This window comes from Thalassotalea crassostreae, from assembly GCF_001831495.1.
In the GTDB taxonomy this organism is placed as follows: Bacteria; Pseudomonadota; Gammaproteobacteria; order Enterobacterales; family Alteromonadaceae; genus Thalassotalea_A; species Thalassotalea_A crassostreae.
Genome location: NZ_CP017689.1, coordinates 346,030 through 576,715, shown reverse-complemented (window position 1 = coordinate 576,715; position 230,686 = coordinate 346,030). Strand labels below are relative to the sequence as shown.

General features: G+C 39.4%; 192 protein-coding genes and 1 tRNA gene (2 of these 193 running past the window's edge). 64 read left to right on the top strand and 129 right to left on the bottom strand.

Annotated features, from left to right (window positions below):
* Positions 1-719, top strand: the 3' portion of a protein-coding gene (locus LT090_RS02575; RefSeq protein WP_068544923.1) for a trypsin-like peptidase domain-containing protein. The gene continues 340 nt to the left of window position 1, outside the view; the window shows 719 of its 1,059 coding nt (coding positions 341-1,059); the start codon falls outside the window, past its left edge; its stop codon occupies positions 717-719.
* 127 nt (positions 720-846) lie between these two features.
* On the opposite strand, the gene murA is transcribed toward LT090_RS02575, so the two are convergent.
* The 8 genes from murA to LT090_RS02535 form a co-directional block, all read right to left on the bottom strand.
* Positions 847-2,109 (bottom strand): UDP-N-acetylglucosamine 1-carboxyvinyltransferase, encoded by a 1,263-nt coding sequence (gene murA, locus LT090_RS02570; protein WP_068544925.1) that lies wholly within the window; start codon positions 2,107-2,109, stop codon positions 847-849.
* A gap of 15 nt (positions 2,110-2,124) precedes the next feature.
* On the bottom strand, positions 2,125-2,382 hold the full coding sequence (locus LT090_RS02565) for a BolA family protein (protein ID WP_068544926.1): 258 nt from the start codon (positions 2,380-2,382) through the stop codon (positions 2,125-2,127).
* 18 nt (positions 2,383-2,400) lie between these two features.
* The gene (locus LT090_RS02560) at positions 2,401-2,712 is read right to left on the bottom strand and encodes an STAS domain-containing protein (RefSeq protein ID WP_082897046.1); all 312 of its coding nucleotides are present in this window, start codon (positions 2,710-2,712) and stop codon (positions 2,401-2,403) included.
* 2 nt (positions 2,713-2,714) lie between these two features.
* Entirely contained in the window at positions 2,715-3,422 is a 708-nt protein-coding gene (locus LT090_RS02555) for an ABC transporter substrate-binding protein (protein WP_082897047.1), read from the bottom strand.
* A gap of 20 nt (positions 3,423-3,442) precedes the next feature.
* The gene (gene mlaD / locus LT090_RS02550; RefSeq protein ID WP_068544927.1) at positions 3,443-3,919 is read right to left on the bottom strand and encodes an outer membrane lipid asymmetry maintenance protein MlaD; all 477 of its coding nucleotides are present in this window, start codon (positions 3,917-3,919) and stop codon (positions 3,443-3,445) included.
* 28 nt (positions 3,920-3,947) lie between these two features.
* Positions 3,948-4,727 (bottom strand): lipid asymmetry maintenance ABC transporter permease subunit MlaE, encoded by a 780-nt coding sequence (gene mlaE, locus LT090_RS02545; RefSeq protein ID WP_068544928.1) that lies wholly within the window; start codon positions 4,725-4,727, stop codon positions 3,948-3,950.
* Positions 4,727-5,530, bottom strand: coding sequence for a phospholipid ABC transporter ATP-binding protein MlaF (mlaF, locus tag LT090_RS02540; protein ID WP_068544929.1), 804 nt, complete (start codon positions 5,528-5,530; stop codon positions 4,727-4,729). Before mlaF ends, mlaE begins: the two co-directional genes overlap by 1 nt.
* 352 nt (positions 5,531-5,882) lie before the next feature.
* The gene (locus LT090_RS02535; protein WP_068544930.1) at positions 5,883-6,674 is read right to left on the bottom strand and encodes an outer membrane protein OmpK; all 792 of its coding nucleotides are present in this window, start codon (positions 6,672-6,674) and stop codon (positions 5,883-5,885) included.
* A 269-nt stretch (positions 6,675-6,943) separates the two neighbouring features.
* Between LT090_RS02535 and LT090_RS02530 the strand changes: the two genes are divergently transcribed.
* From LT090_RS02530 to mgtE, 12 genes are all read left to right on the top strand, one after another.
* Positions 6,944-7,915, top strand: coding sequence for a calcium/sodium antiporter (locus LT090_RS02530; protein ID WP_068544931.1), 972 nt, complete (start codon positions 6,944-6,946; stop codon positions 7,913-7,915).
* Between the two features lie 20 nt (positions 7,916-7,935).
* Positions 7,936-8,910, top strand: coding sequence for a KpsF/GutQ family sugar-phosphate isomerase (locus tag LT090_RS02525; protein WP_068544932.1), 975 nt, complete (start codon positions 7,936-7,938; stop codon positions 8,908-8,910).
* A 13-nt stretch (positions 8,911-8,923) separates the two neighbouring features.
* Positions 8,924-9,472, top strand: a complete 549-nt coding sequence (kdsC, locus tag LT090_RS02520; RefSeq protein ID WP_068545055.1) for a 3-deoxy-manno-octulosonate-8-phosphatase KdsC — start codon at positions 8,924-8,926, stop codon at positions 9,470-9,472.
* The gene (lptC, locus tag LT090_RS02515) at positions 9,469-10,035 is read left to right on the top strand and encodes an LPS export ABC transporter periplasmic protein LptC (RefSeq protein WP_068544933.1); all 567 of its coding nucleotides are present in this window, start codon (positions 9,469-9,471) and stop codon (positions 10,033-10,035) included. The genes kdsC and lptC overlap by 4 nt, the downstream gene beginning before the upstream one ends.
* Positions 10,025-10,561, top strand: coding sequence for a lipopolysaccharide transport periplasmic protein LptA (gene lptA, locus LT090_RS02510; protein ID WP_068545056.1), 537 nt, complete (start codon positions 10,025-10,027; stop codon positions 10,559-10,561). Before lptC ends, lptA begins: the two co-directional genes overlap by 11 nt.
* 37 nt (positions 10,562-10,598) lie before the next feature.
* Positions 10,599-11,327: an LPS export ABC transporter ATP-binding protein gene (lptB, locus tag LT090_RS02505; protein ID WP_068544934.1), complete on the top strand. Its 729-nt coding sequence runs from the start codon at positions 10,599-10,601 to the stop codon at positions 11,325-11,327.
* Between the two features lie 162 nt (positions 11,328-11,489).
* Positions 11,490-12,986, top strand: coding sequence for an RNA polymerase factor sigma-54 (locus tag LT090_RS02500; protein ID WP_068544935.1), 1,497 nt, complete (start codon positions 11,490-11,492; stop codon positions 12,984-12,986).
* 24 nt (positions 12,987-13,010) lie between these two features.
* Positions 13,011-13,298 carry a ribosome hibernation promoting factor gene (gene hpf, locus LT090_RS02495; RefSeq protein ID WP_068544936.1) on the top strand — a complete coding sequence of 96 codons (288 nt, stop codon included), beginning with the start codon at positions 13,011-13,013 and terminating at the stop codon, positions 13,296-13,298.
* A 2-nt stretch (positions 13,299-13,300) separates the two neighbouring features.
* Positions 13,301-13,753, top strand: a complete 453-nt coding sequence (gene ptsN, locus LT090_RS02490) for a PTS IIA-like nitrogen regulatory protein PtsN (RefSeq protein ID WP_068544937.1) — start codon at positions 13,301-13,303, stop codon at positions 13,751-13,753.
* Between the two features lie 8 nt (positions 13,754-13,761).
* Positions 13,762-14,607 (top strand): RNase adapter RapZ, encoded by an 846-nt coding sequence (gene rapZ / locus LT090_RS02485; RefSeq protein ID WP_068544938.1) that lies wholly within the window; start codon positions 13,762-13,764, stop codon positions 14,605-14,607.
* Positions 14,608-14,615: 8 nt separating this feature from the next.
* Positions 14,616-14,891: an HPr family phosphocarrier protein gene (locus tag LT090_RS02480; RefSeq protein ID WP_068544939.1), complete on the top strand. Its 276-nt coding sequence runs from the start codon at positions 14,616-14,618 to the stop codon at positions 14,889-14,891.
* A gap of 159 nt (positions 14,892-15,050) precedes the next feature.
* The gene (gene mgtE / locus LT090_RS02475) at positions 15,051-16,409 is read left to right on the top strand and encodes a magnesium transporter (protein ID WP_068544940.1); all 1,359 of its coding nucleotides are present in this window, start codon (positions 15,051-15,053) and stop codon (positions 16,407-16,409) included.
* Positions 16,410-16,463: 54 nt separating this feature from the next.
* Here the strand turns inward: mgtE and pmbA are convergent, their stop codons facing one another.
* Complete coding sequence (gene pmbA, locus LT090_RS02470) at positions 16,464-17,807, bottom strand: metalloprotease PmbA (RefSeq protein WP_068544941.1); 1,344 nt, start codon at positions 17,805-17,807, stop codon at positions 16,464-16,466.
* A 164-nt stretch (positions 17,808-17,971) separates the two neighbouring features.
* On the opposite strand from pmbA, the gene yjgA reads away from it, so the two are divergent.
* Positions 17,972-18,487 carry a ribosome biogenesis factor YjgA gene (yjgA, locus tag LT090_RS02465; protein ID WP_068544942.1) on the top strand — a complete coding sequence of 172 codons (516 nt, stop codon included), beginning with the start codon at positions 17,972-17,974 and terminating at the stop codon, positions 18,485-18,487.
* A gap of 81 nt (positions 18,488-18,568) precedes the next feature.
* On the opposite strand, the gene tldD is transcribed toward yjgA, so the two are convergent.
* The 14 genes from tldD to LT090_RS17235 form a co-directional block, all read right to left on the bottom strand.
* Positions 18,569-20,008 carry a metalloprotease TldD gene (gene tldD, locus LT090_RS02460; RefSeq protein WP_068544943.1) on the bottom strand — a complete coding sequence of 480 codons (1,440 nt, stop codon included), beginning with the start codon at positions 20,006-20,008 and terminating at the stop codon, positions 18,569-18,571.
* Positions 20,009-20,860, bottom strand: coding sequence for a carbon-nitrogen hydrolase family protein (locus LT090_RS02455; RefSeq protein WP_332452276.1), 852 nt, complete (start codon positions 20,858-20,860; stop codon positions 20,009-20,011). It lies immediately after the preceding gene.
* A gap of 1 nt (position 20,861) precedes the next feature.
* The gene (locus LT090_RS02450; RefSeq protein ID WP_068544945.1) at positions 20,862-24,851 is read right to left on the bottom strand and encodes a YhdP family protein; all 3,990 of its coding nucleotides are present in this window, start codon (positions 24,849-24,851) and stop codon (positions 20,862-20,864) included.
* A complete protein-coding gene (gene rng, locus LT090_RS02445) occupies positions 24,851-26,320 on the bottom strand; it encodes a ribonuclease G (RefSeq protein ID WP_068544946.1) in 1,470 nt (489 codons plus the stop codon). The genes LT090_RS02450 and rng overlap by 1 nt, the downstream gene beginning before the upstream one ends.
* Entirely contained in the window at positions 26,320-26,898 is a 579-nt protein-coding gene (locus LT090_RS02440; RefSeq protein WP_068545057.1) for a Maf family protein, read from the bottom strand. The genes rng and LT090_RS02440 overlap by 1 nt, the downstream gene beginning before the upstream one ends.
* Positions 26,899-26,900: 2 nt before the next feature.
* Positions 26,901-27,383 (bottom strand): rod shape-determining protein MreD, encoded by a 483-nt coding sequence (mreD, locus tag LT090_RS02435; protein WP_068544947.1) that lies wholly within the window; start codon positions 27,381-27,383, stop codon positions 26,901-26,903.
* Positions 27,384-27,385: 2 nt separating this feature from the next.
* Positions 27,386-28,255 carry a rod shape-determining protein MreC gene (gene mreC / locus LT090_RS02430; RefSeq protein ID WP_068544948.1) on the bottom strand — a complete coding sequence of 290 codons (870 nt, stop codon included), beginning with the start codon at positions 28,253-28,255 and terminating at the stop codon, positions 27,386-27,388.
* 46 nt (positions 28,256-28,301) lie between these two features.
* Positions 28,302-29,345: a rod shape-determining protein gene (locus LT090_RS02425; protein ID WP_068544949.1), complete on the bottom strand. Its 1,044-nt coding sequence runs from the start codon at positions 29,343-29,345 to the stop codon at positions 28,302-28,304.
* A gap of 232 nt (positions 29,346-29,577) precedes the next feature.
* Positions 29,578-32,133, bottom strand: a complete 2,556-nt coding sequence (locus LT090_RS02420) for a DUF6701 domain-containing protein (protein WP_068544950.1) — start codon at positions 32,131-32,133, stop codon at positions 29,578-29,580.
* Between the two features lie 165 nt (positions 32,134-32,298).
* Positions 32,299-37,932 (bottom strand): DUF6701 domain-containing protein, encoded by a 5,634-nt coding sequence (locus LT090_RS02415; RefSeq protein WP_068544951.1) that lies wholly within the window; start codon positions 37,930-37,932, stop codon positions 32,299-32,301.
* Positions 37,933-38,298 (bottom strand): hypothetical protein, encoded by a 366-nt coding sequence (locus tag LT090_RS02410; RefSeq protein ID WP_157726586.1) that lies wholly within the window; start codon positions 38,296-38,298, stop codon positions 37,933-37,935.
* 76 nt (positions 38,299-38,374) lie between these two features.
* Entirely contained in the window at positions 38,375-39,217 is an 843-nt protein-coding gene (locus LT090_RS02405) for a PilW family protein (RefSeq protein WP_068544953.1), read from the bottom strand.
* Entirely contained in the window at positions 39,214-39,774 is a 561-nt protein-coding gene (locus tag LT090_RS02400; RefSeq protein ID WP_068544954.1) for a type II secretion system protein, read from the bottom strand. Before LT090_RS02400 ends, LT090_RS02405 begins: the two co-directional genes overlap by 4 nt.
* A complete protein-coding gene (locus LT090_RS17235) occupies positions 39,764-40,261 on the bottom strand; it encodes a type II secretion system protein (protein WP_068544955.1) in 498 nt (165 codons plus the stop codon). The genes LT090_RS02400 and LT090_RS17235 overlap by 11 nt, the downstream gene beginning before the upstream one ends.
* Positions 40,262-40,472: 211 nt before the next feature.
* On the opposite strand from LT090_RS17235, the gene LT090_RS02390 reads away from it, so the two are divergent.
* The gene (locus LT090_RS02390; RefSeq protein ID WP_162272302.1) at positions 40,473-42,131 is read left to right on the top strand and encodes a PglL family O-oligosaccharyltransferase; all 1,659 of its coding nucleotides are present in this window, start codon (positions 40,473-40,475) and stop codon (positions 42,129-42,131) included.
* Positions 42,132-42,208: 77 nt separating this feature from the next.
* Here the strand turns inward: LT090_RS02390 and LT090_RS17230 are convergent, their stop codons facing one another.
* The 12 genes from LT090_RS17230 to LT090_RS02330 form a co-directional block, all read right to left on the bottom strand.
* On the bottom strand, positions 42,209-42,673 hold the full coding sequence (locus LT090_RS17230) for a prepilin-type N-terminal cleavage/methylation domain-containing protein (RefSeq protein ID WP_068544957.1): 465 nt from the start codon (positions 42,671-42,673) through the stop codon (positions 42,209-42,211).
* A gap of 166 nt (positions 42,674-42,839) precedes the next feature.
* On the bottom strand, positions 42,840-43,466 hold the full coding sequence (locus LT090_RS02380) for a prepilin-type N-terminal cleavage/methylation domain-containing protein (protein ID WP_068544958.1): 627 nt from the start codon (positions 43,464-43,466) through the stop codon (positions 42,840-42,842).
* A 96-nt stretch (positions 43,467-43,562) separates the two neighbouring features.
* Entirely contained in the window at positions 43,563-44,048 is a 486-nt protein-coding gene (locus tag LT090_RS02375) for a hypothetical protein (protein WP_068544959.1), read from the bottom strand.
* On the bottom strand, positions 44,048-45,280 hold the full coding sequence (locus LT090_RS02370; protein ID WP_068544960.1) for a type II secretion system F family protein: 1,233 nt from the start codon (positions 45,278-45,280) through the stop codon (positions 44,048-44,050). The genes LT090_RS02375 and LT090_RS02370 overlap by 1 nt, the downstream gene beginning before the upstream one ends.
* A 10-nt stretch (positions 45,281-45,290) precedes the next feature.
* On the bottom strand, positions 45,291-47,003 hold the full coding sequence (locus LT090_RS02365; RefSeq protein WP_068544961.1) for a GspE/PulE family protein: 1,713 nt from the start codon (positions 47,001-47,003) through the stop codon (positions 45,291-45,293).
* Positions 47,003-48,178, bottom strand: coding sequence for a tetratricopeptide repeat protein (locus LT090_RS02360; protein WP_068544962.1), 1,176 nt, complete (start codon positions 48,176-48,178; stop codon positions 47,003-47,005). The genes LT090_RS02365 and LT090_RS02360 overlap by 1 nt, the downstream gene beginning before the upstream one ends.
* The gene (locus tag LT090_RS02355) at positions 48,175-49,086 is read right to left on the bottom strand and encodes an ExeA family protein (protein WP_068544963.1); all 912 of its coding nucleotides are present in this window, start codon (positions 49,084-49,086) and stop codon (positions 48,175-48,177) included. The genes LT090_RS02360 and LT090_RS02355 overlap by 4 nt, the downstream gene beginning before the upstream one ends.
* Before the next feature lie 3 nt (positions 49,087-49,089).
* Positions 49,090-50,775 (bottom strand): pilus (MSHA type) biogenesis protein MshL, encoded by a 1,686-nt coding sequence (gene mshL, locus LT090_RS02350; RefSeq protein WP_068544964.1) that lies wholly within the window; start codon positions 50,773-50,775, stop codon positions 49,090-49,092.
* A gap of 12 nt (positions 50,776-50,787) precedes the next feature.
* Positions 50,788-51,108, bottom strand: a complete 321-nt coding sequence (locus LT090_RS02345; RefSeq protein ID WP_068544965.1) for a hypothetical protein — start codon at positions 51,106-51,108, stop codon at positions 50,788-50,790.
* A complete protein-coding gene (locus LT090_RS02340) occupies positions 51,101-51,778 on the bottom strand; it encodes a hypothetical protein (RefSeq protein ID WP_068544966.1) in 678 nt (225 codons plus the stop codon). Before LT090_RS02340 ends, LT090_RS02345 begins: the two co-directional genes overlap by 8 nt.
* Complete coding sequence (locus LT090_RS02335; protein ID WP_068544967.1) at positions 51,778-52,380, bottom strand: hypothetical protein; 603 nt, start codon at positions 52,378-52,380, stop codon at positions 51,778-51,780. Before LT090_RS02335 ends, LT090_RS02340 begins: the two co-directional genes overlap by 1 nt.
* The gene (locus tag LT090_RS02330; RefSeq protein ID WP_068544968.1) at positions 52,373-53,281 is read right to left on the bottom strand and encodes a hypothetical protein; all 909 of its coding nucleotides are present in this window, start codon (positions 53,279-53,281) and stop codon (positions 52,373-52,375) included. The genes LT090_RS02335 and LT090_RS02330 overlap by 8 nt, the downstream gene beginning before the upstream one ends.
* A gap of 169 nt (positions 53,282-53,450) precedes the next feature.
* On the opposite strand from LT090_RS02330, the gene LT090_RS02325 reads away from it, so the two are divergent.
* Positions 53,451-54,395: a 1-aminocyclopropane-1-carboxylate deaminase/D-cysteine desulfhydrase gene (locus LT090_RS02325; protein ID WP_068544969.1), complete on the top strand. Its 945-nt coding sequence runs from the start codon at positions 53,451-53,453 to the stop codon at positions 54,393-54,395.
* A 60-nt stretch (positions 54,396-54,455) separates the two neighbouring features.
* On the opposite strand, the gene rplI is transcribed toward LT090_RS02325, so the two are convergent.
* The 6 genes from rplI to rnr form a co-directional block, all read right to left on the bottom strand.
* Positions 54,456-54,908, bottom strand: a complete 453-nt coding sequence (rplI, locus tag LT090_RS02320) for a 50S ribosomal protein L9 (protein ID WP_068544970.1) — start codon at positions 54,906-54,908, stop codon at positions 54,456-54,458.
* A 17-nt stretch (positions 54,909-54,925) separates the two neighbouring features.
* On the bottom strand, positions 54,926-55,153 hold the full coding sequence (rpsR, locus tag LT090_RS02315) for a 30S ribosomal protein S18 (RefSeq protein WP_068544971.1): 228 nt from the start codon (positions 55,151-55,153) through the stop codon (positions 54,926-54,928).
* Positions 55,154-55,163: 10 nt separating this feature from the next.
* On the bottom strand, positions 55,164-55,472 hold the full coding sequence (gene priB / locus LT090_RS02310; protein ID WP_068544972.1) for a primosomal replication protein N: 309 nt from the start codon (positions 55,470-55,472) through the stop codon (positions 55,164-55,166).
* 6 nt (positions 55,473-55,478) lie between these two features.
* Positions 55,479-55,892, bottom strand: a complete 414-nt coding sequence (gene rpsF / locus LT090_RS02305) for a 30S ribosomal protein S6 (RefSeq protein WP_068544973.1) — start codon at positions 55,890-55,892, stop codon at positions 55,479-55,481.
* 479 nt (positions 55,893-56,371) lie between these two features.
* Entirely contained in the window at positions 56,372-57,130 is a 759-nt protein-coding gene (rlmB, locus tag LT090_RS02300; RefSeq protein WP_068544974.1) for a 23S rRNA (guanosine(2251)-2'-O)-methyltransferase RlmB, read from the bottom strand.
* Between the two features lie 65 nt (positions 57,131-57,195).
* Positions 57,196-59,577, bottom strand: coding sequence for a ribonuclease R (rnr, locus tag LT090_RS02295; RefSeq protein ID WP_068544975.1), 2,382 nt, complete (start codon positions 59,575-59,577; stop codon positions 57,196-57,198).
* Positions 59,578-59,800: 223 nt separating this feature from the next.
* Between rnr and LT090_RS02290 the strand changes: the two genes are divergently transcribed.
* Both LT090_RS02290 and LT090_RS02285 read left to right on the top strand, forming a co-directional pair.
* Positions 59,801-60,229, top strand: coding sequence for a cytochrome b562 (locus LT090_RS02290; protein ID WP_068544976.1), 429 nt, complete (start codon positions 59,801-59,803; stop codon positions 60,227-60,229).
* Positions 60,230-60,268: 39 nt separating this feature from the next.
* Positions 60,269-60,916: a cytochrome b/b6 domain-containing protein gene (locus tag LT090_RS02285; RefSeq protein ID WP_068544977.1), complete on the top strand. Its 648-nt coding sequence runs from the start codon at positions 60,269-60,271 to the stop codon at positions 60,914-60,916.
* Positions 60,917-61,038: 122 nt separating this feature from the next.
* Here LT090_RS02285 and LT090_RS02280 read toward each other — a convergent pair whose 3' ends face one another.
* The 5 genes from LT090_RS02280 to LT090_RS02260 all read right to left on the bottom strand — a co-directional run bounded on the left by LT090_RS02280 (position 61,039) and on the right by LT090_RS02260 (position 67,287).
* Positions 61,039-61,905 carry a TraB/GumN family protein gene (locus LT090_RS02280; protein WP_068544978.1) on the bottom strand — a complete coding sequence of 289 codons (867 nt, stop codon included), beginning with the start codon at positions 61,903-61,905 and terminating at the stop codon, positions 61,039-61,041.
* A 19-nt stretch (positions 61,906-61,924) separates the two neighbouring features.
* Positions 61,925-65,053, bottom strand: a complete 3,129-nt coding sequence (locus tag LT090_RS02275; protein WP_068544979.1) for an efflux RND transporter permease subunit — start codon at positions 65,051-65,053, stop codon at positions 61,925-61,927.
* A gap of 8 nt (positions 65,054-65,061) precedes the next feature.
* The gene (locus LT090_RS02270; RefSeq protein ID WP_068544980.1) at positions 65,062-66,141 is read right to left on the bottom strand and encodes an efflux RND transporter periplasmic adaptor subunit; all 1,080 of its coding nucleotides are present in this window, start codon (positions 66,139-66,141) and stop codon (positions 65,062-65,064) included.
* 147 nt (positions 66,142-66,288) lie between these two features.
* Positions 66,289-66,630 carry an iron-sulfur cluster insertion protein ErpA gene (gene erpA / locus LT090_RS02265; RefSeq protein ID WP_068544981.1) on the bottom strand — a complete coding sequence of 114 codons (342 nt, stop codon included), beginning with the start codon at positions 66,628-66,630 and terminating at the stop codon, positions 66,289-66,291.
* Positions 66,631-66,708: 78 nt separating this feature from the next.
* Positions 66,709-67,287 carry a DUF6776 family protein gene (locus LT090_RS02260; RefSeq protein ID WP_157726587.1) on the bottom strand — a complete coding sequence of 193 codons (579 nt, stop codon included), beginning with the start codon at positions 67,285-67,287 and terminating at the stop codon, positions 66,709-66,711.
* A 283-nt stretch (positions 67,288-67,570) separates the two neighbouring features.
* Between LT090_RS02260 and LT090_RS02255 the strand changes: the two genes are divergently transcribed.
* The 4 genes from LT090_RS02255 to hemL all read left to right on the top strand — a co-directional run bounded on the left by LT090_RS02255 (position 67,571) and on the right by hemL (position 72,117).
* Positions 67,571-69,256 (top strand): chloride channel protein, encoded by a 1,686-nt coding sequence (locus tag LT090_RS02255; protein ID WP_157726588.1) that lies wholly within the window; start codon positions 67,571-67,573, stop codon positions 69,254-69,256.
* Positions 69,257-69,694: a protoporphyrinogen oxidase HemJ gene (gene hemJ, locus LT090_RS02250; protein ID WP_068544984.1), complete on the top strand. Its 438-nt coding sequence runs from the start codon at positions 69,257-69,259 to the stop codon at positions 69,692-69,694.
* Positions 69,695-69,804: 110 nt separating this feature from the next.
* On the top strand, positions 69,805-70,812 hold the full coding sequence (locus LT090_RS02245; RefSeq protein WP_193408715.1) for an aspartate carbamoyltransferase: 1,008 nt from the start codon (positions 69,805-69,807) through the stop codon (positions 70,810-70,812).
* Positions 70,813-70,836: 24 nt separating this feature from the next.
* Complete coding sequence (gene hemL, locus LT090_RS02240) at positions 70,837-72,117, top strand: glutamate-1-semialdehyde 2,1-aminomutase (RefSeq protein WP_068544985.1); 1,281 nt, start codon at positions 70,837-70,839, stop codon at positions 72,115-72,117.
* A gap of 107 nt (positions 72,118-72,224) precedes the next feature.
* Here the strand turns inward: hemL and LT090_RS02235 are convergent, their stop codons facing one another.
* From LT090_RS02235 to LT090_RS02060, 36 genes are all read right to left on the bottom strand, one after another.
* Positions 72,225-72,638 (bottom strand): tetratricopeptide repeat protein, encoded by a 414-nt coding sequence (locus LT090_RS02235; RefSeq protein ID WP_193408714.1) that lies wholly within the window; start codon positions 72,636-72,638, stop codon positions 72,225-72,227.
* A gap of 53 nt (positions 72,639-72,691) precedes the next feature.
* Positions 72,692-73,594 (bottom strand): phosphoribulokinase, encoded by a 903-nt coding sequence (locus LT090_RS02230; protein ID WP_068544986.1) that lies wholly within the window; start codon positions 73,592-73,594, stop codon positions 72,692-72,694.
* Between the two features lie 330 nt (positions 73,595-73,924).
* Positions 73,925-74,326, bottom strand: a complete 402-nt coding sequence (gene rplQ / locus LT090_RS02225; protein ID WP_068544987.1) for a 50S ribosomal protein L17 — start codon at positions 74,324-74,326, stop codon at positions 73,925-73,927.
* A 40-nt stretch (positions 74,327-74,366) separates the two neighbouring features.
* On the bottom strand, positions 74,367-75,356 hold the full coding sequence (locus tag LT090_RS02220; RefSeq protein WP_068544988.1) for a DNA-directed RNA polymerase subunit alpha: 990 nt from the start codon (positions 75,354-75,356) through the stop codon (positions 74,367-74,369).
* 25 nt (positions 75,357-75,381) lie between these two features.
* A complete protein-coding gene (gene rpsD, locus LT090_RS02215) occupies positions 75,382-76,002 on the bottom strand; it encodes a 30S ribosomal protein S4 (RefSeq protein ID WP_068544989.1) in 621 nt (206 codons plus the stop codon).
* A gap of 21 nt (positions 76,003-76,023) precedes the next feature.
* The gene (gene rpsK / locus LT090_RS02210) at positions 76,024-76,413 is read right to left on the bottom strand and encodes a 30S ribosomal protein S11 (protein WP_068544990.1); all 390 of its coding nucleotides are present in this window, start codon (positions 76,411-76,413) and stop codon (positions 76,024-76,026) included.
* Between the two features lie 16 nt (positions 76,414-76,429).
* Positions 76,430-76,786 (bottom strand): 30S ribosomal protein S13, encoded by a 357-nt coding sequence (gene rpsM / locus LT090_RS02205; RefSeq protein ID WP_068544991.1) that lies wholly within the window; start codon positions 76,784-76,786, stop codon positions 76,430-76,432.
* A gap of 135 nt (positions 76,787-76,921) precedes the next feature.
* On the bottom strand, positions 76,922-77,035 hold the full coding sequence (gene rpmJ, locus LT090_RS02200; protein ID WP_068545060.1) for a 50S ribosomal protein L36: 114 nt from the start codon (positions 77,033-77,035) through the stop codon (positions 76,922-76,924).
* Between the two features lie 16 nt (positions 77,036-77,051).
* Positions 77,052-78,377, bottom strand: a complete 1,326-nt coding sequence (secY, locus tag LT090_RS02195) for a preprotein translocase subunit SecY (RefSeq protein ID WP_068544992.1) — start codon at positions 78,375-78,377, stop codon at positions 77,052-77,054.
* Positions 78,378-78,383: 6 nt separating this feature from the next.
* Positions 78,384-78,818: a 50S ribosomal protein L15 gene (rplO, locus tag LT090_RS02190; RefSeq protein ID WP_068544993.1), complete on the bottom strand. Its 435-nt coding sequence runs from the start codon at positions 78,816-78,818 to the stop codon at positions 78,384-78,386.
* A 3-nt stretch (positions 78,819-78,821) separates the two neighbouring features.
* Positions 78,822-79,001: a 50S ribosomal protein L30 gene (gene rpmD, locus LT090_RS02185; protein WP_068544994.1), complete on the bottom strand. Its 180-nt coding sequence runs from the start codon at positions 78,999-79,001 to the stop codon at positions 78,822-78,824.
* Between the two features lie 6 nt (positions 79,002-79,007).
* On the bottom strand, positions 79,008-79,511 hold the full coding sequence (rpsE, locus tag LT090_RS02180) for a 30S ribosomal protein S5 (protein ID WP_068544995.1): 504 nt from the start codon (positions 79,509-79,511) through the stop codon (positions 79,008-79,010).
* 9 nt (positions 79,512-79,520) lie between these two features.
* Positions 79,521-79,874, bottom strand: a complete 354-nt coding sequence (rplR, locus tag LT090_RS02175) for a 50S ribosomal protein L18 (protein WP_068544996.1) — start codon at positions 79,872-79,874, stop codon at positions 79,521-79,523.
* A 9-nt stretch (positions 79,875-79,883) separates the two neighbouring features.
* On the bottom strand, positions 79,884-80,417 hold the full coding sequence (gene rplF / locus LT090_RS02170) for a 50S ribosomal protein L6 (protein ID WP_068544997.1): 534 nt from the start codon (positions 80,415-80,417) through the stop codon (positions 79,884-79,886).
* Positions 80,418-80,428: 11 nt separating this feature from the next.
* Positions 80,429-80,821, bottom strand: coding sequence for a 30S ribosomal protein S8 (gene rpsH, locus LT090_RS02165; protein WP_068544998.1), 393 nt, complete (start codon positions 80,819-80,821; stop codon positions 80,429-80,431).
* 11 nt (positions 80,822-80,832) lie between these two features.
* Complete coding sequence (gene rpsN / locus LT090_RS02160) at positions 80,833-81,138, bottom strand: 30S ribosomal protein S14 (RefSeq protein WP_068544999.1); 306 nt, start codon at positions 81,136-81,138, stop codon at positions 80,833-80,835.
* An 11-nt stretch (positions 81,139-81,149) separates the two neighbouring features.
* Positions 81,150-81,689 carry a 50S ribosomal protein L5 gene (gene rplE, locus LT090_RS02155; RefSeq protein ID WP_068545000.1) on the bottom strand — a complete coding sequence of 180 codons (540 nt, stop codon included), beginning with the start codon at positions 81,687-81,689 and terminating at the stop codon, positions 81,150-81,152.
* A 13-nt stretch (positions 81,690-81,702) separates the two neighbouring features.
* Positions 81,703-82,017: a 50S ribosomal protein L24 gene (gene rplX, locus LT090_RS02150; RefSeq protein WP_068545001.1), complete on the bottom strand. Its 315-nt coding sequence runs from the start codon at positions 82,015-82,017 to the stop codon at positions 81,703-81,705.
* Positions 82,018-82,029: 12 nt separating this feature from the next.
* A complete protein-coding gene (gene rplN, locus LT090_RS02145) occupies positions 82,030-82,398 on the bottom strand; it encodes a 50S ribosomal protein L14 (protein WP_068545002.1) in 369 nt (122 codons plus the stop codon).
* A gap of 326 nt (positions 82,399-82,724) precedes the next feature.
* Positions 82,725-84,635 (bottom strand): putative bifunctional diguanylate cyclase/phosphodiesterase, encoded by a 1,911-nt coding sequence (locus LT090_RS02140; protein ID WP_068545003.1) that lies wholly within the window; start codon positions 84,633-84,635, stop codon positions 82,725-82,727.
* Between the two features lie 406 nt (positions 84,636-85,041).
* The gene (gene rpsQ, locus LT090_RS02135; RefSeq protein WP_068545004.1) at positions 85,042-85,290 is read right to left on the bottom strand and encodes a 30S ribosomal protein S17; all 249 of its coding nucleotides are present in this window, start codon (positions 85,288-85,290) and stop codon (positions 85,042-85,044) included.
* The gene (gene rpmC, locus LT090_RS02130) at positions 85,290-85,481 is read right to left on the bottom strand and encodes a 50S ribosomal protein L29 (RefSeq protein ID WP_068545005.1); all 192 of its coding nucleotides are present in this window, start codon (positions 85,479-85,481) and stop codon (positions 85,290-85,292) included. The genes rpsQ and rpmC overlap by 1 nt, the downstream gene beginning before the upstream one ends.
* Positions 85,481-85,894 (bottom strand): 50S ribosomal protein L16, encoded by a 414-nt coding sequence (gene rplP / locus LT090_RS02125; protein WP_068545006.1) that lies wholly within the window; start codon positions 85,892-85,894, stop codon positions 85,481-85,483. The genes rpmC and rplP overlap by 1 nt, the downstream gene beginning before the upstream one ends.
* Before the next feature lie 11 nt (positions 85,895-85,905).
* Entirely contained in the window at positions 85,906-86,604 is a 699-nt protein-coding gene (gene rpsC / locus LT090_RS02120) for a 30S ribosomal protein S3 (RefSeq protein WP_068545007.1), read from the bottom strand.
* 11 nt (positions 86,605-86,615) lie between these two features.
* Positions 86,616-86,948 (bottom strand): 50S ribosomal protein L22, encoded by a 333-nt coding sequence (rplV, locus tag LT090_RS02115; protein ID WP_068545008.1) that lies wholly within the window; start codon positions 86,946-86,948, stop codon positions 86,616-86,618.
* Positions 86,949-86,959: 11 nt separating this feature from the next.
* Positions 86,960-87,235, bottom strand: coding sequence for a 30S ribosomal protein S19 (gene rpsS, locus LT090_RS02110; protein WP_068545009.1), 276 nt, complete (start codon positions 87,233-87,235; stop codon positions 86,960-86,962).
* A 28-nt stretch (positions 87,236-87,263) separates the two neighbouring features.
* Entirely contained in the window at positions 87,264-88,088 is an 825-nt protein-coding gene (gene rplB / locus LT090_RS02105; protein ID WP_068545010.1) for a 50S ribosomal protein L2, read from the bottom strand.
* 9 nt (positions 88,089-88,097) lie between these two features.
* On the bottom strand, positions 88,098-88,400 hold the full coding sequence (rplW, locus tag LT090_RS02100) for a 50S ribosomal protein L23 (RefSeq protein WP_068545011.1): 303 nt from the start codon (positions 88,398-88,400) through the stop codon (positions 88,098-88,100).
* Positions 88,397-89,002, bottom strand: coding sequence for a 50S ribosomal protein L4 (gene rplD / locus LT090_RS02095; RefSeq protein WP_068545012.1), 606 nt, complete (start codon positions 89,000-89,002; stop codon positions 88,397-88,399). Before rplD ends, rplW begins: the two co-directional genes overlap by 4 nt.
* 17 nt (positions 89,003-89,019) lie before the next feature.
* On the bottom strand, positions 89,020-89,658 hold the full coding sequence (rplC, locus tag LT090_RS02090) for a 50S ribosomal protein L3 (RefSeq protein WP_068545013.1): 639 nt from the start codon (positions 89,656-89,658) through the stop codon (positions 89,020-89,022).
* Between the two features lie 15 nt (positions 89,659-89,673).
* Positions 89,674-89,985 (bottom strand): 30S ribosomal protein S10, encoded by a 312-nt coding sequence (gene rpsJ / locus LT090_RS02085; protein WP_068545014.1) that lies wholly within the window; start codon positions 89,983-89,985, stop codon positions 89,674-89,676.
* Positions 89,986-90,502: 517 nt separating this feature from the next.
* The gene (gene uvrA, locus LT090_RS02080) at positions 90,503-93,325 is read right to left on the bottom strand and encodes an excinuclease ABC subunit UvrA (protein WP_068545015.1); all 2,823 of its coding nucleotides are present in this window, start codon (positions 93,323-93,325) and stop codon (positions 90,503-90,505) included.
* 272 nt (positions 93,326-93,597) lie between these two features.
* The gene (locus tag LT090_RS02075; protein ID WP_068545016.1) at positions 93,598-96,747 is read right to left on the bottom strand and encodes an efflux RND transporter permease subunit; all 3,150 of its coding nucleotides are present in this window, start codon (positions 96,745-96,747) and stop codon (positions 93,598-93,600) included.
* Between the two features lie 11 nt (positions 96,748-96,758).
* Positions 96,759-97,856, bottom strand: a complete 1,098-nt coding sequence (locus LT090_RS02070) for an efflux RND transporter periplasmic adaptor subunit (protein ID WP_068545017.1) — start codon at positions 97,854-97,856, stop codon at positions 96,759-96,761.
* 305 nt (positions 97,857-98,161) lie between these two features.
* Positions 98,162-100,192, bottom strand: a complete 2,031-nt coding sequence (locus tag LT090_RS02065) for an NADPH-dependent 2,4-dienoyl-CoA reductase (protein ID WP_068545018.1) — start codon at positions 100,190-100,192, stop codon at positions 98,162-98,164.
* Between the two features lie 117 nt (positions 100,193-100,309).
* Positions 100,310-101,659, bottom strand: a complete 1,350-nt coding sequence (locus LT090_RS02060; RefSeq protein ID WP_068545019.1) for a YjiH family protein — start codon at positions 101,657-101,659, stop codon at positions 100,310-100,312.
* Positions 101,660-101,906: 247 nt separating this feature from the next.
* Between LT090_RS02060 and trmA the strand changes: the two genes are divergently transcribed.
* Entirely contained in the window at positions 101,907-103,001 is a 1,095-nt protein-coding gene (gene trmA, locus LT090_RS02055; RefSeq protein WP_068545020.1) for a tRNA (uridine(54)-C5)-methyltransferase TrmA, read from the top strand.
* Positions 103,002-103,061: 60 nt separating this feature from the next.
* Here the strand turns inward: trmA and fabR are convergent, their stop codons facing one another.
* The gene (fabR, locus tag LT090_RS02050) at positions 103,062-103,682 is read right to left on the bottom strand and encodes an HTH-type transcriptional repressor FabR (protein ID WP_068545021.1); all 621 of its coding nucleotides are present in this window, start codon (positions 103,680-103,682) and stop codon (positions 103,062-103,064) included.
* Between the two features lie 152 nt (positions 103,683-103,834).
* Here fabR and LT090_RS02045 point away from each other — a divergent pair, with 152 nt between their 5' ends.
* Together LT090_RS02045 and LT090_RS02040 are read left to right on the top strand one after the other, a co-directional pair.
* On the top strand, positions 103,835-104,941 hold the full coding sequence (locus tag LT090_RS02045; RefSeq protein ID WP_068545022.1) for an acyl-CoA desaturase: 1,107 nt from the start codon (positions 103,835-103,837) through the stop codon (positions 104,939-104,941).
* On the top strand, positions 104,934-105,446 hold the full coding sequence (locus LT090_RS02040; RefSeq protein ID WP_068545023.1) for a histidine phosphatase family protein: 513 nt from the start codon (positions 104,934-104,936) through the stop codon (positions 105,444-105,446). Before LT090_RS02045 ends, LT090_RS02040 begins: the two co-directional genes overlap by 8 nt.
* Here LT090_RS02040 and LT090_RS02035 read toward each other — a convergent pair.
* The 17 genes from LT090_RS02035 to LT090_RS01955 all read right to left on the bottom strand — a co-directional run bounded on the left by LT090_RS02035 (position 105,436) and on the right by LT090_RS01955 (position 127,696).
* Positions 105,436-105,924, bottom strand: a complete 489-nt coding sequence (locus LT090_RS02035) for a hypothetical protein (protein ID WP_157726589.1) — start codon at positions 105,922-105,924, stop codon at positions 105,436-105,438. The two genes, LT090_RS02040 and LT090_RS02035, sit on opposite strands and share 11 nt — an antisense overlap.
* 114 nt (positions 105,925-106,038) lie before the next feature.
* A complete protein-coding gene (locus tag LT090_RS02030) occupies positions 106,039-106,854 on the bottom strand; it encodes a mechanosensitive ion channel family protein (protein WP_068545025.1) in 816 nt (271 codons plus the stop codon).
* A gap of 869 nt (positions 106,855-107,723) precedes the next feature.
* Positions 107,724-108,908, bottom strand: a complete 1,185-nt coding sequence (gene tuf / locus LT090_RS02025; protein ID WP_070795875.1) for an elongation factor Tu — start codon at positions 108,906-108,908, stop codon at positions 107,724-107,726.
* Between the two features lie 74 nt (positions 108,909-108,982).
* The gene (gene fusA, locus LT090_RS02020) at positions 108,983-111,085 is read right to left on the bottom strand and encodes an elongation factor G (RefSeq protein WP_068546802.1); all 2,103 of its coding nucleotides are present in this window, start codon (positions 111,083-111,085) and stop codon (positions 108,983-108,985) included.
* A 76-nt stretch (positions 111,086-111,161) separates the two neighbouring features.
* On the bottom strand, positions 111,162-111,635 hold the full coding sequence (gene rpsG / locus LT090_RS02015) for a 30S ribosomal protein S7 (RefSeq protein WP_068546803.1): 474 nt from the start codon (positions 111,633-111,635) through the stop codon (positions 111,162-111,164).
* Between the two features lie 82 nt (positions 111,636-111,717).
* Positions 111,718-112,092: a 30S ribosomal protein S12 gene (gene rpsL, locus LT090_RS02010; protein WP_033078695.1), complete on the bottom strand. Its 375-nt coding sequence runs from the start codon at positions 112,090-112,092 to the stop codon at positions 111,718-111,720.
* Positions 112,093-112,314: 222 nt separating this feature from the next.
* The gene (rpoC, locus tag LT090_RS02005) at positions 112,315-116,538 is read right to left on the bottom strand and encodes a DNA-directed RNA polymerase subunit beta' (RefSeq protein ID WP_068546804.1); all 4,224 of its coding nucleotides are present in this window, start codon (positions 116,536-116,538) and stop codon (positions 112,315-112,317) included.
* A 76-nt stretch (positions 116,539-116,614) separates the two neighbouring features.
* The gene (gene rpoB, locus LT090_RS02000) at positions 116,615-120,643 is read right to left on the bottom strand and encodes a DNA-directed RNA polymerase subunit beta (RefSeq protein WP_068546805.1); all 4,029 of its coding nucleotides are present in this window, start codon (positions 120,641-120,643) and stop codon (positions 116,615-116,617) included.
* A gap of 255 nt (positions 120,644-120,898) precedes the next feature.
* Positions 120,899-121,267: a 50S ribosomal protein L7/L12 gene (gene rplL / locus LT090_RS01995; RefSeq protein ID WP_068546806.1), complete on the bottom strand. Its 369-nt coding sequence runs from the start codon at positions 121,265-121,267 to the stop codon at positions 120,899-120,901.
* An 84-nt stretch (positions 121,268-121,351) separates the two neighbouring features.
* The gene (gene rplJ / locus LT090_RS01990; protein WP_068546807.1) at positions 121,352-121,846 is read right to left on the bottom strand and encodes a 50S ribosomal protein L10; all 495 of its coding nucleotides are present in this window, start codon (positions 121,844-121,846) and stop codon (positions 121,352-121,354) included.
* A gap of 334 nt (positions 121,847-122,180) precedes the next feature.
* Complete coding sequence (gene rplA / locus LT090_RS01985; protein ID WP_068546808.1) at positions 122,181-122,879, bottom strand: 50S ribosomal protein L1; 699 nt, start codon at positions 122,877-122,879, stop codon at positions 122,181-122,183.
* 4 nt (positions 122,880-122,883) lie between these two features.
* A complete protein-coding gene (gene rplK, locus LT090_RS01980; protein ID WP_068546809.1) occupies positions 122,884-123,312 on the bottom strand; it encodes a 50S ribosomal protein L11 in 429 nt (142 codons plus the stop codon).
* Between the two features lie 178 nt (positions 123,313-123,490).
* Entirely contained in the window at positions 123,491-124,162 is a 672-nt protein-coding gene (locus tag LT090_RS01975) for a sulfite exporter TauE/SafE family protein (RefSeq protein WP_082897188.1), read from the bottom strand.
* 425 nt (positions 124,163-124,587) lie between these two features.
* Positions 124,588-125,133 (bottom strand): transcription termination/antitermination protein NusG, encoded by a 546-nt coding sequence (gene nusG, locus LT090_RS01970; RefSeq protein ID WP_068546810.1) that lies wholly within the window; start codon positions 125,131-125,133, stop codon positions 124,588-124,590.
* A gap of 4 nt (positions 125,134-125,137) precedes the next feature.
* Positions 125,138-125,518, bottom strand: coding sequence for a preprotein translocase subunit SecE (gene secE, locus LT090_RS01965; RefSeq protein WP_068546811.1), 381 nt, complete (start codon positions 125,516-125,518; stop codon positions 125,138-125,140).
* Positions 125,519-125,586: 68 nt separating this feature from the next.
* Positions 125,587-125,663, bottom strand: a tRNA-Trp gene (locus tag LT090_RS01960).
* A gap of 188 nt (positions 125,664-125,851) precedes the next feature.
* Positions 125,852-127,696 carry a hypothetical protein gene (locus LT090_RS01955; RefSeq protein WP_157726638.1) on the bottom strand — a complete coding sequence of 615 codons (1,845 nt, stop codon included), beginning with the start codon at positions 127,694-127,696 and terminating at the stop codon, positions 125,852-125,854.
* A gap of 216 nt (positions 127,697-127,912) precedes the next feature.
* Between LT090_RS01955 and LT090_RS01950 the strand changes: the two genes are divergently transcribed.
* Together LT090_RS01950 and LT090_RS01945 are read left to right on the top strand one after the other, a co-directional pair.
* Complete coding sequence (locus LT090_RS01950) at positions 127,913-129,373, top strand: DUF1501 domain-containing protein (protein ID WP_068546813.1); 1,461 nt, start codon at positions 127,913-127,915, stop codon at positions 129,371-129,373.
* On the top strand, positions 129,370-132,018 hold the full coding sequence (locus tag LT090_RS01945) for a DUF1800 family protein (RefSeq protein ID WP_068546814.1): 2,649 nt from the start codon (positions 129,370-129,372) through the stop codon (positions 132,016-132,018). The genes LT090_RS01950 and LT090_RS01945 overlap by 4 nt, the downstream gene beginning before the upstream one ends.
* Positions 132,019-132,183: 165 nt before the next feature.
* Here LT090_RS01945 and galK read toward each other — a convergent pair whose 3' ends face one another.
* Genes galK through galE form a run of 3 tightly spaced genes read right to left on the bottom strand, consistent with a single transcriptional unit; the run spans position 132,184 to position 135,405 of the window.
* On the bottom strand, positions 132,184-133,344 hold the full coding sequence (gene galK, locus LT090_RS01940; protein WP_068546815.1) for a galactokinase: 1,161 nt from the start codon (positions 133,342-133,344) through the stop codon (positions 132,184-132,186).
* 1 nt (position 133,345) lies between these two features.
* Positions 133,346-134,383 (bottom strand): UDP-glucose--hexose-1-phosphate uridylyltransferase, encoded by a 1,038-nt coding sequence (locus LT090_RS01935; protein ID WP_068546816.1) that lies wholly within the window; start codon positions 134,381-134,383, stop codon positions 133,346-133,348.
* 14 nt (positions 134,384-134,397) lie between these two features.
* On the bottom strand, positions 134,398-135,405 hold the full coding sequence (gene galE, locus LT090_RS01930; protein WP_068546817.1) for a UDP-glucose 4-epimerase GalE: 1,008 nt from the start codon (positions 135,403-135,405) through the stop codon (positions 134,398-134,400).
* Positions 135,406-135,588: 183 nt separating this feature from the next.
* On the opposite strand from galE, the gene LT090_RS01925 reads away from it, so the two are divergent.
* Both LT090_RS01925 and LT090_RS01920 read left to right on the top strand, forming a co-directional pair.
* A complete protein-coding gene (locus LT090_RS01925) occupies positions 135,589-137,274 on the top strand; it encodes a right-handed parallel beta-helix repeat-containing protein (protein WP_068546818.1) in 1,686 nt (561 codons plus the stop codon).
* A gap of 20 nt (positions 137,275-137,294) precedes the next feature.
* The gene (locus LT090_RS01920) at positions 137,295-138,866 is read left to right on the top strand and encodes a sulfatase (RefSeq protein ID WP_068546819.1); all 1,572 of its coding nucleotides are present in this window, start codon (positions 137,295-137,297) and stop codon (positions 138,864-138,866) included.
* 47 nt (positions 138,867-138,913) lie between these two features.
* Here the strand turns inward: LT090_RS01920 and LT090_RS01915 are convergent, their stop codons facing one another.
* Positions 138,914-140,038, bottom strand: a complete 1,125-nt coding sequence (locus LT090_RS01915) for a lactonase family protein (RefSeq protein WP_068546820.1) — start codon at positions 140,036-140,038, stop codon at positions 138,914-138,916.
* A gap of 153 nt (positions 140,039-140,191) precedes the next feature.
* Here LT090_RS01915 and LT090_RS01910 point away from each other — a divergent pair, with 153 nt between their 5' ends.
* The 6 genes from LT090_RS01910 to LT090_RS01885 all read left to right on the top strand — a co-directional run bounded on the left by LT090_RS01910 (position 140,192) and on the right by LT090_RS01885 (position 149,012).
* A complete protein-coding gene (locus LT090_RS01910; protein WP_068546821.1) occupies positions 140,192-141,787 on the top strand; it encodes a sulfatase in 1,596 nt (531 codons plus the stop codon).
* Positions 141,788-141,795: 8 nt separating this feature from the next.
* Positions 141,796-143,475, top strand: coding sequence for a sulfatase (locus LT090_RS17100; protein ID WP_068546822.1), 1,680 nt, complete (start codon positions 141,796-141,798; stop codon positions 143,473-143,475).
* Positions 143,476-143,487: 12 nt separating this feature from the next.
* The gene (locus LT090_RS01900) at positions 143,488-145,059 is read left to right on the top strand and encodes a sialate O-acetylesterase (protein WP_082897190.1); all 1,572 of its coding nucleotides are present in this window, start codon (positions 143,488-143,490) and stop codon (positions 145,057-145,059) included.
* Positions 145,060-145,112: 53 nt separating this feature from the next.
* Positions 145,113-147,626 (top strand): glycoside hydrolase family 95 protein, encoded by a 2,514-nt coding sequence (locus LT090_RS01895; protein ID WP_068546824.1) that lies wholly within the window; start codon positions 145,113-145,115, stop codon positions 147,624-147,626.
* 25 nt (positions 147,627-147,651) lie between these two features.
* On the top strand, positions 147,652-147,942 hold the full coding sequence (locus LT090_RS01890; protein ID WP_068546825.1) for an EF-hand domain-containing protein: 291 nt from the start codon (positions 147,652-147,654) through the stop codon (positions 147,940-147,942).
* 584 nt (positions 147,943-148,526) lie between these two features.
* Positions 148,527-149,012: a VOC family protein gene (locus tag LT090_RS01885; RefSeq protein ID WP_068546826.1), complete on the top strand. Its 486-nt coding sequence runs from the start codon at positions 148,527-148,529 to the stop codon at positions 149,010-149,012.
* Positions 149,013-149,129: 117 nt separating this feature from the next.
* Here the strand turns inward: LT090_RS01885 and LT090_RS01880 are convergent, their stop codons facing one another.
* The 4 genes from LT090_RS01880 to LT090_RS01865 all read right to left on the bottom strand — a co-directional run bounded on the left by LT090_RS01880 (position 149,130) and on the right by LT090_RS01865 (position 155,909).
* The gene (locus LT090_RS01880) at positions 149,130-150,626 is read right to left on the bottom strand and encodes an alpha-L-fucosidase (RefSeq protein WP_068546827.1); all 1,497 of its coding nucleotides are present in this window, start codon (positions 150,624-150,626) and stop codon (positions 149,130-149,132) included.
* Positions 150,627-150,701: 75 nt separating this feature from the next.
* Entirely contained in the window at positions 150,702-152,798 is a 2,097-nt protein-coding gene (locus tag LT090_RS01875; protein WP_068546828.1) for a hypothetical protein, read from the bottom strand.
* Between the two features lie 94 nt (positions 152,799-152,892).
* A complete protein-coding gene (locus LT090_RS01870; RefSeq protein WP_068546829.1) occupies positions 152,893-154,446 on the bottom strand; it encodes a sulfatase family protein in 1,554 nt (517 codons plus the stop codon).
* A gap of 2 nt (positions 154,447-154,448) precedes the next feature.
* Entirely contained in the window at positions 154,449-155,909 is a 1,461-nt protein-coding gene (locus LT090_RS01865) for a sulfatase-like hydrolase/transferase (protein WP_068546830.1), read from the bottom strand.
* A 271-nt stretch (positions 155,910-156,180) separates the two neighbouring features.
* On the opposite strand from LT090_RS01865, the gene LT090_RS01860 reads away from it, so the two are divergent.
* The 7 genes from LT090_RS01860 to LT090_RS01830 all read left to right on the top strand — a co-directional run bounded on the left by LT090_RS01860 (position 156,181) and on the right by LT090_RS01830 (position 164,686).
* A complete protein-coding gene (locus tag LT090_RS01860) occupies positions 156,181-157,743 on the top strand; it encodes a sulfatase (RefSeq protein ID WP_068546831.1) in 1,563 nt (520 codons plus the stop codon).
* A gap of 7 nt (positions 157,744-157,750) precedes the next feature.
* Positions 157,751-158,647 carry an alpha/beta hydrolase gene (locus LT090_RS01855; protein WP_082897191.1) on the top strand — a complete coding sequence of 299 codons (897 nt, stop codon included), beginning with the start codon at positions 157,751-157,753 and terminating at the stop codon, positions 158,645-158,647.
* Positions 158,644-160,080 carry a right-handed parallel beta-helix repeat-containing protein gene (locus tag LT090_RS01850; RefSeq protein WP_068546832.1) on the top strand — a complete coding sequence of 479 codons (1,437 nt, stop codon included), beginning with the start codon at positions 158,644-158,646 and terminating at the stop codon, positions 160,078-160,080. The genes LT090_RS01855 and LT090_RS01850 overlap by 4 nt, the downstream gene beginning before the upstream one ends.
* On the top strand, positions 160,073-163,345 hold the full coding sequence (lacZ, locus tag LT090_RS01845; RefSeq protein WP_162272301.1) for a beta-galactosidase, LacZ type: 3,273 nt from the start codon (positions 160,073-160,075) through the stop codon (positions 163,343-163,345). The genes LT090_RS01850 and lacZ overlap by 8 nt, the downstream gene beginning before the upstream one ends.
* Before the next feature lie 120 nt (positions 163,346-163,465).
* Positions 163,466-163,858: a hypothetical protein gene (locus LT090_RS01840; RefSeq protein WP_157726639.1), complete on the top strand. Its 393-nt coding sequence runs from the start codon at positions 163,466-163,468 to the stop codon at positions 163,856-163,858.
* A 290-nt stretch (positions 163,859-164,148) separates the two neighbouring features.
* Complete coding sequence (locus LT090_RS01835; RefSeq protein ID WP_068546834.1) at positions 164,149-164,400, top strand: type II toxin-antitoxin system ParD family antitoxin; 252 nt, start codon at positions 164,149-164,151, stop codon at positions 164,398-164,400.
* The gene (locus LT090_RS01830) at positions 164,393-164,686 is read left to right on the top strand and encodes a type II toxin-antitoxin system RelE/ParE family toxin (RefSeq protein ID WP_068546835.1); all 294 of its coding nucleotides are present in this window, start codon (positions 164,393-164,395) and stop codon (positions 164,684-164,686) included. Before LT090_RS01835 ends, LT090_RS01830 begins: the two co-directional genes overlap by 8 nt.
* 68 nt (positions 164,687-164,754) lie before the next feature.
* Here the strand turns inward: LT090_RS01830 and LT090_RS01825 are convergent, their stop codons facing one another.
* The 8 genes from LT090_RS01825 to LT090_RS01790 all read right to left on the bottom strand — a co-directional run bounded on the left by LT090_RS01825 (position 164,755) and on the right by LT090_RS01790 (position 180,355).
* A complete protein-coding gene (locus LT090_RS01825; protein ID WP_082897193.1) occupies positions 164,755-166,533 on the bottom strand; it encodes a right-handed parallel beta-helix repeat-containing protein in 1,779 nt (592 codons plus the stop codon).
* 18 nt (positions 166,534-166,551) lie between these two features.
* Entirely contained in the window at positions 166,552-167,535 is a 984-nt protein-coding gene (locus tag LT090_RS01820) for a family 43 glycosylhydrolase (RefSeq protein WP_082897194.1), read from the bottom strand.
* A 1-nt stretch (position 167,536) separates the two neighbouring features.
* Entirely contained in the window at positions 167,537-168,238 is a 702-nt protein-coding gene (locus tag LT090_RS01815; RefSeq protein ID WP_226996511.1) for a platelet-activating factor acetylhydrolase IB subunit, read from the bottom strand.
* 53 nt (positions 168,239-168,291) lie between these two features.
* Positions 168,292-169,806, bottom strand: a complete 1,515-nt coding sequence (locus LT090_RS01810) for a sulfatase (RefSeq protein WP_089153022.1) — start codon at positions 169,804-169,806, stop codon at positions 168,292-168,294.
* Between the two features lie 36 nt (positions 169,807-169,842).
* On the bottom strand, positions 169,843-171,270 hold the full coding sequence (locus LT090_RS01805; RefSeq protein WP_226996510.1) for a sulfatase: 1,428 nt from the start codon (positions 171,268-171,270) through the stop codon (positions 169,843-169,845).
* A gap of 122 nt (positions 171,271-171,392) precedes the next feature.
* Positions 171,393-174,356: a TonB-dependent receptor gene (locus LT090_RS01800; RefSeq protein ID WP_082897195.1), complete on the bottom strand. Its 2,964-nt coding sequence runs from the start codon at positions 174,354-174,356 to the stop codon at positions 171,393-171,395.
* A gap of 566 nt (positions 174,357-174,922) precedes the next feature.
* Positions 174,923-178,702 carry a hypothetical protein gene (locus LT090_RS01795; protein ID WP_068546839.1) on the bottom strand — a complete coding sequence of 1,260 codons (3,780 nt, stop codon included), beginning with the start codon at positions 178,700-178,702 and terminating at the stop codon, positions 174,923-174,925.
* A gap of 210 nt (positions 178,703-178,912) precedes the next feature.
* Complete coding sequence (locus LT090_RS01790) at positions 178,913-180,355, bottom strand: sulfatase-like hydrolase/transferase (protein ID WP_068546840.1); 1,443 nt, start codon at positions 180,353-180,355, stop codon at positions 178,913-178,915.
* Positions 180,356-180,479: 124 nt separating this feature from the next.
* Between LT090_RS01790 and LT090_RS01785 the strand changes: the two genes are divergently transcribed.
* The gene (locus tag LT090_RS01785; RefSeq protein WP_068546841.1) at positions 180,480-182,057 is read left to right on the top strand and encodes a hypothetical protein; all 1,578 of its coding nucleotides are present in this window, start codon (positions 180,480-180,482) and stop codon (positions 182,055-182,057) included.
* Positions 182,058-182,087: 30 nt separating this feature from the next.
* Positions 182,088-183,002, top strand: a complete 915-nt coding sequence (locus tag LT090_RS01780) for an alpha/beta hydrolase (RefSeq protein WP_068546842.1) — start codon at positions 182,088-182,090, stop codon at positions 183,000-183,002.
* A gap of 47 nt (positions 183,003-183,049) precedes the next feature.
* On the opposite strand, the gene LT090_RS01775 is transcribed toward LT090_RS01780, so the two are convergent.
* The 4 genes from LT090_RS01775 to LT090_RS01760 form a co-directional block, all read right to left on the bottom strand.
* Positions 183,050-184,540 (bottom strand): SEL1-like repeat protein, encoded by a 1,491-nt coding sequence (locus LT090_RS01775; protein WP_070795873.1) that lies wholly within the window; start codon positions 184,538-184,540, stop codon positions 183,050-183,052.
* A gap of 17 nt (positions 184,541-184,557) precedes the next feature.
* Entirely contained in the window at positions 184,558-186,435 is a 1,878-nt protein-coding gene (locus LT090_RS01770) for a sulfatase family protein (RefSeq protein ID WP_068546844.1), read from the bottom strand.
* Between the two features lie 178 nt (positions 186,436-186,613).
* Positions 186,614-189,886 carry a glycoside hydrolase family 2 TIM barrel-domain containing protein gene (locus LT090_RS01765; protein WP_082897196.1) on the bottom strand — a complete coding sequence of 1,091 codons (3,273 nt, stop codon included), beginning with the start codon at positions 189,884-189,886 and terminating at the stop codon, positions 186,614-186,616.
* Positions 189,887-189,971: 85 nt separating this feature from the next.
* Entirely contained in the window at positions 189,972-192,488 is a 2,517-nt protein-coding gene (locus LT090_RS01760; RefSeq protein WP_068546845.1) for an alpha-L-rhamnosidase-related protein, read from the bottom strand.
* A gap of 137 nt (positions 192,489-192,625) precedes the next feature.
* On the opposite strand from LT090_RS01760, the gene LT090_RS01755 reads away from it, so the two are divergent.
* From LT090_RS01755 to LT090_RS01725, 7 genes are all read left to right on the top strand, one after another.
* Positions 192,626-193,312, top strand: a complete 687-nt coding sequence (locus LT090_RS01755; protein ID WP_068546846.1) for a GntR family transcriptional regulator — start codon at positions 192,626-192,628, stop codon at positions 193,310-193,312.
* Positions 193,313-193,331: 19 nt separating this feature from the next.
* Positions 193,332-193,631 (top strand): Dabb family protein, encoded by a 300-nt coding sequence (locus tag LT090_RS01750; protein WP_068546847.1) that lies wholly within the window; start codon positions 193,332-193,334, stop codon positions 193,629-193,631.
* Positions 193,632-193,723: 92 nt separating this feature from the next.
* Positions 193,724-194,833 (top strand): L-rhamnose/proton symporter RhaT, encoded by a 1,110-nt coding sequence (locus LT090_RS01745; RefSeq protein ID WP_068546848.1) that lies wholly within the window; start codon positions 193,724-193,726, stop codon positions 194,831-194,833.
* A gap of 12 nt (positions 194,834-194,845) precedes the next feature.
* Positions 194,846-195,997, top strand: coding sequence for a mandelate racemase/muconate lactonizing enzyme family protein (locus tag LT090_RS01740; RefSeq protein WP_068546849.1), 1,152 nt, complete (start codon positions 194,846-194,848; stop codon positions 195,995-195,997).
* Positions 195,994-197,445: an aldehyde dehydrogenase family protein gene (locus LT090_RS01735; protein ID WP_082897198.1), complete on the top strand. Its 1,452-nt coding sequence runs from the start codon at positions 195,994-195,996 to the stop codon at positions 197,443-197,445. The genes LT090_RS01740 and LT090_RS01735 overlap by 4 nt, the downstream gene beginning before the upstream one ends.
* A 36-nt stretch (positions 197,446-197,481) precedes the next feature.
* Complete coding sequence (locus LT090_RS01730) at positions 197,482-200,421, top strand: glycoside hydrolase family 2 (RefSeq protein ID WP_068546851.1); 2,940 nt, start codon at positions 197,482-197,484, stop codon at positions 200,419-200,421.
* A gap of 103 nt (positions 200,422-200,524) precedes the next feature.
* Entirely contained in the window at positions 200,525-202,051 is a 1,527-nt protein-coding gene (locus LT090_RS01725) for an arylsulfatase (RefSeq protein ID WP_068546852.1), read from the top strand.
* Between the two features lie 52 nt (positions 202,052-202,103).
* On the opposite strand, the gene LT090_RS01720 is transcribed toward LT090_RS01725, so the two are convergent.
* Positions 202,104-202,667, bottom strand: a complete 564-nt coding sequence (locus LT090_RS01720; protein WP_068546853.1) for a dihydrofolate reductase family protein — start codon at positions 202,665-202,667, stop codon at positions 202,104-202,106.
* Between the two features lie 350 nt (positions 202,668-203,017).
* On the opposite strand from LT090_RS01720, the gene LT090_RS01715 reads away from it, so the two are divergent.
* A complete protein-coding gene (locus LT090_RS01715) occupies positions 203,018-203,968 on the top strand; it encodes an IS110 family RNA-guided transposase (protein WP_068547901.1) in 951 nt (316 codons plus the stop codon).
* A gap of 473 nt (positions 203,969-204,441) precedes the next feature.
* Here LT090_RS01715 and LT090_RS01705 read toward each other — a convergent pair whose 3' ends face one another.
* The 7 genes from LT090_RS01705 to LT090_RS01675 form a co-directional block, all read right to left on the bottom strand.
* On the bottom strand, positions 204,442-204,633 hold the full coding sequence (locus tag LT090_RS01705) for a hypothetical protein (protein WP_068546939.1): 192 nt from the start codon (positions 204,631-204,633) through the stop codon (positions 204,442-204,444).
* Between the two features lie 114 nt (positions 204,634-204,747).
* Positions 204,748-205,011: a type II toxin-antitoxin system RelE family toxin gene (locus LT090_RS01700; RefSeq protein WP_068546940.1), complete on the bottom strand. Its 264-nt coding sequence runs from the start codon at positions 205,009-205,011 to the stop codon at positions 204,748-204,750.
* On the bottom strand, positions 204,998-205,231 hold the full coding sequence (locus tag LT090_RS01695; RefSeq protein WP_068546941.1) for a ribbon-helix-helix domain-containing protein: 234 nt from the start codon (positions 205,229-205,231) through the stop codon (positions 204,998-205,000). Before LT090_RS01695 ends, LT090_RS01700 begins: the two co-directional genes overlap by 14 nt.
* 378 nt (positions 205,232-205,609) lie before the next feature.
* On the bottom strand, positions 205,610-206,446 hold the full coding sequence (locus tag LT090_RS01690; RefSeq protein WP_068546942.1) for an alpha/beta hydrolase: 837 nt from the start codon (positions 206,444-206,446) through the stop codon (positions 205,610-205,612).
* 110 nt (positions 206,447-206,556) lie between these two features.
* The gene (locus tag LT090_RS01685) at positions 206,557-206,883 is read right to left on the bottom strand and encodes a hypothetical protein (protein WP_068546943.1); all 327 of its coding nucleotides are present in this window, start codon (positions 206,881-206,883) and stop codon (positions 206,557-206,559) included.
* Positions 206,884-207,138: 255 nt separating this feature from the next.
* Positions 207,139-208,704 (bottom strand): CotH kinase family protein, encoded by a 1,566-nt coding sequence (locus LT090_RS01680; RefSeq protein WP_198360696.1) that lies wholly within the window; start codon positions 208,702-208,704, stop codon positions 207,139-207,141.
* A 48-nt stretch (positions 208,705-208,752) separates the two neighbouring features.
* Complete coding sequence (locus LT090_RS01675) at positions 208,753-210,195, bottom strand: MFS transporter (RefSeq protein WP_068546945.1); 1,443 nt, start codon at positions 210,193-210,195, stop codon at positions 208,753-208,755.
* A 297-nt stretch (positions 210,196-210,492) separates the two neighbouring features.
* On the opposite strand from LT090_RS01675, the gene bglX reads away from it, so the two are divergent.
* The 5 genes from bglX to LT090_RS01650 are packed head-to-tail and all read left to right on the top strand — an operon-like array spanning position 210,493 to position 219,872.
* Positions 210,493-212,721 carry a beta-glucosidase BglX gene (gene bglX, locus LT090_RS01670; protein WP_193408713.1) on the top strand — a complete coding sequence of 743 codons (2,229 nt, stop codon included), beginning with the start codon at positions 210,493-210,495 and terminating at the stop codon, positions 212,719-212,721.
* 51 nt (positions 212,722-212,772) lie between these two features.
* Complete coding sequence (locus LT090_RS01665) at positions 212,773-214,569, top strand: glycoside hydrolase family 3 protein (protein ID WP_226996509.1); 1,797 nt, start codon at positions 212,773-212,775, stop codon at positions 214,567-214,569.
* Between the two features lie 10 nt (positions 214,570-214,579).
* Positions 214,580-216,034, top strand: coding sequence for a family 16 glycosylhydrolase (locus LT090_RS16800; protein WP_082897213.1), 1,455 nt, complete (start codon positions 214,580-214,582; stop codon positions 216,032-216,034).
* Positions 216,035-216,064: 30 nt separating this feature from the next.
* Entirely contained in the window at positions 216,065-218,605 is a 2,541-nt protein-coding gene (locus tag LT090_RS01655) for a glycoside hydrolase family 3 protein (RefSeq protein WP_068546948.1), read from the top strand.
* A gap of 49 nt (positions 218,606-218,654) precedes the next feature.
* On the top strand, positions 218,655-219,872 hold the full coding sequence (locus LT090_RS01650) for a sugar MFS transporter (RefSeq protein ID WP_068546949.1): 1,218 nt from the start codon (positions 218,655-218,657) through the stop codon (positions 219,870-219,872).
* Positions 219,873-219,984: 112 nt separating this feature from the next.
* Here the strand turns inward: LT090_RS01650 and LT090_RS01645 are convergent, their stop codons facing one another.
* On the bottom strand, positions 219,985-221,142 hold the full coding sequence (locus tag LT090_RS01645) for a pyroglutamyl-peptidase I family protein (RefSeq protein WP_068546950.1): 1,158 nt from the start codon (positions 221,140-221,142) through the stop codon (positions 219,985-219,987).
* Positions 221,143-221,305: 163 nt separating this feature from the next.
* Between LT090_RS01645 and hutC the strand changes: the two genes are divergently transcribed.
* The 7 genes from hutC to LT090_RS01610 all read left to right on the top strand — a co-directional run.
* On the top strand, positions 221,306-222,010 hold the full coding sequence (gene hutC, locus LT090_RS01640; protein WP_068546951.1) for a histidine utilization repressor: 705 nt from the start codon (positions 221,306-221,308) through the stop codon (positions 222,008-222,010).
* A 13-nt stretch (positions 222,011-222,023) separates the two neighbouring features.
* Positions 222,024-223,526 (top strand): histidine ammonia-lyase, encoded by a 1,503-nt coding sequence (gene hutH / locus LT090_RS01635; protein ID WP_068546952.1) that lies wholly within the window; start codon positions 222,024-222,026, stop codon positions 223,524-223,526.
* Between the two features lie 29 nt (positions 223,527-223,555).
* On the top strand, positions 223,556-225,565 hold the full coding sequence (locus tag LT090_RS01630; RefSeq protein ID WP_068547006.1) for a urocanate hydratase: 2,010 nt from the start codon (positions 223,556-223,558) through the stop codon (positions 225,563-225,565).
* Positions 225,566-226,209: 644 nt separating this feature from the next.
* Complete coding sequence (locus LT090_RS01625) at positions 226,210-226,662, top strand: NfeD family protein (RefSeq protein ID WP_068547007.1); 453 nt, start codon at positions 226,210-226,212, stop codon at positions 226,660-226,662.
* Positions 226,663-226,743: 81 nt separating this feature from the next.
* Positions 226,744-227,658 carry an SPFH domain-containing protein gene (locus LT090_RS01620; protein WP_068546953.1) on the top strand — a complete coding sequence of 305 codons (915 nt, stop codon included), beginning with the start codon at positions 226,744-226,746 and terminating at the stop codon, positions 227,656-227,658.
* Positions 227,658-228,602 (top strand): SPFH domain-containing protein, encoded by a 945-nt coding sequence (locus LT090_RS01615; protein ID WP_068546954.1) that lies wholly within the window; start codon positions 227,658-227,660, stop codon positions 228,600-228,602. Before LT090_RS01620 ends, LT090_RS01615 begins: the two co-directional genes overlap by 1 nt.
* Positions 228,603-228,881: 279 nt before the next feature.
* Positions 228,882-230,686 carry the 5' portion of a metallophosphoesterase gene (locus LT090_RS01610; protein WP_068546955.1) on the top strand. It continues 94 nt past the right edge of the window, so 1,805 of the gene's 1,899 nt are visible here — the first part of the coding sequence; it begins with the start codon at positions 228,882-228,884; the stop codon falls past the right edge of the window.

The following is a 230,686-nucleotide window of genomic DNA, read 5'->3' as shown; positions in this document are numbered from 1 at the left end:
TCACAGTGGTAATGAGTGACTCCACTCGACTCAGCGCTGAATTAATAGGAACTGATGTCCATACTGATTTAGCAGTTTTGAAAGTACAAGCAAGCAATTTACCGGTGATTCCGGTCGACGACAATTTAACTCCTTTAGTGGGTGACGTTGTACTTGCCATTGGTAACCCATTAAATCTTGGACAAACAATAACTCAAGGTATAATTAGCGCTACTGGCCGAACAGGATTAAGTAGCACAAGCTACCGTGAATTTTTACAAATGGATGCTGCTATCAATGATGGTAACTCCGGTGGTGCTCTAGTAAACAGTAATGGCGATTTAGTCGGTATTACTACAGCTCAATTTAAGCGTTCTAATCCACAAGTGAATGTACAAGGTATATTCTTTGCCGTCCCATATCAGTTAGCTAAAAAAGTAATGCGCAGTTTAATCAGTAATGGCCGAGTTATCCGAGGTTGGCTCGGTGTAAGCTCTAATACTTATAGTAGAATGTTTAATGGCTTTATTATTGACTCGGTGACCGCAAATAGCCCTGCCGATAGTGCAGGTTTACAAAAAAATGACGTGGTTACCAAAATTGCCGATTTAAACATTAGTTCAATTAACCAAGCGCTCGATATTGTTGCTGAAACAGCGCCAGGTGAAACTCTAGATTTCACTGTTCTACGTGACAATAAAGTAATCATAGTGAGCGTTGTAATAAGAGAGTTTAGATAAAGAAGCTTTAAATTATCTAAGTAAAATAAAAAAACGACCGATAAGGCCGTTTTTTTTGCCCACACTATGTGGGCATACCGAACTCTACCAAGAATGGTTTACGCTCGATTAGTTGTTTTTTCAGCAATTAACTAACGGTGTAACGTTCGATATTAGCACCAAGTTTTCGCAGCTTATTCTCTATTTGTTGGTAGCCTCTATCGATATGGTAGATACGATCAACAATTGTTTCACCTTCAGCAACTAAGCCGGCAATAACAAGACTTGCCGACGCGCGTAAGTCAGTTGCCATCACCTGAGCTGATGTTAGTTGTTCGACACCTGTTGAAATAGCAGTGTTACCTTCCAATCTTATGTCGGCCCCCATACGTTGTAATTCAGGTACATGCATGAAGCGATTTTCAAATATAGTTTCAACCGTTGTTGCAGTGCCTTCAGCTATCGCATTTAGGGTGACAAATTGTGCTTGCATATCGGTGGGAAATGCAGGATGCGGAGCAGTTCGAATGTTAACGGCTTTTGGACGCTGCGTCATTTCCAGTGAAATCCAGTCGCTACCACACTCAACATTTGCGCCAGCTTCTTGCAGTTTAGCAATTACAGCTTCTAATGCATGTGGTTGCGTATTCACACAACGAATCTTTCCACCAGTGACCGCCGCAGCAACTAAAAAGGTACCAGTCTCGATTCTATCAGGCATTACAGCGTAATCAGCGCCACGCAGTGACTCAACGCCTTCAATAGTTAGAGTATCTGAACCAGCACCAGATATTTTGGCTCCCATTAAATTAAGGAAGTCAGCCAAATCAACAATTTCAGGCTCACGCGCAGCATTCTCAATTATTGTCGTACCTTCTGCTAAGGTAGCAGCCATTAATATATTTGCAGTACCAGTAACACTTACTGTGTCCATGAAAATGGTAGCACCTTGCAAACGGCCTTCATTCTTAGCAATGATATAGCCATTTTCTACACTGATATCAGCACCCATTAATTTAAGGCCTTGAATATGCAGATCAACCGGTCTAGCACCAATTGCACAGCCACCAGGTAATGAAACTTCCGCATGACCAAAGCGAGCTAATAACGGACCCAACACTAAAATAGAGGCGCGCATTGTTTTAACAAGCTCATAAGGAGCCAAACAATTAGCAATTTCTGATGCATCAATGGCTAAAGAGTTTTCAGCAGACCAGTTTACCTTAGCTCCGAGTTCTGATAACAACTTACTCGTTGTTTCAATATCATTTAGCCTAGGTACATTATTAATAGTTAACGGGGTTTCCGCTAAAATCGTTGCAAATAAAATAGGCAATGCGGCATTTTTTGCGCCGCTAATAGTAACGTCGCCATTTAGTTGACTGCCACTATTTATACGAAATGCTTCCAAAATATTACTTCTTTCTTAGGTTGGTAGGTTAAACATTTTCTCTCGTTGCCACTGGGCAGTAGAGAATGTTTTGATTGTTACGGCGTGAATAGTCCCTTGGTTGATTGCATCACTTAATGGTGCATAGACTACTTGTTGTTTTTTAACTCGACTTAATTCATCAAACATATCGGCAACGGCGATGATCTTACATTGCGAGCCATCAAATGTTACATGCAACTCGTCTAACTTTAATGCTTCATTAAGCAAGTTTTCAATATCGGCTACTTCCACGATCCACTCCGTTTATATTTATTCGTTTACAATTGGTAAAAGATTCTCTATACCACTTAATTTGGCGAGTTTAACCAATTCCAATGGTGGTTGTGAATAACTAATTTCAATTTGTTTTCTTTGTGCTTCTTCAAACAAGGCGATTAACCAAGCCAAACCTGCAGTATCAATCTTATTAATTCCTGATAAATCAAGATTTTGATTTTTATGCTGAGTTAGCTCTTTGAAGTGTTTATCTTGTTTGCCATTAATGCTTTGACGAATCAATTCTCCATTAATAACATAGCGATTATTTTCTGCAGCAGAAATACTAAAGGAAGCCATAGTCATATTTAATCTTCTTGTTCTTTCAGTTTTTTGTCGATATCCGTTGGACCATCTTTGAAAACAATTTTACGCTGACTTTTTTCTTTTAGCATCTCGGTCACATTAGCAACCCCTTTTTCCGCTAAAATACTACGTAATTCTTTTTGCTTTGCATCCAACAAGCTGATGCCTTCGGCGACTAAATCATATGCCTGCCAGCCTTTGATCTTAGCATTTTTACGAACTTTAAACTGAATACTAATTGGTGGTCGATCGTCGTCAATAATATTGACCCCAACAACAACAATCTTCTGTTTTGCATCGATTTTTCTTGGTGGTTCAAATATTACTTCTTGCTGCTCATATAATGTAAATACCTGTGCATATGAAGTAATTAAATATTCACGAAAAGCCAGCATAAATGCTTGCACATCTTCTCGTGAGGTTGGCTTTTGTTTAGTACCTTTTAAATGCACCCCCAATACTTTGGCTGCTGCATATTGATAAAAGATGTATGGCATTAATTCTTCACGCACAATATCTTTTAATATTTCTGGATTTTTCTTAATCTCGGCTTCTTCATCAGCAAATCTTTTGAAAGTAATAACAGATACTTCTTCAATCATCTTGTAAGGATCTGACTTATCAACTTCTGTTGCTGCACTGGCAGACGCGGAAAATAAACTGCCAAACAGCACTGCACTTAGGATTATATTTTTAATTAACTTCATCATTATTTACGTCCCAATAACCTTTACTCGTCGTCACCTTGGCTAAATAAAAATTGACCAATCAGTTCTTCTAACACTAATGCTGGCTTGGTATCTTCAATATAATCACCGGGCTGTAAAATACCAATACCTAACTCTTCATCAACAAAACCAGGTTGCAGGCCCAGATATTGTTCACCTAACAAACCAGAGGTTAGTATGGAAACTGAAGTCGCTTCAGAAAAATGGTCATATTGAGAGTATATTTCCATTGTAATTACTGGCATGTAGTCTTCATCATCAAGTTTAATGCCCTTAACACGACCAACTATCACACCACCAACTTTAATTGGAGAGCGTTCTTTTAGGCCACCTATATTATCAAATTTGGCAAATAACTGATATGTTTCACCGTTTCCCTGTAAACCAGCATTTGCTACTTTTAACGCCAACATCAAAATTGCTGCAATACCAATTGCTACAAAAAGACCAACCATTAATTCTATTTTTTTCGACACCATGTCAAACCACCAATTTATTTGAAAAACATTAATTTGCGAACATTAGAGCTGTAAGAATGAAGTCTAAGCCCAAAACTATCAACGATGACTGAACTACTGTACTCGTTGTCGCCCGGCTTATACCTTCTGAAGTTGGTATACAGTCATAACCTTTGTAAATCGAAATCCAAGTAACTACGAAAGCAAATACTAATGACTTGATAACGCCATTTAAAATATCTTCATTCCAATCAACATTAGCCTGCATAACAGACCAATAGGTACCTGAATCTAAACCTAACCAATCGACACCAACTAAGTGCCCACCGAGAATACCGACTGCTGTAAATATCGCAGCTAATAGCGGCATTGCAATAAAACCTGCCCAAAACCGCGGAGCAACAACGCGCCTTAAAGGGTCTACCGCCATCATCTCCATTGAGCTTAATTGCTCAGTAGCCTTCATCAAACCAATTTCCGCAGTTAAGGCGGAACCTGCCCGACCAGCAAATAAAAGCGCTGTCACAACAGGTCCTAATTCGCGGATAATCGATAATGCAACCATTGGCCCTAAGCTGGCTTCAGCACCATAGCCTTCAAGAATGGTATAGCCTTGTAACGCGATTACCATACCGATAAACGTACCAGATACGATAATAATTAATAGTGAAAGTACGCCAACTGAATATAACTGCTTGGCGAGCAAAGGCCAGCCTTTACGGGGGTTGGGTACTTGTATAATAGCCGAAAGTAACATAATCATTGCCCGGCCTAAACCTGCCAATATATTTAATGTTGTACGACCTAATAACTGTATCTTATCAACCATTAAGATTTTCCTCCTAACAGTTGCTCTTCAAATTTAGTTGCAGGGAAATGAAATGGCACAGGACCATCCGCTTCACCTTTAATAAATTGTTGAACCAAATCCGATTTTTGTTCCAAAATCTGCTCCGGTGTTCCTTCGCCTATAATTTTCTTCTCGGCAATAATATAGATATAGTCGGCAATACTCATCACTTCTGGAACGTCGTGTGAGACAACAACAGAAGTGAGTCCTAAGGCATCATTTAAATCTTTAATTAAACGCACCACAACACCCATCGAAATCGGATCTTGTCCTGCAAATGGTTCATCATAAAGAATTAACTCAGGATCAAGAGCAATAGCACGAGCAAGAGCGGCTCTTCTTGCCATACCACCAGACAATTCGCTAGGCATTAAGTCCATCGCTCCGCGCAATCCAACAGCCTCTAATTTCATCATGACCATTTTTGCAATTAAATCTTCGGGTAATTTACTGTGTTCGCGCATAGGAAATGCAATATTGTCAAAGACATTCATATCGGTAAACAGCGCACCAGACTGAAACAACATGCTCATTTTTTTACGAAGTTCGTAAAGTTTCGCACGAGATAACTGTGGGATGTCTTCACCTAAGAATAAGATCTCACCTTGACTCGGCTTTAATTGTCCACCGATTAATCTTAATAAGGTGGTTTTACCTATACCACTAGGTCCCATGATAGCTGTTACTTTTCCTTTCGGAATCGTTAAGCTTATATCATCATAGATACAGCGCTCTTCCCTGTAAAAACTTAAATTTTTAATTTCAACTATATTTTCCGACATAACGCCACATATTGAGAATAATTTTAATTATCATTTCGATAATAGCGCAGCAAGCTAGTTACTGCACCAAAAATAAGTAAGCATTTGTATATACGGCACAAAAAGTGACATTAATTGCTCAATAAATCAAAATCTCGTTTATTTATTGAACAAACAACAAATACTCGTATTAGTATAGATGGTTAAGACCCTTAAGTTCTGAAAAGTTCAAATAGGTTATTACCATTTTGTAAAATAATTAGAAAGAATTATAAAGCAGCTACGTATTTCGATACATAACTAACCCACCAAGTTGCTATAAAAATAACTTCTACGTTATAACAACTTGCGAATTATACTGCTTTATATCGTTTTAGAAATTGTACTTAGCAGTGTAAATGATAGCATCGTGGTAGGCTGCAGTTCCTAACTTATGATCGGCGTAACGATACTGTAAACCTGTGGTAACCGATTGACTAATATGCCACCAAAGCGCGACTGCGCCATTTTGACCGGTATCACTTAACGTGCCGACGCCATTGCTTCTAAATTGATCTTTCCGGCCAAACTCTGTTTCGTGCCATTGTGAGACAGTAAATTTTTGTTCAAACAATTGAAAATCATAACCTAACACCCAACCGCCCATATAACCGTTTGTGCCGGAACCAGCATAGGTTTGATTTTCAATGTGGACTCCTAAAAATGGCTTAATCCAAAAACCTGATTCAGTAAAGATATCGTAGCTAGCACCAATGACTAAGTTTTGATCGAAAAAACCTCCCGACGCTTCGGTAAAGCTATAAAAATGGGAATAAAGGTTCCAATTTGATTCACCGATATTGACTGCTATAGAGCCTTTCATTGCAATGCGAAAACCCGAAGTATCATTTGCTCCTTCTGTTCTACTATTTTCGGCATTCTCCAAATCAAAGAAACCATAAACATCGCCCCAATCAAACCCTGCGCCGCCTTCGACTTCCAAATAAATAAAATCTTCTTTTGGCCCACCAAGACCGCCAATATTGGGGTCAGTCCGATCTTCGGCTTTATCAGTCCAATCTAAGTAGTTAATAGATGCATCTGCAAAACCATAAAACTGTTCAGCTTGCGCATACGAACTCACCAACAATGTCGAAGTAACAAACGTAATTAATGCTGTTTTCATAAATAAACCCTGTATCGTCTTTATTGTTATTTATTAATGGAAATCATTTCGTATTTTAGTCAAAACAATTTCATGCCATACCCAAAAGCTTATTTCGTTTTCTAAGAATTGCCAATTTCACTGATATTTTTACACCAAAAAGCGATAAAAATGACTCACAAATCAGAAAAGTTGCAAGAATTCAGCAAAAACTGTAAGAATTTTTCAATAATTCTTTTAATTTAATGCATTTACGGCGACAATTTAAACTTAATGTTTTGGAGCTCTCAATGTTCATTGAAATTTTAATATTAATAATATCCCTTGCAGCATTAGTTTATAGTGCCGACAAATTTGTCTTTGGCGCGGCAGCAATAGCCAGAAATTTTGGTATTGCACCGATGATTATTGGCTTAACAATAGTTGCCATGGGCTCTTCGGCTCCAGAAATGATCGTCGCTGCGACAGCCGCGTTACAAGGGTCTTCTGATACGGCAATTGGTAACGCCATTGGCTCAAATATCACTAACATAGCTTTAGTGCTCGGTATCACCGCTTTATTCAAGCCACTTCTTGTTTCATCGATGACGCTGAAAAGAGAAATTCCAATTTTGCTGGTTATCACGTTAATTGCCAGCTATATGCTATTTGATTTAAATTTCACCTTTATTGAAGGGGTGATTTTGATGGTAGGTTTTGTTGCCTTCATCAGTATTTTATTACTCGTTTCACTCAAACAGCGTAAATCAAACAAAATCGACGATCCGATGATCCTTGAAGCGGAACAAGACATTCCTGAGAATGTAAAAACTGCCGCGGCAATGTTCTGGTTAACATTTGGCATTATTTTATTACCTCTTAGCGCTCACTTTTTAGTAGATTCTGCAACTTTTATAGCTAAAGCTTTCGGCATCAGCGACTTAGTCATAGGTTTAACAATCATAGCGATTGGCACCAGTCTTCCTGAGCTTGCTGCCAGTGTTATGAGTATTATTAAAAAAGAAGACGACCTAGCAATGGGTAATATTATTGGCTCAAATATCTTCAATATTCTTGCAGTCCTTGCACTACCTGCTTTAATTGCACCTGGCACAGTTGATAGTGAGGTCGCAAGTCGAGACGCTCCGTACATGATAGGCACAACCTTTTTACTATTTTTGTTATGTTTTAGTAGAAGTGGCCAGTTTAGAATTACGCGCATGAAAGGCGCAGTATTGTTTATTGGCTTTATTGCCTACCAATATCTAATATTTAGTCAGTAGAATGGCTAAGAGAGATTTTAATGCCAAACGCAGAACAATTTAAAAATAATGCCGCTAAGGTTATCGATATAGAACAACAAGCTGTTGCTAATTTACACAAGTATATAGATGACAGTTTTACCGATGCTTGCAAATTGATGTTTGAATGTCAGGGCAGAGTTATCGTAATAGGTATGGGTAAGTCTGGTCACGTTGGCGGTAAAATTGCGGCTACTCTTGCAAGCACTGGTACGCCTGCATTTTTTGTTCACCCTGGCGAAGCAAGTCATGGCGACCTAGGGATGGTAACTAAAGATGATGTGGTATTGGCAATTTCCAACTCTGGCGAAACCGGTGAGTTACTGCAGATAATTCCGGTAATCAAACGCATCGGGGCTAAATTAATTTCCATGTCAGGCAACACTGAGTCAACATTAGCACAGTTAGGTGATACCCATATTTGCATCGCCGTACCGCAAGAAGCATGCCCTTTAGGATTAGCGCCAACATCAAGCACAACAGCAACATTAGTTATGGGGGATGCTTTGGCCGTCGCACTACTTAATGCCAGAGGTTTTACTGCTGATGACTTTGCATTGTCACATCCCGGTGGGAGTTTGGGTAAACGTCTATTATTAAGACTGACCGATATCATGCATAGTGGTGAACGATTACCAGTTGTGAACGAAGCGGCGTTAATCAAAGACGCTTTAGTTGAAATGTCGAAAAAGGGGTTAGGTATGACTGCTATCGTCGACAATAATAGTATTTTAACTGGTTTATTTACCGATGGTGATTTAAGGCGTATTCTTGATGAACAAGTGAACATTCATCAAGATCCTATTAGTAGCGTTATGACTAAAAAACCTATTGTTGCCAAGCAGGAAATGCTTGCAGCTGAGGCATTAAAGGCGATGGAAGATAAAAGCATTAACGGACTCATTATTGTTGACAATAAACATCAACCAATTGGTGCAATGAATATGCATGATATTCTAAAAGCAGGAGTAATATAACTTGTCGAAAACATTGGTAAATACTCTCTATGGGCAAGTTCCAAGTGAAACGCTCAGCATTGCCAAAAACATAAAATTGCTAATCTGCGATATCGATGGCGTATTCTCCGACGGCCGAATTTACTTAGGTAACGATGGTGAAGAATTGAAAGCCTTTAATACCAAAGATGGTTTTGGCATTAAAGCACTCGGTGACAGCGGCGTCGAAGTAGCCGTTATAACTGGCAGAAAGTCTAATATTGTTGAAAACAGAATGCGCTCATTAAATGTGAAGCATATAGTACAAGGACAAGAGGATAAGTTGCCTTCATTGAAAAAAATTGCAACTCAATTAGAACTTAATGCCGAACAAATTGCCTATATAGGTGATGATGTTCCGGATTTACCTTGCATTAAGCATGTTGCTTTAGGCGTTGCCGTGAATGATGCTCATCCATTAGTAAAACAAGGGGCTGATTACAAAACTTTTAACAATGGCGGCTGCGGTGCTGTAAGAGAGTTAACCGATCTTATCATGCAAGCCCAAGGAACGCTTTTAGACGCGAAAGGTAGTAGTGTATGAGTCGATTGCATGGTATCTCTACCATAGTTTTTGTTATTGCGTTAGCCATTTATGGTTACATGCAATGGCAGCAATCGCAAATAACAGTACCTATAATAGTGAATGAAGAAATCTCTCCAGCATTTGTCGCAAAAAAATTAAGTACCAGTCAGTATGACGCCCAAGGTCAATTAGTTCATACAATTTATGCTGAGAACATGACTTATTTTAGTCAAGATAATCAAACCTTATTTGAGCAACCTCAATATACCATTTTTCCGAAAGACAATAAGCCAACATGGACCTTAAGTGCAAAAACAGGTTCATTAACAAAAGGCCATTTGCTTTCGTTAAACGACGATGTAAAACTTGTTTCCTCTGAAGAAAACGGTTTAGTCTCTGAAATTTATGGCCAGTCATTACTAATGGACTTTAACACTAACATTATCTCTACCGAGCAAACTATAATAATTAAAGGCAAAGACTTTAGAATGTATGGCAGCGGCTTAGAAGTAGATATCAATACAACTAAAATGACGTTAATTAATCATGAACAAACAATTTATAAAAAACATGAATCGTAAATTATCACTTTCATTATTCGCTTTGCTTACTGCAACTTTTGCAAACGCTGCAGAAGTTGATTTTACACAAGAAATTAAAATAGTCGCGAAAAAACAATCAAGCGACTTAAAAAACAAAATTGCTAGCTATATGGAGGATGTAAAAATCACCCAAGGAAGCTTAAATATAGAAGCCGATATAGTGCAAGTGAGCAATGATGCAAACAGTGAAAGCAAGACTTACATAGCTCGCGGTAAACCAGCAAAATTTAGTCAATTACTCGATGATGGACAAAAGATTGAACTACAAGCAAATGAAATAAGCTATTCACCTTCTTCGCAGATGATCATTATAAAAGGTAATGCAAAGGTCAGCCAAGAAGGTAGTATGGTGCAAGGCGATATTATCACCTACAACATTGCTACCGAACAACTAAGTGCTGAAAGTACTGAAGCGGTTACTACAATATTGAAACCGGAAGCTAAAAAAGCGGTTGATAAAAAAACCGAAGAAAAATTAGATAGCACAATCGAAAACAATCAATAAATAAATAAATAAATACATTAAGTGATAAAAGAAAGCGATGACAGCAACTTTAAAAGCAGAAAATTTAGCCAAAGCCTATAAAGGCCGAAAAGTGGTAAAAGATGTCAGCATAACAGTGAACGCTGGACAAGTTGTAGGGCTGTTAGGACCAAATGGTGCAGGTAAAACCACCTCGTTTTATATGATTGTTGGCCTAGTTCCTTCCGATGATGGCAAAGTAAGTTTAAATGGTGAAGATTTAACCCTGCAACCTATGCACGAAAGAGCTCGTCAAGGTATAGGTTATCTACCACAAGAAGCATCGATATTTCGGAAATTAAGTGTATTTGACAATATTATGGCGATATTACAAACCCGTAAAGATCTCGATGACGTTGGCCGTCAAGAAAAGTTAGAGTCATTGGTAGAAGAGTTTAATATTGGACATATTGTTGAAAACACAGGGCAAAGTTTGTCAGGCGGCGAGCGACGTCGTGTTGAAATCGCGCGCGCGCTAGCGGCCGATCCACAATTTATATTGCTCGACGAACCTTTCGCAGGTGTTGATCCTATATCGGTTGGCGATATAAAAAAAATAATTTTACACCTCAAAGCGAGGGGGATTGGCGTACTTATTACTGATCACAACGTTAGGGAAACTCTTGATGTCTGTGAGCATGCGTACATTGTAAGCCATGGAGAATTAATCGCGGAAGGCAATGCTGAACAGGTGCTTAGTAACCAACATGTTCGAGATGTATACCTAGGTGAAAAATTCACGCTATAGTTAGTAAAGTGATATTTAAGATATCAAAGTAATTTTAATTAAGTAATGCTCTCTTTTATAATTATTACAGCATTACTTTTCACGCATTAAATTTAATTTTTGACAATAGAGTCAATATTTAAATTAATTTGCATAAATATTTTTTGGAATTGTTTTTCGACAATGAGACCTAGTCTTCAGCTCCGAATGGGGCAACATTTAACCATGACACCGCAATTGCAGCAAGCAATCAAATTGCTGCAATTGTCTACTCTCGACCTGCAACAAGAAATCCAAGAAGCTCTTGATTCGAACCCACTTTTAGAAGTTGATGAAACTGGTTCGAATGAATCAGATAGTGAATCAGGTAATGAGTCCATTGAACAAATATCTTCCGCAGAAGCTAGCCTTGATGGCACTGAAGATGCAGCACCTAGCAGAGATGAAATTTCGACAACAGAAGCCTTAAATAAAACCGAAATCCCAGAAGACTTATCGGTCGACAGTACCTGGGAAGAAAGCTTTAGTGCGGGTACATCTAACACTGGTATAGCAGCCAGTTCCGATGATGATTACGTCTATCAAGGCGAAACCTCAGATTCCATTCAAGACCACCTATACTGGCAAATGGAGTTAACCCCATTTACCGACACTGATAAGACAATTGCGACTACCATTATCGACGCTATCGATGACAGCGGCTATTTAACAATCACTGTCGAAGACGTGTTAGAAAGTCTCGGCGATGAAGAAGTAGAATTAGATGAAGTTGAAGCAGTATTAAAACGTATTCATTTATTCGATCCTATTGGCGTTGGCGCGCAATCAATTGCAGATTGTTTACTCATTCAATTATCACAGTTTGATAAAGACACGCCACATTTAGACGACGCAAAGAACGTTATTGAAAATCATATTGATTTACTCGGTAATCGCGATTTTAGAACCATTATGCGCAAAACTAAGCTTAAAGAAGATGAGCTTAAAGAGGTCATGCGATTAATTCATACGTTAAACCCAAGACCAGGTGATGCGATAGCCAAAAGTGACGAACAATATGTCATTCCTGACGTCAGCGTATTTAAGAAAAATGGCCGGTGGACAGTAGAATTAAACCCAGACACAGCGCCAAAATTAGGCATTAATCAACAATACGCAGCACTGACTAAAAGCAAAACCTCAGAGAGTGATGGCCAATTTATTCGTACCCACTTGCAAGAAGCTAAGTGGTTTATCAAGTCACTATTAAGTAGAAATGAAACCTTATTGAAAGTATCAAACTGTATCGTACAAATGCAGCAAGCTTTTTTTGAGCATGGACCAGAAGCGATGCGTCCAATGGTGTTAAATGATATTGCAGAAGCTGTTGAAATGCATGAATCTACAATCTCACGAGTAACGACAAATAAGTATATGCATACACCTAGAGGTATTTTTGAGTTGAAATACTTTTTCTCTAGTCACGTAAGCACTGAAAGCGGCGGAGAATGTTCTTCTACAGCGATTAGAGCGTTAATTGGAAAATTGGTTGAAGCTGAAAAACCAAGCAAACCATTAAGCGACAGTAAGATAGCTCTATTATTGTCCGAGCAGGGAATTAACGTTGCAAGGCGAACTATTGCTAAATATAGAGAAGCATTAGGAATCCCGCCTTCGAATCAAAGAAAGAGCTTAATTTAAACCGATAAAATAAGGATACAGCTTATGCAAATTAATCTATCAGGTCACCATGTTGAAGTTACCGATTCTATGCGTTCATATGTGAATCAGAAATTTGAAAAATTGGAACGACATTTCGATCATATTAATAATGTGTATGTTGTATTGAAAGTTGAAAAACTGCAGCAAATTGCGGAAGCAACGATTCACTTAAATGGTGGTGAAATATTTGGCTCCGCAGACCATGAAGATATGTATGCAGCTATTGATAGTTTAATTGATAAACTTGATCGTCAAGTTTTAAAGCACAAGGCTAAATTGTCTAAACACTAATTATGAATTTAAGTAGTATTCTAACCCCCGAACGCACACTTTGTGGCGTTAGGGGAAATAGTAAAAAAAACGTTCTGGAACAAATCAGTAGAGTTGCTTCGACTAAAATTAAAAGTTGTGATGAGAAGGCTTTACTCAATAGTTTAATGACTCGTGAAAAGCTTAGTAGTACTGGTATCGGTAATGGAATAGCAATTCCACACGGTCGAATAGATAACTCAGAGCAACCTATCGCAGTTCTCGTTACCACCGAATCAGCTATCGCTTTTAACGCTATTGATGATAAAAAGGTTGATATATTTTTTGCCTTATTCGTTCCCGAAGACCATTGCCAACAGCACTTAGAGACTCTGGCGAGTATTGCTCGTTTGTTAAGTAACAAAGACATCAGTAAACAAGTTAGGCGTTGTGAAACTTCTACACAACTATATTCACTTATAGAACGAAATACTTAAGGGTAATTATGAAATTAATCATTGTCAGCGGTCGCTCAGGCTCAGGTAAAACGGTTGCCCTCAGGGTACTAGAAGATTTGGGCTATTACTGCGTTGATAATATTCCGGTAAATTTACTACCAGCATTAACTCATACTGTAATTAACGACTATGAGAACGTTGCTGTTTCCCTCGATGTCCGTAACTTGCCTAGCAACCCTGATGACGCTAGCGAAATTATTGATTATTTACCCAATACAGTAGAATTAAGCATTCTGTATTTAGACGCAGACAATGATGAGTTGATTCGTCGATTTAGTGAAACCCGTCGACTCCACCCGCTAATCAGACAGAACATGGCTCTTGATCAAGCGATCGAATTGGAGAAAAAATTATTAGATCCGGTCGCTAGTCGTGCGGATTTATATATAAATACCACTAAGCTGACACCACATCAATTAGCCGATTTAGTGCGCGAACGAGTTTTGGGTACAACATCAGGTAAACTGGTTATTGTTTTTGAGTCCTTTGGCTTCAAATATGGAGTGCCATCTGATGCAGACTATGTGTTCGATGCTAGGTTTTTACCTAATCCATTTTGGGAGCAAGGGTTGAAAGCCTATAACGGCCTAGATCAACCGGTTAAAGATTTTCTACAAAGCCAGGCTATCGTGACCAAATTTGTTTGGCAAATAAATTCATTTATGATGACTTGGCTACCACACTTAGAACGCAATAACCGAACCTATTTAACGATTGCAATTGGCTGTACAGGCGGACAGCATCGTAGCGTCTATATTGCCGAAGCATTGGCTGAGCAGTTCAAAAAGCAGGACAAAGATGTGCAAATTAGACATCGCGAGATTAAACCGTAGGTAAGCCATTGAATATACTCGAACAGCTATTAGTTATTGAAAACAAACTTGGATTACATGCCCGTGCTGCAACAAAACTTGCCAAGCTTAGTCAGAATTATGACGCTAAAATAACACTTACTCTCGACAATAAATCAGCCGATGCAGGATCTATCATGGGCTTAATGTTGTTAACAGGAAGTCAAGGAAAGCAGGTACAAGTGAAGGCCGAAGGAAATGATGCAGAGCAAGCGATGGATGCCGTTTGCCAATTATTCTTAGACAAGTTTGATGAAGAAAACTAAGTATTTCGTTCTGTTAGAAAATAAACATAAACCTTATTTAAAGAAAAAAGCTGATAAAAACCGTTACTTACGTTAAACTTCTGATTATTAAAGCAAGTTATCTAACTGAAAATAGATAACCCTGCAAAACCAAGAACAATAATCGGCAAAGGGTGCATCATGCCGGAAATATCTGAACAAGACACAAGCCAAAAACGTTTACTCGAGATAAATACCGCTCTTGAAAGTGGTATGTTCGTTTACGTGCGTAAAATGTTTCAGAACTTACCTGCTTATGACATAGCCTTATTATTAGAATCCTCTACTGCACGTAGCCGTAATGTATTATGGCAACTCATCGACCCAGATTTACACGGTGAAATACTCGAAGAATTATCCGAAGAAGTGCGGAAAGGTATTTTGAAAAACATGCAACCTGAAAAAGTTGCAGCTGTTGCCGAAGGCATGGATATAGATGATCTTGCTGAAGTATTAAGAACCCTACCTGATTCGGTATACAACGAAGTACTGAAGTCAATGGACTCACAAGACAGGCTTCGAGTTGAGCAAGCGTTAGCGTACGACGAAGATACTGCTGGCGGTATCATGAACACCGATACCATCACCTTGCGTCCAGATGTTACCATCGATGTGATTTTAAGATATTTACGATTAAAAGGTGACTTGCCAGAAGCAACCGATTCTTTTTATGTGGTAAACCGAGAGGATAAATTTATCGGTTCGGTTTCGCTCGCTAATTTAGTTACCGCCCGACCTGTGCAAACAATCGCAGAAATTACCGATTATGATACGGTGCCTGTACCTGCCGATATGGACGAAACAGAAGTAGCAACATTATTTGAACGCCATGACTGGCTTTCTGCACCTGTTATTGATGAAGATGGTCACTTACTTGGTCGTATCACTATCGACGACGTCATTGACATCATCCGTGAAGAAGCAGAGCACTCGATGATGAGTATGGCGGGTCTCGACGATGACGCTGATACTTTCGCACCAGTCTTTAAATCAACGCAGCAACGTTCCGTTTGGCTCGGTGTAAATCTTATTACTGCCTTAATGGCTGTTGCAGTGTCTAGTATGTTTGAAGGCATATTGTCGCAAATGGCCATATTAGCGGTATTGAATACATTAGTACCAAGCATGGGCGGCGTTGCCGGCGCACAAACACTAACACTTGTAATTCGCGGTATGGCATTAGGTCATATTGGTGAAAACAACTCGCGGATTATTTTAGTTAAAGAACTTGCCATTGGTTTTTTAAATGGATTGATTTGGGCATTATTCATGGCCGCTATTGTCGCCATTTGGAAGTCTGACCTTGTACTCGGTGGCATAATCGCTTTTGCCATGTTAATGAACCTAACTGCAGCGGGCCTAGCCGGTGTTATCATTCCACTAGTGCTGAAAAAAATGAACATCGATCCAGCACTAGCTGGTAGTGTGATATTAACAACCGTGACTGATGTGGTTGGGATATTCGCGTTCCTTGGAACAGCAACCCTAATGCTTGGATAGTAGCGAACTTATTTGCACTTAGGCTGGCAAATAAGTCCTTTGCTACATCGCTATTTATTGACCAGAAACTTGCATCTCTTCGATTATCACCGAACCAGTTTTAATGCTGCCACGTAAATCAAAATCATTTCCTGTTGCAACAATTGAATTGAAGATATCTTTCAAATTACCTGCAATAGTGATTTCTGCAACAGGAAAGGCTATCTGTCCATTTTCTACCCAAAAACCTGCAGCCCCTCGTGAATAGTCGCCATTAACGACATTAACACCCTGTCCCATTAATTCAGTTACCAACAAGCCTGTACCGAGCGTTTTTAACATGGCGTCAAAATCACCACCATTAGCAGAAATCTGCCAATTATGGATGCCACCGGCGTTACCTGTAGAAGTTAAACCCAATTTACGAGCAGAATAACTTGTTAAAAGATAAGACTGTAATACCCCATCGGTAATAAATTCTCTATCTTGCGTAGCTACACCTTCGGCATCAAAAGAACTACTTGCAAGTCCGCGTTTGATATGAGGACGTTCTGAAATTTGTAAATGTTCTGAAAATACTTGCTTGCCAATTGCATCAAGCAAAAATGACGAGTTGCGATACAAGTTACCACCACTGATCGCTGAAATAAAATGACCAAAAATACTATTTGCCACATCGGCCCGAAACATCACAGGCACTTTCTGCGTACCGATTTTTTGACTATTTAGTCTTGCTACAGCTGCTTGCGCCGCTTCGACACCTATTTGTTTAGCAGCGACTAACTGATTAAATTCTCGACTAACGGTATAACTGTAATCACGTTGCATATCGTCATTTTCGCCGGCAATCATCATACAACTTAAACTATGACGGGTACTTGGGTAACCACTCAACATGCCGTGGCTATTGCCATATACTTTAAAACCTTCATAGCTAGCAAAATTAGCGCCATCAGAATTAATAATTCGAGAATCGTAACTCAGTGCGTTAGCTTCTGATTCTTTAGCAATATCTATCGCTTGTTCGGTACTTAGTGATTTGGGGTGATATAAATCTAGGTCTTTATCTTCAAAACATAGAAGTTCTTTATCCGCTAGGCCGGAATTTGGATCTTTTGAGGTATATTGAGCAATATTGATTGCCGCCTGCACTGACTGTTTAAGGGCGTTATCAGAAAGATCAGCCGTTGATGCAGAGCCTTTACGACCATCTTTGTAAACCGTTAATCCAAGGGCACCATCATTGGTAAACTCAACGGTATCTACTTCTCCAAGACGGGTAGAAACGCTTAACCCTTGTTGTTTACTGATCGACACTTCAGCATTATCAGCACCTAATCTCTTCGCCAACTCAAGTACTTTACTAACGCTTTCTTTAACCTGCCCAATAGCAGCATTGATTGATTCAGTGTTTTCCATGATATCTAAATAATGTCCGACAAATTTATATAATTGAATATTTGTGTGTATCTCCACACTTCCTATGTGCAAGCATATCATAGAGCCTAGCTTTGGGTATTAAATTACTGCTTTTTTAATGTATAATCAGCGTACGTTCAGCTCAGGCAATAAAATAAAAGATTATGGCTAAGAAAAAGAAACCCATTGATGAAGATATCATCATCATCAGTAAATCAGAACAGAAACGTGATCATCACGAATTACAAGATCTTGCCGAAGTTCTTGCCAACTTTAATGTTAATCAACGTTCGACATTACCATTAGATGAAGAGCTTTTAGCTGCACTTAGATTGGCCGATAAAATACGTGGTAAACATGATGCTTATGCCCGTAACTTGCGTTTTGTAGCAAAGCAGATTGCTACTCTTGATGTTGAAGCAATAAAATTTGGCATTGAAAAGATCAAAAATCGCCATACCATTGCCGCCTTTCAATCAAGTAAGATAGAAGAACTTCGGGACAATTTAATCGCCGATGCAAGCCAAATTGAACCATTATTAAGCGAACATGAAGCGCTTGAAAGACAAAAGCTACGTCAATTAGTGCGTAATGCGAGTAAAGAAGTAAAAGCTGAGAAGCCAGCTAAAAGCTATAAAGAGTTATTCAAATATTTGAAAGACTGCGTAACGTTCGAATAATCAAAACATAAAACTGGGGTCAGAGTCAGATTTAAAAGAATAATCTGACTCTGACCCCAGTTTATTACGCATTATAAAAGATTACTGAGTGCCACCAATGGTCATTTCATCAACTTTCAAGGTTGGTTGACCAACGCCAACAGGAATTGATTGGCCATCTTTACCACATACACCAACCCCTGAATCTAATGACAAGTCATTGCCAACCATGCTTACCTTTTGCATCGCTTCAGGTCCACTGCCAATCAGTGTCGCCCCTTTAACAGGCGAGGTTATTTTTCCATCTTCAATTAAGTACGCTTCAGCAGTAGTAAACACAAATTTGCCGGAAGTAATATCTACCTGACCACCGGCAAAGTTTGGTGCATAAATGCCTTTTTTAACTGACTTTATAATATCTTCAGGAGAATGTTCGCCAGCTAACATATAAGTATTGGTCATACGCGGCATAGGCAGGTGAGCGTATGACTCTCGGCGGCCATTACCTGTTGGTGTTACCCCCATTAAATGAGCATTTTGTTTATCCTGCATGTAACCTTTAAGGATCCCCTTTTCAATCAATACATTGTATTGACCAGGAGTCCCTTCATCATCAATTGAAACTGATCCTCGACGATTTTCAATGGTACCATCATCGACGATGGTACAATGTTCAGACGCTACTCTTTCACCAATTTTCCCCGAAAATGCCGATGAACCTTTGCGATTAAAGTCGCCTTCTAAGCCATGACCGACGGCTTCATGTAACAATACACCAGGCCAACCGGAACCAAGTACCACAGGTAACATTCCAGCTGGAGCATCAATGGCTTTTAAATTTACTAAAGCTTGACGCACTGCTTCTGCCGCATAGTCTTTATATCGTGGTTTATCACCAACCAATTCAAAAAAGTAGCTATAACCACAACGACCGCCACCACCTGAGCTACCACGTTCACGTCTGCCGTTTTCTTCAACTAATACAGAGCAGTTAAGACGCACAAGTGGACGAATATCGGTGGCAAAGGTGCCATCGCTTGCTGCTACTAACACCTTTTCATATACACCAGTTAGGCTTACGATGACTTGTTGAACTCTAGAGTCAATATCCCGAGCACAGGCTTCAACATCATGCAACAATGTTATTTTTTGCTGCTGTGACAAACTTTGCAGTGGGTCTTCACTTATATATAAGCTTTTATTGGATACTGTACTAAAAGCTTTGATTGATTGAGATTTGTCAGCTTGGACAATACCGCGAGCAGCAGAGGCAGCTTTTAGTAATGCATTAGCATTGATATCGTCAGAGTAAGCAAAGCCTGTTTTTTCACCGCTAATTGCTCGAACACCGACGCCGCGTTCAATGTTATATGAACCTTCTTTAACAATGCCATCTTCAAGCATCCAAGACTCATGACTTGCCGATTGAAAATACAGATCAGCAAAATCTATATCTCGAGCACAGATATGAGAAAGTGTTTTGTTTAATGCCTCTTTATCCAATTGACAGGCATGTAATAGTTCTTGTTCAACAAGATTCATTTAATTATCCATTTTATTTAAGGTAACGCTAAATTTATTGTGTTGTGCAACCGGTATATCTTTTCTGATTTTTTTGATTAGCTGGCGATCAAAATCACAACTTATCATGCCAATTCCAGTTACTTTTATTTCTTTTACTTCGCCCCAAGGATCAATAATCATCGAATGACCAAAAGTTTCACGACCATTAGGATGCACTCCAGACTGCCCCGCGGCAACAATATAAATTTGGTTTTCAATTGCTCTAGCACGCAATAAAGACTGCCAATGAGCTTCCCCAGTTACTTTTGTAAATGCACTGGGAACCGCAATCACTTCGGCACCTTGCACTCTTAGAGCTCGAAATAATTCGGCAAAACGAAGGTCATAGCAGACACTAAAGCCAAGTTTAAAAGTGTCTAAATCAATTACACTGAGTTTATTTCCAGGCGCGGTATATTTTGATTCACGATATTGTTTTTCACTATCATTTACATCGACATCAAATAAATGCATTTTTTGATAATCACATACTATATCGCCATTTGGAGAGAATAATAAACTAGATGCAGTAAATTTATTATCGTTTTGTGTTTTTATTGGAATGGTTCCTGCCAATAAAAATATACCATGCTTCTTAGCAAGACTCGCTAGCGCCTGTTGCATTTTACCGTGACCAAGATTCTCGGCAATCATTAATTGATCAATATCGCGGCCGCCAAAGTAAAGACAACATTCTGGCAGTACCACCAGATGCATATCCTCTGCGCTAAGTCGCGGCATATTTTCAAACAATATTTTATCGATATCTTCGATATTTTGATCAATACAATTAACCGATGACAGTTGGATAGCACTTATGACACTGATCAAATTAACCGCCACCTTCTACCGGCAATTCTTGTTTTTCTCGCTCTTCAATTTCTTGTTCAAGAGGATCAATTGTAGTTTTTTTATCACTTTCTGTTGGTTTAGACTTACCAACATTAACATTTCTAGACTTACGATTTACTTCTTTAAATATTGGCTCATCAACCGTACCTGTGAGCTCAAAATTAATTACTGAAATCACTTCTGCTTGCTCTATCGCTTTGTCAGCGACTAATATTGCTGCACCTAATACCGGATTAACTAGCCAACCAACAATTACCGGTAAACTTGACGTTACTTTAGGGGCAAATTGCATTTTATAATCTAATCGTTGACTAACGAGTTGGGTATTTCCTTTAACGGTTAGATTACCAGCAACGCCGTCCATTTTTAAGTTATCCGTATAAGCGACGCCGTTAACAACATTAAATTCTGCTGAAATCTCGTTAAAGAACATCCCTTCTGAGAATATATCTCTGAAATCCAATTGCAGTTTTCGAACCAATGATTGAAAACTAAAAATTGAAAATATTCTAGCACCTTTATCGCTAACTTCGGCTAAAGAGCCGTTTCTCAGTCGAGTTTTTAACGAACCGTTCATCGAAGCTAAATCAAAGGTCCAAGGTGCACCTTGCCAACTGATATCAGCATTTGATTTAAAGTCACTTTCTTTAATACTTGCAGGATAACCCATGCGTTTTAATTCTTTTTCAACGTCATCGGCTTTCAATTGAGCTGTTAACTGTGTTTGGTTATGAATATTATCTTTTTTCCAAGAGCCAGTCATAGACAGTTCTGCACCCTTACGTTTGGCTGTCAACTGTTTTAATGTCACTAAATTGCTGGACGTATTCTCAATCTCTATGTTTACTGCACCAAAATCTATTTTGCCGTATTTACAACTATCACAAATAAATGACACTTTCGGAATATCAGCTACTTCAACGTTATCCCCATCGGACGACTGTTCATTAGTATCAGCTACTTCCTCAGAAGCACTTGCATTTAGGTGGATAAAGTCGGCATCGATATCAATGCCTTGCATCTCAAAGTCATTATAAAACTTTAATCGGCTACGCACCTCATCGCCATTTACTTGTAACAACCAAAACTCAGGGCGTGACAGTAAGTTAAAATCAACGTCGTTAATCACACTACCGTAAAAATCTACTTGCTTAATATCGCCACGAATTCGCTCCGGTACTGGCATAAGACCAGCACTTTGTTCAGCACTACTATTAGCTTTAGCATCTTTATCGTTTGGCAATGAACCTATGATATCTGAAAGTAAGCCCTGCCACTTTGAATACTCTATGCGATCTAGGTTGGCAGTAATATGAAACCCATCCGAGGGTAATAACATTTTTTCTTTACCTAGCGTTAATTGAGAACGAGTAAAGCTGACTTTTTGATGATCTAATTGACCAAAGAAATGTAAATTGTCGTCTATATTCGCCTTAATAGAAGACGTAAGAGCACTGCCTTCAACAACCGCTTTTAGCATTGCTTTTTCATTGAGCTGTTTTTCATAAGGTTCTGGTAGCAATAACTCGGCGTTAAGTAGATCAGAAGTTAATTCAAGGTGATATGTTAATTCTGCGCTATTATCACTCTGCTCACCTTGCTCGCTTTCATCACTAGCACTCGGTACGAATATGCTCAAGTCACCATGCCAATTTAGGTGACCATTAACATAACTCTGCAATTGCTCTGGCATTTCCTTAATGTAATGTGGACGAGCCCACGAACCATCAATACCGATATCTACTTGGTAAAGCTCATCATTTACACTTCCTTTAACATCTATGGCTAAAGGCAAACCGCGCCAATCTAAAGTTAAATCTTTAGTGGTAATGAGTTCATTAACAAAGCGCAATTCACCACGTGCGTTTGTAAAAGTCATTTCAGGCGTTGATAGGTTTACTACATTGTTATCGAGTTTTATCAAACCTTCAGCAACAGTTTTATCGGTATCTGCTAATGGAACATCAAGTGCAAAAGTGCCGGTGATCTGACCTTCAGGGCCTAACATTTCAATTGTTTTACCAACAGAGTTAGCCAACGGACTTGCTAACATCAATGCTTGCAGTGTTTTCGCTTTACCGAGCACATCGCTACGGACTGTTAAAATTGACTCACCGCTAAATGTTTCAATACCAACGACAACATCCTTAACAGGTAACCCAACTAAATCTCCGTCATAGGCAGTAATGACCATTGAATCGTTGGTAAAGTTTAAATTCGCGGTTGCATCGGTTATTGCTGGCCACGAAGGTTCAAATTGATATTTAGCTTTGCGTATATCAGCATCAACGATAAATATGCCGCTACGATCTAGATAAGGGAATGTGTCCATAGGGCCATTAACGACGACCGCTGCTTGCTGCACTTCGCCGCTAAAAATAGCACCTGTTAAGTATTCGACCAAACTCGATGACATTATTGGTAGAGGTAAATAATATTGAGTTTTACTTGCATTCGCTCGGTCGACATAAGCAAATAAACTTAACACCCCTGACTTTTCTTTTTCTTGCAGATATTGAACATCACCAACAACCGAGAGTTCTTCTGACTGAAGGCTTATATCTTTTACTTTGAGTAGCCATTGATGCTCGGCCAATTCTAAATTTACATCAGCGGCTAAATTTTGATAAGGGATAGGTCTAGAAAATCCGCTATCAAAGTCAAGAGCACCGTTTACAGCTGTGATTTTTAAATCAACGGTGTCGCCATCAAATAGTAATTTACCGCTAACATTATCAACACCGGGAATACCATTTGCATGATCAATACTTAAATCTTTAAAATCACTTTTTATCTTAAGTTCTTTATTCGCATATTGTAGCTGCACATCAACTAAATCGCCGCTCAGATTTAACCCAGTGTAGTCAGTCGCAGACTCTACATTATCGACAACAATTGGAAATAATTGCCAAACATCATTCAGATTGATACCACTAACATTACTTACAAAACCATTTTCATCTGCTTTTGTTTGCACCGTGATTGGTTGCCATGGAGTATCATTGTAAGAAAACTGAATAGGACTGGAGACTAAGGTAAAACCAGAATTATCTTTTTCAGGATAGATACTTGCACGCCCTTTCGGGATCATTAATGCATGTTGTTTTTCTATGCTATGCCATATCAATTGACTATTATCGAAATTTATATGGGCGTCTGTCGCTTGACCGTCGAGAATATTTATCCAAGAGCGGAAATTGATACTTGAATCAAGTTGGTCAGCCTTTTCAGCCAATGCTCTATCGAGCACAGGTGTGATATCTAAATTATTACCTTCTAAGTATATTTTACCTATTAATTCATCGTATTCTGCGCCACTTAAGTCGACAATTAAACGCAATGACTTACTCGAAAAACCGACAAAATTAAGCTTACCAATAGCGCGATGCTTTAAATCGTCATTGTGCCAAGCAAGTTTGGTAAGTTTGATTTTTCGTTCTTTATTTGGTGACTTTAGTAGTATGTTGGCGTCAATAACGGAAAATCTTTTAACTTGTTGTAGCATCAATTCAGAAAACGCTCGCACATCTATTTCTGTTTCTGATTGCTCTTCAATTGTCGCTTCTTGTTCGCCATTAAGCATCAAGTCATGATCAACAAACATTTCGACCCCAACAAGCATAACATTACTGGTTATGATCTTTTGCTGCTTAATAGTCGACCAAAAATCGATACCAAACTCGACGTTATCAACGACAACATTAAAGGCTTCAGAATCCGATAGAATAACGTCTCTAATAACTAAGGTTGGGCCAAACTTATACCAGCCTGCAGTTAACGAACCAATGGCAATATCACCATGATATTTTTCATTGATATAATCTTCGATTTCAGTTTTAAAAGAGTCTGCATAAGGAAGGAAAATACGGGCAGATGTTAATAAAACTGCAGTAATAACCAGTAAAACCGCCAATGTTTTATACAGACGGTTTAGCCAAGTATTTGTATATGCCCAAAAGGTTTTCTTCACTACATCATTACCACATCAAACTGCTCTTGATTGTATACAGAATCAGTTTGAACTTTAATTTGCTTGCCAATGAATACTTCCAATTCTGCTAAGTGATGCATTTCATCATTATTCAAAGTGTCGCTTACCTGAGTTGACGCATAAACGATAAATTTATCAGCATCGTAGGCTCTGTTTACTCGCACAATTTCTCTTAATATTTCAAAGCATACGGTTTCGACAGTTTTCAAATTACCGCGTCCATCACAAATTGGGCATTCATCACAAAGGATATGTTCTAATGATTCACGAGTTCGTTTTCGTGTCATTTCGACTAACCCTAGTGCTGAAAAATTACTAATTGAATACTTAACATTGTCTTTTGCCATGGCTACATCAAGAGAGTGCAGAACGCGTTTCTTATGTTCATTGGTATTCATATCAATAAAGTCGACAATGATAATACCGCCTAGATTACGCAATCGAAGTTGTCTTGCAATCGCTTGTGTCGCTTCGATATTGGTATTGAATATTGTTTCTTCCAAATTTCGATGGCCCACAAATGCGCCAGTATTAATATCGATAGTAGTCATCGCTTCGGTTTGATCAATTATCAGGTAACCGCCTGACTTTAATTCCACTTTACGCTGCAATGCGCGCTGAATTTCATTTTCAACATCAAACAAGTCGAACACAGGTCGTTCACCTGGGTAATACTCGATAATAGGTTTTATCTCTGGCACGAACTCATCGGTAAATTCGATTAATTCGTCAAACGTCAACCGTGAATCCACTCTAATACGTTCAAGACCAGTGCCAACAAAGTCGCGAATAATTCGACATGCCAAATAGAGATCTTGGAAAAGCGGCATATTAGTCTGCTTACGCTTCTTGCGTTCTTGAACTTTATTCCATACTCGCTTTAAAAATTCTGCATCGTGGGCAACTTCATTATCACCTGCGCCTTCTGCTGCGGTGCGAACAATAAAACCACCGTCATCACTGCAATATGGAATAACAATTTTCTTTAGACGATCACGTTCTTTTTCGTCTTCTATTCGTTGTGATACACCAGCGTGTTTAGCATTAGGCATCATCACTAAATATCGAGAAGCTATGGTTAAATCAGTAGTTAGGCGAGCACCTTTGGTGCCAAGAGGATCTTTTACAACTTGTACGGTGATATATTGGCCTTCATGAACCAATGTACGTATATCAGGAACTTCATTGTCATTATTGTCTTGTTCTTGGCTGGTCATCAATCTTGAATTGATATCTGACGCATGAAGAAATGCAGCTTTATCTAAGTTAATATCAACAAATGCGGCCTGCATACCAGGCAATACACGGATAACTTTACCTAAATATATATTGCCAACAATACCTTTTTTGGCAATACGTTCTATATGAACTTCTTGCAAAGTACCATTTTCAATCAAGGCAACCCGTGTTTCACTGGGTGTTACATTAATAAGTAACTCACCGCTCATTATTTATCCTTATGTGAATAACATGCTTGTTTTAGTAGGCATTCAGTTTCAAATAAAGGTAAACCAACAACAGAAAAATAACTACCTTCGATTCGCTTAACAAACTTACCGGCTAAACCTTGTATACCATAACTGCCCGCTTTATCATGTGGCTCACCGCTTTGCCAGTATGCTTCTATTTCTTGCGCACTAATTTCTCTAAATTCGACGTCGGTGGTGACAACTTTCGAAAACTGTTCGGTCAACGACACAATTGCTACCGCAGTCAATACTTGGTGCTTATTATTAGACAGCAACTGCAGCATTTGATTCGCATCTGAAAAATCTTTCGGCTTTCCTAGCACTTGGCCATTGATAACAACAACAGTATCTGAACCTAATACCCACCCATCTTTATTATGATCGATATTTTTTAAACCAGCTTGAGCTTTTTCGATAGCCATTCGAAGAACAAAATCTTGCGCAGATTCATTCGTTAGAATTTGCTCTTCTATCTCGCCCTCAACTAGACGAAAATCAGTGGTAATTAATTTTAATAATTCTTGTCGTCGAGGAGATTTGGAAGCAAGAAAAAGCATCATTAATGCACTCTCAATTGTCGTCTAATCTTGCGCAAAAGCAAAAATACAACGGGCCATATTGCTGCACTAGTTATTACCGGTTTTAAGTAACTTATAGAAAAATCAACATCCAATATGAATCGCTGAACCCAAAATATCATTAAATGATAAAGCGCGGTTAACAATGCAATAATTAGCGACTGTTGCCAAAGTGAAAAATTTCGAATTTTTTGGAAATTATTAACGCAAACATAAATCACTATAGCGGTAGCAAAAGCATTTATGCCCAAAATAGAACCAAGTAAAACGTCGAGTACTAAACCGATAAACCAGGCACTAAGCACGTTTACCCTATTCGGCAATGCAAGGCTCCAATACATCAATACTAACAATGTCCAGTTTGGTCGATACATATCAATACCGATAGGCATTGGAATAATGCTTAATATCAACGCTATAAGCAACGTTACAATTATCACAAAATTATTATTTTTTGCTTTCATTGTTATTGCTCCGACTCTTTTATTACTGAATCGGCGCGGTCATTAGTTGCCAAGGATTCAGGCCAAAGCATTAATAAATAGCGCAAGCGATTAAAGTTTACCAATGGTCTGATATTAATTTGAGCAAATTCTTTTTCTGAACTATCAGACACATAAATAACTTCTGCAACTGGGTACCCTTGCGGGAACTTCCCGCCTAAACCAGAAGTAACCAATAAGTCTCCCACTTTAATATCCGTAGAATGAGGTACATGATTTACCTCCATTTGGCTTACACTTCCTGTACCTCTCGCAATCAATCGAATGCCATTTCGATGTACTCTAAGTGGTATAGCGTGAGTTATATCTGTTAACAATAAAACTCGAGAATTGTTGGCGCCAACATGTAATACCTGACCGACTACACCAGTATCATCAATTACCGGCTGCCCTTCATAGATTCCGTCGAGCTCACCTCTATCAACCACAATTTGCTGAGAATAAGGGTCGCTATCAACAGCTAGGATTTCAGCGACCATTTTCTTGTATTCACTTTTAACCGGTGAAGCTAATAATTTACGCAGGCGATCATTTTCTTGTTTTAAGATATTCAGTTGTAATAATTTTTCGTTTAACAACAGCTCATTCATTTGATAACGTTCGTTATCTTCCATAAGTTGACTGCGTGAAACTAAATTATCAGATGCGTAGTCCATCAATTGCTTTGGCGTATTGGCGATATACTGCAGAGGGCTAACAAGGGATTGAAAATATGTGCGAGCCGTTTCAAAGCTTGCTAATTTATGGTCGCAATAAATGAAAACGCTTGATAAAACAAGCGCTAATAACATTCTTCTATGACTGGAATATCCATCAATAAAAATGGGATTCATAATTTAATTAAGGCAGCCTTAGCTGCCTTATCCGACCAATCTTATATTATTCGTAAGCGAATAAATCGCCGCCGTGCATGTCGATCATTTCTAGCGCTTTACCGCCACCACGCGCAACACACGTCAGTGGGTCATCAGCAACGATAACTGGAATACCAGTCTCTTCAGCCAGTAAACGATCTAAATCTTTTAATAACGCGCCGCCACCAGTAAGCACCATGCCACGTTCAGAAATATCTGACGCTAATTCCGGAGGAGCTTGTTCAAGAGCAACCATAATAGCACTAACAATACCTGATAAAGGTTCTTGTAATGCTTCCAAAATTTCATTGCTATTTAGAGTGAAACTGCGAGGCACGCCCTCAGCTAGGTTACGACCACGAACTTCAATTTCAACTAAAGATTCACCTGGGTATGCACTACCTATTTCTTGTTTAATACGCTCTGCTGTTGCTTCACCAATCAAACTACCAAAGTTACGACGCACGTAGTTAATAATAGCATCATCAAACTTATCACCACCGATTCGCACTGATGATGAATAAACTAAACCGTTAAGTGAAATAATACCAACTTCCGTAGTACCACCACCTATATCAACCACTATTGAACCAGTTGCAGCGGATACCGGAAGGTCAGCACCAATTGCTGCCGCCATAGGCTCATCAATTAGATATACGTCACGAGCACCAGCACCCAATGCAGATTCTTTAATCGCACGACGCTCAACTTGAGTTGAACCACAAGGAACACATACTAATACACGAGGACTTGGGCGTAGGAAATTATTTGAATGAACTTGTTTGATAAAATGCTGAAGCATTTTTTCGGTAACAAAAAAGTTTGCGATCACACCATCTTTCATTGGGCGTATCGCTTCAATGTTACCAGGAGTACGACCTAGCATTTGTTTCGCAGCAGTACCTACTGCAGCGACACTTTTATTGCCACCCGCTCGATCTTGGCGAATTGCCACAACCGATGGTTCATCAAGGACAATGCCTTGATCTTTTACATAAATTAATGTGTTCGCTGTTCCCAAATCGATAGATAAATCGTTTGAGAACATTCCACGTAAGATCTTAAACATGGTAGGGATTATTCCTTTGGTTATTCAGCTCTGCGCATTGAGCATATAGGGTTGCCAAAAAGAAATAAATCCAATGACAACTTTTTATTCTAATATTGGTTAATGATACCCCACATAAGACCAAAATAAACGACAAAAGTTGTAAAAATAACTAAAAATATTAATTTTTTTGTGTTTCACTCCATTTCCAAAGCTTATTATCTTTAGTCAGGTTGTTTTAACGTCGCTAATTTTAATTTTTTTCAACTTCTCTACTGTTAATTATACGTTGATGATGTGGATTAAACACACCGAAAGTTGCTATACCAAAAGGGTTCTCATCAAAGTTAGCACCACCTGACCAATTAAATTGAAACCAACTAGGTGATTGGTAAATGACGCCTACTCGTCCTTGCTTATTTGGCGCGGGTAATTGTAAATGGTTGACCGAGCCATTATTGAACGTAACCACATTTACATTATTGTTGACGATAGCGTCGGTATTAAATATAAATTCATCAATCTCATATAAATTAATGTCGCTAGCCAAAAAGCTAGTGCAATTATCATTAGTAACAGTGCTAAATGCACTACCATTAAATGATTGTATCTGTATTATCTGTTGTAGATTTTGAGTTGCCGGGCCAAATGTATCAAATACGTGTGCACGTCCAAAGCTCACTATGATAGGAGTTGGGTTAATATCAAGCTCACATGATGTATTTGAGCATATGCAGTTAGCGTCAGATGGATCACAAGCCTGCCAATTAACGCCGTCAGCATCAGATAAACCATTAATCTGTACCACTATATCAGATAGAAAAGGGGCAACCATGCTATTGTTACTGCGTTTATAGTAAAAATGATCTGCCATACTTAAATGATAATAGACGACACCAGGTTTATTTATATCTGTACTGGTATGGTTACTACTATACAAACTGGCCTGAACTTCTAACGGCAACGCTCCATTACTCCCAAATACAGTGTCATTCAACGCCTGTCTTGTTATGTTGAAAGGTCCAATCGTATTTTGAAAAGAATAATTTTTGGTTATCGTTTTTGTACCTGAGTGTATCGCCGAATAAGGCGTTATCGCCAAAACAGGTACCATATTGTATATGATGTCACCACCACCATTAAACTGCTTTCCTATATAACTAAAGCTGTCGCAGCTCGCCGAAGCATAACTCCCAGAATCCTCTACTGACAATTCAAAATGTTCAGGAATAAATTTCGAAATAACCGTGCTGCCAGTAACTTTTTGGCCAAAATAGTTATCTTCAACTGTAATTTTTAATTCACCAGACTCGGTATAAGTAGCAAATTTATTTTCATAACGGCCAGCCGCTAACTTAGTGTTGAGTAAGGTAGCTGACGTATCGCTGATTTTATTTGTTGCACCGGTTTCTGGTAAATTGAATTCACCTAAATATTGAACATTGTCACCGTGTTCCAATGTAAATAACAAGTCGTCATTGCTAGCAACATAAGATTTAGAAATTACATCATTTGCGCACATTGCATCTATATTGAAATTGAACTCTTTCGCTGCAATTTCAGGGCTTTCAGTTGTAATAGCCGTGCCATCGCTATGGTTTGCGTTAATGGCCAATTGTTGTGGGTAAAACCCTAATGTTGAGGCACCAAGCAAACTCAAATCACCAGCACCTGGCAAAGATAAAAGCACTGAACTTTGCAAGTCAACTATGCCAGAATCGTCTAATTGTAACTGCAAATTCGCATAGCCAAACTCATCAAAGTTCAAAAGTAACGGCTGTTCACTTACCGGACTACCGTTAATCAGGAGTTCACTATTGCTCGAAATAAAGGAGACTTCTTCACTTTCATTTGCAAACAAAGTGAGACATTGATTATTCTCATCACTTTGCTTAGCTTGCAGTACAAAATTTCTAGGCGCTCCACATACACTAAATCCATTAGTTGTATCTGTCACTGGGCTTAATTGCAAAATTGATTTTTTAAACTCCGTAAAACATCCACTCGGTGAACATTCATAAGCATAGGCTGGTGTACTCAATTGGACGGTTTCGGCTTGATTATGAAAAATTTGAGCATGACCAACACCGTTGCTATCTATTTCAACATCGAACACCTTTCCGTCTGCAGATATTTGTATGCCTGTATTGCTATCTATGGCAACAAAAGAAGAACAATCATTACTATCAATACAAGCTTGAACAGTAACATCGAGAGGTTCACAGGTTAACGATTGTTGTGAAAATGTCAGCAACAATCTAGCAATATCTGGATTGCCGTTATTACTTTTACCGCGGGTTTGTTTTTTTTCTGCATTAGATGAGATAACATCAACATCGATGTCGATTCCACTGGCAATCTGCTTACTGCCATCGGGTAATCGGCGGATGACTTTGTCGCCATTTTTAGTGCTTATATTACTCGTTTCAGAGTAACTTGGCATTCCAATGTAGCTGTAACTATTGCTAATTATACGATCAACTACATTATCAAATTGATCATACAAAGTGATGACAAAGCCTTCCTTCATATCAATAAAGTCAGCCACACTGCCGGTAACATCAATGTTAGGGTAGGTAAAACTAGAATCATCAAAAATTTGCTTTGACGAACAAGGACTAGCATTATTTCCAGAGCAAATTTCAATATATAAATACGCATTGAAATCGCTATTGTTATTAATTTTTAACTCAACAAAACCATCACTTTGATGCTCATAAATTTCATTAATTAAAACACGGCCGTTAAGTAAAGAATCTTCAGCAACGGCGCTAGAAATGCATAATAAGCAGCACAGTAAAACGGTCAAATTCCGGACTAGTACATGATGAAATAAAACAATAGAAGGTAAAGACAACTGAGCCTCAATACTGCAATGGTATATTTTTATTGTATTGAGTTTATAACATGTATTCTTATTAGATAAAACTATTCGACAGCAATTACAATAAGCACATAAATTTCAATTATTTAATTACTTATCGATTTCTTTTTCACCAATAACTCTATCGCCTGTTTGATCGAAAACACCGAAGGTTGCAATTCCAAACGGATTTTCATCGAGCATTGAATTATCTTGCCAACCAAATTTCAACCATTGCGGTACCTCATAGGTAACGCCAATTTGCCCCGTTTCATCATCGATTGAATCAAGCATAATTGATAATACTTCACCATTTTTAAATGTGCTATTCGTTGGCTCTGTATCAAACTTGGCGACATCTGAAGGTGTTAAAGAGTCTAATTCACTTAAGACAAATTGCTCAATATCATAAATCGTACAGTTATCTTCAGTATTTATAATGAACTTTGTCCCATCGAAATGTTCAACTTGCGCAATTTGTTGAATCTCCGCATCTTCAGGTCCAAAAGTGTCATGAATAAACCATCGGCCGAATTTTATATCTATTTGACCGGCAACAGGATGCTCAACATTGTTAATTTCTTCGCCATTATCATTTGTGTTGCGTGCTGAAATACCATCAAAGTCGACGATTTCATCGATGATAACTTCTAATTGCCCAGTAAATGGCGCGATCAAAGCGTTAAGATTTCTTTCATACAAATAGTTATCAAGCGCGCTAAAACGATATATAACTTGGCCAGATTGCTCAGCCTCAGTCATAGGGTCAACTTCGCCAAATTCGATATTTGCCACTACCGTAAGCGGGGAGTCGTCTACGCCAAGCTGTTGATAATCAACAGTAGGGCTTGTTCTAGATACACTTTGTGCTGACAGTTTCATAAAGCCTTGGATATAGTTCTTAGTTATCTCACCACTGGCATTGTAAGGTGTGATTAATAGCTCTGGTGCAATATCATAAGAAATAGCGCCAATGTCGTTAGCGATGCCAATCGTTTCTCCAGTATAAGCAAATGTTCCACACTGACTGCCTAAATCGCCATTTTCAATAATCGTTTGTTTAAAATGGTGCGGAGTAAATCTGCCGATTGTATTTGAAGCGCTATTGATAACATAACCGCTATAATCACTATCTCGCGCCTCTAAATTAATTAACCCTACTTCAGAATAGCTACTTTGGTCGTCAAATGTTACACCTTCAACAAATGCTTGCGGTTCAATAAATGCTGTAACAAAGCTTCCATTTATTGCAGCTAGGTAACTCGCATTAAAGGCTGATAGCGTGCCATTACCGCCTAAAACGGGATCAATTGGCGCAGCTCTTGTGACCTTAAATTCAATACTCTGATTATGATCTGGCTGATAATTAGGTGTTATTTCACCGGTTTCACATTGAGCACTTAAAGAAATATTAAAATCAATACCCGCTTTTTCAATTTCACTACCATCTAATAAAGGCGAGTTCGGTAAGTTCTTATTCGCGCTAGCGACAAGTTTGGCCGGATAATGTAGAACATTAGTCACCCCTTCTAAATATAGCTGTTCAAAATCGCCAGTATTTTCAGTGAAATTAGCTCTGAGGTTAATTCGACCAGCGTCGTTATAACTAAAGTCATTGATTACCGCTTCCGCATTTTCGTCAAACATTAATAAGTATGACTTATCTACGCCAGCGGCATTCATAGCCACACCATCAATATAAGGAACTTGGGTACCAGTATTAGGCAACGAGTAATCAAAACTGAAATTTACGTTTTTCGGGCCAGTAAATGCGCCGACACATTGCAAACTACTTTCATCTTTCTTAACTGCTTTGATGGTGACCGGCTGACTAGAGCATGACACGTTATCCTGTACGTCTAATATAAATCCAGCATCAGCAAATGTAAGATCACAGCTTTCATTATCATCACCTAAATTTTGACAGAGGTAATCGCTACCGACGAGTGATAAGCTTGCCGTTGTTGGTTCGACGTGAGTAAAGCTTGCATTTACGCTTACCCCATTAACAATATTAATCGTCGCTTCAACATCACCATTTACAGCTAGAACAACACTGGTATTGATTGAATTATCAATCATATCGCAGCTACTATCAGCACATGCTTTTATAACAATAGGTTCGTATTGACATGTTAACCCTTCGCCATCATGGATTATTTGATAAACAGGTTCAGGCGGCTCACCCGTTATGCATGAAAACTCAATGGTTGAGTTGTCCTTTAGATCGATTTTCGCAGACGATACAGCTCCATATAAAACAGAACCACTTTCGATATGAAAATCACCTACAGAGTATATTAGAGCAGAAATCGCTACGTTCTTTTTCACATGAAATTTGTCGTATGAAATAATCAGGAAATCTCCTGGATTGCCACCGTCATTAAAGGTGCTGTTATCTCTTATGTCACTGTGACCATCAACAAAAAATCGAACCTTGCCCTCACCTACAATTTCAAAATGATGCTCAGTATCATCAGTATCAAGACTACCTATCCAATAGTCTCCTGGTGCAAATCGCACAGTAGCACTATCTTTCAATTTAAGTTCATTAATACGATATTCAAGTGTATTCGGGGAAAATTCGAGCACAGCATTTGATTTTACTTCAATAAAATCAAATTGATTTTCGTCTGGCCCTAAAACAACAGTGGTATTTTCTTCGACAATTTCGTCGACTGCACTTTCAGACTCTAAGAATGGGTCAAGGGATAACGGAGCAATTGCTGCACCGCTTGCGCTACAATCTGCATTTTGGCTAGGATCGAACGCGGGCTCGATACAAGACAAGCCATCACTATCAGAGTCCACGGTAATAGACTCTAGAACGGTATCTGGATTATGTAAAATTTTAGCATTGTTACCAAATTTTATATTCGGTTTCTTATCATCTGAAATAGTACTAAAACTTGTGGCGCCATCTACAAAAGGTGCAGCACACATTAGATCAGGCGGCTCAACAGGTGGCTCTACGCCAAGTTCACATTGATAATCTATTTCACTTAAATACGATGCATAAACGTTCGCGGCAGCGATCGCACCATTGATATAGCCTCTATTCCCTATGACGACATCATTTTGACTATAAATATGAGCATTAATTTCCACATTTTTATAAGGTGTAAGTACAGGAGCATCTGCTAAATTGATATTGTTGTATGCAAAAATAAATAAATCTTCTGGTTCGCCTAAATTATTTAGAGTATCACCTGAAGAAAAGTTAACGTCTGAGTTAATAAATAAACGTACAGTACCTTGCAATTCAAAAGTAACATCTTCTGCTATTACTAACGTATCTATCCAATAATCACCTGCTGCAAAAACAACATTACTGTTAGCCTCTATTTGCATTGTGGTTATACGATAATGATTATAATTATTGGTGAACGAGGCGGTTGAATTTTCATTAACTTGCACCTGTGAAAACTCATTCTCACCGGCGTCTCCAATATTACCATTGCCATTGATTGTAATGCTCAGGGAACTATTAGTAGATTTGAACACCCCAGGGTCAAACTCTTTACTAGGTACACCGTTAGCTTCACAAGGAGCAGTTTCACAAGTGTCTGTAAACAAATCAAAGTCTGGATTATTAACGGTTACTGAAGCAAGAGCGGTGTCAGGGTTATTCGTAATTTGCGAAAACTCTTCAAAGGTAATATGACCTAATGGATCATGATTAGTAGCACCGTCAATAAAGGTTACGTCACACAATTCGTCTGGGATCTCTATTGGCGGATTATAATCACAGCCATAAACTATTTGAGAGTCTTCTTCTACTTTAACCTTTTCAGCGCTTATAGCACCGACTAAGATTGAATCGGCCTTTATATGGAAATCATCTTCCCCATACATAAGAGCATAAATTTGTGCTTTCTCTTTGATATGTATTTGGTCATAGCTCACTAACCAAAAATTAGCAGGATCTCCGCCAACATTAATACGATTATTATCAAAAAAGTCGATATGCCCTGTAAAAAACATACGAACTAGACCATCGCCAACTACGTTTATAATTAAGTTTTCTGCATCTTGAGGTAAATTATCATTACCTTTTTTTGTCAAAAAGTTTTTTATCCAATAATCACCCGGAGCTAAATTTAAAGTCACCGTTTGATGCAATTTCAATGTGTCTATTCGATACTCGGAATATGCATTACTAAAATTTAAGTAACCATCATCTAATACTTCAATTTCACTATAATGATTTACGTTTTCATTACCGACTAAGCCCTGTTCACCTTTATTTATTACAACCGCTTCAGTTTGTGGATTGACAGTTTCTAAAAAAGAACCAAGAACCGGTTTTCCGGCAGGTTCACCTACTGCTGTACAGTGTTCATCTTCACATGATAACAACGTCGATTTATCATCAACTTTCACACTAGCCGCAGCCAAAATATTGTCAGGGTTGTTAATGATTTGTGTATCTTCACCAAAATCCACGCCATCATCTTGATTGCCAAAACTAGTCGCGCCATCTTGCCACCCAGTTTGACATGATAAACACTCTGCGTCAGAAAAGGTTATAACACAATTATCAACGCCATTCGCATCACAAATTGTGCCATTAGCAGATGGCGTTGTTGGGTTTGCAATTGCTAGCAGAGCATCACCAATATAACCATGACTAAAACTAGTGAGTATTTCACCTTCTGCCATAGTCAAAGTTGACTTGGTTATACCATTAACTTGAAAATCAAATTTCAACTCATCCGTATATAACTCATCACAAGCCTCATTCTTACAAGCTTTAATCGTGACAAACTCTGCCGTACAGGTGGAGCCATTGCCATTGTGAGAAATTTCAAAATGGTCAAATGTTTCTGCTGGGTCAATTGTTATTGTTGCCTCACCATCTCTTATATTTACTGCGCTTCCAGAAAAAATAACGCCATAAAACTCTCGAGTGACCTGATCAGGGATGAGAACAGTTGGAATCTCTATCTCAAGTGAGGTTTGCCCTGCATCGGGGTCTAAATTATATGCTTCAATGACAGTGTCATAATGTTCATCGGCTAATGCACTGCCGTCAACGGTTGTAAAATTAAAACTTATAATCTGATCAAAGTTATTAGGTATATCTTCCAACCTAACAGTAAGGGTCGCAACTGTACCTTGAGTTACTGTGACATCATCAACAACAATATAAGGAAAAGATGAATCATCATTCCCATCACCAGGGGTTTGCGAGGAATTACTTTCAACTTGTTGCCAATCACCAGTGCCATCACCAATTCGATGAATTGATTTTATTTTATTACCATTGCCATCAATAAACGCTTCTGTAGGGTATGGAAACTCGCAATTATTGCTTTGTTCTGCGTATCCATTGACGGTTAAATAATCAACTATATTATTGTCGCCATCGAGCAATAACATATCAAAACCATCAGCATCAAAAACAATTTTTGCCATATTTCCGTTGTTTTCGGTGGTATAAAACCAAGGGCAATCAGTACAGGCGATTGCATCACTCAAACTGATAATCATAGGATCAACATTACCAATGTTGGTATTTGAAAGTGATAAGGTATATGAAGATATATCTACCGTAGAGATTATTTCAGTTAGGATTTTAACCTCAATAAAATTAATATCAGAATTACCTGATGCATCATAAACTTCATTGATAGTAACTTGGCCTATCGCAGCAGAACATTGTTGCTCAGCGACACTTTTGAAGGGGAAAAATACAGTAAATACAATAGTTACTAATAATACTTTGTTTAACCAATAGTACATCTACAGGCTCCTTGCATCGATTTGCAATGTTCTCGACGTACTTACATTTCCTATATCACATACTCCGGTCGACGTTACAGTATAATAACTGACTCCCGACTCTACAAAACTGCTGCATTCGATATTATCGATTCTGCAATTTAAAAGCCCTTGAGTATTCGATATATTAGGCAGCGTCGCTGATGTTACATCTGCGCAACTTGCCGCGGAGGAGTTAAGTGGAAATAATATCTGCAAAGCCCATTGATTACCGACGCCTGCTGCTGCGTATGCTCTAGTACCAATAACTTCATAGCTTATATTTTCGCTAGAAGCGCGCATCATCTTTACCATAACAGCGGCCATCAAACTAAAAATAATAATCATAAAGATAGCCATAATTAAACTTGCACCACTTTGCAAGCAACGTGACTTGTAAGATCTATTTCGACTAAAAGCTTTGTTATGGGACATTAGTGATATGTACTCCATTTGAAAAAAATACACTTTCATTATTCTGAGTAAACTTTAAGTTAACTTGTACGATGGCATCACTTTGTAACTTCGCATCAAATGCAAAAGGGTAACCTTCCGATAGATCTATATGTTCAGCCATAAGCACACCACCATTAATGATAGTAGGCGCAGGGTTATAACCATAGCCTTCGCTGCGTCGCAATTCACCGGCTGAGACACAATAGCTTACAGGTTGCGAAACGATAAACAATCGCTGATTGGGAGACTCTACTTCAAAAGAAAAATCGCTTTCCGCTAAATTAATTGTCCAACGTGTTGTTGCATCTTTATCAATCGTTGTAAGTTTTACCGATTTACTAATATTTGCATGGTCATAGGCATCATGAGCACTGATTGGATAAACAACAACTCGATCTTTAGTGTTAAAAGTAGGTGTATAATCAATACTTGGCTGAACAATATCAACAGTGCCAGCCGTTATAGGAAATATAGGAATTTCGAGATAGATGCTATTTACCAGTACAGGGACAAATTCTAGACATTGAGTATCACCGTTATTGTCGATAATTCGAATTGAATTGGGTAATGCATTTCTCAATTCACGATTCAATCGCTCAACCGCAAAGCGTGCATCGCTTATTAACAAATCTCGAGATGACACATTTTTATAGACGTTAGAGCCTATGTTAATAAAGCCAATAAAACCTACCGAGATAATTCCTAAAATAGCAATAACCAACACTAGTTCCAGTAAAGTAAAACCACTAGTTTTTCTAGACAATGGGCCATAGTGGGGAACTCTAAAATTATTTTTAATTAATCCTATCATTCGAAATTCGCTTTATAATTCGCAAATGTAATTGAGGTGCCTAGTGGAGTAGTTACCGTAATTGAAATCAATTTGGCTAGAGAGCTATTTTCTTCGCTGCCATCAGCCAAGTAAACATCAGATATTCCATCATAATTATTGTCATAGAAAACTTGGACATTGACACTAAACCCCACATATAAACCACTTATGTTGCTACCTAGTGCATCTTCAAAATTACTTAATCCATTAAAATCATCGACATCATTGTAGCTTGTCCGTTCTTCACTCTCATTACCTAAGTTGGCAGACGCTGTACACGCTTGCCATCCTGTTTCATTGCACCGTAATACCCCTCCCGATAAGTCACTGTTTTGATCAAATGCCTTTGAAGTAATTTCATTCATCAAACTTTGACCCAATTCAGCCGCTCGAATTAAATGAATTTGATCAGCGCTTTGCTGCTCGCGCGGAAGCATAGCCGCCATAATGAAGCCAATACCAATAACCATCATGGTCATTCCGATAATGAGCTCTATTAACGTAAATCCATGCTGTTTTCTAAGATTAACAATCATGAATATATCCCTGCGCTTCAATACAAATTGATGCGCTGTCATTGCCGTTAGCAAATTCGATAATACAAATACGTGAACCAAATCCTGTGCACTCTTCAGCTGTGCCTAACGAATTAAAAGTAAATGTATTGGTCGATAATGACCTAATAGTCACCGTAGAGTCGGCAGGAATTGCAAAGCCTAAATTATTGCTATCCCAATCGGGCACAAGAGACGGTACACTGCAATTATTTGACTGGCCGTAGCCTTGATTAGTTAAAAGAATTTGATGACAAGAATTCGCATCTGTTTGCTGCATTGCTTGCTGCTGAATTAAGCGCAAACTAGAAATCATTTGATCTCGGTATACATAGGCATCAAAGCTACTGACTCCTATAAATCGTGGCGCTACAGTGACGGCTAGAATGGTGACTATCAAGATCACCACAACTAGTTCAATTAATGTTACGCCAGACGTTTTTCCAACGCTGCTTATATTTACTTTCAAACGACACCTTAACAGTCAAAAAAACTCGCTAATAAATTAGCATCTTACACCAATATAGATCATATTATTAAGACTATAACATATTGATTAAAAAACAATGATTGCAATATGTAATCTTACTTTTGGCGTGATGATGACAACCAATTTCAATCTCTTTAACTACTTCAAAATATCATTAGTCTTACTATTTACGTTAGGCATGCATTTTTTTATGCCTAACCCTGGAGGCTCTGGTTTATATTTTGCCTTTAACGTGATGACATGGCTATTTATGTCAATTTTCATAGGATTAGGACTTTGGCAAGTAACGCTAAATAAAAAACTCTACTACAGCACGTTCCACGTCATTAGCGGTGCAGCACTAGCACTCCTTATTCTTCCGCTGTCTTTTGGTAGCCCATTTTCTGAGTATGCAATCCCACGATTAATTGGATTAGCAACAGGTTTATTGTGTCTTTTGGCTATTGCGCAATTTGAAATTGGTAAAGTGCAAAGACAAACGATGCTAGCAATAGTAATTATTGGCGTATTAATTGAGGCCCTTAGCGGTATTTTTCAACTTTATATTCCTGATTTAGTGCGCTCACTACCTTTTATTCCTGCGATTAAGAATCCAAGTGGTGTATTTCAACAAACCAATGTGATGTCATCTTTTATGACAACCGGCATAGTTCTGAGCTTTTATTTATTGGCGCAGCGTAAATTTATATCGAACCGTTTGTTTAAACGTAAATTGTCGTGGCAGTTAATAATTTTAATTACCATACCTTTAGCAAGTTTTATCCTTTGTTATATTCAATCAAAAACAGGTATTTATGGGCTAATTATCGCCCTTATTATGCTAACTCCTTATTTACTCGCAAATCGCTCTAAAACTATTTTCTTAGCTGCTTTGTTGTTGATTGTTGGTTCAACTGTCGGCGCTTTGGCCAAACCAGAGCCGATACAAGATCCTGCGAAGATTAAACCACTATTTGAAACCGAAGACGTGCGCACTGACATAATTGGCATTGGTTTTGAGTTAATTAAACAAAACCCAATTGGCGGTTATGGCTATGGTAATTTTGAAAAGACCTATCGAGAATATCATTTAGCAAAAGCTAGAGCTAATAGCGAGACACCAATGCCAATTAACAACCTAGCTCATCCACACAACGAAATATTACTCTGGGGAATAGAAGGAGGCGTAGTCGCCCTACTCGGTATTTTACTTTTTGCTGTCGCCTATCTAAGCTTATTTTATAAACAACACATTGTTAAAACACTCACTTTTTTTGCGTTGATCACGCCTTTACTGTTACACAGCCAAACTGAATACCCTTTTTATCATTCAGCCATTCATTGGTTAGTGTTCTTGCTTATTATTAACGCCAGCATATTTGCGACAGGCAATGTTCGCTCTATAGCTTTGTCACAAACGTTTGCAGTAAGAACTTTTGCATTAATAATCCCGATCGTTGCCATTCCATTTTTATTAACGACTCTTCAAACCGGTTATATTGTTGAAAAGTATAAACGCGAAAATTATCGGCACCCAGAACAGTTACTTAGTATCATAAACCCAACTGTGTGGGCTGAAGAAATAGTTTTTGTGCAAACCACATTAAAATTTTACGATGGCAAAGACCAACTCGATGCAAAATTATTAACAGAATATATTGATTGGGCAAAAGTATACCTCGAGCGTAAGCCTCGAGAAGAAATGTATAACAATATAGCGATGGCATTGCAGATATTGAAAAAGTTGCAACAACCTTATAATGAAGGTGAAGCAATTAAATTGTTAATGGATGCCCAACGATTATTTCCAAAGAGACAGATGTGGGGTTTAGATAGTGGGTCGCTAAAAGCTCTAGGTTCTAGGTTCTAGGTTCTAGGTTCTAGGTAAATATCAGGCAATAAAAAACCGCGATAAACGCGGTTTTTTTTTTGTTAATAGTGTTTAGATTAACAACCTTCAACAGCACCTGATGCTTCTGTTACTGAAGTAATTGTTGGACGAGTTTCAGTGTTTGCAATAGAAGATGAATCGTAAGTTACATTACAATTTGCACCAGTTGCTTCTGAATGAGTCCATGTTGCTGCCGCACCTGATGCATCGAATGTGATTGCATCATCAGATATTTCTACCGCTAATTCAATCGAAGCATTTGTTGGGTAACCATAAGTCAATTCAATTGGAGTATCACCAATGTTGATAGTACCATTTTCAGCAGTTTGACCTTCAATTAATGCTTTAGCATGAACAATTTCTGTTGCCGAATTTACTGAGCCTTCTACGCCTTCCATAACGGCAGAACGTGCATCACCAGTTAAATCGATAAATTTAGGCGCTGCAGTTGCTGCTAAAATACCTAAAATAACGATTACGATTACTAATTCAATTAGCGTAAAACCTTTGTTGTTAGACATATTCATTCTCTCTTAAAAATATTTAATTTGTATAAACTGATTTAATGAAGCCATTGTAAATTAAAAGTTAACAGTTAGTTGTTATTGTTTGTTTTCCTTTGTACTAGATTGTAAAAGCTACGTAACAACATGTTGTACTGAACGATTAATAAACTTAAAAGGAGCTTTACGGCTTATTAATAATTACAAAACTTGTTGCTGGCTGATAACTAAAGTTATTACCTGTGTCTTCTGGTAAGCCAGTGATTGGCCCATAACTATCACCTGTTTTAGGTAACGTTTCTTTTAATATATACACACAGTAATTAAAATCACCTACACCTGACGTCGTTACATAGTACTTGTAGCTATCACCATCTACTCCGTTCAAATCAGCCATATTGCTGGTTAAAAGCGGTGGTTGTTGCAAAATGTTGTTCCAAATATCAACACAGTCGGTCGCTGATAAACTTAAATCGCCATCGCCATCATCAAGAGCAATTGGATAACCCGAGCGAACACCTGTTGTTGCATTCTCATCAGTTAAGATAAGGTCACTGCCATCATAATTAACGGTATTAAAAGTACCATCTGTTTGTCGGCCTTCAGCTTCCCATTGCGCACGAGCTAAAGACACGCCAGTTGCAAAGCCTCCAGCCATACCATCGACACTGGCTTGCTTAGCTTGTTCGGTAAGGTCTATAAACTTTGGTAATGCTGTCACGGCAAGTAAGCCTAGTAACACCACAACCACAACGAGTTCAATTAGGGTGAAACCATGAGTTCTGGCGTTTGTTTTAATTGTTTTTTTCATAACTTCCTCGTTAGGACTCTACTTTTAACTCTAATAGAGATCTATTTAAAATCAAATTGTTAATTAACACAAGTTATTAATATTTATTAGTTTTTACTAATTAGTCTTATTAAACACTTTACCATTGAGTGAATGGTATTCAATATACAGTCGATCATTTAACATAAATCGACATGTACGAGCGCTTTTTTTGGATTGCGATTTAACTTCAATAACAAACATTGGTTCATTCATTGCAATCAATTCTCTTTCCATAACCGATTTCCAAATTCGTTCACAGGCCAAAAAATCTAATTTTGAATCTGGCCAACCAAATTTGTTTACCCGTACTTTCATATCGCCGGCCGAATCATCATCTGTATACGCTGCTCTTACCTTTACTAAACTCGGTTTTCCGGTAACCAACCATTGAGCATGAATCAAACTTAATCTACTGCTAAGCTGGCCACTGATATTCGCTAGATTGGCCTTTACCATATTTTCTTGATTCTTACTGAAATAGCGCCAAAACACGGACATCAATATTGCGATTATCAGTACAATCACCACACCATGAAATTGACTATTTCCTGTGGTTTTCATTAGCCACCTTGCACCACTGAGAACATATCCCACATCGGTGTAAATATACCTAATGCCAAAATCAGAACCAACACAGCCATGATCACAATTAAGATAGGTTCGATTCTATCGGTCAATGTTTTTAATTCGTAATCGACTTCACGATCATAATATTCACCAACTTCATTGAGTAATTCATCGATACGGCCTGTTTCTTCACCAACGGCAATCATTTGCAGTACTAACGGAGTAAATAAACCGCTTGAAGTTGCAGTTCTTAATAATGTTTCACCTGTCTCGACACGTTTTCTCATGGCGATGACACTTTCAGCCATATAGGTATTACCTATTGATTCTGCGGATAAGTTTAAACACGTAGTTATCGGAACACCCGCTTTTAATACGATCGCAAAACTATTTGAAAAACGAGCTAGCAGTGAGCGCTCAATAATACTGCCAATAATTGGTAAGCTTATTTTTCGTTTATCCCAACTATATAAACCGTTTTCTGTCGCTAAATAGCGATTAACCATAACGAAAGCCAAAATCATCGCAACAATCATATAAAGCCAATAATCTACAAAAAAATTGGAACTGGCAATCAACATTTTTGTAGCAAGCGGAAGTTCGGTTTTGAAGCTTGCAAACAAATCGGTAAACACAGGAATAACAAAGATGTTTAATATAAACATTGCCGCTATTAAAAATAGTACTACAAACATTGGGTAGCGCATGGCTTGTTTTACATTCTTTTTAGTGGTCTCTTCACGCTCAATGTATTCAGCAAGTTTGGCAAACGAAATGCTCAATTGACCAGTGCTTTCACCGACAAGTACAAGTGATATTACTAACTTATTAAACACTTTAGGATGATGGTTCATTGCTGTCGAAAGCGTAAAACCTTTTTCTAATTTGATTAGCACATCCTGCAAAACATCTTTCAGCGCGACCGCCTTTGTTGTATCGATTAAACCTCTAATAGCATTAAGGATTGGTACACCTGACTTAAGCAATGCATACATTTGACGACAAAACATGATCATATCAACTGGTTTTACTGTTTTAGAAACAAAGTATTTACCAATATCTATGTCACGGCTGGAGTTGTTTGCGACGGCAGCAGTTTTAATGGTTATCGGTATTACACGCTGTTTTGTTAATTGCTCAGCAACAGCGTTACTTGAGCTAGCCTCTAAAGTGCCCGATATTTTTTTGCCTTGAGCATCTCGTCCAATGTAATGAAAAATAGCCATAATCTATCTTTTAACCTAAATCTAGCGTTTCAGCTAAACGTAAAACTTCTTCAACAGTTGTTACACCCTGTTGAGATAAATCATAGGCTGCTAATGCTAAAGGTCGATAGTTTTCGCTATTTTGAGCCGCTAAAGTAAATGCAACAGTGTCATCTCGCTTAAGCGCATCCATCATAGTGTCGTCGAGTTCAAGTAATTCAAATACGCCAACACGACCGCGATAGCCGGTATAGTTACATGACTGACAGCCATCACCACAGTAATAAGTAGTTTCGCTTAGTGCGCCACTTAAGTTTTCTAACCAAATCTTTTCTTGAACTTTTAATTCGTATTTTGTCTTACAGCTATGACAAATCTTTCTGACTAAACGTTGAGCTAATATAGCGCGCAAAGATGAGCTAACTAAAAACCCAGGAGCGCCCATATCAAGTAAACGAATAGCACTGCTGATAGCATCATTAGTATGCAGTGTTGATAACACCATATGACCGGTCAAAGCGCCACGCAAACCAATTTCGACGGTTTCATTATCCCGCATTTCACCAACCATCAAAATATCCGGATCTTGACGCAATGTTGTACGTAAAACTCTTGAAAAAGTGAGCCCTATTTTGTCACTAACTTGTACTTGGTTAATTCTTGGCAGTCGGTATTCGACCGGATCTTCCACCGTAATGATTTTCTTGGTTGACTGATTAAGCTCAGAAAGCGCCGCATAAAGAGTCGTTGTTTTACCTGAGCCTGTTGGGCCTGTAACTAAAACCATGCCATTGGGGCGGGTGATTTGAATCCTGATTCTATCGATTAAGTTTTGTGGCAGTCCTGATTGCTCTAAGGTGATTAAGCCATCGGTTTGGTCAAGTAAACGCATAACCACAGACTCACCCATTTGCACCGGCATGGTTGACATACGTACGTCAATTTCGTGACCTTTGATACGCAAATGAAAGCGTCCGTCTTGTGGTAATCGTTTTTCAGAGATATCGAGCTTTGCCATTAGCTTTAATTTTAAAACTAATGCGTTGGCTATTTTTGCTTGCTCGATGACGCTTTCTTGTAAAATACCATCAACACGTTGACGGATCCTCAATTGGTCTTTTTCTGGCTCAATATGTATATCTGACGCTCGCATCTGCACGGCATCTTCAAATACTGATTGCAGTAGTTTATCAACCGTTGCATCACTGCTATCTTCACCACTACCGATATTACTAAAATCGATATCGGCGCTATCACGATACTCTTCTTCAAGTTGGCTGGCAAAAGATGCGATTTGAGCGGTACGACGATATAAATTATCAAAGGCGTTAAACAATTGAGATTCTGTAACAGCCGCTAAACTGATGGTTCGAGGGGCAAGATACACTTCAAGCTGATCAATCGCACCTAAATCTGCAGGGTCGCTCATACCAACTAATACTGTGCTGTCATCAAACTCAAGTACTAATGCGCGCAATCTACGAGCATGAACTTCCGGAAGTAAACCAACTACCTCTGGAGAAATAAATCGTTGAGTGATATCAATAAAAGATAAATTTAATTGCTTCGCCAAAAACTGTAATAATTGTCTCTCACTAATAAACTCTAACTCTATTAGAGAATCACCTAGCTTACGATGAGTGGTATTTTGTAACTGCAATGCATGGCTAAGTTGGTCTTCAGAAATAATATTCTCTTCAACCAATAAATCACCAAGACGTTTTTTTAATTTTGGTGTTGCCATTAATTCTCTCCTAACTCGGCCAGACGCTGCAGTGCAAAATCTGTCGATGTTTTTGACATCTGATCTAATGCAATTGCTTTTTTATAGGCGCTTATCGCACCACTATATTGTTCATTACTATCATACGATATCGCTAATGCTAACCACCAACGACCTTGGTCAGGGCGCATGACTAATAATTTATTATAGGCACTAATCGCAGCCGAATGATGACCACTTTGCACAGCCATATTTGCCAACGCTAGTTGATAATCTATCGCATTATTATCATCAAGCTCATTCAGTACTCTAAATGCTTGAGTGTACTTCCCTTCAGTAGCTAGGATCCTAGCAAGCATCAGTCGGTACTCGGCATGCATCGGAGAAATTACTATGCCTTGGCGTAATAGATTTTTCGCATGATTAAAGCGTTGCTGCCCAAACCAAAGTGCAGCCAACTCTTGTCTAGCTTCGAATAAATACGGTTGTAAAATAATTGCTTCTTCAAGCAGTGATTCACCTAAAGGTAACTTGCCATCATTTAATGCGCTCTTTGCACGGCTTAACTTAGTGGCAGCAAGTTCCGCCGGCGTAGGTTGCTTTTTCGAAATGGTTAAACTCGAATTCACATTAGGCCTGGTGGCGCTTTTAACAATTTTTGGCTTGGCTACTATTTCTGTGTCTTGCTGCTTTACGACGTTATTTTTAATAGCATTAACTGCTATATCTTCATTTTTATCTTTTTCACTATTAACGACTGTTTTAACAATCTTTGGCTTTATCGCCTGTGTCACTGCAGTTTTCTCTTCAACTACTTGTTCTGTTGCTACGACAACTGTTTGTGCAGCAAGTTTATCGTTATTCTCATTGTTATCAATTTGAGAATTGCTTACCACTAACTCAGTGGCAGCAGCTTCACCTTGGCTTATTTTTTCAACAGGTGCTTTTACTAGATGTTGAGAGTTTAATTTTTCACTACTAATATCCTCACCAATAACCTTGTCGTTATTGGAAGAATTTTGCATATAATACATCGCCGATACGGAAATTAGTGCGGTCAGCAAAATTACTGAAATTAGCATCACATAGTTTGTTTTTTGCTGCGTTACAACATAACGACTGTGTTGACTCTCTGCTTTACCCGCGCCATCTTTGCGCTCATCAAGATCTTTAAGCATTTCATTAATAACGCTCATAACACGACCTCGATATAATTAAGTCCTAATGCTGAGATAGCTACCGTCGCACTCACTAAAGTCGCAACGACTAACGGCCAACGGAAAAATCCAATTTGCTTGGCTGACTCAGTATCTTTAATCGCGAGCTTGATATCTTTAGCACTTGCTTGGTATTTTCCTTGACCATAGGTAAGCATTAAAACTTTGTGACAAATGACATTAACCAATCGTGGGATCCCTTTACTTGCTTTGGCAATCTTTTTACAAATGCTGTGGGTAAATAAATCATTTCCCTTATAACCTGCAACTCGTAATCTATGTTCTATGTAATGACTAACTTCATGTGCTGTCATTGCACGTAATTTATAAGAAAAACTTATTCGCTGTTTCAGTTGTCTAAATTTTTGCTCGTTCAATCGTTGGTCTAGTTCAGGTTGTGCGAATAGTACAACCTGTAAAAGTTTTCGACTCTCTGTTTCTAAGTTGGTAAATAAACGCAATGCTTCGAGGCTCTCTTCTGGTAAAGCTTGTGCTTCGTCCAATATTAAAACCACTGAGTGATTGTCATTATTAAGCTCAAGTAAACGTTTTTGAATGCGGTCATTTAACAAGTTAACATTCATTCTCTGTGCCTGTTTAATGCCTAACTCGATTGCCACAGCTCTTCTTAATTCATCGGGCTGTAAATAAGGGTTAGGTATATAAGCGGTAACAAAATGACTAGGGATCTCATTCAAAAGCTTTCGACAAATTAATGTCTTTCCAGTGCCAACTTCACCAGTAACTTTTATAAACCCTTCACCATTTTTCAGAGCAACAAGTAACACTTCTAGGGCTTCATTATGAGGCTGAAGCCCGAAAAAGAAATTTGTATTCGGCGTTAGAGTAAACGGCAACTCAGTTAAGCCAAAGTGATACAAATACATCAGTTACTCGCTTTCAGGGAACCATTTTTGTAATAATGAGCGAGCCTCTTTTATTTGGTCTTGCCAAGTAGCTTTGCCAATAACAATAGGTTTAAGCAATATAACTAACTCTTTCTTAACAACCGCTTCACTTCGATTGGTAAAAAGTTCACCCAAAAATGGTATATCACCTAGGAACGGTGTTTTCGATTCAATGTCTGTTTTTGATGATTCAATCAAACCGCCAAGAACTATGATTTCACCAGATTTAGCTTTCACTATCGTATCTGACTCTCTAACTCGAGAGCGAGCAAGTGGTAACACAATGGTCTCTTGATTAAGTGTTAAGCTTTTTTGCTGTTCAGTAGTGACAGTTACTGATGGGTGAACGTGCAATATAACTTCACCAGTTTCATTTATTTGCGGCGTTACGTCTAAGGCAATACCTGAAAAGAATGGTGTTAGGTCAATCTCAGGTGTAACCGTTGTTGCATTACCTGTCACCGTAGTGCTCGAGACTTCTGTAACGAAGTACTCATCTTCACCAACTTTGATCACAGCTTTTTGGTTATTAGTCGCTGTTACTCGCGGGCTTGATAATGTTTGCACCTGCCCCTGAGTTGAAAGCAAGGTAATCAATCCTGAAAAATCGGTGCCTGAAATCGCTAAACTACCAGAGCCGCCAATAGCAGTAGATATTGAGTTTCCTACAATATTACCGCCGGTTGAAAATCCAATATCAGCGCTATCAGCTTCGCCAATTGCACTCCACGAAATACCTTGTTGGTAATCGTCATTTAATGTTACTTCGAGGATTTTAGCTTCGATTATGACCTGACGACGTAAATGTTCTTGAGACTGTTTTAAAAATGCTTCAATCGCTTTAATTTCATTAGGCAATGCTCTTACTGTCACTAAACCAGATTGCGGCGAAACAATAACATTTCGACCACCTTCGGTGCCTACTAATGATGCCAATGTGTCTTCTAACTCTTGCCAGTATTCAGATTCATTTTCCGTGTAAATGTTAATGCCACTGCGCTGATCTTGGCCATTGCCTTGATTACTACTATTACCGCCGTTTGAGCCATTATTGTTATTGCTGGTTTGGCCATTATTTCCATTTTGATTGCCACCACTATTAGGGTCGTTGCTAGAAACGCCGCCTGAATTAACACTGGTAGAAGATAATCCTGACCGTTTTATAAATAAATAATCTAAGGCGATGGTTTGTGTACGCATGCCGGCTGGATAGACTTGGATGATTCGGTTATTGCGTTTTATATCGTAACCATAGATATCTTGAACAATATCTAAAACCTCAGAAAGAGTTACATCACTTAAATTAAGTGTAATATCACCACTAACTTCTGGGTGAAGCGCAATAGAATAATCAGTACCATCTACGATTGCAGAAAAGAAGCTAGTCGCAGGGATTTGGTTCGCAGCAACATCCATTCGCTTTTCTGACATTAAAGAATTTCTAGCCTGGGACAAACCTTGTTGCATAATATCTTGTTGGACTGCCAAAGGTACTTGCGTTAAAGGTTTTGCTTTAACTTCTTTCTCTTCAGTCACAGCATCATCAAGTACATCCATAGGCTGCTCTTGATCTACTTGTTTGTTATCTTCTTGCGGCGCTGTACTTGAACATGCTGACAGCGTGAACGCAGAGGAAAAGATGACTGAGAATAACAAATGCTTTTTCATATTATTTTCTACTTATTTTATTAAAGCTTGATTAAACAATGACAATTCGATGGTCTCTTCATTACTTTGAAGAGTAACACTACGTTTTTTTATATCAATGACAGTAAATTCACCTATGCGATCGCCGAGCTTAACGGTCTTGTTATTTATAATCGCTTTTCTAGTATTACTTGTTTTCATAATTGACTTTAAAACGAGATGTTGCTGTGCAGTTTCCGCATCAATTACCGTTTTTGTCAGCGGTTTAGTCGGATCTTTTTCAGCGGCAAACACGGCTGAATTAATCAAAAAGGTGCTAGCCAATACACTTAATGTAAAAAATATTTTAAACACCGATGAACTCCTTACGCGTACTTAAGCTATACATTTTTATATTTAATATCGCGTTTGGATATTTTTCTATACTGTATTGGAATTCATGCCAATAAAATGACCACGGCATCTTTTCAACGTTTTTAAGGTAGTTTCTTAACTCAAAATAACTACCTTCCAAAGTGACATTAAAATCGTGCTGATATAAGTTAATTTGCGAACTGGTTGCTTGTGTAACCTCACCTGCCGAATTTAGCTCTTCCTTAATTAAAGGTGCTGGTGCAAGTGACTCAAATGATACAAGTTTAACTTTAGGCGTCAATTTAAGCATATCTTGCAATGCCGCACGCATTTCAGTTGGCTCAATTAGCTCATTGGTTAATGACATTAAATCATTATCTAATTGCGATAATTTCTTTTGATACTGCTCAATTTGCTGATCGAGCGCTTTATTAGGGTCATTGGCCAAAGTCGTTTGAGCTTTGACTACCTCTAATTGCAATACTCGATTCTCATTAGTTAAGGTACTGATTGAGTTTTCAAGGCGATTCGCTTGCTTATTACTACTTTGCAATGCCAAAGCGTCAAACAGCAAATAGCTGACGATAATCATGGCAAACAAAATAATATATTGCTCACGTATATTTAGTTTTGAAAAACGCTCTGACCACACAAACCATTGTTTTTGCATTATTCATTCTCCCCTTTTTCAAGTTCAGAACGAACGACGAATTCGGTGTCACCATTATCGTTTACCGACAACGCAAAGTGCGAAAAGCTCTTGCCGGCCATAAATTTAGATTTTTCAAAGCCGGTTAACCAGTTAGGCACAGAATCAGCATTACGTGCTGCACCATACATACTGACTTTGTCATCTGAAATGATTACTTGTGAAAGACTGATTTCACTATTGTGGTAAGTAGCCAACTCTGTCATCACATCAGCAAAACCGCTCACCCTAACTTGAGTTCTATCGGTCAACTGACGGTGCAAAATCTGCTTATTTTGAAAAACAAACTTCATCTTCGCTAGCTGGTTCACCTTTCTAGGATTTTCAACTCGAGTTTCAATTACTTCTGCATATTGCTCTAGTTGATTAGAAAGCTGCACTTTCTTTTTTCTCAGCTCATTATAGTTATCATCAAGTATGCTATTTTGATAACTTAGAACCGCATAAAAAACGATCAACAACGAAAGAAATGCTACCCAAATTCTCACCACATTAGTTAATGTAAGCCATGTTTGAACTGCAACGAGTTCATCTTTAAGTAGGTTAATACGAAATTTATTCATCTTCTGCACCGGCCTTTTGCAATTCCATCATACCGCCGACACTAGCTGCTGCTGCACGCATATGCTCAAATGACTCTGGTAATGGCAACAAACTTACATCTATATTAGCGTTACGATTAAGTTTCTCGACAACAAATTTTTCATGCTTTATTGGCAGTAATACTTTAATTTCATTGATAGGCGCTTGCTTCAATTGTCGTTCAAAATAATCCATAGACTTTTGCAACTCAACACTTAAAGCATCGCAAATTCCTTCCGACAATTGTTGTTCTGAATATCCACCAAGCTCGTTAAAACCACGAAGCCTTCTGCTTAGGTAGATTTGCCCATTAAATACGATTATTAAAAACACATCCTCAAAAGGTTGCTGACACAGCAACATAACAGGCTTAGTTGAATCCTCTATAAGGTTTGCAAACGCAAATTCATCTGTAATGATGCCAAGCAATTTATTTTGATAACGTTTAAAACTATCGGTGAACTTTTTTAGATGGGATAGGTGACAGCATATAACATTAATCTTTTGAATACCGGCGACAACAACAGGAGAGTCATAGTAATCAACAATCATATCATCAGGTTCAATAGGCACTATATCTTTTACTAGCCACTTCAAAGCAGCAGGAATTTCATCATCAGGTAAATCAGGCTTATTAATTTGTACATTATGATAATGATTACCGGACAATACGAGATAACCTTCGCCAGCGACTTTTTGCTCGGCAAGCAACTGCTCTAACCAATCACCGACAGTTTCAGTTGTTTCGGTAAAGTATTCATCAACAGCACTTGAACCATCTTTATTTTTAATCGCAAAAGAGCCTATATGGCTTCGCAAGGCGACGCCAAACTGATTGTTATTTGAGCTTCTTGAAAAAATTGTTTTTATTCTATTCAGCATTCAACTCGACTACCTATCAATAAAACCCCAAAATTAAGGCTAATTCAATACCATTATGGCAAGTTTCACAAAGCGTGCAACACATTTGTTAATTAAAGGTTGCATCAAATTAAATTAGCCGTCGATGTTATTATGGTAAGTAAATCAGTTATTTGACACAATGTAGCTAATGAACAAGATATTAAGCCAATTACAGCCGGTCAATCACCAATTATTTTATAAGCACAATATAAGCGTGATGATTAAACGCGATGATCTAATTCATCCTGTCATTTCGGGAAATAAATGGCGAAAGCTAAAATATAATCTGCTGCAAGCAAAAGCTGAAAACAAAAACACCATTTTAAGTTTTGGCGGTGCATTCTCAAATCATATTCACGCATTAGCTTATGCTTGTAATGTTCAAGATTTAAACTCAATCGGAATTATTCGCGGTGAGCCAGAATACGCAAACAACTTTACCTTACGCTGGTCGAAGCATTGGGGAATGGACCTAAATTTTGTTGACCGAAAAACTTACAAGCAACGAGATAACCCTGACTATATCGATCAACTATCAATACAATATCCTAACGCATACATAGTGCCAGAAGGTGGAAGTAATGAATTAGCTCTACCTGGTATGGGTGAAGTAATAACAGAGATAAATGAGCAAGCAGATTTTGACTATCTGCTAACGCCAGTTGGCAGTGGTGGCACATTGGCGGGATTGGTAAAGGCCGACAATAACAAACATAAATTGCTGGGTATTTCAGTTCTAAAGCAACAAGGCTATCTTGATGATGAAGTCAATAAATTGCTCGAAAGTGACGACAATAGATTTAAAAACTGGCAAATATTAAATGATTTTCATCGAGGCGGTTACGCGAAATACAAGAAAGAGGATGCTAAAAGAATTTATCAGTTTAGTCAGCAGACGGGCATTCCTTTTGAGCCTGTATATTCAGGTAAGATGCTATTAGCGTTTTTAGACTTATTGGAACAAGGTTATTTTCCGGAAAAATCGAAAATAGTACTTTTGCATACTGGCGGCCTTCAAGGGTTAGGTGGTATGCATGAGCGAGGACTTCTTAATGACCATGATTGGCCAATTCCACAACGCGCTCCAGTCTAAAGCACAAAAAAAAGCACCGCAAGCGGTGCTTTTTTATTCATTATTTAATCTAAATAACGATTACGCTTGAGCGATAACTACAACTTTAACAGTTGTATCTACGTCAGCGTGAAGGTGGATAACGATATCGAACTCACCAGTTTCACGGATAGTACCTAGAGGAAGACGAACTTCTGCTTTAGCTACTTCAACACCAGCTTCAGTTAATGCTGTAGCGATGTCGTTTGTACCGATTGAACCGAAAAGTTTACCTTCGTCACCAGCTTTAGAAGCGATAGTAACTTCAGCTAGTTCTACTAATTTAGCAGCACGAGCTTCAGCAGTTGCTAAAACTTCAGCTAATTTAGATTCTAACTCAGCACGACGTGCTTCGAAGTGTTCAACGTTTGCCTTTGATGCGATAACAGCTTTACCTTGAGGTAAAAGGTAGTTACGAGCATAACCAGACTTAACTTCTACCTGATCACCCAGGCCGCCTAACTTGGCAATTTTATCAAGAAGAATTACTTGCATTTTAATAGCCCCTTAGGTTACTTGTGTAGGTCAGTATATGGTAATAAAGATAAGTAACGAGCACGCTTGATCGCACGACCAAGTTGACGTTGATACTTAGCTGAAGTACCTGTAATACGGCTAGGAACAATTTTACCACTTTCAGTGATATAGTTTTTTAACGTAGCGATGTCTTTGTAATCGATCTCAGCTACGCCCTCTGCGCTAAAGCGACAGAATTTACGACGTCTAAAAAAACGTGACATGGGATTTCTCCTAATTAATCATTTCAATTTTTTGGGCATGTAATACCAAAATTGGATTCCCACTTCTGGTTTCGTGACGGTTAATAAAACCAGACACTTTTACATTACAGCCCGCAATAAGTTCACGAGATAAGTTTTGTGACCATTGACCCGTTGCCACTACTTGCATTCTTGCGAATGTTTGGCGGTTCATGCCATCTTCATTTTGGATAGACCGATGTTCTAACGAAAACTTACAATGGGCAATCCCTGCTGGGCTTATTGACACTTGTGCGGTTTTTACCACAGCGCCTGTCAATACAAGGCAATTTTCACTCACTAATTACTATTCTGCAGCTGGTGCTTCAGTAGCTGGTGCTTCTGTAGCTGGCGCTTCTGTAGTAACTTCTTTTCTCTCGCGGCGGTCTTCGCGACGGTCATCTTTAGCAGCAGCCATAGGTGATGCTTCAGTTACCGCGCCTTTAGTGCGCATGATCATGTTACGAATAACAACATCGTTATAACGGAAAGAAGTTTCTAACTCATCAATAACTGACTGTGGCGCTTCAATGTTCATAAGAACATAGTGTGCTTTGTGCAATTTATTGATTGGGTATGCTAACTGACGACGACCCCAGTCTTCAAGACGGTGGATAGTACCTTCAGCAGCAGTGATCATGTCTGAGTAACGTTGGATCATACCAGTTACTTGTTCACTCTGATCAGGGTGAACCATAAATACGATTTCGTAATGACGCATTACAAATTCCTTACGGTTGTAGCCTCAAATCTGGCTCAGCCAAACACCAGTGCAGAGGCAAGGAACAAAAAGTTCAGGCTGAATTAAGGACGCGTATTGTAGGGAAAATGAGCAACTAAAGCAAGGCTTTGTTGTAACAAGTTGCAACCAATTTATATAAGCCTATCAGCAACAAAAATACTTCGTGGCAAAATGTCAGAGAATTTTACACTTTGATTCTATTAAAAAGGCTGAATCACAATAAGTTATTGTACTTATGTACTTTTACATATTTGGCCCAAAATATGCATAATATTATAAACAAATATTTAACTTTTAACGCTATAAATAATAAGGAAAACAAGATGAATCGCTACAAGGAAGACTTACTCATTCTTTTGTTTTTATTAATTTTTATTTTTATTGGTAACTATGCAGTATCGACAACCGCTGAAGATGACTCAACGGCTATATTGGAAGGTTAAATTGAGACTCAATTGTTAATTCGTTAATCGCTGTCTTACGATTTCAAACAAACAAATTCCGCTTGCAACAGATACATTCAAACTCGATACTTCGCCAGCCATAGGTAATTTAACTAAATCGTCGCATGTTTCACGAGTTAAGCGACGCATACCTTTGCCTTCAGCGCCCATTACTAATGCCATCGGCCCATTAAGCTTACAATCATAAAGTGATTGGGTTGCTTCGCCAGCAGTGCCAATAATCCATATACCTAAATTTTGCAGCGCTTTCATTGAACGAGCTAAATTGGTTACCTGCACTAAAGGAATTGTTTCTGCAGCGCCTACAGCAACTTTTCTCACCGTAGCAGTAATACGAGCAGCATTATCTTTTGGTACGATAATAGCTTGCACGCCTGCGGCATCCGCATTACGCAAACAAGCACCAAGATTATGTGGGTCAGTTACGCCATCTAGAATTAATAAAAATGGTTGCTCATTTCTAGCTAAAGTCGACTCGACAATATCTTGTAAATCGTCTTCTGTAAAAACTTTACCTGCTTTTACTCTCGCAATAACCCCTTGATGTTGCTCTCCCTCACTTTTGTCATCCAACGCTTTGCGATGCATTTGCTGCATCGATACACCGTATTTTCGAGCAAGGTTTATTATCGGTAACAAACGTTCGTCTTCACGTCCTTTTAATAACCAAAGTTCAATAAATCGCTCAGGCGCTCTCTTCATTAGAGCACTAACCGCGTGAATACCAAACACTAATTCATCTTGTTTTGCCATTTTTACTTTTACCTTTTGTTAAAGCGATCTTGACGCTTTTACAATATTAATATCTGTTTAAATACCTATTTCGCTTTTTTACGAGCGTTTTTACCAGGGCGCTTCTTCTTTTTAATTTTACCTGCTTTTTTAGCCCCGCCTTTTGTGTTCGCTTTGGCGCTTTTTGCAGATTTATCAAAGGCAGAACGTGCACTACCTTTTTTAGATTTCTTATAATCAGCGCTTGCAGCTTTTTTCTTAAGTTTTTTATTAGGCGTTAAAACTTGTGAGTCTCCGGCAAGAATTAAGTCAATTTTCTTGTCGTCAAGATTTACCGCCGCTACTTGAACATCTATCACATCACCAATGTGATAGCGCTGCTTAGTGTGCTCGCCAACTAAGCACATATGCACTTCATCATGACTGAAAAAGTCTTTTCCAAGAGAGCTAATATGAACTAACCCTTCTATATGAAAATCTTGTAAACGAACGAAAAAGCCGAAATTAGTTACAGTGGAAATGACCCCGGTAAACGTATCGCCAACATGATCTTGCATAAATTCACATTTAAGCCAATCTGAAACATCCCGGGTAGCGTCGTCAGCCCGGCGCTCAGTCATCGAGCAATGTTCACCTAGCTCGCTAACTTGTTGTTCATCATAGCTGTGAAAGCCAATATTAACTGAATCCGTGTTTTGCTTTTCAAGCACCGCTTTAATAACACGGTGAATAACCAAATCGGGATAACGACGAATTGGAGAGGTGAAATGTGAATATGCATCTAGAGATAGACCGAAATGTCCGAGATTTTCAGCTTGATAAACCGCCTGCTTCATTGAACGTAGCAACATAGTTTGAATTAATTCTTTATCTGGACGATCGGCAACCTTTTCTGCGATTTCCTTAAAATCACCAGGATTTGGCTCATCCTTTTTAGACAGCTCAATGCCTAGTTCAGCAAGGTAACTTATTAAGTTGTTATATTTATCTTCATTAGGCTTGTCATGGACACGGTAAAGACCGGGCTTTTGATGTTTCTCAACAAATTTGGCCGTCGCAACATTGGCCAATATCATGCACTCTTCAATGATTTTGTGAGCATCATTGCGAACAACCGGCTCTACGGATTCAATTTTTCGTTCAGCGTTATAAATGAAACGAACTTCTTCGGTTTCGAATTCAATTGCCCCGCGTATACGACGAGCATCAACTAATGAATGATAGAGCTTATGCATTTCCTCAAGGTCATTTACACGATCACTATATTGTTCTCTTAATTCTCCGTCGCCTTCTAAAATTGCAGCCACTTTTGTATAAGTAAAGCGAGCATGAGAGCGCATAACGGCAGGGTAAAATTTGGCATCAGTTAATTTACCACTTGCACTAATTTGCATCTCGCTTACCATACATAAGCGATCAACATCAGGATTTAATGAACATAAACCATTGGAGAGAACTTCCGGTAACATTGGAATGACTTGGTTAGGAAAATAAACTGAATTACCGCGCTTAATCGCCTCGCCATCAAGGGCAGTGCCAGGTCGAACATAATAGCTGACATCTGCTATTGCTACCCATAAACGCCAACCACCGCCTTCTTCAGGTTTACAATAAACTGCATCATCAAAATCTCGAGCATCTTCTCCATCTATTGTGACTAATGGTAAATCACGCAGATCTATACGACCTTGTTTTGCTTTTTCGTCTACTTCATTGGTTAGAGAAGAAATTTCATCGAGCAATTCTTGCGGCCATGCATGAGGAATATCGTGTTGATGAACAGCCACCTGCACTTCCATGCCAGGAGCCATATGTTCCCCTAAAACCTCTGTAACTTGACCTAAAGCAGTAGTTCGTTTGGTAGGGCGCTGAATAATTTCAGCAATAACCATTTGTCCATGACGAGCGCCTTGGTGTTTGCCTTTAGGAATGACAATTTCATGACTAATTTTGGCATCTTCAGGAATGACTGTGATGACTGAGTGCTCTACAAAAATTCGACCAATGATTTTATCTTTGCGCGGTACTAAGACATCCAATACTTTAACTTCTTGTCGCCCTTTTTGATCGGCACTAGCAGTTATTCTTGCTTCGACAATATCGCCATGAATAAGCTTGCGCATTTCATGATATGGAATATAAAGATCTTTCTCCCCATCATCAGGTTTTAAAAAGCCAAAACCATCTCGATGACCAATTACTTCACCAGTAATAACTGACGACTGAGTCGCAATAGCGTACTGCTTGAACTTAGTAAATACTAACTGACCTGCATTCTCCATTGCCCGCAACCGACGTTTGACGCCAATCTTTTGTTCCTCATCTTTATAACCGAGCAATTTACATACTTGGACAAAAGTCATTGGGTGACCTTGTTCGGTAATTAGTGATAATAACAATTCACGGCTGGCGACTGGCTTGTCGTATTTGTCAGCTTCTCGCTTGAAATGGGGATCTTTATGCTTCAAATTTTATGTTCAACTTAAATTTCTGTTTTGTATAGCATTTAGTATATCACCTAATATTAGTATGCATAAGGAAAGTAACTGTACAAAGTTAATAACCTAGTTCGTTAAAAGTATCTATGTTCAACCAAAGATTGGGTTGGACTGGGTTTATTTATTTGAATTGCTAAAGATACAGTGGTATTTTTCACCTAGTATTCACTTATAAAAATTTCACAGGGAAATTATGAAAAAATTATTAATTACAGCACTCTTATCATTCGTAACGTTAACTTCGGCAAATGCCGCACATCCGCAATGCGGTGAAACTGAATTAGCAGATATCATGTCATCGATGAAAGATAACATGAAAGCAATTAAAGCCGCATCAAAACAGAAAGACAGCGCAAAAATCAGTGAAATAGCTGCTGAGTTACTTGTACATGTTCAAGATTCTGCTAAATACGTACCATTAGCTATCTCAGATAAGAAAGAGTTAACTGCGCAGCAGCAAGCTGATTTTGACAAATACCAAAAAGGTATGAAAGCGCTAGAAAAAGCCGTTTTAGAATTAAAAAATGCAACGTCTTTTGAACAACAAAAAGCGGCATTAGGCTTAATCTCTAAAGCGTCTAAAAAAGGCCATAAAGCATTTAAGATGGATTGTGACGACTAACTTTAAGTTCTCAACATCTATATAGAAGTTACAAGATCAATGACAAGAATTTGGGACAACTTCACTCGTATCTATCACTTTAGCCAATTGATACTTATTGGCCTGCTTTGGTATACCGGTGACAACGGAATGTTTGAACTTCACTTTGCCAGTGCATTTGTTTTGCTGGCATTGTTAGTCACTCGTATCTTATGGGGAATATTCGGCAGCACCACTTCTAAATTTAGCCATTTCGTAAAGTCGCCATTTCATGTTTTGAAGGCGTGGAAGGAAAACTTAATTGCCAAACCTGCTGTAGGTCACAACCCTGTCGCTGGTTATATGATTATTGCTTTGATGCTATCAATGTTGGTACAGTTATTCACCGGGTTATTTAGTTCCGATGATGTATTTTCTGAAGGTCCTTTATATGTGTTTGTTGATGAATCATTTGCTAGCTCTATGGTGAGTCTACATCATTCAAATTTTGATATACTATTGGCTCTCATCTCGCTACATGTTCTCGCGGGCATTTTGCACTTAATTCGTGGCGACAATGTCATTAAAGCAATATTCACTGGCTTTAAAAATAACATTCACGAAAAACCTAATAGCCTTGTTTTTAAATCTGCGGTTTTACCGATAATTATTTGGTTAATAATCTCGGTTGTGATTTATCAATGGGGCATGGCTTACGCGAGTTATTAGCAATATATATTGTATTTAGGTATTGCCCATAGGTGTTACCTATAGATTTTCCTTTAAGAAGATGTGATTAATAACAAAAGCCCATTCAATGAATGGGCTTTTTAATGTTTACTATCAAAAACTTACATTTGTTCGATGGTATAGCCTTTATCGCTAAGCATTTTTAGAACACCATCGTTTCCAACTAAATGCAATGCGCCAACCAATACTAATTCAACTTCTTTAGTGGTGAAATATCCTTCTAAATCATCCATCCAATTATTGTTACGCTCGACAATGATTTGGTTATACGCTGTTTCAAATTCAGCCTTCCATTCTTTAGCAGCTACATCAAATAGTTTTTCGTTTTCGCCTGCTCGCCATACAGCTTTCAGCTCAGCCATTTTTTCGCCTAGAGTCGCCATATCTCGCAACGTGTAAGTAATTAGTTCATCTTCATATCCCTTACCCATATTAGCGATATAGCTCATTTGCTCTTCTGCGGTTTCCAAAAACTTAAACGACTTACTGTCATTCTTACCTTTTAATTGATAATACGCATCAACACCTGTACCACCAAGTCCTAATGCTTGCAGCTCTAACATAGTAATTGTTATGCTGATCATTGACGGCTTAAACGATTGAAGGTTAGCTAAAGGTATCCCCTTTGATGTTAAGTAGGCATTTAATTTTTTCACTGTTTCTGGCTTTAAATCATCTGCGTATGTTCGCCCATCTTTGTACATCATATTCATCATTAACTTTTGAGCATTTTCAGGCTTTTGCAATGCAAGACCATCCATTTCCAGAACAATAATTTCTGCTTGGTCGTAAGCTTCGTCAAATGCTTTTGGTAGTGGATAATCGCTTTGACTAAGTACATGAACAGTACCACCTAAATATACGCTACTTCCGTTTTTTGTTACTTTCCACACTGGTGCTTTGGCCATTGCTGAAAAGGTAAAACTAGTGATCAATAGAACCGTAATGGCTTTCCATATTTTATTCATTTTATATTCCTTATTTTGGTTAGATTTCTTCATAGACTGACGTTGCTTGCCACACTGTGGATTTCACTTTTTGCTGTTTATAATCGCGGAGCGCTAATAAACAAGGTGTCAATACTAGAGTTAAAAGTGTAGCAAATGCTAGGCCACCTGCCACTGCAGTAGCTAATTGTGCCCACCATTGAGTAGATGGAGAGCCAAAACTTACATCTTGTTTGATAAAGTCGATATTCATTTGTAGCACCATAGGTAACAACCCTAAGATTGTTGTAACAGTGGTAAGTAACACTGGACGTAAACGCTGCGCGCCAGTGCGTAAAATTGCATCTTTCGCACTAAAGCCTGATGCTCTTAGAACATTATACGTATCAATTAAAACGATATTGTTATTAACAACAATACCGGCGAGAGAGATCACTCCTAGCCCAGACATTACTACACCAAAAGGTTTACCAGCTATTAACAAGGCTAAAAACACACCGACCGTAGAAAATAATACCGCAGATAAAATCAACATCGCCTGATAAAAACTATTAAATTGAGTGACTAAAATAATTGCCATTACAAATAAAGCGATGGCGAAAGCGTTGATCAAAAAGTTCTGCGATTCTTGTTGCTCTTCAGATTGCCCTTTAAATGAAACAGCAACACTCATCCAGTTTATATCGGACTCTTCTAATTGCTTTTTCAGCATTGGTAGTGCTTTGTCAAGCTGGCTATTAGGAGCCAAGTCAGCTTGTAAACTAATGACTCGCCTTCCATCAATACGTTGAATATTATCAATTTTAGGAATTGCCGACTTTTCAACAAAATTAGTCATAGGCACCAAGCCGTCTTGCGTTTTTAATCGCAACTCATCTAAACGATTGATGCTACGTTTATTGGAAGGAAAGCGAACACGAATATCTAAGTCATCATCAACATCATCAGGGCGGTACTCACCAAGCTTAAGCCCGTTTGTAACCATTTGAACCGAGGTACCAACTAATGTCGCATCTGCACCAAAAGTAGCCGCCAATGCTCTATCCACCTTAAGCTGCCATTCGATGCCAGGTTTTGCTCCCCCATCTTCAATATTGGTAAAGTGCTCGTTTACATCTAATGCTGCTCGAACCCTTCGAACCGCATCTTCTAATTCCACAGGGTCACGAGAAGATAGTTCCAATTTCAGGTCTTTACCTTGTTGCGGTCCCATCTGATCTTTTCGAACTTCTACTTCAACGCCTGCATAGTTATCGACTCGTCGATGAAGTTCTGCGACTAATTCATTAGCACTTGGCCTAAACTGCCAATTAACCAAGTTAATTCTAAGCTTGCCCACTAAATCATTACCACCAGTTTTAGAATACAGAGACTTAATTGAGCTCATATCTAGAATGCGACGTTCAATTTCACGCATTACTTCATCTTTTTCATGAATGGATAAATCACCATAAGATCGAACCGTTAGACTAATTCCTTCAGGTTCGACATCAGGAAAATATTTGCTACCTAAACCTGAGCCGATATAATTCACCATCACCGCAGCGGAGAACAGAATAGTCAAAGATAATACTTTAATCGGGTGATAAATAGCGACAGAAAGCATATTGACGTATTTTCCAACAAAGCCGTCTAAAGATTTAATATCGCCTTCTTCTGCTTGTATTAATTGTTGTTTCTCTTCTTCAGTAATAACTCGACTTTTGCCCCAAATAGATCCCATAGTAGGTACAAATATCAACGCCATTAATAACGACGCTGTTAAAACTGCAATTAGCGTGATTGGCATGAATTTCATAAATTCACCCATCATTCCAGGCCAAAATAATAATGGTGCAAATGCAGCAAGGGTGGTCGCTGTTGAAGCTATAATTGGCCATGCCATGCGCTTAGCCGCCATCGCATAAGCTTGCTCTTTATTAATACCTTCACTCATCTGTCTATCGGCAAATTCAGTCACCACTATGGCGCCGTCGACTAACATGCCAACCGCCATAATAAGGGCAAATAAAACAACAATATTGATTGTTAAACCAAATACTGAAAGTACTAAGATACCGGTTAAAAATGAACCAGGGATTGATAGACCAACCAAACTTGCAGTACGCGCACCAAGAGCAGCAATAATTACAATTACAACTAACAACACCGCTGAGATGACATTGTTTTGTAAATCTAGCAACATAACTTTGACGTTTTTCGACTCATCGCCCGTGTAGTTAACTAAGATATGCTTTGGCCAAAATACGCGTTCTTTCTCGATTAACGTTCGAACCCTATCAACCGTATCTATGATATTTTGACCAGGGCGTTTTTTAACTTCGATTGAAATCGCACGTTCACCATTTAGTCGAGCAAAACTAGTTGGATCTTTGTAAGCACGGCGAACGATAGAAATATCTTCAAAGGTTACGACTTTCTCACCTTCTACTTTTATTGGCAATTCCAACATATCTTTAAACGATTCAAATACCGATGGCACTTTAACTGCAAAGCGGCCTTTACCAGTATCCATGGTTCCAGCCGGTACTAAGCGATTATTACGTTCAACTAGCTGAAATATATCATTTTGATCAAGGCCATAACTTTCCATCAATAGTGGATCGACAATGATTTCCACCATATCTTCTCGATCGCCACCGATGTCAACTTCTAATACTTGCGGCAATGCAGCAATTTTATCTTCCAAATCACGGGCGATAGTAATTAAACCGCGCTCACTTACAGGGCCAGATAAAAATACTGTTACAGCCGGTTGGCTACTCGCCATGGTGACTTCTTTTACAACGGGCTCCTCCGTCTCATTGGGCAGTTTAGCCTTGGCTAAAGTAACTTTGTCTCGAACATCTGCTAACGCTTCTTTAGCATCGAACCCTGGCACATATTCAAGCATAATACTTGCGTGACCTTCACTCGATGTAGAGCGCATTTCCTTTATGCCTTCGAGGGATTTTAGTTCGTTTTCCATTGGTCGCACTAACATGCGCTCAGCATCTTCCGGAGAAATGCCATCATGTATCATTGAAATATAAATATTAGGAATGGGAATATCGGGTTTTGATTCTTTTGGGATACTGTTGTATGTGATAGCGCCAGAGATGAGTAATAACAGAAAAATCATCATTACCGAACGTGTACGGTATAAAGCAGAATCGATTAACCCTAGCATAACTGTGATTACTCCATCACAGCTTGAACTTTATCTCCAGGTCGGACAAAGCCCTGACCTAGAGTTATTATTTTTGCTTGTTTCCCAAGACCGGTCAACCAAACACCTGAATCGTCGCTTTTAACTATGTTAATTTTGGTAAAAACGACAATATCATCAACAACCGATTTAACACCAATGTTGCCATTTTCATCAAGTGCCAATAAAGCTGGAGTTACTTTTATTGCAGAAACTTCTTGTACCGGCAACTCGACTTCTGAGCTAATACCAGCTAGGTATCGAAAATTACTGTTTTCAATCGCTATTTCAGCTTTAAATGTATTGGTTCGTTCATCAGCAACACTAGCAATATAGCGGAGTCGTCCGGTAAGTGATTGTTTATTAAATAAACTTATTTCAGCACTCTGCCCATGTTTAACTAATTCAACTTGATTCTCAGTGATATGCGCTCGAATGACTAACGGATCAAGATCGGCAATCATCGCAACATTGTCACCAACTTTTAGATAATCACCAATTTCTACAAAACGCTCATTTAAAATTCCATCAAACGGTGCGTAAATAGTTGTATTGGCGATATCATTTTCAATTCGAGCTAATTCGGCTTTTGCATCGGTAACATCGCTTAGTTTTTGCGCCAGTGCTGATTGACCTTGATATCCGCCATCAAATAACTCTTTAGCGCCATAATATTCGATGCGGCGTTGTTTAAGCAGGGTACGGTAATGTTCTAATTGTGCAGGTAAATCATTAAGTGCAATGGTGGCTATGATATCGCCTTTTTTGACCATTGAACCACGTTTTGCGTGGACTTTCGTTATTGCGCCCTTAACCTGAGCTTTAATGGTTACCGAACGATTTGGCTCAGTGCGGCCATAAAGGGTGATTGTATTAGTGACTTGCTCAGCATTAATTATTTCTACTTTAACTTTTGCAATTGGAGCTTCTTTCTCTGCGTTAATATCTGGATTAATTTTTTCAGCATTAAGCCCGAACATTAACCATATTAGTAATAATGCAGCAATGAAAATAGCAATAATATATGGACGCTCTGCCAACCATAGCCGGAAATGGCTTTTCTGACGCATTTCTTCCCCAAAAAAATATTTTTATAACTTATAAGGTCAGTATAAAACGAAGAAGGGATAATAAGCAGCAAAAAGTTAACATTTTATTAAATTTTTGCTGCAAACAGAGTTACTTAAAGAGGTATGTTCGAATATTATTGAAAAATATTAGATAGAAAAAGAAGAACCACAACCACAGGTTGTTTCTGCATTTGGGTTGTCAACTAGAAAACGGCTACCTTCTAGTCCTTCAATATAATCAACAGTACCGCCTACTAGGTATTGTAGACTCATAGGATCAACAACCATAACAACCCCCTGTTTTTCTATAGTCATATCCCCTTCGTTTACTTTTTCATCAAAAGTAAAACCATATTGAAAACCCGAACAACCACCACCGGTTACATAGACACGTAATTTTAGCTCTGGGTTTTCTTCTTCATTGATTAACGTTTTAACCTTATCGGCCGCTGCATCACTGAATTGAATTGGCATTGGATTTTCTGACATAACTACTTCTAAACATCGATTACTAAGGGAGGCGAATTATCTTAAACCTGAGCAATTTAATCAAGTATTAAAGCAAATTTAGCCCTGTTTATTGTTTGACCAAGGGTATGATTCGTCCAATCTATGATATTTTTGCCATTTTCCTGCCGGTAAAATCGCTGAAACATCAACTTTTTCAGGAATAAATTCATCAGGTAAAGTAAATTCACCTTCTAACACCTGAAAATATTGAAAGCTAAATGATAAAGATTTCTTATCTAGTTCCGATATATTAGAAATATTTACTGTAGCCGGTCGATCAAGCAAACTTCCGTTGAACAATACTTCAACATGCCCTTTAGCGTAACGCTTACTCTGTTGTTGCTGCACCAGCACAACCCGAATACGGTAATGGTTTTTACTTGTAGTTGGAATAATTTCTACTTCGTCAATAACGATGCCATTGGCTTGCTTTTCAGGAGCCATTATTTTTTCATAAAAAGCTAACTCTTTTTTTAATGAAAAATGATCGTCTTCAACACTACGAAGCGCCTGCTGAGCTTTCTGATTTGCTTGTCGCTCAATTTCCAACTCTACTTGTAGGGTGTTAATCATACTTTTAGCTTTTTCATTGGCTGAATACAATTTATCAAGGCGCTGAGATTGATCGTCAATCATTCTTTCTTGATGCTTTTGATAAAGGTTGCCAGCTTTAAAGCTCGCAAAAGCAATCACCAACAATATAGATATGCAAATTATTAATAATTTGAAAGCGCCAAATCTTTGGTGTAATTTGGAAATTGTTATGTTTTTTAACCAGTTCATTTTTAAGGTAAAATCTTTCTCAAATATGTTAAACTTTGCGGTATTCGCACTAATTCTGCACCCATTTAGTTGCTAAAACTATTGATTAAATAAACGATAAGGATACTCCATGTCTTTAGCGAGACTAAGGAAAAAGTTGGCTAAACCAGAACCTTCTTGGCAACTATGTTTGCTTGGAATAATAGGCGCATTGCTAGCATCGTTTTTTATTATTTTATTTCGTTTTAGCTTTGAATGGCTCCAATTACTCTACCTTGATAGTGTAGATCACTACAATACTTTAACAGAAATTTATCGTTTTTTTACACCGCTAATCGCCGTTGCCTTTATAATTTTATTTTCTTGGTTAACTGGCTTTAAATATTCAAGAATGGGGATTCCGTTTGTCATTTACCGATTAAAAGCAGCTTATGGCTCGATTCCTTTACGAAATACCTTAACCCAATTTTTTGGCGGAATATTCGCTTTAGCCGGTGGTTTCTCTGTAGGGCGAGAAGGTCCAGCGGTTCATATTGGTGCCGCAAGCAGTAGTTTAATTGGTAGTTATCTATCTTTACCCAAAAACGCCATTAGAACGCTATGTGCTTGTGGTATTGCTGCCGGCATTTCCGCAAGTTTCAACACGCCGTTAGCGGCAGTTATTTTTGTAATGGAAGTAATTTTACGAGAATACAAATTACATATTTTCGTGCCTGTAATCCTCGCTTCTATCATCGGTTCGATGATGACACACGCATTCTTTGGACCATTCCATGAGTTCGAATTTTTTGCCTATATTGTTATCGACTTTTGGCACTATCCTTTACTCATCGTCTTTGGAATTTGCATTGGCTTTTTGGCTAAAGCCTTTAACTCAAGTTTAATTGGCGTGCTAAAAATATTTCATAATCAACATATGTCAAAGAGACTTGTTTTAGCTGCATTGATAATGGGGCTTGTTGGCGTTCTTGTGCCACAGAGTATGGGCTCTGGGTTAAGTGCGATTAGCTTTATGTTGGAACCCGATGTTGGGGTTTGGATCATCATTTCCGTGCTCATTGCAAAATTTGTGGCTACGACAGCAATACTAGGCCTCGGTGTTCCTGGAGGTATTATCGGACCGACACTAGGCATAGGTGCAGTGGCCGGAGCTTTGATGGCATTGTTTGTAAACTATATTTACGGCGGGGGTGATTTTTCAGGAGGCACCTTCACTGGTGGGGAATTCTCCGGCGACTACGCTTTGATGGGAATGGCTGCGATGTTGGCGGCAACATTGAATGCACCGCTAGCCGCGTTATTAACGATAATTGAATTGTCAAATCAGTTACAACTAGCATTACCAGCTATGGTTGTAATAACGAGCGCATATTTGACATCCAGTCAGTTTTTGAAGAATCGCTCAATATTTTTACAACAATTGGAATATCAACAATTACCTTATCAGTTGTCTCCTGTGGAAGATGTATTGCAAAAACATGGTGTTTTGAGTTTAATTCAAGAAAACTATCAACTGATTGAGAGTGATGACAAAAACCAATTACGACAACAATTAATGAGTATGGATTCTGATTTGTTTTTAATTGCAAGAACCCCTGCAACTCAAGCATTGCATTTTGTTGAAAGAGAAATTAACTTGCCCCTTTTGGAAGATGATTCACAAGCGGTTAAGATCAGTGAAATGCCAGCAATTTCTTCGCAAGCAACCTTGTCTGAAGCCTATTTTGCTCTTCAGGAAAAACGAGATGGTGCGGTTTATATTTATGAAAAGACTAATGATAATGTCATTGGTTTACTCACGTTTGAAAAAGTTAGAAGCGTTTTAACGAAAGGAAAGGTTTAAATGAGTTCTCTGTTATGGATAAAAGCATTACATATTGCTTTTATGGTTGCTTGGTTTGCCGGCATATTTTATTTACCTAGGCTATTTGTATATCACGCCGAGTCAAACAGTGCAGAAGTTCATCAGCAACTTAAAACAATGGAAAGACGACTTCTGTACTTTGTAACCCCGTTTGCTTTACTGACCCTGATTTTGGGCCTGATATTGATTTATATGTATGGCTCGGCTTGGTTTGCTCAATCGAGCTGGCTTCATGTAAAGCTGGTTCTAGTAGCGGTTTTATATGTGTACCACGGATATTGCTTTAAATTGTTAAGTGATTTTAAAAATAATCGGAATACACGTTCCGGACGATTTTATCGTATTTTTAACGAACTACCGGTTCTAATTCTATTTGCAGTAATAATTTTGGCGGTTGTTAAACCGTTACTTTATTAACAAATATAGTAAATTGTGCTATCGTTTCGCGCAATATAATCACGAACATGAATACTAATAATTGCACAGCCATTATTAAATTTTATTATCTTTAATTTCAGGTAGTATCTATGATGAAGTTTCAAGGTAGCCATATTCTTTCGGTTTCACAGTTTGACCGAGAATCTGTCTCTAGAATACTTGATGTCGCCAAAGCGATGATCCCATACGCAAGTCGTCAAAAACGTTGTACAGTTTTAGAAGGCGCAATCCTCAATAATTTATTCTTCGAACCAAGTACTCGAACTCGAGTATCTTTTGGTACAGCATTTCAATTATTAGGTGGTTTTGTCCATGAAACCGTTGGTCAAGAAAGCTCTTCGTTATCAAAAGGTGAATCATTGTTTGACACTGCTAGAGTGATTAGTGGTTATTCTGATGTGATCGCCATGCGTCACCCTGAAATGCACTCTGTTGCTGAATTTTCGAAAGGAAGCTCTGTACCTGTAATTAATGGTGGCGATGGTGCCAATGAGCACCCAACTCAAGCATTACTTGATTTATTTACTATTCAGGCTGAAATGGCGCGTTTTGGGAAAGGGATAGACGACTTAAACATTGTACTGATGGGCGACCTTAAACACGGTAGAACCGTTCATTCATTGTCTCGTTTGTTAAGTTTATACAATAACGTCAACATCACCCTTTTAGCACCTAACGAATTACAAATGCCAGACTCAGTAATTTCTACATTATCTAATGCCGGCCATAACATCACGGTCACTGACGAAATGGCGGGCAACCTGCAGTCTGATGTTGTTTATCAAACACGAATCCAACAAGAACGTTTCGCAAGCGTTGAAGACGCTGACAAATATCGTGGTCATTTTAGTTTGAATAAATCGGTATATGAACAATATTGTAAAGATCATACCGTTATCATGCATCCATTACCTCGTGACTCTCGACCAGAGGCGAATGAGCTTGATGTAGATTTAAATGACAATCAAAATTTGGCGATTTTCCGTCAAGCTCAAAATGGTGTTCTAGTTCGTATGGCACTGTTTGCACTTACATTAGGGGTTGACGAGAAGCTCAGCCAATTTGAAAAAGACGTTACCTGGTTTACAACTAAATAATCAGCGTACTAACAAGGCAAAATTATGTCACATTCAGAACAATTATTTGACCAAGCCCAACAAACAATTCCAGGAGGGGTAAACTCTCCAGTTCGAGCGTTTAAAGGGGTTGGTGGTACACCAATATTCATCGAGCGAGCCGAAGGCGCATACATTTTTGATGCTGATGGTAAGCGTTACATCGACTACGTTGGTTCATGGGGACCAATGATTTTAGGTCATAATCATCCAAAAATTTTAGATGCAGTTATCAAAACCGCAAAGAATGGATTGAGCTTCGGCGCCCCCACTGAACTTGAAATAACCATGGCTGAAAAAGTTCGCGAACTTGTTCCTTCGATGGAAAAATTACGTATGGTAAGCTCAGGTACCGAAGCGACTATGAGTGCTATTCGTTTAGCTCGTGGCTACACTGGTCGCGACAAAATCTTAAAGTTTGAAGGCTGTTACCATGGCCACGCTGATTCACTTCTAGTGAAAGCTGGTTCTGGCGCATTAACACTTGGTGTGCCAAATTCTCCAGGTATTCCTGAAGATTTTGCTAAGCACACATTAACGACCACGTTCAACGATATCGAAGCAGTTAAGCAAGTGTTCGCAGAATATGGCGATCAAATCTCTTGCATAATTGTCGAACCTGTTGCCGGTAATATGAATTGTATTCCACCAGTTACTGGTTTCTTAGAAGGGCTTCGTGAAGTTTGTGACCAGTATGGGAGTGTGTTGATCTTTGATGAAGTCATGACCGGCTTTAGAGTTGCACTTGGTGGCGCGCAAGCACACTATAATATCAAACCTGACTTGACTACCTTAGGTAAAGTAATTGGTGGCGGAATGCCAGTTGGTGCATTTGGTGGTAAAACTGAGATCATGGATTATATCGCGCCTGTTGGTCCTGTTTATCAAGCTGGTACTTTATCTGGTAACCCAATTGCTATGGCCGCAGGTTTTGCTGCATTGTCGGAATTAAGTGCGACTGATCATCACTGTCAACTAACGGCTCAAACTAAACAGTTAGCTGAAGGATTTAAGCAGGCTGCACAGCGCCAAGGCGTGAAATTAAGCATTAATTATGTCGGCGCAATGTTTGGTATATTCTTTACTGACAAAGAGCAGATTAATTGTTTTGCAGAAGCGACCGCTTGCGATAATGAAAAGTTCAATAAGTTCTTCCACTTAATGTTAGATGAAGGTGTATATCTAGCTCCTTCAGCATTCGAAGCAGGTTTCTTATCTACTGCCCATAGTAGTGAAGATATTCACCAAACATTAGAAGCGGCTGAACGTTGTTTCGCTAAGCTTTAAATTATTTAATTAGCTTTACATAAATACATTAAAAAGCACTCAATTAAGCAAATTGAGTGCTTTTTTATTTTCTAATAATCTTATCAAATAACGAGCTAATTCTAGTTCTACTTCAATGCCGTCAATAAATCGTGTATTTCTGCTTTTAATTCTTTATCCGGAATTTTATTAGCACTTACTTTAGCTTTCTCCAACGCGCTTATCGCCGCTTCATTGTTTCCTAACTCGGCATTCAAAGAGCCTATAGAAAATCCGATAGATGAACAAAAATCTTTAGAATTGATAGCTTCGGCTTTCACTAATGCATGTTCATAAATATTTATAGCTAAGGCCAGATCTTCAGTAAAATCAGCTAACGTCTCCCATTGCACAGGGTGATCTTTATCGGTGTTTTCGTTTGCCTCACAAAGCTGTTTTAATTCCCCATAAAAACCGTCAAAGCGCTTCTGGTTCTTTTGTTCAGCTGCGGCCATTAAACTGCCAGTTAACGAGAGCACTTGTTTATATAATTTAGTATTCATAATTGGCCTTTTCAAAGATTCGTGAGCTTAACTTATAACAAACTTGCACTAACCTATTTGTAATTCTGCATCCAATCCATTTGCTGGTTGGCATTCGCTTTCTTTTCCATGATATCAACAATGAGTGGCTTTAAAATTAATTCCATTGCAAAGCCCATCTTACCACCCGGTACCACTAAGGTGTCGATTCGTGACATAAAAGAGCCATCAATCATTCTTAAATAAAATGGAAAATCTACATTTTTCATTTCTCGAAAACGAATCACCACAAAACTTTCGTCCGCTGTAGGAATACCTTTAGCACTGAATGGATTAGATGTATCTACGGTTGGTACACGTTGAAAGTTAATATGGGTACGACTAAATTGTGGCGTGATAAATTTAAAATAATCATCCATGCTGCGCACGATACTATCGGTAACAGCTTCACGAGAATGGCCTCGCTTACGGGTATCACGTATGATTTTTTGTATCCATTCAAGGTTAACTATAGGTACCATGCCAATTAACAGGTCAGCATAACGTGCAACATCATTTTTTTCAGTTACGACGCCTCCATGTAAGCCTTCATAAAATAAAAGGTCTGAACCGGCTCCTAGAGGCTCCCAAGGAGTAAAAGTACCTGGCATTTGATTATATGGTACAGCTTCATCAAATGTATGCAGATAACGACGCATCGTGCCTTCACCTTTTTCGCTAAAGTCCTTAAATAGCTTTTCTAAAGCATCGAAGTCGTTAGCAATATCGCCAAAATAACTGACTGCTTCACCAGCTTCTTTTGCCTTGCGTTTTTCTAGTTCCATTTCTGGTCTGGTAAAACGGTGAAAACTATCACCCTCTACGATCGCAGCTTTAACGTTCAACGAACGAAATATATGATCGAATGCGCCCATAGTTGTAGACGTACCTGCACCGGAGGAACCAGTAATAGCTATGATTGGATTTCTTTCAGACATTAAATTAACTTTTAAAACTTAAACGACCTACTTTTATACGGACTTGTCGCCCTAAGGTCAAGATTTGCGACAAATGTCTCATAAGCGTTTGAGTTAGTTAGATAGAATTTGGAGGTAGGAAATACTGTGGTTCGAGGTTCTAGGTTCTAGGTTCGACAGACTATAAATAGTATTAAGGAGTGAGAAAAAGGGATTTAGACAAGGCAGGTTATGACGACGTGTAGTACGCTACACGAGTTATAACCTAACGCAGTATTAATTCTTTTTAACCACTCCTTAAAAAAAAAGGAACCCGAAGGTTCCTTTTTTATATACAAATCAATAAATTGATTATGCTTCAGTAGTCTCTTCAACTTCAGCAGTTTCTTCAACTACTGGTTGGTCAACTAACTGAATGTAAGCCATAGGCGCTTTATCACCAGTACGGAAACCGCATTTTAAAATGCGAGTGTATCCACCTGGACGTTCTTGGTAACGAGGACCAAGTTCGTTGAATAATAAACCTACTACTTCGTTGTCACGTGTACGAGCAAATGCCAAACGACGATTTGCAACGCTATCTGTTTTAGCCAATGTAATTAGTGGCTCAACAACGCGACGTAGTTCTTTAGCTTTAGCAACAGTAGTTTTAATTGTACCGTGCTTTACTAAAGAGCTTGCCATATTGCGGAACATCGCCTGGCGATGACTGCTATTACGGTTTAACTGGCGACCGCTTTTACGATGGCGCATAAGTTAATCCTTCTCTCTTAACTATTAAATTGTGATCGACTTAGTCGTTATCAGCAATGCTTTCAGGTGGCCAGTTTTCTAGGCGCATACCTAGAGATAGACCACGAGACGCTAATACGTCTTTGATTTCAGTTAGAGACTTCTTACCTAAGTTAGGTGTTTTAAGAAGTTCTACTTCTGCACGCTGTACTAAATCACCAATGTACTGAATCGCTTCTGCTTTTAAACAGTTGGCTGAACGAACTGTTAGTTCTAAATCATCAACTGGACGTAGAAGAATTGGGTCGAAAGCTGGTTTAACTTCTTCCGGTTCAACTTCTTTAACATCACGTAAATCAACAAACGCATCTAGCTGTTCAGCTAAAATTGTTGAAGCGCGACGAATCGCTTCTTCTGGATCTAACGTACCGTTAGTTTCCATATCGATTACTAATTTATCTAAGTCAGTGCGTTGTTCAACTCGAGCTGAGTCAACATCGTAAGCAATTCTCTCAACAGGACTGAAAGATGCGTCAACTAGTAAACGACCAATTGCGCGCTCTTCTTCCTCGGCATTGCGACGAACAGACGCTGGAACGTAACCACGTCCAGTTTCTACTTTGATTCGCATGCTGATTGAGCCGTCACCTGTTAAATTACAGATTACGTGAGCAGGATTAGCGATTGTAACATCACCATCATGCTGTATATCAGCTGCCGTTACAGGGCCTTCACCCGACTTAGTTAAAGTTAAAACTGCTTCAGTTTTGCCTTCTAAACCTACAGCCAAACCTTTAAGGTTTAACAGAATCTCGATGATGTCCTCTTGAACACCCTCTTTAGAGCTGTATTCGTGCAATACACCATCAATTTCAACTTCTGTCACTGCACAACCTGGCATTGACGAAAGTAAAATGCGGCGTAGCGCATTACCCAAAGTATGACCAAAACCACGTTCTAGTGGCTCTAAAGTTACCTTAGCACGAGTATCAGATACATTTTCAATACCTACTAACTTCGGCTTAAGGAATTCGGTTACAGAACCCTGCATTATTGTCCTCTCTTAAAGTTCAGCTTTATTTCGAGTAAAGCTCGACAATCAACTGTTCATTGATTTCGGCTGATAGGTCAGAACGATCTGGGTTACGCTTGTACGTACCTTCAAGTTTCTTATTATCAACTTCAACCCAGACTGGTTTCTCACGTTGTTCAGCTAATTCTAAAGCTGCGATGATACGCGCTTGAGTTTTAGCTTTCTCACGAATTGAGATCACATCGTCTGACTTAACAGCGAAAGATGGAATATTAACAACTTGACCGTTAACTACGATAGCTTTGTGGCTAACTAGTTGACGAGCTTCTGCACGTGTAGATGCATAACCCATACGGTAAACAACGTTGTCTAAACGCTTTTCTAAAAGTTGTAACAAGTTTTCACCTGTATTACCTTTTAGACGAGCAGCTTCTTTATAGTAATTTCTAAACTGTTTCTCAAGTACACCGTAGATACGACGAACTTTTTGCTTCTCACGAAGTTGAACACCATAGTCAGATAAACGACCGCGACGCGCACCGTGTTGACCAGGAATAGTTTCGATCTTACATTTAGTATCTATAGCACGTACACCAGATTTAAGGAACAAGTCTGTTCCTTCACGGCGACTAAGCTTTAGTTTTGGACCTAAATATCTTGCCATTTTCTTTCTCCAACAGACCTATTAAACGCGACGTTTCTTAGGTGGACGACAACCATTATGAGGAATCGGAGTAACGTCAGTAATGTTGGTGATTTTAAAACCAGCAGCATTTAAGGCACGGATTGCAGATTCACGACCTGGACCTGGACCTTTAACGAATACTTCAATATTCTTCAAACCAAACTCTTGTGCTACTTTACCAGCACGATCAGCAGCAACCTGTGCAGCGAATGGAGTTGATTTACGTGAACCACGGAAACCAGAACCACCTGCAGTTGCCCAAGATAACGCATTACCTTGACGATCTGTAAGAGTTACGATTGTGTTGTTGAAAGAAGCATGGATATGAGCCATGCCATCAGCAACTTGTTTTTTTACGCGCTTTTTCGTGCGCGTTGGTGTTTTAGCCATGTCTAATTACCTCGATCTACTTTTTAATCGGCTTACGAGGACCTTTACGGGTACGCGCATTAGTCTTAGTGCGCTGACCACGTAGAGGGAGACTACGACGGTGGCGTAAACCACGGTAACAGCCAAGGTCCATCAGACGCTTGATATTCATTGAAACTTCACGGCGTAAATCACCTTCTACAGTAAATTTAGCCACTTCTGCGCGAAGCAAATCTATTTGAGCTTCGTCTAGTTCACTGATCTTAATATCTTCAGCAATACCTGCGCCTGAACAAATTGCCTTTGCTCTTGTTGCGCCGATGCCGTAGATAGCAGTAATGGCGATTACTGCATGCTTACGATCAGGGATGTTAATGCCAGCTATACGGGCCACTAACACATCTCCTATTATTAGGGTTAAAAGAAAACCGGTTGAAAAGCCCGTAAGGATACTCAACCAGCAACATTTTTGCAATATAAAGTGTCACTTATTGCAAACAATTACAACAAGTGACAATTTAGTAAAAGATTAGCCTTGGCGTTGCTTGTGTTTAGGTTCAACGCAAATTACGCGAACAACACCAGCACGTTTAACAACTTTACAGTTACGACAAATCTTTTTAACGGATGCACGAACTTTCATTTTATACTCCGTTGGCCTATCGGCCATAGCCTTTTAGATTGGCTTTCTTAAGCACGCTGTCATATTGATGAGACATCAAATGAGTTTGTACTTGTGCCATGAAATCCATAATAACAACTACGATAATTAGTAGGGATGTTCCACCGAAGTAGAATTGTACATCCATAAATATCATCATGAACTCAGGAACCAAACAAATAAAAGTAATGTATAAAGCACCTGCCAAAGTTAGGCGGGTCATTACTTTATCGATATATCTAGATGTTTGCTCACCCGGGCGAATGCCTGGAATGAACGCACCAGATTTCTTCAAATTATCTGCTGTTTCACGCGGATTGAAAACCAATGCCGTGTAGAAAAAACAGAAAAAGATTATTGCTGCAGCATATAGCATTACATACAACGGTTGTCCTGGTGACATTGCAAGAGAAACCTCTTGTAAAAAGTCAGCAGTTGCACCGCTACCTTGTCCGAACCAACTTGCGATGGTACCCGGGAACAAGATAATACTTGAAGCGAAGATTGGTGGGATAACACCCGCCATGTTCACTTTAAGTGGTAAATGAGTACTTTGAGCGGCAAATACCTTACGACCTTGTTGGCGTTTGGCGTAGTTTACCACAATGCGGCGTTGACCGCGCTCTACAAATACTACAAACCAAGTAACAGCGAAAACAATTACGCCAATTACTAATAATGCTAATAAGTGCAATTCACCTTGACGCGCCATTTCAGCTGTTTGACCAACAGCTGATGGCATGCCAGCAACAATACCTGCGAAAATTAACACAGAGATACCATTACCAATACCACGTTCAGTAATCTGTTCACCTAACCACATTAAGAACATGGTACCAGTTACTAAAGATACTACCGCAGTAAAGTAGAAACCGAAACCAGCGTTAACCACTAGTCCAGGCATCATACCAGGTAAACTCTTTGCTATTGCAATCGCTTGCACTGTTGCCAGAAGCAGTGTGCCGTAGCGTGTGTATTGGCTGATCTTACGACGTCCAGCTTCACCTTCTTTCTTTAACTCCTGCATACTCGGCACGATATGTGTGCTGATCTGCATGATGATCGAAGCTGAGATGTACGGCATAATACCTAGTGCCAATACAGAGGCTCGCTCAAGTGCACCACCAGAGAACATGTTAAACATTTCTACAATGGTGCCCTTTTGTTGTTCAAACAACTGAGCTAGTACAGCGGCGTCAATACCAGGGATTGGTACAAATGAACCTAAACGGAACACTATTAATGCGCCGAGTACGAACAACAATCTTTGTTTAAGCTCAGACAAACCGCCTTGAGCCTTGTTTTCCATTCCTGGTGTAGCCATTGTGTACTATTCCTCTATTGTACCACCGGCAGCTTCAATCGCTGCACGTGCACCTTTCGTTACTGCTAAGCCGCGAACCGTAATCTTACGACTAATTTCACCAGAAAAGATGATTTTAGCTGTTTCGATATTGCGGTTAATTACGCCAGCGTCTTTAAGAGCGTGAATATCAACAACGTCTGCAGTCATAGTGTTTAATTCATGTAAACGAACTTCAGCGCGAACTAAAGATTTACGTGAAGTAAAACCAAACTTAGGTAAACGTTGCTTAAGTGGCATCTGACCACCTTCAAAACCTGGACGAATGCCGCCGCCTGAGCGTGACTTCTGACCTTTGTGACCACGGCCACCAGTTTTTCCGATACCAGAACCAATACCACGACCTTGGCGTTTACGATCTTTCTTCGCGCCAGGTGCAGGGGATAATGTATTTAAATGCATTGTTTAATCCTCCACCTTAATCATGTAATGAACTAGGTTGATCATGCCACGTACTGATGGAGTATCTTCTAACTCTACAGTATGATTGATACGACGTAAACCCAGTCCTTTCAAAGTAGCTCTATGAGTCGGTAAACGACCGATTGAGCTCTTAACTTGTGTTACTTTAACAGTCTTAGCCATTGTTCATTACCCCAGTATTTCAGTAACGTTTAAGCCACGCTTAGCTGCAACAGACTCAGGCGATTTCATGTTCGCAAGAGCACCGATTGTAGCGCGTACAACGTTAATTGGGTTAGTAGAACCGTATGCTTTTGACAATACGTTCTGTACGCCAGCAACTTCTAGTACTGCACGCATCGCGCCACCGGCGATGATACCTGTACCTTCAGAAGCAGGTTGCATGTAAACTTTAGAACCAGAGTGCTTACCTTTTACAGCGTGCTGTAAAGTAGTACCCTTAAGGTCGATGTTTACGATATTACGGCGAGCCTTTTCCATTGCTTTTTGGATTGCAGCAGGAACTTCACGTGCCTTACCGTAACCAAAACCAACACGACCGTTGCCGTCACCAACTACTGTTAGTGCAGTGAAACTGAATATACGACCACCTTTAACCACTTTTGAAACGCGGTTAACAGCGATTAACTTTTCAGCAAATTCACTTTGTTGTGTGTTTTCTACATTAGCCATTATCTACTCCTAGAATTTAAGGCCAGCTTCACGAGCTGCTTCAGCTAAAACTTGAACACGACCGTGGTATAAGAAACCTGAACGATCGAAAGCAACTGACTCAATACCTTTGGCAGCAGCGCGCTCGGCGATTGCTTTACCAACTGCAGCAGCAGCTTCTTTGTTACCAGTAGCTTTAACTTGCTCACGGATTTCTTTATCTAAAGTAGATGCAGATGCAATTACTTCAGAACCAGTTGCCGCGATAAGCTGTGCGTATATGTGACGAGGAGTACGGTGAACGACTAAACGATTCGCACCCAACTCGCTGATTTTAGCGCGCGTACGTTTTGCACGGCGTAAACGAGATGTTTTCTTATCCATAGTATTACCCTACTTCTTCTTAGCTTCTTTACGACGAACATTTTCGTCAGAGTAACGAATACCTTTACCTTTATAAGGCTCTGGCTTACGGTACGCACGAATGTTCGCAGCTACTTGACCAATCACCTGCTTATCAGCACCCGTAAGTACGATTTCAGTTTGACTAGGAGTTTCACACTTAACACCGGCTGGGATTGCATGCTCAACTGGGTGAGAGAAACCTAATGAAAGGTTTAAGTTCTGACCAGCAGCTTTTGCACGGTAACCAACACCGTTTAAGATTAGACGTTTTTCAAAACCAGCGTTCACGCCAACAACCATGTTGTTGATTAATGCGCGAGCAGTACCGGCTTGAGCCCATGCGCCTTTAACATCAGCTACGATGTTAGTGATGATGTTGTTTTCTTCTTGAGAAATTACAACGTCACTATGTATCGTACGAGTTAATTCGCCTTTAGGACCTTTAATTGTGATGTCTTGACCAGATAACGTTACTGTAACGCCAGCAGGGATAGACACAGGTGCTTTTGCAACACGAGACATATTCTTGCTCCTTACGCAACGATACCTAAGATCTCACCGCCTAAACCTGCATTACGTGCAGCGCGGTCAGTCATAAGGCCTTTTGAAGTAGAAACGATCGCAATACCTAGACCAGCTAATACTTGAGGAAGATCATTACTTCCTTTGTATACGCGAAGACCAGGGCGTGAAACACGCTTGATAGTTTCGATAACTTCTTTACCATCGAAATATTTTAAAGTTACTTCTAACTGAGGCTTAGCTTCAGTAGATACTTCAAAACCATTAATATAACCTTCTTCTTTAAGCAAGTTAGCAATTGCAACTTTTAGCTTGGAAGATGGCATTTGTACTGCAACTTTATTTGCAGATTGACCGTTACGGATTCGTGTAAACATATCCGCGATAGGATCAGTCATCATAATCGCTTACTCCCTTACCAACTTGCTTTCTTAAGACCAGGTACTTCACCGCGCATAGTCGCTTCACGCAATTTAATACGGCTTAAACCGAATTTACGTAAGTAACCATGTGGACGACCAGTAACAACACAACGGTTACGTTGACGGCTGCTGCTTGAATCGCGTGGTAAAGCTTGTAGTTTTAACATTGCATCCCAACGCTCTTCTTCAGAAGAATTTACGTTTGAGATGATATCTTTTAGTGCTGCACGCTTTTCAGCGTATTGAGCAACTAATTTTGCACGTTTTGCTTCACGTGCTTTCATTGATGATTTAGCCATAACTCTACACCTTATTTCTTAAACGGGAAGTTAAAGGCAGTCAGCAAAGCATGACCTTCCGCATCGTTCTTCGCCGTAGTACCGATAGTGATATCCATACCACGAATCTTATCGATTTTATCGTAGTCGATTTCAGGAAATATGATTTGCTCACGCACACCCATACTGTAGTTACCACGGCCGTCGAACGATTTAGGGTTCAAGCCACGGAAGTCACGAATACGAGGAACTGAGATTGAGATTAAGCGCTCAAAGAAATCCCACATGCGTTCGCCGCGTAGAGTTACTTTTGCACCAATTGGGTAGCCTTCACGGATCTTAAAGCCAGCAACAGATTTGCGTGCTTTAGTAACCATAGGCTTCTGGCCCGAGATTGATGCCAGATCACTTACGGCGTGGTCTAATACTTTTTTATCAGCAATAGCTTCACCAACACCCATATTTAGTGTGATCTTTTCAATCGAAGGGACTTGCATGACACTTTTGTATCCGAACTCTTTGGTAAGTTCAGCAACAACCGTATCTTTGTAAAAATCATGCAGTTTCGCCATCATTTACTCCAAATTATACTAATTCGTTATTAGACTTGAAGAAACGAACTTTTTTGCCGTCTTCAATTCTAAAACCAACACGATCAGCCTTGCCAGTAGCAGGGTTTTTGATCGCAACGTTAGATACGTTGATTGCAGCTTCTTTCTCAACAATGCCACCAGCTTGCTGTAACTGAGGTACAGGTTTCTGGTGTTTCTTGATTAAGTTGATGCCTTCAACGAAAACTTTTCCTTCTGCTGGAAGAACTTTAGTGACTTTGCCACTTTTGCCCTTATCTTTACCAGCTAGGATTACTACTTCGTCATTTTGACGAATTTTAGAGGCCATTTTCGTAGCTCCTTATAGTACTTCTGGCGCTAGAGATACGATCTTCATGAACTTTTCAGTTCGTAATTCACGTGTCACTGGCCCGAAAATACGAGTACCAATTGGCTGTAAGTTTGCGTTAAGCATTACAGCCGCGTTACCATCAAAACGAATAGATGAACCATCCGAGCGACGTACGCCTTTTCTAGTGCGCACCACTACAGCATTAAGTACATCACCTTTCTTCACTTTACCGCGAGGAATTGCTTCTTTAACAGAAACTTTGATGATGTCACCAATATGTGCATAGCGACGGTGCGAGCCACCTAGAACCTTTATACATTGCACGCGTCGAGCGCCGCTGTTGTCAGCAACGTCTAGCTGTGATTGCATTTGGATCATTTTTATGTGCTCCGCTGTTATTAAAAATCAAGGTCAAGTATTTGACCTTTCACTGCCTTTATCCATCCACATAGAGTGAACGGGCGCGAGATTATAACACTACAAAAAGAAAAGTGGTACTTTATTTAAACAAAAAGATTGGTGCAGGTAAGAAAGTTAATTCAATGTTAACAGCTCAACATTTTAAATCATTGATTTAATAGGGTTTAAGAGACTATATTTGATTACAAACTGTTACTAATAAGACATTAGTATACTGGCTTATTATGTTATTAAAATGTTACCCCGTGATCGGTAAGTGTAGCTACCATCACAGAGAACCAGTTTTATAGCTGAACTTTTGCTGCTCTAGTCTGGGCAAATCGAATAAAATCGTCTTTATTCACTGCTGGTGACCATAAAAATCCTTGCCCTAAATTGCATGACAACTCTGAAAGTAAATTCACTACCTCTTGAGTTTCAACACCTTCGGCAACGGCATCTATATTTAAATGATTGGCAATGTCTATAATCGCTTTTACGATAGCTAAATTATCTTCATCTTTATCAACATCGGTAATAAATTCTCTATCTATTTTGATGGCATGAATATTTAGGCGTTTTATATAAGCGAGATTCGAATAACCCTTACCAAAATCATCAATTGACAATTTAACCTGTGATTTACTCAACATTTTAATATTCTTAGATAAGTTTTCACTTTGTTCGAGTAACACGTTTTCAGTGATTTCTAATTCTAGATATTTTTCATCCAATTTATATTTATCCAACAATGTATAAATATTTGCGGCAAAGTTAGGCATGGCAAACTGAATAGGTGAGACGTTGACGGCAACGGTAAAATCGTCGAACCCCATTTTATGCCAAACAGAGCATTGCTCTATCGCTTGCTCTAATACCCAATCGCCAATTCCGTTTATCAAACCGGCCTTTTCAGCGATAGGAATAAATACATCAGGACTAACACCACCATAATTATCACTCCACCACCTTAGTAATGCTTCACCGCCTGTCATTCGTCCGGTAGTTAAGCAAATCTTCGGTTGATAATATAGTTCAAGCTTATTGTCTTTTACTGCTCGCCTAAATTCCTCAAGTAAATAAAACTCTTTTTCAGTGTGCTTTATTAGCTCTTGGCTTATCAAACAAATTTGATTTCTACCCAATCTCTTTGCCTGATACAAAGCTATATCAGAATATTTTAACGCTGTATCAAAGTTGTCTGTATCTCGAGGAGCGATGGTGGCACCTATTGAGCAGCTGACCAGTAAATCATATTCATCAATTTTTAGTACCTGATTAACCAAGCTACAAATTCGATTACCCATTTCGATAACATCATTATCATCACTAAATTCTTCGAGCAAGACCATAAATTCGTCACCGCCTAAACGGTATACCCCACCATAAGGCGTGACCATTCCAGCGATTCTACGAGCTATTAGTTTTAAAAGTTTGTCACCTATTTGATGGCCAAGGGAATCGTTTATCGACTTAAAGTCATCTAAATCAATAAATAGTAATGCTGTACTCTTACCGTCTTCTACAGTTTTTTGAATATTTTTATCAAAGATCTCTCGTGCTAAAACACGGTTAGGTAAGTTGGTTAACGCATCTTGGTATACTAGTTTCTGAATTTCACGCTTAGAATTTACAACGACTTTGTTTTCTTCTACCAGTTGTGCAATTAATTTATTGATAGCTTTTGATGCTATTAATGTACTTATAAAAATAACTAACAAGATCAGATTTATTAAAGCGGCTGAGCTTAAATCGATTACTGGAGTATCGTTTTGATAGTAGCCAATCTCATTTACATAACCGTTGGCAAATATTAAACATGCGATACATAGAAAAACAACTGAGACTAATCTGGTAGAACCTAAAACCGTTGCAAATATCAATATCATAGGAAAAGCTAACATAGCTTCATCACGAATGCCGCCAAACTTCCACATCAAACAGGAGGCTAAGATTGTATGGAATATAACCAACAAGCCGGTCGCGAGATTTGGTTTTCGATTTCTAAATGCAAGGAAAAATACTGCTAAGACAACGATGGTCGCCGCCAGTCCGATAACTAACTCAAGACCACCACGGAAATATTCCATGATCAGGGCCAAAATCAACGCTACTTCAGAAACCAAAAATATCTGAAATGATCGTTCTTTACGATATTGGTCAGCAATTGGAGCTTGAGTAATAGGTTCGACTAAATTTGTTACGTCAGCTTTCATAGTATTTTTTTATTGTTATGTATTTAACTACATTAGCACACTTTTAAATTCAATTACTATTGAGTCCTTAGCACATAATGTTATGACACTAACAATATCAAGATATCTTGTAATTTCAGATATAAAAAAACCCCACTTTTACCAGTGAGGTTTTTTAGAACAATTTACTTAATTAAAATTATCAAATTGTCTGGAACAATTTGAAAGCGCGCAGCGACCCGAAGGGTTTCCCATATGGATATGGGAATTCACCTTTTGTGATTACATCAACTAAAGTCCAAAGTCTTTTATAAGAGCAGACTTTGAAACTGCGAGGTGATGCCACATTCACCGAATGTGAATTTCAGATATAAAAAAACCCCACTGTTACCAGTGAGGTTTTTTAGAACAATTTACTTAATTAAAATTAAGCTTTTGTGATTACATCAACTAAAGTCCAGTTTTTAGACTTTGAAATTGGTGCACATTCACGAATTGTTACTACATCACCTTCGTTACATACGTTAGTTTCATCATGCGCTTTCAACTTAGTTGAACGGATCATGAACTTACCGTAGATAGGGTGCTTAACACGACGCTCGATCAAAACAGTGATAGATTTTTCCATCTTGTTGCTGATTACGCGACCTTGTAGAGTACGAATAGATTCGCTCATTATGATGCTGCCTTCTCAGTTAGGATTGTCTTAACACGTGCGATATCGCGACGTACGTTACGTAGCAAATGTGTTTGAGCTAGCTGACCTGTGCTTGCTTGCATGCGGTAGTTAAACTGCTCACGCAATAAGCTTAGTAATTCAGCATTAAGCTCTTCAATGCTTTTTTCTTTAAGTTCACTAGCTTTCATTACATTACCTTACGAGTTACGAAAGTTGTTTTGAACGGAAGTTTAGCAGCTGCTAATGCAAATGCTTCACGCGCTAGTTCTTCACTAACACCTTCCATTTCATACAGAACACGACCTGGTAGGATTTGACATACCCAGTATTCTACAGAACCTTTACCTTTACCCATACGAACCTCAAGAGGTTTTTTGGTAATTGGCTTATCTGGGAATACACGAATCCAAATTTTACCTTGACGCTTGATGTGACGTGTCATTGCACGACGAGCAGCTTCGATTTGACGAGCAGTCATACGACCACGCTCAACTGATTTCAAACCGAATGTACCGAAGCTAACTGAGCTACCTGTGTGCGCTAGGCCACGGTTACGCAGTTTAAATTGCTTACGGAATTTAGTACGTTTTGGTTGTAACATAACTTATTTCCTTACTTGCTGCTCTTGCCTTTGCCTTTTCTTTTCGGCTTAGCAGCAGGTTGCTCTGCTTGTAATGGCATGTTGCCAATTACTTCACCTTTAAAGATCCAGACTTTAACACCAATAACACCATAAGTAGTGTCTGCTCGAGCGATAGCGTAATCGATATCAGCACGTAAAGTGTGTAATGGAACACGACCTTCACGATACCATTCAGCACGTGCAATATCTGCACCGCCTAAACGACCGCTAACTTGAACTTTGATACCCTTAGCACCTAAACGCATAGCGTTTTGTACAGCACGCTTCATAGCACGACGGAACATTACACGACGCTCTAATTGGCTCGCGATGCTGTCTGCTACTAGTTGCGCATCCATTTCTGGCTTACGAACTTCAGCGATGTTGATTTGTGCAGGTACACCAGCGATTTGAGAAACTTTCTTACGTAATTTCTCTACGTCTTCGCCTTTCTTACCAATCACAACACCTGGACGGGCTGTGTGGATAGTTACACGAATTGATTTTGCTGGACGCTCAATAACAATTTTCGATAAAGAAGCACGCTTTAACTCTTCAGTTAGGTAAGCACGAACTTCGTGATCACCTTTGATGTTAGCAGCGTATTCTTTGCTGTTTGCGAACCAAGTAGACGCGAAAGGCTTAGTGATACCTAGGCGAATACCGGTAGGATGTACTTTCTGACCCATACTAATATCTCCTAGTGATCAGCTACAATCACAGTAATGTGACTGGTGCGCTTAAGGATACGATCCGCGCGACCTTTCGCACGAGGTTTAATACGTTTCATTGTTGGACCATCGTCAACCATAATAGTTTTAACGAATAATTCATCAATGTCTGCACCTTCATTGTGTTCAGCGTTTGCGATTGCTGAGTTAAGAACTTTCTTAACTAACTCTGCAGCAGACTTGTTGCTGTAAGTTAGAACTTCAAGTGCTTTCTCAACATTCAATCCGCGAATTTGGTCTACAACCAAACGAGCTTTTTGAGCTGAACCGCGGGCAAATTTATGTTTAGCAATAGCTTCCATTTTATTTTCCCTTATCTTTTCGCTTTCTTATCAGCGGCGTGGCCACGATAAGTACGAGTTGGTGCAAATTCACCCAGTTTGTGTCCGATCATTTCATCGGTAACAAATACTGGAACGTGTTGACGGCCATTATGGACAGCGATGGTCAATCCGATCATGTTTGGGATGATCATTGAGCGACGAGACCAAGTTTTAATAGGTTTCTTGTTCCCGCTTTCCAAAGCTTTCTCTACCTTCGTCAACAAGTGTAGGTCAATAAATGGACCTTTCTTGAGAGAACGTGGCATGGTAATTCCTCTTTAAATTAAATTAGTACTACTTAGTACGACGACGTACGATAAACTTATCGGTACGCTTGTTCTTACGAGTTTTGTAACCTTTAGTAGGTACGCCCCAAGGTGATACTGGGTGACGACCACCAGAAGTACGACCTTCACCACCACCGTGTGGGTGATCAACTGGGTTCATAGCAACACCACGAACAGTTGGACGAACACCGCGCCAGCGTGAAGCACCAGCTTTACCCAATGAGCGAAGCATGTGTTCAGCGTTACCGATTTCACCTAAAGTAGCACGACATTCTGCTTCGATTTTGCGCATTTCGCCTGAACGTAAACGTACAGTAACGTAAGCACCATCTTTAGCAACTAATTGTGCGTAAGTACCAGCTGCACGTGCGATTTGAGCACCTTTACCTGGCTTTAACTCGATTGCGTGAATAACAGAACCTAAAGGAACGTTACGCAATGGTAAAGTGTTACCTGCTTTGATTGGAGCATCTACACCAGACTGAACTGTGTCACCAGCGCTAACACCTTTAGGTGCAAGGATGTAACGACGTTCACCATCTGCGTATAATACTAACGCAATGTTAGCAGAACGGTTCGGATCATATTCCAAACGTTCAACTTTTGCAGGGATACCATCTTTAGTACGCTTAAAGTCGATCATACGGTAATGATGCTTGTGACCACCACCAACGTGACGAACTGTAATACGACCAGTATTGTTACGACCACCAGATTTAGATTTAGTATCTAAAAGAGGTGCGTAAGGCTTACCTTTATGCAACTCCGCGTTAACCACTTTAACAACGTGGCGACGACCTGGAGAAGTAGGTTTACATTTAACTATAGCCATGATTCTCTCCTATTGCTCTGCGCCAACGAAGTCGATGTCGCTACCTTCTGAAAGAGTAACATAAGCTTTTTTCCAATCGCTACGACGACCCATACGAGCGCCAGTGCGTTTAGCTTTACCCTTAACATTAAGTGTACGAACACCAGTTACTTCAACTTCGAAAAGTTTCTCTACAGCAGATTTAATTTCAAGCTTTGTAGCTGTAGTAGCTACACGGAAAACAACTGTATTGTTTGCTTCTGCAGACATTGTTGCTTTCTCAGAAATGTTAGGTGCTAAAATCACCTTCAACAAACGTTCTTCGTTGATCATGCTAACATCTCCTCAATTTGCTTGATTGCCGCTTCAGTAACTAATACTTTTTCGAAACCTACAAGACTTACTGGGTCGATACCAGCAACGTCACGTACGTCAACTTTGTATAAGTTACGTGCAGATAAGAATAAGTTTTCGTCAACGTCTGGAGTTACGATTAATACATCTTTTAACTCTAGATCTTTTAACTTAGCTACTAATTCTTTCGTTTTAGGCGTTTCTACCGCAAAATCTTTAACCACAACTAAACGTTCTTGACGAACTAGTTCTGATAGGATGCTTTGAATCGCACCACGATACATTTTACGGTTAACTTTTTGGCTGTGATCTTGTGGCTTAGCAGCGAATGTTACGCCACCTGTACGCCAGATTGGACCACGAGTAGTACCAGCACGTGCACGGCCAGTACCTTTTTGGCGCCATGGTTTAGCACCACCGCCGCTAACTTCTGAACGAGTTTTTTGAGCACGAGTACCTTGACGAGCACCTGCTGCATAAGCAACAACTACTTGGTGTACTAGAGCTTCGTTAAACTCACGTCCGAAGGTAGCTTCAGACACTTCAAGAGCGCCAGATGCGTCTTTCAATGATAATTCCATCACTAATCTCCTGGACGTTAGGCTTTAACAGCTGGTTTAACGATCACGTTGCCATTTACTGAACCCGGAACCGTACCTTTAATAAGAAGTAGGTTACGTTCAGCGTCAACGCGAACTAATTCAAGGTTTTGAGTAGTTACTTTCTCAGCACCCATGTGACCAGACATTTTCTTGCCTTTAAAAACACGGCCTGGTGTTTGACACTGACCGATTGAACCGTTTGAACGGTGAGAGATAGAGTTACCATGAGTAGCATCTTGCATGCTGAAATTCCAGCGCTTAATACCACCTTGGAAACCTTTACCTTTAGAGGTACCGGTTACATCTACCATTTTGGTTTCATTGAATAACTCAACAGTGATTTCACTGCCAGCTTCAATACCTTCACCTTCACCATCTTGTAAGCGGAATTCCCAGCAGCCACGGCCAGCTGTAACACCTGCTTTAGCAAAATGACCTGCTAAAGGCTTAGTAACACGACTAGCTTTACGAGAGCCAGTTGTTACTTGTAAACCACGATAACCATCGTTTTCAAGCGTTTTAACTTGAGCAACGCGGTTAGCTTCAACTTCTACGACTGTAACTGGAATTGAAACGCCATCTTCAGTGAAGACACGAGTCATACCAACTTTACGTCCGACTAAACCAATAGTCATAGTTAAATCCCCTTATTAACCCAAGCTGATTTGAACGTCAACACCAGCTGCTAAATCTAAACGCATTAATGCGTCTACAGTTTTCTCAGTTGGTTCAACGATATCAATCATACGCTTGTGAGTACGGATTTCGTACTGATCACGAGCGTCTTTGTTTACGTGTGGAGAAATCAGAACAGTAAAACGCTCTTTACGTGTAGGAAGTGGAATAGGACCACGAACCTGAGCACCAGTGCGCTTTGCAGTATCTACGATTTCAGCTGTTGATTGATCAATCAGACGATGATCGAACGCTTTCAAACGAATGCGAATTCTTTGACTTGACATGTAATCAAATCCCCAATATAAAAAGAACGAACAAAGTATGACTCATCACCTACGTTTTGATGTAGGGGAGCATACTGCTATATACATTCAACTCCAAATCGGAGTTGCTGTTGGTTAGCTTCAAAGCCTTATCTAACACTGCGTGCAGACAAAACATACTAACAAAATAACCTAACCTTACTCGGCTAAGTCGGCGTATTATACTGAAATAGAGATTTAATGCAAGCCGATTGTACGAACAATAGCCAAATAAATTGTATGAAAATTGTTAACGGGATTAACAAGTGGGGTAAAACTAAAGCGTTACTAATTAGACGCACCGTCATTGCGGCGAAGGCCGCAACCTCCTTGACTTTATATGTACCTTCGTTAGAAGCACGTTCTAAATTAGAGAGGTCCCGGCCTAGGCTCTGGCACCCTGCTTCGCTCTACCTCCTGCGTCCATGCAGTCGTCCGCCGGGATGACATTTAATTGTTTCTGATAAATGCGCAGAACTCTTTCGCGAATAAATTGCTCCTACAACAATGGTTTTAGGAATCGCGCTGTATGCGATTCTTTATGGTTCGCTACATTTTCAGGTGTATCGGCCACTAATATTTGACCACCACCTGAACCACCCTCTGGCCCTAAATCGATAATCCAATCAGCAGTTTTTATCACATCTAAGTTATGTTCAATAATAACCACGGTGTTACCGTGATCACGCAGGCGATGTAATACATGCATTAATTGTTTTATATCGTGAAAATGTAAACCTGTCGTTGGTTCGTCAAGAATATACAAGGTTTGTCCAGTATCACGTTTTGACAGCTCTTTTGATAACTTAACCCTTTGCGCTTCACCACCAGACAAAGTTGTCGCTGATTGGCCTAGCTTTATATAAGTTAAACCAACATCCATCAATGTTTGAAGTTTACGTTTAACGGCAGGAATAGCATGGAAAAAATCAAAAGCATCTTCAATTGTCATGTCTAATACTTCATGGATATTCTTGCCTTTATAGCGAATCTCTAATGTTTCTCTGTTATATCGCTTACCTTTACAAACATCACACGGTACATATACATCCGGCAAGAAGTGCATTTCAACTTTTATAACACCATCACCTTGACAGGCTTCACAACGACCACCTTTCACATTGAAGCTAAATCGTCCTGGCTTGTAGCCACGTGAACGAGATTCTTGCGTCGCTGAAAAAATGTCACGTATATTAGTAAAAATACCAGTGTAAGTTGCTGGATTAGAACGCGGCGTTCTACCGATTGGGCTTTGATCAATATCGATAACTTTATCAAGCTTATCCAACCCAGTAATTGATTTATACGGAGACGGTTCATCTACGGTAGCTCTATTCAACTCAATATGAGCAATTTTGTATAAGGTATCGTTGATTAATGTTGATTTTCCAGATCCTGATACACCGGTCACACAAGTCATTAAACCAAGAGGAATAGTTAGATCGACATTTCTAAGGTTGTTACCGGTCGCCCCTTTCAACTCAACTAACGCATCTTTTTTAAATGGTGTGCGCTTTTTCGGAACCGCGATACCTTCTTTTCCAGATAGGTACTTACCGGTTAATGAATTATCATTATTTAAAATATCTTCTAACGTACCTTCCGCGACAACTTCACCACCATGGACACCAGCACCAGGGCCGATATCGATGACATGGTCAGCTTCTTTAATTGCATCTTCGTCATGCTCAACAACAATCACTGTATTGCCTAGGTCACGTAAGTGAACCAACGTTTTTAATAAGCGTTCATTGTCACGTTGATGCAGGCCTATAGAAGGTTCGTCTAATACATACATTACACCAACCAATCCTGCGCCGATTTGCGATGCCAATCGAATGCGTTGTGCTTCTCCACCGGAAAGTGTTCCAGCTTCTCGCGACAGAGTTAAGTAGTTGAGGCCAACATTGACTAGAAATCCTAATCTATCGTTTATTTCCTTTAGAATTTTTTCGGCGATCTTCGCTTTTTGACCAACCAACTGCATTGATTGAAAGAACTCAAGTGACTCGGCAATTGAATATTCAACAATATGATGCAAAGGTTTGTTATCAACAAATACATTTCTCGCTTCGAGGCGCAAGCGAGAGCCATCACAACTTGGACAATCTTGACTATTAAGGTATTTAGCTAACTCTTCACGAACAGCGTTTGACTCCGTTTCGCGATAGCGTCTATCCATATTAACCAAAATACCTTCGAATGGATGTTTTCGGATAACAATGTCACCACGGTCATTCATGTACTTGAATTCAATTTCTATACGCCCACTACCGTTCAATATTAGGTGTTGAGTATCAGCATCTAATTCTTTAAATGGTTTATTGAGGCTAAATTTAAAGTGCTCAGCCAACGAGGTTAACATTTGGAAATAGTAAAAGTTACGCTTATCCCAACCTCTGATTGCACCACCAGCGAGACTTAATTCATCATTAGCGATAACGCGGCTAGGATCAAAAAATTGCTTATGCCCTAAACCATCACATGTTTGACATGCACCTGCAGGATTATTGAATGAAAACAACTTAGGCTCAGGTTTCTGCATACTGTATCCACATTGTGGACATGCAAAATTTGCTGAAAATAATATTTCATCTCGATCTGGTTCATCCATAAATGAGATTGCTGCAATACCGTCGGTGAGACTTAGCACGGTTTCAAATGACTCAGCTAATCGAGTTTGTATATCATCACGAACTTTAAGGCGATCTACAACAACTTCAATAGTATGCTTTTTATGAAGGTCTAACGTCGGCGGATCTGATAAATCACAAACTTCACCATCAATTCGTGCTCGAATATAACCCTGTGCAGCTAGGTTATCGAGCAACTTTATATGCTCCCCTTTACGATCTTGTACAACCGGTGCGAGCAACATTACTTTTGTACCTTCCGGTAATTCAAGTACTTTATCAACCATTTGCGATATTGTTTGTGCTGTCAATGGCTCATGATGCGTTGGACAACGCGGTTCACCTACTCGAGCAAATAATAAGCGCAGATAGTCGTATATCTCAGTAATTGTACCTACCGTTGACCTAGGGTTATGAGATGTTGATTTTTGTTCTATTGAAATTGCAGGAGATAAACCTTCAATGTGATCAACATCAGGCTTTTCCATTAAAGATAAAAATTGACGAGCATAAGCGGAAAGGGATTCAACATATCGACGTTGACCTTCAGCATACAAGGTATCAAATGCTAAAGAAGATTTACCTGAACCCGATAAACCTGTAATCACGATTAATTTATCGCGCGGAATATCAAGGTCAATGTCTTTTAAGTTATGGGTACGGGCACCACGAACTTCTATTTGTTTCATCGTATATCCTGTTGCTGAGTCAGATAAGTAGGGTCAGATCACACTTTTCATCGAACTTAACGAACAAAAAATGTGATCTGACCCTACTTATTTCTTGGAAAAATTCGAATCGCATATTATGCACTAAAATGCTTTAAAAATCAGCTATTACCTTAAATGTTTAATAAAGAGCTGTGGATGATATTGCAGGTTTAAATAAATTTTAACTACAGAAAAACAAAAACGGGCCATAGGGCCCGTTTACATTTATAAAATTATTGATGTTTTAGCGTTTATGCTTTTATTTCACGCTCAGCATCTGCAACCGCAGCAACTTCAGTTCTTGAGCCAAAACGCTCACGTACAATTTGTACCATAATGAAGAAAATAGGTACGAATATACAACCAATAATTGTCGCCGATAACATGCCACCAAATACGGTTTGTCCCATGACGTTTCGGGATGCAGCACCCGCCCCTGATGCAGTCATTAGAGGTACAACACCTAAAATGAATGCAAATGCCGTCATAAGAACCGCGCGCATACGAAGCTTAGCTGATTGAATCCCTGCCTCTAGAATAGAAAGACCTTTATCTTCACGAAGCACCTTAGCAAATTCAACAATTAGTATCGCGTTACGCGCTGCCATACCAATCATCAAGACTAGACCAATCTGAGTATAAATATTCAAAGTTCCCCCCATCATGGTTACTAGGAATAAGGAGCCTAATAATGCAGTTGGAACACAAAGAATAATCGCAAACGGTGTCATCCAAGATTCATATTGTGCAACAAGGAACAAGTAAGTGAATAATATCGCTAAGCCAAATAGGAAAATTATGCCGCCACCAGTTTTTACTTCTTGATAAGTTTGACCGGTATATTCAATTTTATAACCATCAGGTAATTGCGCAGCAACTTCATTTGCAGCTTTAATAGCGTCACCAGAAGAGTACCCTGGAGCCGCTGCAGCCATCAATGTTGTAGCATTATATAAGTTATAACGCGCAGAAACATCTGCACCTATTGCTGGCGAGAACGAAGCAAAATTAGAGAAACGTATCAACTCACCATTTTTACTTTGCACATATAACGTACTTAAATCTGTTTCATCATCACGGAACTTCCCATCCGACATGATATTAACCTGATAGTTTTTACCAAATTTGGTGAAGTCATTTATATACTTCTTACCAAACATGGTCGCTAAAGTAGTATTGATGCTTGTCGGGCTTATACCTAATTTCATCGCTAATTCGTAATCTATATCAAGATACAATTGCGGTACATTGGCGGTATAAGTTGAAAATGCGAAGGCAACTTCAGGCCGAGCCATCAAGTCCATTGAATACTTCTGTAAAACAGGCCCTAGTGACTCTGTTGAACGGCCTAATGTGTCTTCTAATACTATCGATAAACCAGAAGAAGTACCCATGCCCGGTATCGCAGGAGTCGTAATTGCTAAGCCCTTGATCTCTTTATTGGCATTTAACAGCCCTCGAGATTGAGCTAGAATAGCAGCCAACGATAATTCCGGCGTTTGACGTTCTGACCAGTCATCTAAAGAAACAATTAACATAGCCGAGTTCGTTGCTAAAGCACCTTTTAACATACTAAAACCAGCAGCAGAAACAACACGAGCAACACCTGGTATTGCTTCAATTTGGCGCGTCATACTTTCTACTTCAGCAATTGTACGCTCTAATGTCGAAGCTTCTGGTAGTGAAATATCAACAATAAAGTTACCCTTATCCTCTTCAGGAATAAAGCCTGTCGGCATTGTCTTACCTAAATAGCCAATGTATGCAAGTAAGGCAAAAAAGATTACCATAGTCAACATTATTCGGCGGCCTAAGAATTCAACTAACCAGCCGTACTTTTCACGCGTAGCATCAACAGCTTTGTTAAACCAACCTAATGGCCCTTTCGTCGCTAATGGTTTAACTGTCATTAACATGGCACATAGTGCCGGTGTTAAAGTAAGCGCCACAACAGTCGATAAAACAGTTGAGGCAACGATAGCAACACCAAATTGAGCGTATAGAATCCCGACCATTCCTGGTGCTAACGACACCGGTACGAATACAGCCATAAGTACTAATGCCGAGGCAATAAGTGGCGCAGTTACTTCTTTCATCGCTTTAGAAGTAGCTTCAGGCGCTGGCAAATGCTCTTCGTGCATTAATCGCTCGACGTTTTCTATCACCACTATCGCGGCATCGACCACAATACCAATAGCTAATATTAAACCGAACATGGAGATAGTATTAATGTCCATGCCCATTGCTTGGAATACTAAGAATGTTGCTACAAGAGATACAGGGATAGCAATTAAAGGTATGATCGTTGCACGCCAGTTTTGTAAAAACATATAAGTAATAATGGCAACAAGAATCAATGCTTCAAATAATGTTTTATATACTTCGTCCATTGATTTGGTAATAAATAATGTCGAATCGAACGCTATATCGTACTCAACATCGTCAGGAAACATTGCTGATAGCTCTTCCATTTTCGCTTTTACTTCGTTGGCTACCACTATCGCATTCGCGCCCGGCGCCTGATAAGCAATCAATAAAGGAGAATCCTTATCTGACCATTTAGCAGCGGCGTTATAAGCTTTAGAGCCGAGTTCTACTCGTGCAATATCGCTTAAACGAATATCGCTACCATCTTCCATAACACGGACTACAATGTTTTCAAACTCACTAATATCGGTTAAACGACCTTTAGTCTTAATCGTATATTGGAATGTCGTACCTTCTGGATTTGGTGACTCACCAATTTTACCAGCAGAAATTGTTGCATTTTGAGCAGCAATTGCTGAAGCTACTTCAGTATCTGGAATACCAAAGCCAGCCATTTTTTCGTTATCTAACCAGACACGAACAGAGTAATCCTTTTGACCAAGTAACTTCAATTCACCAACACCGTTAACTCGCAGTAATTGGTCTAAAACGTTAATACTCATGTAATTAGACAAAAACACATCGTCATAAGTGTCGTTTGGAGAGTACAAACTTACAGAAACCAGCATTGAAGGCGATGATTTTTGTACTGTGACACCCATTTGATTAACAATTGCAGGTAACTTAGGTAATGCCTTATTTACTCGGTTTTGGACTAATGTCTGTGCTTGGTCTGGGTCAGTTCCAATGGCAAAAGTAACACGACCAATATAAGTACCATCATTTGCAGATTTGGTATCTATATAGATCATATTTTCTACGCCGTTAATTTCTTGCTCGAGAACAGACGCTACAGTATCTTTAATGGTTTTATGATCTGCACCAGGGAATGTCGCCGTAACCATAATGGTAGGAGGTGTCACCGATGGATACAATGACACGGGCATTTTCAACATTGTTAAGATACCTGTTAAAGTCATTACGATAGATAAAACCATCGCAAACTTTGGTCGGTTTATAAAAAATTCAATCATAAAAACGACCCTTATTCTTCAACCGGTGTAACGGTTTGGCCAACTTTAGCTTTCAATATTCCGGATACGATTACTTTCTCTCCGTCTTGCAAACCATCTTCAACGATCCAATTCATCTCGTAACGCTTACCTAATTTAATGACTCGCTTTGTAACAATATTATCTTGACCTACAACATAAACATATCGTCCTTGTTGATCTTCCATAACCGCTTTTTGCGGAACATAATGAAAACTTGATGCTTTCCCTGCCGTAGCGATTATTGTTACATTTTGACCACCTAACAATAAACCGTCAGGGTTAGGAAATAAAACACGGTATGTTACAGTACCAGCGTTAATTTCACTGCCAATAAAGTTAATTTTACCGGTTTGGTTATACATTGAACCATCAGCTAATTCTAATTCTAATGTATCAGCAATTATTTCTTGATTTTTTAATTTTTTCGCCACTGAAACAAAATGTTCTTTCTCGCCAATTTGTGTATACACTTGTATTTGGCCATTCGCGATAATATCGACAATTGGACCTTGTGCCGTACCAACTAAGTCGCCGACACTAAATTTTGTAATTCCAACAACACCGTCAATTGGCGCCGGTACTTTACTCTTTTTCAGCGATAACTGTGCTTGAACAAGTGAAGCGTTAGCGCTAGCTAATGCTGCAGCGGCAACATCTCTATTTACTTTAATTTGTTCAGCGTCAATCTTACTCATTGCTTGACTGCCTGCTAAACCTTCAGACATTTCAAATTTTACTTCTGCAAGAGCTAATGAAGCTTCTGCTTGTTTAAATAATGCTTTTTGACGCAAAACTTCAGCTTCAAAAGGTTGCGGGTCAATTTCAAACATGACCTCTCCGCGTTTCACTTTTTGGCCTTCTTTAACATGTACCTTAGTGATCACCCCAGATACCTGTGGAACAACGGAAACTTTAGAAAGCGCCTCTGTTTTTCCTGAATAGCGTTCAGAAATTTTTATATTTTCTGGCTTAATTACTTGCACACCTACTTCTTGGGCTGGGGCAACTTGTTGAGTGGCTTGTTGTTCACCACAACCTGCTACGACGAATATCATGAGGGTTGAAAGACCTAAAACTTTGAAGCGCATTATTATCTCCTGCGAACTCGAATTTATTTTTTAACTCGCATAATATAACAACATGTAAGCAAGCCTTTTGTTTCAATTGGTAAACGAAAAAAACAGCTTATTTACATTTTATATAACTATTCAAGCAAAAAATAATCAACTTGTTCTAAAAATTACATAACTTTACTAGTTTTATAGTAGTTCAATTTTTCAGAAAAAAAATAAAAAAGAGCAAAAAAAAACGCTAATTTTTTAATTGCTCTAATATTTTTTATTTAATAATAGCAATGACTTATGATTTCAATCATAAATTATGTAGGTATCAACTATATAGTACTTGCCAATTCAGCACCTTGTCTAATTGCTCTTTTTGCGTCAAGTTCCGCGGCAACATCTGCACCACCTATTAAGTGTGCGCTTTGACCTTGATCAATTAATTGTTGATAGAGTTCATTGTTACTCAACTGGCCAGCACAAACAATAATGTTATCAACATCAAGTATTTGAGGTGCACCATTAACATTTAAACACAATTTACCATTCTCAATAGAATCGTACTCGACACTATTTAGCATAGTTACATCATGGTTTTTAAGAGTACTACGATGAATCCACCCAGTAGTTTTTCCTAAGCCCGCACCTACTTTTGTTGATTTTCGCTGTAACAGAAATACTTTACGTTTTGGTTTTTCATTTTCAATGAAAGGCTCTAATGCACCAGGATGTTGATAAGAAGTATCAATTCCCCATTCTTTGTACCATAGCTCAGGGGTTGTTGTAGTGGAATGTTCTTGTACTAAGTATTCAGCCACATCGAATCCGATACCGCCTGCCCCTATAATTGCGACACGCTCACCAACGGGCTTGTGATATTTAAGCACATCCAAATAACTTAATACCATATCATTGTCGATGCCCTTGATTGCCGGCGTTCTAGGTAATATTCCGGTAGCGACAACAACGTCATCGAAACCGGCAGCAATTAACGACTCACTGTCTTGGTAATTATTCAAATTAACTTTAACGTTTAACAGCTGTAGCTGCTTTTTAAAATAACGTAACGTTTCATAAAACTCTTCTTTTCCAGGAACTTGCTTTGCATAATTGAATTGCCCACCTATTTCATCGGCAGCATCAAATAACTCGATTTCATGCCCCCTACTTGCGGCGTAACAACTAAAGGCAAGCCCTGCCGGCCCTGCCCCAATCACAGCAATTCGTTTAACATTATCTGTTTTATCAAATGTTAATTCTGTTTCATAACATGCCTGAGGATTTACCAAACAGGTAGCACGTTGTTGTTTAAAAACATGATCAAGACATGCCTGATTGCAACCAATACAAGTATTGATTTCATCGGCACGGTTTTCAGCAGCTTTATTAACAAAATGAGCATCCGCCAAAAACGGTCGTGCCATAGACACCATATCTGACTGCCCGCTAGCTAATATTTGTTCTGCTACTTCAGGTGTATTTATGCGGTTTGTTGACACAAGAGGAACGTTCACTTCGCCCATTAGCTTTTCAGTCACCCAGGCAAAAGCTGCTCGAGGAACACTGGTTGCAATTGTAGGTACACGTGCTTCATGCCAACCAATACCAGTATTAATAATGGTTGCGCCTGCGGCTTCTATAGCCTTCGCCATAGTAATCACTTCGTCCCATGTGTTGCCACCTTCTACTAAATCAATCATTGATAATCTGAAGATGATTATAAAATTTTTACCAACACGTTCACGAGTTGCCTTTACTGCCTCTACACCTAGTCGCATGCGATTTTCAATTGAGCCGCCCCAAGCATCCGTTCTATGGTTGGTGCGCTTACAGCTAAATTGATTTATCAGATATCCTTCAGAACCCATAATTTCGACACCATCATAACCGGCATCTTGCGCAAGCTTCGAAGACTTGGCAAAGTCATTTATCGTCTTCCAAATTTGTTTTTCAGACAAAGCCTTTGGTTTAAATGGATTGATCGGTGCTTTAATGTTACTGGCAGAAACCGAAAATGGATGAAAACCATAACGACCAGTATGTAATAATTGCAAACAGATTTTTGTTGGGTATTTATGAACAGCAGCGGTCACAGCTTTATGTTTTTTAACATGCCACCATTTACTCAACTCGCCGCCAAATGGAGCGACTCGACCACGAAAGTTCGGGCTGATACCACCAGTAACAATAAGTCCAACACCGCCCTTTGCTCGTTCTTCATAAAAAGCGGCCAATTTTTCAAAACCATTACGCTCTTCTTCTAAGCCGGTGTGCATAGATCCCATTAATACTCTGTTGCTTAATGTTGTAAAGCCCAGATCTAGCGGAGCGAGTAAATGTGGAAAATATTGATTTGCACTCATAGTTTGTTTCTCTTACATAGTTTGTGGTCGTACCAGTACCGTTAAACTACGTAAAAGAAATACAAATATCAAGCTTTTAAATTAAGTGTCGATTATTTGGTTAGGTTATATGCTCTCTTAAAATACCATATGAGCTATTAACGTAATTATTGGTAACGTTACAATTGTACGCAGCAAAAAAATCACAAATAAGTCGAGAATGTTTACTGGAATTTTAGTCCCTAGCAACATAGCTCCCACTTCAGACAAATAAATTAATTGTGATATTGATAAAGCCGCAATAATAAATCTAGTCATTTCGTTTTCGACCGATGCGATTAATATCGCAGGTAAAAACATATCAGCAAAACCAATGACAACGGTTTTTGCTGCAGCCTCTGCTTCTGGCACCTGCAATAATTCTAAATAAGGAACAAAAGGCTGCCCTAACCAATCAAATATTGGCGTATGCTCGGCAGCAATAAGCGCTAACGTACCAATCCCCAACACCACTGGAATAACCGCAAATAACATTTCAAGCGCATTTTTAAGACCCTGCACTAGCACCTCAACAAAACTCGTTACTTCGCTTGCTCGTTTTAATGCCAACTTAAATGCATGAGTAAAAATGTTTTCCCCGTCTGGTACTTCGCTTGCATTAGGATCTGGTAACGTACCATCGATATAAACATCCTTTTTCCACCTAAGTGGAGGAAGCCTCGGCACTATTAAGGCAGCAACAAATCCAGAAAGACATACAGCAGCATAAAACGGAACAAACAAATGTAATAGATTTACCTGCGCAATCACGATTAAACTAAAGGTAATCGACACTGCAGAAAACGTTGTTCCAACAACAGCGGCTTCTCGTTCTGTATATATCCTTTGCTCGTATTGTTTGCTTGTTAGTAATACACCTACAGTCCCATCCCCTAACCAAGAGGTAGTACAGTCGATGGCGGAACGACCAGGCAACTTAAATAACGGACGCATAATTTTACTAAACAAGGTTCCGATTAATTCCAACAAGCCAAAACTTAAAAGCAATGGAAGTAATAGTCCCGCCAAAATGAATACCGAAAACAGTATTGGCATTAAGTCATTCAATAACATGCCACCAGTGCTAGAACTCCAAATCATTTCACTACCCGATTTGGTATAAATTAGTACGGCAAACGCTGCACCAAGACATCGGATTAACATCCAAACTGGGGTTACCATAAATAAGCTGCCGAGAAACGAGTTGGGTAAAATGAATTTAGGCTGGAAAACATTTATGACAACAGTAAAAAGTGCACTTGCTATCGTCAAAATACAAATCATTTCGATAATTATCGAGGCGACAAACCCCTGCATTGATTTGGCCATGATGGCTACAGGTATGCTTAAATCTGAACCTTGCGATATAGGAAACATGAAAATAAAAATGCCAAGCAAAGACGGCAACAAAAATACGAGTAGGTTACGAGGTGATATTAGTTCTTTCATTTAGATAGCTTTATTTTTGTATTTAATTTATCAAAATTTGTTATTCAAACTATGGCACAAAATTGAATTTATGCACTTTTGTTACAATAACGAAAGTTTTAACTATTATTAATTGAGTTAGATCTATTTCAACTCAAATGACTTTTTAAGGTCTAATTACGATTTCTTAGCGCTGAACTGTATTTTAACTAGACAATCAGTAATCTGCCGTTAAAATCAGCGCAGTCGGAAAAACACATGGAATATTATGCACAGTCACATTCACCCAGATAACTACCAAGCTCAGCTAGATAAGAAAAAAGCTGATATGTCGGCACTATTTGCCCCTTTTTCTGTTCCTGAAGCGCAGGTATTCACTTCTGAACCACTAAACTATCGTCTGCGAGCAGAATTTAGGGTGTGGCATGATGGCGACGACGTATATTACATTATGTTTAACAAAGAAACTCGTGAAAAATATCGAGTGGATCAATTTCCTGTTGCCAGCATTATAATCAACCAAGCGATGCAAAGCCTTATCGCTAATATTAAAGATAATGAGTCATTACGCCGAAAATTATTTCAAGTTGATTTCCTTTCAACCTTAAGTGGTGAGTTGTTGGTCAGTATGCTTTATCACAAGCAGCTTGATGATGAGTGGCAAGTCCAAGCTAAAGAGCTTAAGAGAACATTAAGTGATATTGCACCGGTAGATATTATTGGCCGCGCTCGAAAACTAAAAATTGTTTTAGACAAAGAGTACGTGACCGAGATTTTAACGGTAAAGGGTAAACAATATAGCTATCAACAAGTGGAAAATAGCTTTACTCAACCTAATGGTGGCGTCAACCAAAAGATGTTGACTTGGGCAAGCGATGCGACCGAAAACTCTACCGGAGATTTAGTCGAATTGTACTGTGGTAATGGAAATTTTAGCATTGCTCTGGCAAATAATTTTGACAAAGTATTAGCCACAGAAATATCAAAATCTTCAGTTCAATCGGCACAATTTAATATCGCAGCTAATAACGTCGAAAATCTCGATATTATTCGAATGTCTAGTGAAGAGTTTAGTCAAGCGATGAATGGCGAACGCGAATTCAGACGTTTAGAAGGATTTGATCTGAGTAACTATAGTTATGATACGGTACTAGTAGATCCGCCGCGTGCAGGAATGGATGAAGATTCATGCGAGCTAGTATCGCGCTTTGAAAAAATTATTTACATCTCTTGTAATCCACAAACATTATTCGAAAATTTAGAAATATTAAGTAAGACTCATAACGTCGTTGAATTTGCGTTGTTTGATCAATTTCCTTATACCGACCACATTGAATGTGGCATGATTTTAACCCGCAAATAAATCTATTTTTCACTTTAGATGACAACAAACTTAACGCTTTTTATGTTGAAAACAAAAGCGTTAAGTTTTATTTGTTCTGCGAGCATTCATGTCCATGGCGCCGCGAGCGATAAAACGCAGTTGTGCAATGGTGCGCTCAGTTAACGACTCCCTTTCTTTACTGTCAGCATCTAAGGCCTCTGCTCCTGCACTAAATACTATGGTTACTGCAGCGTTGGCTTGTAAATAACTTGTCTCCGCATCAAGCTTGTTCGCTTTTTGCAAATAATCACAAAGCTCCATGGTAAAGTAACGGATTTCGCGATTAACCGCTGAACGAAACTCTGGAGAAGTACCTGAACGTTCACGCAACAATAACCTAAATTCATTACCGTTAGATTCGATAAACTCCATAAATGTTATCGTCGATATCTTAATGACCGATCCGCCTTTTTCGATACGTTGCCGTGCTTGGCGCATTAATTGACGTAAAGTTAAGCCCGCTTCATCTACTAAAGTTAATCCTAACTCATCCATATCATTAAAGTGGCGATAAAATGATGTCGCGGCTAAACCAGCTTCTTTGGCTACCTCGCGTAAACTTAAACTAGAAAAGCTACGTTCTGCGCTCAATTGATTTAAAGCAGCATCAATTATCAAACGTCGTGTTTTCTCTTTTTGTTGGGCTCTAATTCCTGACATAATTTTTAATATTTAAATTAATAGGTTACTAACGTTAAAGACTAATTATCAGCTATATTAGCACAAGTTTGAAATTCTATGCTTGACTGATTTTGCAGGTAAATATTATAGTGTACACGTGTACACTCAAACAGTATGGTATTTTAATAAAAATGAGTAAACCTCGCCTTCTTTGGATCAATATTTCGATCTTTGTTATTACGTTTTTAGTTGCGTTAGTTTTTGTTCCTTATCGTGCCGTTACTCACGGTTTCGATAGTTTTGAAATTGTCTCTTTAATACTCTGTATTGGCTTTTGTGGGATGTCGATCACAGCGGGTTATCATCGCCTATGGTCCCATAGAACATACAAGGCTCATGCATTCATTCGATTCTTCTATGCTATAGGCGGTGCTTTTGCATTGCAAAACAGCATACTGCATTGGAGTTCAGATCATCGTGTTCACCACAAACATGTAGACAACAATGATATCGATCCATATTCAGCAAAGCGCGGCTTTTGGTTTTCCCATATCGGCTGGATGTTAAGAGATTACAAACCTAAGACTTATAATGACTACAGCAATGTTCGAGATTTGCAAAAAGATAAAATTGTTATGTGGCAGCACAACAATTACCTGTTGCTCGCGATTGCGACCAATTTTGGAATTCCATTAATTCTTGGCTTAATTCATGGCGATATAATTTCAAGCTTATTACTTGCTGGTGTTTTACGTTTAGTGATAAGTCATCACGTGACATTTTTTATAAATTCATTAGCCCATATCTGGGGCAAGCAAACATACACTGATAAAAATACCGCTCGAGATAATGGCATATTAGCATTTTTAACATTCGGCGAAGGCTACCACAACTTCCATCATATTTTTGAAAACGATTACCGTAATGGGATTCAATGGTGGCATTTTGATCCAACCAAATGGTTTATACGATTAGCCAGCTATTTAAAATTAGCATCGGATTTAAAAGTAACGCCGGAAGACAAAATCATTAAAGCAAAAGCAATGATGCAATTGAAACAAAGCAGAGAAAAACTTGCTTTAAAACATAATGCCGAATTGATTATTGAACAGTTACAACGTGAATATGAAGCGTTAGTGCAACAGGTAAGTAATTACTATGAAGTTAAGAAGCAATTGATTAATGCCTGCGAAAGTTCACCTGAACGATTAAACTTAAGCAATCAATATCAGCAGCTCAAGCGAAATCTCAGAGCGAGTATAAAACAATGGAATTCATTGGTAACTAGTTATGCGTAAATTCTTGTTTTGCCTTTCTTTCATTTTGACCCCGTGGATTAGTTGGGCAGATGAGAAGCAACATGAAAAATTTACAATTTACTTGGTAAGACACGCTGAAAAATTATCTGACACAAGCGATCCTAAATTAACCCAGTGTGGAATAGATAGAGCGGTACACTTAAATAATCAATTAATAAATGTACCATTGAGCGCAATTTATAGTAGCGATTATCAAAGAACTAAGATGACGGCAGCTCCTTTAGTGGCGAATCACAATGTAGATTTATCTATTTATGACCCGCGGGAACTTGATGCATTTTCTAAAAAGCTCATAAAACTGAAAACTACAGCTTTGGTTGTAGGTCATAGCAATACAACAGCCGTTCTAGCAGGGTTGCTTGCTAATGAGAGCTTGCCTGCTTTTGACGAGTCTATCTACGATAGGCTCTATCAAGTTACCTTCATTGATGGCAAACCTCACTTGCAGTTATTACAGATGAGCTTTGTTTGCGTTAGTAAGTAGAGCTATCTTGCCCGCCATTATCAGAACCTTCAGATATTAGTTCTACTTTGATGACTTTGAAAGGTGACCCCCACTGCTGGAAGGTCATTATATTATTATCAACCAAGCCGTATAGCTTAACTTTTGCGCCATTTTTCTTGAAGTTAGCCTTCAAATCTAATGGTAAATAACGTTCGCCGTTGTCACCATAAAAACCATAAAAGCCCCCTTCTAGCTCAATAAATTTCAATGTACCTTCATACCATGAAGGTGCATCTATTTCGCCTTTGCTAGTCGCTTGAGGTGGTGGTGTATTGTCAGTCATAGTAATGTTTTTATCTTGCTTTCGCAGTGGTTGTTGTTTCACAGCTTTTTCAGTGGTGGTAGTTGTTGTTAATTTAGCACTTTCATCTTGCTCAGGTGTCGCTTTATCAGCAGCACAGCTAATAATTGCAAGTGAAAGTGTTGGTACTAATATTAACGCTATTAAATTTTTCATATTCTCTCGCATTTTCAATAGTGACATTAAATTCATACCTAGTCAGAGTGTTCATATCATTGCAAGTTCAACGATGAGGAACAAATTCCCCTATAGCACGAATAAATTGGTATGTTATTCAGCTTTATGTAGATGAACATCCATTTGTGGAAAGGGTATATTCAATCCTTCGTTATTGAACACTTTATATATCTGTTCATTCATATCAAAAAATACATCCCAGTAATCGGCGGCATTAACCCAAGCTCTCACGGTAAAATTGACAGAGCTATCTGCAAGCGCAGACACTGCAATATAAACCTCGGGATCTTTTAAAATACGCTCATCTTGATCACATAATTTCCTCATTACAGTCTTTGCTTGATCTACATCATCACCGTAGCCTATACCGAATGTCCAATCTACACGACGCGTCGGCTCAATGGAATAATTAATCATTGACCCTGTGGCTAGACCGCCATTAGGAATAATAATCGTCTTATTATCGGGGGTTTTTAAGATTGTATTAAAAATTTGGATTTCTGATACTTTCCCTACATATCCTTGTGCATCGATTACGTCGCCAATTCGATATGGTTTAAAGATTAGGATCATGACGCCACCGGCAAAGTTTTGTAAAGTTCCTGACAGAGCCATACCGATAGCTAAGCCCGCCGCACCTAATATAGCGACGAAAGAAGTCATCTCAATGCCAAGCATGCTCAATACGGTGATGACAAGCAGCACCTTCATTAACATTTCGCTTAGACCTTTAACAAAAGGTCTAAGTGATTCGTCAATATCACCTCTAATCATCGCCTTGCCGATAGCAAGTGACAAGCCTTTAATTACCCACGCGCCGACAATCCAAATTAGAACCGCTGAAATTAACTTCGGCCCATAAAGAACAACTATTTCAAATAGATCAGTAGCTACTTTATCGTAATCCATAAATATCTCAATTAATTATAATTATTCAATGTAATACTAGTTGAATGAATAAAGTTTAGCGAACTAACGGTTTCTGAGTTATGTACTGATAAACGCTGAAAAAAGCGCCGTCACCTCTCCGTGCCATTTATGACATCGCGGCATTCGTATATCCTATACGTCATCCCACCGTGCTTTTGGGTGGGACCTCATCAAGTACGAGGTGGATATAAAAAGTAGCTACTTGCTTTCGCTTTTCTTTAAGCAAAAAAAAGAGCGCCTAAGCGCTCTTTTTCTGTAGTACTTGGTAGTTACCAAGTAATCGATATTAGTCGATTACTTTAGATACACCAGTACCAACCCTGTATCGAGAGCGCCACCTTCATTGGTGGTGGTTGGTGTTTTTCTTAAGGCAACAAAAAAGGATGCCGAAGCATCCTTTTTTAGTAGTTCTAATGTGAACTAAAGCTCGATATTAGTCGATTAGTTTAGATAAACCGCCATGGATGGTGAGAATGCCGAAAATGCAGGAGCAATTTTCGGTCAACACCTACGCCAACTGTATGCTCTAGAAAACCATAAATGGTTTTACCGTATCGCAGAGCGATACTGCAAATACTAAAAATTTATCCGGAATAAATTTACATTGCGTTAGCAACCCGAAGGGTGGCAGGCATGGACGCCTGACATGCAAAATAGTCCATTCGGACTATTTTCTTAACGTATTTGTCATCACGGAACACCGTGAAGCTGGTAGAACAGAAATAAAATTTTGTCAGGAACAAAATTTCACTGCAAAGCAACCCGCAGGGTGGAAGCCATGGATGGCGGACATAAAAAAGGCCGCTTTCGCGACCTTTCTTATTCAGCTTAGGCTGTATTCAAAGTTATTAGTCAATAACTTTTGATACTACGCCTGCGCCTACTGTTCTACCACCTTCACGGATAGCGAAACGTAAACCTTCGTCCATCGCGATTGGGTTGATTAGCTCAACAACAAACTTTAAGTTGTCGCCAGGCATTACCATTTCTACACCTTCAGGAAGCTCTACAGCACCTGTGATGTCAGTTGTACGGAAGTAAAACTGTGGACGGTAACCTTTGAAGAATGGAGTATGACGACCACCTTCATCTTTAGTTAGTACGTATACTTCTGATTCGAACTTAGTATGCGGGTTGATTGAACCAGGCTTACATAGTACTTGACCACGTTGTACGTCTTCACGCTTAGTACCACGTAAAAGAACACCACAGTTCTCACCAGCACGACCTTCGTCAAGAAGCTTACGGAACATTTCTACACCAGTACAAGTAGTAGTTGTAGTTTCTTTGATACCTACGATTTCTACTTCGTCACCAACTTTAACGATACCACGCTCAACACGACCAGTTACAACTGTACCACGACCTTGGATTGAGAATACATCTTCGATTGGAAGGATGAAATCACCATCGATTGCACGCTCTGGCTCTGGAATGTAAGTATCAAGTGCGTTAGCAAGTTCTACTACACGCTCTTCCCATTGTGCTTCACCGTTAAGTGCGCCTAATGCTGAACCTTGGATTACTGGTAAGTCATCACCTGGGAAATCGTATTCAGAAAGAAGTTCACGAACTTCCATTTCTACTAATTCTAATAACTCTTCGTCATCTACCATGTCACATTTGTTCATGAATACGATGATGAAAGGAACACCAACCTGACGAGAAAGTAGGATGTGCTCACGAGTTTGTGGCATAGGACCATCTGTAGCAGCAACTACTAAGATAGCGCCGTCCATTTGTGCAGCACCAGTGATCATGTTTTTAACGTAATCGGCGTGACCAGGACAGTCTACGTGTGCGTAGTGACGTGATTCTGTATCGTACTCGATGTGAGAAGTATTGATTGTAATACCACGCTCACGCTCTTCTGGTGCGTTATCGATTTGTGCGAAATCTTTAACTTCACCACCGTGAACTTTAGTTAATACAGCTGAGATAGCAGCCGTTAAAGTAGTTTTACCGTGATCGACGTGACCGATAGTACCAACGTTAACGTGCGGTTTCGAACGTTCAAATTTTTCTTTAGCCATTTTACATGTACCTTAAAGTTAGTGTTAGTTTGCTGGTGTGCAGCATCCTAGGATTTTAAAATTAGTTGCAGGTATTAAAAAATACCTTCACATATTGCTTCTGTTACATTTTTAGGAGCGTCACTATACTGCTTAAACTCCATTGAGTATGATGCACGGCCTTGGGTTGCACTACGTAAATCCGTAGCGTAACCAAACATTTCAGATAATGGCACTAAAGCTGTCACTATCTTTGAACCTGCAGGACCTTCATCCATACCCTCAATCATGCCGCGACGTCGGTTTAAATCACCAACAACGTCACCCATATTTTCTTCCGGTGTAGTTACTTCAACTTTCATCATTGGCTCTAGTAATACTGGATTAGCATTAAGCACACCATCTCTAAAGCCCATTGAAGCAGCTACCTTAAAAGCCATTTCATTTGAGTCAACATCATGGAATGAACCGTCATATAAAGTCGCTTTAATATCTAACAATGGAAAACCAGCTAAAACGCCGTTTTGCATTTGCTCTTCACAACCTTTCTCTACAGCGCCCCAGTACTCTTTTGGTACGGCACCGCCGACGATTTCACTTTCAAATTGGAATCCTTCACCTTCAGCAAGAGGTTCCAATTTAAGCCATACATGTCCATATTGACCACGCCCACCTGATTGGCGAACAAACTTACCTTCGACTTCCACAGATTTGCGAATAGTCTCACGGTAAGACACTTGTGGTTTACCAACATTACAGTCGACTTTAAACTCACGTTTCATACGATCAACAATGATATCTAAGTGTAGCTCACCCATACCAGAAATTATCGTTTGACCAGTTTCATCATCCGTTTCAACGCGAAACGATGGATCTTCCGCTGCAAGTTTACCTAAAGCAACACCCATTTTATCTTGGTCAGCTTTAGTTCTAGGTTCTACCGCGATAGAAATTACCGGTTCTGGAAATTCCATTCGTTCTAATGTGATCACATGCTTTGGATCACACAAAGTATCACCTGTTGTTACATCTTTCATACCGATCAACGCAGCGATATCGCCTGCGCGTACTTCTTTTATTTCGGCACGGTCATTAGCATGCATCTGAACAATGCGGCCAATTCTTTCTTTTTTCGCTTTAACTGCGTTGTATACCGCATCGCCAGAATTAACTAAACCGGAATAAACACGGATAAAAGTTAAAGTCCCTACAAACGGGTCAGTCGCAATTTTAAACGCTAGAGCAGCAAATGGTGCGTTGTCATCTGCTTCACGAGAACCTTCCGTTTCGTGCTTATCGTTGTTTATACCGGTTATCGCCTTTACTTCAGTAGGCGACGGTAAATATTCGACAACAGCGTCTAATACTGCTTGTACACCTTTGTTCTTAAATGCAGAACCACAGGTAACAAGTATAACCTCGTTACTTAGCGTTCGGGTGCGCAAGCCAGCTTTTATTTCTTCTTCAGATAAATCGCCTTCTTCAAGGTACTTATCCATTAATTCTTCAGAAGCTTCCGCTGCAGATTCAACTAAGTGCTCACGCCACTCTTCTGCTAAATCTTGCATATCACTTGGAATGTCTTCGTAATTAAACGTCATTCCGTGATCGGCTTCATTCCAGTTGATTGCCTTCATCTTAATAAGATCAACAACACCGGTAAAATCTTCTTCACTACCAATTGCTAACTGAATTGGCACAGGATTCGCGCCTAGGCGATCCTTCATTTGTTCAACAACACTTAGGAAATTGGCACCGGTTCGGTCCATTTTATTGACAAACACTAAGCGAGGAACTTCGTATTTTTCCATTTGACGCCAAACGGTTTCAGTTTGAGGCTGAACACCAGATGAACCACAAAGTACTAATACGGCACCATCGAGTACTCGTAACGATCGTTCAACTTCGATTGTAAAGTCTACGTGACCAGGCGTGTCGATGATATTGATACGGTGATCTTTGAACTGACCTTCCATACCTTTCCAGAAACAAGTAGTTGCAGCAGAAGTGATAGTGATACCACGCTCCTGTTCTTGTTCCATCCAATCCATGGTTGCAGCACCGTCATGTACTTCACCAATCCTATGAGAAAGACCAGTATAGAATAGCACACGTTCTGTTGTTGTCGTTTTACCAGCATCTACATGAGCACATATACCAATATTACGGTATAGCTCAATAGGAGTTGTACGAGCCACTTATATCATCCTCTTTCTAGGGTAAGCCCCAGACAATAGAAAATGGCTGGTCGCACAAGCGACCAGCCAATTTATTTTACCAACGGTAATGAGCGAATGCTTTGTTAGCTTCAGCCATTCTGTGAACGTCTTCACGTTTTTTCACAGCTGAACCTTTGTTATCAAATGCATCTAACATTTCGTTAGCTAGGCGTTGAGCCATTGATTTTTCACCACGTTTACGAGCAGCGTCAACTAACCAGCGCATTGCTAGCGCGTTACGACGTACTGGACGAACTTCAACTGGAACCTGGTAAGTAGAACCACCAACACGACGAGATTTAACCTCAACCTGTGGACGGATGTTCTCTAGAGCAATTTCAAATAACTCTAAATGTTCTTTATCAGTGTTCTTTTCAGTTAAGATGTCTAGTGCACCATAAACTATTTTTTCTGCTGTAGATTTCTTTCCATCAACCATTAAGATGTTGATGAATTTTGCTAAAAGTTCGTTTTTGAACTTCGGATCTGGCAAGATTTTTCTTTGTCCTACGACACGTCTTCTTGGCATTTTATGTACTCCGATTGTAATTTCAGGAATTTCCCAAAACAAAAGTTAATATAGGTTGTTTGGCCTTACTTGACGGAGTCCGTTAAGATTTAGGGCGCTTAGCACCGTACTTAGAACGGCCTTGTCTTCTGTCGTTAACACCAGAACAATCTAGTGCACCGCGAACGGTGTGGTAACGAACACCAGGTAAATCTTTTACACGACCACCGCGAATTAAAATTACGCTATGCTCTTGTAAGTTGTGACCTTCACCACCGATGTATGAAGTAACTTCGAAGCCGTTAGTTAAACGAACACGAGCTACTTTACGTAGTGCTGAGTTAGGTTTTTTCGGTGTAGTTGTATACACACGAGTACATACGCCACGACGTTGTGGGCAGGCTTGTAACGCTGGAACGTTACTTTTAGTTACCTGCTTAACACGTGGTTTACGTACTAATTGGTTAATAGTTGCCATTAATGGGCTCCTGATTAGTTATATATGTGCTCCATTACAGTTTTTTTCTGTAATTTATGCACGCTCTTAAACGTGAAAATCCGCGACCCTACTTATAGGGTCGCGGAATTTTATAGGTCAAGCGGCTAACTGTCAAGCTACAGAGCAAAGATCATTGATCTTTTTTGTACAGTTAGTGATCAACCATCATCGATCATTTTGATCAATGATGGTAAATCTTGCTTATTCGCCGTCTGTAGCTAGGTCGCCAAGGCCACCTAAAAGATCAGCGTTTAACGCATCTGTTAATGCTTGTTCTGCATCTTCAGCAGACACTGTTGTTTCTTCTTCTTCTTCAGCAGCAAGTGCTTTGTTCATGCGATTCTTATGATACGCATAACCAGTACCCGCAGGAATTAGTCGACCAACAATAACGTTCTCTTTCAAGCCACGTAAGTCATCTTTCTTACCTGCAACAGCAGCTTCAGTAAGAACTCGCGTAGTTTCCTGGAACGATGCAGCTGAGATAAACGATTCAGTTGCAAGTGAAGCTTTAGTGATACCTAACATTAATGTTTGGAATTCAGCAGGTTTCTTACCAGCAGCTTCAAGTTCACGGTTCGCTACTTTAACGCGCGCTACTTCAACTTGTTCACCAGCTAAGAAGTCACTGTCACCTGAACTCATGATTTCACACTTACGGATCATTTGACGAACAATAACCTCGATGTGCTTATCATTGATCTTAACACCTTGTAAACGATATACATCTTGTACTTCGTTAACAATGTAGTTAGCAACATGATCGATGCCACGTAGACGTAAAATGTCATGTGGCGATTCTGGACCATCGGCAATTACCTCACCTTGTAGTACAGATTCACCTTCGAACACGTTAAGCTGACGCCACTTAGGAATCATCTCTTCGTATACTTCACCACTTGGTTGAGTGATTTGTAAACGAACTTTACCTTTAGTCTCTTTACCGAAACCAATGATACCAGTCTTCTCAGCAAGAATTGCTGGCTCTTTCGGTTTACGCGCTTCAAATAAATCAGCAACACGTGGAAGACCACCGGTAATATCACGAGTCTTCGAAGACTCTTGAGGAATACGTGCTAACGCATCACCGATGTTCACTTCTGCACCATCTTCAAGGTTAACAATCGCTTTACCAGGTAAGAAGTATTGTGCTGGAATATCTGTACCAGCGATCATTACATCTTTACCTTTCTTGTCGACCAATTTCACCATTGGACGTAATTCTTTACCAGCAGTATTACGCTGCGCAGCATCGATAATTACGATAGATGATAGACCCGTAAGTTCATCAGTTTGACGTTCGATAGTTACCTGATCGATGATATCAACAAATTTGATCTTACCTGCTACTTCAGTGATGATTGGATGCGTATGCGGGTCCCAATTTGCAATTGTTTCACCAGCTTCGATTGCATCACCGTCTTTCTTACCTAATTCAGCACCGTAAGGAACTTTATAACGCTCTTTCTCACGACCTAACTCATCAATAACTGTAAGTTCTGATGAACGTGACGTGATAACTAGCTTATCTTCTGAACTAGTAACGAACTTAGCGTTTTGTAACTTCAATGTACCAGTATTTTTAACTTGTACTGAGTTTTCAGCAGAAGCTCGAGATGCTGCACCACCGATGTGGAACGTACGCATCGTTAACTGTGTACCTGGTTCACCGATTGATTGTGCTGCAACAACACCAACGGCTTCACCTTCGTTAATTAAGTGACCGCGTGCTAAGTCACGACCATAACACTGTGCACAAATACCAAAGTCTGTATCACAAGTAATGATTGAACGAACCCATACTTGGTCAACAGAGTGTTCTTCTAACGTGTCACACTTAGCTTCATCTAATAATGTGTTACGTGCGAATAATACGTCTTCTGTACCAGGGATTAGTACGTCATTACATACAACACGACCAAGAACTCGTTCGCGTAATGGTTCTACAACATCACCACCTTCGATTAGAGGTGTCATTAATAGACCTTCTTCTACGCCACAATCTTGTTCTGTAACAACCAAATCTTGTGCAACGTCAACTAGACGACGAGTTAAGTAACCCGAGTTAGCTGTTTTAAGTGCCGTATCGGCCAAACCTTTACGAGCACCGTGAGTAGAGATGAAGTACTGTAGTACGTTCAGACCTTCACGGAAGTTCGCTGTGATTGGTGTTTCGATGATTGAACCATCTGGTTTTGCCATCAAACCACGCATACCGGCTAACTGACGGATCTGAGCGGCACTACCACGAGCACCAGAGTCAGCCATCATGTAGATTGAGTTGAATGAGTCTTGCTCTTCCATCTCACCGTCACGGTTTAATACGTGTTCTTTCGATAAGTTGTCCATCATCGCTTTCGAAACTTTTTCGTTAGCAGAAGACCAAATATCGATAACTTTGTTGTATTTCTCACCAGCGGTAACAAGACCAGATTCAAACTGTTGTTGAATCTCAGTAACTTCTTCTTCAGCAGCTTCGATGATAGTGTACTTCTCATCAGGGATAACCATGTCATCGATACCTACAGATGCACCAGCGATCATCGCGTAGTGGAAACCTGTGTACATGATATGGTCAGCAAAAATAACAGTGTCTTTTAAACCAAGGTTACGATACGCATGGTTAATAAGATTTGAAATTTGCTTCTTACCTAATGGTTGGTTAATTAGTTCGTACGGAAGTCCTTTAGGACATACCTGCCATAAAAGTGCACGACCAACAGTTGTATCGATTAATGAAGTAACTTCTTCACCGTTTACAACTTGAGTAATACGAACTTTAACGCGAGCATGTAATTCAGCAGTTTCCGTGCGGTACGCTTTTTCAGCTTCTTTTTCAGAAGTGAATACCATACCTTCACCTTTACCGTTAACACGTTCACGCGTTAAGTAGTAAAGACCTAATACAACATCCTGTGAAGGAACGATGATTGGGTCACCGTTCGCTGGCGATAGCACGTTGTTAGTCGACATCATTAATGCGCGAGCTTCCATTTGTGCTTCAATCGTTAGCGGAACGTGTACAGCCATTTGGTCACCATCGAAATCGGCGTTGTATGCCGCACAAACGAGTGGATGTAAATGGATTGCTTTACCTTCGATAAGTACTGGTTCGAATGCTTGGATACCAAGTCTATGAAGTGTTGGTGCACGGTTAAGCATAACCGGGTGTTCACGGATTACTTCATCAAGTACATCCCAAACTTCACCACCTTCACGTTCTACAAGTTTCTTAGCAGCTTTAATCGTAGTCGCTAAACCACGTGCTTCTAATTTACCGTAGATGAATGGCTTAAATAACTCTAATGCCATCTTCTTAGGAAGACCACATTGGTGTAAACGAAGAGTTGGACCAACTGTAATTACAGAACGACCAGAGTAATCTACACGCTTACCAAGTAAGTTTTGACGGAAACGACCTTGTTTACCCTTGATCATATCAGCAAGAGATTTAAGAGGACGTTTGTTAGAACCTGTAATTGCGCGACCACGACGACCGTTATCTAAAAGAGCATCAACAGATTCTTGTAACATACGTTTTTCGTTACGTACGATGATATCTGGAGCAACTAAGTCTAGAAGACGTTTTAGACGGTTGTTACGGTTAATAACACGACGGTATAAATCATTCAGATCAGAAGTCGCAAAACGACCGCCATCTAGTGGTACTAGTGGACGAAGATCTGGTGGAAGGATCGGAAGAACCGACATAATCATCCACTCTGGCTTGTTACCAGACTGAGCGAATGCTTCCATCAATTTAAGACGCTTAGTGATTTTCTTACGCTTAGTTTCACTACCAATCTCAGGTAGTTCTTCACGCATTTGCTCAATTTCAGCGTTCAAGTCAATTTCTTTTAATAGGGCTAAAACAGCTTCAGCACCCATTTTCGCATCAAATTCATCACCGTGTTCTTCAAGAGAATCTAGGTACTCTTCTTCAGTTAAAATTTGGCTGCGTTCTAATGTCGTCATACCTGGTTCGGTAACAACATAAGATTCGAAATATAATACGCGTTCAATATCACGCAATGTCATATCAAGTAATAAACCGATACGAGATGGCAATGATTTTAAGAACCAGATGTGAGCAACTGGGCTAGCTAGTTCGATGTGTCCCATACGGTCACGACGAACTTTAGTTAGCGTTACTTCAACACCACATTTTTCACAAATTACACCACGATGCTTAAGGCGTTTGTACTTACCACATAAACATTCGTAATCTTTTACTGGGCCGAAAATACGGGCACAGAAAAGACCGTCACGTTCAGGTTTGAACGTACGGTAGTTGATGGTTTCTGGCTTCTTTACCTCACCAAAAGACCATGAACGGATCATGTCTGGTGACGCTAAACCAATTCGAATACCATCGAATTCTTCAGTTTGATTTTGTTGCTTAAGAAACTTAAGTAAATCTTTCACACTCTATCTCCTGTCGGAGTTAACATCTAGGGAGAGCCGAAGCCCTCCCGACTTTCTGATTAATCAGCTATACAGGTTATTCCTGATCCAGTTCGATATTGATACCTAACGAACGGATTTCTTTCAACAATACGTTGAACGATTCAGGCATACCAGGTTCCATACGATGATCACCGTCAACAAGGTTTTTGTACATCTTAGTACGACCGTTAACGTCATCGGATTTAACCGTAAGCATTTCTTGTAGGGTATATGCAGCACCGTATGCTTCAAGTGCCCATACTTCCATCTCACCGAAACGCTGACCACCGAACTGAGCTTTACCGCCAAGTGGTTGCTGTGTAACAAGTGAGTAAGAACCTGTTGAACGCGCATGCATCTTGTCATCAACTAAGTGATTCAGTTTCAGCATGTACATATAACCAACGGTTACAGGACGCTCAAATGCACGACCAGTACGGCCATCATATAGAGTGAACTGACCGCTTTCTGGCATCTCTGCCAAACGGAATAGCTCTTTGATTTCTTTCTCTGCAGCGCCATCAAACGCAGGAGTCGCGATTGGTAAACCAGCACGCAAGTTATCCGCTAAGCGATTAACTTCGTCATCAGAGAAACTATCGATGTCTACCTCTTGACGAGATTCACCAACTGCGTATACATCTTTCAAGAAAGTACGAAGTTTCGCAATTTCTTGTTGCTCTTTCATCATGCGGTCGATTTTTTCACCGATACCACGAGCAGCCATACCCATATGTGTTTCAAGGATCTGACCGATGTTCATACGAGATGGTACACCTAGTGGGTTAAGCACGATATCTACCGGCTCACCATTGTCGTCATAAGGCATATCTTCAACTGGAACAACGTTTGAGATAACACCTTTGTTACCGTGACGACCAGCCATTTTATCACCTGGTTGTAGGCGACGTTTAACAGCAAGGTAAACTTTAACAATTTTCAGAACGCCAGGTTGTAAGTCATCACCTTGAGTGATCTTACGACGCTTAACTTCATACTTCTTGTCGAAATCAGCTCTAATTGCATCGTATTGCTCTGCAATTTGTTCTAATTCAGTTTGTTGACCTTCGTCAGATAAACTTTGTGTTAACCATTGGTCGCGAGACATACCGTTAAGGTCTGACTCATTTAAACCAGCAGATAATAAAAGTTTCTTCGCACGAGCATATATACCATCTTCTAAAATGCTGAATTCATCGCCAAGATCTTTCTTAACTTCACTCAATTGCATTTCTTCAATTTCTAATGCACGGGCATCTTTCTCTACACCGTCACGGGTAAAGACTTGTACGTCGATGATCGTACCAGACACTGAGTTTGGTACACGTAGCGAGCTGTCTTTAACGTCAGCAGCTTTCTCACCGAAAATCGCACGTAATAGTTTTTCTTCAGGCGTTAACTGCGTTTCACCTTTAGGCGTTACTTTACCTACTAAGATGTCACCACCGTTAACTTCTGCACCGATGTAAACAACGCCAGATTCATCTAGCTTGCTAAGTGCAGATTCACCAACGTTTGGAATATCTGAAGTAATTTCTTCAGAACCTAACTTGGTGTCGCGAGCGATACATGATAATTCCTGAATATGAATAGTAGTGAAACGATCTTCTTTCGTTACACGTTCAGAAATCAACATTGAATCCTCGAAGTTATAACCATTCCAAGGCATGAATGCGATACGCATGTTTTGACCAAGAGCCAACTCACCTAAATCGGTAGAAGGACCATCGGCTAACACGTCACCACGTTGCACTGGTTCGCCAACATTACAAGTTGGACGTTGGTTAATACAAGTATTCTGGTTAGAACGAGTGTATTTAGTTAAATTGTAAATATCGATACCAGCTTCACCGGCAGTCATTTCGTTTTCGTTAACACGAACAACGATACGAGACGCATCTACATAATCAACTACACCACCACGTTTAGCTACGGCTGTTACACCAGAGTCTACCGCGATAGTTTTTTCCATACCTGTACCAACTAAAGGCTTATCAGCGATTAACGTTGGAACTGCTTGACGTTGCATGTTCGCACCCATCAAGGCACGGTTAGCATCATCATGCTCTAGGAATGGAATTAATGATGCTGCCACAGAGATGATTTGCTGTGGAGAAACATCCATATACTGAACTTGTTCAGCTGACATAAGTGTAAATTCATTCTTATGACGACAAGGAACAAGACCTTCAACTAATTTACCAGCTGTATCTAAATCAGCATTCGCCTGTGCGATAACAAAGTTACCTTCTTCGATTGCTGATAAGTAATCAATCTCTTCAGTAACTAAACCGTCAACAACTTTACGGTAAGGAGTTTCCAAGAAACCGTAGTCGTTTGTACGTGCGTAACATGATAAAGAGTTGATCAAACCGATGTTTGGACCTTCCGGTGTTTCGATTGGACATACTCGACCGTAGTGAGTTGGATGTACATCTCGAACCTCGAAACCAGCACGTTCACGAGTTAAACCGCCCGGGCCTAATGCAGAAATACGACGTTTGTGCGTCACTTCTGATAACGGGTTGTTCTGATCCATGAATTGCGAAAGTTGTGAAGAACCAAAGAATTCTTTAACCGCTGCAGAGATAGGCTTAGCATTGATTAAATCTTGTGGCATTACTGCATCAAGATCACCAAGTGATAAACGTTCACGAACAGCACGTTCTACACGAACTAAACCAACACGGAATTGGTTTTCTGCCATTTCACCTACAGAACGGATACGACGGTTACCTAAGTGGTCGATATCGTCCACTTCACCTTTACCGTCGCGAATATCGATCAATGTTTTCATTACCGAGATAATGTCATCGTTCGATAAGATGCCTGAGCCAGTGCTTTCTGAGCGACCAACACGGCGATTGAATTTCATGCGACCAACACTTGATAAGTCATAACGTTCATCAGAGAAAAACAAGTTATCAAATAACGCTTCTGCAGCGTCTTTTGTTGGTGGCTCACCAGGACGCATCATACGATAAATTTCAACTAGCGCTTCTAAACGGTTAGTTGAACTATCAACACGTAAGGTGTCTGACATGTATGAACCACAATCGAATTCATTCATGTATAAAGTTTCAAGTGACTTGTAACCAGCTTCGGTAAGTTCAGCTAAAAGTTCTAAGGTGATTTCAGCATTCGCTTCACCTACAACTTCACCAGTTTCTTTACTGATGTAATCTTTCGCTAGAACACGACCAATGATGTAGTCTGCTGGTACGTCTAATTTATCAATGCCATCTTTAGTAAGTGCACGGATATGACGAGCAGTAATACGACGACCTTGCTCAACTAATACGTCACCTTTTGGTAATTTAATATCAAACGTTGCAGTTTCACCGCGCAAACGTTCAGGAACAAGTTCCATAACTAACTTGCTTTTCTTGATATCAAATCGAGTAGTCTCGTAGAACATTTCTAAGATTTGTTCTGTGGTATATTCAAGAGCACGTAAAATGATTGACGCTGGTAATTTACGGCGACGGTCAATACGAACAAATAAATTATCTTTCGGATCAAACTCAAAGTCTAACCATGAACCACGGTAAGGGATAACACGTGCGTTGTATAACACTTTACCCGAAGAGTGAGTTTTACCTTTATCGTGATCGAAGAACACGCCAGGGGAACGGTGTAATTGTGAAACAATAACACGCTCAGTACCGTTGATAACAAAGGTTCCATTTTCCGTCATCAATGGGATTTCGCCCATGTAAACTTCTTGTTCTTTAATATCTTTAACGGTGCCTGCTGCTGCTTCTTTATCGTAAATTACCATACGCAATTTAACGCGCAATGCGGCAGAGTATGTTACACCACGGATTTGACATTCTTTAACATCAAATAGTGGCTCACCTAAACGGTAGCTAACATATTGTAATTCTGAATTACCAGAATAACTTTTAATTGGAAATACGCTACGGAAAGCGGCTTCAAGGCCTACTGCACCCGTTGCATCGATATCAATAAACTTGCGGAAAGATTCGAGTTGGATAGACAACAGGAATGGATAATCCATTACCTGAACGCTCTTACCAAAATCCTTTCGAATACGCTTCTTCTCAGAATAAGAGTAAACCATGGGTTCCTCATCTTGCTGGTTATGGCCAAATCTGACTATGAATAGTCAGGAATAAAACTAAATAAAACCTAAAATTACACAGAAATCCCATGTTAACTTTAAGTTAATACTTAATAATGCACTGTTTTTGTTCAAAAAAAAACAATTAAAACACAATAATAAAAAACACTGTGTCTTTTAGCGCAAAAAGGCCGGTGACAAATTGTCACCAGCCATTGCCTATATTACTAGGCAGCTAATCTGTCAAAAAACAGATTACTTGATCTCAACCGTAGCACCGGCTTCTTCAAGAGATGCTTTAAGAGCTTCAGCTTCTGCTTTGTCAACGCCTTCTTTAAGAGCTTTTGGAGCAGCTTCAACTAACTCTTTAGCTTCTTTAAGACCTAGACCAGTTGCACCACGAACTGCTTTGATTACAGCAACTTTCTTCTCACCGAAAGAAGTAAGTACTACGTCAAACTCAGTTTGTTCAGCAGCGGCAGCACCAGCGTCACCACCAGCAACAGCAACAGCTGCAGCAGCAGAAACACCGAATTTTTCTTCCATTGCTTCGATTAGTTCAACTACATCCATTACAGACATTTCTGCAATAGCGTTTAAGATATCATCTTTAGAGATAGACATGTTCATCTTTCCTATTTGGGTAAACAGCACTTTTCAAAATAAGGCCGTTTAATATAACTATATAAATACAAGCTAACAGCGTAATTAAGCTGCTTCTTGCTCTTTCTGATCGCGAATTGCAGCAATAGTGCGGGCAAGTTTGCCTGCAGATGCTTCTTTCATAGCGCTCATTAAACGTGCAATTGCTTCGTCGTAAGTTGGAAGTTTCGCTAATACCGAAACATCTACTACGTCGCCTTCAAATGCTGCTGCTTTTAATTCTAGATTGTCGTTTTCTTTAGCGAAATCCGAGAATAAACGTGCCGCTGCACCTGGGTGTTCGTTAGAGAATGCAATTAATGAAGGACCAACTAATGTATCTTTGATACATTCGAAAGGTGTACCTTCTACAGCGCGACGTGCTAACGTGTTACGAACAACTTTCATCCATACACCGTTTTCACGAGCTTGCGCACGTAAAGTAGTAATTGCATCAACTGTAACACCGCGTGAATCTGCGATTACAACTGATTGAGCGCCAGCAGCCGCTTCTTGAACTTCAGCAACAATTGCTTTTTTATCATCAAGATTGATAGCCATTGGCTTTAACTCCTGGTTTACCGGGTAATCCCGATATTTAAAACTCCTAAGCAACTAATTAATTAGCGACTTAGGCCATTACGGCGAGAGCCAGAAATTTAAGGAAATATCTGGGTAACACCATCTACGTAGGAAATTAAGTGGTTATCACCACACTCATAAAGTGCTTTAGGTTTTAACGACACCTACGGTCTTGGACGGGAGCTTGGTTTAGTTAACAAATCAACTTCTATCTTTTTAAAAAGAAAAAGGACTATTAAAATTGTAACCAAGCACCTACCAAATTTTAAGAGGCGAAATTATAGTCTAATCACCGCCTCTTGTAAACGCATTATTAAGCTTCAGTCAATGAACCTTGAGCAACGGCTACGCCAGCGCCCATAGTTGATGAGATGCTAATTTTCTTGATGTATGCGCCTTTTGCTTGAGCTGGCTTAGCTTTCTTAAGAGCAGCCAATAAAGCAACAAGGTTTTCTTCAAGGTGTGCGTTTTCAAAGTCTACCTTACCGATAGTAGAATGGATGATACCATTCTTGTCATTACGGTAACGGATCTGACCAGCTTTTGCGTTTTTAACAGCAGTAGCTACGTCTGGAGTTACAGTACCAACTTTCGGGTTAGGCATTAAACCACGTGGGCCTAATACTTGACCTAGTTGACCTACAACACGCATTGCGTCTGGAGTAGCGATTACAACGTCAAAGTTCATTTCGCCAGCCTTAACTTGTTCAGCTAAGTCTTCCATACCGATAACGTCAGCACCAGCTTCTTGAGCCTTCTCAACGTTTGCGCCTTGTGTAAATACTGCAACGCGTACGTCACGACCAGTACCGTTTGGTAATACTGTTGCGCCACGAACGTTTTGGTCAGATTTACGTGCATCGATGCCTAATTTAATAGCAACATCTACACTTTCTCTAAAGTTAGCAGTAGCTAACTCTTTCAATAAAGCGATTGCTTCATTGATTTCGTATTCTTTTAATACGTCTACTTTTTCACGGATTAGACGAGCGCGTTTTGATAATTTAGCCATTGAATTAGTCCTCTACCACTAAACCCATTGCACGAGCTGAGCCGGCAATAGTACGCACTGCAGCTTCCATAGAGCCAGCAGTTAGATCTGGTTCTTTAGTCTTAACAATCTCTTCAAGTTGAGCTGTAGTTACAGTACCAACTTTTTCAGTGTTAGGACGGCCTGAACCGCTTTTGATACCAGCAGCTTTCTTAAGTAAGTAAGATGCAGGTGGAGTTTTAGTTTCAAACGTGAATGAACGATCGTTGTATACAGTAATTACTACTGGAACTGGAGCGCCTTTCTCAAGAGAATCTGTTTTTGCGTTGAACGCTTTACAGAATTCCATGATGTTTACACCGTGCTGACCTAGTGCAGGACCAACTGGTGGTGACGGGTTAGCTGCACCAGCAGCAACCTGTAGCTTGATTAAAGCTTGGACTTTCTTAGCCATGGTTTAATACCTTTAATATGGGTTCAAACGCTGTTCATTAAACAGCTCCCCGTTAACAAAAAAACGATTTTACTCGCGAGACGGGCAAAATCGGAAGCGGATTATATATTAAGTTCACATCAACATGCAATAAAAAATAGGCACTTTGTTTAAAAAAAGTACGGGAATGGAAAAGACTCTAAAAAATGCCTAGTAGACCTACTAAAAGTATCCAGCTGCCTAAGAACAATTTTAATTTTTGAGGACCAAGCCAAAGGGCAATGTAACGCGCTAATAATGCGCCAATAATAGCGCCAGGCGCAGCAAATAATAGGACGTTGATATTGATTAGCGATTCATTAATAAAATATGCAATACCGCTCATCACTGATAGTGCCGAGACTATGACTCCAGCAGCTACAGAAAACATCACCGAAAAGCCTCTTAACAATAAAACCACTGCTAAAATTTCGCCAACGCCGACCGAGATCCATCCGGTAATAATACCGCCGATAAAACTAACAACCGCAATAAGCAATATTTCTGATTTACTTAGCTGTGTAACTCCTCTGTGAGTGGAACGTTTACCTAAATAGACGCAATGATAGATGACAATTAGTCCAAAGATAAACGAAAACACACTAAATATAAGGTGGATAGACGCGATAGGGACAATTGGTAAATACTGAACCAGCAATATACCTAAAATAGAAAACGGGAGACTACAAACCAGAGTTTGATAAAGCAGGTTTACCCGCTCAATCTTTTGTTCGTTGTCACCATTGAAAAACATAAGCCAAGAAAGGCTACCAACGAACATACCAAAGCATTGAATCGCGAAACTGGTCGCAATAACTGCATCTATCTGCATCTATCTGCATTCCCAATGCATCAAATGAGGGGACAAATACAACCCCTCCTCCTGCACCTGTCGAATTAGCCGCAATAGCTCCTGCAATTCCCAAAAAGAAAAAACCGACATAATCGGAGATTAATTCAATTGGATTAGGTTGCATAAATATGGCGATACTAAATATTAGTAAAAGCGTAAATACCACCAAAAGGATTGGCAAACGTCGCAGCGTTTTAATGTCTAGTATATTGAATTCCATGAAAACTTTATTTGTACCCCTATCGTAAGTTCTATTTACAAATGATTCTGATACTTTTTAACATGAGAATTTTAGCTTATCGTATATCAAAAAAGAGCTGATTAAAAACTGTTTTCTGCTGTTGCTTAAAACAAAAAAACCAGAGCAAAGCTCTGGTTTTTATAGTGAATTGACAGTAAAAGCGTTAGCCTTTTTCAACCTGTGCAAATTCTAATTCAACAGGTGTTGAACGACCGAAGATAGATACCGACACTTTAATACGGCTCTTCTCGTAATCCAGTTCTTCAACCACACCGTTAAAGTCAGCAAATGGACCATCGGTAACACGAACAACTTCGCCTGGTTCAAACAATGTTTTCGGTCTAGGTTGATCAACTGAATCTTCTAGACGTTGTAAGATGCGATCCGCTTCTTTTTGTGAAATAGGTGCTGGACGATCCGAAGTTCCACCAATAAAACCTAATACACGAGGAACACTTTTCACTAAATGCCATGCTTCAACATCCATCGCCATTTCGACTAAAACATAGCCAGGGAAGAATTTACGAGCACTTTTGCGCTTTTGACCGGCACGCATTTCAACAACTTCTTCGGTAGGAACTAAAATCTGACCGAACTTATCTTCTAAGCCGTGAATTTGGATGTGCTCTAAAAGTGTTTTTTGTACACGTGCTTCATAACCAGAAAACGCTTGTACAACATACCATCTTAACTTGATATCTTCAGACATATATTTAAACCCGTAAAGAAGTAACGAAACTTACAATTTCATACAATACACTATCAAGACCCCAAAGGATCAAAGACATTATTAAAGTAGCAACAATAACTATACCAGTTGTTTGAACTGCTTCCTGTCTTGTTGGCCATACAACTTTGCGAACTTCAGTACGAGATTCTTTTGCAAACGTTAATCCGTTGCGGCCTTTTTCTGTTTGCAGTGCAATTAAGCCAGCAACAATAACTGCTGCTACAACACCAAGAGCACGGAAAAGAGCAGACTCTTCACCATAATAATAATTACCAAAAACGGCGCCGCCTAAAAGCAGAAATACTAAAATCCACTTCACTGTATCTAAAGAACCACCTGTCGGAGTTTCTGTACTTGCATTCATAACTACTGACCTATTTCCTGTCATATTCAAGACAAAACCACCTCGCACTAAACGAGGTTTAAATAATTTGGCAGGGGTGGAGAGACTCGAACTCCCAACCGTCGGTTTTGGAGACCGCCGTTCTACCAATTGGAACTACACCCCTAAATTTTACTTACACTTGTCATGTGATTCTTGAATTTTTGTTTGGGAAAATTAAGATTACATAAGAAGTGAAGCGCTATTATACGTTCTAAACTAAATTACTCAAGGATTTATTAGCCGATAAATCGATGAATTTATAATTTATATAGAATTTATTTGGATAAAACTAAATAGGACAATTATTTACCGCTAATGTAAATCCGTAGGATTTTCACAAGCAAACTCTACAATAAAATCGGGTTTGCTTGGATACAACAGAGGAAAACGTTGCATGAGGTAATCAAATGCTTGTTCATAATTTTCTTCATACCTTGCCATAATATTAATATGCTCTTCATTAACATCTGAATTAGCAATTAATAATTCAAGTAGCTGTAATGACTTTTCGTTAAGAGAGAACTCTGAAGCTTCTCTGTCTCTATATTGTCTAATGTTTTGTAAGAATAAAGCTAGCGGATCTGGACTTAACTCGTCACGTTTAAAAGGAAAACTTTGATTAATTAACTCCACCGCAAAGTCTATCCCGTCATGTCGTAGTTGCAAAAAATTGAATATCAAGCTTCGACCATCTTCGGTATAAGGGGCTAAATTTTGACTGTATTTATTCAACATTTTCTTTTGCTCTAATTTATCATTCGTCGCCGAAAACATAAACCAGATAAAGTCGGGATCTTTATTGAACAATTCATGTTCTTCGAGTTGTTGATAATACTCGTTTTTAATATCCTCAGGTACATACATATATAGGCTCAAGTAGGTATAGGGTCTTATATCTTTCGGCGCAGCCTTAATCTTGGTTTTTAAACTCATTAATTCGTCTTCGGTAAACAAAGTTTTACGTTTATATACATCTTTATAAGACAACTCTAATAGAGCGCTTGCATGGGCTACTTTATATTCTATCTCATCAAAACGACAGGTTAACTGGTAGCTCGATTGCCAAATCGTTCCTAAGGCGTTTTGCTTAGTTAACCTCTTAGTTGGGGTTTTATTGGAGGCTTGCAATTCCTGACCGCTAAGCTCACAAACCTGCGTTGCAGTCGTGTCACTGTTTAGCAAAGGATTATCCGATTCAAATTGTTCAAATTCAGCTATTATTGATGGGCTAGGTAAGTTTTCCGTATCATTGATAGCAAATATATCGTCGCCAACAAATAAGTTATGAGCTGCTGCTATTCTGCTAAATTTATTTTGATAGCTTTCCACTAAATTCTGATCTTCTAAATAAATAGGAAAATATGGCTGAAAAGCTTTCATGATAAATTCAAACTGGGCTTTTTTTAAAATCATCAAAAAAGACTTCATTTCTCTAAACCGAATTTGAACGAAAAGGTTGCGCTCGACTAACGGATAACTGTTAAAATTTTCCAGAGCAAGGTCAGCGAAGTAAAAGTCTTCCTCAAACGCTGCTTGCATAAATGCTTTAAACCATAAATCAATTGCAATATTCGCGCTTTCATTAGCAAGTCTTTCCACTTCCTCAAAATAGGCTTGTTGATATCCAACATCGTCTCGCTCTAACGCTACCGAGGTCAAAGTTCGTTTAAAGTTAACTCTGCTGTATCTGGCTCGCTTAACATCAATAGTATATTTTTGTTTTTCAATTTCTGATATTAAATCGATATTTTCCGATCGCTCAAAGTTTACGTTAGCGACTGCACGAAACCATTGCCTTGCTAGCTCCAGATCATACTTGTAGGACAATGCAGAAAATATTTCATAACGCTCATACCCTTGTAGTAACAAATTAGTCGCGAACAACTTAATAAAGCTGTGTTTATTAGATCTAATATTTGCCAATGCAAAGTCATATTTAGGGCAAATCATCGCCGCTGTTTCGGATTCTTCAGAAAACTTAACTTCGTCGATTAGAGTAGTCTTGCTCTTAAATTCTTTTTGTTTTGAAGGCAATGTTTGTGTCGATGTAGTATTTTCATCATTATTTTTTATAGTGTTAGGCTGCGAGTCTGACCTCGAGAGAAAATACCACGCTAATGCGCTAAGTAGGCCAACAATTAAAATTTTTTTGTACATTTCTATCCATGAAATTAGCGGTTGAAAACCAATCATATGATTGTTCTCTATCGAAGTAAACAGCTCTAAAAAACAATGCTAATGACGATTTTTCAATTTTACGTTCTATAAATATGATGTCACAACTTATACTTTCATATATATATGATTAATAGTAGTATAAGTGAAAAGATGTCAATTTAAGCTTATAAAAATAAAGAACGTGGTAATAAAACTATGAACGATAAAGTACTGACTCGTCGAAAATTTTTAAAAGGTACATACAAAGCTAGTATTGGTGCGACTGCTGTCAATGCATTAGGTTTGTCCAGCTTGCTGACCGCAACTAATACTTTAGCAGCGGAACAAGATTATAAAGCGCTAGTATTTATTTTTTTGGCTGGAGGCAACGACTCTTTTAATATGGTTGCCCCAAAAGGCAACGGTTCCTTAAGAACAAGTTATGAAAATGGTCGACGTAATGCGGCAATTGACGCAAACCAATTAAATGCCATAACACCTAAGTCAAATGTCAAAATTTTTGGTGATATTACCTATAACGAATTTGGCTTGCACCCTGCTTGTGCCGATATGGCCGATATGTTTAATAATGAAGAAATGTCGATTGTATGTAATGTTGGCAATCTATACGAACCAACAACACGTTGGAAATTACTGAATGATAAAGTAACACTGCCACCTCAACTATATTCACATAGCGATCAACAGCTGCAATTTCAAAGTCAGCCTGAAATTCCATTTCGATTTGGATGGGGCGGTCGCTTAGCGGAAATGATCGACGATTATAATAGTAATGGTAATGTTTCTCCTCTTATCTCTGTATCGGGATTAAATTCGTTTCAGGTTTCATCAGGTACCGATTTATCTGCCTATGTAATGGGCTATGACGGCGCAGTAAAACTTAATGGCGTTACAAACGAAAGAAAAACGTTATTAGAATCTTCAATCGATAGTATCGATGCTTCTTCACATTTGATGATGCAAAAATATCGAGATGTTTTTAGTTCCGCAAAACGGTCTGAAGCAATTGTCACCAGTGCATTTACCGAAGCGGCACAAACGGGTGTTGACTATGACGCGATATTTACAGCTGCCGGTGCAAGTGATAGTAAAATAGGTCGACAGCTTAAAACTATCGCAAAAATGATCGCTGGCCGAAACTCTACAGGTAATAACAGACCTATCTATTTTGTCGAAATGAATGGCTTTGATACCCATAAAAAGTTACTAACTAATCATGCAAATCTAATGACAGATCTCAATGCCGCATTAAAGGCATTTAAAGACGTATTAGTCGCTCAAGGAGACTTCGATAAAACACTAAGTTTTGTTGGTTCAGAATTCGGTCGCACATTAACACCTAATGGTACTGACGCGGAATTTGGGACAGACCATGCGTGGGGCGGCCACGCTTTATTAATGGGGGGTATGATTAATGGTGGTCAAATGTTTGGTACACATCCCGACTTAAAATTAGAACAAGGTCTTGATGCTAGTTCAGGCCGTGGTAGATGGATACCGACAACATCAACCAGCCAATGTGTCGCTAAAATTGCCAATTGGTTTGGCGTAAGTCAGGAGCAACTGCCATTACTGATACCAACAATAAGCAACTTTCCAGACACTTTTAACGCGAGTTCTAACTTAGACTTTTTTAAACAGGAAATTAACTCATGAATAAGACAGTGATCAATAAAAAACTGTTAATGACATTAGCGTCCTTGAGCATACTTAGTGCCTGCGGTGGCGGAGGCGGTAGCAGCGAAAAAGAAGTTAAAGTTGCCCCAACTCCGGAACTAGCAACGGTTTCAATTAGCACATTGGTATCGATAGCAGTAGAAAAAAACAACCAGATCGCAAAATTTAAGATTGAACGAGATTCTGGTAACGAAGAGCTAACCATAAATTATCAATTATCCGGCAATAGTGATGTAACCAAAGGCTCTGCTAGCAATAATGATTATCAACTATTTTATGCTGACGGTACCGCTGTAGCTGATAACTTCATTATCCCTGCCAATGAAAGCTCGCGTATTGTTGAACTTGTTCCTAATAAAGATGAAAGTTTTGAAGTTCCTGAGCAACTTAATATAAATATAGCAGAGCACGATTCTTATCAGTTAGGTGAAAACGCGTCTGTATCTTTAACTATTATTGATGCCGAAAACACTCGAGAAAATGCAAAAGTTTTTTATGGTGTATTTGCTCCACAGGGTGATGCGATTACCTCAGGCACAGGTGTTTTAAGTTTTATTCTGCAAGGGGATAACGAGCAAGGAGAGCTAAATTATAGTTTTACTAACTTAGGCTCAGAACAGACTGACCAGCATATTCATTTAGCTCCATCAGGGACAATGATAAAAGACCTTGAAGAGTTTGGAAATATTGAAGGTATGGTCTGGGATCTCGCACCTGGTGGCATTTTCAAAACAGAACAAGAAATGCTTGATACACTTTTTAACGGTGAGTTTTTTGTCAATATTCATTCGGCCGATTATCCACAAGGTGAAATTTCAGCAACGCTATTGTATGACGCCAACATTACGCCTCCTGCACCAGTTGATTTAACGGCTGCTGATGTTGATAGAGATATTATTCGTTTCTTAAATCAAACAACCTTTGGCGCGACACCTGAAGACTATGAACCTCTGAGAGCGCAAATAAATGCAGACGGTAGCAATCGCATGCAAGTATATAATCAGTGGATAGATCAACAAATAGCTATGCCAACGAGCAGCCTGTATGACTTTACTGATGCTATAACGGATTACTTTCCCGAAGAGCCTGGTGTGTATGTGCGCAGAGATGCGTTTTATAATCTAGCCCTTCATGGTAAAGATCAGCTGCGTCAACGCATGGCTTTTGCCCTTAGCCAAATTTTAGTGGTAAGTGATGAAGCTGCGGCTATTCGCAATGCCTATAAAGGTGCATCTCTGTATTGGGATAACCTTGCTAGCCATGCTTTTGGTTATTATAACGACGCACTATATGACGCTACATTAAGCCCTATCATGGGGACTTGGCTAAGTCATTTATATAATCAAAAACAAGATGTTGGCGCGGGTTATTACCCTGATGAAAACTATGCACGTGAAGTTATGCAGTTATTTAGTTTTGGTCTTGTACATCTAAATAAAGACGGCACTATTGCACTTGGCGAAGATAATTTGCCAATACCAACATACAATAACGAAACAATCAAAGAAATGGCACGAGTATTCACAGGCTTATCATTTAGATATAAAAATGATGGCGCTAAAAAAGTAGCTAATAACAACTTCTTTTTGGGTGACTGGGCTAACGAGTACCAATACCGCTGGCTTGAACCAATGAAATTCTTCACTAGCGAGCATGACTACGGCAGTAAAACCTTATTTACTGACGTGAATGGCACGGTCACTGTCGCAGCGAGTACTAATAAAACCGAAGCAGCGGCAATGGCCGAGGTCGCGCATGTGGTAGATAGTTTAGTTGCTCATAGCTCAACGGCACCATTTATCTCAAAACAACTTATTCAACGCTTTGTAACCTCAAATCCAAGTACAGGATACGTCGAACGAGTTGCCAACAAATTTGCCGAGAAAGGAGATTTAACGGCAACCATAAAAGCAATTCTTTTAGATGAAGAAGCTCGTAATCCTAAAGTGCAAAACTCGATAAGTTTCGGTAAAGTCAAAGAACCAGTAATACAGCTAACAGCTGCCTTACGCTTGTTTAAAGCCAAATCCCGAATCGCTTTGGACGATACTGCAGACACTACCTTTGAAAAGCCAATTCCTGGTTTAGACTTAGAATTAGCGAGCCAATATCAACCAGGAGCATCACTAATAAGAATGGGAGATATAGAAATTGGTCAGCGCGCATTAGGGGCAAATTCGGTATTTAATTTTTATTTACCTAGCTACACACCAAGTGGTGCATTAGCAAGTAATTCTTTGATGTCACCAGAATTGCAACTGCTAACTGAAGCACAAATGTTTGCGACAATGAATATCTATAATACGTTAATGACAGATAGCCTTTATCGTAATGGCCCAGGTAAATACAGTGAAGTTTATGACAATTGGCACTTAAAAGTTTGGCTGCAACAAGATGACTATTGGGATATTTGGGAAAAAACTTCAGGTACTGACACAGACAAGGCAACAGCGGTTGTCGATCACTTAGATTTTTATTTAAATGCAGGCCAAATGAAAGCAAATAACAATCAAGGTACACGCAAAATCTTTATCGAAAATTTGGCAAATAGCGCCTCATCTAATCGATTTAAATTAGCATTTTATGGCAGTAATACCAGCCCTGAATTTATGATTCAGAAGTAACAAAAAAAATACTGCAATGACGGTGCTAGTTAAGTTCTTACTTTAATGAAGTTTTTAATGAACTTTCTGAGATACGCTGTGGCTATTAAACGATCATTCTAAGCCACAGCATTCTGGAGGAGGTTGCAGTCAAAAACATGCTGCAATGACGGTGCTTATTAACTATTAAGCGGGTAAAGGTTCAAGTTGCTCGACTTTAAGGCCACTACCAGCGTTACATACATAGATATCAGCAGTTAGCTGAAATCTGTCAAAGTATTGCTCACTAACTGCTTGCTTAATGCGACTGACATCTTCAGCACGACATAAACAGACAATCGCGCCACCAAAACCACCTCCAGTCATTCGCGCAGCACCGTTGTCGCCAAGCACCTGCTGACAAATTTCAACAAGGCCGTCGGTTGCAGCCACAGTTACTTCAAAGTCATCACGTAACGAGTTATGTGACGCTGACATTAACTGTCTAAGTGTTTTAATGTCGTTACTAGCAAGAGCTGACATTGCATCCATCACTCGTTGGTTTTCTGTGATTACATGATGTGCGCGTTTATATTCAACGGCCGTCAATTGCTCTCTTGATTGTGCTAATAGCTCCAAGTTTGCATCTCGTAGCATCGCTACATTCATTTTCTTAGCCGCTTGTTCACAGTCAATACGACGCTGATTGTATTCGCTATCAACTAATTTTCTTGGGTAGTTTGAATTAACAATAACGATGCTAAGATCTTCTGGGATTTTAATAGATTTAGTTGATAAATCACGACAATCAATCATCAACGCTGAGCCGGGCTCTCCCTTGGCTGAAATCATCTGGTCCATAATGCCACATTGACAATCCATAAAATCATTTTCAGCTTCTTGGCCAAGCAGCGCTATTTTTTCCGCCGAAAGGTTTAAACTTGAAGATTCGCTAAACATACCACCAATCGCTACTTCGAGTGCAGCAGATGAAGATAGACCACTACCTTGTGGTACATCTGAATCAATTAATACATCGACACCACCAAGGGTGTGGCCAGCACGCTTAATCACGAATGCCATAGCCCGGATATAATTACCCCATTGGGATGAACCATGGGTTATGTCGCCGCTCACATCGAAACTATCAGATTCACCTGGATAATTAGTTGAATGTACCACAACTAAATTATCGGCACGTTTTCGATACAAAACCTTAGTACAGAATTCTAATGAGCAAGGAAGTACAAAACCATCGCTATAGTCTGTATGTTCTCCGATAATATTCACACGACCGGGCGCTGAGGATAGTGTTGTCGCCGGGGAATGGTAAATTGATTCAAATTCAGTCATTAACGAACTAGTCATATTAAAGTCCTTTCTTATAATGTGTACTACTTGCTTCTTGCAAAATATTTGCAGCTGTTTCTGCGGTTAAATCTCTTTGGCTTTCAGCCAACATTTCGTAGCCAACCATATGCTTTTTAACGGTTGCAGAACGTAAAAGCGGCGGATAAAAATGTGCATGTAAACGCCAATGACTATCGTCATCTAGACTACTAGGTGCACTGTGCCATCCCATAGAGTATGGAAAACTACAATTAAATACGTTGTCGTATTTAGTCGTTAATTGCTTTAATGCATCACCAAGAGATGCTTTTTGCTCTGCATTTAATTGTCCCATATGGCGTACGTCGTCTTTCGCAATTAAGAGTGTTTCAAACGGCCATGCTGCCCAATATGGTACAACTGCCAACCAATGCTCATTACTATAAACAACACGCTCTTTCTGTTCGTTTTCAAAGTTAATATAATCAGCAAATAAATTACTATTTTCAGATTTCTTATATGCCGCTAAATGTTCATTCTCTACCTCTATTTCAGTAGACATATGATCATGCGCCCAAATCTGGCCATGAGGATGCGGCTGCGAACAGCCCATAATAGCGCCTTTGTTTTCAAACACATGCACACAATCGTATTGCTTAGATAATTCGTTGTAGTTACTTTGCCAAGTTTCAATAACCGCTTCGATTTCTGAGTTTGATAATTCGGGCAGCGTTTTTGAATGATCCGGTGAAAAACAAATGACTCTACATTCACCACGAGCTACATCAGCTTGGATAAATGAAGGTGATTCTTGGTTTACTTGGTTGTCATTATCACTGACTAAGGCACCAAAATCGTTTACAAATACAAAAGTATCTTGATATTCGGGATTTGATGTATCATTTGCACGTTCATTACCCGGACATAATGGACAGTTTTCATCATAGCTTGGTAATTGCTCTACGGCATCCGCCTCCGTTGCACCAGACCAAGGTCTATTGTTTCGATGTGGAGATACCAATACCCAATCACCGGTTAAAGGGTTCTTTCTTCGATGGGTAAATTCAAGTGAACTCATTTTTAATTCCTGTTTTATAAACCTTGTGGATACTTTGACTGCCAGCGCCAAGTATCTTCAGTCATATCAGACAAACCTAATGTGGCTTGCCAGTTCAATTTTTGTTTTGCTAAACTTGCATCCGCATAATTACAAGCGACATCACCACTGCGTCTTGGCGCGAGTTTATATGGAACCTCTTTACCTGCCGATTCAGCAAACGCGGTAATAACATCTAAAACGGAATACCCTTGGCCGGTGCCTAAATTATAGGCTAAGAACCCTGTATCTTTTTGGTGACTTAAAAACGCATCTACATGTCCTTTCGCTAAATCCATAATATGGATATAGTCTCTAACACCCGTTCCATCTGGGGTGTCATAATCATTACCATAAACGCTTACGAATTCCCTCTTCCCTACTGCCGTTTGGGCAATAAAAGGCATTAAATTATTTGGTATTCCGTTAGGGCTTTCTCCTAATAGACCACTTGGGTGAGCACCAACAGGATTAAAGTAGCGTAAAGATATCGCTAAACTATCATTATCTGCTTGGCAATTATCTTGCAAAATTTGCTCAACCATAACTTTAGTCCAGCCGTATGGGTTAGTGGCAGAAATAGGATGTAGTTCATCTAAGGGCAAATATTGTGGGTCACCATATACGGTTGCAGAAGAGCTAAAGATGATTTTCTTAACACCTGCGTTTGCCATCGCATCAAGTAAAACAACGCTGCCCGACACATTATTATCATAGTAGCGCCTTGGTTGTTCACAAGACTCGCCAACCGCCTTTAGTGCAGCAAAATGAAATACCGCTTGAATATCATGTTCAACCATCACCTTTTCAAGACGCTGTTGATCACGAATATCACCTTCAACAAACGTAAAATTATGCTCACTTATCAGTGTTAATTGCTCTAGTACGTTTATACTGGCATTTGACAAGTTGTCATAAATAATAGGGATTACACCAGCTTTACTTAAAGCTAAGCATGTATGACTGCCAATGTACCCTAGTCCGCCTGCTACTAGCACCTTCATTTTTAATCTCTTTTTATTATTAACGCTTATTTGTATGATAAATACTATATAAGATTATTTCAACCACTTTTTCTATCTTAACATGTTTTTGTATTATATATAATATTAAACTTGATTAGAAAGACCTTAATGAATAGACTCAATAAGCAATACTTTCCATAAATACTTTCGATGAGAATAAAAATGATTAAAGTAACAGTACGTCTTTTATTGTTGTGTAGTTTAGCTTTTTCAAGCTTTAGTTTCAGCTTGTCAGCAAACGCTACAGACTATTACGTTAACCCTGCTTTGGGTAAAGACGCCAACAATGGCACATCACCTGAACAGGCATTTAAGTCATTGAACAAAGTAAATAAATTGAAGTTAAAGCCAGGTGATAAATTATTGTTTGCTTCCGGCAAAGCTTGGTGGGGGCAGTTAACGTTAAAAAATCTAAACGGCAACATCGATAAACCAATTATTGTAAGTACTTACGATGCTGATGATACCAACAAAGGAAAACGTGCAATTATCAATGCCGCGGGTTTTGCCGCTGGCATAACTATTTTAAACTCTCGCCATGTTCAAGTTAGCAACCTTGCTATTACTGCAAATGCAGGTGGTATCAAAGAATGGCTAAAAAAAGCTTATGAAAAATCTCCTACAGGTAGTATGCGAATTGGTGTGCTTTTAGAAGCAAATCGAAAGGGTACTTATCAAGGAATTAATTTAGATAACCTTTTGATCCGAGATATTTATTTTAACGAACCCGGCATTGTTCGTTCTAAAAAGGAGACAGGCAGTGCCAATGGTACCGAAAGCTATGGTTGGGGCATCAGAGCATTCGCACGAAATGGCGGAAAATTTGACGGCTTAACTATCAACAACTCTGTCGTCACTAAAGTCTCGCACACAGGTATCAAGTTAAACGGTCCTAAAGACAGCCTAAAAAATGTGGTACTAAGTAACAACAAAGTATTTGATATTGGCGGCCCTGGCATGCAAATGAGTGGTGGCAGGGATGTTCACGTTTATCTAAATATTGTGAAAGATTCTGGCAGCACATCAGACACTCGCCACTGGGGCCGCGGCAGCGGTATGTGGACATGGGGTACCTCACACGCACTCATTGAATATAACAAATTTCTAAATGCTAATGGGCCTGCTGATTCAGCCGGTTTTCACATTGACTTTAACTGTGACAACATAATTATTCAGTATAATATCAGCGCCAATAACGCAGGTGGTTTTATCGAAATTTTGGGTAATAACTACAATAATGCCTATCGCTACAATGTAAGTATCAATGATGGTCACCGCATCAAAGGCAAAAACAACGCCTTTCAAGAAGGCAAAACGTTCTGGTTTAGCGGTTTTGTTGGCAAAGGCAAAGAGCACAGTGGCCCTTTCAACAGTTATATCTATAACAACACCATTTACGTTAAAGAAGAAATTTTAAGTAAAATGGCAGTCACCCGTATGTCAAAAGGGGCATTGATTGCCAATAATATCTTCCATGTTATGGGGAAAAGTAAAGCAGTAAAAGGCGATCAATATCGACCAGAAACCAAAGGCATTAACCACATCAAAAACGTCAATTTCGTTAATAACATTTTCTTAAAAGAGTCAACTTGGCCAGATTCTATTTTGATACAAGATAGTGCGCCGATTATTGGTGATGTGACCTTTGCCAACCCTGGTGGCGCTGCGCTTACTGATTACATTCCACAAAATAAAGACTTAGTAGCCAACAAAGGTATTGAAATTCCTTTCATCGAAGGCGACAAAGATGGCTTATTTAAGGGCTTCAAAATGGCCCATGATATCTTAGGCAATCCGATTGTTGGTAAGCCAGATATGGGCGCTATTGAAATTAGCACAGCTGAGTAATCCAAGAGATTAGTTAAAAAATGAAACTAATAATTAAACTAGCGGTGACTACGATCTTATTAGTCACCCAATCTGCTCAAAGTGCTCAAAGCGCTCAAAGCGCTCAACAAGAGCCGGCAAATATTTTATTTATTATGGCCGATGACTTAAATGACTTTGTTGGAGTTATGAACAACTCAACGGGCGTAAAAACACCAAACATAGATAAGCTTGCACAACAGGCGACCATATTTACTAACGCCCATTCAAATGCGCCAGTGTGTAGCCCGTCACGAGCCAGTTTGTTTTCTGGTATACAACCTCATGAATCGGGCCAATATGCATTTGGCAATTGGCGTCAAAATGAGATACTAGCTAATTCTCGTACGATTATGGAGCAACTAAGTCACCATGGTTATTTTAGCGCTGGAACCGGTAAACTCACCCACCATCAATGGCCTAACGCGTGGGATGAATTTGGCATTCGTCCAGACTACACGCCACTAGCATTTAATGGCAAAAAAGTAACTCAACATCCTGATGTTCCAGCTCCATACAATACCGATGTAGGCCCTTTAGATTCTACTTTTGCGCCGCTATCCACCGTACCAACGGTAAAACCTGACGGAAAAACAGCGGGTTACAAAGGCTGGTATTACGGCGGATTTAAAAAGCCATTTAATTACATCTCTGAGACTGATCGAGATCCATTGCCCGATGAAATGTACGCCCAATGGACTGTTGATAAACTAAGGCAGTTTGAACAAGACAAACTAAATAAACCCTTCTTCTTAAGTGTTGGCTTTATCCGCCCGCATACCCCACTTGTGGTGCCAGATAGGTTTTTCGACATGTATCCGATTAAAGACATCGTATTGCCAGAATTTGTCGAAAATGATGAAAGCGATACTCACTTTGAGAGCATATATGCACCAAAGACTTCATTGGGCCGTAAGCACTATAACGCTCTAATGGCATCGTATCCGAACAAAGAAATTGCGTTAAAAACCTATTACCAAGCCTATATGGCCAGTATCAGCTTTATGGATGAGCAAGTAGGTAAAGTCTTAACTGCGTTAGACAACAGCATTTATAAAGACAATACCATAGTGGTTTTAACCAGTGATCACGGTTACAACTTAGGAGAGAAAAATAATTTATTCAAAAATAACTTGTGGGAACGTTCGACTCGTATTCCACTCATTATATTTGATCCTCGCAGTGATAAACAACAGCGTATAAACCAGCCAGTTAGCTTAGTAGATTTATACCCCACCTTTATGGACTTCGCCAATATTAAAGGTGACAACCGTAAAAATGATAAGGGGGCGCTAATTAGTGGTACGTCATTAAAGCCAATAATTGATGGCGATGATAACGCCGAAAGATACGCATTAACCGTTGTAAGGTTATGGGGAAAAAATGGCATGAAGAACTTTGCCATTAGAAGCGAAAACTGGCGCTATATTTTATACGGTAACAATAAAGAAGAGTTGTATCACAATAAAGTCGATCCAAATGAAATAACCAATTTGGCTGACAATAAAGAATACGCAAATATTAAAGCGGAATTAAAATCTAAGCTTTTACAGCTCACCAAAAATGCCAAATAGAAACGCTAAAGACAAGCTATTGCCACACTATTAAACCTTATTTGCCGCTATTTTTTTAACATTAAAGTCTCAACCCAAATCGGATTATCACCGGTTTGGTATTGATGTACTTTAGTTAACTCCCCTGTGTCTTTATTTCGCTTATAAAGACCAAGGGTATTGCCCTTTTGACCTGCAACATAAATAAATTCATCGGTTTTATTTATGGTAAATGAACGAGGAAAATATTCGCTTTTATGCTCGTTTATCAAGGTTAAACGTCCATCATTTGCATTGATTTTATAGACCGTAATTCGATCAAGTTTGGCCTCTTTGTCACGAGTAGATATATAGAGAAACTTATTATCCGCTGACATATGTAAATCGGCATTGGTGATTCGACCGCTAGTATCTTCACTATTGGTCAACGCTTGAATCACTTCAAGATTGCCAGTATTAGCATCCACTGTCCAAACAGCAACACCTGGTTTGATTCTTTCTTGGGTTGAATAAGCAATATTCAATAACGGATGAAAGATTAAATGTCTCGGCTGCATAGCACCGTGTTTAGGTCCGATGGCAGATTCAAGCATGCTAACTTTGCCATTAGTTTCGTCAAAGGCTAATTGGAATATCTTATTTGGTGCGGTTGCAGGTACATACAATACTTTGTTATTCGGGCTAAATCGCACCGCATGCGCTTTTTTCTCTAATGCTATCTCCTGCACTAACTCACCTTTATAAACACTATCTTCTAATTTCCAAACGGAAGCTATTCCTTTGCCGTAGCTTGCGCCGGCAAGATAGCCATCGCTATGGTCGGTATTTAACTCCGTTGTTTTACCGCTCACTAATGCGTTATCTACTAAGGTAAGCCGTCCGTCCCCAGCTACTTTAAACGTTGCAATGGATGGCTTTTTACGATTTCCATCGATTCTCGCCTGAGCGTAAAGAAATTGTTTATTCTGGGAAAAGGTAAAAGATGATACTCCTTTTAACTTAACACTTTGCACGTCATCTAAAAGGCCGGATTGAGGATCAATCTTTTTTATATGAATCGCATCTCCTGCCGATAAATATAACAACTCCTGCGCCATAGCTTGAGAAGGCAATAAAACCATCATTGCAATAAACAAGTAGCTTTTTGCTATTGCAACTAGATGTAAAATGTTTGTGAATACATTGCTTTTCATTATCAATCTTATTTTGTATGATATATATTAAAATATAAGGATTATACTAATTGTAATTAAGTTGGCTATACCAAATCAACATAAAGCCAATTACAGAATAATTATAAATATCACATAAAAATCAAAACGATAACAATAATATTTGGATTAACCATGAAACAGCTTTTTATAGGGTTATTTACCTTAGCAGTATTTACAGGTAATGCTCTAGCAGAGACAGACAAAAGTGACCAGACTTCTCAACCCAATGTCATATTAATTGTTGTCGATGATTTAAATGACTACCAAGGTGTTTTTGGTGGCCATCCACAAGTTAAAACCCCAAATATTGATAAGCTTGCTAAAAGCGGTATTCGATTTACCAATATGCAAACTAACACTCCAGTATGTCAGCCTTCACGCAACAGTTTATTCACAGGTGTTTATCCTCATGATTCGAAAGACTTTGCTTGGACGGCAAAATATAAACATCCTGTTTTAAAACACAATAAAACCATAATGGAGATGTTTAATGATAACGGCTACTACACCTTAGGTACGGGTAAGTTAATGCATGGCAATAAAACCCCAGAATGGCAAGAATGGGGTAATAATGTTAAGCATAACTATGGACCAACAATTTTTGACGGTGAAAAACTCACTGCGACGAAAAATGTGCCTGCGCCGTTTAGAGATATTGGCGCCATTGATGGTTCATTTGGTCGCCTATCTGAAGGCGGCGTTTCGCCTGGTATTAAAGGTGAGCCAGGTTGGGTAAATGGCTGGACTAAAGTGCCATTTCGTTATGCCAGTGAAACCGACAGAGATTTATTACCCGATGAAGCACACGCGCAATGGGCGAAAACAAAATTTTCTGAGTTAGCGAAAAAGCCAACTAATCAGCCATTTTTTATGGGTGTAGGATTTGTTCGCCCGCATACCCCACTTTATGCACCGGATCGTTTCTTTGATATGTACCCACTCGAAACAATCGAATTAGCGCCTTGGATAAAAAATGACAAAGATGATACTTACTTTGCTGAAAACTTCCCTGATAACGGTAAAGGATTAAAGTACTACAGAACACTACTCGCTTCTTATGATGGTAATAGAGAAAAGGCAATGAAGATATACTTACAAGCCTATCTTGCCTGTATCACTTTTATGGATGAACAAGTCGGTGTGGTTATGGACGCTTTAGCAGACCACCCACAGTTAAATAAAAATACTATGATTGTATTTACTAGCGATCATGGCTGGCAAATGGGTGAGAAAGACTACATTTTCAAAAATTCACCATGGGAAGAAAGCGCTCGCATCCCACTTATTATCCGTCCGGCGAACAGTCTAATTAGCCAAGCGACCGTTGAACAACCAGTATCACTGATCGATATTTTTCCAACATTAGTTGATTACGGTCAGTTAAAGGGCGATCACAGAAATAATAACAAAGGCGGTAAATTAGGTGGTTTTAGTTTGCGTCCATTTATTGAAGATCCGGCCACGCAAAACTGGCAAGGACCGAATGGCGCATTAACGGTTGTCGGTAATTATGCAAACAGCGGCAAAGAAAAAAGTGTAGCAAAGCAAAATTACTCCTACCGTACCAAACAGTACCGCTATATTCGTTACTCAAATGGTCAGGAAGAACTTTATGATCATGACAGCGATCCACATGAATGGAAAAATTTAGCCGCGAACAAGCAATATCAACACACAATAAAAACGCTGAAAAATGAAGTTAGTGCCATCATTGGTCAACAACTGTAGGAGCACAAATGAAGATCACCAATATCATCAAGCGCAGCCTACTCGTTAGTTTGTTTTTTACAGTAAGTGCACAAGCTCAAGCAAAAGATGAGGATACCCAGGTTGATAAAAAACAGCCGAACGTGTTGTTCATTATTGTCGATGATCTGAACGATTATTTAGGCACTTTTGGTGGTCACCCGCAAAGTAAAACACCTAACATTGATGCATTAGCTGCACAATCAGTGCAGTTTTCCAACGCCCACACTAACGTCCCTGTTTGCTCACCATCTCGCAGTAGTTTGTTTACCGGCGTTTACCCTCACCAATCAAAAGACTTTGGCTGGACCCGCTTAGACCAGCAACACGTGGTTAAACACAATAAAACCTTTTTGGAATTGTTTAGAGAAAACGGTTATCAAATGTTTGGTACCGGTAAATTATTGCACCATAACAAACTAAAATATTGGGATGAATGGGGCGTACAAGAACGAATAAACTATGGTCCGCATGCATTTAACGGTAACAAAATCGTTGGCCACCCTTCTGTACCCGAGCCTTTTAGAAGCATTAATATTGTTGATGGTTCGTTCGCGCCGTTAACCGACGTACCAAAGTTTAATTTGGATAAAAATGCCAAAATCAAACATGCTGCTGGTTGGGGCTATCCATTCGCTCCGTTTCGATATGTTAATGAGAATGATCGTGACCGCCTGCCGGACGAGCAACATGCAATTTGGGCGAGTAATAAATTAAAACAGCTTGAACAAAATGAAAACGACAAGCCATTTTTTATGGGCGTAGGTTTTGTCAGGCCACACACGCCACTGTATGCACCTAAACGCTTCTTTGATATGTTTCCGCTTGACTCATTGCAACTACCAAATATTAAAAAAGACGATATAAACGATACGCCATTTAAAGATAATTATCCGATGTCACAAATGGGCTTGTCTTACTTTAAAGCATTGCAAGATTCATATGCTGATGATGAGGAAGGTCTAAAGAAGGTGATACAAGCTTATCTTGCTTGTATTGCCTTTATGGATGAGCAATTAGGAATTGTCGTTAACGCTTTGAATAACTCGAAGTTCAAGAACAATACTATTATCGTTTTTACCAGCGATCATGGTTGGCAATTTGGTGAGAAAGACTACTTATATAAAAACTCTCCTTGGGAAGAAAGTACAAAAATTCCAATGCTTTGGAAAGTACCGGGCAAGAGCGTTGCCGGTTTAAAGGTCGAGCAACCAATGTCTCTCATTGATATTTATCCAACATTTCAAGAGCTCGCTAACCTGCAAGGCAGTACAGAAAAATCTAAAGGTGCAGGTCCACTTGGCGGTTTCAGTATTGCGCCATTACTCGATGGCCAATCAGAACATTTGTGGCAAGGACCAGAAGGCGCTTTAACCATGATGGGCGTTGGTATCGATACGCCAATCAAAGGACTTGCTGTAGGTACAAATCCTCAAGCATTATGGCATGTAAAAGTAATTAAAGATTTGCCTGATGAATATATTTGGCAACAAACCTATTCATACCGAACAAAAGACTGGCGCTACATTCGCTATAAAGATGGACAAGAAGAGCTATACGATCATCAAACTGACCCTTTTGAATGGCATAACTTAGCATTATCGAAAGAACACCAGCAAGTTAAAAAAGAACTGTTTAAGCAAATGTCCGATATTATCGAACAGCAATAAGTGATAAAAATTATGCTCTCAAAATACCGATGTACAGCGAAAAAATTTATTCTACTTTGCCTATTACCTCTAACGATAAGCGTCGCTAATGCTGAGGTAAAACTCGCCACAGTATTTGCAGACTCTATGATAATCCAACGAGATATGCCGATAAATATCTGGGGAACTGCAGTTGCGGATGAGCAAGTCACGATCATTCTAAATGATAAAAGCTATCTTGGAGAAGCGGATAAAAATGGTGAATGGTTAATCACACTCCCACCTCAAAAAATGGCGACTCAACAGTCTATAAAGGTATTAGGTAACAACACTGACAAGAACACTGGCAAGACCAATACCATTGAACTGACTAACGTTGCATTTGGGGATGTCTATTTGGCTTCTGGTCAGTCAAATATGGAATATAAGGTTAAACAAATATTAAAAACGTTTCCAAATGAAACCAAACTTGAACAATACCCCGATGTTCGTCAATTTAAAGTTGCTAGGCACTATGATTTTCAGGGGCCATTACAAGATATAAAAAGTGGTAAGTGGCTTACTGCATCTTCAAAAAGCGTTACCGAATTTTCTGCTGTCGCTTGGTTTTTTGCGAAAGAATTATACCAACACACGCAAGTACCGATAGGCATTATCTCTTCTAGTGTTGGCGCAACGCCAATTGAATCATGGATGAGTGTTGAGTCATTAGCGAATTTTCCAAAAACACAAGCCTTGGCCTATAACCTAGCCGATGACAAATTTATTGAGAACTTAAAAACACAATATGCCGATGAGCGAGCGAAGTGGTGGCAAGAAAACCCTAACGCTAAAAAGCTTGAGTTTGCCGTTAAACACCGCACAAGTTTAGATTTTAAACCCGTTGGATTTCATAATGCGATGATAGCGCCACTGGCAAACATTAAGCTTTCTGGCGTTATCTGGTATCAAGGAGAAAGTAACACTAGAGAACCATCTAGTTATGCCGATAAATTCACAACGCTAATCAATCACTGGCGCGCACTATTTAGTCAACCACAACTGCCGTTTATGTATGTGCAACTGGCTAACTTTCAAAAGCCAGATGAACAACCAAGTGAAAGCGCATGGGCCGAGCTCAGACAGGCTCAAACGAAAGTATTAAACACTACAAAACATACAGCGATGGCACTCGCTATTGATGTCGGCGAACGTCACGACATTCATCCCCAAGATAAACAAACCGTAGGCCAACGCCTAGCATTAAGCGCTAGAAGTCTTGTCTATGGAGAAACCACGTTAAATTATTTAAGCCCTATGGTTGATGATGCAAAAGTAACTAATGGCAAAGCAATATTTAGCTTTAAACATATCAACAAAGGGTTAACTGTCGATGGAAGCACACTCCAAGGTTTTGCTATAGCAGGGGCTGACAAGAAATTTATTTGGGCGAATGCAAAGTTAGAAAATAGTGGCACAAATAATGGCAAAGTCGTTGTTTGGCATGACTGCATAAATTCGCCTAAATACGTACGCTATGCGTGGGGTAATAATCCGGAGAACGCCAATTTATATAATGACCAAGGGTTACCTGCGACGCCGTTTAATTATGAATTAGCCCACTAATGAAAACAAAGACACCAGTCAATATAAAAGCAATAGTAGCAAGGATTCATAATATGAAAACGGGCAAGTTAAATCCTGTCAAAAGCTCGATTAAAGTGAGCATTTTTACCTTGCTTAGCGTTTTTCTTAGCGCTTGCAGTGAAGAACCGCAATCAAACTCTGATATAGCCAACCAATCTTTAACAGAACATTCTTCTCCACTCATCAAAGCAAGCAGTGGTAAACAACGCTTATGGTATAAACAGCCAGCAAATGACTGGATGAGCCAAGCTTTACCCATAGGTAACGGCTATATGGGCGCAATGTTATTTGGCGGTGTATCTGAGGACAGAATTCAATTTAACGAACAATCATTGTGGGCTGGAGGCCCTGGTAGTAGCGACAGCTATAACAGTGGTAACCGCAAAGATGCACATAAAGCGCTACCTGAAATTCGTGAATTAGTTCGCAGTGGCAAATTTGAACAAGCGCACCAGTTGGCTAAAACGGAGTTAACAGGCCAGATAAGTAAAGAAGAGAAAACCGCTGATAGTCACACATTCGGTGATTTCGGCTCTTATCAAGCGTTTGCTGATGTGTATGTAAGTCAAGAATCTACGGGAAAAGACAATATCAAAGACTATAGTCGCTCCCTCGATCTTGAAACCGGCGTCGCTAGCGTTAAATACGTACAAGGCCAAATCAACCATAAGCGTCAATATTTTGCTAACTACCCGTCTAGAGTAATGGCATTTCATTATCAAAATGATGCGCCAACAGGAGTTGACTATAACGTTCGATTGGAGTCGCTACATCCGGTACAAGTAACCAGTGATAGCAATACACTCATTTTATCCGGCGCCGTTGCTGACAATGACATGGAGATGGAAGCTAGACTAGAGATCCGCGTACAAGACGGTGAGCTGAATATAAAGGATGGTCAGGCTTACATTCGCAGCGCCAAAGCCTTTACGTTAGTGCTCACTGCGGCAACCGATTATCAAGATATCGCGCCAGAATATAACGGCAACGATTACAGCAAGTTTAATAAACAAACATTGGCTGCTGTAAAAGATAAAAGCTACCCACAATTGTTAACTGAGCACATCAGCGATTATCAATCACTGTTCAATCGCGTTTCACTGACACTCGAAAATGGCATTACTGAAAATACCGCACAGTCTCTAGATGAAATCGCAACTGATCAACGCATTTTAAATTACAGTAAGTCGCCTGACGATGTAAATTTAGAAGCACTGTTTTTCCAATACGGACGTTACTTACTGATAAGTAGTTCTAGACCGGGCTCTCTGCCAGCAAATTTACAAGGGAAATGGAATGACTCTTTAGCCCCTGCTTGGGCATCGGATTATCATTTTAATATTAACGCCCAAATGATTTACTGGCCGGCTGAAGTAACCAACCTTGCTGAAACCCATGAACCTTTTCTTGAATACACGCAAAGCTTAGTAAAACCTGGGCAAGTAAGCGCCAAATCATTTTTTGGCGTTAATGGTTGGGTAGTGAATACCATGAACAACATCTTTGGTTATACCGCAACTGGTTGGGGTTTTCCTTGGGGGTACTTCCCTGCTGGTGCCGCTTGGGTAAGCCAACATCAATGGCAGCACTATGATTTTAATGGTGATCTCACTTACCTTAATGATGGCGCGTTATACACCATGGAGCAGGCCGCATTATTCTGGCTTGAGTACTTGCAAGAAAATGAACAAGGCCAACTCATTTCAATTCCAAGTTACTCACCAGAACACGGTGGTATTTCAGGTGGTGCTTCGATGGACCATCAAATCGTATTTAACTTATTTACTAATTACCTTAATGCATGTCAGATTGAAACGACAAAATGTACATTGACCAGTCGAGTGGAAATAGCGAAAGCCAAGCTAATGCCACCACAAATTGGCAAATGGGGACAATTACAAGAATGGGCAGAAGATTTAGATAATCCAAAAAGCAAACACCGCCATGTATCGCATATGTTCGCCATATACCCTGGTAATCAGATAGGTCGTTTAAGCACGCCGAAACTTGCCGAAGCAGCAAAGGTTTCATTAAACGCTCGTGGCGATGATGGCACCGGCTGGTCATTAGGTTGGAAAATGAACTTATGGGCTCGTTTAGCCGATGGTGATCGCGCCCATAAACTGCTGCAGCGCACTATGCGCAGTGTTAACTTTAAGCGAAAAACCACCGGCCATGGCCAATATGCAAGCGGTGTTTATCACAACCTATTATCTGCTCACCCGCCATTTCAACTCGATGGCAACATGGGTGCCACGGCGGGTATAGCCGAAATGCTACTGCAATCACACGACGATGCGATTGAATTGTTGCCAGCCCTACCAAACGCTTGGCCAAACGGTGAGATAAAAGGTTTACGCGCACGTGGCGGTTTTGAAATCGATCTCGCTTGGCAACAAGGAAAACTTACCCAAGCCAATATACGTAAAACAGGCCTTAAAGTTACTGAAAACAACATAAAGGTTAAATACGGTAGTAAAGAAATATCCGTTAGCGATGATGCAAGCCTTGCATTGAGTCTAAACGGTGAATTAGAAAAACAATAAACATAATAAAAAACGGAGAACAACAATGAAAAAAGTAATATTAATTACCTTAACAAGCATTTTATTCGCAGCTAGCGCGCAAGCCACTGAATGGTTGAAAACTCGCTTTGCCGAGTTAGACACTGATGGCAATGGCTACTTAAATAAAACTGAAATGCGTGGTACAACCAAGCAATGGATGGATGAAGCAGGTATGGCTGAGCAAGAGCAGATAAAGCGTACCAACAAAAAACTAGTCAAATTAGATACCAACTCTGATGGCCAAGTTTCTGTGGATGAATTTATCTCTGATCACCAGAAAAACAAGAAAAAGTAACCGCTATTTCTTAGATTAAGTAACAGCAATATTAAAAGGGTTTGCATAAAGCAAACCCTTTTTCATTTACGCCATAAAGAGGAGTAGAGAAAGAGCAACGTCATCCTGTGCGACTAGACCAAGGATGGTCGTAGGTAGAATAACGCAGGAGCAGTTATCGAGCCTAAGCGAGATGAGGGACCTCATTGAACGCCATGTGGATAGAAGAAAACGACTTCCTGAACTTGTTTCAGGATCTGTTTTGGTATTGCTATGACCGGCTGAAAAGTGCCAATCTCCGCCAGTCACCTTAAGCAATAATAGAAACAATGACGGTGCTTCTTATCTATATTTGTTATGGTTGCTCGCTCTTTTTAGCAGGTAGTTTTATGATTACATGACGTTATATTGCAACCTGCCTCAAGTATGCTTTTTGCTATTATTTTCGAACTTCATAAATCATAACCTAAACATCATAACCCAAACACCATAACAAAATATTATCATTATTATAATAATTGATAATTTCTAATAATTAATAGCTTTCCATATAATAGCCTCATTGAAACAAGCAACCAATTAATTAACACTTAGGAATTTATATTATGAAAATGAATCATGTAGGCCTTATGGTAGGCGATATGGACAAAGCGGTAGAGTTTTACACTAAAGCATTAGGCCTACGCATTGTTATGAATAACACCAAAGTTCAAGAAGAACGTGAATCGGCAATAGGCAGAATGTGTATTGCGGTTTTCGGTGAAGGTTTTGAAGGTTTTAACATTGCTCACTTAGTAACAACAGACGGTATTGGCGTTGAGTTGTTTGAGATGAAAAACCGTGAACAGCGTCACAATGTAGATTTTAACCGTTTAGGTATCTTCCATTTTTGTTTACAAACTGATGACTTTGAAGGCGCAATTGAACGTGTTGAACAGTATGGTGGTAAAGTACGTATGGATATCATGCGTTACCACCCAGAAGACGATTCTAAGCCAGCTAAAATGGTTTACTTAGAAGACCCATTTGGTAACTTATTTGAGTTTTACTCACACACTTACGAAGAAACTTACGCGACTGATTACGAATAATATTCAATCAGAAACTCTGTTACAGCAGAGTGACCAAGTCAAAAGTTAAAGTCAAAAGTGAAAAATGAAAAGTTAAAAAGTCTACCTAGGTAGACTTTTTTTGTTGGAGAAATATTATTATTTACTCAGTCTTAATCCCCAAACGAATTGGCCTGATTTATTTTGCGGCAGATTAACGATAATGGCGTTATCTTTTGTGGTAAATGTTAGCGCCGATGGCGCATTGATAAGCTCTATTTTTTTCGCGTTAAATTGAGCAGTTTGTGGCAAGGTTACTTTGCCATTGGCTGGCCAGTCAACAAACCATGCATATAGATCACCGTCTTTTTCGGTATAGCGAATTGCCGATTTATCATAATGCCAATTTTTAGCACCGCCAGCACGCAATCCATTAAGTGTGCCTTCACCATAAATCTTCCAAGGAGTCGACTTATGAATAGCATCACCATTTACTTGCATCCATTGGCCAATTTCAATAAGCGCTCTTTCTTGGTTTTTATCAAGTGTGCCATCAGGTTTAGGGCCTATATTTAATAACAAATTGCCATTACGACTAACAATATCAATAAAACCTCGTAATATCGAATCGGTAGCAAACGCCGGCTTATCACCTGCATAACCCCAACTGCCGTTTACCGTAAAGTGAGCTTGCCAAGGACGTTTTTGTATACCGCCTTCTATGGTCTTCTCAGTATCATAGATAGCCTCTCCTGGATTAAGAGCATCGCGCTTCCATGACAGCGCTACGGTTTTATCCAATTCAACGCTAGTATTATAGAATTTGGCAGTCACCCGACGTAATGCATCGCTAAAGTAATCTTTATTGTATTCAGTGCGGGCATCACAAACGCCGCCATCGACAAAAATATAATCCGGCTGGTAGCTATCGATGAGCTCGTTCATCACTCGTTCCCATTTCAGTGCATCTTCTGGGCGAGGTGGTTCAGTATCGCCGCGACGCTTGCCGTAAAGTCCTTCGTTGGCTGGATCCCACGTATCAAACTGCGGACGAAAATTATAATATTTCCAATGTCTGCCGTAATGAGTTGATACACCAGCTTTAATGCCTTTTTTACGCATCGCGTCAGTTAATTCTTTAACCACGTCACGCTTTGGCCCCATTTTCATGGCATTCCACTCGATCTCTTTTGAATCCCACATAGCAAATCCATCATGATGAATTGCAGGTGCGGCAAAATATGTCGCCCCAGTATTTGCAATTAACTCTGCATAATAGTCGGCATCAAATTTATCTAAGGTTAGCTGCGGAATAAAATCTTTATAACCAAACGACTTACGGTCGCCGTATGTTGTGGTGTGGTGTTCAACGAACGACGACGCGTACTCAGGATGTCTTTGCATGTTAGGATTATCTGCAGTGTAATACATATTCGTGGGATACCACTCGTTCTTGTATGCAGGAACAGAGAATACTCCTAAGTGCATAAAAAAGCCTAACTTACCTTCGCTATACCACTGCGGCACATCATAAGACGCTAGTGAGTCTTCACTGGTATCGTATTTTTCTGAGGCTGAAATTGAGTTTGCCGTAAAAAAAGCAGCGAGAAAACAACTTATACAAATGGCATATTTAATTTTTGTTATGGTTAGCATTATTTACTTTTCACACCTTTGTTATATTAAATAAGATCAATTTAATGGCTGTTATCTTGGCTACTTATTTGGCTATTATTTTTGCAGCTTATTTGGGCCTAATCGATATTGATAAATACCGTAATTTACCTCTCGCATGTAAGAGATTAATTCATAATAAATCTGGTCAGTCATCGACACTAAACCGCAATTGGCATTTTCACCATTACCACGTCCAGCGGTGGTTGAATTTGCCCACATAAACCAGTGAGCACCGACAATTCGAGGATTTCTTAACGCACCTTCTACAAAGTTTTTGTACTTTTCACCGCGATTTCTTTGATTAGACGCATACCCTAAGCCGGTAAAAAATTTGCCTGCGTCTAACGCGCCGAAATTAAACTCGGAAATAATAAAAGGCTTGTCGATATCTTTCGCTGGAAATGGGTAATGTTCAACTTCGTTTTCATAAGCATTAAATGTCAAAATATCTACGTATTTTGCTGCGACCGCAACGTTGATATTATTCTTATGGTTTCCGTGCCAACGACAGCCTAAGTAAAGCTTTCCTGGCGCATGTTCTGCGATAAGTTCTTTACTGGTTTTAAAGTACATATGAGTCATGTTGGTATAATGAATCACGTTTATATCTTTCAGTAGGCGATGCTTTACTTGGCTCGCTTTAACTTTGGTGGTTAATAGAGCCTGCCAACTTTTAAAGTTACTGCCGGCTTTTTGGTTAAAGTTTTCAATCGTTTTAAGCTTTTCTTTTAGCAAAGCCACATAGATTTTTTTACCTGCGCTATTTTTGCCGTGAGCAAGAGTACTTGCGGCGATGCTTTGTGGCGTGCCCCAATGGATTTCGTTATTGATAAAAAAGCCAAAAAAGTAAGGATCATTTTTTACATTCGCCGCTTTTGCTTTTATTTTTCTGGCAAGTTCAGCTTTCCATTTAGGGTCAAATACATCGGGAAATTTGTCGTGAATTTCTGGTTTAGTTGCACCAATAAATACAGTGTATGGCAGTTTCTTACTCTCACTCGAGCTAGCAACATCTTCGTTAGACCAACCACCTAAGGTATTTAGCCCCCAACTTTTCATTCTATCTAAACTAATATCAAGATATTTTTGTTCGCTGTCATCACCATATTTTCGGTGTAAATTTTTTGAACCATGGTAATAGGTTTGTCCTTTAAAGTACTGGCTATTGGCGTAATTTTTAGTGGGAATGCCTTCAAAGAAGTGCTCTCGACCTTTTATCGGTGTGCCGACGGTTAATTTACCGGCACCATTGACCCCTGTTGACCAAAACAGGTTGCCATCTGGATTTATTATCCACCACTTCCCTTCTATTTTCTGTGTTCTAAAATGGCCAGTTGCTTCAAACTTTGGCCCATTAGCAAAACCGCCAAAACGATCCCACTCAATTGAGCCGGTATGCTTTGCTAAATCTTTTTTCTCAATCTCTATTGCCTGTTTAAATTGACTATCGTCAGTGATCTTTCCCGGCCAAGAGTCATGTTTGTACTGGCCATATTTATTGATAAACGGGAAAAAGGATTTTTTGTCGTTTGCGTATAGATCAGGTAATGCTGGGCGGTTCTTGAAGATGCGTTTAACTACAACTTTTCGCTCGAAGTTTTGCGCCTTAAAACCAATTTGGACACCATTGATATGTTTGGCATCGACGCCTTCCCAAATCATTATTACGCCGTTCGGCAAGCCTTTCATTCCAGGGAAATCTTTCTTGTGACTATAGTCACTAGAGGTAATTTGATCGCGAATTAATACGTTGTTATAAACCAGATTCTCTAGTGGCTTTAGGTAACCGATATGAGCAAGACGTTGTTGCTTTGAACTGGCTTTATTTTTCTTATCTCTAAGCGGGCTTTCATACAGAATTTCAGGATCAAAACGTAGACTTTGCTTAGTTTTATTCTCTAACTCAATGCTCAAGAAAGCATGCTCGGTTAAATCCCAATAGCCTTTTTTAGGGCTAAAAACTATCTGCCCGCTTTGCCCGGCAGCAATTGTTAATTCAAGTCCATTTTCGGTTTGCTTGGCCGAAATGTTTTTAGCAGAAACAGACTCCATTTCGATTGCATTCAAATTAACTAACTCAGTGCTACTTGTTTGTTTAGCTAGACTTGGCAGAGACAACATTAAGACAAATAAAACGACTAGATTTTTCATGTTTACAGGTACTTGTAATTAAATTGATTATTTTTAGTATTGGTGTTTAAGCTAAATTAACGACTGAAAAAATCGCGCTACTTAATAGCGCGTTTTAATAGCGCGTTGTCATAATTTCTTTTAACCGTGATTTTAATTGTTTCAGCACTTCAGGGTTTTCTTTTGCCACATTGGTTGTTTCACCAGGATCAGTACTTAAATCAAATAATTGATCATACTTTTTATAGCCACTTTCGATCTTTTTAACCTTGGTAAAACCAGGCGTTTTCTTGCTCGCTGGAATAAACTTCCATTGACCCGAACGTAGTGCACTATTGCCTAGTGATTCCTCGATTAAATCCGCACGGCCTTGCTCAGACTTACCTAACCAAACATCTAGTTGATCTAAACTATCTACTGCTTCGTTATCTTGCATTGGCACATTTAATAGTTTTGATAATGATGCGTATATATCCATTTGCGAAACTAATGCATCACTTACTCTTGGTTGTATCGTACCTGGCCAATAAGCAATAGTCGGCACTCGAGTACCCGCCTCTAGACGACTGTATTTACCACCACTAAATGGGCCTGCTGGTTTATGCTCTCCTAATAATTCGAAAGCGCTGTCTTGGTATCCATCAAAAAGTACTGGGCCATTGTCACTCGTAAAGATAATTAAGGTATTTTCAGCAATGCCTAATGCTTCTAGCTCTCTGATCACTTTGCCTGTCATCCAATCCATTTGTGCAATCGCATCGCCACGCAAGCCCATCGTACTTTTACCTTTAAATCTGTCGTTAGGTAAACGCGGAACATGGATATCGTGATAGGACTTAAATAAGAAGAAAGGCTTACTTTGATTGGCACGAATAAACTCAATCGCTTTATCGGTAAATACCGTCGCGAAATCTTCATCTCTCCAGTGGGCTGACTTACCACCCGCCATATGACCGATGCGGCTTACGCCATTAATAATGGTTTGATTGTGCTGTTTATCTGCAACAAAACGCAGCAGTTCAGGGTTTTCGTAGCCTGTTGGCAGATTACCCACCTTGCTCTTATAACTTACGGTAATAGGATCAGCTTTATCTAAATTCACAACATTGTGATTTTCAACATAAACTGTCGGTACTCTGTCTCCAGTTGCCGGCAATAAAAAGCTGTAATCAAAACCTATCTCTAATGGTCCCGGCTTAATATCTGCATTCCAATCAACATTACCGTTACCTAAACCTAAGTGCCATTTACCAACAACACCTGTTGCATAACCGGCTTTCTTAAGCATAGAAGCTAACGTCGGTTTGCCCGGCTGAATTAACGCCGGTGCATCACCCTTTAAAATCTTGGCTTTATTTCTAAAGCCATGCTCACCAGTTAATAGTGAGTATCTAGATGGCGTGCAGGTTGCCGCCGAAGAATGACCATCGGTAAAGCGCACGCCATTGTTGGCAATGCGGTCTATCTCTGGGGTCTCAACACCAACAGCACCATAACTGCCTAAATCGCCGTAACCTAAATCATCAATATAGAAAATAACGACATTAGGTTTAACATTTTCGCTCCCACTACTTTGTGCTATTTCGTTGCTTTGCTGAGTCGATTGACCACAGGCGATTAACGTCGAAAGTAAGACTAATGAACCGGCAATTTTGCTTAGATTTTTCATTATTAGTTAGCCTTGTTTTTGTTATTTTTTTTCTTGCCTTTCTTTTTGTTTTTCTTTTGGTACTTAGGGTTTGTTGGTTTCCAATTATGTAAATCAGGGAATGCATCATCTTGCTGCTCCGCTTCCCATTGTTCATACTGTTTTTCTAATGCTTTAACTTTGTCGGCTTGTTTTTTTGATAGGTCTTTTTTCTCTACGTGATCTTTATCCATATCAAACAACATTTGCTCACCGGCTTTAACCACTATCTTGTCATCGCCAACCCGAATCGCATGTGAAGTTGCTTTAACGTGTTGCCAAAAAAGCACATCGTGTGGCTGGCCTTTGTTTTCGCCGGTTAAATATGGCAATAAGTCCACACCATCTAGTGGCTTATTGTTACTCACATCAATGTTGGCTTGAGATACCACAGTTGCCAAAATATCTAATGAACTTACCGGCTTATGATAATCTAAACCCGCCGGGACTTTATTAGGCCAGCGAACAGCAAATGGGACTCTTACACCACCTTCGAACAAGTCATTTTTAAAGCCTCTAAGCTCGCCATTGTCTGAACCATTAGTTCTTGCACCACCATTGTCTGATAAGAAAAATACGATGGTATTTTCATCAATGCCTTGTTGTTGTAACGTGTCTAAAATACGGCCAACACCATCATCAACTGCTGATACCATTGCCGCATAAGTGCGTCGTTTTTTATCTTTGATGTGTTTATATCTATCTAAGTATTTCTTAGTTGCTTGCACCGGTGCATGCGGCGCGTTGTAGGCAACATATAAAAAGAAAGGGTTGTCTTTTTCACGTTTGATAAAATCTACTGCTTCATGAGAGATTTCATCGGTAAGGTATTCATCAAAATCTATTCGTGTTTCATTGCGCAATAAACGCGTGCGGTACCAATCAAACTTATACTTAACTTCGCTTAAATCATTAAATTTCATTTCTTCTGGAAAATATTGATGACCACCAGATAAGAAACCATAAAAGTAATCAAAGCCTCGTTTATTCGGGCGCAAATCGGGATGAGTTCCCATATGCCATTTACCTAAAATACCGCTGGTGTAACCTGCTGGCTTTAATACTTCAGCAATATTTTTTTCCGTTGTAGGAATACCATTTTGCTCAACGCTAGGGTCCATTGTAGGATTGTAATTGAAACCAAAACGTCCTTGATAACGCCCTGTTAGTAAACCTGCGCGGCTTGGCCCACATACCGGAAACGTTACATAACCATTGGTAAATTTTGTCCCTTGAGTAGCAATTCGATCGATTTGTGGTGTTTTAATATCTGTACTGCCATTAAAACCAACGTCACCATAGCCTTGATCATCCGTTAGAATGACAATCAGGTTAGGCTTACTTACATCATTGTTTTTATTTGATTTTTCGCTAGCAATGGCGGAATTAAAGATTAGTAAAGAACAAAGGCTGGCGCCGATCAATTTAGCTTTTAGTAAACTCATTATTAAGACTCACGGTAACAATTATTAATTATATTATAAATAATACATTAACATTAAGAATACTGTTTTCCAACATTAACAGAGCTAACTTACACTTTCTTTACACGAAAATTAAGTTTTTGCACATAAATCAAGCAAGTTATAAAACGAGCAAAGCTAAAACCGTTACAAATCATTAATAAAAAATTAACTTTTAAAAGCGGTTGCACTCACCTCTATAATAATATTAATATTATAAATTGAATTAGATATTTTTACTGGAGGATAATGCATGAAAAAAATCACACTATTAGTGACGATAGCACTTTGTACTATCCTCATATACTCACTTTTCAACACTACAAATGAATCGAAAAAACCTAATATAATTGTCTTTGTCGTAGATGATATGGGGCTGATGGATACGTCGGTACCGTTTATAACAGACGATAAAGGCAACGCAATCAAGCAACCTTTAAATGATTGGTATCACACTCCTAATATGCAATCTTTGGCAGATAAAGGCGTACGTTTTAGTCAATTTTATGCACAAAGTGTGTGCTCTCCGACAAGAGCATCATTGCTTACTGGTCAAAATGCCACCCGTCACCACACCACAACCTGGATTAATCCGAGCGAAAACAATGGTGGAAAGTTTGCACCAAATTGGAACTGGCAAGGACTTTCTAACGAGTCGACGACCTTCCCTAAACTATTACAAACTGTAGGTTACAAAACAATTCACATAGGTAAAGGTCACTTTGGTCCTTTAGAAAGTGAAGGCGCCGATCCGACAAATTTAGGTTTTGATGTAAATATTGCTGGCGGCCCATGGGGGCGACCAAAAAGTTATTACGGTAGAAACCACTACGGCAACCATGATAAATACAAAGTTAAAGACAAACCGTTAACTCATAATATTCCTCATTTAGAAGGCTATTACGATAATGATGTGTTTTTAACAGAAGCGCTGACAATGGAAGCAAGTAAAGAGATTGAAAAGGCGGCTAACCAACAACAACCATTTTTATTGTATCTATCTCACTATGCTGTCCATGCTCCATTTGATAGTGACCCACGATTTGCCAAACGTTATGAACATGCAGATAAATCAGAGCGAGCCAAAGCCTATGCTACTTTGATCGAGGGTATGGATAAGTCTCTTGGCGATATCGTCAACAAGCTAGAACAGTTAAACATTGCTGAAGATACTTTAATTGTATTTTTAGGCGATAATGGTGGAGATGCTCCCCTTGGCAAAAATGATGATATTGCAACTTCGGCCCCTCTTAAAGGTAGAAAAGGCACCAGTTGGGAAGGCGGTATGCGCGCTCCTCTGATTGTTTCTTGGGCAAAACCCAATTCAGCAAACCCATCACAAAATCAACTGCCGATTTCAACTAATGTTATTAACACCCAAGTTGCCACGGTGTTAGATATTTACCCTACCATATTAGCAGCGAGTTCAATTACCAATCCAAACACGCAAGTTATTGACGGCGTAAATTTAGCTCAACAATTAACAGGTAACATAAACACCGAACGAGACAATAGTTTTTTGATGCACTTTCCTCATGAACATCGACACTCTTATTTCACTAGCTATCGCTTAGATGATTGGAAAATAATTTATCATTACAACCCTAAAAACAATAAAAAGGTAAAGCGCTATCAGCTTTATAATTTGGTGCAAGATCCGACAGAAAACGTTGATTTATCAACAGACAAACCGGAGAAATTGCAGCAATTGATGCAGGCTATGATCAAGGCATTAGAATCAGAGAATGCGCAATACCCTATAAACAGAAATGGCAAAGTACTCACTCCTGTACTGCCATCAGTCGAACTAATTTAAAGAGCGTATGATGAAAAGAAATAATACATTAATGACTCTGCTAGCTTTGACTTTTGGACTATTTTCTTACACTAGTTCAACCATTGAAGCCGCACAACATAAGAGCGCAGAAGAGGCCGTAAAGTCTACAGAAAAGTCAACGGATGAAATCACCCCGAGTGAGATAATAGAGTATAAAAATATCGACGGTATCTCGCTTACATTGCACGTATTCTATCCAGAAGGCCACAAGAAAAGTAATAAAACACCGGCAATGGTTTTTTTCCATGGCGGTGGCTGGAATGGTGGTTCGGTACACCATTTTTATCGTCAAAGCCAGTATTTAGCCCGTAGAGGAATGGTTGCTATTAGTGCGCAATATAGAGTTAAAAAACAGCACAATACGAGCCCAATAGAAAGTGTCAAAGATGGCAAGTCAGCATTACGTTGGGTTCGCAGCAATGCCGAATTACTTGGCATTAATCCAAATAAAATTGCAGCAGGCGGAGGCTCTGCTGGAGGTCATGTTGCTAGTGCTACTGGAACTGCAACCGCTTTTGAAGAGTCGACTGATGACAAAACCATAAGTTATCGCCCTGATGCTCTTGTGCTATTTAATCCTGTGTTTGATAACAGCTCTGCAGGTTATGGGTACGAGCGAGTAAAAGACTACTGGCAAGAATTTTCGCCTATGCATAATGTCACTAAAGATACGCCGCCAACACTTGGCTTGTTTGGAGAAAAAGACACAGCGATTAAAGTAAAGTCTGTATTAGAGTTTGAAAAAACAATGAAAAGCCTTGGTAATTCAGTAGAAATACATATCTTCAAAGATCAAGAACATGGCTTTTTTAATCAGGCTAAATATGATGAAACGATATTGGCAATGGATAAGTTTTTAACGACGCAAGGTTTTATTCAATGAGAGTAATATTATTATCAATCGCTTTACTGTTTAGTATTACTTCAGTGACGAGTTTCGCTGAAACCTATTATGTAAACTCTAAAAAAGGCAATGACAAAAATAGCGGCACATCGTCGAGAAAAGCATGGGCCAGTGTTTATCATGTTAATCAACAAACCTTTAAACCTGGCGACAAAATACTCTTTAAAACCGGCACCGCTTATTCAGGTGCCTTAGAGCCTAAAGGCAATGGCGAGCCGAACAATCCAATCATTATTGATAGCTATGGTGATGGTGATAAGCCACAAATTCACGGTCAGGGCTGGAAACCTCACACTCTGTTGTTGCACAATGTTGAGTACTGGGAAGTAAATAACCTAGCAATTACTAATTACGGTAAAAAGACCGCTCCAAGAAGAAGAGGCGTTATCGTCAGCGCCAATAATATTGGCGAGTTACATCACATCGTATTAAACAACCTAACTATCTCCCATGTGAATGGTGTTTTACAAAAAAAACAAGGTGGCGGCAGCGGCATATTAGTTCGAAGTAGTGGTGATAAAGTCCCTTCACGCTTTATCGATTTACAAATACTTAACTCTCATATTCATCACACAGAGCGCAATGGTATCAACTTTGCGGGTTATGCCAATAGAAAACAGTGGTTCCCTAGTTTAGACGTGGTGATCAGAGGTAATGTAATTGAACATGTACCAGGTGATGGTATTGTTGTCGTTGGCACTGATGGTGCATTAATAGAAGGCAATTTACTGCGTAACTTCCCTGACACCTTACCTAAAGGCGATGCAGCAGCAGGGATTTGGCCTTGGAGCGCTGACAACACTATTATTCAATATAATGAGGTGAGCGGTCACAAAGCTAAATGGGATGGTCAAGGATTTGACTCAGATTGGAATTCTATTGGCACCATTATTCAACATAACTACAGCCACGATAACTACGGTGGCTTTTTACTGGTCTGTAATAACGGTAAAAAATATAAACAAGACATTAATATTGGCACCATCAAAACCATAATACGTGGCAACGTTAGTATTAACGATGGTATTCGTCCGTACCCTACACATGCAGGCGTCTTTTCGCCGACATTTCACTTAACCGGACCTATCGAAGATACCCATATTTACGACAATATGATCATTGTTCCTAAAAAAGCAGAAGGTGTTGATAACACTTTAGTTGAGCTCGATAACTGGGGCGGACCTTGGCCTATTAATAGCTTATTTGAGAACAACGAAATCTATTTCGAAGACGAGCTTCAAGTAAAACTAAAAGACATTAAAGATGTTTTCTTTAAAAGTAATAAGTTGTCAAAACACATTGAAAATTTAAATCCTGAAACTAATCAAGTTATGCAAAGTAAAGCTTTTGATTTGAAAGAATTAGAAGCGCTGGCGCAACAGAAACTAAATGAGAATAAAAACTATGAATAAGAACAAACTCTCCGTAGCCATATTAACTGGTTTGTTGGCACTTTCTGGGTGTGATAGTAATACTACCACTTCAAACGAAACAGCTGCTAACAACACTAGCGCGCCAGAGTATTACCAAGATTTAAGTGTATATAAAGTAAATACCGAGAACCCTAGAGCCACATTTGTTCGTTATGAAAGTGCGGATAAAGTGGCCGCTGATGATTATGCAAGCTCGCCATATTACAAACTGCTTAATGGCAATTGGAAGTTTAACTGGTCGGCAAACCCTAATGCTGTTCCAAAAGGCTTCTTTGATCCTGATTTTGATGTAAGTGAATGGGACGAGTTACCTGTACCAAGTAACTGGCAAATGCACGGTTATGATTACCCTATCTATACCAATATTGAGTACCCGTTTCCTAAGAATCCTCCTTTTGTTCCGCAAGATGACAATCCAACAGGTGCTTATCGCACGAACTTTACCGTGCCGGGCGACTGGGACGGACAACAAGTATTTTTACACTTTGGCGGCGTAAACTCTGGTTTTTACTTGTACATCAACGGCGAAGAAGTGGGTTACAGCGAAGGCTCTAAAACCGCCGCTGAATTCAACATCACTAAATACTTAAAATCAGGTGACAACGTATTGGCTGCAAAAGTCATTCGCCACACCGATGGTAGTTATTTAGAAGACCAAGATTTTTGGCGCGTAAGTGGTATTGAGCGAGATGTATATTTACATACTGCGCCTAATACTCATGTTCGAGATTTTTTCGCAAAATCAACATTGGAAAACAATTATCAAGATGGCGTTTTAGACCTAGCCATTGAAGTAGCTAACAAAGAAAGCTCTGCCCAATCCGTTAAAGTTCATGTGGAGCTAACAGACGCAAGCGGTAACGTAGTCGCGTCACAATCAAGCGATGTCGATGTGGCCGCCAATAGCGAGCAAACACTTGAGCAAACGTTCAAAATTGAAAACGTTGCCTCTTGGTCTGCAGAAACACCAAACCTGTATCAATTGACAATAACAACTGAATACAGCAACGGCACGCCAACACAGCACATAGGCGAACAAATTGGTTTTAAAACCGTTGAGTTAAGTAACGGCCAATTTTTAGTGAATGGTAAAGCTATTTTACTCAAAGGTGTGAATCGACACGAGCACGATGAATATACCGCTCATGTTGTCACTCGCGAAGCGATGTTAGCTGACGTTAAACTGTTAAAAGAAAACAACATCAATGCAGTAAGAACATCTCATTACCCTAATGATCCTTACTTCTATCACCTCACAGATAAATATGGCTTGTATGTTATTGATGAAGCCAATATTGAATCTCATGGTTTCCACTATGCGCCTAAAGACACGCCAGCAAACAAGCCTGAATTTGAAGGCATGCACTTAGATCGTATTGAACGCATGGTTGAACGTGATAAAAATCACCCTTCTATTACGTTTTGGTCAATGGGTAATGAAGCCGGCGACGGTATCAATTATGTAAAAGCCTACGATTGGATTAAACAGCGCGATGATTCACGATTGACCGTTTATGAACGTGCAGAACAACAATCTAAGTACACAGCGAAAACTCGTCCACATCAAGACGCAGTAACTTGGATGTATAAGCAGGTCGACAAACTAAAAAAAGAGTACATAGGTAAATACCCTGAGCGTCCATTTTTTTGGGTTGAATACTCACACGCAATGGGTAATTCCAACGGTAACTTTAAAGAATATTGGGACTTTGTGCGCAGTGAACGCCAAGTACAAGGTGGCTTTATTTGGGACTGGATGGACCAAGGTTTAGTTAAAAAAGATGAAAACGGTAATGAATTTTGGGCCTACGGCGGCGACTTTGAACCGGAAGGTGTTTATAACGATGCTAACTTTGTGTTAAACGGACTAATTAATCCGGATAGAACGCCTCACCCTGCTCTATTTGAAGTTAAAAAAGTGTACCAAGAATTACACTTTAGCAAGCTAGAAAATAACGAATTTGAGCTTTATAACGAGCAATTCTTCGTGGACTCTTCAGCCCATGATATTTCATGGCGCTTAATTGAAGATGGTGTGGTTGTTAAAACTGGCAAAGTCGATGCAGTAGCGGGCCCACAACAAACAGTGCAATTTAGTCTAGCTAAACAACTACCGAAACTAAAGACGGATAAAGAATACTTCATCAACTTTTATGCAACAGCAAAAGGTGAACACCCATTAGTTGAAAAAGGCCATCTATTAGCAAGTGAACAAATAGAATTACAACAAGGTGCAGCAGCAACATTTGCCAGCGAAAATGGCAAAGTAAGTTTAAGCCAAAATGACAATGGTACTGTCGTTACTGCCGGCGGTGCGAGCCTTAGCTTTAATGATGCAGGTTATTTAAATTCATACGCATTAAACGGCACTGAATTATTGCTTGAACCGCTTAAGTTTAACTTATGGCGTGCACCGACCGACAATGATTTTGGTGGCGGTAAAAAAGCGTATGTTAAGCGTGCAAAAATTTGGAAAGACGCAACACAAAATCAACAAGGTCAAGGTATCAAGGTTGTTGCAGAAAGCAAAAACTCGGTAACTTTAGAGCAAACCGTTGAATTAGCTGACGCGAAATCTTCCGCTGTTTACACCTACACAGTAAATGGTCAAGGCGAAGTCAAAGTTGATGTTAACTTTGATTTTGCCGGCAATGCCAAAGCTAAAGTTGAGATTGAAGGCGTTAAAGGCAAAGTGAATAAGTTTAGTGAAATCCCACGTATTGGCTCAAACTTCCAAATGCCAGTAGATTTTGACCAAGTAACTTATTACGGTCGTGGTCCACACGAAAACTACTGGGATCGCAAAGTATCGGCGTTCGTCGGTATTTATCAAGGTGAAGTTAAAGACTTAGCGTTTGACTATATTCGCCCGCAAGAAAATGGTAACCGTAGTGACCTACGCTGGGCAACACTAACAAACAAAGACGGCTTAGGGTTGAAAATTTCAGGCTTACCAAACTTTGACTTTAGTGCCCATCATCAACCACAAAGCGACTTTGACCCTGGGTTTGAAAAAGCTCAACGTCACTACACTGACATAGTCAAACAAGACTTAGTCAACGTTAATGTTGATTACAAGCAAACCGGTGTTGGTGGAGATAACAGCTGGGGCGCATCAGCGTGGAAAGAATACCAACTACACCCAAAAGACTATAGCTACTCGTTCACGCTAAGCCCGATTAGCAAAGCACCTAGCTACCCAACAGAGCAAACGGTAAAAATAGGTACTCATAACGAGTTATAACTTAAAAAAAATAATTAAACGCCCAAAACTGATTTGGGCGTTTTTGTTTGTTAGTTAATACTTATCTAGCCGTGAGGTTGGTGTTAATGTGACCTAATGCGTTCAAAGACCACCGGCTTAATGAGCGATAAACGGAAGTTTAATAAAAGAAACATGAATAGCTATAAAAAGAAATTAGTAGATATATTATGGATATTAATACCGCTGGTTTGTCTTGCACTGTATTTATCCAACATTTTAGGTGAAGAACAAGAAAGTAAGAAAATGCTTTATGATTTCTTTATTGAAGAGCAGGAACAAAAAATCGCACAACAAGGTTTATTCTACAAGCAACTTAAAGATATTGAGCATTCTCAGAAAGCTATTAGCGATAAAGATAAAGAAACTTTAAAACTTACTATCCAGCTATATGAAAGTAGTATTAAGGGCTATTTGAATAACGAATTATCCGAAAAAGCTAAATCAAATTTACTCGAAGCATTAGAATATAAGCCTAGCGAAAACTGCGAGTAGTCTCCTGCCTAGATGTTAAAATTTACTTCTGTTATTGACACATTGCGTCATAGATAGAAATAACGTAAGTTAAATCAAAAGCCCAAGGGCTATAATGAGCGAATTCTTGTCGTTCACATCCCGACAAAATATAGATAAAGAGCACCGTCATTGTTTCTATTATTGCTTAAGGCAACTGGCGGAGAATGGCACAGAACGCCCTTTAAGGATTTAGATCTTAACTATATTTAACTCACTTTTAATACTATACTGAACCAATAGTATGAATATTGGTTCATTAGAGGGCTATTATGGCAGTCGTTAGAAAAACTATTACATTTACAGAACAGCAAGATGCGTGGTTGAAAAGTCGCGTAAATAGTGGAGATTACACCAATGACAGTGAATATGTGCGGGATCTTATTAGAAAAGACCAACAAAATAATGAGAAATTACGTGTTCTTCAATCCGCTATAGAGGAAGGCTTAGCAAGTGGAGTCAGTAAACGATCTGTCGTTGATATAATGAAAGATGTTGAAGCAAAGATAGAAATAAATGGCTGACTACAAACTTACCAATAAAGCGGACGCAGATCTTGCTGATATATTTGAATACGGGATTTTTAACTTTGGAATTGAACAAGCTTCGAAATACGTTTTAGGTTTTCAAGACAAGTTTCAGTTCATTGTTGAACATAAAGAGCTTGGTGCATCTGCCGAAGAACTTAATAAGAACTTGAAACGAGTGCCATACAACTCCCATGTTATTTTCTATAAAGTATTAGCAGAGCATATCTTAATAGTTAGAGTGTTGCGACGTGAAATGGATTTTCGACGACACATATATTAGAGATATCTAACGGACCGGTCATGGTACAAAACAGCCGTAGAAGTATCTCACCTTTTATCTATTTCTCTTTATAGCATATTGTTAACGTCTTTATTAATTGGGGCTATTGCACCGATATGAATCTGCCCATTAAGAGCGTTACCTAAGATATCTTCTTTTACCTGCAAGCCACCGCTACGAGTATTGCCTTGCAAACCATTACTGCTTGGCAGTGGCGTTATTGCGATACCTTTGTTTGCGATTAAATCATTGTTGGTAGGCTGGTAGTCACTAACTTTATTACCACCGGCATTCAAAAACTTAGGATCACCTATAATAGGATTGTTATTTTCCATCACACCAACGTTAGGCCAGTCCGTAGCCTGTAAGAATAAATTGTTAGTCATAGTAAAGTTTTTAGTGGTGTTTTTACCATTAACTAACTGGTAGCGCTTCTCAGGCAAATAATAACTGCCTTGTTTGAAGTAAAAAATATTATTGGCAATAACGGCGCCTTCGGTATCTTGGTGGGCAGCAACTTGCGCGGCATGATCAACATAAATTGTATTGTTATAAATGTAGTTATTTACCGGAGCGATATTAGGGTTCACTTTTTTGCCTTTCATACCGACAAAGCCACTAAACCAAAGTGTTTTGCCATCGTGAGTGGCTTTTCCGTATGGGCGGTCTTTATCGCCTTTTACACGATAACCATCATTAACACTTACGTTATAGCGATAACTGTTGTTTCTGTTGTTGCCTAAAATCTCGATAAAAGCGCCTTCGTTATTCATACTAAAGTTATGTTGAATAACAATGTTTGAGCAATGAAAGTCGATGTGAAATCCAGCGGAATCTGCAGGGCCTACAGCATTTTTAAATTCATTATGCTCGACTAATACATCGTTGGCATTCCAAGTCCACATACCGCTACCACGGCCCCATTTACGCGCATCATACATGCCACTGTCAAAATCGCTGCTACTGCCAGTACGATTAGTCACATTATTCGTCACTAAACTACCGTCAACGCCGCCAAACATAATGCCTGGGCCGCCAATGTCGTGGAGATGATTGTTTTCTAGCGTGATGTTATTAATCAGCTTTTTTAAAATAGGATATGGCGACGTTTGTAATCTCGGATTATGCGCCGTTGCCTTAATGCCGGTGTGGGCTACATCATAGATTTCGCTATTTTTTATGGTGATGTCGGTAAGTAATGTTTTCGGCCCATTACCGCGATTAAATAAATGAATACCATAACCATATGCTTGCGTGCCGTTTTGGGTATTTACGTCGCCAGCACGGTCAACTTTTCCAAAGTCATAGTGGAATATATCGTGGATTTTTAAATTATCTAAGGTGATATGACCAAACGTTTTGTTGTACCGCTTGGCGATGTAAATTAAAACCCCAAGGCGCATTGGTTGCGGCGTTTTAATATCTTCAACTTGTCTTGCTTTGCCACCATCTGCTTCGATGTCTAAGTTACTTACATTGATATGACTACTATTTTTAATTTCGAGTCCTGCGAGCTCTCCAGCGGCATCAATATAAGCACGTTCGTCACTGTCTCCATAGGTTGAGATATTTATTGGCTGTTTCGCACTACCTGACTCATTGATAAGCTGTAGGCTCCCTTTAAATTTATCGCCAGCTTTTAGAAAAACGTTATCACCTGGTTTTAAGATAAACTTGTTTATTTTTTTAAGGGAAGCGAATGGCTTGGTCTTACTGCCAATATTCGTATCCGCGCCGGCTTGGCTGGATACGTAATAATCTTGAGCTGAGCTAAAAAGCGATACTCCACTCATACTTACCATTAATAAACACTTAGCGATTAAATGGTGGGAATTAAATTTTTTCATTTATTAAAATATCCAATATTAAATTAACGGTATGATTTTTCCGTCACTTGTAAAAGTAATTTCGTCCATATGTACAGAACGCTGTTTCGCAGACTTTGATAGCTCGCGGCTATGATAGAATACATACCATTTATCATTAAACTGAGTTATCGAGCCGTGACTGGTACCGGCACCGATTGGCACCATAACTTCACCAATGTAGTCAAATGGCCCAAGAGGATTTTTAGCCATGGCATAAACTAAAGTAGTGTCTTTTTCCCAACCGTTGGAATACATGTAGTAATAGTATTCACCGCGTTTAAATATCCAAGGACCTTCACCGTACCAACCGCCGCCTGTTTTTTCCGTGTACTGTTCAATACCGTTAATTTGCACCGGCTCAATGTTACCTTCAAGCTCAATCATATTGTCTTTAAGCTTAACCACTCGAGGACTGCGACAGCCAAAATACATATACGCTTGACCGTCATCATCAATAAATAGCGCAGGGTCAATAGGCTCTTGCCCTACAACGTCTTCATTGCCAGTTTTATCAATTAATGGTTTGCCTAGCGGATCTTTAAAACCTGACACCGGGGATTCACTTATTGCGACACCAATTTTGGCCTGTTCGACTGGGTAGTAAAAGTAGTACTTGCCATTGCGTTTTATGGCATCAGGAGCCCAAGCTTGTTTGCTTGCCCATGAGATATCATCAAGGCTAAAAAAAGCGCCATGATCTGTCCACGTCGCTAAGTCTTTAGTAGAAAACACATGCCAATCAGTCATATCAAAGTGTGCATTTTGGTCGGTATCGTCCCGATCATGAGAAGTGTATAAATATAGCGCATCATCAAACACACGAGCAGAAGGATCCGCTGTAAAAACATGACGAATCAGCGGGTTACCGTTATTTTTAAACTCAATATCCGCTGATTTGTGGCAAGACGATAACGAAGCAATCGTAACTAACAGCATAGCGATTAAAGTAATGCATCGTCGTAAGCGAAGTGGTAAGAACATATTAATCTGCCATTAACTTGGCTACGCTTGGCTCAATCGCATCAGCCCATACTTGGTATTGGCTCTTATTGGGGTGCAATAAATCAGACATCACATCAGTGCTCAAATTGCCTTTTTCATCGACAAAGATATGATTTATATCTAGATAATAAACACGATCACCATCGTCATAACTTTTAATGATATCGTTAATATCATCATTGATTTTTCGAAGTGGGTCTTCAGTTGTAGCGCCACGAGGGAATATTGCAAGTAGTAATATTTTTGTCTTTGGCAGCTTATTTTCAAGGCTGGCAAGTATGGCTTTAATACCTAATGCGGTATCCTCAGGCTTATCTTGTCGATGCCCCGTATTATTGGTGCCAATCATTAACACCAGTAACTTGGGGTCTATATTATCAACAGCACCGTTTTCTAATCGCCACAATACGTTTTCTGTACGGTCACCACTAAAACCTATATTTAATGCGTTTCGCGGTTGATAATATTGCTGCCAAACTTGTTTGCCAGTGTTATCAAAGGCATGGGTAATAGAATCACCTAAAAAAACCAAATCGACAGATTTCATCTTTTGTTTCAGCGCTAGTTTTTCATTATGACGAGGCATCCACCAATTTTTTGACCACTGGGCGGTTTGCACTTTTGCTTGCACAGACAAAGGGGGTTCAGTCGCAGCAACACTGCCAGCTAACAGTAGTGTCAAATTTAAAAGTAAATACCTCATCAAGACCTAGTCCTTATTTTTTAACGCTTAAACTATTCAGCGTTTTTTTTCTTTTTGGCTTTTTTCTTCTGCTTTTGACTCGGGCCTGTTTCAACTTTTTTCAATCGCTTTGCGTCGGCACCAAATAAGCTCCAATTTGAAATATACTGTTCAATCGTCGGCGCTTCATTTTTAGGTAGAAAAGCAGCCATTTCTTTCACTTTTTCTTTGTATTCAGGAAGCGTTGCTAAGTTATGCCATTCGTTCTGATCTTTTTGGTGATTATAAAGTTCTTGTTTGCCATCAAAGTACTGAATAAAGCGCCAGTTTTCGGTGCGAATGGCGTAGTTACCTCTGCCCCAACTAGAAATAGCTGGAGCCGCAACAGCAGCTGATTGATCTTTTAACTGTGGCACCAAACTATGACCATCAACATAATCAGGTACATTTAAACCCGCCATATCGGCTAAGGTGCGATAGACATTAATAAGCGTTACCGCTTGCGTTACTTTACGACCTTGTGCAGCAGTTATTTCTCTCTTATCAAGGATAATGAACGGCACACGATTCGCCTCTTCCCACAAGGTGAACTTCTTAAAGGATTTTTTCTCTCCTAAATGATAACCATGATCAGACCATAAAATAACAATGGTATTGTCTGCTTGAGCGCTTTGCTCAACAGCATTTAAGATGCGACCGACGTTATAATCAACCCATGAAATACAAGCAAGATAAGCTTTTCTTACGTCTCCCCACTGTTTTTTACTGGTAAATTTTTTGTCATCACCAGCTCGGCGCATGCTATTACCTTCTTTACCGATATCGTTCAGATCATTGCCGACAGTTGCAGGCGGCGTAATTTTTTCGGGCAATGCATCATAGAAATCAACAGGACAATCAAACGGTAAATGCGGTTTAACGAGGCCAATGGCAGCAAAATAAGGCTTGTCGCCGTTTTTATGATTTTTGATAACATCAATACCAAATGAAGCGACTTGATGATCAAACATTTCTTCATAAGGGTTTACCGTTGGTCTAAAAGAGTTTTTCTTATTGGTGTGAAAACCTTTGCCTTCAGCAAACTTTCTAGGAAAACGATCTGCGTCTAAGTAATCTGTCCATTCAAGTTCCCCGTACTGTGGGCCGTGGTGAATTTTACCTGAGCCATAAGTGTTATAACCGTTGTCTTTTAAAAACCTTGGTAAACTGGTGTATTTCTGGTGAAGCTGTTTATGAATGTCGTGCTCATAAAATGGGTATAAACCAGAATTATATGGCTCAACGCCATATAACAGAGCATTACGACTTGGAGAACAACCAGGAGACACACTATGGGCATTCATAAATGCTACGCCTTGGTTCGCGAGGTTGTCCATATTGGGCGTACTTGTTTGCGGATGTCCGCCCATATAGCCAACCCAATCATTCATATCGTCAATGGCAATAAAGACAATGTTAGGCTTTTCGATTTCTGCTGTATTTTCAGCGGCTAAGGCTGGGGTAAGAGACCCGAAAAATGCTAATAACGCCATTAACATGTAAGCTGATTTATTTATAATTTTATTCATAATAGTTCTTAAAATTTCTAACGGTTTTTAGTTTAATTACTTTGTCGGCTGAATACTGTGATATTCAACATCATAGCTTTTTAATTGCTGTTTTTTGTACTTTGCTCCTTCCATATACAAATGTTGTGGTGTTGATACATCCCAAGTGCCCAGTGCTTTTAGCATTTTCACTACGCGTTGTGGATGCTCGGCCGCGACATCATTTAATTCAGCTAAGTCGTTTTTAACGTTATAAAGCAATGGCAGTCGGTCGGGTAATCGAATAAGTTTCCAATCGCCATCTCTAATTGATGCACTGACAGTAAAGCGCCACATCATTTCATGGTTTGGATCACCGGCTTTTTCACCGCTGATATAAGGAAACACATTATGGCCATCAATTTTGTCTTTTTTATTAATTTTGCCACCAGAAAGGGCAACAAACGTTGGTGCTAAATCAAGCGCAGTTACTGGTTTATGGTAAACGCTATTGGCTTTGATTTGAGCTGGCCACGAGATAAGAAATGGCACACGAATACCACCTTCTAATAAAATACCTTTTGAACCACGATAAGGCACATTCACCGTTCTTGAGTTTAAACCATGGCCAGGGCCGCCATTGTCACTTAAGAATACCACCACAGTATTGTCGTAGACACCGTTAGCTTTCAACTCGCTAATGATTTTGCCAACATTAATATCTAATCGATGGATCATCGCGGCATAAATGCGACGATTCTTGTTTTCAATATGTTTGTACAAGTCGATATCTTCTTGTGGCGCTTGCAGTGGTGCGTGTGGGGCATTAAAAGAAGCGTATAAAAAGAATGGTTTATCTTTATTGCGCTTAATAAAATCGACACTTTCATTACCGGTATCATCGGTGATGTAAGTAATAGGTTCAGGTTGCTTATAATTACTCTCTAGTGGCGATAAATAACCTTCACCATCTGGCTCAGAACGAAAATAATCATGGCCGCCAACAGGATAGGTCCACACTTGGTCAAAGCCACGATTTTGCGCTTTGAAATGCTCTTCATCACCTAAATGCCACTTACCAATCATGCCATTTACATAGCCTTGTTTCGCTAAGCGATCAGCAATAGTTTGCTCAGTAACCGGTAAACCAAAATACTCTCGATTATACTGCGGACCGGGTTTAACATTATTATTGTCAAAGCCAAAATTAACTTGATTACGACCAGTCATCAACCCTGCCCTAGATGGGCCACAAACTGGCGCCGAAACATAACCCTGTTCAACTATCACACCACTTTTTGCTAAAGCATCAATGTGTGGTGTTTTTATCTGTTTACTACCGGTATAGCCTAGATCACCATAACCTAAATCATCAGCAATGATGATAATAAAGTTAGGCTTATCGACTTCAATCTCTGCCGCTAATGCCTTTGCATTAACGAATGAGATAGCAGTTATTAGGAGCATAAATAATTTGATTGTTTTACTAAAAATGGTGGTTGCCATTTGAATATCCAACTTATATATTCTTAATAAAAAAGCTCTTTAGACTTTAATCATCTAAAGAGCTCTATCTATTCATAATAAAGGGGGATTATCTATCTAATCCCCTTTTTAACTCATTTAAATTAAAAGTTTACTCGAACACCTGCGTAGTAACTAATACCACGATGAGATTGTTCATAGATTCTATCTGTATGAGCTTCCCCTAACATGGTACTAGAAAGGTTACCTTTGGTAGTTGCTTCATCTAGCAAGTTATTTGCAGAAGCAAAAATAGTCACTTCAGGAACGATTCTGTATCTCACATTAAAGCTTAAATTCTCACTAGGCCAATGAAGTACTGCTTCACCATTATTGCCTTCTGTAGCAGCACGACCTTCTTGTTGATTAAGATTTAATCTCGCTGAGAATTTTTTACCGTAATCGTATGTTAAGGCAATATTGTAAGTACTCTCTAACCAACCTGATGGAGAATAGTACAATTCAGTCGCTCTAGTATCAACTGGTCCTTTTCCTGGGTTTTCACGGTTATAATCTTGATGAGCATCATGGAAGAATTTCATATAGTTACCCGAAAGAGCAAAGCCTTTTAAGAAATCAGCAAAGCCTAAGTCTTGTCTAAATGAGAATTCTAGACCTGACATTGAACCACCCTCAGCTTTAACTTGAGAAATCACTGGTAACTCTAATGGTTCACCTTGTTCATCTTTATCGCCTGTTTCTATATAGTTAGCATCCGTTTGATAAATACCATCAACATCTTTATAGAAGCCCGCTATTGCATAGTAATCCCATCTCGTTGGATACCACTCAAATGATATATCTGCCTGCTTTGAAACAATAGGGTTTAAGTAAGGGTTACCTGCAGTACCTAACGTTTTACCTTGGTTATTAATGCTATCATCGAACTCTTGGTCTCCTTTACTTTTGAGTTTCAAGCTCGAATTAATTTCGCCTAGGCTTGGTCGAACGATTGCCTTACCAGCACCAATACGAATAACAACATCGTCAATTAAACGTAAATTCACGTTTAACGTTGGTAACACTTCGCTGTAATCATGCTTAACTGTAACGTAAGAAGGATCCCCTTCAGTGGTTAATAGGTAAATAGGTGTGCCGTCTTCTTCTTCACCAACTTGCTGCAATTCAAATGCGTCTTGCCAGCTAGTTGACTCTAATTCTGTTTCAAAATAACGAACCCCAACAATACCATCGTACCAGTCACCAGCAAATGCTGCTTGAACATAGATTGCTGTAGTATTTTCTTCTAATTCGTAACTTGCAAATCTATCTTCATCAGACATGTATCTCTCAGGTAGGAATGCAGCTTTATCCGCTAAAATATCACCTACATCGTAGTAGAAAACATTATCAAAACCTTTGATTTTATCCAGTTTTTGGTATGGGTTTGACGTTAAAGACGTGTTCAATTCGTTCCAATCTAAATCGCTTAATTCTGCCCAAGTAGCCGCCCACTCTTCATCTGTAATTCCATTACTTTCTAGTCTAGTGTTAATAGCACTATACTCTTCCTTATCATCGATATGATCTTTAGTATTAACCGAGTATCTTGCACCGAATTTTAACTGATGAATAATACCTAGTTCTACGTCATAAGTAAGATCAAATTTAGCTGCGGATACAGCACTTTCCATGAAGTTATGACCATTACTCATTTTTTCAAAGTTCCACGCTTCTGGATCATCCAGAGCAGAAGTTAGCATAGTTTCATCTAAGGTATAGTCGCTAAAATTAAATGCGCTACCATCGACATCACTACCATGATATTCCAAGCCATATTCATCGCCATTATGATCGAAAGAGAAGTAATGATGTGGACCATTCCCACCTGCATCGGCACTTGGACCATACTTACCACTTGCTGAACGCCAGCTATAGAATCGATCTGCTTGAGAGTGAGAAAAATCAACGTTTAGAGATAAATCATCGGTAATTTGGTAATCAAAATTTAGGCCGAATACTTGAGTTTCATCTTCGTTTATAACGTCGTTATCCCATTTACCAAAGTTGTCATATCGTCTAACCATGCCGCTTTGGTAATAATTTCTGTGATCTACATCGGCCATACCTGGAGCATCCAACTCTTCAGCGCCGTAGTACAAGCCCATGCTAAGTGTAAGACCGTTTTGATTGTAATCATATTTAGACGTTAATAGATCAAGACTTATTAGTAAGTCTTCTGTAGCTTGCCATTGCGCCGCTGCGAATAGAGATTTTTGTTCAATGGTTTGTTTTTTCGAATTAAGTACTGAACCGGTATTGAATATATCAACTACACCATCTTCATTACGGTCAGGAAACCAAGGTAAATTACCAACGACTTCACCTGCTTTGATACCCTCAAGATAAACTACATCATCTCGATATGAGCCACCTACTGAGAATGCAAAATCATCGGTTACATGATAACTGAACATGCCATCCAAGTTTTTGCCGTAACCATCTTCACCGTTTAAATCTTGAGAAAGCTCGTTACCATTAACGGTCGCAGAAAAGGTTTTAATATTACGATCAACTTGCAGTGGCTTGAATGTTTCCATATTTACCTGGCCAGCAATACCACCTTCTAAGCTATCTGCACGAGCAGTTTTATAAACTTGAGCCCTACGTATAGAAGATGATGGAAACAAACTTAAGTTAATTGAACGACTACCAAAAGAACTTACAATTTCTCGATTATTTAACGTTGTTAACGTGTAACTTCCGCCCATACCACGCACAGAGATAGTATTACTACGGCCATTTTCTTGGTTACCAGAAACACCTGTTAAACGCTCTAATGATTCAGCAATACTTTGACTTGGTAATACACCAACTTCTTCAGCTGATAAGTTATCCGAAATTGTATCCGCAAACTTTTTCATGTTAATGGCCGCGACTTCACTTGAGCGCATACCACCAACTTTTATAACTTCGATATCTGATTCTTCTAGCTCTTTTTTATTTGCTTCTGCTCTTTCTTTGGCAGTCTTAACTTCAACCTCAGTTGTTGAGTCAGCTGCATAAGCTGGCATTTGAGTATAAATAGCAGCAATTAAAGCTAAGCTTAATTTAGATTTTTTCATCATTGGCTCTCATTTATAATAATTGTTCTTGTCGGCGCATTTTTATTTATATTACTATTCTGTAACTTTCAGTAACGCCTCTGTAACATCTTGGTAACATACCCACAATACATCATTCTTAGAATAAATTTCAAGCTATATTTAATATAAATATGATAAATAACAGAAATAAAACAATAATTGCTAAAAATCAATTACTTAGAGTGCTATATAAATATTAAGAAATCTTCGAAATAGCGATTTGATTGAATAGTAAACAGCTCAATGTTGCAATTTATCCTATCTATAACCTCAACCTTAACGATTTTATTAACCTGAATCTGATCCTAGTTTTAGGACCTTGTTTTAGGACCTTGTTTTAAAGCATTGTCGCATCGATGAACTGGAACATTAGTTCCGCTCTGGATTGGAACAAAATCCCAAACTTAGCTAAGAAAAGGCGTCGTTCCCTTCATCCCTTTGGCGTCGAATTAATTTCCATCCATGGTAATTCGACATACCTTCATCCCTGAAGGCAAAAAAAAGGCTCCGAAGAGGAGCCTTTAATAAAATTGATTTCTTACTAACGATTATTTTTTAAATAATCTTCTAACACAGGTCAATCCTGATAGTAAAAGCATTGCAAAGAACCCAAATGAACCGTGATCAGGTTTTTCTTGCTCTGTCTTTAATATTGTCGCTTGTGCTTCAGTTTTCACCGTACTCCAAACAATTTTTTCGTTATCATCATTTAGAATATAATCACCATTGTAATCTCTAAGATAGTTAGAAACAGTGAGCTCGAAAGTAATAACCGTTTCTATATTATATTCTGGAACAATAAACGTTTTACTCGATGAACTACCTTCTACATCGTTTAAGGTAAGTGGACCACCTTTAGTTTTCCATGAAAACTCTAGATCGCCACCTTCGCTATCGACAGAGCGTAAAGCATCAATTTTGATTTCTTGACCAGCTTCCCAAATAAGATCTTCAGCTTCTACTATTTCAGTCGTTTCAACTTGAGGATTATCTGTATCAGCCCCCGTAGTCGTCATTGAATATAATTCGATACTAGGATGAATAACCGCTGGAGCGTTAATAACTGAAAGTGAGTATATTTCCGACTTCGACGTATCGCCATAATCTATCGTTAACATCACCTCTATAAATGCTTCTTCAGTCAAGTCAGTTGGCGCATTAAACATAGTCATCGCACTATTAGTCGAAGAAAACGCTACCGGTACACCAGAAACTTGAGTCCAAGTATAAGTTGCATCGCTCGTGCTTGGTAAGCTTGAGCTTGCATCCATTACTACTTCAGCACCTTCAAATACCTTTTTTGCTCCAGTCGAAGTGGTAATTTTGATTACTTCTCTACTATCTTTAGGGAAACCATCAATAGTATCTAAAATGCCATCATTATCATCATCATTATCGATAGTCACATCGGCACTATCTTGACACGCTTGATCACAAGTTTTCACATAGTCATCCGGCAGGCCATCACCATCAGTATCGGCTGCAATTGCAGGATTATTAGGGAAGCCATCGTTAATATCAATAACGCCATCATTATCCGTATCAGTACCTAAAGATAGCTCTTGTAACGAAACGTTGTCCATCCAAAGTCTAGCGTCTTCCGTTCCTTTCAAATTAACCGATGCGTCACCGATTGTGTGAACAAACAGAATAAACTCTTGGCTTACATCAATATCCGTTGGAGCGACAAGACTTCCAGCTAGTGTAACCCACTTATAACCTGAAGCAGCAGAATCACCTAATGTCATTCTTGTTTTTTCTAAGTTGCCATTTTCGTCAGCTACAGCGGTTGTCTTCACATATTCATAAGAAAGCTGTACCGTTCCTGATGCTGCTGCATCAATACTGTAGTTATAACTCGCTCCAGGCACAATACCTTCTACTTGAGCATATAAACCTTCAGCATGACTCTGACGCTTATCGTTCATATGGGCAACAACACCTATTCTGCCTTCAGGCGGTCGGACGTCGAAACCACCTTCAGCTTGAGTACGAGTATGATTAATATAGCGTGACCAACCTTTACCCGTTTGACCAAACATTGCAATTTTATTGCCGTCTTCATCTACACGGTTAGTAAATATTGCATTATCACCTTTAAAGCTATAGTTACCTATACCCCAGCCTTCTGTTTCAAATCCAGTAACACTTTCCATGTCACCTTCCGGGAAGTATTCCAACGGATACTCGATAACAGGGAACGTTCTCTTAACCGTTGCATTAATAGAGTACGTCTCAGATGAAGCAACTATCATATTATCTTCATCATCTAACAAATAAGTTCCATCGTAATCTGTTAAGTAGTTAGATACCGTAACTTCAATTGTAATTGGTGTATCAGCTTTAACTAAAGGCACATAAAAGCTAGGATTTACCGCAGTATCGTCCGATAACTCAACTGGAACGCCGGTAACTTTCCACTTATAAGAAAGCATGCCATCTTCGCTATCCATTGAGCTTGAAGCGTCAAGTTGAATTTTTTCACCGTAAGCCAGCATAGCATTTAACATACCTGACAGTGTGGCGTTAGCGGTAATTTGTGCAGGAGCATTAGCAACCGTTATCGGGAAAGTTTCAGTAGCACTATCACTAGCAGAAGTTACGGTTAATGAAATAATCACGTCTTCTTGTGCAGCGAGATCGCTTGGTGCAGTATAAGTTGCCGTTTCACCACCATCTTCAGCTAAGTTCCCTAAACCGGTAATAGACCATACATAAGTTGCTAACTCACTATTTGGAATCGATGAACTCGCGTCAATTACAAACTCTTCGCCTTCAACTAGGGCAACTGAATCAGCAGCAAAGCCTATCAAAACATCTTTACCACCATCTAATGGGTGACCATCATTAACATCATCAATGCCATCACCATCATCATCATCATCGATATCTAAGTTACTTGCTTCCTGACATGCTATGTCACAGTCTTCGTTATATTCGTCTGGCATCTTATCGCCATCTGTATCTAAACTTGCTGCGGCATCATCTGGGAACGCATCTTCATCATCAGGCACACCATCGCCATCCGAATCGACAGGTCCAGCTGAAGCTGGAGGACCCATTAATGAATAATTATCTGTCCAAAGTAATGAACGATCAGTTGAGCTAATGTCGCCTTCAGCAGGAAAAGCTGCACTCGGTGCTGTATAAATAAACACCATAAAGTCTTTAGATGTATCAATATCTTCTGGCGCAACAAAACTGTCAGTTACCGTAACCCAAGCTCGATCTGATTCGACAATATTCGTTAACTCTACACGCGTTCTCGTTTCCGCATCTATTTTAGTATAAGAATAACCCCAACGAATACTACCGCTAGTCGCACCGTCACCTGCTAAATGATAAGTCATGCCAGGTTGAATACCTTCAACTATACGAGCAATACCAGCGGCATCGTTATTACGATTGTGGTTTAAGAATGCGACAACCTCACTATCATTACCTGCAGGTATAGCTTCTGAGCCTGCTGCAGCACTTTGAGTTCGCTCTTTGTTGATGAAACGACCCCAACCACTTTTGAAACCGCCAGTATCTACAGTGTAAGCAGGACTTGTTCCGTCAGCGAGTTTAGGACCATTACCCCAGGCGCTGTTACCGCTGACAAAACCAGTAACATCTTCTAAATCACCATCTGCAAAATATTCTACTGGCTCAGCTATTGCAGTTAATTCAAAATCATCAACCCATAACTGTGAGCGTTCGGTCTCAAGTACATCGGTAGATGGGAAAGCTGTGCTAGGTTGGGTATGGATAAATACTCGAAACGGCTGAGCTAAATCCGCATCTTCTGGCACTGTCATCGTATCTTCAATTGTTACCCAAGCGAGATCTGATTCTACAACATTAGTTAAATCGACTACTGTTCTTGCTGCATTGCCCCACTCATCTTGTTCAGCACCAACTTTGGCATACTCGATTGCCCATTGTAATGAACCACGAGTTGAACCTTTACCAGAGAGAGCATAAGTCTTACCAGCCTCAAGACCTTCAACGGCGCGATAGATACCGCCATTATCATTCGTGCGTTTATGATTACAATAAGCAACGTTGGTATCATTACCTGTCGGTGAATGTCTAAACCAATCAGCATCCTTACCTGAGATCGTATCATTAATAAAGCGACACCAACCGGTTCCAATTTGCCCCCATGCTTGGGTAGTCCCATCAGACAGCATCGGCCCAACATTAAACGCTAAGTTTGCATTTTCAAATACAAGTTCTTCTAACGTACCTTCAGGAATTAAATTTTCAGCAAGTGTTGGAGTACTTGCAAGAACCAATGTGGCTGCAATCGCTGAGGCTATTTTGTTTTTCGAATATTTGCTCATAATGTTTCTCTACGTATCGTTTGTTATTTCAACAAATGCTGATTATTGAATAATTTTTGTTCGTTTATTTTTATAATATTTATCGTTCAAAATGGATATACACAATTCAATTAAGCCTATCCTTTACACTAATTTACACAAATAAAATTATTTGTAAATAAAAATATAACATATTTATCATATTTATTTATGTTGAATTAATTCTTCTCTTTATGGTTTTGTTTTTTTGTTTTTGTTTTTCTTAGACTTTTGCTGCTTTAACCATATTTTTTTATATTCAAGAAGTGTCACAAATGCCGTTGGCTTCATCTCTTTTAACCATTCTTGATAACCTGCATTCAACTCTTTATAAGTGTCATTGTCACTTCCAAGACTTTCAGTTTCACCTACATCGTTGGCAACATCATATAAAAACTTTTTATTCTTTAAATTAATCATTTTATTGTGATTGGCTATTACCGCTTGCCCATCTTTACGAAGATGACGCCAATACAATGCATCATGTGGTAGGCCATCATTTTCACCGGTCAAATACGGCGTTAAGTCAACACCATCAAGAGGCTTGTTTTTTGATGTATCAACATCTGCCTGGCCGACAATTGTCGCCAAGATATCAAGAGAGCTAACAGCATTAGTGTATACCTGTCCTTGTGGAATTTTTTCTGGCCAACGCATAGCAAAAGGTACCCTTACACCACCTTCAAATAGCGAACCTTTACCTTCTCGCAACTCGCCATTATCCGATGCATTTTTCGTTTCTGGGCCACCATTATCTGATAAAAAGAATACGATTGTATTGTCATCAATCCCTTGTTTTTCAAGCGTTTTAAGGATTTCGCCAACGCCATCATCAACTGCACTTACCATAGCCGCATAGGTTTGACGCTTTTTGTCTTTAATATGCTTGTAACGATTTAAGTATTTTTCCGTCGCTTGCAATGGCGCATGAGGGGCGTTGTATGAAACAAATAAGAAGAATGGGTTGTCTTTTTCACGCTCAATAAACTTCACTGCTTCGTTTGACAGTTCATCGGTTAAATACTCTGTTGTTTCAATGCGCTCTTGATTACGCATTAATTTAGTGTAATACCAACCACTCCATTTAGTTACTTCACTAAAATCTGTGATCGTTAACTCTTCCGGGAAGTATCGATGTCCACCTTCTACAAAGCCAAAAAAGTAATCAAATCCTCGATTATTCGGATGATAATCAGCATGACCGCCCATATGCCACTTACCTAAAATACCACTGGTGTAACCTGCAGGTTTTAACACTTCTGCGATAGTTTTTTCACTACTCGGTAAACCAACATCTGCGTCCGGTGCAGGAGAAGGATTAGAGGTAAACCCAAATCGACCTTGGTAGCGCCCGGTTAACAATCCAGCTCTACTAGGGCCACACACTGGAAACGTAACATAACCATTGGTAAAGATTGTTCCTTCATTGGCAATAACATCGATAAAAGGCGTTTTAATGTCGGTACTGCCATTAAAGCCTACATCCTTATAACCCTGATCGTCTGTAAGAATGACGATCAAATTAGGTTTATTTTTAGAGTTTTGCCCGGCATTAGTTTCACTGGCTTGCACTTGCACAACACCATTAAACATAATAATAGAAATAATTGTTGTTATTGTTTTATAAAAATTCATACTTACCCAATTTAATACTATAAATATTACAAAATAAATGTAATATAGATTAGCAATTAAATACAGTAAATTTTTATCTGAAAACCAAATTAAGCCAAAATGGTGTTTAGGCGAGGCAAATATAATGCTGATGTTATTAAAACGAACAATAGTGAGCGGATTTTTTTTAATCTTGGTGATAAGTTGCGGCAGTGGCGGTAGCAGTGACGAAAAACAAACCGACCCTATACCGGTAGAGACAGTAGGTGATGGCAGTACAGATTCAGACACTACTGATGAAACGCCAGCCAATGATGATACTAAAGGCTCGGGTGGAGACGAGAAAGATGAAGAAGATACAACAACTTCGCCGCCTGAAGATGTAATGCCAATTGGTCAAAAAATATCCATTAATGCTCAGGTTAAACAACATATTATTAGCCCGATGATCCAGGGGCAAGGACTCATTTATTCACTTGAAGCCGATCATATCTATGCTGATGGTGCAATGGCCGAGCTGTACAAAGAAATAGGCACTGGTTTTTTAAGATATCCAGGTGGCACAGTTACAACTATGTATCATTGGGATGACTTAAATGGTCACGGTTGGGTCGATAGTTGGAATGGTTCATATAACCGAGAAGATGACGCGTCAGCTGAAAACTATATGGACTTAGATGAGTACATGGCACTTTGTCGTGCGGCAAATTGTGAGCCTATGCTCGGCATAAACATGAGCTCAGGCCGAAACTTTGATCGCCAGGAAGATGGTTTGAATGAAGCGATTGAAATGCTTAAATACTGTAAAGAGAGGGATTTCGATTTAACCTATATTTATCTTGATAACGAAAACCATCATAAAAAGTGGTCACCGACCGAATATGCCAATCAGATTAACTATTATGTGCCCGAAATCAAAAAATATGCGCCTAATGCTAAGCTTATCGCCAATTGGACTGACAAATTTCAAACCAATAGAAACTCGTTCACTACTTTATTAAACATAGCCGGTGATAATTTTGACTATATTGATGTCCATTATTATTGGAAGTGGGGGGAAGCCTCTTGGGATTTATGGAAAGCTACTACGCCGATGTTAAATCGCACTGACTGGTATACAAACGGTAAATCCTTTACCGAAGAAATTGGCTACTTTAATAATTTGATGGTTGAGCTTGGCCGAGAAAATATCAAGTTAGCGGTAATGGAGTGGAATATTGGTCCTGGCCCACATGCAGAAGATGTTGAACATACACCATTTAAAAGCGCGTTAATGCAATCAGAGATGCAAATGCAATTTATGTTAGCGGGACTCGAAATTGGTGCCATGTGGTCTACACAATGGCCAGACAGTGACAATTCATTCAGATTCTTAGTGGATTCAGGTGACAACTATAAGCCAACACCAAGTGCTAAAGTATTCGAATTGTATAAAAATGCTTTGAATGGTCAGCTAGTAGAAAGCGTATCAGAAAATTCTAAAATTCTAAGTGCTGCGGTTATCAAAGAAAACTCTATTTTTATCTATTTACTTAATAAAAGTGACGAAACAGAAGATATTTATATCGACTTACAAGGATATGATATAGACGACGCTAATCTTGCTGTTAGCTTTAAAGCCCCCGGAGTAATTGAAGATGTTGTCATTATTGATAATTCTGGTCATTTTCAAGCATCTATTTTGGCCGATTCGTTAACAATGATTGAATTAAAAATAAAATAGTACTAAATAATGTTGAGCTTGATTAACTAAATGAAATCATTACTGACGTTAATATTTCTATGCTTTAGCGCAGCTTTGTCCGCTCAAGAGCAAGTAGCGCTGTGGCAAGAACGTTCAATTCCAAATTTTATTAGTACTCAAGCGAAAGAGGTAATTCTAAAAAGGGACACATTATTCATCGCCGATGTGCAAACTCCGACCATAGCAGCCTTCTTGCCAGAAAAAAGCAAAAGCAATGGTATGGCGGTACTGATACTGCCAGGTGGTGGATACAAAGGTGTTGCTTATGATTTAGAAGGGACAGAGTATGCGAAGTGGTTTAACAGTCAAGGCTTTGCCGCATTCGTTTTAAAGTATCGAATGCCACAAGCTAAATCTGCACAGGTTTCATACAAAGCACCAATTCAAGATGCACAACGTGCAATAAAATATATTCGTTACAACGCTAGGCGTTTTAACATTGATAAAGATAAAATCGGCGTGATAGGTTCGTCAGCCGGAGGCCATCTAGCATCAACGTTGGCGACTCACCGTCGTACCGAATATTATCAAGCACAAGATGAGATCGATACGATGTCAAGTAACGTAAACTTTGCGATGTTAATTTATCCTGTTATTTCAATGAAAAAAGGCATTACCCATAACGGTTCACGTCGAAATTTATTAGGGAAAACACCGAGCAAAGATTTGATCATACAGTTTTCCAATGAACTACATGTCACTAAAGATTCACCCGCTACGTTTATTGTACACTCTACAAGTGATACCGCAGTATCAGTTAAAAACTCAAAATTATTTTATGAGGCGCTGCTAACCCATAATGTCAACGTTACTATGCATTTGTTTGCTATCGGAAATCATGGTTATGGTTTAGGAACAAATATTGATTATGCGCCCAATTGGCGTCACTTAGCCGAGCAATGGTTGGAAACCTTATATCATTAGCTTGCTAACGATATAAGGTTAGGAGTTAAAAGTTGGAGATATAGTTACTACTCCACTTCACTGATAGTGACGTTACCTCCACTGGTCCATTTTTTCAGCTCAGCCTTCCAAGGTGCGACGTCCCAATTTAATTCATCACCTAGATCGATTGCTGTCCGAATATATTCAACCGACTTAGACAGCTGTCTTGGTTCCATTTTGAGGTGCGCAATTGCTTGCAAATAGTTGTATTCTGGATTGTCATTTTGTTGTTCTTCAATTTGTGACAAATAATCAATTGCACCATTAACATCGATTAATTGTTCGTCGGTAGCCAATAGCTTTACCCCTATCGCTGTTTGTGTCGCAGCTATATGCCCCTTGCTCGCCGCTTCTTCTAGCCAAAATAATGCTTTGTGTTCATCTTTTGTTATCCAAGGTGAGTCTAAAAGAATTCGACCCAAACGATATTTAGCCTGACGATGCCCTTGTTTTGCCGCTCGATAAAGCCACTGTACGGCATCGCTTATCTCTTTTTGTTCTCGATACAACTTTAAACCATACTCATATTGAGCTTTCATAAAGCCTTGCTCAGCCGAAGCTCTAAGTAGTTTATCAACATCGCCTTTTTGTTGCTTTAGCCAAGGAAAAATCATCAAAGTCATCGCTTGGGTATATTTATCTTTTGGTTTTTCACTTTGATTTAATTCTCTAATTTGGCGATTTAATTTTACGTAAAAATAATTATTTTCATTTTTCATCCGCAACTTGTTATAAGCCGCTAAACCTAAAAATGTTCTATTAATGAACTGTGTCTCGTCATCTTCGACAGTTGGCTTAGGCAAGGTATTCATCGACAGGCTGTGTAATGCACTTCGTACGTCACCGCTTGTTTGTATAGGAATAATATTTCTTATTGAACCATCAGCAGCCACATCATAATCAGCAATTAAAAAGTATTGTTCAAACGGGATCATATTCTCGTCACCTAATGAATCAAAACTAGAAAAATCTTCTTGGTCAATATCAGGAGCAGCACTATTACCTGAAAACGATGAACTGCCATATTCATAATCAGTAATAATGTCTACCTCGGACAAATCTGGCTGACCATCAAATAATACTTTTTTCGACAAACTATTTATTATGATCTCGGGTTTGTTTTGACGATAAGTGCCTTGTTTAGCATAAGACAGTTGATATGATTTTATCTGTGTCAGTACTTTCTCTCTGTCTTCATTAGAGAGCCCAGCCAGTAGCTTACTTACAAGGTCTTTAGAGTTATCATAATTATGCTCAGCAGCCATTGAAAACCAAACAAGGGCTTTAAATTCGTCAGCCTTAGTCCCCAAACCTTTGTAATACATAGTACCCAGTTGATAATAGGCTTTTGCATTGACTTCTTCCGCGACCGACAAATATTCATTTAGCGCCAAGTCATATTGTTGCTCGACATAATATTTATCAGCCAGCACCACATCTCCGGCATAGCTCACAGCGCTAATTAAAAAGCTTAAAGCGATGGCTGAAGTTAACGTCCTGTTTTTTAAGTTAATCATTGCTTGGTCCTTCATTATTATGATTTAGAGATATATAACCAACGCTCATACATCCATGTATCAATCTTAAAAGTGGCACTGTTTCTGCTTGGCTTTTCCATCTTAAACTGTTTCGGAACGGGGAATAGTTCACCGGTAATTTCATGAAGGAAAGCAGCAATATTTAATAATTCCACTTTCACTAATGGATCGGTTTCAGTGGCAATCACATTACTTAAAGAAGCTACTGGTGACATTACTTTCTGTAATGTTAAAAACTCAATAGCGCGTGCTTTTACTAGCGAGTTGGTAGAGTTTTTAAGTGCTTTTTCGACGTTAGCAGTTAAATGTTTTGCCTGTTTGGCGAATGAACTTAAAGTAATGAGCGCCCATTGCTGTTGATCTGTAGTGCCGGTTGTTAAATAGTTTAATAATTTCTGTTCCACTTGAGCAAAAGACCTCAATTGCATATCCGCTATTTCAATTAATGTCGCTATTCTCGTTTTCTGATTGGTTCGATACTCATAAGCTTTGCCTTTGCTTTCATCAAGCCACATTGACTCAGGAATAAAGCCTAAATCCGGCATGTTGCTAACGGTATGTTGCAGCCGAGTTCTTAGCTCTAATAATTTTTGCTGATGTTTGTCATCGTTTACCAAGTTATTAGTTTCATAAGGGTCGTTGGCGATATCGTATAAGGACTCGACGCCCGATGGTTCAAAAAATGCTCCTTGAACCGCTGAAAGTTCACCATCTTTATGCATCTGCTGCCATTCTTTGAATGCTAACTGACGGTAGCGATAATAGGCATATAAGCTGTCACTGTAATACGGTTGATAATGGCGAATGTACTTGTAGTTTCCGACGCGAATACTGCGCACTAAGTCTGACTTTTCATCAAACCTATCGGCGTGAGAAAAGGTAAAGTTACGCTTATTTAAGTCACTAAGAGTTAAATCACTTTGCAAGAAAGCTTGCCCGTCCATTTCTTTTTCTGGCGCTAATCCAGCAAGAGTTAACATCGTTGGCGCAAAGTCGACAAAACTGACAAAACCATCAACTCGTGTTGGCTTTTCACGCAAACCTTCACCAACTAAATGTTTAAAGTTCTCTGGCACTCTAACCACAAGAGGTACATTTAAACCACGTTCAAATAAATAGCCTTTACTACCCGGTAATACTCCGCCATGATCGCCAAAATAGAATATAAAAGTGTTTTCCAGCTCACCATCTTCTTCTAATTTTTTCAGTACATTACCAATTTGGTTATCGACGGTTTTATGGTTGTCTAAGGTTTTCGCCATGGTATATCTAAAGGTTGGTGTGTCAGGATAAATAGGGGCGAGTGTTACTTTGCTTGGATCATGTTTGGTTTTTACTTTCTCCATCGCACCGGCTTTAAAGTGCAGTTTTCCTTCATGAGTAACCATAAATGTTTGAACATGGAAAAACGGTTGATTGGCTTTTTTATTACGCCAAGTTGCCTTTTTAGAAGACTCATCCCACAACTCGCCATTTTCGATAAAGTTATAATCTGTTTTAGAATTATTACTGGTGTAATAGCCCGCTGACTTTAATTGCTCATTAAAGCTTTTAAACCCTTGCGGCAAACTGACCGTTTCGTAACCGCGATGCTGATACGTACCTAACTTCACGCCGTAGATCCCAGTTGCTAAGGTAGTACGCGCAGTTGAACACACCGGCGCATTAGAGAATGCATTATTGAAAGTTAAACCTTGTGATGCCAAACGTTCGATGTTCGGCATTTTTGCCCCATTTTCATTATAAAGCTTTAAGTAATGCTTAGAATTATCTTCACTTATTAACCATAAAATATTTGGTTTATCAGGCGTTTTGCTTTGTGCAATTGTTGCGCTCAGAGATAAAACAGTAGCGAGTAATAATTTAAGTTTCATTTAGTTACCTTGGAGATAAAGTTTATATTTAGCATTAATAAACGAGGCGCAATCTTATAAGTATTTCAATTGAGTGCGTTCAATCTAATTGTTATTGCATTCTAGAGTACGTTTTATACTCTAGAATGTAAATAAGTATGAATTATATTATAAATTAATTTACACTAAGCTGACAAAACTACTTATGTGCTTGTGCTTGTGCTTGTGCTTGTGCTTGTGCTTGTGCTTGTGCTTGTAAAATAAAACCAAATTGCATCGGTTTATCGGCTGGCACAAAGTACTTTTTCATCGTATGGCCACCCCAGCTATTATCACCACCAACACCGTGAATTTTTAAGTCTAAATTCACGTTAATGTAGTTTCTTTCCGGCAATTCGTAATAATGTTTACGTCTTACTCTGTCGCTTGCTGAGTTTTTCACTGGCGAGCTGTTAAACGAGTATAAATCTGACTCATCATATGGCCACGCTCTAAAATGTAAAGGTTGTTTGCCTCGCACTGACAGTACAACATCTTCATTGGCAAAGCTTAAATTCCTCACATCACCACGATTGGTACTGTCCGTTGCTGATATATAAGGTACTTGAAACTGGGTTAACGATTTTTGATAGTTGCCAATGTTAGCGGCCGTTTGTCTATCAGGGTAGTTTTCAAACGGGCCTCTGCCGTACCAGTTAATTTGCGCTAGCGATGAATCTAAACCTAACTTCACACCAAACTTAGGCATATGTGGGTATTGCGTGCGCTCTGGATCAGGGGTGTATTTTGCATCAACTTCAACCTTGCCTTCGCCATTAATACGATAGACTAATTGATACAATGCATGGTTCGCTACTAGTCTAGCGGTTACTTTTACCGACACTAAATTGTCAGCTAACTTGCTCACCTTAACATCGCTCACTTGACGATAAGCACCAGCATGTACCCAGGGCACCATGCGCTCGGTAAACTTGCTACGGGATTGGTTGTTATTCACTGGTTTCCAAAAATATGGCGTCAGTGGCTGTTTTAACAATTCTTTGCCGTCAAATTGATAACTAATTAATTCGCCGCTTACTTTATCAATTGATAACTGTGCTTGCTCAGCCGATATATTAATGTTGTATGGCGTTTCATTTAGACTAACTTTTTCACCCGCCGCCTGCACTTGTTTTGGATAGGTAAAAGGCGCAATAGTAAATTGCTGTTGTGCAACATCAAAGCCTTTGTCAGACCAAATAGCATCCGCTTTTGTTAACGCTAAAAATTCAAGAAACAGTTCATTGTTATTGGCTTTACCGTTAAATGGAATGTCGACTAAGGTTGATTTCCACGGTGCTAGGTCGAGGTCTAATTCACCTTTCGCTAAAACCTTGTCTTTACCATCGGATTTATCTTTTATCTGCCAAATGATTTGGTATTGATTCAAATTGGTAAAGTCATAACGGTTAGTTATTTTGATCTGCAGCGGATTGTCAGTTTGTTCAAACCAAACATTTTGTTGAACTTTCTTGGCTTCATAATAGCTTGGGTATAACTTTCTGTCCGGCGATACAATGCCATTAAGCAAAAACTCAGCGTCGGTCGGCGTATCACCAAAATCGCCACCATAGGCCCAAACCTCCCGTTGATGATTAAGCGATAGATTACTTGGATCATTTGAATAGCTTACAACGGCAGTATTTTTTACTCTTGCTAGACCTTGATCCACCCAATCCCAAATAGCGCCGCCAACGTAGTTTTTATTGGCGTATATTTTGTCCCAATGCTCTTGGAAATTACCTAATGAATTGCCCATTGCATGGGCGTATTCGCGCTGAATAAATGGCTTATCAACTTGTTTTGATTTTTTAAGGAATTCGTTGACGTTATTGACTGTGCGATAGCTTCGCTCAACAAAGTCAGATGCATTTAAATCAGTATCCGATAAGATAGGACGTGAATCATCAATCGCTAAAACGGCTTCACGCATCGCGATAAAGTTACGCCCTGCTCCGCCTTCATTACCCAATGACCAAATTGCAATTGCTGAATAGTTTTTGTTGGTATGCACCATTGATGCAGCGCGATCAACGTGAGCGATTGTCCAGTTAGGATTGTCACCTAAGATTTTGTTACGAGTTTTGTAACCATGACTTTCTTGGTTGGCATCATCTAGAATGTAAATTCCGTATTCATTGGCAAGTTGATACCAGCGATGATCATTTGGGTAATGGCTGGTGCGAACTAAATTGAAGTTACCTTGCTTGATTAACTTCATGTCTAGCACCATGGTTTCTAGATCAATATAACGGCCTGTTCTTGGATGGTGCTCATGGCGATTTACGCCCTTAATCTTAATTGCTTTACCGTTAACCCAAAATTGATTGTCTGCAATTTTAGTTTCTTTAAAACCGAATGACCAAGGTATGTATTCAAGTGCAGTGCCTTGGCTATCCACAACGGCTAACATCAATGAATAAAGCGTTGGCGATTCACTGCTCCAGAGATCAACGTTTGCTACATCGAAGCTTATTTTGCCAAGCATTTTGTTATTTGATTTTTTTACACTCGCTGATTGTTGCTCCATTAACTTTCCCTGTGGAGAAATCAGACTTAAGTGTAATTGATGGCCTTCAATTACTGCATTTTTTAGTCGGCTATCCAGTTCAAAATCAACTTCTAATGTCGCATCTTGGTAATCATTTTTAAGCAAGGTAGCTATTTTGTAATCTTGTAAAAATACCTTCGGTCTTGCAATTAAATTAACGTCTCTGAAAATACCGCTAAAACGCCACATATCTTGACCTTCAAGATAGCTGCCATCTGACCAACGATATACTTCGACAGCTAGCTCATTTTCGCCAGCAATTAAGTAATCTGTAATATTAAATTCCGCCGGCGTCATGCTGCCCTGGCTGTAGCCAACTTTTTTGCCGTTTATCCATAAATAGAACGCTGATTTAACCCCTTGAAATTCAATAAAAACGTGCTCTGACTCTAAGGTTTTATCAACAACAAATTTATGCTTGTAGCTACCGACAGGGTTACGATCATAGAAATTGGTGTAATCACTTGGCGGCTCGGTCATGACCTTGGGCTGATCTTTATTAAATGGATAAGGATGATTGGTGTATATCGGACGGCCAAAACCCTGTGTCTGCCAATTACCCGGCACATCGATGCTTACCCACTGACTGACGTCATAATCTGGCTTGTAAAAGTCAATCGGACGCTCATCTGGGTGACCAACCCAATTAAACTTCCACTTGCCGTTTAATGATTGGATACGAGTCGATGACATTTGCTTTTTAGCATTATTCATATCGGCATACGGACGTATAAAAGCATGACCTTGCTCTTTATTAATACCGATTACTTGCGGGTTTTCCCAATCTGGAGTGGGCGTTTCGTTGGCTCTGATCGTCCCTGTGCTAAACAACGCAGTAACACATAAAATACTGCCGATATTCTTAATAATGCTTATGTTCACTTTTTCAGTTCCTACAAATTTAATTTTTATTTTATTCTTTTAAAACAGGCTTTAATCAGTCGTTAAGCAGGCTCTAAACAGAGCACTAAAACTTCACTGTGTGCTGGCCGCCATCGAGGTACAGATATTGCTCTCCCGATAACCCAAGACTATGGCGATCGACTTTCAGCTGCACATTTTCGGGAATATTAATGCTTACCTGTTTCGCTGATTGATGCGCCTGCCATTGAATTTCAAGCTGGCCATACGGTGTAGCAAATACACCTTCGATATCATCAACACTGTGTTGATGACGCTGCAATAACAAGGTTTTCATGCCAGGTTCTATTGGCTTGATGCCCAATAAAAATTCAGCAAATAATGCCGGAGCAAATGCGCTTTCTGTTTGAGCATCGGAGCGAGTTCGACCATTATCGATAAATACTCCGGTACGGCCAGAGCCATGCAACCACCACTCTTCCCAAAGTGTGCCGTTGTGCTCACTCGCTAACATTTTGTCAAAGCGTTTGCGCAGCAATGTTAAAGACTGATCAACAAAACCATAGTTAGCTATACCTTTGTGTAAAAAGTAACTCATAGCAGGTGTAACCATAGTCATACCGTTAGCGCGCAATATGTAATTATCTGGGGTTTCATCGAGCAAAGTTTCAATCACTCGATGTGCTTGTTTAGTAGAAGCAATATTCAGCGCCAATGCCATAGCATTGCCATGTTCACTGTACTCTGTCGATTGTTTACCATCGATTAGCGCGTCAACAAATAGACCTTTATCGTTATTCCAATACTTACTTTGTATTGCACTGCGCATTTTCTTTGCTTGCGCCCAATACGATTCAGCACCATCAATATTCAACCAAGCCAATATTTGAGCATAGTCTTCAATAGCACCTAAATAATGACCGTTAAGGTTTAAATTGGCACCTCGTCTATCGTTTTTAGCATGATCTAGCCAATAGGCGTAAGGCGGATTATCAATCAGTCCATCTTCATTGCTATAAGACTTTAACAATGCCAGCATCTTACTCGCTGCAGGTAGTAACTGTTTTACCGTTTGTTCGTCTCCAGAATAAAGATAATAGTTTTTAAGGCTTCGGACCCATAAACTATTTGAATCTAAGATCACCATAAAGTCGTCGGTTTGCAGTGGACCATAAGCCGGCATAAGGCCGTTGCCTAACTGCTCTTGCGCGGTCTGGATTAAATAACGGCGCTGCAAAGTATGATTGGCAAAAGTGTAATAATTGCCTAAACCGGCATAAAAACCTGTTTGCGCATATTGCCGACGTTCGCGGTAGTTATCGGTATATGCATCCGTTGTTGCGACTTTTAGCGTGTTTTTACTCGCATTTACGTATTGCTCTACCCAAGCAGACGAGGCGCTTTTCATGGTTCCTTGATCTTCAAAGGGAAAACTTATTTGGTGTAAACCAACACGCTTAATCTGCATTGTATTACTCGGCTCAACCACAAGTCCTAAATAGCGAGTAGGTTTGAAGTATTGCGCCTGCCAAGTATCTTCACTGCCCGACAGTATCACTCTATCGATTAAGTTGGCATCGACCTTATGGTAGGTAAATTGATTATCGATCATATACGGAATCGAGATAACTTCGACTTTATCTCCGGCTGTCCCGGTGATAGTAAATTCCGGCATACCATTTCTAACTTCTCCTAAGTCAAATACCAGCAGCAGCGGTTTATTAGAAACCTCTAACTGAAACGGAAATTTAGAAAACTTATCTGTTTGAATTGGTTGTTCGAGCGCAACTTTAGGTATCGCTTTAATTTTTTTAGGGAATTTAATGTCATTGGTAAAGTAATCATCAATATATTGCGCAGCGATAAGTTTTGTTGCGACGACGCTTTGCTCTTGCAGATATTCAATATCTCGAGCGACTAAATTCGTCCACGGAGAGGTTAACGCATGAGCTCGATCATTTTTTTGGGGCGCTGGCCAGCCATTGTTTCTTTTAAGCTCGACCGCGTTTGACCAATTGTCATCGTCAAACTCATTCTGCTGCCAGTTTTTATAAGCGGATGACAAGTCGACAAAGTCATTCACCTCTTGATGAAAACGGCTCATTTTAGGGCTGTTTTTATGCCAGCTTGGATCATCACTGACCTTCCAAGTTGAATCCGTTTTTACAATAACAGAATCATTTAGTTTAAGTTCAGCTAACAACCCTGGTCTAGTTGCTTGGCCATAACTCTTAAGCATTTTCTGGGCATGAACTTGTACGGCAATGACATTTTTACCAGGTTGTATTAGTGATGAAACATTGAGCATATCAAAAGATTGATGATGCGGTGCATTGCGCGCAGGACCTCTATTCACATAGGTGCCATTGACATACAATTTATACATACTAGATGCAGTTATTTTTAATATCGAGTCTGTATTTAACTCCTCAACAGTAAAAGATTTTCTAAACAATGCGAGTTGAGTATCTTTGCTTTGTGCGTGCCAAATCCATGCTGCCTGCCAATGTTCGCCAGTTGATTGTGTATTCCACAAGCCAATTACACCGTCATTTAGCGGTGTCTCTTGTGCAACAACAGCGTTAGCGTTTAATACACAAAGCAAAATTAAAAGCTGAAACATTGATTTCTTTATTGTCATTCTTCTACTACCAATTACATCTTTTCGATGATACATCCTATTTATCATATATATATTGCATAAAAATTACACCTTGTATACAGTGTATACAAGCTATTAACAAAACTTCGTGAAATAAAATGCAACAAACCACATTAAGACAGCAAGCATATGAGCGCATGCGGGATATGTTTTTATCCGGTTCAATAACTGCTGGATCGCCATTATCTGAAAACACTTTAGCAAAAAAATTAGGCATGAGTCGTACACCTATTAGAGAAGCCATCAGACAAATGGAGATGGAAGGCTTAGTAGATTATGCACCAAGATTTGGTGCCGTGTTGCATACCCCAAGCTGCCAAGAGTTAACTCAGATGTATGGTGTAAGGGAAGCTCTAGAAAGCTACGCAGCGGTAGAAGCTGCGCAATCGATCACACCGAAAACATTACGCCAACTTGAGCTACTTTGGCTCTCTATGCAAGACATTACTGAAGAGTTTGAATTATCGGAAAACCCAATCATAGAAGGCGATAGCTTAGACACGTTTTTAAACGCAGACATCGAATTTCACCAATTGATTGTTGCTGCAGCTGAAAATGAGTATCTAAGCAAAATGGTTAACGAAACCCGGTTATTGGTTCGAGTCTTTACATCAACTCATTGGTGTTATGACTTATACAAACTCGAGCAAGCAAATCAATTTCATCGTCGATTACTCGACGCGTTAATAAATAGAGATAGTGAAGCAGCAAGATTAGCAACAATAGAAGCAATGCAAGTAGCAAAAGCTAATGCCTTAGAAGCATTAACTGCAAGCATAAAATAAAAAACAAATAGGAACGCTTATGTACACGCACTTAGTTTTATGGAAATTAAAAGATAATGCTGACGGACAAAATAAGCAGCAATTAGCGGCAACGGTAAAAGCAAAGCTAGATGCTTTACCTGCAATTATCAAAGAAGCTCGCCAATACGATGTTGGTATCAATATTGGTAATTACGGGGCTCAATTTTTTGATGTTGGCTTAATTTCAACATTCGACAACGAAGCAGACTTTAAAGCTTACTGTGTTTACCCAGAACACGATGAAGTCGTTGCTTATATACAGTCAGTCACTGTCGATGAGCAAATCGTCGACTTTTAATTTATTACGTACAGCGAATATAAACGCACAAAAATAATTATAAAAAACAAACAAAAGCTAATTAAAGCGAATAATAAAAACAGGATTAAATTATGTTAGAAATAATGTTTCCACTTTTACTGGTATTGCTTGCCAGTGTTTTTCAAGGCACTTTCGGCCTTGGTATGAAATACACTAAGCCGCTTGCATGGGAAGCATGGTGGTTAGTTCATGTAACGATCGCCATGGTGATTTTCCCAGGAATTTGGGCGCTGATTGTGGTGCCAGATTTATTTACGGTTATCGCTAATGCACCAGCAAGTGCAATCCAAGAAGGTGCTTTATATGGTTTCTTATGGGGCATTGGCGGCATTATGTTTGGCGTTTGTGTGCCGTATATTGGCGTAGCGCTAACCATGGGTATTGTTATGGGATTGGCGGCATTAATGGGCTCTCTGATCCCGCTGATGTTACTCGATAATATGGCTGCTAACCCCGCAATTCCGTTTATTATTACTGGCATGGTGATCATGCTTGTCGCCGTTGGCATTGTTGCTAAAGCAGGCATAAGTCGCGACAAAGTTTTAGCGGAATCTGGTGCTGAAATTGCTGGCATTAAAACTGGTTCAGCGTTTAAGAAAGGCCTAATGATCGCAATTGCTTGCGGCATTTTATCTTCACTTTTAAATGTTGGATTTTCAGCAACAGAAGCCATTGGTAGCGCCGCTGAAGAAGCAGGTGCGATCACTCGTAATACGGCTTTAGCTCGTTGGGTAGTGGTACTTATTGGCGCCTATGCGATGAATGCAGGCTTTGCTGTTTTCTTATTATTTAAAAATAAAACATGGAACTCTTTTGCAGTTGCAGAATCTGCTAAAGCCTATAAATGGGCCGTTATTGCTGGTTTATTATGGTTTGCAGCACTAGGTGTTTATGGTCAAGGCGCTGCGCTTATGGGAGATATTGGTCCGGTTATAGGATGGCCAATGCTGTTAGGTTTAGCACTTATTATTTCCACTGTTATTGGTATTTATACCGGTGAATGGAAAGGTGCTCCCGGCCCATTCAAAACAATGGCAACCGGGGTGGCAATTTTAATTTGTGCAATATGCTTATTAGGTTATTCAAATTCAATTGAACAACCACAAGCGACTGTTGCCGATGCCGATGCGCATTCTCAATTAGACATTTTCAAAGTAAATACGAGTTACCTTAATCGTTAGGCGCTAACTAAAATGAAAATAGAATGTATTCGCAGCCATCATTTAAGGTGCAAACTCGATAAGCCTTTTGGCTTTTCACAATGGTCATATGCTGAGCGCAATGTATTGGTAATAGAAATTATTACCGATACTGGCTTATCAGGTTGGGGTGAATGTTATGGCCCTGCCGACGTAACCCAATCAGCGGTCAGTAACTTTTATGCCCCTAAAATTATTGGTAAAGACGCCCTGGCAACCGATGCTATATGGCAACATATGTGGCGTTCTAGCTTAGATTTTGCCCGAGCAGGAATAATGATGGGAGCTATATCTGGTATTGATATGGCTCTCTGGGATTTAAAGGGTAAGGCGCTTAACTTAAGTGTCAGTGAATTAATGGGTGGCCGTCAAAGAACGAATGTCCCTTGTTATGCTACCGGTATGTATTACCAAGACCTACCTGATGAAGAGTTGCTACCATTATTGATTGCTGAGGCAAAAAGCTATGCAGCGGATGGCTTTAATGCAATGAAAGTCAAGGTTGGTAAAAGCCTTGATTTTGATGAAAAGCTGATAAGGGCAATGCGCGAAGCATTGCCTAATACCATGTTGATGGCTGATTCCAATCATGCTTACGATTTGCCTGAAGCAATTCGCATCGGTCGAGTGCTTGACCAATGTAATTATCAATGGTTTGAAGAACCGCTCTCCCCAGAGCATCTGCCACTATTTAAACAACTTAGCAATAAACTCGACCTTGCGATTGCTACTGGTGAATGCGAGCAGACTCGTTTTGGTTTTCAAAAATTGATCAGCTCAAATGCAGTCAATTTGCTGCAACCCGATTTGGCTTACTGTGGTGGCCCGAGTGAAGCGCTAAAAATCAGAGCAATAGCATCAGCCAATGGTATTAATTGCATTCCACATGTTTGGGGAACACAGTTAAACCTAGCCGCTGGTACGCACTTTTTAGCCAGCGCTTATCATGAACCTGGTAGAGCGATTGAAAAACAATTAATGCTTGAGTACGACCGCACTGAAAACCCATTAAGAGACAATTTATACGATGTTGTGATTAATATTGAAAATGGCAACGCAATTGTTCCTACCACACCAGGTTTAGGTGTGAGCATCAATCTATCAGCAATGAAACAATTTGACATTAACAAGACGGAAACACGATGAGTACTCTCAATGTAAACAAACAGAAATTTAGCATGTTGATCAATGGTCAACTTATAACAGCAAAAGATACCCTCGATGTTATCAACCCAGCAACGGAAGAAGTGATTGCTGCGGTACCACAAGTAGAGCCAGAACAAATTACCATGGCACTCGATAGTGCTGACAATGCATTTAAGTTATGGTCTAGCATGAGTTTGGCGAGTCGCAGTGAATTGATACTTAATTACGCTAATATTCTTGAACAACATCGTGACGAAATCGTTGATATCTTAGTAAGCGAAACAGGCAAACCCGCCGATAATGCAGAATATGATTTTGACATGTTAGTCAATTGCTTACGATTTTTCATTGAAGAAGCGAAACGCATTGATCAACCAGTGATTGCTGATCCTAATGGTCGCTTCTTAAATTATATGATTCGTCAACCTCTAGGTGTGGTTGTTGGATATTTGGCTTGGAACTTTCCGCTGCTGAATTTGGGTTATAAATTAGGGCCGGTGTTAGCCTCTGGTTGTACGGCAATAATTAAGCCTTCTCAATTAACGCCATTGGCAACTTTACGTTGCGCACAGCTATCTATTGAAGCTGGTATTCCAGCTGGTGTGATCAATATCATTTCAGGTGATCGCTACGATGTAACCGAGCCATTATTAACGTCTAATAAAACCACCATGTTTACCATGATAGGTTCAACCAAAGCTGGCGTTGAAACGATGAAAAGTGCCTGCACTAATATCAAACACTTCTCGGTCGAGTTAGGCGGTAATTCACCGGTTGTGGTCTATGATGACGCTGATGTTGATAATGCAGTTGCCAATGTCGTTGGCCTAAAATTTGCCAATACTGGTCAGGTATGTGTATCGCCAAACCGCTGTTTTGTGCATGAGTCGGTGTACGATGAATTCATCGAAAAAGCGAAAATTAATGCTCAAGGGTTAGTCTTTGGCACGGGTCGAAGCGAAGGTAACTTAATGGGTCCTATGTTGACTTCACAAGCACGTGAGCGAGTACTCACAAGCATTGATGATGCTGTAGTTAAAGGTGCTAAACTTGTTCTCGGTGGAAAAATCCCAGAATCAATGGATAAAGGTTATTACCTCGAACCAACAATTTTAGCCGACGTTACGCCCTGTATGAATTTAGCCTGTGACGAAATCTTCGGCCCTGTTTTGCCAATAATTAAATTTACCGACGAAGACGATGTTATCGCCATGGCAAATGATACAGATTATGGATTAGCTGCTTATGTATTTACCACTAACTTACAAAAAGGCTTGCAAGCAGCAGCTCAAATCCAAGCGGGCAGCGTGTGCGTCAATGAAGTACATTATGATGTGTCTCTACCTCATGGCGGCTTAAAACAAAGTGGCGTTGGCAAAGATTGCTCACATTACAGTCTTGAAGAATACATGACCTTAAAACGTGTATCAGTATTGGTAAACAGCTAATACCAAAATAATTTATTTTAAAAATAGGAGTTAAACGTGAGTTGGTTTAACACAATGATAAAAACAATAATAAAATGCTCGTTACTGCTCGCGGTAACGATAACTAGCCAATCTGCTTTTGCCCAAAAGACGCATCAAAATACCCAATCATTAGATGGTACTTGGCAAATAATTTTTGACAAAGACAACCAAAGTCGTAACCAAAAACTTTATAAAAATAAAAACTTTTTGAATCATCAAGATGTACGCGAAATAAGTGTCCCTAGTGTTTGGGAGCGCATTGAAAAAGATTACGAAGGCGTCGCGGTTTATCGTCGTTCATTTAATGTTGCCAAAGAGTGGCAAGATAAAATCACCCACATTTCTTTTGATGCCGTCAATTATCGCGCCGAAGTCTATTTAAACGACCACGTGGTTGGCGTCCATGAAGGTGGATTTACACCATTTAGTTTTCGTATTGATTCGATGCTTAAGTTCGATCAGGAAAATGTGTTAACCGTGCGTGTTCTTGGGCCAATTTTATTAGATACAGACAAAGTAATCGATGGTATGGGCGCAATGGAAACGCCACAATGGCGCGGCGGTATTACCGGCGGCATTTGGCAATCAGTGCGTTTAGTTGTTACTGATAAAGCCTACATTGAAGATGTCTTTGTTGAGCCTGATTTAGCCAACCAAAAAGCTAAAGTCACAATTGCAACCACCAATTATGATGTTTATGAAAGCAGTGATGTTATCGACATTGAAGTGAGAGAATTTGCCAGTAACAAATTAGTAGTAACTAAACAGCTGAATACAAAATCTGCTCCGGGTAAAAATGAGATTGTCACAGAAATTAATATTCCAAACGCAAAAGCTTGGTCACCAGACTCGCCAAATTTGTATGATATTAAAGTGTCAGTCAATCACAAAGAAACGCTAAGCGACAGTGTTAGTGAACGTTTTGGTTTACGTGAATTTACCGTCAAAGATAAGCGCTTTAACTTAAACGGTGAAGAAGTTTATGTAAAAGCGGTATTTTTAGAAGGCGTATACCCTATCGGTGTAGCAACTCCTGTCGATATAGAGTTAGCGAGAAAAGAAATTAAATTAGCCAAAGAAGCTGGCTTTAACATGATCAGACCTTGGCGTCGCCCACCGCCACCTCATTGGTTAGATTTAGCTGATGAAATGGGGGTGATGATCATAGGCTCTCCGGTACTAGAATGTATGGATTTACCGGTAAACACACCTGATTTACCAAGACGTGTGGTGAGTGAAATAGAGCAAACAATCAAGCGCGATAGAAACCGGGCAAGTATTGTAATGTGGGAGCTATATAACGAAGTTAGACGCCCGATTTTAAAGCAAATGATGCAGGAAACATCAATGATGGCTCGTGACATCGACCCTTCTCGTTTAATTTTAGATGAATCTGGTGGTTGGGCATTTGGTGCGAAAGTATTTTTACCTAATGAAAAAAATTTCGTTAGCTTTAATGACGTGCATACCTACCCAGGTCCAAACATGACTAACCAGTGGTACGATAAATTCTTAGGTGTGGCGTATACCGGTGAAGAGCGCAAAGAACTTGGCATCACCGGCAAGCCTATCGGTCATAACTTAAAACCTGGATTAACGTCTTTTGTCTCTGAATTAGGCTACGGCAGTTATGTAGACTTTGATAAAGTTAACCAGCGTTTTGAAGCAGAAGGCAATCCAATTGTGCCGACTACTCGCTACCATAAACAATTAGGTAGCCAGCTAACCAAAGTGCTGCAATCTGACCTAGCCGACATCTACAAAACACCGCAGGATTTTTACCAAGAACAACAAGAAATACATGGTAAAGCTAATGCTCGAATGATTGAAGCAACACGAGCCAACCCGAACATTACCGGTTATTGTGTGCACGCATTAACTGGTGGCGATTGGATAATGGGCGCAGGTTTACTCGATTTATGGCGAGATCCAAAACCTCAAGTTTATGATAGAACTCAAGCGGCAAACCAACCTCGTATTTTATCGATTAGAACGTTCCCTTATAGTGCTTATGTTGGCGAGCCGGTTAAGTTTACCGTGCAAGGTATCAACGATTTAAACGCGGTAGAAGGTACCCTTGAAGTTACCGTTAGCGATGAAAGCGGTGAGCAAATTTGGCAATCAAGCACTGCCATTAACTTTGCTTCACGGATTTCTAATTTACTCGAGCATACCGTCGATACTAAATCACTATCGGGTAAGTACATTGTTGATGCAAAAGTGGTTAACAATGATGGTGATATTGTCGCGATTAATGCCTTTGATTTTAACGTGTTTGATACCAGTAAACGTGGTGATATTGGCAATTTCGCGATTGTCGATCAAACCGGTAGTTTGACAAGTTTCTTGCAAAAGGAAAACCTTAAATTCTCCAAGTTTTCTGCTCAAACGTCTATTGACACACCAGTATTTGTTGCAACGACATTAAAGAAAAATAATGAGCAAAAGGCGATTAATCAACAACTTACTGAGTTTGCCAAAAACGGCGGCAAAGTCGTTTATGTGCAATTCCCTTACATTGGTCCTAAATGGAAAGACGGCGTGTTAAGTAAAGGTTTCTCAATGAATATGCCAAAGCAAATTAAAATGAAAGCTTCCACTGGTTTGTGGGCTGGAATGAGCCATGTTGTTGCCGACCATCCTGTATTTTCAGATTTACCTGTTAACCAAGCGATGCAGGGGGTATACGAAAATGTTCGCCCTAAGATCAGCATGGTTGATTTAGCTGAAAAGCCTATTGTAACTCTAGTAGCCAACGATAACTTTCCAGATATGACGTTAATGAATCGTCATTATAAAGGTACTGGTGATGTTTGGGTTGGCTCTGATTTATCGGAAGTAAATTTTGGCAAAGGACAGTTAATATTATCAACAATGCAGATCGTGCCAAATCTTGGCAGCGATCCAGTGGCGGATAAGTTAATGTTCAACCTATTAAGTTACGCGACCCAGTAACCTAAAGAAAGTTAATGCAAAAACATAGCGCGACTCAGGTATAACCTATCGCGCTTTCACTTTATAAACTAATAAGCTAACAATCGATTCAAAGACAAAGCCAATGAGAAAATCAACTCTATTAATAACCATGCTATTAACTAGCGCTTGTATGACTGATTCAAATGCACAGTCTGAAAATACGAATACCAGTGTAAGTACAAACACAACCGCGAGCAATCCGCCGAACATTATTTTAATTGTTGCTGATGATTTAGGCTATGGTGATATCGAGCCATTTGGCCAAAAACTGATAAAAACACCTAATCTAAACCGCCTTGCCGAGGGCGGCATCAAGCTTACTCAACACTATGCTGGGTCGACTGTCTGTGGTCCTTCAAGAGCAAGTTTACTTACTGGCTTTCATTCAGGTCATGGTAGCGTGCGCGGTAACCCTAAATGGACCAATAGTGGCAATCCAGTCGATTTATCTACAAACGATACTACCTTGGCACATATACTGAAAAATAATGGTTACAACACCGCTATTATTGGCAAATGGGGTATGGCTGAACAAGTGCCGACCAACATAAATGCCATGCCAAATGCTCAAGGTTTTGATTATTTTTTTGGTTATAAAACTCATGTCGCTGCCCACCATTACTACTGGCCAACGTTATTCGAAAACAACAATGAATATAAGCTTAAAGATAACGATTACTTAAAAAACCAAGGCAAATATACCCATGATTTGTTTACCGAAAAAGCACTTAATTACATTGTTAAACAAGGTGAAACTACACAAGCAAACGAGGCACAAAAACAGCCCTTTTTTCTTTATTTAGCTTATACCATTCCACACCTTGCCCTTACCGTTCCTGAAGATGCTAAAAGCCAATATAAAGACTTAGGCTGGCCTAAGCGCATGCTAAATACTGAAGGTCATTATCGCAATGATGCTGAAGGTAATGTCACTTATGCTGCCATGGTGTCACGCATGGATCGAGACATTGGCAAGATAATGGACTCGTTAAAAGCACAAGGCATAGATGACAATACTTTAGTGATTTTTACCAGCGATAATGGCCATGAGTACGATAAAGGTTTTTTTAACAGTAATGGTCCTCTGCGCGGTAAAAAACGCGATTTATATGAAGGCGGTATTCGAGTACCTTTTATCGCTCGATGGCCGAACCAAATAGCAGCGAATACAACAAGTGACCATATTTCCGCGTTTTGGGATTATTTTGCGACGTTTTGTGAACTCAGTGCTCCAGGACAAAGTAAGAGCCAAACCAAGGACTTAGCAAAAGACATAGCAACAAACTGTACTCAAACCGACGGTATATCGTTTGTAAACACGCTGACTGCAGAGAAACCTCAGCAGCAGCATGAATATATGTACTGGGAATTCAACGAGAAGCATGGACCACTACAAGCAATCCGAAAAGGCGATTGGAAACTTGTGAAAAAGCATCCAAATAAGTTCGAATTGTATAACTTAGACAAAGATATAAGCGAGCAAAGTAATATCGCTAAACAAAATCCAGAAAAACTCGCACAGTTAAAATCTCTGTTAAAAAATGCGAGAACTCCGCACCCGGAATTTTCACTAAAAAAACTGCCTAATCCTTATCTAAAAGGTAAGTAGTGTATACAGAAAATGATTGCAGGACTCAACAAATTCTCCTGTAATCAATCTACTATTCGTGCTTTACGTCATATTTAATTTGAATAAAACCATTTGGAAATGCAGTCGCAGTTGAGTTAATTAGTTTAACGCTGTTAGTCATTTCGCCAAAAAGCGGGATGCCTTGACCTAAAATGATTGGCGCTTTGGTAATGGTCATTTCATTGATAAGTTTAAGGTTTATGAACGCAGTAATCGTTGCACCGCCATCAACGTAGGCATGCTTATACCCTTCACTATCAAGCTGGGTTATTAACTTGGTAATATCCCCCGAATACATTTCAACTTTACCTTTTAAGTTTTCAGGCGGTACAGTGACTGAATTACTTAAAACATAAATTTTAATGTCGCCATATGGCCACTGCTCAGGCGTTAAATTAAAGCTAGATATAACATCCATACATTTTCGGCCCATGATCATACAATCGACCGCAGCGATATATTCTTTGAACCCCATATCTGGATTACTGCTCATATCTGCTTCAGGATTCCCTGCCGTATGCAGCCAATCAACACCTCCTTCTGGTGTTGCAATATAACCGTCGGCACTTGTCGCAATATAGACGGAGCATTTCATAGTGGGTACCTACCTCTGTTTGGGCATTGATGAAAATGCTTAAATAATGAAGAAAGTGGCTTTATAGACTGGTTCAATAAGCGAAACCAGCCAACTGTTAGAAGTCTCGCTTGAACGGCTTGTATGGATAATAAACCCATATCTTTTATTAATTATTTTTAATTTTCGGTAAAGTGAGACCCAGGCTTTAGCTGCAACTAAAGCCCTTCTTTGTCGTAGTTCGATTGAACGAAGGCTCCTCTGTTGAGAGACCGATAACAAGAACGAACGCGACGAAGAACTCCAAGCATTACACTCGAATAGTCTACTGGGTCTCGAACCCGCATTATGCAAGTAAGGGTTAGCTTATTATGAAAGCACATACAAATCAAAACATTAACGTTGGTGTTGATACAGGAAAATATCAGCTCGACATTTATATTCGTCCATTGGACATTTATTTCACCGTAGCAAACGATAAAAAAGGCATTAAGGAAGCCGTTAAAATCATCAAAAAGCACAAACCTGAACGTATTGTTATTGAAGCAACTGGACGGCTTGAAATGCCATTTATCATCGCCTGTGCTAACGCAGGTTTACCATTCACTATCGCAAACCCTATCCATATAAAAAGGTTTGCAGGTGCCATTGGTCAGCGCGCTAAAACAGATAAACTTGATGCACAATTAATTGCCCACTATAGCGAAGCAATTAAACCATCATTGTCCAAACTTAAACCAGACACCATGCAAGCTATGAGCGATTTAGTCACCCGCCGTAACCAATTATTAAATATGCAAACCATGGAAAAGAATCGACTACAAATTATGCCCAAAGAATTGGCTATGACAATCAAACCAGTGCTTACTTTATTCAAAAATCAGATAATAAAAATTGAAGAAAAAATCGTTAAACTCATTGAAAGTTGCCCAGAATATCAAGCGAAAAATATGATACTTCAAAGCATGACAGGCATTGGCAAAATTGCAGCGGCATCAATCATCAGTAATTTGCCTGAATTAGGCTATATCAACAGTAAGCAAGCTAGCGCATTAATTGGTGTTGCGCCTATGAACCGAGAAAGTGGTCGGTATAAGGGACATCGAAAAATACAAGGAGGCCGCCCTCAAGTGCGAACAGTTTTATACATGGCAATGATGTCTGCAATGCAATCAAATCCAGTTTTTAAAGCAACATATCAGCGATTATTAGAGGCAGGAAAACCTAAAAAAGTCGCTATTATTGCCTGCATTAGGAAGATGATTGTGATCTTAAATTCAATGCTTAGAGATGGTGTTATGTGGGAGGCGCCAAAAGTATGAAATTAGTTATTGACGCCATAGTCTCTTGTTAAAGCTTTAAAAAATGCCGAATACAATGGGCTTAATAATAAATACTAAGAAAAACACTCCGGCTATACCAAAACAATGCTCTTCAAAGCTGGCCCCCGCCAAAGTCAGCACCACTGCTATTGCCATAAGTGCTAGGAAATATTTGCATTACAATGCCTTTACCAAAATATAGCGTAAGAAATTGAATGGTGATTACTAGAACGTATAGATTGACTGGATATATTTTCTTATTTTTTCTGTCTCTGAAATATAAAATTCCACGAATTGTCAGAGCTACCAATGCACCTGTTAATGCTGAACCGATCCATACTAGTAGGAAGAACATTCCCATGAAGATGCCTTAACGCCAAGCTAAGTGGCGATTAGTAATGGCGCTGTTTTTGCGTTGTTTGCTAAAAATGTGACAGTGTTCATTGTCCAATTAAGCGCCTTGTTATGTACACTTAATTATCTTTGTTGTTTTTACTAATGTTACGGATATAAGAAAAAAATATGCCCGCGAATATTGAAATGGAAAATACGATACTAAAATCAGTTATATCAAACTCACCAATAATTAGTTTCTTCGCGGTTAGACTACCTAGAGTTACTGCTCCGCTAATTGTGATAATAGATTTCCAGCTCTCTTTTATCATGTGAAAGTTCCTTTTGTGTATATAACGCTAAGCTAAGTGGCGATTAATAATGGCGCTGTTTTTGCGTTGTTTGCTAAAACTGTGACAGTGTTAATTGTCAACTTTAGCGCCTTGTTAGTTGTTCTTATAAACATTTGATCGATGCGCGACTTTTATTACATTCACGACTACGACTTCATCCCTTATTTCGTAGACTATTCTATAAAGACCTTGTCTAACTCTATAATTTTCTTGACCAGAAAGCTTTATACACCCATCTGCTCTAGGGTTTTCAGCAATAACCTCGATCTTACTCAAGATTTTTTTTACATCCTGATTGGGGATATTGCGAAGATCTTTTGAAACTGATTTTTTGAAAGTTATTTTATATTTTGCCATGTGACTTCAGATCATTTAATAAGTCTTCATAAGATATTTCAGGTTCCGCAACCCTGTTGGAGATCGCTGCTAAATCTTCTTGGTCTTCGCGCATTAATAAACGAACAGCTTCATCAATAAGCTCAGAAACTGAGAGATCAGACGAAGCAGCTCTGATTTTTAATGCTTGATGTATATCTGGTTCAAAATAAACGGTAGAACGCTTTGATAAATTACTCATGATTGTAACTCCTTATGCACATAACAACATTATAGCACCATAACATCATAACGCTAATCACTATTTGAGGAGCAACTAACGCCAAGCTAAGAGGCGCTCAAATACTTGGCTAAAATTAGCGAGGCACGAACCCAATCCAATTATTTTGTTAGCTGACTATTATTAAGCACTAGCCATTTTATATAAAAAATAAAAGAATCCACAAAAAAAGAGAATTAAAACTGCGTACATTATTACTAAAGTTTTAGATTTAGGCATATTTTTATCAACAAACACACCTGTTAATGGGCAAAATATAGTTGGTTAAAATTAAGCGACGGAGGAGCAAAATCCAACTGTATTTTGTCCTTGTTTACAGCTTATTATATGCAATTACCACTATTCTTTGAACAGCCAATACAACCCTTGAATTGCAGTAGTTGGGAACGCAGTTTCATGGTTTGCGCCTTGAATAGTTATTAGCTTTACTTTTGTATTAGGGAATGACTCACCTGATAGCTTTAACTCAAGTTCCTTTGCACCTTTAACCATGTCGTGTTTTGACGAATCCAGTTGAATTGTCTCATTAGCACCAACAGCAATAAACACCTTATGCTTATTTAAATTAGGATCTGTTTTAATTTTAAGAATATCATTATCTTTAAACCAAACAGATGGGCTGCCTAAGACATAATTATTAAACATATCAGGTTTAGTAAACAATACGTATGCCCCAAGTAGTCCACCAAGTGAATTACCAACAAAAGTCCTAGATTCATTTACTCTGTAGTTTTTTTCAATGAAAGGGAAAACTGACTTTTCAATAAAACTAATATGTTCTTTCGCTTTTCCTGTTTGAAACTTCCAGCTTGAATCTTCAGTATGAGTATAATCACGAATCCGACTAGAGGGGCCTTTAGATCCTTTTGAGTTTGAAATCCCGACAATTATAGCCTCTTTCATTTTTCCTGTATTCATTGGAAATCTAGTAGCGCCAGATACAATTTGGAAACTATACCATGCGTCGGTTAAGTAGATAACAGGATATGACTTATCTTCTCGGTTGTTATATGAGCGTGGTAATTTTATAAAAAGAGGGTAAACCCTTCCTGAATCAGGATCTTGAATCTCGATAACATTACTTCGCGGAATCTCAAAGGTATTTCTATCTTGAGCTTTGACTAATTGAATCGAATTAATGAAAAGAAATATGAAAATATAAGATAGAGATTTCACTCAAACTCCGTTTTGCGTATAACGCCTAGCTAAGAGGCGAAAAATACTTGGCTAAAATTAGTGAGGCACGAACGCAAGCCAAGTGTTTTGCGTCCTTCTTGAGCGCCTTGTTATATTTTTTTATTGTTTAACCTAAAGTATGCATCTAACTCTTTAGGAGATTTATAGATACCAGAAAAAGTTATTTCTGCGTTGCCAGCCAAATTAAACTCTTTTTCAATATACCCTATATCTTGGACATAACCACTTCTAACTTTACCGTATGTTAATAAGATATAGACATTACCTGATTGAAGGGTTGAGCTGGTATTTTTCAGTTGATAAGTATATTGGCACGAACCATCATAGCATTTGAAACTAGAAGATATAATTTCGACATGTTGCTGTGGTTTAAAAAAGGTAAGTCCTACTCCTGCGATTAACACTACAGCAGTCAAACTTATCAATACTCTAACAAAGATAGCTGCACCCTCAAAAAATATAACATCTTATTAAAGAGAAAAAACCTACACTATCCGTTGGAAATGCAGGCATATAGCTGGCGAATATAGCCAAATTTTTAGTAGCCAGTATCGGCTTTTAATTTACATTACGTTATTTTGTAACAGGCCACAAGGTAGGTGTTGAGAAGAATGTTTAGGATCTGTAGTTGATGTTGAGAGGGGCCAAACTTATTGGCCCTATTTAGTGGATTATAAATTATTAAATGCTTGATCTAACCAGTCCATTCTATCGATATACCAGTTTTTCATATGATCGACTTCTTCTTGGTAGGTATCAAGAACAACTGCATTTGGCCAAACATAAATACCAATTGTTTGCCATTTATTATCATTCTTTTGCTGGGCATAATTTAATGCGTTAGCTTTTTCGTCGATGGTATTAAGTATGTATTCTTGCTGGTCTTTAAAGTACGCAAATCGTTGCTGTACTTTGCTTACAAATGCAGGGTCTTGGAAAAGGCGCTTAAACCATGTGTGCTCTTTAACCCAAAAGCCATAATAATATTGGCTGTCAGCGTAGTCGGTATTGCCAAAGGCTAAATCGAAGTCCCACAGCGGCCCCATTTTTATTGTCTCACCTGGCATGACATTTAAGTAAATACTAGAGAAAAACTTAGAATCTACATTTTTGGTAATTTCGCTGATCAAGTACCAATCAATAAAGCTATCAATATCGATATATTTCGCGTAACCATTATTAACATCGCTAAATGATGAGCTATGTAATGCTGTTTCAAAATCCCTAATTAAGTTTTTAATATAATGAAACTCATCACTTTCAAATTCTAATTCAGGTTCTTTAATGTTTAGCAAAAAGTTATGACTGTAAAAATAAACGTCATCATCATCAAGTCTTTCGAACTGGTCAATTTCAAGTAAATAGCCAGTGTCACCTAGCGCGACTCTGTTGTCTGACTCTTCTACTTTTTGGGTTATGTTGTACGTACCGTTGTATAGTCCATTTAAAAATACTTCGGCAAATGTACTCGCCGGCGTCCAATCTAATTTACTGATATGACCCAGTTCAAAAGCAATGGTATTACGCAATAACGTTTTGTCTGAGTATTCCGCTAAAAACAACCATTTTTTGTCTTTCGGCATGCCCATCATTTCAGCTTTATCTTCGAGCTTCATTTGAAATGGCTTTTTAGGATGTGTAAACCAAGTTGAATTACCTCGACCTCGAATCTTCATTTCGACATCGGTCATTGCATTTTCGCTATCTTTCGCTCGAACCGATACCATTCCTTGAACGTAATCTTCTTTGGAATCTATTGGTTGATAATTTTCAGTGACAATATTAATGATCGGCAAACCAGTAAAAACCGTAAGGTCAACATCATAATGCTTTTGCGTACCGTTATCTGTTTCAACGGTATAGGTCACAGTATTGGTAAAGTCGTTGATAGTGAAGTCACTCTGTTGTTCTTCATTATTCACATAAACTTTAGCGCCTTCGTATTTAAACGTTGCCACTAAACTATCTACTGGCACATCAATATTCACTCGTGCCGATAAGGTATTACCGTTAATTTCTACGTAAATATCTGTTGTTAGCAACGGGTTATGAGTTCTTAGAAAATAAAAAGACTGCAAACTAGCTGTCTGCGTTGTTTCAGTAACATTTTCTTCAACTTCTACCACATCATCTTTTTTGGAGTTACCACCGCCACACGCACTTAACATCAGCGTAAGTATTAACGTGATCAACAAAGTCGACAGCTTATTTTTATAGTTCTTTGCAGTTCTAAACACTGTTATTTCTCTTTTTAAATTTGGTTTTTATTTGGTTTAACTAATTTTTTAATTACTGCCACGACGTTGTTCAAGTTCAGTTCGAACATCGTGAGCAAATTCTTCATCAATTGGGTATTTCATAACTAAGAAAATTGCCAGTGCTGAAGCTAACATTGGGAACACTACGTCAAATAAACGCATTAAGAATATTGCTTGTTCTGTTTGCTGCTCCGCAAGAGCAACATCAAAGCCTGTAGCATTTAATAAGAAACCACCTGCGGCTAGCGCTAATGCCATACCCAATTTAACTACCCACCAGTAAATCGAACCGAACATCCCTTCTCTGCGTTGGTTAGTCTTCAATTCATCATAATCACAAACATCAGCAACCATAGATGGCATTAACGTAAATAGACCGCCTAAACCAAAGGCAATTAGCACTGGCGGAATCAACATCAATAACGGTTGTTCAGGGGTGTAACAGAACCACTTGAGAGCAAAACCAAGGATTGAAATGCCTGTAGTGATAAAGAATGCTTTGCGCTTACCGTACATGGTAGAAAGCTTACTGGAGATAAATATTACGCAAAATGTTGCGATTGCCGATACGGTTCCAGACCAACCAGCATATTCAGCGCCGAGGGACTGATCGCCACCAAACACGTAGTAAATAATGACGTAAGTTTGAAAAGACGATACCAACATAAAACCATTGAATACCAAAAAGGTTGCTGCACATAAATAAAGGAATGGTTTAAATTTCAAGGTAATGGCAAAGCCACGGAAAAAATCTTTAATGCCTGCTGGTTTTTGTTCGGTATTCGGTGTGGTGTTGGCAACTGTCGATTGTTTATTGTTATTTCGTTCAGTTAAGAATATCGCCGGTAAAATACCAACACAGATAGTGAAAATACCAATTAACAATGCTAACCAACCAGCACCAGAAACCATGTCATCAAAGAATGTTTCTGACTGCATAAACCACAAGAACCAAGGCGCGATTAACCATGCAAATTGGCCCATGAAGTTTTGTACTGCCATTACTCTTGTACGTTCATGGTAATCAGGTGTTAGTTCATAACCTAGAGCAACCCAAGGAGTTGCGTAGACAGTATAGGCAAGATAAAAAATCACTGAGCCAATGAGAAAATACCAAAACACAAAAGATTCACTTTGACCCGTTGGCAGCTGCCACAGCAACGTGAAAATGATCCCCGCGACAATCGCGCCGCCAAAGATATAAGGTCTGCGTCGACCCCATCTTGATTTTGTACGGTCAGAAATATAGCCCATTAAAGGATCAGTGATGGCGTCGGTTAAACGGGGTAATGATGCAAGCAAGCCAACAAGCGCAGGATTCATACCTAAGCCCAGATTTAACACGATTAACATGGTGCCAATTGCTGCGCCTAAAAGGTTATTGGTAAGTGCTCCAAGACCATAAATAAACTTTTGTACGATCGAAATTCTGTCTTCTGGCGCTGTTTGATAATGGGTGTTGGTTGTCATATCGCTCTCTTATTATTTTCATTGATACATCGACACTGCCGAAGACATTAAATTATTGGTTACTGTGACCATATCTATAAGAAGTTGTAAAACAAGTGAAAAACGGTGAGATAGGGAAAATTAAACGGTGAGTTGGTCATCCCATGTTTTTAAAGCCCCGCTGACTATTATTTAAGCCCGAAAACGCTGAAATTGCCGAGTCATCTCACACTCAGTCCATTTGGTCTTATTTGGATTGTTTCTCTCAGTCTTACTCTTATTCTTAAGCTCATAAAAAGATTTTTAATAGGTTAAATAATGTCTGCTGTAAGTTGTGCAAAATCAAAACAACAACATAGCGCTAACTATGATTTAGTGGTTTCGCAGCTGTTAGCACAAATGACAATTAGTGAAAAAATCGGTCAAATGAGTCAAGTAAATGGCGCAGAAGGATCGATTCCTGACGACTTTGCTGCAGCAATACGTGATGGAAAAATAGGCTCTGTTATTAATGAAGTTGATGTAACTACCGTTAATGAACTACAACGAATTGCGACAAAAGAAAGCCGATTAGGCATCCCATTATTAATTGGCCGTGATGTTATACACGGTTTCAAAACCATATTTCCGATTCCACTTGGTCAAGCGGCAAGTTGGTCACCAGATGTCATAGAGCAAGGTGCAAGAATAGCGGCTTTAGAGGCGTCAACAGTTGGCATCAATTGGACATTCGCCCCCATGATAGACATCAGTCGTGACCCTCGTTGGGGACGCATCGCAGAAAGCCTTGGCGAGGACCCTTATCTTTGTTCTACTCTCGGCACTGCCATGGTCAAAGGCTTTCAAGGTAATAAACTAAACGAACTAGGCTCTATTGCTTCTTGTGCTAAACACTTTGCCGGTTACGGTGCTAGCGAAAGTGGCCGAGATTACCATACGGTGAACATTCCTGAAAATGAATTACGCAATGTTTACTTACCGCCATTTAAAGCTGCTGCTGAGGCTGGTGTAGCAACATTCATGGCTGCGTTTAGTGATCTAAATGGCGTCCCAGCTTCTGGTAACAAGTGGCTGATGAACGATATCTTACGTGATGAATGGGACTACAACGGACTATTAGTAAGTGATTGGGATTCAATCAAGCAACTTTCCACACATGGCTTTACCGAAGATGACAAGCAAGCGGCATTAATGGCCATCGATGCTGGCATTGATATGGAAATGGCAAGCCCTACCTATCGCGATCATAGTGAATCGTTAATTGCTGAAGGTAAAATTGATATTGCCCACATTGATCAAATGGTCGCCCGTATACTTACTTTGAAATACCAATTAGGTCTTTTTGAAAATCCTTATACTTGCGCTGAGCAATTGCCAAACATTGTTAATGAACAGCATTTGAACTCGGCTAAAGATGCGGCGATAAAAAGTTGTGTGCTTTTGCAAAATCACAATAACACCTTGCCATTATCGACAGCTAATATAAATTCATTGGCTGTTATTGGTCCACTTGCTGATGATGGTTATGAACAATTGGGCACTTGGGTTTTTGATGGTGAAGAGCAGCATAGCCAAACATGTTTGCAAGCGATTAAAAAACATGTCGGTGACGATGTTTTAGTGAACTATGCTAAAGCATTAGACAATACCAGAACAGACAATATAGAACAGATAAATGACGCCGTAGCATTAGCGGCAAAATCAGATGTAGCAGTGTTATTTGTCGGTGAAGAAGCCATTTTATCTGGCGAAGCGCATTGCCGCTCCAATATTGATTTACCCGGCAAGCAACAATACTTAATCGATGAACTTGCTAAAACAGGAACTCCTATTATCGCCGTGATCATGGCAGGACGACCGCTAACATTAGCCAAAGTAATCGAAAAAGTAGATAGCATACTTTATGCGTGGCACCCGGGTTCAATGGGCGGCCCGGCTATTGCTGACTTACTATTTGGCAACGCAGTACCAAGCGGTAAATTACCGGTTACGTTTCCAAGAACCGTCGGTCAAATTCCACTTTACTATGCACAAAAACATGGTGGTCGGCCAGTGAGCGACGATAGCTATGTGCATATGAATGATATTCCAATGCGCGCACCTCAAACGTCTCTTGGCATGTCAGCAAGTCACTTAGACACCCATTTCACACCGCAATTTCCATTTGGTTTTGGCTTGTCATACAGCAAGTTTAGTTATACCGATTTGGAGCTAAGTGCTGCTGAAATTAATTTCAATCAGACGTTAACAATTACCTGTCAATTAACCAATATTGGTGACGTCGCAAGTGATGAAATTGCACAACTCTATATACGCGATTTGGTTGGCAGCGTCACTAGACCTGTAAAAGAGCTAAAACGCTTTAAAAGAGTTCATTTATTAGCAGGCGAATCTAAGCAAGTGAGTTTTGAACTTTGTGCTCAAGACCTTACTTTTTACGATAGAGATATGAAATTAAATGCTGAGCCTGGCAAGTTTCAATTGTGGGTTGGCGGCGATAGTAATGCCTCTTTATGCGCTGACTTTCATTTGCTAGCGAATAACTAAATGACCAAATTTACGCCTTCAAAATCGACCCTAGCTAAGGTAGAAAACCTTATGAGCAAAATGACACTTGCTCAAAAAATAGGTCAGATGCTGCAGGTTGAGCGTGCAACCTGTACTGCTGAAGAAGTAAAAAAATATCATTTAGGTTCAGTTTTAAGCGGCGCCGGTTCTAGCCCTAAAAATAATACGCCAAGCGATTGGCTGGAGATGATTGATTCTTATTGGTGCGCTTCTGTTGAATCCGATGACGAACATTTGTCCATTCCCATTCTGTATGGTGTCGATGCCGTTCATGGCAATAATAATATCAGTGGTGCAACAATATTTCCCCACAATATTGGCCTAGGCGCAGCACGTGACTCTGAGCTGATTAAAAAAGTTTCAAAGGTAACAACTAAAGAGGTTATGGCCTGCGGTATAGATTGGGTATTTGCTCCCAATGTCGCCTTGGCACAAAACTATCATTGGGGTCGAACTTACGAAAGCTTTTCCCACACCCCTGAAATCGTGAATCGCTACACCACTAATATTATTGAAGAAATGCAATTTGATTTTCCTCACCAAGGTATTATCGCAGGTATTAAACATTGGGTCGGTGATGGTGGCACTATCCATGGTATTGACCAAGGCGATACCATATTAGACTGGCCGAGCTTAGAAAGCACCCATGTTGCTCCTTTTAAGCAAGCGATAAAGTCTGGTGCTATGACAGTCATGGCATCTTTTAGCAGTTGGAATGGTGATAAATGTCACGGTCACAAATTTCTCATTACCGACATGCTGAAAACGAAACTAAAATTCAACGGATTTGTGTTGTCTGACATGGAGGCAATCGATTACCTTTCCAATGATATTTACCAATCCATTGGGATTAGTGTCAACGCTGGCATTGACATGTTCATGCTACCGAATAATTGGAAAGAATTTATCGAACATTTGCACAGTCATGTCGAACTTGGCACCGTTGAGATGGATCGAATTGATGATGCGGTAAAAAGAATTCTGAGCGTTAAAGTACACTATGGGTTGTTTGATAAAGTTCGCCCAACACTGCGAAAAATGTCAAATAATCAAAGTTTTGGTAGTAATGAGCACCGCGAAATCGCGCGAGAAGCAGTAAGAAAATCGTTAGTATTACTGAAAAATAAAGACAATATTTTACCTCTAAATAAATCAAGTCGCATTTTGGTGACCGGTAAGAATGCCGATAATCTTGGTCATCAATGCGGTGGATTCACCATAGACTGGCAAGGTGTTACGGGTAACGAATTGATAAAAAATGGCACGTCAATTTGGCAAGGGATCAGTAAGATTGCAGCGAACGCTAAACATATAAAAGATGTTGAAAACGAGAACGACTATTCAATGTTTGATGCCGCTGTCGTTGTAATCGGTGAGCACTCTTATGCCGAAGGCATGGGAGACATCCGCAATGGTAACGACCTTTTAATCCAATCTGGTTCGATGGTTAATGGTGAGCTAAATATCATAAAACCCTATGGAAAAACGCTAACTTTGGCTGATTTGCATCCAGAAGACTATCAAACTATTAAGCACCTCACTGATAATAACGTACCGGTGATCACCGTATTAATTTCCGGTCGACCATTGATAATTGAAAGTGAATTAAGTGCCTCGGCCGCATTTATAGCCGCTTGGCTTCCTGGCTCTGAAGGCCAAGGAGTTAGTGATGTGCTATTTGGCACACATGATTTTCAAGGAAAACTATCTTTTCCTTGGCCACAACGTGATGAAAATTTACCGACCTACAAATCGAATCAATATAGTCCATCAAATAAAATCAAGCCATTGTTCGAATATGGCTTTGGTTTGCAATATAAAAATTAATTCCGGAGCAATGATGTTTAATCCATTTAACTTAATAACAACAACTAAAGCACTCGTACAGAAAACGGCGTTAAGTCTTTCTATCGTAGCAATAGCTACAACATCTGCAACCGCTGGTTGGTCACTTGAGTGGATTGATAGATTTGATGGTGATTCAGTTAACTGGGATAACTGGACCGCTCAGATACAAGCGAACTATAACAACGAAGTTCAGTGTTATACCAATGACGACAGCAGCGCTAACAAAAATTATCATGTTGAAAATGGCGTTCTAAAAATCATTGCTCGTAAACAACAGATTAATTGTCCGGGACTTGGCGGAGCAGCTAAAAGCTGGACTTCCGGCCGATTGAACAGTAAAGATAAAGCAGAGTTTTTATATGGTCGTATCGAAGCTAGGATCAAGTTTAATAATTTAGAAGGCGGCACTTGGCCAGCGTTTTGGGCATTAGAAAATCGAATTGCAGAACATCCTAAGAAAAACGACAATGACTTTAGTCACTGGCCGACTCCAGGTGCCGGTGAAATTGATATTTGGGAATGGTTTTCGAACGTTCCGAATACTTACATTACTAATTTTTTCAACACCAATAGCTGTGGTAGCGAGGTAAGATATAACTACCCAGGTGGTGCAAGTGATGTGTTGCAATGGCATCGATATGCTATGGAATGGGACGAAAACAGCGTCAAATTTTTCATTGATGACATTCTAGTCACATCGCAAGACATAAGCGCCTGTGCACAATACAAAGAACCAATGTTTGTATTAATCAACGTAGCGATGGGTGGTAACCTAGGCGGTTCAATTGACCCTAATTTAACCATGGCAACGATGGAGGTTGATTATGTAGCGCACTGTCAAAAAGATTCAACTAACAGCGCTACATACTGTGATGAGTCTTTAACGCTTAATGAAGAAGATGAAATTTCCAATGACCAAGATAACGATGGTGTTGAGGACGACGCTGATAACTGCCCAAACACGCCAGCAAATAGTAACGTTGACGCTGACGGCTGTGTAATAGCAGATCGACCAAATGAAGCACCCGTGGCTGCGGCAAGCGTAGCTAGTGACGAAATAATACCAGGCAAAAATGTACAATTATCAGCTGATGGATCAACAGATCCTGAAAACGACGTACTGTTTTATGCTTGGCAACAAGCATCTGGTACGAATGTTGAATTACTAAATCACACTAGTGTTTCGCCAACCTTCAAGGCGCCTGAAGTAAATAACGAAGAAACTTTAGTCTTTCAATTAGAAGTATCAGATGGCAACTTGACAGATACCACAGCAGTTTCTGTCATTATACCGGCCTCACAAAGCGATGACTCAGTTGAAAGTACTGACAATACTGTTAATGAAAACAATAACAGCGGAAGCAGCAGTGGTAGTCTATCATTTATGTTACTCCTTTCTGCTGGTCTGTTGTTATTAAATAAAAACAGAATTTTAAAACTCTAATGGCTTTCTAGCTCAATAAATTTGCATATTATGAAAAATACAACTCTCTCAGTTCACAATCACGGTAAATCAATTGCTTCTATTTTGGTTGCCTCCGCTATTTCAATTTCTCTGTTCTCTTGTAGCGAGAATAAGCAAGATATCTGGCCCAAGCTAGATATAGAAGTAAAAACAGATGCCAAGATTGAAGCACAAATAAGTGAAATCTTAGCTACCATGACTGTGCAACAAAAAGTAGCGCAAATGATCCAACCAGAGATCAGAGATATCACCATAGAAGATATGCGAAAATATGGATTTGGTTCGTACTTAAATGGTGGCGGTGCATTTCCAAACGACAATAAACACGCAAGTGTCGATGATTGGGTTATGTTAGCCGAGAAAATGTACCAAGCCTCAATTGATAGCTCTATTGATGGTTCATCTATTCCAACGATGTGGGGAACGGATGCTGTACACGGACATAATAATGTGATCGGTGCGACACTATTTCCTCATAATATCGGTTTAGGCGCCGCCAATAATCCGCAATTAATAGAAGAAATAGCGCACATAACAGCAACTGAAGTAATGGTTACCGGCATAGACTGGGTTTTTGCACCAACCGTAGCAGTAGTTAGAGATGATCGCTGGGGCCGAACTTATGAAGGCTATTCGGAAGATCCAGAGATTGTTCGCGAATACTCCGCAGCAATCGTTAAAGGTTTACAAGGCCATGCCAATAAAAATTTCTTAGGCGATGACCGCGTTATTAGCACTATCAAGCACTTTATAGGTGACGGCGGCACCGTTGATGGCGATGATCAAGGCAATAATATTAGCTCAGAACAAGAACTTTTTGATATTCACGCGCAAGGCTATGTGGGTGGTTTAAAAGCCGGTTCTCAATCTGTTATGGCATCATTCAACAGCTGGAATGGCGAGAAAGTTCATGGCAGTAAATATCTATTGACCGATGTACTTAAGACAAAAATGGGGTTTGATGGTTTTGTTGTTGGTGATTGGAATGGTCATGGTCAAGTGGCAGGTTGTAGCAACGAAAGTTGCCCAAAAGCGATTAATGCTGGTTTAGATATTTTTATGGCTCCTACCGAGTCATGGAAGCCTCTGTATGAAAATACGATTGCCCAAATCAATAGCGGCGAAATTCCAATGGCTAGAGTTGATGACGCTGTTAGTCGGATATTGCGAGTGAAGCTAAGAGCTGGATTGTTTGATAAACCAAGCCCTGCAAAAAGAGAAATCTCCGGTAAAAAAGAGCTTATTGGTGCGGCAAAACATCGAGATGTTGCTCGTCAAGCAGTGCGTGAATCTCTAGTGTTATTAAAAAATAACAGTGGATTATTGCCACTTTCACCATCGCTTAATATTCTCGTTGCTGGTGACGGAGCGGATAACATTGGTAAGCAATCTGGTGGTTGGAGTGTTACCTGGCAAGGTACAGGAAATAGCAATGCTGATTTTCCAGGTGCTACTTCTATTTTTGCAGGTATTAAGAATAGCGTAGAGCAAGCTGGCGGTACTGCAACATTGAGCGTTGATGGTAGTTTCACTGATAAACCTGATGTCGCGATTGTTGTTTTTGGCGAAGAACCATACGCAGAAGGTAACGGCGACATCAGTAATTTAGACTTTCAACGCGGTAATAAGAAAGACGCTCGTTTGTTAAACCAACTGAAGGACCAAGATATTCCGGTAGTTGCTGTATTCATTACTGGCCGCCCAATGTGGGTAAACCCTGAGCTAAACGCTAGTGATGCATTTGTTGTCGCATGGCTACCAGGTACCCAAGGTGAAGGTATTGCCGAAGTGCTCCTTAGAACCAAAGATGACAAGGTAAACCATGATTTTAGTGGCAAACTTTCTTTTTCATGGCCTGAAACTGCAATTCAAACCGATATTAACCGCTTTGATAAAGACTACGCGCCATTATTTGAATATGGCTATGGCTTAACTTATTCTGACAATGTGTTACTCGCAAACAATTTAGATGAGACCGTTGCCAATGATGATAATAACAATACTGAGCTTGCTATATTCTCAGGAAAATTATTTAATCCTTGGGAAATGGCACTAAAATCAGATGCACAATCAATAGATATCAACAGTAATTCTCAAGCATTGAACGGTATTCGCTACCGAACTGCTGATAGAAATGTTCAAGAAGATTCTTTTCAGTTAGATTTCCTAGGTACAGAAACTGCGTCTTTCATTATTCAATCCGGCAATGGTTTCCCTGAAGATCTACGTGATTATTACTCTGCAGATGCACACTTGTCGTTTGATATATTGGTTCAACAAAAACCGTCTCAATCGCTCAAATTAAATGTAGTATGTGAGCAAGGCTGCAATAAAACTGTCGAATTAAAACCAATAATTGATAACTTAGAATTCAATCAATGGACGAACGTAGCCATTAATTTGAATTGTCTAGTCAACAACCCAGAACAAGTATCACAAATATTGAGTCCATTTGCTTTAACGAGTAACAGCAAAGCAACGCTTAAATTTAGCAATATAACATTAAATAAAAGTCAATCATCAACAGCGCAAGTGCAATGTAATGATTAACAGACAACTGTGTGCTGAGCTCTACAGATTAACAATTTTGAAATAATCGATGACTAACAATAACGTAGAAAAAAATACAAATTATCAAACACCATTAATAATACTAACGTCTTTATTTTTTATCTGGGGTTTCATAACGAGCTTAAACGACATTCTTATCCCTCACTTGAAAGGGTTGTTCGACTTAAGCTACTTTCAAGCTATGGCGGTTAACCTAGCGTTTTTTGGTGCTTATGCGCTTATGTCTTATCCTGCTGGTAGCCTCGTCAGGGCTGTCGGATATCAGCGAGGAATTGTGGTTGGTTTAACGGTTGCAGGCATTGGTTGTGCTTTATTTTATCCAGCGGCTAGTATACAAACCTATGGTTTATTTTTAGGGGCGTTATTTGTATTAGCAAGTGGTATCACCATATTGCAGGTTTCTGCCAACCCATACGTGAGTCGCTTAGGTAAAGTAGAAACAGCATCGAGTCGATTGACTCTAACCCAAGCCTTTAATTCTTTAGGTACGACTGTTGCGCCTATTTTTGGTGCTATCTTCATTCTGTCTGTCGGTGCAGAAGCGGTTAACGATCTGTCTGAAAAAGCTGCGGCAGTGCAAGGCCCGTACTTATTTCTTGCGGCTGTATTGTTTATTTTGGCATTAATATTTAGCGTAATTAAACTGCCGAAAATTGGCGATTCCGATGACAGTAGTCATGCGAGTTTTGCCGATTTAATCAAGCAAAAGCATCTTGTTCTAGGGGTGATTGCTATCTTTATTTATGTTGGTGCGGAAGTATCAATTGGTAGCTTCTTAGTTAACTTTTTCGCCGACCCATCAATTGCCGGATTAGAAGAATCAGAAGCCGCTCATATTGTCGCCTATTATTGGGGGGGTGCTATGGTTGGTCGATTTATTGGTGCTGGTATTATGATGCGAGTCGCTGCCAATAAAGTATTGATGTTTAACAGTGTGGCTGCTGTTGTATTGATTCTAATTACGATATTTACGTCAGGTTACGTAGCGATGTATGCCATTTTAGCGGTCGGCCTATGTAACTCAATTATGTTCCCTACCATTTTTAGTTTAGCAATTAACAAGCTTGGTATCCTAACCGGAAAAGGTTCAGGATTATTGTGTGTTGCTATTGTCGGCGGCGCGATTATTCCGTTGATGCAAGGTGCACTTGCTGATGCTATCGGTGTACAATTAGCTTTTATTTTACCTGCCGTTTGTTATCTATACCTACTGTACTACGGTGCCAAAGGCTACCAGGTTAAGTAACCTTATTGCAGATATCTGAGCATAAAAAAATCCAGCGTTTTTAATAGCGTTGGATTTTTCTTTTTGGCTAATGCCACCATTTAACATGGCACTCGTTTATATGAAACTATGATTAAATAGCATTGACTGAAAGAGTTAACATTTTCTCTATCTGGATAACAATTTCTTTTACTACCTCTTTATCCCAATCTTTTATTCTCGGTGTATGAATATGACCGACCGGCAATGTTGGGTTATAACGATTTCGTAATAAAATACTGCGATAAGAAATTTCATTAGATAGATAGCCGCCACCGCCACCATTGACCGATGTTTGCTGCTCTAGCTCTGCCAATGATTTCGCTTCAAACCAATCTTTCTCTAGCGTTTGTACTTTGTGGTTATCATTAATTTTATATTTGCCTGTTGCTTTCAGCATTTCAGTCACAGGTAAACTAAATTCGACAAATTCTGGGCCTTGAAGTTTTTCCCCATTTAAAAATGGAACAATTGGATTTTTAGCATTAGCGCCGCTATAAACGCCCAGATTTCCTGGCGCAACACTACTGCGTCTTTTGCCGGGAAAGCGCTCTAAATCAAAGTCAGTTCGACCCATGCTAATGGTACTAATCATATCGACATCAGCTGATTTAAAATACGGTGTGAGCATAGTTTCAATCATACCTTGATCAAAATCAGCAAAACGCACGGGGATTATCAACGACTGAATCTCAGCTGTTACGCCTTTGTGCTCAATAATTTTGCCATCTAAATACATCGCAGCAACCCCTGACGGGTTAGACTGTCCAATATTGCGATGTAGATAAAACGGATCAAAACCAGTGATTAAGATTTTTTTATCGGCTTTGGCCGTAAAATGAATATCGATAGTTCCGCGACTCGCTAACTCAAAATCAAACAATATTCGTGTTTGCTGCTTTGCACTTAACTGATGAAATATCTTCGACGATCTTAGATTTCGAGTCATATAAAGACGTGCCCAATAAAGGCTTCTATCATCGTAGTTATCATCTTGCAATTCAGTCGTTGCTTGTTGCCACAGTTGATCACCATATTGCAAAATTATCGCAGCAAGTTGCACTTCAGATTTTGCATGCTGTAGTGCTGTTATAAATTGGCTCGCCAATGGTTCAAAGCGTTTACTCACTTTTGGTATTTGTTTTAATGCTTCACTCTGCTTTAGCTCTTCATAGTTAACGTAAGTGTTACTATTAGCACTTGCAGCGCTTAGAAAAACAAAGAGAGTGGCTGCAATAATTATTTTTTTCATGTGTGTTCATAGTTCTAATTTTCAATAGCCAAAAGAGTAATCTATTTAGAATCAACAAGCCACTTAATTACAACTTGTATATACAAATTAAATATGCGATATTACACCTCAAAATTTGTATATACAACTTACTTTATATAACCGAGATATTCAGGAAAAAACAGTGGCAGCACCGAAGTTCACACAAATAAAGCAGCATATTTTTAATCAAATAGAATCTGGCGAGTGGCTTGAGCAGCAGCGCATTCCATCAGAAAATGAGTTGGCGACACAATTTGAAGTATCGAGAATGACCGCTAGACGCGCATTACAAGAATTGACCGATGAAGGTGTTTTATCTCGCTCAAAAGGCTCAGGCACTTTCGTCGCTAGCTTTAAATCACAATCATCACTTTTGGAAATTCGTAATATTGCCGATGAAGTTCAAGAAGCAGGCCATCGCTATTCAGCGGTCCCTGTCACTCTTGAAAAAAGCAGTGCAGATGCCGCAATAGCAATTGAATTAGATATTGCCATTGGTGACACGATTTACTTTTCCAAAATTTTGCATATGCAAGATGGCGCTCCTATTCAATTAGAACAACGCTATGTGAATGCAGCATTAGCTCCTGAATACATCAACCAAGATTTTTCCGTAATAACGCCCCATGAGTTTTTATCAAAAGAAGCGCCTTTAACTGAAGCGACTCACGAAATAGAAGCGGTTATTGCAGAGCAAAAAATAATTACTTTGTTGGATATATCAAACCAACAACCTTGTTTACAAGTTAAACGCCGCACCTGGTCTCGTTCCGGTGTTGTCAGTTTAGCTATTTTAACGTCACCGGGTAATAAATATCGCCTCGGTGGCCATTCAATATTTAATTAATTTGGAATTCAATATGACGTTTAAATACGGTGTTGACCACCTAAACCTTGATATTGTCAACGGCATTGCTGACGGCAGTATTAAAGCAGAACTTAGCCAACAAGCATTGGATCAAATCAACGTAAGTAGACAGCGAGTAGAAAAAATGGCGAGCTCAGATGAAGCTGTATATGGAATCAATACAGGCTTTGGCCCACTTTGTGACACCCAGATCTCTCCTGCAGAAACTCATTTGTTGCAGAAAAATCTACTTATCACTCACGCTGTTGGTGTTGGTGAGCCGATTGCAAAATCTATTTCAAAACTAATGTTGATCACCAAAGTTCATGCATTAAGTCGCGGTTTTTCTGGTATTCGTCTTGCTGTAGTTGAGCGCATGTTAAAGTTTATCGAACTCGATTTAATCCCTGTTGTGCCGGAGCAAGGTTCAGTTGGTGCTTCTGGTGATTTAGCACCACTATCTCATTTATTTTTACCGTTAATTGGTGAAGGTGAATTCTGGCAAAGTGGTAATATCGTTCCAGCGCGTCAAGTGTTAGAACAACATGGTCTAGAGATCATGGATTTACACGCCAAGGAGGGTTTAGCGTTAATTAATGGTACGCAGTTTATTTTGTCTCATGCCATTACTGCCCTATCTAAAATGCGTTACTTATTAGACCTAGCAGATCTTACCGGTGCGATGAGTATTGAAGGTATGCAAGGCAGTGAGTCGCCATTTAGAGCAGAACTTCATCAAACCCGTGCTTTTGTTGGTAACTTAGAAGTTGCCGCACGGATGAGAGCATTTTTCAAAGATTCACAAAACATGGCCGATCACGAAGAATGTGATCGAGTGCAAGATCCATACTCTTTACGATGCATCCCACAAGTACATGGCGCATCGAGAAATGCCTATTACCACTTAAAGGAAATGGCTGAAATTGAGATGAATTCAGTTACTGATAACCCAATTGTTATCAGTAGCGAAGAAGCTATTTCTGGTGGTAGCTTCCATGGCCAACCATTAGCGATGGTTTTAGATTACGCGTCAATCGCTGCCGCTGAACTAGGTAACATTTCAGATAGACGCTGTTATTTATTACTAGAAGGCTTGCACGGATTACCTAGATTATTAACGAAAGCTGGTGGCTTAAATTCAGGGATGATGATCCCACAATATGCTACCGCAGCATTAGTGACGGAAAACAAATCTTTGTGTTTCCCACCATCTGCAGACAGTGTTCCAACGTCTATGGGTCAAGAAGACCACGTATCAATGGGTAGTATTTCTGGTAGACAGCTTAATCAAATATTGGGCAATGTCGATAAAATCTTAGCGATCGAGCTAATGTACGCCGCCCAAGCAATTGAGTTTAGAAGACCAAATAAATGTTCAGATATTATCGAAAAGAACTTTGCGATTATCCGAGCTAAAGTCGACAAACTTGAAGAAGACCGATTATTAAAGCCTGATATCGATGCAATTATCGCGCTGGTTAAATCACAAGCGTTTGATGTAAACGTTGAACTGTAATTTTAGGGGCCTTTATCATGGAAAACAAAATGACAAATTTAGACGATTTTCAGCAACAGATTAAGCAAGGTATTCCGAGTGAATTGCCTGCAGCTAAGCCGTACCCGCAAGATGCTAACCGCGCTCCTAAGCGAAAAGACATTCTTAATAATGAAGAAAAGCAGCTAGCTTTAAGAAATGCATTACGCTATTTCCCAAAAGAATGGCATAAAGAACTTGCCCAAGAATTCGCCCAGGAATTAAAAGATTTTGGTCGTATTTACATGTACCGTTTTAAACCTAGCTACGATTTAAAAGCACGTTCGGTAAGTAATTACCCTGCTAAATGTGAGCAAGCTGCGGCAATCATGCTGATGGTTGATAATAACCTTGATCCTGCTGTAGCACAGCACCCTGAAGAACTTATTACCTATGGTGGTAACGGTGCCGTGTTCCAAAACTGGGCACAATACCTATTAGCAATGAAATATTTAAGTGAGATGGAGAGCGATCAAACTCTACACTTATATTCTGGTCACCCTATGGGACTGTTTCCATCATCAGTTGATGCGCCACGTGTGGTTGTAACCAACGGAATGATGATCCCTAATTATTCGCAACCAGATGATTGGGAAAAGTTTAATGCCTTAGGTGTGAGTCAATACGGACAAATGACCGCCGGTTCATTTATGTATATCGGTCCACAAGGTATTGTTCACGGTACAACAATTACGGTAATGAACGCATTCCGTAAAGTATTAAACAAAGGCGAATCTTCAAAAGGTAAAATCTTCTTAACCGCTGGTTTAGGCGGTATGAGTGGCGCTCAACCAAAAGCAGGTAATATCGCAAACTGTATTACTGTATGTGCCGAAGTGAACCCAAAAGCTGCGATAAAGCGTCACCAGCAAGGTTGGGTTGATGAGCTTATCGATAACATGGACGCACTAATCAAGCGCGTTAATGAAGCACAAGCAAATGAAGAAGTCGTGTCTATTGCATACATCGGTAATATTGTTGATGTATGGGAAGCGTTCTATGAGCACAAAATATTTGTGCACTTAGGTTCAGACCAAACATCTTTGCATAACCCTTGGTCAGGCGGTTACTATCCGGTTGATATTAGTTATGAAGAGTCGAATCGATTAATTCGTGAAGAGCCTGAAGTTTTCAAAGTTAAAGTTCAACAAACATTGAAACGTCATGCAGATGCCGTCAACAAGCATACTGCCCGTGGTACCTATTTCTTTGATTACGGTAACGCATTCTTATTAGAGGCCTCTCGCGCCGGCGGTGATGTTATGGCTGAAAACGGTGTTGATTTTAAATACCCTTCATATGTTCAAGATATTCTTGGCCCTATGTGTTTTGACTACGGCTTTGGCCCATTCCGCTGGGTATGTGCTTCTGGCAAGCCAGAAGACTTAGATAAGACAGATGCCATTGCAGCACGTGTTTTAACTAAAATTATGGAAGAGTCGCCGGAAGAAATTCAGCAACAAATGCAAGACAACATTACTTGGATAAAAGACGCTAAACAGAACAAGTTAGTGGTTGGCTCACAAGCTCGCATTCTTTATGCCGATGCGCAAGGTCGAATTGAGATTGCTAAAGCATTTAACGATGCGATAAATAGCGGTGAAATTGGTCCAGTTGTATTAGGTCGAGATCATCACGATGTTAGTGGTACCGACTCTCCATTTAGAGAAACGTCTAACATCTATGATGGTAGTCGCTTTACTGCTGACATGGCAATTCACAACGTTATTGGTGATAGCTTCCGCGGTGCTACGTGGGTATCAATTCATAACGGCGGCGGTGTCGGTTGGGGTGAAGTGACCAACGGCGGTTTTGGTATGCTGTTAGACGGTAGCGCCGATGCTGAACGTAGATTAAAGTCTATGCTGTTATTTGATGTGAACAATGGCATTGCTCGACGCAGCTGGGCTCGAAATGAAGAAGCTAATTTTGCTATTAAACGTGAAATGGCGAGAACACCAAAGCTCAAAGTGACTTTAGCAAACCTTGTTGAAGACAACATTTTAGATAACTTATTTTAATCATAAGCACGCTGGTTATTTCAACCAAAAAATCTAGAATAATAAAAAAACCTGCTCCTGCAGGTTTTTGCCTAACAGGACGTTAGGTATGCAAAAAACACAAGGATGTATAGTTTTTTGACGCCCCACAGGAAGTGGGGTATGTCGAATTGCCATGGATGGTATTTAATTCGACGCCTACCCATATGTCCTCTACTTTGTATGCAAAAAACACAAGGATGTATAGTTTTTTGACGCCCCACAGGAAGTGGGGTATGTCGAATTGCCATGGATGGTATTTAATTCGACGCCTACCCATATGTCCTCTACTTTGTATGCAAAAAACACAAGGATGTATAGTTTTTTGACGCCCCACAGGAAGTGAGGTATGTCGAATTGCCATGGATGGTATTTAATTCGAAGCCTACCCATATGTCCCCAACTTCACATGCAAAAAACACAAGGATGTATAGTTTTTTGACGCCCCAAAAAACCAATAAAAATGGCTGTTTTAGTTTAATTTGGTGCTAATTTTTAACCGCACCAGAAATACTTTGTGACATATTATGTCGCATTTTACTAAAATATTTGCTAAGGTATCTAACAACTTATTAACAATCAAAGTGTTTATCAAAGATTCATCACTTGATAAAAAGGAGTCACTTATGGAATTTTCAAACAGTGTAATGGCATGGGGCCTAATCGGCTTTTTCTTAATGCTTGCCGAATTAGTTATTCCCGGTGGCATTGTGGTATTCCTAGGTACTTCTGCTGTTACTGTGGCACTGACATTGCAGTTCGGTATTATCGATAACTGGATGCATGCATTTACTCTTTGGTTCATTTTATCGATAGTGCTGTTATTAGCGTTTCGTAACGTTGGTCAATCGTTGGTCGGCGGTGATAGCAGTATCGAGAATACCGATGAAGAGTTAGATATTTTCGGTAAAGAAGTAGAGGTCATTGACACCATTGGACCTGGCAATAAAAAAGGCCGTATTCATTTTCAAGGCACTGACTGGAGTGCTTTAGGTGACGGCAGTGAAATCAAACGCGGAGATAAGGCTACAATTGTTTGCCGCGATAACATATCTTATGTAGTTGAAAAAATTAACTAAACCAACCCTAATTATAAAAAGCTAAAAACTAAGGACCGTTAGCAAATCAAGTATTTGCTACCCCCTGCAAAGGAGAGTTGTATGTTTGTATTAACCATTTTTTTATTAATCGTACTGTTTATTATTTTTAAACTGGTACTCATTGTCGAAATGCGAGAGGTTTGCGTAATTGAGCGTTTAGGAAAATTCCGCGCTGTTATGCAGCCAGGATTACATTTTTTAATTCCGTTTTTTGATCGTGTTGCCTATCGCCACGAAACCCGTGAGCAAGTACTCGACATTCCAGCACAAAGTTGTATTTCAAAAGATAACATCCAAATTGATGTTGATGGTTTGGTTTATATCAAAGTGATGGATGGCGCAAAAGCAAGTTACGGTATTGAAGATTACCGTCGCGCAAGCGTGAACTTAGCGCAAACTACGATGCGAAGTGAAATCGGTAAACTAAGTTTAAGTGAAACCTTTTCAGAACGAGATACGCTAAACGAAACCATCGTTAGAGAAATCGATAAAGCATCGGATCCATGGGGCATTAAAGTATTACGTTATGAAGTGCGAAATATCACACCATCATTGAATGTAATTCACACTCTTGAAAAACAAATGGAAGCGGAGCGTCAAAAACGAGCTGAGATCACACTAGCAAATGCTGCTCGTGATTCAATGATTAACTTATCTGAAGGTGAGCGCCAAGAGGCAATCAACTTATCTGAAGGTGACAAACAAAAACAAATTAACGAAGCTGAAGGCCGCGCTAGAGAAATTGAAATTATTGCTGAAGCAACGGCGCAAGGTATTAGTTTAATTGCAGAGGCAGCCACTCAACCTTGTGGTGATGATGCTATTAAGATGCGCTTGATGGAAGAGTATATCGAGCAAACAGGTAACATATTAGATAAAGCTGACGTGTCTATTTTACCGAGTGAAATCGCCAAACTTGAAGGCTTTTTCGAAGGCATGGACAAAGTAACAGCAGCAGCAAAAGGAGCTAAATAATGGAATATTTTTCTGAATTTCATCCGACCGATATCGCCGTCCTCGTGATCTGGGGCGCAATATTTTTAACCTTTATTATTAAATTGTTTCAATCAATTTGTTTAGTGCCAACGAAATCGGCTTATGTGGTTGAACGCTTAGGTAAATATCATAAAACCTTAGACGCAGGTTTCCATGCCCTATTTCCTTTTATTGACCGTGTGGCATATATACAAGATCTAAAAGAAGAAACCATTGATGTTCCACCGCAAGAGTGTTTCTCAAAAGATGAAGTAAATGTAGAAGTTGATGGTGTGATCTACATCTCGGTAATCGAACCAATTAAATCAAGCTACGGCATTGTTGATTATCGATTTGCCGCAATGCAACTAGCGCAAACAACGACTCGTTCAATCATAGGTACTTTAGATTTAGACCGAACCTTTGAAGAGCGTGATGTGATCAGTGCAAAGGTTGTAGAAGTATTAGATAAGGCTGGTGAAGCATGGGGTATTCGAGTTCACCGTTACGAGATTAAAAACATAACGCCACCACAAACCGTGCGTTTAGCAATGGAAATGCAAGTAAATGCCGAACGTGAACGTCGAGCAATCTTAGCGAAAAGTGAAGGTGATAAACAAAGTGTTATTAATCGCAGTGAAGGTATTAAACGCGAAACCATCAACATTTCAGAAGGTGAAAAACAGCGTCGAATTAACGCCGCAGAAGGTAAAGCATCTGAAATTCTATCTTTAGCAAAAGCGACTGCAGAGTCAATTAAGAAAGTTGCTAATGTAATTAATCAAGATGGCGGTCAAAAGGCTTTAGAAATGCAACTTTCAGAGCAATATTTAGAGCAAATGAAAGGTTTAGGCAAAGAAGGCCGCAAAGTAATTTTACCTGCTAACCTACTTGATTATGGTCACTGGATGAAAACCATGGGTCTCAACTCAGATAAGAGTTAACGCATCATTCACTCGCAATTTTAAATAGGACGTTTAAATTGCGAGCGATTATGGAGAGTTACCAGTTTTGAATAAAAGTAGAAATTCTTAAATTCGAAAAATACAGTAGCTCTCTTTTTCTCTTTCCTTTTCCCTTTCCTCATATAACGAATTCAGTCAAAAAGCTTCTAACTAAAAATTCGAAAAAATCCATTATTTGCAACACCTTATAAGTTTGTCTAAGCTAAGAAGTAAAGAATAACCTATGGGTATTTGACTATTGTGTTAAGAATATTGCGTTTGAAAAATCTTGTATCCATACATTTACTTATTTGCTGCTTTTGTATCGGCATAGCGGATGCAAAAACTGATTTTTCGGCGACTTATAAAACATCAAATAAAGTCATAGCCATTGGCGATATTCATGGTGCTTATGCAGAATTTCATGCCCTTTTGAAGAAGCTAGAACTAATTAATGAAAATGATGATTGGATAGGCGGCGATACTTATTTAGTTAGCTTAGGCGACTTGCTCGATCGAGGAGCAGATTCTCGTAAAGTTATGGATTTACTAATCAAGCTTCAGCAACAAGCACTCACCAGTGGTGGCATGGTATTGCAAGTATTAGGTAATCATGAATTAATGGTCACAACGGGCGATCTCAGATATGTATCAAAAGAAGAGTTTTCCGCTTTTATAGGTGACGAAACTAAGCAACAAAGAACGGCTTTGGAAGCACAGTATAGAGCTAATTATCCAGACTTAAGTGACGAAGAGTTAGCTGTAAAATTCGTTCAGCAATACCCACCAGGATACAGTGGCTTTGTCGCAGCCTTTTCACCTAATGGGCAATATGGAAAATGGCTTCGTTTGGCCCGCCCTGTCATTAAAGTAAATGATTCAATTTTTGTACACGGTGGCTTGTCTTCCACTTTGCAAGACAAGGATTTAAACGAGATCAATAAAATAATGGAACCCGTATGGGAATATCAAGATCTTGTCGCAACTTTGCAAGCCAAAGGAATACTCGCTTTAACTACTGACTTTTGGACAAGAGTTGAATATTTAAATAAAGCGATAAAACCCTACATTGTTAAAAATAAATCCAGTTCAAAAAATAAGATCCCCGATTGGTACAATGACCTAGTGCGTCTATATGAATTGCAAAATAGTTTTGCTTTTTCCGACGAAAGTCCAATGTGGTACAGAGGAAATGTCTATTGTCATCCTTATAGTGAATCTTTTAATACAGAGCGCATACTTAAGCGGCTCGATGCTAAACGAATCGTTGTCGGTCACACACCGTTATATAAAGAAGTAAAAAGCCGTTTATCAGGACAAGTCATTCTTGCAGACACAGGAATGCTAAAGAAAGTTTATAAAGGCAATGCCACTGCAATCATATTCGATGGTGATGAAATAAAAATTCAAACCACAGAATCTAACAGTTTTGAACCAATAGTCAGTGAGGAAAATCAATTCAGCGTCGGCTCGAATTCGATGACAGATGAGGAAATTAAAAGTTTTCTATTGACCGCTGAAGTTATTAAATCAAAACCAATTGGTGTGGGGGTAACAAACTCCAACGTAGTCACTTTGTCGAAGGACGGTAAACAAATACGAGCGCTATTTAAAACGTACGATTCCGATCCTGGTATGGACAAAGGCAGATATCCTAACAAAAAATATATAGCCGATAGATATCAATTTGAAATTGCCGCATTTCGTCTAGATAGAATGCTAGACTTAAATCTTGTACCGGTTGCGGTGCGCAGAAGGGTCGACGGGAAATATGGGTTGTTACAATATTGGGTAGATGACTTGATCAGTGAAACAAAAATAGAAGAAAAAGGTATTGCCTTCGAAAGCCATTGTCCGAAATTAGAACAATATATTACTCGTTATATATTCGATGTATTGATATACAACGACGATAGAAATCAGACCAATTTAAACTTTTCTAGAAAAGATTTTATGCTCTACCTTATCGATCACTCAATCGCATTTGGCGTATCATCGAAGCCACCAGATATGTATAAAAATGCGAAACTAAAGTTATCCTCTTTGTTTAGAGAGAAATTGTCAGATCTTAGTTATGAAAATTT

Excerpts from the sequence above, each read along its gene's own strand:
- LT090_RS02560 (WP_082897046.1), bottom strand. The coding sequence starts at position 2,712 with ATGACTATGGCTTCCTTTAGTATTTCTGCTGCAGAAAATAATCGCTAT.
- LT090_RS02555 (WP_082897047.1), bottom strand. The coding sequence starts at position 3,422 with ATGATGAAGTTAATTAAAAATATAATCCTAAGTGCAGTGCTGTTTGGC.
- mlaD (WP_068544927.1), bottom strand. The coding sequence starts at position 3,919 with ATGGTGTCGAAAAAAATAGAATTAATGGTTGGTCTTTTTGTAGCAATT.
- mlaE (WP_068544928.1), bottom strand. The coding sequence starts at position 4,727 with ATGGTTGATAAGATACAGTTATTAGGTCGTACAACATTAAATATATTG.
- mlaF (WP_068544929.1), bottom strand. The coding sequence starts at position 5,530 with ATGTCGGAAAATATAGTTGAAATTAAAAATTTAAGTTTTTACAGGGAA.
- LT090_RS02535 (WP_068544930.1), bottom strand. The coding sequence starts at position 6,674 with ATGAAAACAGCATTAATTACGTTTGTTACTTCGACATTGTTGGTGAGT.
- LT090_RS02530 (WP_068544931.1), top strand. The coding sequence starts at position 6,944 with ATGTTCATTGAAATTTTAATATTAATAATATCCCTTGCAGCATTAGTT.
- LT090_RS02525 (WP_068544932.1), top strand. The coding sequence starts at position 7,936 with ATGCCAAACGCAGAACAATTTAAAAATAATGCCGCTAAGGTTATCGAT.
- lptC (WP_068544933.1), top strand. The coding sequence starts at position 9,469 with ATGAGTCGATTGCATGGTATCTCTACCATAGTTTTTGTTATTGCGTTA.
- lptA (WP_068545056.1), top strand. The coding sequence starts at position 10,025 with ATGAATCGTAAATTATCACTTTCATTATTCGCTTTGCTTACTGCAACT.
- lptB (WP_068544934.1), top strand. The coding sequence starts at position 10,599 with ATGACAGCAACTTTAAAAGCAGAAAATTTAGCCAAAGCCTATAAAGGC.
- LT090_RS02500 (WP_068544935.1), top strand. The coding sequence starts at position 11,490 with ATGAGACCTAGTCTTCAGCTCCGAATGGGGCAACATTTAACCATGACA.
- hpf (WP_068544936.1), top strand. The coding sequence starts at position 13,011 with ATGCAAATTAATCTATCAGGTCACCATGTTGAAGTTACCGATTCTATG.
- ptsN (WP_068544937.1), top strand. The coding sequence starts at position 13,301 with ATGAATTTAAGTAGTATTCTAACCCCCGAACGCACACTTTGTGGCGTT.
- rapZ (WP_068544938.1), top strand. The coding sequence starts at position 13,762 with ATGAAATTAATCATTGTCAGCGGTCGCTCAGGCTCAGGTAAAACGGTT.
- mgtE (WP_068544940.1), top strand. The coding sequence starts at position 15,051 with ATGCCGGAAATATCTGAACAAGACACAAGCCAAAAACGTTTACTCGAG.
- pmbA (WP_068544941.1), bottom strand. The coding sequence starts at position 17,807 with ATGGAAAACACTGAATCAATCAATGCTGCTATTGGGCAGGTTAAAGAA.
- yjgA (WP_068544942.1), top strand. The coding sequence starts at position 17,972 with ATGGCTAAGAAAAAGAAACCCATTGATGAAGATATCATCATCATCAGT.
- tldD (WP_068544943.1), bottom strand. The coding sequence starts at position 20,008 with ATGAATCTTGTTGAACAAGAACTATTACATGCCTGTCAATTGGATAAA.
- rng (WP_068544946.1), bottom strand. The coding sequence starts at position 26,320 with ATGAGCGGTGAGTTACTTATTAATGTAACACCCAGTGAAACACGGGTT.
- LT090_RS02440 (WP_068545057.1), bottom strand. The coding sequence starts at position 26,898 with ATGCTTTTTCTTGCTTCCAAATCTCCTCGACGACAAGAATTATTAAAA.
- mreD (WP_068544947.1), bottom strand. The coding sequence starts at position 27,383 with ATGAAAGCAAAAAATAATAATTTTGTGATAATTGTAACGTTGCTTATA.
- mreC (WP_068544948.1), bottom strand. The coding sequence starts at position 28,255 with ATGAATCCCATTTTTATTGATGGATATTCCAGTCATAGAAGAATGTTA.
- LT090_RS02425 (WP_068544949.1), bottom strand. The coding sequence starts at position 29,345 with ATGTTTAAGATCTTACGTGGAATGTTCTCAAACGATTTATCTATCGAT.
- LT090_RS02415 (WP_068544951.1), bottom strand. The coding sequence starts at position 37,932 with ATGTACTATTGGTTAAACAAAGTATTATTAGTAACTATTGTATTTACT.
- LT090_RS02410 (WP_157726586.1), bottom strand. The coding sequence starts at position 38,298 with ATGATTATTATTTTTAGTTTGATGGCCGCTGTTATGGTAAAGATGATG.
- LT090_RS02405 (WP_068544953.1), bottom strand. The coding sequence starts at position 39,217 with ATGATAGGATTAATTAAAAATAATTTTAGAGTTCCCCACTATGGCCCA.
- LT090_RS02400 (WP_068544954.1), bottom strand. The coding sequence starts at position 39,774 with ATGATTGTTAATCTTAGAAAACAGCATGGATTTACGTTAATAGAGCTC.
- LT090_RS02390 (WP_162272302.1), top strand. The coding sequence starts at position 40,473 with ATGCCTAACCCTGGAGGCTCTGGTTTATATTTTGCCTTTAACGTGATG.
- LT090_RS17230 (WP_068544957.1), bottom strand. The coding sequence starts at position 42,673 with ATGTCTAACAACAAAGGTTTTACGCTAATTGAATTAGTAATCGTAATC.
- LT090_RS02380 (WP_068544958.1), bottom strand. The coding sequence starts at position 43,466 with ATGAAAAAAACAATTAAAACAAACGCCAGAACTCATGGTTTCACCCTA.
- LT090_RS02375 (WP_068544959.1), bottom strand. The coding sequence starts at position 44,048 with ATGAAAACCACAGGAAATAGTCAATTTCATGGTGTGGTGATTGTACTG.
- LT090_RS02370 (WP_068544960.1), bottom strand. The coding sequence starts at position 45,280 with ATGGCTATTTTTCATTACATTGGACGAGATGCTCAAGGCAAAAAAATA.
- LT090_RS02365 (WP_068544961.1), bottom strand. The coding sequence starts at position 47,003 with ATGGCAACACCAAAATTAAAAAAACGTCTTGGTGATTTATTGGTTGAA.
- LT090_RS02360 (WP_068544962.1), bottom strand. The coding sequence starts at position 48,178 with ATGAGCGTTATTAATGAAATGCTTAAAGATCTTGATGAGCGCAAAGAT.
- LT090_RS02355 (WP_068544963.1), bottom strand. The coding sequence starts at position 49,086 with ATGTATTTGTATCACTTTGGCTTAACTGAGTTGCCGTTTACTCTAACG.
- mshL (WP_068544964.1), bottom strand. The coding sequence starts at position 50,775 with ATGAAAAAGCATTTGTTATTCTCAGTCATCTTTTCCTCTGCGTTCACG.
- LT090_RS02340 (WP_068544966.1), bottom strand. The coding sequence starts at position 51,778 with ATGCAAAAACAATGGTTTGTGTGGTCAGAGCGTTTTTCAAAACTAAAT.
- LT090_RS02335 (WP_068544967.1), bottom strand. The coding sequence starts at position 52,380 with ATGAATAAATTTCGTATTAACCTACTTAAAGATGAACTCGTTGCAGTT.
- LT090_RS02330 (WP_068544968.1), bottom strand. The coding sequence starts at position 53,281 with ATGCTGAATAGAATAAAAACAATTTTTTCAAGAAGCTCAAATAACAAT.
- LT090_RS02325 (WP_068544969.1), top strand. The coding sequence starts at position 53,451 with ATGAACAAGATATTAAGCCAATTACAGCCGGTCAATCACCAATTATTT.
- rplI (WP_068544970.1), bottom strand. The coding sequence starts at position 54,908 with ATGCAAGTAATTCTTCTTGATAAAATTGCCAAGTTAGGCGGCCTGGGT.
- rpsR (WP_068544971.1), bottom strand. The coding sequence starts at position 55,153 with ATGTCACGTTTTTTTAGACGTCGTAAATTCTGTCGCTTTAGCGCAGAG.
- rpsF (WP_068544973.1), bottom strand. The coding sequence starts at position 55,892 with ATGCGTCATTACGAAATCGTATTTATGGTTCACCCTGATCAGAGTGAA.
- rlmB (WP_068544974.1), bottom strand. The coding sequence starts at position 57,130 with ATGGCAAAACAAGATGAATTAGTGTTTGGTATTCACGCGGTTAGTGCT.
- LT090_RS02290 (WP_068544976.1), top strand. The coding sequence starts at position 59,801 with ATGAAAAAATTATTAATTACAGCACTCTTATCATTCGTAACGTTAACT.
- LT090_RS02285 (WP_068544977.1), top strand. The coding sequence starts at position 60,269 with ATGACAAGAATTTGGGACAACTTCACTCGTATCTATCACTTTAGCCAA.
- LT090_RS02280 (WP_068544978.1), bottom strand. The coding sequence starts at position 61,905 with ATGAATAAAATATGGAAAGCCATTACGGTTCTATTGATCACTAGTTTT.
- LT090_RS02275 (WP_068544979.1), bottom strand. The coding sequence starts at position 65,053 with ATGCTAGGGTTAATCGATTCTGCTTTATACCGTACACGTTCGGTAATG.
- LT090_RS02270 (WP_068544980.1), bottom strand. The coding sequence starts at position 66,141 with ATGCGTCAGAAAAGCCATTTCCGGCTATGGTTGGCAGAGCGTCCATAT.
- erpA (WP_068544981.1), bottom strand. The coding sequence starts at position 66,630 with ATGTCAGAAAATCCAATGCCAATTCAATTCAGTGATGCAGCGGCCGAT.
- LT090_RS02260 (WP_157726587.1), bottom strand. The coding sequence starts at position 67,287 with ATGATTGACGATCAATCTCAGCGCCTTGATAAATTGTATTCAGCCAAT.
- hemJ (WP_068544984.1), top strand. The coding sequence starts at position 69,257 with ATGAGTTCTCTGTTATGGATAAAAGCATTACATATTGCTTTTATGGTT.
- LT090_RS02245 (WP_193408715.1), top strand. The coding sequence starts at position 69,805 with ATGATGAAGTTTCAAGGTAGCCATATTCTTTCGGTTTCACAGTTTGAC.
- hemL (WP_068544985.1), top strand. The coding sequence starts at position 70,837 with ATGTCACATTCAGAACAATTATTTGACCAAGCCCAACAAACAATTCCA.
- LT090_RS02235 (WP_193408714.1), bottom strand. The coding sequence starts at position 72,638 with ATGAATACTAAATTATATAAACAAGTGCTCTCGTTAACTGGCAGTTTA.
- LT090_RS02230 (WP_068544986.1), bottom strand. The coding sequence starts at position 73,594 with ATGTCTGAAAGAAATCCAATCATAGCTATTACTGGTTCCTCCGGTGCA.
- rplQ (WP_068544987.1), bottom strand. The coding sequence starts at position 74,326 with ATGCGCCATCGTAAAAGCGGTCGCCAGTTAAACCGTAATAGCAGTCAT.
- LT090_RS02220 (WP_068544988.1), bottom strand. The coding sequence starts at position 75,356 with ATGCAGGGTTCTGTAACCGAATTCCTTAAGCCGAAGTTAGTAGGTATT.
- rpsD (WP_068544989.1), bottom strand. The coding sequence starts at position 76,002 with ATGGCAAGATATTTAGGTCCAAAACTAAAGCTTAGTCGCCGTGAAGGA.
- rpsK (WP_068544990.1), bottom strand. The coding sequence starts at position 76,413 with ATGGCTAAAACACCAACGCGCACGAAAAAGCGCGTAAAAAAACAAGTT.
- rpmJ (WP_068545060.1), bottom strand. The coding sequence starts at position 77,035 with ATGAAAGTTCGTGCATCCGTTAAAAAGATTTGTCGTAACTGTAAAGTT.
- secY (WP_068544992.1), bottom strand. The coding sequence starts at position 78,377 with ATGGCTACACCAGGAATGGAAAACAAGGCTCAAGGCGGTTTGTCTGAG.
- rplO (WP_068544993.1), bottom strand. The coding sequence starts at position 78,818 with ATGCATTTAAATACATTATCCCCTGCACCTGGCGCGAAGAAAGATCGT.
- rpmD (WP_068544994.1), bottom strand. The coding sequence starts at position 79,001 with ATGGCTAAGACTGTTAAAGTAACACAAGTTAAGAGCTCAATCGGTCGT.
- rpsE (WP_068544995.1), bottom strand. The coding sequence starts at position 79,511 with ATGGCTAATGTAGAAAACACACAACAAAGTGAATTTGCTGAAAAGTTA.
- rplR (WP_068544996.1), bottom strand. The coding sequence starts at position 79,874 with ATGGATAAGAAAACATCTCGTTTACGCCGTGCAAAACGTACGCGCGCT.
- rplF (WP_068544997.1), bottom strand. The coding sequence starts at position 80,417 with ATGTCTCGTGTTGCAAAAGCACCTGTGTCTATCCCTGCTGGCGTTACA.
- rpsN (WP_068544999.1), bottom strand. The coding sequence starts at position 81,138 with ATGGCTAAATCATCAATGAAAGCACGTGAAGCAAAACGTGCAAAATTA.
- rplE (WP_068545000.1), bottom strand. The coding sequence starts at position 81,689 with ATGGCGAAACTGCATGATTTTTACAAAGATACGGTTGTTGCTGAACTT.
- rplX (WP_068545001.1), bottom strand. The coding sequence starts at position 82,017 with ATGGCCTCTAAAATTCGTCAAAATGACGAAGTAGTAATCCTAGCTGGT.
- rplN (WP_068545002.1), bottom strand. The coding sequence starts at position 82,398 with ATGATCCAAATGCAATCACAGCTAGACGTTGCTGACAACAGCGGCGCT.
- LT090_RS02140 (WP_068545003.1), bottom strand. The coding sequence starts at position 84,635 with ATGAAAGCTGACGTAACAAATTTAGTCGAACCTATTACTCAAGCTCCA.
- rpsQ (WP_068545004.1), bottom strand. The coding sequence starts at position 85,290 with ATGAGCGAATCTATTCGTACTCTACAAGGTCGCGTAATCAGCAACAAG.
- rpmC (WP_068545005.1), bottom strand. The coding sequence starts at position 85,481 with ATGAAAGCTAGTGAACTTAAAGAAAAAAGCATTGAAGAGCTTAATGCT.
- rplP (WP_068545006.1), bottom strand. The coding sequence starts at position 85,894 with ATGTTACAACCAAAACGTACTAAATTCCGTAAGCAATTTAAACTGCGT.
- rpsC (WP_068545007.1), bottom strand. The coding sequence starts at position 86,604 with ATGGGTCAGAAAGTACATCCTACCGGTATTCGCCTAGGTATCACTAAG.
- rplV (WP_068545008.1), bottom strand. The coding sequence starts at position 86,948 with ATGGAAGCTATTGCTAAACATAAATTTGCCCGCGGTTCAGCTCAAAAA.
- rpsS (WP_068545009.1), bottom strand. The coding sequence starts at position 87,235 with ATGCCACGTTCTCTCAAGAAAGGTCCATTTATTGACCTACACTTGTTG.
- rplB (WP_068545010.1), bottom strand. The coding sequence starts at position 88,088 with ATGGCTATAGTTAAATGTAAACCTACTTCTCCAGGTCGTCGCCACGTT.
- rplW (WP_068545011.1), bottom strand. The coding sequence starts at position 88,400 with ATGATCAACGAAGAACGTTTGTTGAAGGTGATTTTAGCACCTAACATT.
- rplD (WP_068545012.1), bottom strand. The coding sequence starts at position 89,002 with ATGGAATTATCATTGAAAGACGCATCTGGCGCTCTTGAAGTGTCTGAA.
- rplC (WP_068545013.1), bottom strand. The coding sequence starts at position 89,658 with ATGACTATTGGTTTAGTCGGACGTAAAGTTGGTATGACTCGTGTCTTC.
- rpsJ (WP_068545014.1), bottom strand. The coding sequence starts at position 89,985 with ATGTCAAGTCAAAGAATTCGCATTCGTTTGAAAGCGTTCGATCATCGT.
- uvrA (WP_068545015.1), bottom strand. The coding sequence starts at position 93,325 with ATGAAACAAATAGAAGTTCGTGGTGCCCGTACCCATAACTTAAAAGAC.
- LT090_RS02075 (WP_068545016.1), bottom strand. The coding sequence starts at position 96,747 with ATGATTGAATTTTTTATAAACCGACCAAAGTTTGCGATGGTTTTATCT.
- LT090_RS02070 (WP_068545017.1), bottom strand. The coding sequence starts at position 97,856 with ATGCGCTTCAAAGTTTTAGGTCTTTCAACCCTCATGATATTCGTCGTA.
- LT090_RS02065 (WP_068545018.1), bottom strand. The coding sequence starts at position 100,192 with ATGAGTGCAAATCAATATTTTCCACATTTACTCGCTCCGCTAGATCTG.
- LT090_RS02060 (WP_068545019.1), bottom strand. The coding sequence starts at position 101,659 with ATGAAAGAACTAATATCACCTCGTAACCTACTCGTATTTTTGTTGCCG.
- trmA (WP_068545020.1), top strand. The coding sequence starts at position 101,907 with ATGCACAGTCACATTCACCCAGATAACTACCAAGCTCAGCTAGATAAG.
- fabR (WP_068545021.1), bottom strand. The coding sequence starts at position 103,682 with ATGTCAGGAATTAGAGCCCAACAAAAAGAGAAAACACGACGTTTGATA.
- LT090_RS02045 (WP_068545022.1), top strand. The coding sequence starts at position 103,835 with ATGAGTAAACCTCGCCTTCTTTGGATCAATATTTCGATCTTTGTTATT.
- LT090_RS02040 (WP_068545023.1), top strand. The coding sequence starts at position 104,934 with ATGCGTAAATTCTTGTTTTGCCTTTCTTTCATTTTGACCCCGTGGATT.
- LT090_RS02035 (WP_157726589.1), bottom strand. The coding sequence starts at position 105,924 with ATGAAAAATTTAATAGCGTTAATATTAGTACCAACACTTTCACTTGCA.
- LT090_RS02030 (WP_068545025.1), bottom strand. The coding sequence starts at position 106,854 with ATGGATTACGATAAAGTAGCTACTGATCTATTTGAAATAGTTGTTCTT.
- tuf (WP_070795875.1), bottom strand. The coding sequence starts at position 108,908 with ATGGCTAAAGAAAAATTTGAACGTTCGAAACCGCACGTTAACGTTGGT.
- rpsG (WP_068546803.1), bottom strand. The coding sequence starts at position 111,635 with ATGCCAAGAAGACGTGTCGTAGGACAAAGAAAAATCTTGCCAGATCCG.
- rpsL (WP_033078695.1), bottom strand. The coding sequence starts at position 112,092 with ATGGCAACTATTAACCAATTAGTACGTAAACCACGTGTTAAGCAGGTA.
- rpoB (WP_068546805.1), bottom strand. The coding sequence starts at position 120,643 with ATGGTTTACTCTTATTCTGAGAAGAAGCGTATTCGAAAGGATTTTGGT.
- rplL (WP_068546806.1), bottom strand. The coding sequence starts at position 121,267 with ATGTCTATCTCTAAAGATGATATCTTAAACGCTATTGCAGAAATGTCT.
- rplJ (WP_068546807.1), bottom strand. The coding sequence starts at position 121,846 with ATGGCTATCAATCTTGATGATAAAAAAGCAATTGTTGCTGAAGTTCAA.
- rplA (WP_068546808.1), bottom strand. The coding sequence starts at position 122,879 with ATGGCTAAATTATCAAAACGCGCTCGTCTAATCCGTGAAAAAGTAGAC.
- rplK (WP_068546809.1), bottom strand. The coding sequence starts at position 123,312 with ATGGCTAAGAAAGTCCAAGCTTTAATCAAGCTACAGGTTGCTGCTGGT.
- LT090_RS01975 (WP_082897188.1), bottom strand. The coding sequence starts at position 124,162 with ATGCAGATAGATGCAGTTATTGCGACCAGTTTCGCGATTCAATGCTTT.
- nusG (WP_068546810.1), bottom strand. The coding sequence starts at position 125,133 with ATGTCTGAAGATATCAAGTTAAGATGGTATGTTGTACAAGCGTTTTCT.
- secE (WP_068546811.1), bottom strand. The coding sequence starts at position 125,518 with ATGAATGCAAGTACAGAAACTCCGACAGGTGGTTCTTTAGATACAGTG.
- LT090_RS01955 (WP_157726638.1), bottom strand. The coding sequence starts at position 127,696 with ATGTACAAAAAAATTTTAATTGTTGGCCTACTTAGCGCATTAGCGTGG.
- LT090_RS01950 (WP_068546813.1), top strand. The coding sequence starts at position 127,913 with ATGAACGATAAAGTACTGACTCGTCGAAAATTTTTAAAAGGTACATAC.
- LT090_RS01945 (WP_068546814.1), top strand. The coding sequence starts at position 129,370 with ATGAATAAGACAGTGATCAATAAAAAACTGTTAATGACATTAGCGTCC.
- galK (WP_068546815.1), bottom strand. The coding sequence starts at position 133,344 with ATGACTAGTTCGTTAATGACTGAATTTGAATCAATTTACCATTCCCCG.
- LT090_RS01935 (WP_068546816.1), bottom strand. The coding sequence starts at position 134,383 with ATGAGTTCACTTGAATTTACCCATCGAAGAAAGAACCCTTTAACCGGT.
- galE (WP_068546817.1), bottom strand. The coding sequence starts at position 135,405 with ATGAAGGTGCTAGTAGCAGGCGGACTAGGGTACATTGGCAGTCATACA.
- LT090_RS01925 (WP_068546818.1), top strand. The coding sequence starts at position 135,589 with ATGATTAAAGTAACAGTACGTCTTTTATTGTTGTGTAGTTTAGCTTTT.
- LT090_RS01920 (WP_068546819.1), top strand. The coding sequence starts at position 137,295 with ATGAAACTAATAATTAAACTAGCGGTGACTACGATCTTATTAGTCACC.
- LT090_RS01915 (WP_068546820.1), bottom strand. The coding sequence starts at position 140,038 with ATGAAAAGCAATGTATTCACAAACATTTTACATCTAGTTGCAATAGCA.
- LT090_RS01910 (WP_068546821.1), top strand. The coding sequence starts at position 140,192 with ATGAAACAGCTTTTTATAGGGTTATTTACCTTAGCAGTATTTACAGGT.
- LT090_RS17100 (WP_068546822.1), top strand. The coding sequence starts at position 141,796 with ATGAAGATCACCAATATCATCAAGCGCAGCCTACTCGTTAGTTTGTTT.
- LT090_RS01900 (WP_082897190.1), top strand. The coding sequence starts at position 143,488 with ATGCTCTCAAAATACCGATGTACAGCGAAAAAATTTATTCTACTTTGC.
- LT090_RS01895 (WP_068546824.1), top strand. The coding sequence starts at position 145,113 with ATGAAAACGGGCAAGTTAAATCCTGTCAAAAGCTCGATTAAAGTGAGC.
- LT090_RS01890 (WP_068546825.1), top strand. The coding sequence starts at position 147,652 with ATGAAAAAAGTAATATTAATTACCTTAACAAGCATTTTATTCGCAGCT.
- LT090_RS01885 (WP_068546826.1), top strand. The coding sequence starts at position 148,527 with ATGAAAATGAATCATGTAGGCCTTATGGTAGGCGATATGGACAAAGCG.
- LT090_RS01880 (WP_068546827.1), bottom strand. The coding sequence starts at position 150,626 with ATGCTAACCATAACAAAAATTAAATATGCCATTTGTATAAGTTGTTTT.
- LT090_RS01875 (WP_068546828.1), bottom strand. The coding sequence starts at position 152,798 with ATGAAAAATCTAGTCGTTTTATTTGTCTTAATGTTGTCTCTGCCAAGT.
- LT090_RS01870 (WP_068546829.1), bottom strand. The coding sequence starts at position 154,446 with ATGAAAAATCTAAGCAAAATTGCCGGTTCATTAGTCTTACTTTCGACG.
- LT090_RS01865 (WP_068546830.1), bottom strand. The coding sequence starts at position 155,909 with ATGAGTTTACTAAAAGCTAAATTGATCGGCGCCAGCCTTTGTTCTTTA.
- LT090_RS01860 (WP_068546831.1), top strand. The coding sequence starts at position 156,181 with ATGAAAAAAATCACACTATTAGTGACGATAGCACTTTGTACTATCCTC.
- LT090_RS01855 (WP_082897191.1), top strand. The coding sequence starts at position 157,751 with ATGATGAAAAGAAATAATACATTAATGACTCTGCTAGCTTTGACTTTT.
- LT090_RS01850 (WP_068546832.1), top strand. The coding sequence starts at position 158,644 with ATGAGAGTAATATTATTATCAATCGCTTTACTGTTTAGTATTACTTCA.
- lacZ (WP_162272301.1), top strand. The coding sequence starts at position 160,073 with ATGAATAAGAACAAACTCTCCGTAGCCATATTAACTGGTTTGTTGGCA.
- LT090_RS01840 (WP_157726639.1), top strand. The coding sequence starts at position 163,466 with ATGAGCGATAAACGGAAGTTTAATAAAAGAAACATGAATAGCTATAAA.
- LT090_RS01835 (WP_068546834.1), top strand. The coding sequence starts at position 164,149 with ATGGCAGTCGTTAGAAAAACTATTACATTTACAGAACAGCAAGATGCG.
- LT090_RS01830 (WP_068546835.1), top strand. The coding sequence starts at position 164,393 with ATGGCTGACTACAAACTTACCAATAAAGCGGACGCAGATCTTGCTGAT.
- LT090_RS01825 (WP_082897193.1), bottom strand. The coding sequence starts at position 166,533 with ATGAAAAAATTTAATTCCCACCATTTAATCGCTAAGTGTTTATTAATG.
- LT090_RS01820 (WP_082897194.1), bottom strand. The coding sequence starts at position 167,535 with ATGTTCTTACCACTTCGCTTACGACGATGCATTACTTTAATCGCTATG.
- LT090_RS01810 (WP_089153022.1), bottom strand. The coding sequence starts at position 169,806 with ATGAATAAAATTATAAATAAATCAGCTTACATGTTAATGGCGTTATTA.
- LT090_RS01805 (WP_226996510.1), bottom strand. The coding sequence starts at position 171,270 with ATGGCAACCACCATTTTTAGTAAAACAATCAAATTATTTATGCTCCTA.
- LT090_RS01800 (WP_082897195.1), bottom strand. The coding sequence starts at position 174,356 with ATGATGAAAAAATCTAAATTAAGCTTAGCTTTAATTGCTGCTATTTAT.
- LT090_RS01795 (WP_068546839.1), bottom strand. The coding sequence starts at position 178,702 with ATGAGCAAATATTCGAAAAACAAAATAGCCTCAGCGATTGCAGCCACA.
- LT090_RS01790 (WP_068546840.1), bottom strand. The coding sequence starts at position 180,355 with ATGAATTTTTATAAAACAATAACAACAATTATTTCTATTATTATGTTT.
- LT090_RS01785 (WP_068546841.1), top strand. The coding sequence starts at position 180,480 with ATGCTGATGTTATTAAAACGAACAATAGTGAGCGGATTTTTTTTAATC.
- LT090_RS01780 (WP_068546842.1), top strand. The coding sequence starts at position 182,088 with ATGAAATCATTACTGACGTTAATATTTCTATGCTTTAGCGCAGCTTTG.
- LT090_RS01775 (WP_070795873.1), bottom strand. The coding sequence starts at position 184,540 with ATGATTAACTTAAAAAACAGGACGTTAACTTCAGCCATCGCTTTAAGC.
- LT090_RS01770 (WP_068546844.1), bottom strand. The coding sequence starts at position 186,435 with ATGAAACTTAAATTATTACTCGCTACTGTTTTATCTCTGAGCGCAACA.
- LT090_RS01760 (WP_068546845.1), bottom strand. The coding sequence starts at position 192,488 with ATGTTTCAGCTTTTAATTTTGCTTTGTGTATTAAACGCTAACGCTGTT.
- LT090_RS01755 (WP_068546846.1), top strand. The coding sequence starts at position 192,626 with ATGCAACAAACCACATTAAGACAGCAAGCATATGAGCGCATGCGGGAT.
- LT090_RS01750 (WP_068546847.1), top strand. The coding sequence starts at position 193,332 with ATGTACACGCACTTAGTTTTATGGAAATTAAAAGATAATGCTGACGGA.
- LT090_RS01745 (WP_068546848.1), top strand. The coding sequence starts at position 193,724 with ATGTTAGAAATAATGTTTCCACTTTTACTGGTATTGCTTGCCAGTGTT.
- LT090_RS01740 (WP_068546849.1), top strand. The coding sequence starts at position 194,846 with ATGAAAATAGAATGTATTCGCAGCCATCATTTAAGGTGCAAACTCGAT.
- LT090_RS01735 (WP_082897198.1), top strand. The coding sequence starts at position 195,994 with ATGAGTACTCTCAATGTAAACAAACAGAAATTTAGCATGTTGATCAAT.
- LT090_RS01725 (WP_068546852.1), top strand. The coding sequence starts at position 200,525 with ATGAGAAAATCAACTCTATTAATAACCATGCTATTAACTAGCGCTTGT.
- LT090_RS01720 (WP_068546853.1), bottom strand. The coding sequence starts at position 202,667 with ATGAAATGCTCCGTCTATATTGCGACAAGTGCCGACGGTTATATTGCA.
- LT090_RS01715 (WP_068547901.1), top strand. The coding sequence starts at position 203,018 with ATGAAAGCACATACAAATCAAAACATTAACGTTGGTGTTGATACAGGA.
- LT090_RS01705 (WP_068546939.1), bottom strand. The coding sequence starts at position 204,633 with ATGATAAAAGAGAGCTGGAAATCTATTATCACAATTAGCGGAGCAGTA.
- LT090_RS01700 (WP_068546940.1), bottom strand. The coding sequence starts at position 205,011 with ATGGCAAAATATAAAATAACTTTCAAAAAATCAGTTTCAAAAGATCTT.
- LT090_RS01695 (WP_068546941.1), bottom strand. The coding sequence starts at position 205,231 with ATGAGTAATTTATCAAAGCGTTCTACCGTTTATTTTGAACCAGATATA.
- LT090_RS01675 (WP_068546945.1), bottom strand. The coding sequence starts at position 210,195 with ATGACAACCAACACCCATTATCAAACAGCGCCAGAAGACAGAATTTCG.
- bglX (WP_193408713.1), top strand. The coding sequence starts at position 210,493 with ATGTCTGCTGTAAGTTGTGCAAAATCAAAACAACAACATAGCGCTAAC.
- LT090_RS01665 (WP_226996509.1), top strand. The coding sequence starts at position 212,773 with ATGAGCAAAATGACACTTGCTCAAAAAATAGGTCAGATGCTGCAGGTT.
- LT090_RS16800 (WP_082897213.1), top strand. The coding sequence starts at position 214,580 with ATGATGTTTAATCCATTTAACTTAATAACAACAACTAAAGCACTCGTA.
- LT090_RS01655 (WP_068546948.1), top strand. The coding sequence starts at position 216,065 with ATGAAAAATACAACTCTCTCAGTTCACAATCACGGTAAATCAATTGCT.
- LT090_RS01650 (WP_068546949.1), top strand. The coding sequence starts at position 218,655 with ATGACTAACAATAACGTAGAAAAAAATACAAATTATCAAACACCATTA.
- LT090_RS01645 (WP_068546950.1), bottom strand. The coding sequence starts at position 221,142 with ATGAAAAAAATAATTATTGCAGCCACTCTCTTTGTTTTTCTAAGCGCT.
- hutH (WP_068546952.1), top strand. The coding sequence starts at position 222,024 with ATGACGTTTAAATACGGTGTTGACCACCTAAACCTTGATATTGTCAAC.
- LT090_RS01630 (WP_068547006.1), top strand. The coding sequence starts at position 223,556 with ATGACAAATTTAGACGATTTTCAGCAACAGATTAAGCAAGGTATTCCG.
- LT090_RS01625 (WP_068547007.1), top strand. The coding sequence starts at position 226,210 with ATGGAATTTTCAAACAGTGTAATGGCATGGGGCCTAATCGGCTTTTTC.
- LT090_RS01620 (WP_068546953.1), top strand. The coding sequence starts at position 226,744 with ATGTTTGTATTAACCATTTTTTTATTAATCGTACTGTTTATTATTTTT.
- LT090_RS01615 (WP_068546954.1), top strand. The coding sequence starts at position 227,658 with ATGGAATATTTTTCTGAATTTCATCCGACCGATATCGCCGTCCTCGTG.